The following is a 230,686-nucleotide window of genomic DNA, read 5'->3' on the forward strand; positions in this document are numbered from 1 at the left end:
CGGTGGCATCGACCACCGCAACCTTGCAGCCGGTGCGCAGGCCCGGGTCCAGCCCCAGGGTGGCGCGCGGGCCGGCCGGTGCGGCGAGCAGCAGGTCGTGCAGGTTGTGGGCGAACACGTTGATCGCCTCTGCTTCGGCATTGTCGCGCAGCTCGCCGAACAGGTCGGTTTCCAGGTGGGTGTAGAGCTTGACCTTCCAGGTCCAGCGCACCACTTCGCCCAGCCACTTGTCGGCCGGGCGGTTCTGGTTTTTCAGGCCGAAATGTTCGCCAATCATCATTTCGCAAGGGTGCAGCGTGCCGGGCAGTTCTTCGCCGACCTTCAGCGACGCGCTGAGAATGCCTTCGTTGCGCCCGCGGAAAATGGCCAGGGCACGGTGCGACGGCATGCTCTTGAGGGGTTCGTCGTGTTCGAAGTAATCACGGAACTTGGCGCCTTCCTCTTCCTTGCCGGCGATCAGGCGGGCACCGAGGGTGGCTTCCTGTTTGAGGAAGCCGCGCAGCTTGTCGAGCAGGTTGGCGTCTTCGGCGAAGCGCTCCATGAGAATGTATTTGGCGCCTTCGAGGGCCGCCTTGACGTCGGCAACGCCTTTTTCGGCATCGACGAAGCGTGCCGCTTCGGTTTCCGGGGTCAGTTGCGGATCGCCCAGCAGGCCGTCGGCCAGTTCGCCCAGGCCGGCTTCCAGGGCAATCTGGCCCTTGGTGCGGCGCTTTTGCTTGTACGGCAAGTACAAGTCTTCGAGGCGGGTCTTGGTATCGGCAAGCTTGATTTCGCGGGCCAGCTCCGGGGTCAGCTTGCCTTGCTCCTCGATGCTGGCCAGGATGCTGACGCGCCGTTCGTCGAGTTCGCGCAGGTAGCGCAGGCGCTCTTCCAGATGCCGCAGCTGGGTGTCATCCAGGCTGCCGGTCACTTCTTTACGGTAGCGGGCGATAAAGGGCACGGTGGAGCCTTCATCAAGCAGGGCTACTGCCGCTTCGACCTGTTGGGGGCGGACACCGAGTTCCTCGGCGATGCGGCTGTTGATGCTGTCCATAAAACCACCTGACAAATAGTGAATGCAGAGCCGCCGGCCTGGGCTGGCGAACAATCCCCATCAGGCGCTGCCTGACGTAAAAGCGCCGCATTATAACCAGCGATTCCGGCTTGCGGTGATGGCACGAGGCCTTTCGCGAGTCCGCTAAACTGGCACAAGAGGAAAAATCTGCTAACAATGCACACGGCACGTATGCCGGCAGCTAAGCCATAATGCGCGTCGTGACCAAAGGAGCAACCCATGAGCAGCACTGCACAAACCGCCGAAGGCGAAAAAATACTCATTGTCGATGACGACCCAGGGTTGAGCAGCCTGCTTGAGCGTTTTTTCGTCAGCAAGGGCTACCGTGCGCGAGCGGTGCCCAATGCCGAGCAGATGGACCGCTTGCTGGCCCGTGAAGTCTTTCACTTGGTCGTTCTCGACTTGATGCTGCCGGGCGAGGACGGTCTTTCGGCCTGTCGCCGGCTGCGCGCGGCGAACAATCAGGTGCCGATCATCATGCTCACGGCCAAGGGCGACGAGCTGAGCCGAATCAAGGGCCTGGAGCTGGGTGCCGACGATTACCTGGCCAAACCGTTCAATCCCGACGAGCTGGTGGCTCGGGTCAAGGCGGTCCTGCGCCGTCAGTCCGCGCCGGTTCCCGGTGCTCCGGGCAGCGAGGACGAGACCGTCACCTTCGGCGACTATGAGTTGTCCCTGGCCACTCGGGAGCTCAAGCGCGGTGAAGAAGTCCATATGCTGACCACGGGTGAATTCGCCGTGCTCAAGGCGCTGGTGATGCATGCCCGCGAACCCTTGACCCGTGACAAACTGATGAACCTGGCCCGCGGGCGCGAATGGGATGCCCTTGAGCGGTCCATTGATGTGCAGATATCTCGCCTGCGCCGCATGATCGAGCCGGACCCATCCAAGCCGCGTTATATCCAGACTGTCTGGGGCGTGGGTTACGTCTTTGTACCGGATGGCAACGCTGGCAAGTGATGGCTGGTTTGTAGGAGCGAGTTTCCCGGAGCAGGACAACTTTTGGGTTGGTCCTGCTTTTGCGTCACTCGATATCCGCAATGTTTGCGAGCCTGTCTCGTTCCTGCAAAGTGTGTAGTTGCTGTCTATGAAAACCCCATTGTGGTTCCCTCAAAGTTTCTTCGCCCGCACGCTCTGGCTGGTGTTGATCGTCGTCCTGTTTTCCAAGGCGCTGACCCTGGTTTATCTGCTGATGAACGAGGACGTGCTGGTCGACCGGCAGTACAGCCATGGTGTTGCGCTGACGCTGCGAGCCTATTGGGCCGCCGATGAAGGGGATCGGGAAAAAATCGCCGATGCCGCCGGTCTGATCCGGGTCGTGGGCGGCGGAGTGCCAGAGGGTGAGCAACACTGGCCCTACAGTGAGATTTACCAGCGGCAGATGCAGGCAGAGCTGGGTGCCGACACCGAAGTGCGCTTGCGCGTGCATGCACCGCCAGCGCTCTGGGTGCGGGCGCCAAGCCTGGGCGATGGCTGGCTGAAAGTGCCGCTGTATCCGCATCCATTGCGAGGCCAGAAGATCTGGAGCGTGCTGGGCTGGTTCCTGGCTATCGGGCTGCTGTCCACGGCGTCGGCCTGGATCTTTGTTCGCCAGCTCAACCAACCCCTCAAGCGTCTGGTCTTCGCCGCCCGGCAGCTGGGGCAGGGGCGCAGCGTGCGCCTGCCAGTCAGCGACACACCCAGTGAAATGACCGAGGTTTACCGGGCCTTCAACCAGATGGCCGAGGACGTCGAGCAGGCGGGCCGCGAGCGTGAACTGATGCTCGCCGGCGTCTCCCATGACCTGCGTACACCGCTTACGCGCCTGCGCCTGTCCCTGGAACTGATGAGCAACGACAGCGAACTGACCGAGGACATGGTTCGTGATATCGAAGATATGGACGCGATTCTCGACCAGTTCCTGGCCTTCATTCGCGATGGTCGTGATGAAACGGTCGAAGAGGTCGACCTGAGCGAACTGGTGCAGGAAGTGGTCGCGCCGTTCAATCAGCCAGTCGAGCGGGTGCGCTTGTGTCTCGAGCCGATTCCGCCGTTTCCGCTGCGGCGGGTGTCGGTCAAGCGCCTGCTGAACAATCTGATTGGCAATGCGCTGTACCACGCCGGCAATGGCGTCGAGGTAGCGGCCTACGTTTCTGGCGACACCAGCGCGCCCTACGTGGTACTGAGCGTACTGGACCGTGGTGCCGGTATCGACCCTGGCGAGCTGGAGGCGATTTTCAACCCGTTTACCCGTGGCGACAGTGCTCGCAGCGGCAAGGGGACAGGGCTGGGGCTGGCGATCGTCAAGCGGATCGCCGCCATGCATGGCGGCAATGTCGAGTTACGCAACCGCTCGGGTGGCGGCTTGGAGGCGCGGGTGCGCCTGCCGTTGGGGTTGATGCTGCCGCGCGATGCGGTCTGATGTTTCTGCGGTGATGCCTCAACCCTTCCCACGAGTCCGCGTCATATTCGGAACGCTATTCTTCTCCAGGTGCTCGATGATCATCCCGGCCACGTCCTTGCCGGTGGTCACTTCAATACCTTCCAGCCCCGGCGAGGAGTTCACCTCCATCACCAGCGGGCCATGGTTGGAGCGCAGGATGTCCACGCCGGCCACGCTCAGGCCCATGACCTTGGCGGCGCGGATGGCTGTCATGCGTTCCTCGGGCGTGATCTTGATCAGGCTGGCGCTGCCGCCGCGGTGCAGGTTGGAGCGGAACTCACCCGGCTTGGCCTGGCGCTTCATCGAGGCGATGACCTTGTCGCCCACCACGAAGCAGCGGATATCGGCGCCGCCGGCTTCCTTGATGTACTCCTGAACCATGATGTTTTGCTTGAGGCCCATGAACGCTTCGATCACCGACTCGGCAGCCTTGGTCGTTTCACACAGCACCACGCCGATGCCCTGGGTACCCTCGAGCACTTTGATCACCAGCGGCGCGCCGTTGACCATCTGGATCAGGTCGGGGATGTCGTCGGGCGAGTGGGCGAAACCGGTTACCGGCAGGCCGATCCCCCGCCGCGACAACAATTGCAGTGAGCGCAGCTTGTCTCGTGAACGGGCAATGGCCACCGACTCATTGAGCGGGAAGACCCCCATCATTTCGAACTGGCGCAACACCGCGCAACCATAGAAAGTAACCGAAGCGCCAATACGCGGGATGACTGCATCGAAGCCTGCCAGGGGTTTGCCGCGATAGTGAATCTGCGGTTTATGGCTGGCGATGTTCATATAGGCGCGCAAGGTGTCGATCACTACCATTTCATGGCCACGCGCGGTGCCGGCTTCAACCATACGACGAGTGGAATACAGACGCGGGTTCCGCGACAGCACAGCGATCTTCATGCAACACCTGTGGGAGAGGGGAGAGAGGCCGGAAACGCCGGCTTGTCTTGAACGTATGTAAGTCCCGGATTGACGACCAGTTGGCCGTGAACCAGGGCTTTGGAACCGAGTAGCAGGCGATAGCGCATGGCCTTGCGGCAAGCCAGGGTAAATTCGACTTCCCAGACCCGGTCGCCCAGCGCCAGCGCCGTGCGGATGACGTAACGGGTCTGGGCCTGACCGTTAGAGCTTTTGATTGTCTTCATGGCCACCAGCGGCGCTTCGCACCGGCGATGCCGAAGCTGCACGACCGAGCCGAGGTGGGCATTGAAGCGTACCCATTTCTCGCCGTTGCGCACGAAGGATTCAACTTCGGTGGCATGCAGGCTCGAGGTACTGGCACCGGTGTCGATCTTGGCACGCAGGCCTGCCACCCCGAGGTCGGGTAGCGCCACCCACTCGCGCAGGCCAATAACAGTCAAATGGTCAAATGTCTTCAAAATGCTTAACCGGCGGTGGAGGTCTTTGAGTCGTTAACGCGCTTGCGGATGTCACCGTGTTGTTTGCCTTTGGACAGGGCATCTGAAATGCAAATTCAACCCAGCATAGACCGTGCGCAAACGTCGCGGATCATTGCGAAACCTCTGGCACGGTATTCACGCAGAATCTTGCGCAAATGGCGATAGCTATCGCAGCAGTCGTGCTTAAAAACCGCAATAACAGACGTGCCTGGCGCTGACGCGAGACTTTTTGACTGTATGCGGCTCGTGGTTTTTTTGCATCCGCCAGGTACGGTAGTACAGTTCGGTTAAATTCCTGAGTGAGGTTTTCCAATGGCACAAAAACAGGAAGAGGACGACAAGGTTCGACTCGATAAATGGTTGTGGGCGGCACGTTTCTACAAAACCCGCGCCCTGGCCAAGGCCGCGATCGAAAGTGGTAAAGTGCATTGCCGGGGTGAACGCTGCAAGCCCGGCAAGGAGCCTCGGGTTGGCGATGAGTTCCAGATACGTACCGGGTTCGACGAACGTACGGTGGTCGTAAAGGCGCTGTCAGCCGTTCGCCGAGGCGCACCCGAAGCCCAGGAACTCTACACCGAGACCGAGCAGAGTATCGCCAGGCGCGAGCAGGCAGCCGCCATGCGCAAGGCCGGTGCGTTGGGCGTGAGTACTGATGGGCGACCCACCAAGAAACAACGTCGGCAGCTTCATCAGTTCCACGACGAAAAAGGCGGTTAGTCGACCTCGCTTGGAACAGTGCTGGATTGTTCATAAAATACCCCCAGCACAAGCGCCCGGCGCATCACGTCGATGTAGCGCACTTTTTTGTCACCCATTCAGAAACCCATACCTATGCATGATTTCCCGGACACCGATTACACCCAACGTTTCATCTTTGACGACAGCGACGTTCGTGGTGAACTGGTCTCGCTGGAGCACAGCTACGCTGAAGCGCTGGCCAAGCACCCGTACCCGGAGCCCGTTGCGCAACTGCTCGGCGAGCTGATGGCGTCCGCATCATTGCTGGTTGGCACCCTGAAGTTCGACGGGCTGCTGATCCTCCAGGCGCGTTCCAGTGGCGCCGTTCCGTTGTTGATGGTCGAGTGCTCCAGCGATCGGGAGATTCGCGGCCTGGCGCGTTATAACGAAGAACAGGTAACGCTTGGTGCAGGCCTTCACGAGCTGATGCCCGAAGGTGTACTGGCGATGACCATCGACCCGACCCAGGGTCAGCGCTACCAGGGCATTGTCGAGCTTGATGGCGCAGATCTGGCCGAATGCTTTACCAACTACTTCGCCCTTTCCGAGCAGTTGGGCTCGCGTTTCTGGCTCAAGGCCGATGGCCACCAGGCACGCGGCCTGCTGTTGCAGCAATTGCCGGCCGACCGGCTCAAGGACGACGAGGAGCGCGAACAGAACTGGCAGCACCTCACGACGCTGGCAAGCACCCTCAAGACCGAGGAGCTGCTCGGGCTCGATAACGAGACTATCCTGCACCGTCTCTACCATGAAGAGGCCGTACGCCTGTTCGATATCCAGAGTATCCGCTTCCAGTGCAGTTGCTCGCGTGAGCGCTCGGCCAGGGCACTGGTCAGCCTGGGGGCTGATGACGCCAGGTTGTTGGTGGTCGAGCACGGGGGCACCGTAGAGATCGATTGCCAGTTCTGTAATGAACGCTATCTTTTCGATGCCACCGAAGTCGAGCAATTGTTCGCAGGTGGCGGTGTTGACGCACCGTCAGATACTCGTCACTAAAACGGTTCAGCGCAGGTAAATTACCTGTCAGGCGCCGTAATAACGACGTTCTGACAGGAGGGCTCTACTTTTTTTGGGCGTTTCTGGCATAATCCGGGCCACTTTTTTCGCTGTAGTAGTATGAAAGTTTCTACTACAAAACGTTTGGAGCACTCGGCCTCTGGCCGACGGGGACATTCATGACGCAAGCCAATAACGCCGTGTACACCGATCTGAGCATCGACGATCTGGTTAAAGAAGCCCTGAACCGCGGTGAAGGCGAGCTTGCCGATACCGGCGCTCTGGTAGTGAAAACCGGCCATCGTACTGGTCGTTCGCCAGTTGACCGTTTCATCGTTGAAGAGCCAACCACCCAGGACGCCATTGCCTGGGGCCCGATCAACCGCAAGTTCCCGGCCGACAAGTTCGATGCCCTGTGGGACCGCGTAGCCGCCTACCTGGGCGAGCGCGAGCGTTTTGTCTCTAACGTGCACGTCGGCTCCGACCCGTCGCACTACCTCGCCGTCAAAATGACCACCGAGACTGCCTGGCACAACCTGTTCGGTCGCTGCCTGTTCATCAACCCTGAACAGTACAACCCGGCTGGCAAGAGCGAGTGGCAGATTCTCAACGCGCCAAACTTCGTTTGCGAGCCAGAGCGTGACGGCACCAACTCCGACGGCACCGTGATCATCAACTTCGCGGCCAAGAAGGTTCTGATCGCGGGCATGCGTTACGCCGGCGAAATGAAAAAAGCCCTGTTCTCGGTACAGAACTTCCTGCTGCCAGCAGTCGACGTTCTGCCGATGCACTGCGCTGCCAACATGGGCGAAGAAGGCGATGTGACCCTGTTCTTCGGTCTGTCGGGCACCGGTAAAACCACCCTGTCGGCAGACGAAAGCCGCTACCTGATCGGCGACGACGAACACGGTTGGGGCGAAGGCGTGGTGTTCAATATCGAAGGTGGTTGCTATGCCAAGTGCATCGACCTCTCCGAGAAGAACGAGCCAGTCATCTGGAAAGCCATCCAGCACGGCGCCGTACTGGAAAACGTGGTGCTGGACCCGGTCACCAAAAAGGCCGACTACAGCGACGACAGCCTGACCCAGAACAGCCGTGCGGCCTACCCGCGTGAACTGATCGAAAAACGCGCACCGAAAAACCTCGGTGGCGAGCCAAACGCCGTGATCTTCCTGACCTGCGACCTGACTGGCGTACTGCCGCCAGTGTCGATCCTCAGCGAAGAACAAGCGGCCTACCACTTCCTGTCGGGCTATACCGCACTGGTCGGCTCCACTGAAATGGGTTCGGGCAGCGGCATCAAGTCGACCTTCTCCACCTGCTTCGGCGCACCGTTCTTCCCGCGTCCGGCTGGCGAATACGCAGAGCTGCTGATCAAGCGCATCCGCGGCTTCAACTCCAAGGTCTACCTGGTCAATACCGGCTGGACCGGCGGTGGCTATGGCGTCGGCAAGCGTTTCAACATCCCGACCACCCGTGGCGTGATTGCAGCTATCCAGAGCGGTGCACTGATCGGCGCAGAAACCGAGCACCTGGACACCATCAACCTCGACGTGCCGAAGTTGGTACCGGGCGTTGAAACCGGCCTGCTCAACCCACGTAATACCTGGGAAGACAAGGCTGCCTACGATGAAGCGGCGAAGGCTTTGGCCAGGCTGTTCATCGAGAACTTCAAGAAGTTTGAAGTTTCGGACGCGATCAAGAGCGCCGGTCCGCAGCTGTAATTTGCGGATAGTCGTTTGAAAAGAAGCCGCCCTTTGGGGCGGCTTTTTTGTGTGCGCCCAGCATGGGCGCAATCTTGTGGGTGAAAGTCCCGCCGTGAGCTGACCACAGCGAACGAAGTGAAGCGCAACTGCATGAGGGTGACCGAGTGTGGGGAGGAAGCGTGAATCGAAGCCATGAGCCGATGTACAAGAACCGGATAAAAGGCGAAGCCGATCAGGGTGAGCGGGCACAAAACCGCGAAGCTCTTGTGGTCAAAGATCAGGCAGCGTAAATCCGGCGGTTGTGTGGTGAAGGATTGCGTTCTTACCTGGGGAGATCTCGCCTCATGCCTGAAAGGGCGACGGCGCGAGCCGGAGCGAGAAGTCAGCAGAGGCCGTAGTAGTCTTTTTTTTGACGAAGGGCTGAACGAGAGAAAGCGTTATAGGTCATGTTGATGCGAAAGACCGGAAGTCAGATGCCTGCCAAACGCGGGGCGGATGGAGATAACGAGCGGTGAAGTCGTGAGAAGTCCCGTCAGCGACGAGGTCAATTGCCCGCAAGATGAATCCGACTACGCAGGGCAAGGGCTGCTGGAACGCGCCTTTGCGAGAGAAAACCTGAAACGGGCGTGGAAACGGGTCAAGGCCAATAAAGGTGCAGCAGGGGTCGACGGTCTGGATATAGATCAGACGGCCGAACATCTGCTGAGCCAATGGGTTGTGATTCGTGAACAGCTTGTGTCCGGTGTCTATCGGCCTAGTCCGGTACGACGTGTGGCCATCCCCAAGCCCGACGGCGGTCAGCGCGAGCTGGGTATTCCGACGGTCACCGACCGTCTGATCCAACAAGCGTTGCTGCAAATTTTGCAGCCGCTACTCGATCCCACTTTCAGTGAGCACAGCTACGGCTTCCGTCCGGGGCGTTGTGCACAGGGGGCCGTCTTGGCGGCTCAGTGCTACGTGTCCTCGGGTCGAAAAGTGGTGGTGGATGTGGATCTGGAGAAATTCTTCGACCGGGTCGATCACGACATTCTGATGGATCGTCTACGTAAACGGATTTCGGATCGGGCGGTTATCCGGCTGATTCGGGCGTATCTGGGTGCGGGAACGCTGATTAATGGCGTGCTCGAAAACAGTCTTTGCGGGGCGCCGCAAGGCGGCCCGCTGTCGCCGTTGCTGGCGAATGTGCTGCTGGATGAAGTGGATCGGGAGCTTGAACGCCGAGGTCATTGCTTCGTGCGCTATGCCGACGATGCGAATGTCTATGTTCGCAGTCAGAAGGCGGGGCACCGGGTAATGGCTTTGCTGAGGCGTCTGTATGAAAAGCTGCACTTGAGTGTCAACGAGAGCAAAAGTGCAGTGACGAGTGCGTTTGGTCGCAAGTTTCTAGGCTATGAGTTGTGGATAGCCCGAGGCGAAGTCAAACGTGCTTCATCCTACAAAGCGCAGAAGCAGTTCAAGCAGCGGATACGCTGGTACACCCGGCGCTCATGCGGTCGTAGCCTGCAACAGATCGTCGATGATCTGCGACCTTACATTCTGGGGTGGAAAACTTACTTCGGCTTGTCGCAAACCCCAGCCGTCTGGCGTGAGCTGGACGAATGGATACGACACCGGCTGCGAGCGATCCAGCTCAAGCAGTGGAAGCGGGGAACGACGACCTATCGGGAGCTGCGAGCGCTTGGCGCGACCCGGCAAGTGGCGCAAAAAGTGGCTGGAAACACCTGTCGCTGGTGGCGTAACAGTCGTTTGGAGCTGAATCGCGTGCTTAATATTGCGTGGTTCGACAGGCTGGGATTAGTGCGCCTCTCATAACCTCAATCTCTCGAACCGCCCGGTGCGGACCCGCATGCCGGGTGGTGTGGCAGGGGAGCGGCCTGTGAAGGCCGTCCCCTATGCCGATGTGCGCCCAGCATGGGCGCAATCTTGTGGGTGAAAGTCCCGCCGTGAGCTGACCACAGCGAACGAAGTGAAGCGCAACTGCATGAGGGTGACCGAGTGTGGGGAGGAAGCGTGAATCGAAGCCATGAGCCGATGTACAAGAACCGGATAAAAGGCGAAGCCGATCAGGGTGAGCGGGCACAAAACCGCGAAGCTCTTGTGGTCAAAGATCAGGCAGCGTAAATCCGGCGGTTGTGTGGTGAAGGATTGCGTTCTTACCTGGGGAGATCTCGCCTCATGCCTGAAAGGGCGACGGCGCGAGCCGGAGCGAGAAGTCAGCAGAGGCCGTAGTAGTCTTTTTTTTGACGAAGGGCTGAACGAGAGAAAGCGTTATAGGTCATGTTGATGCGAAAGACCGGAAGTCAGATGCCTGCCAAACGCGGGGCGGATGGAGATAACGAGCGGTGAAGTCGTGAGAAGTCCCGTCAGCGACGAGGTCAATTGCCCGCAAGATGAATCCGACTACGCAGGGCAAGGGCTGCTGGAACGCGCCTTTGCGAGAGAAAACCTGAAACGGGCGTGGAAACGGGTCAAGGCCAATAAAGGTGCAGCAGGGGTCGACGGTCTGGATATAGATCAGACGGCCGAACATCTGCTGAGCCAATGGGTTGTGATTCGTGAACAGCTTGTGTCCGGTGTCTATCGGCCTAGTCCGGTACGACGTGTGGCCATCCCCAAGCCCGACGGCGGTCAGCGCGAGCTGGGTATTCCGACGGTCACCGACCGTCTGATCCAACAAGCGTTGCTGCAAATTTTGCAGCCGCTACTCGATCCCACTTTCAGTGAGCACAGCTACGGCTTCCGTCCGGGGCGTTGTGCACAGGGGGCCGTCTTGGCGGCTCAGTGCTACGTGTCCTCGGGTCGAAAAGTGGTGGTGGATGTGGATCTGGAGAAATTCTTCGACCGGGTCGATCACGACATTCTGATGGATCGTCTACGTAAACGGATTTCGGATCGGGCGGTTATCCGGCTGATTCGGGCGTATCTGGGTGCGGGAACGCTGATTAATGGCGTGCTCGAAAACAGTCTTTGCGGGGCGCCGCAAGGCGGCCCGCTGTCGCCGTTGCTGGCGAATGTGCTGCTGGATGAAGTGGATCGGGAGCTTGAACGCCGAGGTCATTGCTTCGTGCGCTATGCCGACGATGCGAATGTCTATGTTCGCAGTCAGAAGGCGGGGCACCGGGTAATGGCTTTGCTGAGGCGTCTGTATGAAAAGCTGCACTTGAGTGTCAACGAGAGCAAAAGTGCAGTGACGAGTGCGTTTGGTCGCAAGTTTCTAGGCTATGAGTTGTGGATAGCCCGAGGCGAAGTCAAACGTGCTTCATCCTACAAAGCGCAGAAGCAGTTCAAGCAGCGGATACGCTGGTACACCCGGCGCTCATGCGGTCGTAGCCTGCAACAGATCGTCGATGATCTGCGACCTTACATTCTGGGGTGGAAAACTTACTTCGGCTTGTCGCAAACCCCAGCCGTCTGGCGTGAGCTGGACGAATGGATACGACACCGGCTGCGAGCGATCCAGCTCAAGCAGTGGAAGCGGGGAACGACGACCTATCGGGAGCTGCGAGCGCTTGGCGCGACCCGGCAAGTGGCGCAAAAAGTGGCTGGAAACACCTGTCGCTGGTGGCGTAACAGTCGTTTGGAGCTGAATCGCGTGCTTAATATTGCGTGGTTCGACAGGCTGGGATTAGTGCGCCTCTCATAACCTCAATCTCTCGAACCGCCCGGTGCGGACCCGCATGCCGGGTGGTGTGGCAGGGGAGCGGCCTGTGAAGGCCGTCCCCTATGCCGATGGGCGTTAGCTGATAATTTTTAGGCCTATCCAAACGGGAAACCATCCATGACCGACCGCATGCCGCAACGTGCCGATTACCGCCACTTCCAGCCGATACTGACGCGTTGGCACGACAACGATGTGTACGGTCATGTGAACAATGTCACTTACTACAGTTTCTTTGACACGGCCGTGAACACCTACCTGATCGAGAAGGGCGGGTTGGATATCCATGACGGTGAAGTGGTGGGTTTCGTAGTGAGTTCGGCCTGTGATTACTTTGCTTCGATCGCTTTTCCGGAGCGGATCGAGATCGGCCTGCGGGTCGGCAAGCTGGGCAACAGTTCGGTGCAGTACGAATTGGCGGTGTTCAAGGCGGGCGAAGACGATGCCTGTGCGGCAGGGCGTTTCGTGCATGTGTTCGTGGATCGGGCGAGTAATCAGCCTGTGCCGATTCCTGCGGGGTTGCGCGGGGCGCTGGAGGCGTTGGTCTAGCTGGCCGCGAAGGTTGCGGCCAGCCCTTCCAATGGGCGCATAACGGAGGGTTTAATCGTCGTCGTGCCAGTGTTTCTTGTGCTTGCGATGACCATAATGGTGGCCACGGTCATGGCGATAGTAGCGGCGATCATCGTAGCCGCGACGGTAGCGGCGATCGTCACGGCGATCTTCATCGTCGGCTTCTCTGCCCATGTAGTTACCCAGGGCACCGCCTGCGCCACCACCGGCTGCGGCGCCGATCAGGCTACCGGACGTGCCGCCCATTTTACGGCCGACCACGTTACCGCCGGCTGCGCCCAGTGCGCCGCCAATGGCCGCTTCGCCACGGCTGCGTTTGTTGGCACCGACCGCACCACCGGCCGCGCCACCGAGGCCTGCACCAATTGCCGAGCCGGTGCTGCCACCGATCGACTGGCCGACCACTGAGCCCAATACTCCGCCCAATGCGCCGCCTATACCTGCTTCGGTAGTGCCGCCCGCCGACGCAACGCCGCTGAGCAGGCCAAGGGACAACAAGAGAATCGAGGAGTACTTCATATAGAAAGCCTCAAAGGGATGACGAGGCGATCCTGAGGCTCTGGATGGGGGCTGACAATTGAAATCCGACGAGTAACACGACTTGAACACATTTCGCTAAATTGCTGTTTTTTCGGTGAAACTTTCTCGATTTTCGCCGGTCCTACGCTACTTGAGACAGGCCTTTTCAGTGATGAAAAGGCCTTTTTCATGGGCGTTTTCCGGCTTCTGGCTACGGTACGCGCTTTGCGCCCCATAGCCAACCCAAGCCCTCGATACGCTAAACGATTCGCCCAGTTTCGCTCGCCGCTTCCAGGCGAATGGCGACAAACTTCGAAGTCGGCGTATGACTGCCGTCACCGACGCTTTCCAAGGGCACAAGCGGATTCACTTCCGGGTAGTAAGCGGCCGCTTGCCCGGCGGGGATGTCGAAGGCGAGCAGGGTGAAGCCCTTCACCCGACGTTCGCGTCCATCGCCCCAGATCGACACGATGTCGGCCTTCTGGCCCGGCTTGAACCCCAGACGGATGATGTCGGCTTCGTTTACGAACAGAACGTCACGTTGCCCCTTGACCCCACGATAGCGGTCATCGAGGCCATAGATGGTGGTGTTGTACTGATCGTGGGAACGCATCGACTGCATGATCAGGTCCGGTATTTGCCCGGTGGCACGGACGCTCTCGTGAACCAGGTCGGCCGGCAAGGCGTTGGGCCTGAAGTTGGCCAGGCCGCTATCGGTGTTCCAGTGTCTCTCGGCGGCGCTGTTGCCCAGATAGAAGCCGCCGGGGTTTTCCAGGCGCTGGTTGAAGTCCTTGAAGCCGGGGATGGTGTCGGCGATCAGCTCGCGGATACGCCGGTAGTCGGCGATCAGCCAGTTCCAGTCCACGGGCTGGGTACCCAGGGTTGCGGCGGCAATCCCGGCGACCACTGCCGGCTCCGAACGCATCTGTGCTGACAGCGGCTGCAACTGGCCGTTGGAGGCGTGAACCATGCTGAAGGAGTCCTCCACGGTCACCGCTTGTGGGCCTTCGACTTGCAAGTCGATATCGGTGCGCCCCAGGCAAGGGAGGATCAGTGCTTCCTTGCCGTGAATCAGATGGCTGCGATTGAGTTTGGTGCTGATCTGAACGGTCAGGTCGCAGTTGCGCAGGGCCTGGGCAGTGCGTGTGCTGTCGGGTGTCGCCTGGACAAAGTTGCCGCCCAGCCCGATGAAGACCTTGGCCTGGCCCTTGAGCATGGCGTGGATGGCTTCGACGGTGTTATGGCCGTTATGGCGCGGCACGTTGAATTTGAAGCGTTTCTCGAGGGCGTCGAGCAGTGCCGCCGGCGGGCGTTCGTTGATGCCCATGGTGCGATCGCCCTGCACGTTGCTGTGGCCGCGCACCGGGCACAGGCCGGCACCAGGCACGCCGAGGTTGCCGCGCAACAGCATCAGGTTGGCGACTTCATGGATGGTCGGTACCGAATGACGGTGCTGGGTGATGCCCATGGCCCAGCACATGATGACCTTCTCGGCCGAGCGGTATATCTGCGCAGCCTGCTCGATGTGGATCAGGCTCAACCCGGACTGCTGGACAATCTGCACCCACGGGGTGTTGTCGACGGCGTCCAGGTACGCCTGAATGCCGCTGGTGTGTTGCTGGAGGAACTCATGGTCGAACACCGGCGGGGTGTTGTTGGCCTGGGCTTCGCGTTCCCATTGCAGCAGGAACTTGGCCATGCCGCGCATCAAGGCCATATCGCCACCCAGCGCCGGGCGCAGGTAGGCGGTATTGGTCGGGCGGTCGCCGTTGGTGAGCATCTCCAAGGGGTGTTGGGGGTGCTGGAAGCGCTCCAGGCCACGTTCCTTCAAGGGGTTGACGCAAACCACCTGGGCGCCGCGCTTGACTGCCTCGCGCAGCGGTTCAAGCATGCGTGGATGGTTGGTGCCAGGGTTCTGGCCCCAGACGAAGATCGCGTCGGCATGTTCGAAGTCGTCGAAGGTGACCGTGCCTTTGCCGACCCCCACGCTTTGCGCCATGGCCACGCCGCTGGCCTCGTGACACATGTTCGAGCAGTCCGGGAAATTATTGGTGCCATAGGCGCGTACGAACAGCTGGTAAAGGTAGGCCGCTTCGTTGCTTGCCCGGCCTGAGGTGTAGAACTCGGCCTGGTCGGGGCTCTCCAGGTTCAGCAGGTGCCTGGCGATCAGATTGAATGCGGCATCCCAGCTGATGGGCTGGTAGCGGTCGCTGGCAGGGTCGTAGACCATCGGGTCGGTCAGGCGGCCCTGGTATTCGAGCCAGTAATCGCTTTGCTCAAGCAGCGCGCTGACGCTGTGTTTGGCGAAGAAGGCCGGATCGACGCGACGCTTGGTGGCTTCCCAGTTGACTGCCTTGGCGCCGTTTTCGCAGAACTTGACCATGCCGCTTTCCGGCGAATCACCCCAGGCGCAGCCAGGGCAGTCGAAACCACCGTTCTGGTTGGTCTTGAGCAGGGTCCGAATATTCTTCAGGGCATTGTCGCTGCCGAGCCAGGCCTGGGCCACGCTGCGCAGGGCGCCCCAGCCACCGGCCGCACCATGGTAGGGCTTGTAGCGAGGGGTAGGGGTCTGATCGGCTTGATGATGCATGCTCACGCTGTACTCTCCGTCGCTGGGCTGTAGACCCGCGGCGCACTGTGTTGCGGCAGGTGAATGAGGTTGAGGTTGTGCTGGCGAGCCCATTGAAGGGCAAGGCCTGTGGGTGAAGACAGACTGACCAGGGTCTGGATGCCGGCGCGCAGCACTTTCTGGATCAGCTCCAGGCTGCAGCGGCTGGTGACGATGGCAATGCCACCGGCCAGTGGAATTTGCTGGCGGATCAGGGCACCGATCAGCTTGTCCAGGGCGTTGTGCCGGCCGATGTCTTCTCGGCCCAGCAACAATTGGCCCCGGTCGTTCATGAATAGCGCCGCGTGTACCGCGCCACAGTGCTGTCCCAGTGGCTGGAAGGCGCCGATGCGCTGGCGCAAGCCTTCGAGCCATTGCGCCGCAGGCAAGGGCGCGCCGGGCAGTACCGCAAGCTCGGGCAACGCCTGCTCCACCGCTTCGACCCCGCACAACCCGCACCCGCTGGTGCCGGTCAGGTGTCGACGCTGGGTCTTGAGGTTCCAGAAGGCGCGGCTGGCGATTTCCACGTCAGCGTACAAGGCCGAGCCTTGGCCGCTGAATTTGACGTCATAGATTTCATCCGCCGAGGCGATGATGCCGCTGCCGATACTGAAACCGACGATAAAGTCTTCAAGGTCGGTAGGGCTGACCAGCATCACGGCCTGGCTGATGCCGTTATAGGCAATCGCCAGGGCGACTTCTTCAGCCAGTGCGGCATTGCTCGAGCTTTCATGCTCGAGGTTGCTGTAGCAGTAGCTCTGGCTGGCGGCAGGTGCAGTGGTCGACGGCGCAGGCGCCGCGCAGGTCGGGCGCTTGGAGTTCATGAGGTAATACCGGCAGGGCATTCAGTCTTAAGCCTAGGCCTGCCGGGGGGGTATCGTCTAATTGCTAGTACTGATGCCTTGATAGATGGCGTCGATCAAGCATTGGGGGGCTGTTGATACAGGGCAAAGCAGGCTTCGGCCAGGGCAGAGCGGGGCGCGCTGCGACGCATGATCAGGCCCAGCGGGGCGAGGGTGCTGGCGTGTTCGATCGGCTGCAGGCGCAGGTGCTCGGTCAATGCTTCCAGGCCTCCCTCCAGCGGCATGATCGCGCAGCACAGGCCGTCGTGTACGGCTTGCACCAATTGATGAACGGCATCGGTCTGCAGCAAGGGCTGTGGGTTCAGCCCGCGACTGTGGAAGTTGTGATCGATGGATTGGCGAAAGTGCATGCCGCTGGTGAGCAAGCCCAACGGCAGTTCGATCAAGGCCTCCCAGCTCAGCGCCTGCTCGCCAAAGTCGAAGTGGCGCTGGTCGAAAAGCAGGCCCATGCGGGTTTCGCTGAGGGTCAGGGATTCGAAACGTTCGGTGTCCAGCCGTTCCAGGTAGGAGACGCCGATATCCAGGCGATTGCTGATCAGTTGCTCGAGGATCTGCTCGGAGCTCAGCGAGCTCAATTCGAAACGCAGGTTGGGGTGTTGCTGATGCAGGCGTTGCAGCAGTGGCAAGGGGTCGAAACTCGACAGCGGGACAACGCCCAGGCGCAGTGTGCCGACCAGGTGCCCGCGACAGGCAGCAGCCTCCGCATGCAGGCCGTCATAGGCCGCCAGCACTGAGCGGGCCCAGGCCAGCACACGTTCTCCCGGTGCGGTGAAGCCCTCGAAACGTTGCCCACGATTGACCAGGGGCAATTCGAGTTCTTCTTCCAGGTTGCGCAGGCGCATCGACAGGGTCGGCTGGGTAACATGGCAGCGCGTGGCCGCGCGGCCGAAATGCCGGGTCTCGTCCAGGGCGATGAGGAATTTCAGTTGTTTGATGTCCATCTTCGCTCCGGGTGGCTGGGCTGGGCTGGGCTGGGGATGGATTCTAGCGTGCCTGCCGGTTGCGCGGGGAACGCGTCGTTGGTCGGAAGGGAGGAGGAGCGCGCACGGCTTGCCTAGACTTTTGGCTCCGGATACCGATAACCAAGGAGAGTGGGTATGAGTCTTTTAAGTTTTGTGAAAGAAGCAGGCGAAAAACTCATTGATTTGCTGACGCCGGGCAATGCCAATGCCAGTGAGCAACTCAAGGATCATATAGCCAAGGTCGGGCTGGGTAATCCGAGCGTCAAGGCGACGGTTGATGGTGACAAGGTCACGGTAACCGGCGAGGTCGGCAGCCAGGAAGAAAAGGAAAAAATCGTGTTGGCGGTGGGCAACATCGCAGGCGTGGGCAGTGTCGATGACCAGATCACCGTGAATGGCCCGGCTGTGGCTGCTGCGCGTTTCGCCACGGTGAAAAAGGGCGATACCTTGAGTGCCATCGCCAAAAATGAATATGGCGACGCCAACAAGTACAACAAGATTTTCGAGGCCAACAAGCCGATGCTTTCGCATCCGGACAAGATTTATCCGGGGCAGGTTTTGCGTATTCCGGAGTAACAGGCCTTCGGCCATCGCTGGCAAGCCAGCTCCCACAAGGTCCACACCGGCCTTTGTGGGTGCTGGCTTGCCCGCGATGAGGCCATCACAGTCTACAACCCTTCAAGCAAGCTCCGATAATCCTCCAGCGCCTCGAACTCCTGCGTATCCTTCGGCCCCGCGCGGCTGTCCGGCTCCCGCACGGCCAGCAGGTGCCCAACGCCAAAGTCGCGGGCACTGCGCAGGATCGACAAGGTATCGTCGATAAACAGGCTGCGAGCGGGCTCGAAACCGATATCGTCTTTCAACGCGCTCCAGAACTGTGGGCTTTCCTTGGGGAACCCATAATCATGCGAGCTGATCAAGCGCTCGAAATACGGCGCCAGTTCGACGCGTTCCAGTTTCAGCGAAAGTGAATCACGGTGGGCGTTGGTGATCAGGATTACCCGCTTGCCGGCCTGCTTGATCGCGGCCAGGAAAGTGTCGGCGTCCGGACGCAAGGCAATCAGGTCGGCCGTCTCCAGTTTTAACTCACGAACCGACAACTTGAGTTCCGCACTCCAGAAATCCAGGCAGTACCAGCTCAGTTTGCCGGCATTTTTTTCGAACAGTGGCTGCAATTCCATCTCGGCCATCGCCCGGCTGATGCCGTGCAACTCGGCGTAGCGCTGGGGCAAGTGCTCCAGCCAGAAATGGTTGTCGTAGTGCAGGTCGAGCAAGGTCCCGTCCATATCCAGTAGGACGGTGTCGATATCGCGCCAGGCTATGGAGGGCATACGAAAGATTCTCAGGCAGTAATGGAGCAACAGTGGCCAGTGCAAGGGTAAGCCACGGTATAGTAACCCGTTCACGCCAAGGAGCCGCCCCATGCGCCAGAAACCAACCGTCCTCGCTCGCGAGATTGTCGCCAGCAGTCGTCTATTTCGCGTCGAAGAGGTGCAGTTGCGCTTCTCCAACGGAACCGAGCGCACCTATGAGCGCCTGGTAGGACGTGGGGCCGGGTATGGTGCGGTGATGATCGTGGCCATGATCGACGCCGAACATGCGCTGTTGATTGAAGAGTATTGCGGTGGCACCGATGAATACGAGCTGTCCTTGCCCAAGGGCCTGATCGAACCGGGCGAGGATGTGTTGGCGGCGGCCAACCGTGAACTGAAGGAGGAAGCCGGCTTCGGCGCCCGACAACTGGAGCACCTGACCGAGCTGTCGCTGTCGCCGGGTTACATGAGCCAGAAGATCCAGGTGGTGCTTGCGACCGACCTGTACGAGGAACGCCTGGAAGGCGACGAGCCGGAGCCGATGCGTGTCGATCGGGTCAATCTGCGCGAGCTGGCGGCCTTGGCACAGCACCCGCAGTTTTCCGAGGGGCGTGCCCTGGCGGCGCTGTACCTGGCCCGGGACCTGCTGGCTCAACGTGGGGGGTTCAGCGCATGAGTGAGACCGTTGAGGCCCTGGCCCATCCTTTATTGCCAGGCGTGATCGAACTCGCACGCCGTGCCGGTGAAGCGATCCTGCCGTTCTGGCGTGCCGATGTGGCGGTCGTTGCCAAGGCTGACGAGTCACCGGTCACGGCGGCGGACCTGGCGGCCCATCATGTGATCGTGGCGGGCCTCAAAGCCCTTGATTCGAGCATCCCGATTCTGTCCGAAGAGGATTGCGCTATCAGCCTGAGCGAGCGCCAGGGCTGGCAGCGCTGGTGGCTTGTCGACCCGCTCGACGGCACCAAGGAGTTCATTGCCGGCAGCGAAGAGTTCACCGTGAACATCGCCTTGATCGAGCAGGGGCGAGTAGTTTTCGGCGTAGTCGCGATGCCGACAAATGGCCGCTGTTACTTCGGTGGGTCCGGGCTGGGTTCCTGGCGTGCCGAAGCGGCTGGCCAGGCGCTGCCCATCCATGTGCGGGCTGCGCCTGCAGCGGGCGAAGCCTTTACCGTGGTCGCTAGCCGACGTCATTCAAGCCCCGAGCAGGAACAATTGCTGGCGGGCTTGAGCGCAGGGCTGGGCGAGCTGAAACTGGCCAATATCGGCAGTTCGCTGAAGTTCTGTCTGCTGGCCGAAGGTTCGGCCGATTGCTACCCGCGCCTGGCGCCGACGTCGCAATGGGACACCGCTGCGGCCCAGGGCGTGCTCGAAGGGGCCGGCGGCGAGGTGCTGGAGGTCAACGGGCAGCCGTTCCGTTACCCGCCGCGTGAATCGCTGCTCAATCCTTTCTTCCTGGCACTGCCGGCGGCAGCGCCCTGGCGTGAAGCGCTGCTGGCACTGGCCCGCAAGTGAAGACCGCCAGGTTCAGCGGTGCAGCACGTACTGCCCGCTGAACCGCACCGCATCCTCGTCACTGTCGATATTGGTCACCCGCGTCTGCAAGTTCAGGCGTGCCCGGCCATAGCGCTCATAGGTGGCGAGAAACCTGCGCCAGACCTTCTCGTCGGGCGCGTCGCACAGGGCAATGGCATCGCCGGTAACCGGTAGCGGATAGCTGATCTGCCCTTCCTGAATGACAATGTGCCCGTCCGTGATCGCCGCTTCGCGCAGGCGCAGGTGCAACCACCCCCAGCCCGCCAGAACCGCCATGCAGTAAAGGCTGCCACCGAACATGGTGCTCTTGTGATTAACGTTGGCTGCCAGCGGCAGTTGCAGGCGCAATTGGTGGTCTTGCCAGCTCAGCACCTTGAGGCCCATCTCCCGGGTGAGGGGAATGTCGCTGTGGAGGATCGACTCCAGATGGCGACCGTCGCGATTCATGCACACACCTCCAGTGATTTATTCAAGGTCTTCACCTGCGCTGCTGCTGCCGCCATCGGCGAAACTCAGGCCGTGTTTTCGCAGTTTATCGTGGAGTGTCTTGCGCGGTATGCCCAGTGCTTCGGCGAGGCTGCGCAGCGAGCTGTGCGAGCGGGCAAGTTCAGCTGCGATCAGTGTGCGCTCAAAGCTTTCCACTTGCTCGCTCAGGCCACCCATGCCGCTCGGCAGCTCAGTTGCCGGTGCCTGTGCCTGGCCCGAGGCCTGGTCGTCGAGTGCCAGCTCCAGGCCCAGGGCGAATCGCTCTGCGGCATTCTGCAGTTCGCGCACGTTGCCCGGCCAGGCATGGCGCAGCAACATGGCCCGCTGGGCCGGTTGCAGCTCGTGGCTCGGCAGGCCGTGGCGCTCGCTGGCCCCATCGGCGAAATGCTGGAACAGCACCAGGATGTCGTCGCCACGTTCTCTGAGTGGCGGGATGCGCAGGGGCGCGACATTGAGGCGGTAATACAGGTCAGCGCGAAAGCGTCCCTGATCGGCGGCCTGGCGCAAATCTTCCTTGGTGGCGGCAATGATGCGGATATCCAGCGCAATCTGCTGATTGCCGCCCAGGCGCTCGACCACCCGCTCTTGCAGCAAACGCAGCAGCTTGACCTGAACGTCCATGCTCATGCTCTCGATTTCATCGAGAAACAGCGTGCCGCCGTTGGCGAACTCGAATTTGCCGATGCGGCGTTTCTGCGCGCCGGTAAAGGCCCCCGGCTCATGGCCGAACAGTTCGCTCTCGACGACCGACTCGGCCAGGGCGCCGGCGTTGATGGCAACGAAGGGGCCGTTGCGTCGTGCCGACAGGTCGTGCAGGGCGCGGGCCACCACTTCCTTGCCGGCGCCGGTTTCGCCAAGGATGAGCACGTCGGCCTTGGTCGCGGCCAGTGCGCCGATCTGCTCGCGCAGCCGCAGCATGGGCGCAGACTGCCCAACCAGCCGGGCGCTCAGCTCCTGGCGATCGCTCAGGGCCAGGCGCAGGCTGCGGTTGTCCAGGATCAGCCGCCTGAGCGACAGGGCCCGGCGCACGCTATCGAGCAAGGCGTCGCTGGCAAAGGGTTTCTCGAGAAAGTCGTAGGCACCGGCGCGCATGGCCTGGACTGCCAGCGGTACATCGCCATGGCCGGTTATCAGCAGCACCGGAAGCTCCGGATCCTGGCCGTGCAATTGTTCGAGCAGCTGCAGGCCGTCGATGCCCGGCATGCGGATATCGCTGACCACGACCCCCGGCCAGTCGCGTTCGATGCGCGTAGCCAGGCCCTGCGCCTGGGCCAGCGTCAGGACTTTCAGCCCGGCCAGGTCCAGGGTCTGGCTCAGTGCCTGGCGCAGATGCGGGTCGTCGTCGATCAGCACGACCTGAATCTTGCTGTCGATGGCGTGGTCCGTAGTCATGCGGTTGGATCCTCTGGCGGTTGAAGGTTGGCCCCCGGCGTTGCGGCGAGCAGGTGCAAGGTGAGCAGGGCGCCACCCTTGGGGTGGTTGGCCAGGATCAGTTCACCGCCCAGGGCACGCATCAAGGTATCGCAGATTGCCAGCCCCAGGCCAAGGCCCTGGGTGCGGGTCTTGGTCGTGAAAAACGGTTCGCGGGCCCGGTTCAAGGCTTCGCTGGTAAAACCGGGGCCGTTGTCGCGTATGTACAGGTTGACGCCATCGCCGACGCGCTCGACACTCAGCCAGAGTGTACGGGGCGTGGCCTTCTCGGTCAGGGCATCGAGGGCATTGGCCAACAGGTTGCCCAGGACCTGGCGCAGCCGTGTTTCCCCGGCCTGAACCCAGAGGGTCGCATCCGGCATATCGCGCACCAGTTCGACGGCCATGGCTCGACGCCGCTGGGACAGCAGTGCCAGGGCATCCTCGAGGGCCGGTTGCAAGGCGACACTCTCCGGCGCATGCCGGTCGCGGCGAGCAAAGGCGCGCAGGTGGGCGATGATCGAGGCCATGCGCCCGGTCAACTCGCCGATCAGCTTGAGGTTGCCGCGAGCGTCTTCCGTGCGTTGGTGGTCCAGCAGGATTTCGGCATTCTCGGCGTAGCTGCGGATGGCTGCCAGCGGCTGATTCAGTTCGTGGCTGATGCTGGCCGACATGGTCCCCAGCGCCGACAGCTTGCCAGCCTGGACCAGTTCGTCCTGGGCGCGGACCAGCTCCTGTTGCGCGTGTTCGCGTTCGAGCACTTCGGACTTGAGCCGACGGTTGAGCCCTTCCAGGTCGCTGGTGCGTTCGATCACGCGCATTTCCAGCTCCTGCCGGGTGCGCGCTTCAAAGGCAATCCGATCCAGGTAATGCCGCCGCCGCTGCATCATCAGCCCGAGCAGCAGCATCAGCACCAGCAAGGTGGCGCCGCCGACGGCGACCACGGTACGCACGGGACGGTCGATGAGGGTACGCGGGGCGAGAATACTGACGTGCCAGCCGGTCTCCGAGATGCTTTGGGTCTGGGTCAGCCAGGCATCATGGTTCAGATTCAGTGGCTGCGGGTCGCGCGTAGGGTAAGGCTGAATGGCGATGATCGCCTGGCGTTCTGCATCGGTCAGCGGCCGGGTTGCGCGAAAGCGCCACTCGGGGCGCGAGGTCAGGATCACCACGCCATTATGGTCAGTCACCAGCAGTTGTTCAGGGGTTTTGCCCCACAGCGTTTCGGTGTGGTCCAGGTCGACCTTGACCACCAGCGCCCCTATCACCTTCTCGCCATCGCGCACCGCCGCGGCAAAGAAGTAGCCGCGTTTGCCGGAGGTGGTGCCCAGGCCGAAGAAGCGTCCCAGACGGCCGGCAATGGCATCAATGAAGTAAGGGCGGAAGGTGAAGTTGCGGCTGACGAAGCTGTCTTTCTTGTTCCAGTTGGAGGCCGCGAGGGTATTGCCCTTCACATCCATGAGGTACATGACTTCCGCGCCGGTCTGGGCCGCAATGTCCTGCAGCAGGCGATTGGCATTGGTCAGCGTCTCTATCTCGAGGGGCTTGGCCAACACGGCGCGCAAGGCTGGCAGGTCACCGAGGATCTGCGGCAGCGTTTCGTAGCGGTGCAGGGTGCCGAGCAGGTTGGCGACGTAGAGGTCGAGGGTCTGGCGATTCTGCTCGATGAGCTCGTTGCGGTAGTAGCGCTCGGCCAGGTGCTGCAGTGGCCAGAGCAGCGGCGCCAGGCACAGCGCCAGTAACGCCAGGCTGCGCCAGCGGGGGCGACGGGGAACGGTTTGGGTCATGGTCATTGCAAATGCGCCGGGTTGATCCGGCGCATTATGCGCTAGGCGAGGCACTCGCGCAGGGCCTCGCGCCAGTCCGGCTGGCTGACAAGCCATTCACGCTGCAAGCGGCTGCAGTCCAGGCGTGAATTCAGCGGTCGCCTGGCCGGGGTCGGGTAGGCACTGGACGGAATCGGTTCGAGGCGGGCGCAGGGTTTGCCCTGGGCTTGCAGGTGCCGGCCGATCTCCTCGGCAAACCCGAACCACGAGGTCTCGCCCTGGGCGGTCAGGTGGTAGATCCCCCAAGCGCCGGGCTGGCCGTCGCGCCAGCGCTCGATCAGGGCGCGGGTGCTGTTGGCGATGGTTCCGGCCCAGGTCGGTGCGCCGATCTGGTCAGCGACCACGCGTAGCTCTGGCTTCTCTTGCAGCAGGCGCTGCATGGTCAACAGAAAATTGCGCCCGTGCAGGGAGTAGACCCAGCTGGTGCGCAGGATCAGGTGCTGCCCGCCGACGGCGCTGATGGCCTGTTCACCGGCCAGCTTGCTGTTGCCGTAAACGCCGAGTGGGTGGGGCTCGTCTGCCTCGGTATAGGGGCTCGGCTTGCTGCCGTCGAACACATAGTCGGTGGAGTAGTGGATCAGTGGCACGCCAAGGTCAGCAGCCTCTTGGGCGAAGATACCGGGAGCGGTCGCGTTGATGGCGAAGGCCAGTTCGGGTTCGCTTTCGGCCTGATCGACAGCGGTGTGGGCCGCGGCGTTGATGATCAGGTCCGGGCCGATGGCGCGGACCTGCTCGCGTATGCCCTCGGGGCGGCTCAGGTCGAGTCGGTCACGACCCAGGACGTGCAGTTGGCCGAGCCCCGCCAGGCGTTGCTGCAGCTCACGGGACACCTGGCCGTGTTGGCCGCTGATCAGGATTTTAAGGGGCGGCTGGTTCATGGAAACAGATCGGCCTCTTTCAGGGACTTGCCTGCTTGATCCTTGGCGGAAAGTTGTGGCGGCTCGTCGAGCTGCCAGTCGATCGCCAGCTCCGGATCATCCCAGCGGATGCAGCGTTCGGCGCTGGGCATGTAGTAATCGGTAGTCTTGTAGAGAAACTCGGCAAAGTCACTCAATACCACGAAACCATGGGCAAAACCCTCGGGCACCCAGAGCTGGCGGCGGTTCTGCGCCGATAGCCGTACACCGACCCAGCGACCGAAGGTAGGGGAGCTGCGCCGAATATCCACCGCGACATCCAGTACCTCACCGGTAGTGACCCGGACCAATTTGCCCTGCGTGTGTTCCAGCTGGTAGTGCAGGCCTCGCAACACGCCCTTCTGCGAGCGCGAGTGGTTGTCCTGGACGAATTGGGTTCGCACGCCCGTGGCCTGCTCGAAAGCGAGCGCATTGAAGCTTTCGTAAAAGAACCCGCGCTCGTCGCCGAACACCTTGGGCTCGATGATCATGACCTCGGGAATCTCGGTGGCGATGACATTCATCGGCTTTCCCCCGCCAGGGTATACAGGTATTGCCCATACCCGGTCTTGCCGAACGCCTTGGCACGTACCAACAACTGCTCGCGGTCGATCCAGTTGTTCTGGTAGGCGATTTCCTCGAGGCAGGCGACTTTCAAGCCCTGGCGATGCTCGATGGTCTGAACGTACTGGGAGGCTTCCAGCAGGCTGTCATGGGTGCCTGTGTCGAGCCAGGCAAAACCACGACCAAAGCGTTCTACGCGCAGATCACCGCGCTGCAGATAGGCGTTGTTGACATCAGTGATTTCCAGCTCTCCGCGCGGAGACGGTTTGACCTTCTTGGCAATCTCGATGACGTCGTTGTCGTAGAAGTACAGCCCGGTCACGGCATAGCTGGATTTCGGCCGAGCCGGCTTTTCTTCGATCGACAGGGCCCGGCCCTGTTCGTCGAAATCGATCACGCCGAAACGCTCCGGGTCCTTGACCCAGTAGCCGAATACGGTCGCGCCCTCGGAGTGTGCGGCTGCACGCAAAAGCTGGTCGCTGAAGTGCTGGCCATGGAAAATATTGTCGCCGAGAATCAGGCAGACTGAATCGTCCCCGATAAACTCCTCGCCAATCAAAAAGGCCTGGGCCAGGCCATCCGGCGAGGGTTGTTCGGCGTAGCTGAATTTCACGCCGAACTGGCTGCCGTCGCCCAGCAACTGGCGATACTGCGGCAGATCCTGTGGTGTCGAAATTAGCAGGATTTCGCGGATACCAGCCAGCATGAGCACCGAGATCGGGTAATAGATCATCGGTTTGTCATAGATCGGCAGAAGTTGCTTGGACACACCCAGGGTGATCGGGTGCAAGCGAGTGCCTGATCCTCCTGCCAATACAATACCTTTAGTCATGCCAATAGATCCTTTGGTTCAGTGAAACCCAGTCGCTCGCCTTGATAACTGCCGTCCTGCACCCTGCGGCACCAGTCCAGGTTATCCAGGTACCATTGCACAGTCTTGCGCAGGCCGGTTTCGAAGGTTTCTTCAGGCACCCAACCTAGTTTCCGCTCAATCTTGCTGGCGTCGATCGCATAACGCAGGTCGTGCCCCGGACGATCCTTGACGAAGGTGATCAGGTCAGCGTAATTGGCGACACCCTCCGGATGCTGCGGCGCCAGTTCTTCCAACAAGGCGCAGATGCCGCGCACCACCTCGATGTTCTTTTGCTCGTTGTGGCCACCGATGTTGTAGGTCTCGCCCACTTCGCCCTCGCTCACAACCTTGAACAGGGCACGGGCATGGTCCTCGACAAACAGCCAGTCACGCACCTGCAGGCCATCGCCATAGACCGGCAACGGCTTGCCAGCCAGTGCATTGAGGATGACCAGCGGGATCAACTTCTCGGGGAAGTGGAAGGGCCCGTAGTTGTTCGAGCAATTGGTGATCAGTACGGGCAGGCCATAGGTGCGCTGCCAGGCACGGACAAGGTGGTCGGAGGCCGCTTTACTGGCCGAGTAAGGCGAGCTGGGTGCATAAGGCGTGGCTTCTGTGAACAGGTCATCTGCGCCGTGCAGGTCGCCGTAAACCTCATCGGTAGAAATATGGTGAAAACGGAAAGCGGCGCGCCTGTCCTGCGGCAGGGCCTGCCAGTAGGCGCGGGTGGCTTCGAGCAGGCTATAGGTGCCAACGATGTTGGTCTGGATGAAATCTGAAGGGCCGTCGATCGAGCGGTCAACATGGGATTCGGCAGCCAAGTGCATGATTGCATCGGGCTCGAAGCGTGCCAGTACTTTGCTGACGGTGGCCTGATCGACGATGTCGGCCTGAACGAACTCATAGCGGGTGTTGGTCGCGATGCGAGTCAGCGATTCCAGGTTGCCTGCGTAGGTCAGTTTGTCCAGGTTGAGAATTTCGTGTTCGGTGTTGTCGATCAAGTGGCGAACCAGCGCCGAACCGATGAACCCGGCACCGCCGGTAATTAGGATTCGCATGTCGATTTGCCTTTCTTCCATAACTGACATCAAGCGGATGCAGCATAGCTTGTAGGGGGGCGCGGATCGAAGCAAGCCGATTGCGCCGAGTAACCGGATTAGCGGTGCTATGAGGAGGGCTCAAGGGCCAGACCGACGATTTTATAGTCAACTTCCGTCGCCAATCGCATATTTTCCCTTCCAAATATACTTGCTTAACGGCTTGGCCAGTGGCGATATAGCCACTAAAAAACCATCGAGGCCGTTGTATGTTGCTCTCCACGCTGATCCATCGTTGCGGTTTGCCAGGCCCTGAAGTGAGTGCCGATCAGGCGCGGATACTGCTTGAGGAACATTATGGCCGCAGCGGTTCACTGCAGTCGCTGGGCAGTCAGCAGGACCTGAACTTCCGGGTCGACAGCGACACAGGTCGGTTTGTCCTGAAAATCTGCCACGGCGACTACGCAGTGGTGGAGCTGGAGGCGCAGCATGCGGCGCTGCAGCACCTGAAAACCAAGGGCCTGCCCGTGCCAGCCGTCATCCCGGCGCAGTCCGGTGGCCAGCTGTTGTCATTGGCGGTGAACGGGCAGCCGATCCAGATGCGCCTGCTCGATTACATCGACGGCCAGTCACTCACCCATTTGAAGTACATGAGCGCCGAGCTGATGGCGGCCTTTGGGCGACTTTGCGCCGAGGTCGATCTGGCCTTGGCCGACTTCGATCACCCGGGGCTGGAGCGCACCCTGCAGTGGGACCCGCGCCACGCCCAGGCGCTGATCGATCACCTGTTGCCGGTCATTACTGATCGGCAACGCAATGCCCGGGTTGCCGATGCCGCGGTGGCGGCCGAAGGGCGCCTGCAGCCATTGCTGGCGCATCTGCCGGTGCAAGCGGTTCATCTGGATATCACCGATGACAATGCCGTCTGGCAGCGCGACGGGCAACGCCAATGGCAATTGCAGGGCATCATCGACTTCGGCGATCTGGTGCGGACCTGGCGTATTGCCGACCTGTCGGTGACCTGCGCCGCGCTGCTGCACCATACCGAGGGCGACCCGCTGCGCATCCTCCCGGCGATACAGGCGTACCACGCGGTCAATCCGCTCACGCGAGAAGAGTTGCAGGCACTCTGGCCGTTGATCGTTGCGCGGGCGGCCGTGCTGGTGCTCAGCGGCGAGCAGCAGGTCAGCATCGACCCGGGCAACAGCTACAGCCGCGACAACCTGACCCACGAATGGGAAATTTTCGATGTCGCCACCGCTGTGCCGTTCGAGTTGATGGAAGCGGCCATCCTGCGCAGCGTCGGCCAGACCCTGCCGATACTGACGCTCGAGGGTGCAGCGCCGCTGTTGCCGGAGCTGGCGGGAGAGGCGTTCGCACGGGTCGATCTGGGCGTGCTCAGCCCACTGTTCGAGGCAGGGAACTGGCAGCAGGAAGGTATCGATCAGTCGTTGCTCGATGAGCATGCCGGGGAAACCGGCCTGGCGGCTTCGCTGTATGGCCAGTACCGCCTGTCGCGCACTCGCCCGGATAGCCCGCAGGAACCAGACACCTGCGCCCTGCATGTCGAATTGCGCCTCCCCTCGGGCTCGCTGGTCCAGGCACCGTTCGCCGGGGTCTTGCAGCAAACGGCCGACGGCGCGCTTGTGCTGGCCGGCGAACAGGTCAGCTTGCGTTTGTGGGGGGTGAGAGTCGAGGTGCCGGCCGAGATGGCAGTCAGCCGGGGCCAGCATCTGGGCAGCAGCCACGGTCCGATCGTGCTGCAATTGTGCCGGGTCGCCGACCTGTTCCCTCCCTTGTTCACGACACCCTCGCGCGCTGCCGCCTGGCTGGCCTTGTGCCCCTCGCCACGGGCACTGCTCGGATTCGACTGCGATGCCGAGCCTGTGGTCGATCCGGTGGCCTTGCTCGAACGCCGCGACGCCAGCTTTGCCCGTTCGCAGAAGCACTACTACGAGACCCCGCCACATATCGAGCGTGGCTGGCGCAACCATCTGATCGATATGCAGGGTCGCTCCTACCTGGACATGCTCAACAATGTCGCGGTGCTCGGCCATGGCCATCCCCGCATGGCCGCCGAGGCTGCCCGGCAGTGGTCGCTGCTCAATACCAACTCACGCTTTCACTATGCCGCCATCGCCGAATTCTCCGAGCGCCTGCTGGAGCTGGCGCCGGACTCGATGGACCGGGTCTTTCTGGTCAACAGCGGCACCGAGGCCAATGACCTGGCAATCCGCCTGGCCTGGGCATACAGCGGTGGCCGCGACATGCTCAGCGTGCTCGAGGCCTATCACGGCTGGTCGGTGGCCACCGATGCCATTTCCACCTCGATCGCCGATAACCCCCAGGCCTTGAGCACCCGGCCGGACTGGGTGCACCCGGTGACCGCGCCCAATACCTATCGTGGCGCATTCCGCGGCAGCGACAGTACGGCGGACTACGTGCGCAGCGTCGACGAAAACCTTGCCCGCCTGGATGAGCAGAAACGTCAGGTCGCAGGTTTCATCTGCGAGCCGGTCTACGGCAACGCTGGCGGGATTGCCTTGCCGCCCGGTTACCTGCAACAGGTCTATGCCAAGGTCCGCAAGCGCGGCGGCGTTTGCATCGCCGACGAGGTCCAGGTGGGCTATGGCCGCCTGGGCGAGCACTTCTGGGGCTTCGAAGAGCAGGGCGTGGTGCCGGACATCATCACCATGGCCAAGGGCATGGGCAACGGTCAGCCGCTGGGCGCGGTCATCACTCGCCGGGAAATCGCCGAGGCGCTGGAAGCCGAGGGCTACTTCTTCTCGTCGGCTGGCGGCAGCCCGGTCAGTTGCCGGATCGGCATGGCCGTGCTCGATGTCATGGCCGAGGAAGGCCTTTGGGAAAACGCCCGGGTTGTCGGCGGGTATTTCAAGGAGCGTCTCGAAGCCTTGATCGACCAGCACCCACTGGTCGGTGCGGTGCACGGCTCGGGCTTTTATCTGGGGGTGGAGCTGATTCGCGACCGGGCCACCCTGGAGCCGGCTACCGAAGAAACCGCCGCCCTGTGCAATCGCCTGCGCGAGCTGGGGATATTCATGCAGCCGACCGGTGACTACCTGAACATCCTCAAGATCAAGCCGCCGATGTGCACCACCCGCCAGAGCGTGGACTTCTTCGTCGACAGCGTGTCAAAGGTGCTGTCAGAAGATTTGTAACGCTCGAATGGATAGCCGGTTAATTCGATTGTTATCGAGTTAACCGGCTTTTTTATGTCCTATTTTTTATGAATGACTCTTTTAAAGTCGATTTTTATCGGTTATAAATGCGTCATTGTCGAGATCGAGCTCTGAGCCGATCCGATTTTGTCATCGGTCGTCTGCCAAGGTCAGTCGGCCAAGCAATCCGTTCAGGAGGGTTTCCATGAGCCGTACCGTAACAGTCGCCGCCACCCAGATGGCTTGTTCCTGGGATCGCCAGGCCAATATCGCCAATGCCGAGAAACTGGTCCGCGAAGCGGCCGGCAAGGGCGCGCAGATCATCCTGATCCAGGAGCTCTTCGAAACCCCGTACTTCTGCCAGAAGCCGAACCCGGATTACCTGCAGCTGGCCACCCCGGTTGAAACCAACGCGGCCATCGAGCACTTCCAGACGCTGGCCAAGGAACTGCAAGTGGTACTGCCGATCAGCTTCTTCGAGCTGGCCGGGCGCGCGCGCTTCAACAGCATCGCGATTATCGACGCCGACGGCAGCAACCTCGGGATTTATCGGAAAGCGCATATTCCGGACGGCCCTGGCTACCACGAAAAGTATTACTTCAACCCGGGCGATACCGGCTTCAAGGTCTGGCAGACCCGCTACGCCAAGATCGGCGTCGGCATCTGCTGGGACCAGTGGTTCCCCGAGTGCGCCCGCAGCATGGCGCTGCAAGGCGCGGAAATCCTGTTCTACCCGACGGCCATCGGTAGCGAGCCGCACGACAAGACCATCAGCTCGCGTGACCATTGGCAGCGCGTGCAGCAAGGCCATGCCGGCGCCAACCTGATGCCGCTGGTGGCCAGCAACCGCATCGGCAATGAAGAGCAGGACGGTTACGACATCACCTTCTACGGCTCATCCTTCATCGCCAACCAGTTTGGTGAGAAGGTCCAGGAGCTCAACGAGACTGAAGAAGGCGTGCTGGTGCATACTTTCGACCTGGACAAGCTCGAGCACACCCGCAGTGCCTGGGGCACGTTCCGCGATCGCCGCCCGAACCTGTACGGCGCGCTGAAGACCCTCGACGGCTCGCTGGAGTCCTGACAACGGTGCCGGGCCATGTGCCCGGCGCTTACCGATTTCGGCAGCAGGTGGTGCAAGCGGCCTGCTGGCATGAATTACAAAGGCTTACCCATGACAACCCTGACCAGTACTCCACGCGCCGACGGTTTTCACATGCCTGCCGAGTGGGCGCCGCAAACCCAGATCTGGATGGTCTGGCCCGAGCGTCCCGACAACTGGCGTCTGGGCGGCAAGCCCGTGCAGGCGGCGCATGTTGCCCTGGCCAAGGCCATCGCCCGTTTCGAGCCGGTGACCGTGGCCGTATCGGCGGGCCAGTACGACAACGCCCGCGCTCGCCTGGATGCACCAAACATTCGTGTGGTGGAAATCAGCAATGACGACGCCTGGGTGCGCGACACGGGCCCGACGTTCGTCATCAACGATGCCGGTGAAGTCCGTGGTGTCGACTGGGGTTTCAATGCCTGGGGTGGTTTCGACGGCGGTCTGTACTTCCCCTGGAACCGCGACGAGCAATTGGCCAGCAAGGTTCTTGAGATCGAGCGTTGCCCGCGCTACCACACCGAGGGTTTCGTGCTCGAGGGCGGTTCGATTCATGTCGACGGCGAAGGCACATTGATCACCACCGAAGAGTGCCTGCTCAATCGTAACCGCAACCCGCACCTGTCGCGTGAGGAAATCGAAGCGGTGCTCGGCGAGCATCTGGCGGTGGACAAGATCATCTGGCTGCCGGACGGCCTGTTCAACGATGAAACCGACGGCCATGTGGATAACTTCTGTTGTTACGTGCGCCCGGGTGAAGTGTTACTGGCCTGGACGGATGATCCGCAAGACCCCAACTACGCTCGCTGCCACGCGGCACTGAACGTATTGGAAAGCAGCAAAGACGCCAAAGGCCGGACTTTTGTGGTGCATAAAATGCCAATTCCCGGCCCGCTCCATGCGACCGAGGAAGAGTGCGCGGGCGTCGATCCGGTGGTCGGGACCCAGGAGCGCAACCCATCGGTGCGCCTGGCCGGTTCCTACGTCAACTTCCTGATCGTCAACGGCGGCATCATCGCGCCGAGCTTCGACGACCCTCTGGATGCGCAGGCTAGAGAGGTTCTGCAGCAGTTGTTCCCGCAACATGAAGTAGTCATGGTACCGGGGCGGGAGTTGTTGTTGGGCGGTGGCAATATTCACTGCCTGACACAGCAGCAGCCGGCACCGGCCAAGCGCTGACAAGAAGCGACACTAAAAGCCCGTTTCCAACGGGCTTTTTTGTACCTGCATGACAGCCGGTTCACCCTTGTGGCACAGCTCTTGTATTCAGTTGAAACCGATTCTCAAGTTAACGGGACAGTGCAGTACTGTCATACAACTTGGGTAACGTACACAGCTCACGATCAGTGGGGGGAGAGAGAGTCAACATGAATGCAGTCAGTGAGCTGGCTTCGCACCCATCAGCAGTGAATCGCGATTCGCTTCAGGTTCTGGCGCAGTGGTTGAAGAATAATGGAACAGACCGGGTCAGGAAGACCGATCCTCGTCGAGCCCTCATCGAGCGGTATCCGGCGGGTTTGATCAGCGACGCGGAGCTTGATGCTCTGCTCGGGGTCTGGCACGGCTAAGGCAAGTAACGAAAAAGAAGAAAGAAGAAAAAACAAAAGGGAGCCATCGCATTCATGCCATGGCGCTCTTTTTTTTTGGATAGGTTTTTAGATCACGATCCTCACTGCGTGTTTCGAACAATGCGCATGCTTACAATGTAGTGGTCTAATGAAACCGGACACCCATTTAGGCGAGAATGCTCGCCAGATCGAGGTGTCAAATGACCAAACAACGCCGTTCCTTTTCCGCTGAATTCAAACGCGAGGCTGCCGACCTCGTGCTCAAGCAAAACTACAGCTACATCGAAGCCAGTCGTTCACTCGGCGTCGGCGAGTCGGCACTACGCCGCTGGGTTGAGCAGGTTCAGAAGGAGCGCCAAGGTGTCACCCCGCTAAGCAAAGCGCTGACCCCGGAGCAGCAGAAAATCCAGGAACTGGAAGTCCGGATCGCCCGCCTTGAACGGGAAAAATCGATACTAAAAAAGGCTACCGCGCTCTTGATGTCGGAAGATCACGAGCGTACGCGCTGATCAATCAGCTTAGCGTCCACGAGCCGATTGATTGGCTGTGCAAAGTGTTTGAAGTCACCCGCTCGTGTTACTACGCCCAGCGTCTCAGGCGCCGGACTCCTGATATTGAGCGGCTTCGGCTGCGCAGTCGGGTCAATGAACTGTTCACAGAAAGTCGTAGTGCTGCGGGCAGCCGCAGCATCTTGTCGATCATGCGTGAAGACGGCGAGCAACTGGGGCGATTTAAGGTACGCAGCTTGATGCGTGAGCTTGACCTCGTGAGCAAACAGCCAGGTTCTCATGCCTATAAACGAGCGACGGTCGAACGGTTGGATATCCCGAACATCTTGAATCGGGAGTTCGATGTCTCGGCCCCCAACCAAGTGTGGTGCGGCGACATCACCTACATTTGGGCCCAAGGGAAATGGCATTATCTGGCTGTTGTGCTAGATCTTTGCGCGCGCCGGATAGTGGGTTGGGCATTGTCGGAAAAGCCGGACGCCGAGCTGGTTATCAAGGCACTGGATATGGCCTATGAGCAACGAGGAAGACCTCAGGGCCTGCTGTTTCACTCGGATCAAGGGTCGCAGTATGGGAGTCGTTTATTTCGCCAGCGGCTGTGGCGTTATCGCATGCGCCAGAGCATGAGCCGCCGGGGTAATTGCTGGGACAATGCGCCGATGGAGCGTGTGTTTCGCAGCGTGAAAACTGAATGGATACCGACCATGGGCTACCGAACTGCTCAAGAAGCCCAGCGCGATATCAGCCATTTCTTGATGCATCGGTACAACTGGATTCGCCCCCATCAATTCAACGGTGGGCTGGCGCCAGCTCAGGCCGAAGAAAAACTTAACGTCGTGTCCGGGATTAGTTGACCACTACACAACGAAGATGGGAATGAGCTTCGCGTGTTTGTTGAGTATCCGATCAGTATCTTCTGATGGGGGCTGCGGCCTATTCTGATGGAAGGGGCCGTAGTTAGACATGACGGCTTCGCCCCCCTGATGTAGATATCGTCCTGCCCTTCACCGGGCAAGCGCTATCTTTGGGGCAAATGCGGATCTTGTAGCCGCTGCCGAAGGCTGCGCTCGCGTGCGAAGCGCGCGCAAGATCTCAAGATCGCCGGGAGCCCCTGCGGGACTCCAGCGCAGCCTGACGGCAGCGGCTACAAGTTTGCGTCCGGCGTTAAGTCCTGGATCTTCGCTTGTTGGGGGTATCCGAAGCGACGGTATCCCACCCAAACTTATTACACCACATCACAAATGATGTTCCCGCGCCCGTCTTTATCTCTCCAAAACAACGTCCTACATTGACCTCTACTTGCCTACCCATCATGTCGAAGGGAGGTCACAGGAGAGATGTCATGCCTTTTGTCAGCGTGCGCATTACCCGCGATGGCGTTACCTCGGAGCAAAAAGCTCAGGTGATCGCTGAAATCACTGAAACCCTGGAACGCGTCCTCAACAAACGCCCGGATTTGACCCACATCGTGATCGAAGAAGTCGACACCGATAACTGGGGGTATGCCGGGATGACCACCACCAAGTACCGAAAACAACTTGCGGAGGATCAGTTGTGACTGGCATCTGGGAACAATGACCTCTGAAAAGTGGATAGGGCCAAAGGAGTCGTAGTGATTGATCTGAACTAAATCACGACGCTCCCTGATCTACCGTCCATGTGCTGAAAGCTGCGCTTTCGCCCGTTGGAAGACTCACCCGGACAAGGTACCGACACGACGGACCGCTCCTAAGGAGGGTCTGAGAAAGCTCTTCATCGTTATTCCCGCGAACGCGGGAATCCAGATGCCACGGAGTTCCTGGACCCCAGCGTTCGCAAGGGTGATGAATCTCCCTAGGATTTCTTTGGATAGTCGAGCGCCACTTGTGCGGGCTTGATCTCGCCGATTTCTGACCACGACTTCGCATCGAACCTGAACTCGGCGACGGCGCACGTTGGCATGTCGGTGATCTCGCTGGAGAGCCGCTGCGCGAGTTCGACCAACGCGGGGTTATGGCCAAAGATCATCACTGACTTCAGCCGGTCGCCCAGCGTGTGGATGACCTTGAGCAGGTCATCCGCCTCGACGGCATACAGCCGATCGTCCACGACTATGTCCTTGCGCCGGTAATCGAGCTTCCTGGCGATGATCTCCGCCGTCTCGAGCGCACGCACGGCCGGGCTCGACAGGATCAGATCGGGCTTCAGATCGCGCTTGGCCAAGCGCTCACCGATCTTAGGCGCATCGCGTCTGCCGCGATCGTTCAATGGGCGGTCTTTGTCGGGCTGCGCAGCGTCATCCCAACTCGACTTGGCATGGCGAATGAGAAATAACATTTTCATACCGCCTCCGGTATCCGCGGAAAGTCCGACCAAAGGGGTCGTAGTGATTAATCTAAATTAAATCATCACACCGCCTTATCGGGGCGCTCCCCCTGTAAGTATCTCGTGCTGGTCTTCGATTTTGTAGGTTGCGGGGCTCCGTGTTGACGTCGCCCATTACAGGTTTTTGTGGTGGATTCATGGTATGCGATCCATGAACCCCACATACTCAAAGATACTTGCCTCGTTTACCGTGGCATCTCTGGCGAGCAGTTCCACGGCAGTAAGGCTTCAAAGTCCTCTACCGACTCCGCATGCGGCAACCGCTCCAGTACGTGGCGCAGCCACGTATAGGGCTCCTGGCCGTTGACCTTGGCGGTATCGACCAAGCTGTAGATCTGCGCACTGGCGCTAGCACCTTTGGGCGTATCGCTAAACAGCCATGCTTTACGACCGATCACGAACGGCTTTATCGCTCTTTCGGCGGCGTTGTTGTCGATCGGTAAAAAACCGGCCTCCACATAACGTTCCAGGCGACTCCAGTTGCTGGCCAGATAACCGACAGCCTTGCCCAGCACACTTTGCGAAGTGACCTGCGGCTGCGTTTTTTCCAGCCAGCTTTTCAGCTGGACCAGGATCGGCAGGCTCTTTTCCTGACGACCGATAAAGCGTTGCTCATCACTGCTGTCCTTGAGTTCACGCTCGATGCCGTACAGGTTGTTGATCATCGTCAGTGCTATATCGGCGCGGCCCGTCTTGCCTTTGGGCTGTACTTTTTGTGCGTCGACGAACTTGCGTCGCACATGGGCCATGCACGCCAGCCGTTCAACACCTGGCTGCATGCCCAAGGCGTTATAGCCGGCGTAATCGTCGGTCATCAGGTAGCCGCGATAATCGGCGAGCAGGCGCAGCGGTACCTCCTGCGCGCGGCTGGTGGTGTAGTCAAACAACACTACTTTTCGATCCAGTGGCCCACTGGCTTGCACCCACATCCAGGATTGACTGGTCGGGTCTCGATCCGGCTCTTTAAGCACCTGAACGCGGGTTTCATCGCAGTGGATGACCGGGCTTTCCAGCAACCGATCGCGCATTACATTCAGCAACGGTTGTAAGTACTCGCCGCACTGGATGACCCAGCGTGCCAGCGTCTGTCGTGGGATCTCTACACCGTGTCGGCTCAGTACCGTCTCGAAGCGATGTAATGGCAGGCCGTCGACATACTTGGTGGTCAGCAGCATCGCCAACACGCTGGGGCTGGCCATGCTCTTTTCAATCAATTGAGCCGGCTTGTCAGCGGTGACCGGGGCCGTTTCACAGCCACGGCAGCCGTAAACTTTGCGGATGTGTTTGATCACCCGGATTTGCATCGGCACGATCTCCAGTTGCTCGCTGGTTTCTTCGCCGATGGTGTGTTTGCGGCAACCGCAGGTGCAAGTCAGTTCGTGCTCGGGCAGTTCGTGGATGACTTCGATCCGAGGCAGATCGGCCGACAACGGCTTGCGCTTGCCACGGCGCAGCGTTGGCGCAACGGCTTCCTCTTCAGGGTCATCGACAAAAAGCACCGGATCGAACACAGCCACTTTGATGTCTAGCTCGACCAGGGCGGCCAGGCCATCAATGGATTTTCGGAAGTCCACTGGCTTGGGGTAGAGGTAGACTTTTTCGACTTTTGCGTCGGGACGCATCATGAGGGGCTGGCTCCAGAAAGATATCGGAGCACAGCATCCAACATCAAATTGCGGCTTTGAATGTGGGGTTCATGGCGTGGTTACGAAGCAGGTGAGGGGGCTTCCATGGTGTTCTACCGTGTGGCGCGATCAGTTGTGCGCTCAGGTCAGGCTGGCCACAGGTCGAGAAAACTCCGGGTCTTGCGGTTAATTTCGATTCTGCGCCGGTGGGGGGCAATGTCACTTCGCATCAGCCACCGAGGCTAAGTACCAGGCTATCCAGTATTGGCGCATTTGAACCTTTCAAGAATGCTGCTTCGGCGACCGGCTCTCCGAGCTGGCGGGCCTGGCGATACTCGCTGGGCGTGCAGTTGGCGAACTGCTTGAAGGCGCGGGCGAAGTAGGAAGGGTCCTTGAAGCCGGCCTCATAGCCGATGCTGGTGATGGGCATCTGGCTGTTGGCGAGCAAGTCCATGGCGAAGTTCATGCGCTTGCTCAAGATGTAATCCAGGAAGCCAAGGCCGTTGACTTCCTTGAATAGGCGGCTGAAGCGAAACGCGGTCATGCCGCAGCGCTGCGCCAGTTCCTTTTGATCGATGCATTCGCGAAAGTGCTGGTCGATGTACGGCATGACCTTGTCGAGTGCCTTGTGCTTGTGGTGTTCGCTGGTCAACCGAATGCTGTCCGGCAGGGAGGGGAAATGATCGATTTGCTGCGCCTTGCCCTGACTTCTGGTGTTGCGGCGTAGCTCGCAAAGCTGCGTCAGGACATTGAGGTAGCGACTCTTCTCGCTGGTTGTGAGCGGCAACACCAGGTATTCCCATACACGCGAACGCATGGCCCAGACTGCCAGTTCTTCGGAGTGCTGCACTGTGAGCATGGTGATCGGGATGCCAGGAGAGTTGCGTTTTACCTCCAGCAGCAGGTTGAGGCTCAGAGTGTCGGGGCGATCGAAATGCATGCAGATCATGTCTGCCTGCTGGCGTTCGGAATGTGCGGCCGCCTTCGCCAGTTTGCAGTCACAGACATGACTGAACTGTGCCATGAGTGCTTCGGTGGAGCGATCGTGTGTCAGATCGAACCATAACAACAGCGGCTTTCTGCTCAAGTTAGACATCATGACTTAACCTGCTCCTGGCGCGTTTCCCTACGCACAGCAGTATTGTCAAAAAGCCATCACCGTGTTGATTAATTTAGTTATTAAAATTAGATAATTTTTTTCGTTGTGTTCTATGCGTTGTCTGAACCCTGATTCTATGCGGGCTCCCAGCCTTTTTACGGCGTCTGAGGAGGAAGACCGCTCGTCGCTTAGGAAGCAATTGCAGAAGCATTCGCAAGCCCTTCTTTGATTTACGCTTTTCCTCTTTTCCCGTAGCGGCCTTCGCACTTTTCACTGTTTTGGCAATGACAGCAAAAAAGTCCTAGCGATGCGCAAAAAACTCCTAACCCCTCTTGGCCCCCCTGACTAGGGTTCCAAACAGGTGGTGCAACAAGCACTGGCCGGGAAGCAAAAACATTTCTAGTGAGGTGGGCGAAATGACTCTGCAAGCAATCAAGGCTTCGGTTCTGAAATTCGTCAAAGACGAGGATGGCCTGACCATCGTGGAATACGCGGTGGCTGGGGGGTTGATTACCCTGTTCGTAGTAGGCGCTTTCCAAGCATTGGGTGGGGCAGTTCAGACGAACATCAATGACCTGAAAGGCGCTGTTGAAAAACGCGGCGGCACTGCTACCCCTTAATTAAGCCCCATGGGGGATGCAGCAATGTCAGTAGAGAGCCTGTTAGGCATTGTCGTGCTGATAGCGCTGTTGGGCATTACGGTGGTGAGTGATCTTCGTCACCACCGCATTCCCAACGTCTTGATCTTGTTGGGGTTGGGTCTGGGGTTGGCCGGTCAGGCTTATTCTTCAGAAAAAATCGGCCTGGGCTATGGATTGCTAGGTGTGCTTATTGGCTTCGCCATATTTCTCCCGATGTACGTCCTGGGGGGGATGGCCGCCGGTGACGTCAAGTTAATGGCAATGGTTGGCGCTTTTCTCACTCCGCACGACGCGCTCTGGGCCGCGCTTTTCAGCCTTATTGCTGGTGGTCTGTGCGGGTTTTTGATCGTGCTGGTGCGTGGACAGGTGCAACAGACCTTAGGGCGCTATTGGCTGATGTTGAAGTTAAGGGCTTATTTGGCTCCTGTGGCGGATGAAGTGGCAGGCAAGCCTTTCCCTTATTCGGTCGCGATCCTGTCTGGAACCCTGATCAGTCTTTTTTGGCAACCGCTAGGCCTGTAGCCCGGGAGGCTAATAATGTACGCACTCAGTGACAGTGGTGCCTATGCCAGTGATCGGGAAGCTGTACAACGCCTGGCACCACAGCCGCGTACAGTCCGCGAGACGGGCCTCGCGGAAAACTTTCTCGGTGATCTGGTGTGCAAGCACCTGCACGATGCCGGTGTGCTGGACCTGTCGCGACTGGTGGAGCGTCTGGCGCTGACTGGCGCGGTGGTGGAAGAGGTCCTGGCCTTTCTGCGCAAGGATGGCCGCGTCGAAGTGCTGGGCCAGGCAGGTATGCAAACGGGAGGGCAGGCGCTGCGTTACGGCTTGACCGAACGCGGCCGCAGTGCCGCCCGCGATGCCCTGTCGCGCAGCGGCTATATCGGCGCGGCGCCCTTTCCGGTGAGTGCCTACCGTTCCCTGCTCAAGGTGCAGACCATCCACCATGGCCGCATCAACGCGCACGACATGCGCACGGCCTTCGCTGGCGTAGTGCTCGCCGAGGGCATGCTCGACCAATTGGGTGTGGCGCTGAACTCCGGGCGCGCCATCATGATTTATGGCCCTGCCGGCACCGGCAAGACCTATGTCAGCAGCCGGTTGATTCGCCTGTTCGCCGAGGCCATCTGGGTGCCCCATGCCATCGTGATCAACGAGTCGGTGATCGAGATTTACGACCCCCAGGTACATCAGCGCCTGGAAGATGATGGCCAACAGAATAACCTGTTGCTCAATGAAGGGATCGATCGTCGACTGCTGCGGTGTAAACGCCCGATTGTAATCACTGGCGGTGAATTGAGCATGGAGCAACTGGATGTTCGCTTTGACTCCAGCACCCGTCAGTACCAGGCCGCCCTGCAACTCAAGGCCAGCAATGGCCTGTTCATCATCGACGACATGGGCCGCCAGCGTATGGCACCGGCCGAGTTGTTGAATCGCTGGATCGTGCCGATGGAAGAGAAACGCGACTTCCTCAATCTGGGCGGCGGGCGCCATTGCGAGCTGCCGTTCGATCTGGTGCTGGTGTTCTCCACCAACCTCAACCCCCTGGAACTGGCCGATGAGGCCTTCCTGCGGCGCATTGGCTACAAGCTGCAATTCAGCTACCTGAAAGCTGATGAGTATGAGCGAATCTGGCGTCAGGAATGCGAGCGCCTGGGCCTGGCGTACGACCCGCTGCTGTTGCGCTATGCGCTACAGGCGCTCTACCAGGCCGAAGGCATGCCGCTGGTGCCCTGTCACCCTCGCGACCTGCTGAGCATGGCGCTCGACCGACAGCGCTACCTGGGCGGTAGTGGCCCGCTGTCGGCGCAGGAGCTGGAATGGGCCTGGCACAGCTATTTCGTCCAGCTCAACTTTCTTGGATAAGGAGATACCGACATGAGCGCTCGTACTCTTACCCTGGTTGCCGTGTCCCTGACCCTGGGGCTTGGCGCCGCCTGGATGGCCAACAGCTGGCTGAATGGACGGCTCAATGCCGCCCCGGATGACAACCTGCAGAACGTGGTGGTCGCCACGGTGGAGATTCCGTTCGGGCAGATGGTCGAGGCCCAGCAAGTCGCCATCGTGCGCATGCCCAAGGATGCGGTGCCCGAAGATGCCTTCGACAGCAGCGAAAAGGTGCTGGGCAAGATCGCGACCTTCGCCATGCTGCGCGGCGACATCCTGCGCGGCGCGCGCCTGGCTGAGCACCTTGGCGGCAGTACCCTGGCCTCGTTGATCGCCCCCGACAAACGTGCCATTTCGGTGCGCGTGGACGATGTGGTCGGGGTGGGCGGGTTCCTGTTGCCGGGTAACCGGGTCGATGTGCTGGCGACCAAACGCAGCGATGGCAGCAGTAATGACGCCGAGTCCAGGACCATCCTCGAGGACTTGCGGGTATTGGCCGTGGACCAAACGGCGGGTACCGACAAGACCCAACCGGTAGTGGTGCGCGCCGTGACCCTGGAGATGTCGGCCAAAGAAGCGGAGACCCTGGTCAAGGCACAATCCGAAGGGAAGTTGCAACTGGCATTGCGCAACCCGCTGGATATCCAGAAACAGTCGGAAGCTGTTGCAGCCGTCGCGCCGGTCAAGGCCGCGCCGCCAACAGCCAAACCACAACCAAAGCCAAAGCCGGTGGCACATCGCAGCAGTGGCGGCGGCGCGGTCACCATTATCCGCGGGACTGAAGTCGAGGTGGCAAAAGTAAGGTAGCAAGGCGGCAGGGGCACCCGGATACCGAACCTTCGGCAGGAATAAGATCACCAAGCAAGGAGTAGTACATGGATACTTTGCAGAGACTAGGGGTGTACCTGTTGTACGGGCTGGGTGCGGGGTTGCTGTTGGCTACCGCGGCGCAGGCTGAAGAACCGAGATCGGGATTCAGCTCCATGCCGGCGGCCAACGCCAATACTATCCAGGTGCCAATCTACAAGTCGCGGACACTCAGCACCCGTGCAGGGGTCAAGAGAATCTCTGTCGGCAACCCGAATATTGCCGACATTCTCATCACCAGCCCGACGCAACTCTACCTGCTCGGCCGCTCTCTGGGCAGTACCAACGTGTTGCTGTGGGACAACAGCAACCGCCTGATCGAGAGCCTCGACCTGGAGGTCGTGCATGACCTCGGCGGGCTCAAGAGCAAACTGCACCAGTTGTTGCCCGAGGAGAACATCGAGGTGTTCAGCGCCCAGGGCGCGCTGGTATTGCGCGGCCAGGTCCGCAGCGCCGCCGCCATGGACACGGCGATGAAAGTCGCCAAGACCTATGCCGCGCAAACCTCGAGCGTCGTACAAGGCAAGGGTGAGGCCGCTGCGTCGGCACCGACCCAGTCGCTGGAGGTGATCAACCTGCTCAGCGTCGGTGGCAGCCAGCAGGTGATGCTGGAAGTCAAAGTGGCGGAGATGCAGCGCAGCCTGGTCAAGAACCTCAACGTGCGCTTCAACGCCCTTGATTTCGGCTCATCCAGTCGCTGGTCCGGAGGGGGCTTCAACAATGGCCAGGGACTGGGCCTGACCCCCGGCGGTGGGGCGGTCATTTCGCCCGGTTCGCTGATCGGCGGCGGCAAGGGGCTGTTCGCCCAGTTCCTGTCCGACGAGTTCCTCTTCAACGTGGTGCTGGAAGCTTCCAAGGACAATGGTTCGGCCAAGGTATTGGCGGAGCCTACCCTGACCACCCTGACCGGGCAGCAGGCGGAGTTCATTTCCGGTGGCGAGTTCCCAATCCCGATTACCGAGGATGATGGCATCACCATCGAGTACAAGGAGTTCGGTGTCGGCGTGAAGTTTCTGCCGGTGGTGCTCGATTCCGGACGCATCAACCTCAACCTGAATGTCTCGGTGAGCGAGCTTTCCAATGTCAATTCGCTGGTGCTCGATACGGGCCTGAACAGCATTCTGGGCGACGGGGTCACCCAGGTCATCCCTTCCTTGACCAAGCGCAGCGCCGAATCCACCGTCGAACTCGGCAATGGCCAGACCATCGCCATCGCCGGCTTGATCAGCGAGAACACCCGCGACTTTGTCAGCCGTTTTCCCGGGCTGGGTGACCTGCCGGTGCTGGGGCATCTGTTTCGCAGCCAATCGTTCATCAATGGTGAAACCGAACTGGTGATCCTGGTGACGCCGCACCTGGCCAAGCCGGTGGATGCCAGGGCGGTGCGCTTGCCCACCGAAAAATTCGTCGAGCCAAGCGACCTGGACTTCTACCTGCTCGGCAAGACCAAGGGCCGTGAGCCCGGGCGCCCGGTCCCTGTCAGCCTCGGGGTCAGCGGTGGCAATTTTGGCCATGATCTGAACTGATCGGAGATAACCACCATGAAATCCATGATTGCGTTCTGTGCGCTGCTATCGGGGTTGTCCGGCTGCATGTCGTACGAAGAAGGGCGGGTTGGCACGCTGGGCTACAGCGTCTACCAGACCCATTACCAGCAGATCGCCGATAAGGAAGTGGCCGCCAACCCGGGTACCGAACTTCCCCCGGCGGGCCCCGACGGTCCATTGCTGGAGAAGGTGATGAATGGTTACCGGGGGGCGACTGGCGATGCGACGCAGGTCGGCCAGCCGATCCAGATCAATATCGGCCAGTGAGGGCATGATGAAGACTCCCCGAATTCAACGGACGTTCACTGCGCTGCCAGGCCAACAGAGGGGGGCAGTGACCGTACTGATAGTGATCGCCCTGGCAGCGATATTGATGATGGCGGCGTTGGTGCTGGACGGGGGCCATATGCTGTTGAACAAGACTCGTCTGCAGAACGCCGTGGACGCCGCCGCCCTGAGCGGGGCCAAGACGCTGAGTCAGGTGATGGGCGCTGGCAATGCTGCGAGCACGACGCGCGCTGCCGCGCTCAATACCCTGAAGGAAAATGCCAATGCCACGGGCAACAAGGAACTGGCGACGGCAATTGGCGGCAAGCCTGAAGCATTCGCCGTGGTGGAGTTGGCAGACAATGTTTATGGACCTTTCTCTTTCCCCGGGCCGGCCAATGCCAACTATGTGCGGGTCTCGGTAACGAACTATTCCCTGGCGGGTTTTTTCTGGAACTTTGCCCAGTCATTCGGCACAGGCGCCGCGGCGACCAAGGCAGTGGGGGCAATCGCCACCGCCGGGCCGAGCCCGACCAGCCCATGTGATCTTGCGCCGCTGCTGGTCTGTGGCAATCCGGCTCAATACGATCCGGATGCCGGCATGTTCTGGGGGTATCGCTTCGGTGATCTGGAGGTCTTGAAGTCAGCCGCCAAGAACAACGATCCCATTGGCCCCGGCAATTTTCAGTTGCTCGATTTTGGCGCGGGCGGCAAGGACGTTGGCGAACTCATGGCCGGCGGCGGCTCGGTTTGCCGCAATGTCGGCGACAATGTCGACACCAAGCCTGGCAACACGGTTGGCCCTTCCGTTCAAGGGTTGAATACGCGCTTCGGCGACTACTCCGGGTCGTTCAAGGGTTCGGACTATCCGCCGGACCTGGTGACTAACTTCGATAAACCGCTGATGAAGTACAACGACAAAAGCTCGCCGCAGCGGGTGGAGTACCAGGGCCAACCCGTCACTTCGAGCAATGGCCACCTCGCCACCGCCAGCGCGTCGCTGTTCGACTACAACGACTACGCCGAGCGTTCTGCCGCGTGTGTCGCAGGCGGGGGTGGGGGTTGCCAGGCAAAGGGGGTCTTCGAGCGGCGGATACTGAAAATCGTGGTGGGCAACTGCGCGGGGAAAAATGCGGGTGCATCCTCGATCCCCGTCATCGGTTTTGGCTGTTTCTACGTGGTGCAGCCGGCCGAACATAGCGGTGGGGATTCGCAAATCTTCGGCCAGTTCGTCAAGCAGTGCGAAGGCGACAACGTTCCCGGGCCCATGCCGAAGAGCGATTCCGGCCCGCAGATCATTCAGCTCTACAAAACCTTTCTCAATGGCAGCGGCACACCGAGCACCGACTCCTAGGAGGGTGTCATGGAACTTCAAAGGTTCAAACGTGCACAGCGCCAGCAGGGCGTGGCAATGGTCGAGTTCACGATCGCCCTGCCGCTATTGTTGCTGGCGTTGCTGGCCTTCGGCGAGTTCGGCCGCATGCTTTACCAGTACAACAGCTTGCTGCAGGCCAGCCGTGATGCCGCGCGTTTCGTCGCCGGCCAGGCCTGGAACTCGACCCTTGGCAGGGTCGAGGTGAGTGCAGATCTTGAGTGCATGACCAAGTACGTTGCGGTGCACGGTGCGCCCACTAAGCCGCCCTGCAGCCAGCCGGGAATTCCGGCCAACACTACTGTGCAGGTTTCAAAGGTGGCAGGCACTGACGACCACGTGCAGGTGAGCATCAGTTATAACTTCTCTCCACTGATTGCCAACGGCATTCCTGCCTTTATCGGGGGCGGGGTGGCGCTGAACTTCCCGTTGGTCGCCACCACCGTGATGAGGGCACTGTGATGAATCGCAGAGGCATGCAAGGGGTGTACGTGGTGGAGTTCGCCATCATTGGCCTGTTGATGTTCACGCTGTTGTTCGGGGTGCTGGAAATGGGCCGTCTGTACTTCACCGTGAACGCCCTCAATGAAACGGTGCGTCGCGGCGCGCGTCTGGCGGCGGTGTGCAATATCAGCGACCCGGTAGTCTTGCGCCGAGCGATCTACAACACGGCAGGGGACAAGGGCGCCAGCGGTCTTATCGCCAACCTGGACACCTCGGACCTGATCCTGACCTATCTGGACAAGGACGGCGGGCCGGTAGCCAGTCCCAACGATCTTGTCAGCGCCACCGGGTTCCGCGCCATCCGTTATGTTCGGTTAACCCTGGAAAACTTTAAATTCGACCTGTTTATTCCAGGGTTTGGCGTGCCCATTACCCTGCCAGTATTCAGGGCGACCTTGCCTCGCGAAAGCCTCGGGCGTCATTCCGAGGCGGGTGTAGTACCGGAGATCACGCCATGCTGAATCTTAGGGAGCCTTCTGTATCTGTTACGTCCGGCAAACCCGGCCTGCGCCTGCTGATCAGCAGCCGTGACGCCGCGGCCTTGCGTCACCTGCAAACCCTTACCCAGCGCGTACCCGGCCTGGAGGTGAGCGCGCGCCTGGTGAGCAACGGGCACACAGACCCGCTGTACGGCCTGGAGCGGATGCCCGATCTGTTGCTGTTGCGCGTCAGCCACCTGTGGCGTGAGGAGCTGGCGGCACTGTTGCAACGTCCGGCCCATGAGCGACCGCCCCTGTTGGTGTGTGGCCTGCTGGACGAGCAGGAGGGCATGCGCTTGGCGATGCAGGCCGGCGCCCGTGACTTCCTGCCGGAGCCAGTCGTTGCGACAGAGTTGGTCGACGCCCTGGGTCGCATGGTCATGGAGACCCAGGCCGGCGGCGGGGCAGCGGGGAAACTGATCGCGGTAATGAATGCCAAGGGCGGTTCCGGTGGCACATTACTCGCCTGCAACCTGGCTCAGCAGCTCAGCGTCAAGGGCAGCACCCTGTTGCTGGATCTGGACCTGCAATTTGGCAGCGTGTCGCATCACCTGGATGTGGCGCAGTCGCACAGCCAATTGGAGGTGTTGCAGCAAATCGATGAGTTGGATGGTGTGGCACTGCGCGGTTTCTGCAGCCATTTCAGCCCGACCTTGCATGTGCTCGGCAGCCGGGCCAGTGAGCTGTGCCTGCCGCAGGATGTCCGGGCCGAACAACTCGATGCACTGCTGCAGTTGTCTCGCTCCAGCTATGACTGGGTAGTGGCGGACTTGCCGCGGCAAATCGATCACATCACCGCTTCTGTGCTGGAGCAGGCGGACAAGGTCTACGTCGTGGTGCAGCAGAGCGTCAACCATCTGCGCGATGCCAGTTCCCTGGTGCGCATTCTGCGCGATGACCTGGGCGTGCGTGGCAATCAACTGCAGGTGGTGGTCAACCGCTACGACAAGGCGGCGGCGATCAGCCTCAAGGATATCGGCGAGGCGCTGCGCTGCACGAATATAGTGAAACTGCCCAATGACTTCAGCGTCGTCAACCAGAGTCAGAACACCGGCGTGCCATTGGGCCTGCAAGCACCACGGGCAGCGATCACCACGGCGCTGCGTGGGTTGACCGAGGAGTTGGTCGGCAATCAGGTGGACAGGGATCCAGGATTGTTCAAACGCGCCTTCAACCGTGTTTTTCGGGGGTGAACCATGCTTAGCGAGTTCCGTAACCGCTTGCGCAAACAGGCCGGCAACCTCGACACATCGCCGCCCAATCAGAATGGCGACCTGCAGGACCCGGCAGAGGCGTTGATGGCGTGGGAGCATTCAGCGCCGGACATTCCTTACGAAACCAGGAGCCAGGTCACGCTGGTGGAAGCCGAGTGGCGGGAGAAAACCTACCAGCAACTGCTCAAGGTCATGGACCTGTCCTTGCTCGACTCGCTCGAGCAGGCCGAGGCCGTGCGCCAGATCCGCGATATTTGCCAGCGCCTGCTCGATGAACATTCGGCGCCGGTGAGTTCTGCCAGCCGCCAGCTGATCATCAAGCAGATCACCGACGAAGTACTTGGCCTTGGCCCCCTGGAGCCGTTGCTGGCCGACCACAGTGTGTCCGACATTCTGGTCAACGGCCATGATTCGGTGTACGTCGAACGCTTCGGCAAGCTGCAGCGCACCGACGTGCGTTTTCGCGATGACCAGCACCTGCTGAACATCATCGATCGCATCGTTTCCAGCCTGGGCCGGCGTATCGATGAGTCTTCGCCTTTGGTCGATGCCCGGCTCAAGGACGGTTCGCGGGTCAATGCGATCATCCCGCCGCTGGCCATCGACGGGCCGAGCGTCTCGATCCGCCGCTTTGCGGTGGACCTGCTCAATACCGATAGCCTGATCCAGACGGGTACCCTGACGCCGGCAATCGCCTTGCTGCTCAAGGCGATCGTGCGTGGGCGCCTGAACGTGCTGATCTCCGGCGGCACGGGCAGCGGCAAGACCACCATGCTCAATGTGCTGTCCAGTTTCATTCCCCATAACGAGCGGATCGTCACCATCGAGGATTCGGCCGAGCTGCAACTGCAGCAGCCGCATGTGGTGCGCCTGGAAACACGGCCTTCGAATATCGAGGGGCGTGGCGAGGTAGGCCAGCGTGAGCTGGTGCGCAACAGCCTGCGGATGCGTCCGGACCGCATTGTGATCGGTGAGGTACGCGGCGCCGAGGCGCTGGACATGCTGACGGCGATGAACACCGGCCACGATGGCTCGCTGACCACGATCCACGCCAACACCGCGCGCGACGCTCTGGGCCGGATCGAGAACATGGTGTCCATGTCCGGCGCTACGTTCCCGATCAAGGCCATGCGTCAGCAGATCGCATCGGCCATCGATGTGGTGATCCAGCTGGAGCGTCAGGAGGACGGCAAGCGGCGCCTGGTCAGCGTGCAGGAGATCAACGGCATGGAGGGCGAGATCATCACCATGACCGAGATTTTCTCTTTTGTCCGCAATGGCCTGGGCGAGCAGGGCCAGGTGCTCGGCGACTATCGGCCCAGCGGCATGGTCCCGGCCTTTCGCGATGAGTTGGCCAAGCGCGGCATCGAATTGCCGCTCGCGCTGTTCAGGCCGGAATGGATGGAGGGGCGTCAGCCATGAACCAGATACCCGGCGAATATATCCTGATATTCCTTGGCATGGTGTTCGTTGCCGTGTTCCTCCTCAGCCAGGGGGTAGTGGTGCCGGTGTTCGGCGAGGCGGGCAAGATGCGCAAGCGTATCCGCGGCCGTCTCGTCATCCTGGAGCGGGCCAGCCAGCTGCCGAACATGCAGACCGTGCTGCGGCAGAAATACCTGACACGCTTGTCGCCACTGGAGGCCCGGCTCGAGCAATTGCCCTTCATGGCTACGCTGACGCAGATGATCGAACAGGCCGGGCATGAGTACCGGGCCTATCGGGTACTGCTGCTCGGGTTTGTTCTGGCTGCGGCTGCTGGGGCGGCGGCTTGGCTGTTCTTACCTTACTGGTGGCTGGCGCTGGCGGCGGCCTTCGTGGCGTTCTGGCTGCCGCTGCTGAAAATCATCCATGACCGCGGCAAGCGTTTCGCTAAGTTCGAGGAGGGCTTGCCGGATGCGCTGGAAGCCATGTGCCGGGCCTTGCGCGCCGGGCATCCGTTCAATGAAACCCTGCGCCTGGTGGCCGATGAACACAAGGGGCCGGTGGCACATGAGTTCGGCCTGACTTTCGCCGACATCAACTATGGCAATGATGTGCGCCGGGCCATGCTCGGCCTGCTGGAGAGGATGCCGAGCATGACGGTGATGATGCTGGTGACCTCGATCCTCATTCATCGCGAGACCGGCGGCAACCTGACCGAAGTACTGGAGCGCCTGAGCAGTCTGATCCGGGGGCGTTTCCGCTTCCAGCGCAAGGTCAGGACAATGTCGGCCGAAGGGCGAATGTCGGCCTGGGTGTTGGTGGCCATACCCTTCGTTCTGGCGGGGGCGATCATTCTCACGAGCCCCGACTATTTGACTTTGCTGGTCAAGGATCCCGTCGGGCATAAGCTGATCATGGCGGCTTTTGGCTCCATGTTGGTCGGGATTTTCTGGATCCGCAAAATCATCCGGATCCAGGTTTAAGCAGTTCTCGCAAGGGGGACGTTGGTCATGGACTATTTGCTCGGGCTGTTGAGTCGGGTGACGGACAATGAGGCACTGGCACGCCTGTTGGTCGTCGGCGCGATCGGGATGAGCACGGTACTCGCGGTCATCACTGTGGCGTTGCTGTTGTTGGGGCTTCAGGACCCGTTGCAACGTCGTCTTGCATTGATCAAGCGCGGCCATTCCAGCGGTGCGGCCGGACGGGAGGCGCCAGGCAACCTGCAGCTACTGCTGGAACGGGTCGGTCAGCGCTTCGGCTCGTCCGCGACGGCTCAGGCATCGGCCACCCGAAGCCTGTTGACCCACGCCGGTTACGGCTCGTCGTCAGCGGTACAGATGTACTGGGCGGTGCGCTTGCTGTTACCGCTGATGCTGGTCGGTATTGCACTGTTGATATTGCCACTGGTTCCCAAGCTTTCCCTGACCATGGGCATAGGTGTGGTGCTCATGGCGGCTGCCGTCGGGTGGCTGCTGCCGGCAGTGTATGTCGACAAGCGCAAGAAGGCTCGGCAGGGTCGGTTGCGTGCCGCCTTTCCCGATGCCCTGGACCTGATGGTGGTTTGCGTGGAGTCGGGCCTGGCCTTGCCCCAGGCTATCGAACGCGTGGCCGATGAAATGGCGGTCAGCCAGGCCGAGTTGGCCGAAGAACTGGCCCTGGTCAATGCGCAAATCCGCGCCGGTATTTCCAGCGCCGAGGCGCTCAAGCAACTGGCCGACCGCACCGGCCTGGAAGACATACAAGGCCTGGTCAGCCTGTTGGCGCAGAGTATCCGCTTCGGTACCAGCGTGGCCGATACCTTGCGCATCTATGCCGAGGAGTTCCGTGACCGGCGCACGCAGGCCGCTGAAGAAATGGGGGCGAAAATCGGTACCAAGCTGATTTTCCCACTAATCTTCTGCCTGTGGCCGAGCTTCTTTCTGGTAGCCATCGGCCCGGTGATCATCGGGATACTTAGAACGTTCGGGAAGCTATGACATGAACAGGATCAGTTTGCTGTTGACCATGACGGCCGTGCTTTCGGGGTGTCAGAGCATGGGGCCGGAGTTGAACGGGGGGCGTTCAATCTACGCCGGTGGCAATTCGGTGCTCTATCAGGTCCAGACGCAGAGCAGCTCGCCCGATCAGGCGATGCAGGTCGCTGCGATGGCTTACCAGGCAGGTGACCTGGACCAGGCACTGTTCCAGTACCTGCGCGTCCTTGAACTGGCACCCAAACGCTATGCGGCCCTGGTCTGGGTCGGCCGCATCCACCGCGAACGCGGCAATAGCCAGCTTGCCGAGATGGCCTTCACCGAGGTACTGACCAATGATCCGGGCAATCTCGATGCCCTGACGGAAATGGGCCTGCTGAGCCTGGCCACGCGTAATCATGAGCGCGCAAAGGAGTTGCTGTTGCAGGCGGTCGCCGTGGACCAGAAACGCTTTGGCAATGGCCAGGACAAAAGCCTGCCAGGGGCGGCTGAACTCAAGGTCGACAGCAAGTCGCCGCTCAAGGCCTACAACGGGCTGGGGGTGCTCGCGGACCTGCGGAACGACTTCTCCGAGGCCCTGGACTATTACCGTCTGGCCGAGCTCATCGAGCCGCATTCAGCGCTGGTGCAGAATAGCCTGGGGTACTCCCATTACATGGCCGGGCAATGGCCGGAAGCCGAGCGCATGTACCAGCGTGGTGTGAGCTACGACGCGTCCTACAAACCGCTCTGGCGCAACTACGGGTTGTTGCTGGCTCGCATGGCGCGTTATGAGGAAGCCGTCTCTGCCTTTGAACAGATCGAAAAGCGTCCTGAAGCCAGCAATGATGTCGGCTATGTCTGCCTGGTGGAAGGCAAGCTGGATGTGGCCGAGCAGTTCTTCCGCAGCGCGATCGAGCAGTCACCGGGGCATTATGCCGTCGCCTGGGAAAACTTGAACAGGGTCCAGCAGATTCGGCAAATCCGGCAGCTGCGCGGCAATGAGCCGATGCTCGAACCAGTTGCATCGGGCCCCGTCGTGCAAGTGACAACGGCATCGGTCCCTTGATGGAACCGGGTGCTTCAACGGGCCGGCGCCCGCCACAGATACCAGGCCGCTACCGTCCGCCAGGGACTCCAGGGCCGCGCCGTCTCGATCATCTGCTTGCGCGTCAATTGCGCCTCCAGCCCCTTGAAGCGCCGATAGCCCTCACGCACACCGAAGTCGTCGCCGGCAGGATTTTTATGCATTCGAGGGTATAGATCAGGAACATTTCCACGGTCCAGCGACTGACACCGCGTAGGGTGGTCAGCCGCTCGATCAAATTCTCGTCATCCATCCGGGCGGCTTCTGCATAGGTTGGCGCCAGCCCTGAGAGCGAGGCCTGGGCGATGCCTTGAATGGTCGGCAATTTGGTGGCTGAGAAACCGCAGCGCTCAACAGTTCGGCTTGTGGGGCTTCATGGCCAGTGCTTAGAAACCAACCGCACAGACCTTGCCAGCGCTCCCTCCAAGTCCGCTGATCTCGGAGTTGGGCATTTGTTTGGGTCGCGGTAGGAATGGCAGTCACCTGCCGCCCCCGACTCATCAACGTATAGCAAGTGCATCCGCTGCCCCCCAAAACGAAAGCAGGCCGCACAATGGCGGCCTGCAAGGATTAGGTAAGCCAGGAGAGAAAAAATCCCAACGCGCCGCAAAAAGGTCAGCGCATCCCGACTTAATTGAAACTATACATCGTCGCGCCTGACCAACCAAGGCTTGAGGAGGGCGCGCTCAACATGCGCCGCATGTCTTCGGCTGCTGCGACTGGAGTCGTCGGAAACGTGCACAACGACCACGCCGGCCTGATCGAGAAAATCGCTAACCCCCTCGTCTAACACTTATCGGCCGAAGACCGCCGCCTAACAGACACGGTATAGACACGAAAACCCACGTCCAACAAAAAAGACTTACCGCTTTCACGGTAAGTCTTTGTTTTGTATGGTGCCGGCACCAGGAATCGAACCCGGGACCTACTGATTACAAGTCAGAGGGCTCGACGATACCCACTGATTTACGAACCTTATCAGCCTATACAGAGTGAGGCTTTCAGCCTATTCTTGCCTTTACGGGGTTACACGAAAATTCACCATTTTCGACCTGAAACGTAACCCCAGCGTAACCCCGTAATTGGCGAGGAAGACATGAGCAGCGAAAGCCATATCTCATTCAGCAAGGAACGACTGACCGCATTGCCGACACCTGAGGCCGGCAAGCGCGCCACCTATCACGACACCAAGATTCAGGGCCTACAGCTTCGAGTGTCGTTCACCGGCATCAAAACCTTTTCCGTCTATCGCCGCATGAAAGGAGGCCAGCCGGAGCGGGTCACGCTTGGCCGCTTCCCTACTATGACCGTCGAACAGGCACGCAAGCAGGCCACTGCCATCAATGCCGAGATTGAGGCCGGCGCTAACCCGGCAGCCGTTCGCCGCGCCATCCGCGAAGAGCCGACCTTTGCCGAGATGCTGGCCGAGATGCTGGAGAAGAAGAAAAAGCGTGACGGCTCTCCGATCACCGAGCGCACAAAAAAGGACTACCTCGATACCGCACGGCTTCACATGGCGGCCATCGCCAATAGCAAGCTGTCGCATATCACCCGATCCGAGGTGAAGGCGATTCACAGCAAGGTGAGCAAGAAAAGCGCACGCCAAGCCGACAAAGCCGTCGCCATCATTTCGTCGGTCTTTAACTACGCAACCGATCATGAACATTTCAGCGGCACAAATCCGGCCAGCCACATTCAGAAAAACATGGTGGTGTCGCGTGACCGCTTCGCCCAGGCCGCCGAGCTGCCCTATTTGTTCGCCGCCATTGGCGAGTCGAGCTTGAGCGACTTCTTTTTGCTGGCGCTGCTCACTGGTGCGCGTCGCTCGAACGTACAGGCAATGGCCTGGCGCGACCTTGACCTGGACGCCCGTGTCTGGCGCATCGACATGACCAAGAATGGCACACCGCAGAACGTCACTTTATCGCCTGAAGCCGTGGCCGCACTCACGGTCCGCAAGCGCACGACCGGCACATCTCCTTTCGTATTTCCTGGCGAGGGTAAGACTGGCCATCTGGTCGAGCCGAAAAAGGCATGGGCCGCCGTCCTGCTGCGCGCCAGCCTGCGCCGCCTTCTCGACCATCTGGACGGGCTCGGCAAGCTGTCTGCCGAGGAGCGCCAGCAGGCTGACCAGCAGATTACAACCGCGCCAGCCGCCGCAGAGAAGCGTTATCGGTCCATCGCCGCCGCGCTGAAAATCGACCCGGCGCTCTACGACATGACCGACCTGCGCATCCATGATCTGCGGCGCACCCTTGGAAGCTGGCAGGCCAAGACCGGCGCATCACTGGCAATCATCGGGAAGTCGCTCAACCACAAGACCCACCAAGCCACGGCGATCTATGCCCGCCTCGACCTCGACCCGGTGCGCCAGTCCGTCGAGACGGCGACGCAAGCCATGCTAGAGGCTGCGGGGGTCAAGCAGACCGCCTCAGTGGTTTTGATTCCGAACCGTCGCAGCAGATAACCGAACCATCGGCGCAAGTCTGGCCGGCCGCTTACACCAAGTACCAAGAGGATGCTATGAAGTGGAATCAACTGGCGGGCGTTGAGCTTGGGGTGGATCTAGAAAACCCCGAATTCGAAGGTGTTGAGATCGATAAGTACAACTTCATCAGGATTATGGAGCTGTACGAGGAAGGGGAGTCTTCTCTGGATGACTTCGGAAGCGGGTTTGAAATCAGGGGAGATGGCATCTATTTGAAGCTGCCAACTGATCGGGACTGGGCATCCCTGACAGACGCTGAGCGTGCCGTGTTGGCTAGGCACCCCAGAGGAAGGCCAGATAAACCGGTACTCGCCTTCCCATTCACGTTAAGGGAGCTCAAGGTTTTCCTTGATTGGGCAGCGAATGTCGGTCATGACGTGCCCATCCATGAAGAGTCGCTGCTTGAGGTGATTGAAGCGCAGACGACGTGGCGAGCGCCAATTGCCGAGCAGGGTGCTCAGCCACAGATCAAGGGCACACGGCACAAGTCGATACCCCAGCAACGAATCGAGGTGATCCAGCAATGGTTCGATTCGCAGTGCAAATTCACGAAGGACAATCTCAGGACACCGAAAAGCGAATCGGGGAAACCTTGGGCACGCCAAGCCTGCTGGGACTGGTTGAGCGACCAAGGCTACACATCTGAAGGTCGGCTGTTTGGCAACTCAAAAAAAGGCGGCAGCGCCAAAAGCACGGCATTTGCCAAGGCTTGGGACATCTTTATCAAACAGTACTAGCCCCAAAAGTTGGGGCTGGGGGGCTGCTTGTCGTGGGTACGGTTGGTTGCCCGATTCTTTTCTCGTTGTTGTTGAACTTAAACGAGGAACTATCAGTGAACACCCCTAAACCCAACGACATTGAAGCATTCAAAACTGACATCAGCGCAAGGCTTGGTTTCACCCCGGAGAACCCGATCTTCATCGTAGCCCCAGAGCAGGCTGCCTTCGCCATTGACGTTAAGACGTCCACTCTCGCAGTGTGGCGTTCGACCGGCCGCTACAACCTGCCTTACCTCAAGGTAGGCCGCCTGGTGAAGTACCGCATCAGCGACCTTGCCGAGTTCCTGGCCAGCCGCACCGCCAACCATACCGGCGAGGTTGGCGCGTAATGAAAAAGAGCCGCCCCCAATACCAGCAGAGCAGCCCGTCGGAAGGCCAGTCTAGCACCGAAGGCATGAGCAAGATCGCCCGCATTCTGGCCTGTCTGCTGACGGGTACCAGTATCAACCGCTTCGAGGCAGAAGGTCTGGGCGACCATTGTCTGAATAGCACTATTTCCGAGCTGGAAAACCGTCACGGGCTGATCATTGATCGCCATTTTGAGCGCGTCCCGAACCGCTGGGGCGACCCTTGCCAGGTGAAGCGCTATAGCCTGCCGTCCAGCGAGAGCGACAAGGCCCGCAAAGTGTTTGCCTACATGACGCGCCCCACCCGCCCCACCGCTGAGGGCTAATCCAGTGCCGAACATTCGCACCCGCCTGGCCGGGCTGGCCCCGGCTTGTCTGATGAAAGTCTCCGCCTGGCTTTATGGTCACCCGCATGTCGTCGAGCTGCTGACGCTGGCCGCTGTAGTTGGTCTGATCGCACTGGGGGACAAACTGACCAAAGCCTTGGCACTCCAATGACCGTTACCGTCGGGAAATTGCTCAACCGAGGTGTCGAAATCAGTATCGAGCGTGGCAAGCTCGTCATTAGCCCGTCCAGCGGTAAGCCTGTACCTCAGGATTGGTGGGACAAACATTCACCAGCTCTTCTGCGTGAAATTCTGGTCACTCTCGGAATGGATGCATATGAGTATGGCGGTTATTCCACGGGCTTGTATGGTCCTCACAAGGCGGCTGGTGTGACGATCCAGCTTCCGTCGTTTGTAGGTGGCTTGAATACCCACGCCATCTTCAACGCGGAGCTGAATCGTGACCGTAGCACCAAGGCCGGGAAAAAAGGTACCCCTCTGCCGATGGGGCACTTTCGCATTGGTAAGCGCAGCCATCTCTATCGTTTCTGGCAATCAACCGGGCTTCCCCCGCCCAAGCGTCTATCGTCGCTCCATGACTATCTGGGCAACTTGCGGGGCATCCTGTTCACTGCCGACATTGTAGCCGACCGAAAAAATCGGTTGGACGCCGGATCGCTCCGCCCCCTTTCCATCACTGCTGTCGAGGTGCGCAAAGCCTTTTCGCCGGACAACGGACGGACAACTGCCGGACAAGCGACGGACAACTGCCGGACAAAAGCGCCGGACAAGAATTCGGCTCCAGCCCAGCAAAATCGGGGCTTCCAGGCGAAACAAACTGCGTGTACAGAAAACCACGGTAATACGGTAATCAGTACATGCGAGTACACGGTAGATAGTGAACCTGTTGATTCGCGCAAAACACCGCAAGAACAAACAGGCGAGGAGTGGCTGGCTGATTACTCTTCACCCACTAGTGACCACAACTAAGCTGTACACATACACGAGTTGGAAATGGAACTGAAGCTGCGTGCCGACATGCGTCCAGCCGAGAGCAGGCGGCAAACCATAACGCGCATCGCCACCACCCCGGAATGTCTCAACGTCTCGATGCAGACCATCTGCCAGAGCATTGAGCACTCGCAGGTCGTCACCGAGATGGTTGGTGGGTTGTCACGGCAGTCTGCCGCGATTCGCAGCGGTGAAATGTCTCGCGCTGAATGCATGCTACTTGCTCAAGCGCACACGCTGGATGACCTGTTCGCCATGTTGGCCATCCAGGCCCTGACCAGCAACAAGCTTGATGTGATGGAGCGGTACATGCGGCTGGTGCTCAAGTCGCAGAGCCAGGCCAGGGCAACACTGCGCACACTGGCCGAGATCAAGGTGCCCAGGCAGATGGCATTCGTACTACAGGCCAATATCGGCAATCAGGTTTAGGTCAACAATAGTATCCCCGAGCATCCTGCGCGCATGCGGAAAAACAGTGACGCGCAGAACGAACTATTGGAGACAGACAATGGCGAACGACTAGGCAGCCGAGCGACGGGCTCGGCTGGCGGAGTTGATACGGCAACGGCAACCCTGGCAAAAAAGTACCGGGACGAGAAGCCCTAAAGGCAAAGCCCCGTCCTCTCGCAATGCCTGGAAAGGCGGCTTCAGGCATATGATTCGGGCGTTGGCAAAGGAACTGCGGGAGCAGACTATTGCCGCCGAAGTCTGCTGCAAAGCGCTCCACTCTTCGCTCAGTTGGCGAAGATTTGCGATACAACTCCCGACAGTGCCTCGTTTTCAGACTCCGGGAAGCCAAAATGGTCAAACAGGTGATTGACCGCTCCGAAGCCTCGCTCCATGAATCGATAAAAGCTCTCCGGCGGCAGGAATACCTTGCCCGCGGCAATCGGGACGGCGGATGTCAGGCACATCCCCACCAGCTTGATCGAGGATGGAGTAAGGAAGAAAAACCAGAACGGCCAAGCCTGATCGATTCCGCGTAGGTAGCGACATACCTCTGGAATCTCGAAAAGCTCGCGGGTGTCGTTGTCATAACCGGAAATGACCAAGGTTAATTTGCCCTTCCAGCTCCACACATACTGCGGGTCTCGGAGCGGCACCAGCGTCCGCAGAAAGTCCAGTGAGCTTTCCAGGTCGAAGGCTTCTATCTGCTCACGGTGGATGACGAAGATGATGGGTTCTTCACAGTCGTCATCCTCTTCGTGTTCCTCCTCAACCTCGTCTTCGTCGTACTCTTCATCCTCGTCATATTTGGAGTCATTTTTGCCCCAGATATAACGATGGAGGCTCGGACTTTCATAATCCGCGGCTGCAGATAGTACGTCCTTTTTCAGCTTGGCCACGATGTCACTGATATCCAGTGGAGCGCCAGTGGCACCGCCTTCATCCGCATGGTGGTCGTAAATGTAGTCCCACCCCTCATCGGTGACGGCCCATAAAGCCAGCTGGGCATCCCTATCCAACTCTTCTACGCCGGCGCATAGCAGATCCACGATGCTTTCTTCATAGATCGGCCAGTCAAGGGACTCCCCGAGCCGAACCTGTGCGCAAACCTCTTCCCACACATTTGCCAGGCCCGAGTCGCCGGACAGAACTGCGTCCATCCCCTCAAGGACGTTAATAACATCGCTCACCACCTCAATGACTAGACTGGTCGCCCAGGCATCAACGATTTGCTGCTCAATACGCATCGATGATTCCTCTGTGGTGAATCGCGAAATTGCACTTAACCGCCCGTTTGCATTCCACCTGACCCCCCCTTTGCATTCGATCTGACCACCGATTGCATCGGATTTGACCAGCACGCTTCGTAACCATGATAGGCAAAGAATTGCCCATTACTGCCGATGGCTACAGGCAACAACCGGCCATGAACGGCCAGTCGGACCCATGGTGGTCATCGTCCGCAGCGGGTTCGTAAGCTGCCCGTGACGGTCGTTTAGCGAAGAGTTGAGCGCTGGCTCGCGTCCTCTTGCAGAACTTGAGGGATCCAACCGAAGTTTCCGAAAGCGGAGCTGCGGCTGTTACCGCTCGATTTTTCCTCCGGTGTGCTGACCCGTGATCGCTTCTGCACTACGAGCTGTTGGCACGTCTTGCCCGAATCGCGTTGGCCTGTGTTCGGAGATCGGCAGCCTCCTTTTCCCGCTTGAGTTTGGTCAGCAAGTCGGCGAAATTTTCTAGCAATGTCGCCACGTCCGGATGCGCGGGGCCGAGGGCCTTCTTGCTGATCGCGAGCGCCTCCTGGTAAAGCGGCTCGGCCTTGGCGTACAGACCTTGGGCATAGTAGAGCGCCGCGAGATTGTTGAGGCTCACCGCCACGTCCGGATGCGCGGGGCCGAGGGCCTTCTTGCTGATCGCGAGCGCCTCCTGGTAGAGCGGCTCGGCCTGGGCGTACAGACCTTGGGCATAGTAGAGCGCCGCGAGATTGTTGAGGCTCACCGCCACGTCCGGATGCGCGGGGCCGAGGGCCTTCTTGCTGATCGCGAGCGCCTCCTGGTAGAGCGGCTCGGCCTGGGCGTACAGACCTTGGGAATCGTAGAGCAGCGCGAGGTTGTTGAGGCTCTTCGCCACGTCCGGATGCGCGGGGCCGAGGGCCTTCTTGCTGATCGCGAGCGCCTCCTGGAAGAGCGGCTCGGCCTGGGCGTACAGACCTTGGGCATCGTAGAGCGCCGCGAGATTGTGGAGGCTCACCGCCACGTCCGGATGCGCGGGGCCGAGGGCCTTCTTGCTGATCGCGAGCGCCTCCTGGAAGAGCGGCTCGGCCTGGGCGTACAGACCTTGGGAATCGTAGAGCAGCGCGAGGTTGTTGAGGCTCTTCGCCACGTCCGGATGCGCGGGGCCGCGGGCCTTCTTGTTGATCGCGAGCGCCTGCTGGAAGAGCGGCTCGGCCTGGGCGTAGAGGCCCTGGGCATGGTAGAGCGCCGCGAGGTTGTGGAGGCCCTCGGCCACGTCCGGATGTCCGGGGCCGAGGGCCTTCTTGCTGATCGCGAGCGCCTCCTGGTAGAGCGGCTCGGCCTTGGTGAAGAGGCCCTGGGCAACGTAGAGCTCCGCGAGGTTGTCGAGGCTCGTCGCCACGTCCGGATGCTCGGGGCCGAGAGCCTTCATCCGGATCGCGAGCGCCTGCTGGTGAAGCGGCTCGGCCTTGGTGAAGAGGCCCTGGGCAACGTAGAGCTCCGCGAGGTTGTTGAGGCTCGTCGCCACGTCCGGATGCTCGGGGCCGAGAGCCTTCATCCGGATCGCGAGCACCCGCTCAAGAAGCGGTTCTGCGTCCCCATACAGCCCGAGCGTGTAGGCGATCCTGCCCTTTGCATCCAGGTACTGTGGATTTTCCGGCTGCAACGTGACCGCCTCGGCGTAGTACTTCGCCGCCGTCGAGTAGTCGATCCGGCTTTCGGCGAGCGATCCGAGCTGGTAAGCGGCCTCGGCGGCGCGCTGCTTGTCTCCGGCGAGAACCGACGAGAAAAGGCGCTCGGCCTCATGGGTATCGCCGCGTGCCAGAGCTTGGCGGGCACCCTCCAACTCCTCGCCGGGAAGCAGGGCGCTGAGTTGCGCCAGGCTCTCGCTCGCGCGGGAGAGGATCTCCTTGTACTGCTTCAAACTCTGCTCGGGCGATCGTGCCGCCGTCTCGACAGCGGCCAGTTGCGCCTCGAGCAGGGCAATGCGGTCCTTGTCGGTACGGGAGGCGTTCGCATACTCCTCGCGCAGATCTCGCTCACGTTGCTTAATCTTCTCCTCATACTGATCGAGTGTGATGCCGATGGTCACGGGGCCGGTGGCGACGACGGCGACGCCCCCAGGCGCCGCCGTTGCTGAGATGTCGCCGCCCGTTGCCATTCCCCCCTGTGTCGCACTCACCCCCGACGGGGGAAGGCTCGGCTTCTCCGCGAAGTACACGTAGGCCGTCCATGTGGCCGTTACGACCGCAGCGATCCCCGCGCCAATAAACGCGATCGTGCGCTGGGTGTGCTCCTCGTTCAGGTGTGCCCAGAGACCGGTGCGGCGTGCGGCAGTCGTCGTGCCGGGCGCCGGCTGGTGGGCGACAACGGTTCTGTCGATTACCGCGATCAAGCGGCCCACGTCGAAGTCGAAGCGCGCGTCACTGATCGGGAGCGCGTTGCGGTCGGCGAGCGGGGCGAGTTCCTCTGGGAGCACCTCGCGCGACGGCATCGTCGTTCCTTCGATCAGCACCGGAATGACGAGCTTGCGTTGGTCGAGCGCCGCAGCGATCTCCACCCTCACGAAATCATGCGGCAGATCGAGCCTGCGCCGCCCTTCGCCGTCCTCCGCTTCGAGCCATCTCGTGCCGATCAGCGCCACGAGCACGTCGCAGCCGCCAATTCGCTCGCCGATCACCTCGGCGAAGTTCGCGCCGGCCTCGATTGCGTCGATATCCCGGAAGACGCGATCCTTGCCGAAACGCTGCGCAAGCCGATCAAACAGTCGCCCTGCGAGCGCTTGACTATCTTCGCGGCGGTAGCTGATGAAGATGCGCGGCATAGTGGGTTCTCGGCAACGAGGGATTAAGGTCATAGTAGCGCACACGGACCGGAAATCCGGCGGCGTCCCACCCCCTTGTTCGCGAAATGCAATTCCATCACCGAACGCTCGACCCACCACACCCTCATCAGCGAGACAAGCGGCAGTTCCAGGGCAACGATGAGACGGTCAGCAGGAATGGGCCGAGTGGCGGGTGTGGGTCGGTTGTAGCCCTTCGAGACAAGCAACCATCGGCCAGAAGCGGGCGTCGGCCAAGGGTTACCCCCGGCCAGAGCGAACGTTCGCAGGAGGTCGCTTCCGGTCGATTCTGTTGAAAAAGTCGGCTTCGGTTTCCACGGCAGAAAAGTACGCGTCTGAGATTGAAATCCGTGTTTCGCGCAGAAGGTTCAAGGCTCAGATTTGACGTGGCAGCGTGCAAAAAAGGCGTTTTCCCCGCTCAATGAACGGGTAGCCAGACCGGGGCGACTTTTTCAACAGAATCGGTCAAAAGCAGTCATCGGATTTCTAGGAAGCCCGAGGAGACTCGCTCAGTTTTCGGTCATGAGGACGGAAGTTTAGCTTCGTTCAACAAGATCGATTAGGCGCAAATAACGAGGATCTGATGTTAGGTCAGATTCGGTTTCCGCAATCAGTGCTAGCACTTTCGGTAACTCGGATGCCGGACGAGTGAGAACCTGAGGTGTAGCTCTGTTCATCAAATCCAGAGTCGCTTCAGGAAATAAAGCTGTAATCGGCATTTCCTCATTGATCTCTCGGGTGAACCTATAGAACGGGTGGTCATTTGTCTCCACTGGCACCAAGAATTTCTTCACCGCTTCGTAGACGGCGGCGAAGCTATCGCCAGTGCCACCAAGCAAGCCGATCCACGCTCTCATCGATGCAGAAGTCCTGAATCGGCGTTCTCTCGGCCAGTCCTCGTTGATTAAGGGGATGACGTGATTGGCCCAGCCGTTCTCGTTTGCCTGCCCAACCTGCCCCAGCCAGGTAATGAATCGGTTCCGAGTATCGTCAGTCATCGCTCGAAAGACCGAACGCATTTGGCCTTGTGAAAGACCGCTCGGCTTATTCGAGTGAAACACTCGCATGAAGCCAAGCCATTGAGCCGCTACGTTTGAGAGATCACGATCCCAAGAAAATCCTTCGATCCGTGGAAAGAGGTCAAGTAGGAGTGGTTTGATTATTTCTGCCAACGGCGACCAAGGCTCCCGCCCGCTATGAAGAAATCCGTTCCATGCTGGTTCCGAAGCGGGATGCTCGAACGCCAGCATTGGAATTAGGCGTTCCTTGGTCCAAGCAGGATCGACGAACATCAACCAGTTCAGCTGCCTGCACATTATCGACACGGCATGATCTGAGCCCTCGCCTGGTAGCGCGAAGAGGCGTTCGGCACGAGACTTTATGTGATCTGGGATTAGTGAACAGGCCTCCTGTTTCTCTCCGGGTACTGCATTGAAAAGGGCCGCAGCACACATGCCGACTGGGCTGTTGATCGCATGGTCGAGTGTGCGCCGGGACCGTTGAATGACTTTTCCACCTTGGCGGACTTCGCCAAGACCGCTACCCATTGCATCTGCTCCACCGCTCAGGATGCCATCGACGATATGATCGTAGACTGCCCAACCGAGATCATCATCAAACTCAAGAACCGCGGCCAAGTTCTTTTCGAGCCATCGGCCCAAGGTATGTCGCAGTTCTTCGATAACCTCATGTGGAAGTCGCGTTACTCGGACCAGAAATACCCGTCTCAGCCTAGGCGTGACGTCTGCGGGAAGTTCATTGATCATGGGCGACCAGAACGCCTCTGGATAGTTGCCAGCCCTTCCTGCAATCGTAAGCGCAGACAAGGCCTTTCGCGGATTGGCTTTTACCAAACCAGTGAAGGGGCGCTTCTCAGTGAGGCTGTCAAAGTCACGCTTCAGGCCTTCCTTTGCCTTGGAGATTACCTCGGTTACGGGAAGGTCCAAAATTGCATCGGGTTTCTCATCCGTATCAATCCACCCCGAGTAAGAACCTCGCTCGATCACCATTGAGGTTGCCCAAGCGTCGTTCCACTCAAGAATGCCTTTAGTCATATTGGCAAGGCGTTCACTTCGATCTGCCGTCAGTTCACAACCTCGTAGTTCGAGATACCGAGCATATCTGACGGCGAGCTTATCCCGCAGCCCATGGAACTCCTCGTCAGGCCAATGAGAAAGCTGATCGGGGCCGGTCAAGATGCGGTCGGTGAGTTTATTCCGGTTTTCTTGAGAGAACTCTCTCCATCGATCCACCAATAGGAAAAGAAGCTCTCGAACCACATGAATGTCCCAGAATGTATCCTGATCTAAGCACAAGATTTCCTTGGCAACATGGTCGGCCTCGAAGGCGTTTACTTTGCTAAACGCATACAGTTTGAGCTTCCGAAAGAAGAACTGGTCTGTCGCGGGCCAAGTCGTTGCATGTGCGTTCGCCAGTTCTGGCCATTTGGCAGCCACCCGGTCAAAAAGTTGGACGAACCAAGTCACGACCTCCGCGGCGTCCGTGATGCGGTCACCCCCATCGGCTTCACGGCCCGGATAGCAGGTTGGGGTATGGAAGTAGGATGTTTCGATATCTCCCAGTAGCCCTGAGGCCACGGTTAGCTGTTCCTCAAGAATTCTAAATACTTGCGGCAATAGACTTTCGGGGACGTCTAAATCTACGTCGTGCCTATCAAGGAACACGACTTCGTACTGACCGAGGTCGCTGAGATGAATTTCCTCCCAAGATACCGACGGCGGTCTGGATTGCTTCAATCCAAACGGCGGTTTGATCTCCAATCGGGGCGTTGCAACTCTCCGAAACTCTCGTAGGACACTAGCCGTCCACCCCTCCGCTTTAACCCGGTTCTCCAAGTCGAACCATTCGCCATTCCATTTAAGATTGCGAGGGTCTCGATGGTGTTCGAGGATGAGGTTCCAGATATGACGAGCACGCTCGTTGAGAGACTTTGAATGCTCCAGTTGCCACTCGAGCTGTTGCAGCAGTCGTGGATGCAGTCCGTTCTGTCGAATGGCCCACCAGGCCAGCACAGGGCTGTCGATGGACTTGCTGATCCAGGTGATAAGGTGACGAAGCCTTATAGGCGTCGCCTCGAAACCTTCTGCCTGTCGTTCACCCAACCGATGGAACTCATGCGGATTGTCGTCTTCGTCGCGCCAGACGAGGAGATTGTCGTTGCTGACACCCTGTCTGCGATCATCCTCAGATATATCCCTTAGATCGTCATCAAGCCCGTAAGCGGCCACAGGCTCGAAGGTTTCTGCGTCACTGCCATATCCGCTACTCCGTTTGCCTGATCGGACATTCGCATCCATCACACATATCCATTCAGGATGCGGTGCTGGATCAGCCTCCGAAAACAATCTCGCCCCCTGTACTGTGCGAAGAGTATGAGCAACTTGGCCGCGCTCATGAGGGGCCAGATCCTTCGGGTCCTGCTGGCTTTTAGCGATTATGGATGTACGCCATCTGCGCGGTTCGTCGGCGCGGTCTGCCCAGGCTTCCATGCTCTTCCAGAGTTCCGAATGATCGGAATAGGCTATGGCCGTAACACCTCGGTCACGCCATTTGGCTTCAATTTCTTCAGAAAGCCCACGGTCAAAGGCATAGAGTCTAGACCGGTCATACTGCCCGTCATGGTTGAGACCCTGAAGAAGATATTTGACTGGAGGGTCTTCTGCCTGATAACCGACTAAAACGACTGTATATCGTTCGAGGAGGTGCCTGATGAAGTTGGTGGCCCATCCTTCTGAGAGGTAGGCACGCCCGAAGTCGGCGCTGCTCAGCACGTAGGGATGACTTTCAGAGGCTGCGTCCACCAGTCGCCCGTGTAGATACGTAATCCCCTCTATCTTCGATCCGAAGTTCAGATCGGGAAAAGCAGGCGGCACATGCCAGACCAGATGCTCTCCCTCCTGGCCTGTCTCGAACAATCGGTCGAAGTTCGTCGTGACAATTTGTGGCACGCCGCTCTGACTCGAAGAAATCCGCTTGATCAGATCGTGCTCACGTCCAAAACCTTCGATTTGTAGAGGAGCATTCAGCCGCTCTGTGACCAGAGCGTTAACTTCATCCTTGCCGTATTCAAGGTGGAGGAGATTGAAGATTTGGTCGAGTGGGACATTCGCTGCAGATTGACCGTCCAGCCATGGCCGAAACGCGGCCATAATTTCTGAGTCGGCTGGCGGGTCAAAGAACTCTATGACGTACCGAGTAAGGCCAACAAAAGTAGGCATTCCGGATGGCAGCGAAACTCCGGCACCGCACAGAAATACGACGCGGCCGGCATCACAGCGTTCTAGGAGGATATCCGGTATGGAGGGGCCATCGGGATGGAATCTCATAAGCTCCATTTATCAATGCTGGTTTAAGTTCTGATGCTGGATCAGCGATTGTACCTGCTTCGACGGAAGCTCCTCAGATACCGAGTCGCACAGTAAAGGCGGGTATCAATAATGCCTGTCGGTTGCCGTCGCCAAGTAGCTTTTGTTCATAGATCCCGAAGGGTATCGGCAAGCATAAAATTGACTTAATCATTCTTCACTGAGGCTGCTTGCTGGTGGTCTGCTAGATGCGTCGTAGGTGATGCGATAGGGACGTCTTTGATCACGCTGATGATGCGACTGGAGCGAAAACAGCCTCATCGGATGGCTGCTTCAGCTGGTTGCAGTCACTCCGGCGCCATCATCACCGCAAGCGTCATCTTGATGAACTCTTCATTTTTGTCGGTGGCTTCTAGGGCGCCACGTACGTTGTCGGCCTCAGCCGAGCCCCGCTGCTCGACCCAGTTTGAAAGTTCAAGGATGGCGGCCTCCAGGGCGAGTTGGTTTTGGTTGATTTTGAAGAGTAAGGACGGGAGCAGGTCTGAGTTCAGCATTGTGTTTCCTCCGTGGAGAGGAAAGCGTAGCAGTGCGTTTTATCGCCCGGATGGGCGAATTGCCCTTGCTATTTCCTTCGCGCGTGCGTACGCGCGCGCGTACTGGTCCGAAAAGTCCGGACATTTAGGTCTTACTGTCTAAATGGCTCGATGGTGGAAACTGTCGGTAACGCAGGTCGCAAGCCTTTTTAAGGCTCAGAGAATCGCTTCTCGCCACGGCCCGAAGTTTCCTCGCAGGGCTCGTCAGATCGCTAAGCGCGAAAGACTGGTCGAATAGAACATTGTACAGGCCGCTGCAATCGTAGTTTCGCGACCGGTACGCGCCTGTAACGCGACTTCCGCGACTCTGAAAGCGGAAAAACGACTGGTCGATATCGCTGAAGATTTACCGAAAACGTAACCCCGGCGTAACCCCGGATCAAAAACGAAAAAGGCCCGCATCGCTGCGAGCCTTATTCTATATGGTGCCGGCACCAGGAATCGAACCCGGGACCTACTGATTACAAGTCAGTTGCTCTACCATCTGAGCTATACCGGCATGTGAGGGCGCTGATTATAGCTATTCGCTCTCGCGAGTAAACCCCCCAGGCGAAGATTTTTAGGAGCTTTAGATTCTTTCACTCCAGTGTTTATGCACAAGCCGCGTGCCAAGGTGGCGTCTGACACCTGAATTTTCCGAGTCTTTCTCATGTTCGCGCAAGGTGCTGTTTTTACAGGCGTTTAGACTGTGAACAAAAAATGACCAAGCCGTTATTTGGCTTGGATCCATGATTTCCTCTGGTTTTTTCAAAACCTTGTCAACAGAGTTATCCACAGGCCTGTAGAAAACTTCAGCCATTTATTTGCGTTCGGCCAGCAGCATGAGGTTGCGCGGCGTCAGGTTGTGTTCGCAGAAAATGCCCAGTTCTACGGTGTAGCCTTGCTCTTGTAGAAATAATGCACGGTCGAGCACCAGCCAGAGTTCCAGCGGGCGGCGGAACAGGTTGCGGACCAGTTCAAGGTTGCGGACTTCTGCCAGGCGCTGTTGGCCGGCGCCTTCGAAGGCGGCCCAGTCATGGTCGTCGGTTGTGGATAACCCTTTGAGGGTGGCAAGGTCGCGGCAGTAGTCGGCGAAGGGTTTTTCCAGCCAGGCGCTGGGGAGCGAGGGGGTGGGCAGGTAGTCGTCGACCTGGCGCAGGGAGCGTTGCAGCAGGTCGAAGCCCAGACGGCGGGCCATGGAGGCGTCGCGTTGGCGGCGTACGCGGGCGCCGGCGGTGACGGTTTCGCTTAGCGGCAGGCCGAGGTCGTCCTGTGACAGTTCCAGGGTCGAGGCCAGGGCCGGGCCAGACATGGCCTGGTAGCGAGGGTTGGCGGTGCGGTTGTAGCAGCAGGGGGCGATGGCCAGTTGTTGGCAGCCGGCCGCGCTGGCCAGTTGCATCAGGCGTACGTGCAGATCGCCGCAGGCGTGTAGGGCCACGGCGGTGTGGATCGGGCGCAGGTGCTTGACAGCGTCGGCGGCCATTACGTCCTGCAGTTGGTGATCGGCCGCTAGATGGTGGTGTTGGCTGAGTCGCTGGCCGGCTTCTACCAGTTGGGCGTCGTATTCCAGGCAGGTCAGGGTCTGTTCCGGCTGCAGCAGGCGTCGGCCGAGGTGGCCTTTGCCGGCGCACCAGTCGAGCCAGTGCCGGGGTATGCGGGTGAAGGTCAGGTGTTGGCCGAAGGCTTCGATCTGCTGCCATTTGCGCCCGGGTACGTCGACGTTGAGGCGCGCCGGGGCCGGCTTGAGGTCGGTTGTGGATAACGCCCCGATCGCGCTCAGCCTGGCGGCCTCGGTCGCGATCTGTGGATAAGGGCTGGGCGCCGACACGGCTTCGGGATGATTGTGTGCGGCTTCCGCATCGCTCAGGGAGCGTTGTCGCAGCCATTGGGCCAGCTCGGGGTGCCGGGACTCCCAGGGCAGGTGCAGGTGGTTGAACGGGCGCGGGCGCCAGAGTGCCTGGTGTTCGAGCAGGAAGCTGTCCAGCGCCTGGAAGCGGGCCAGCAACTGGTCGCCCTTGAGGGTGTGTGCCTGGGTCATGTCTTGAACTTGAGAGAGGCGGGGCTGGCTTAGGGTGCGCCAGCCCCGGGGCGACGTCTAGCGGCCCTGACAGGCGTCCACGCGCAGCCAGCGCTCGAGGAGCTTGAAGGCGCGCACCATCAGGAAGGAGATCAGCAGGTAGAACAGGCCGGCGGCAAAGAAGATCTCTACCGGCAGGTAGGTCCGGGCGATGATCGTGCGGGCCATGCCGGTCAGTTCCAGCAGAGTCACGGTGCTGGCCAGGGCGCTGGCCTTGAGCATCAGGATCACTTCGTTACTGTAGGCCGGCAAGCCGATGCGCGCGGCGCGCGGCAGCATGATGTAGAACATCGCCTTGGCCCTGGACATGCCCAGCGCCCGTGCCGCTTCGATCTCGCCGCGCGGGATGGCTTGCAGTGCGCCACGCAGGATCTCGGCGATGTAGGCGGCGGTGTGCAGGGTCATGGTGATGACGGTGCACCAGAACGGATCGCGCAGGTACGGCCACAGCGAGCTCTGGCGTATGGCATCGAACTGCGCCAGGCCGTAATAGACCAGGAACAACTGCACCAGCAGCGGTGTGCCACGGAAGAAGAAAATGTAACCGTAGGGCAGGGCGCGCACGTACCAGTGCCGCGAAGAGCGGGCGATGCCCAGCGGGATGGCCAGGATCAGCCCGGCGATCACGGCGATGGCGACCAGCTCCAGGGTCAGGGTGGCACCCTGGGCCAGGCGCGGTAGCCATTTGATGATGACTTCCCAATTCATTGTGCGGCCCTCGCAAAGCCGCGAGCGGCGCGTTTTTCCATGAAGTGCATGCCGATCATGGCAAGAATGGTCAGGCCCAGGTAGATGAAGGCGGCAACCATGTAGAAGGTGAAAGGTTGCTTGGTCACGGTCACGGCAATTTGCGAGTGGCGCATGATCTCTTCCAGGCCGATCACCGACACCAGCGCAGTGTCTTTCATCAGGATCATGAACAGGTTGCCCAGGCCAGGCAGCGCGATGCGCCACATCTGCGGCAGGATCAGCCTGGAAAAAATCCGCGCCCTGGACAAGCCCAGGGCCATGCCGGCTTCACGATGGCCCTTGGGGATGGCCAGGATCGCGCCACGAAACACTTCCGTGGCGTAGGCGCCGAAACACAGCCCCAGGGCAATCACGCCCGCGGCAAAGGCGTTGAGTTCCAGGCCGGGAATGTTGAGGAGCTCGCCGAGCCGGTTCATCAGGCTGACGGTGCCGAAGTAGATCAACAGTACCCAGAGCAGTTCGGGAACGCCGCGCACCAGTGTCGAGTAGGTGCCGCCCAGCCACTGCAGGGGTTTGTATGGGGAGGTCTTGGCCAATGCACCCAGTAGGCCGAGTACCAGGCCCAGGCACAGGGCCGAGAGTGCCAGTTTGACGGTCATCAGGGCGCCAGCGGCCAGGGCCGCGCCGAATCCGTAGAGTTCAATATTCATGGGCAGGCTTAGCTTGAGGCCGGCAATCGCCGCAAAGGCGATTGCCGGTGGGGCAGATCAGTAGATACTGAACGGGAAGTACTTGTCGTTGATCTTCTTGTAAGTACCGTCAGCAACGATTTCCTTCAGGGCGGCGTTCAGCTTCTCGCGAATCGGGTCGTCTTTACGCACGGCGATACCGATCTTGTCGCTTTCTTCCACCGGGTCGCCCTTGAACTCGTAAGCCTTGCCGGCGTCGCTTTTCAGCCACTCGTAGTTGACGTACTTGTCGGCCAGGATGCCGTCGAGGCGGCCGGAAGTCAGGTCCAGGAAGGCGTTTTCCTGGGTGTCATACAGCTTGATGGTGACGTCGTCGCCCAGGTTGTCTTCCATCCAGGTACCGGCCAGGGTCGCGCGTTGAGCACCGAGTATCTTGCCTTTGAGCGAGGCCTTGTCGGTTTTGAAGTCGACGTTTTTCGGGGCGATGAACTGCAGTTTGTTCGAGTAGTACGGGTCGGTGAAATCAACCGCCTGCTTGCGTTCGTCGGTGATCGACATCGACGAGATCAGGAAGTCGAATTTCTTGGCGTTCAGCGCAGGGATGATGCCGTCCCAGTCGGAGGTGACTACCACGCACTCGACTTTCATCTTGGCGCACAGGGCGTCGCCGATTTCTTTGTCGAAACCTACGACCTGGCCGCTGGCATCCTTGTTGTTGAAGGGCGGGTAGGCCGCTTCGATGCCCATTTTCAGCGTTTCGGCCATGGCGTTGCTCGACATCACCAGCGTGGCGGCAGCGGCCAGGAGAAATTTCTTGTAGTTCTGCATTCGTGTTGCTCCGTTAGCGGTTGCTGGACATGAATTGTTTACAACGCGCCGAAAGCGGGTTTTCAAAGACCTGCTGCGGCGATCCTTGCTCTTCAACGAGCCCCTGGTGCAGGAAGACCACTTCACTGGACACTTGGCGGGCGAAGCTCATTTCATGGGTAACCAGTAGCATGGTTCGGCCTTCTTCGGCCAGTGCCCGGATAACGTTGAGCACTTCCTGAACCATTTCCGGATCGAGTGCCGAAGTCGGCTCATCGAACAGAATGACTTTAGGCTGCATGGCCAGTGTGCGGGCGATGGCTGCCCGTTGTTGCTGGCCACCGGAGAGCTGCGCGGGGTAGGCATGGCGCTTGTCGCCGATGCCGACCTTGGCCAGCAGCGCCTCGGCCACTTCAATGGCTTGGGCCTTGCTCTGGCCGAGCACGCGACGCGGTGCTTCGATGATGTTATCGAGCACGGTCATGTGCGGCCACAGGTTGAAATTCTGGAATACGAAGCCGATCTCACTGCGCATGCGGTTGATCTGCTTGTTGTCGGCAGCAACCAGCTCGCCGTTTTTCGCGGCCTTGAGCTTGAGCTCTTCGCCGGCGACCAGGATCTGCCCTTCGTGGGGGTTTTCCAGCAGGTTGATGCAGCGCAGCAGTGTGGACTTGCCGGAACCGGAGGACCCCAGGATCGAGATCACATCGCCGTCGCGAGCGGTCAGCGAAATACCCTTGAGTACTTCCAGCTCACCGTAGCGTTTGTGCAAATTACGGATTTCCAGCGCGGGCGTGGCCTGAGCCATGTGCGGTCCTCATGTGTTCTGGTGCGCTCCTGCTGTTACGGGCCTTCCTGGCGTGGCGCCAAGCTAGCATAGCGATTGGACATCGGCCAACAGCGCCACGGCTGCAATTGGCGGCTGGGCGGGCGGGTGTCGCATCGCTACAGCAGACTGTCGCGCCGATATCAACCGAACCTGTCCGACCTCAGCCTTTCCATCATTTCCCGGCAAGGGAGTCGCGTAAAAAGGGCGCGATGGTGCCAGCTTTGGTGGGGTGGTGGAAGCCGCATCTCGTCTCGCCGGGTGTTACAGGTCCGCGCATCGGGTTGTACTCGGGTTGCTCCTTTTGTGCGCCATTGTTGTTAAAAGGTGTTACCTGTTGGGCTTTTTGGTGCAACCCAAACGACTTGTTACTGGGTATTTCAGTAATAAAATGCAAAGAAGATGGCAAAAGGCTATTGAATGCAATGGCTTGGCGAATATGGCCTGCGGCCTTGCGGGGTGGCCTATACAGCGGATTCAGGCGTTTGTGGCGCAATATTTGCTGTCCCGACCGGCAACGGAATTTTTGCATTCCTTCAACGACACGAAGAATGCGCGTCAGTAGCTGGAACGAACGCCATCTTTGCAAAGGTAGTTTTATGAGTAACACGCATAACACCAATGACTTGGGTCAGGGGCTCAAGCAGCGGCATGTCACCATGCTGTCGATCGCCGGGGTAATTGGCGCAGGTTTATTCGTCGGCTCCGGTCATGCCATCGCCCAAGCCGGCCCGGCCGTTCTGTTGGCTTACCTCGGGGCTGGTACTCTGGTTGTGCTGGTGATGCGCATGCTGGCCGAAATGGCCGTCGCCTCGCCGGACACCGGTTCCTTCTCCACCTATGCCGACAGGGCCATCGGGCATTGGGCCGGCTTCACCATCGGCTGGTTGTACTGGTGGTTCTGGGTGTTGGTGATTCCGCTGGAAGCCAGCGCCGCCGCCACGATCCTGCATGCCTGGTTCCCGGATGTGGCGATCTGGGTCTTTACGCTGGTCATCACGCTGCTGCTGACCGCGACCAACCTGTTCAGCGTGAAGAATTACGGCGAGTTCGAATTCTGGTTCGCCTTGATCAAGGTGCTGGCGATCCTGGGCTTCATCGCCCTGGGTGCCGCGGCGATCTTCGGCTGGTTGCCCAGCAGCCAGGTCAGCGGTGTCAGTCACTTGACCGATACCCAAGGCTTCATGCCAAACGGCATGGGCGCAGTGGTGGCTGCGATGCTGACCACCATGTTCTCTTTCATGGGCACCGAAATCGTCACCATCGCGGCTGCCGAGTCGAAAGACCCGGGCCAGCAGATCACCAAGGCGACCAATTCGGTGATCTGGCGGATTTTTCTGTTCTACCTTGTATCGATCTTTGTCGTGGTTGCCCTGGTGCCGTGGAATGACCCTCGTCTGGCCGATGTCGGCTCCTACCAGACCGTGCTCGACTTGATGGGGATTCCAAACGCCAAGCTGATCGTTGATCTGGTGGTGTTGGTAGCGGTGACCAGTTGCCTGAACTCGGCCTTGTACACGGCCTCGCGCATGCTGTTTTCCTTGAGCAAGCGTGGCGATGCCCCGGCCGTTGCCCAACGTACTACGTCCAGCGGCACGCCTCACTGGGCGGTAATGCTGTCCACCGCGGCAGCGTTTTTGGCCGTGTTCGCCAACTATGTGGCCCCGGCCCAGGTGTTTGCGTTCCTTCTGGCCAGCTCTGGTGCAATCGCTTTGCTGGTCTACCTGGTGATCGCCGTGTCGCAACTGCGCATGCGTCGTCAGCGCATGGCGCGGGGTGAGAAGATCGCCTTCAAGATGTGGCTGTTCCCGGGTCTTACCTGGGCCACCATCGTGTTTATTGTCGGGATCCTGACCCTGATGCTGATTCGTCCGGAAAACCGCGCCGAAGTGCTCTCGACCGCGTTGCTGGCCATCGTGGTGGTCGCTGCCGGCCTGCTGGTAGCCCGCCGTCGCAAGAACGAGCGGCTGGGGGCAGCGGTGTTGAGCCGCTGACCTCGGACCGCCTGGTGTAAAAAAAGGCCGCAGTCAGTGATGACGGCGGCCTTTTTCATTTCAGGGGGTTAGAGGAACCAGCGGTACTCGCGTGCGCTGACTTCATCCATGAACGCCAGTTGGTCCTGGCGCTTGTTCTCGCAGTAGACCATCACGAACTCACTGCCCAGGCCTTCATTCACGGCCGGGTGAGTGCGCATTGCCGCGACGGCGCTGAGCATGTCCTTGGGAAAGTCGATGCCGCTCTGGCGGTTCTCGTTGAGGGGCGCGATGGGTTCCTGGCGAGCATCCAGGCCATATTCCATGCCGGTGAGGATGGCCGCCAGCACCAGGTACGGGTTGGCATCGGCGCCGGCCAGGCGGTGTTCGATGCGCAGGTTGCGCGGGTCGGAGTCGGGAATGCGGATGCAGGCATCGCGATCCTCGAAGCCCCAGCTGGCCCGGCTGGCGGCGTTGACCATGGCGCCGTAGCGGCGGAAGGCGTTGTGGTTGGCGGCGAAGATCGGCATGCAGTGCGGCAGCAGCTCCAGGCAGCCGGCCACGGCGTGACGCAGGGGGCGCTGGTCGTCAGCGGCGAGCACGTTGTTGCCGGCCTCGTCATAGAGGCTGACGTGCACATGCATGCCGCTGCCCGGTGCCTGCAGGTAAGGCTTGCTCATGAAGCTGGCGCGATGGCCGTGCTTGAGCGCCACGCCACGGGTGCTGCGGCAGAACAGGGCGGCCCAGTCGGCCGCCTGCAAACCGTCTTCGCTGTGGGCGAAGTTGATCTCGAACTGGCCGGGGCCCAGTTCTGCAGTGATCACGTTGGCCTCGACGCCTTGTTCGTTGGCGGCCTCGACCATTTCGTGCAGCACCGAAGAGAAGCGCGAGAGCCGCTCGATGTGCATGTTCGGCTGGTCGTCCTCATCGTCGCAGAGCGTATCGCGAGGGAACTGCGGCAGGCCTTCCTTGAGCTTGCGATCGAACAGATAGAACTCCAGCTCGAAGGCGACGATGGGCTTGATGCCGCGCTTTGCCAGGCGCTGGAGGACCTGCGCCAGGACTTCGCGCGGTTCGAACTCGATCGGCGCCGGGGTGCCGTCGGAGCTGATCAGCATCTGCGCCAGCGGCTGGCCCTCCCAGCGCACCGGCTTGAGCGTGCCGGGGATCAGCCGGCGCGGTGCATCCGGGTCACCGTCATTGAAGCAATAGTCGCCGATCGGGTGCAGGCCGCCTTGGGCGCCCAGCAGCACGCAGTTCTGCGGCAACTTGAGGGGGGCGCCCGCCGCGACCTTCTCAAGCATCGCCATGGGATAGCGCTTGCCGTAGAAGTGCCCGGGAATGTCCAGGGCGATCAGGTCTACGTAACTCACCTCGGGGTGCTGCGCTCGGAATGCGCGCACTTCGCTGAGCAGGTCGGGAAAGGCGGGGGTCATCTTCTTGTCCTTGGAGTTGTAAGACGCAATCAGTTGAATACCCAAAGCACACGGGTGGCTTTGTCGGTGAGGTTGGCGTAGCGAAACTGGGCATGTGGCGGCAGCTGGAAGCTGTCGTTGGGGCCGAGGGTGACCGGCTCTTCGTCGTTCTCCAGCCACAGGGTCAATTCACCTTCGAGCACGAAACCGCCCTGCTCCGAGCTGTCGTCCAGATGCCCTTCGCCGCTGGTGGCGCCGGGCTCCAGATGGCTTTCTAGCATGGAGAAACCGCCGGAAATGGTTGGTGATGCCAGCACATCGGTGATCCCGCCGGCGTAATACAGGGTGCGGCGCTCGCGGGGGCGGGTGACCCAGCGCAGCGCGCGGGGTTTGTTCAGGTTGTAGAAATAGGTGGTCGGCACGCCCAGGGTTTCGCTGATGGCCGTGAGGTCGGCCACGGTCGGGCGCGACAGTCCGCGCTCGACCTGGGACAGAAAGCCCACCGAGCGATCGATCTTCTGTGCCAGTTCGCCCAAGGTCATATTCTTGTGTTTGCGCAGGTCGCGAATCAGGATCGCCAGGCCTTCGACTTCTTCTTGCATGTTCATGGAGTTTCCTTCAAATCAAATGACATCGCGCAATCGGTACCAGGCCTTGCCGGCGGCCTCCAGCGGCGCGGCAAGCAGCGAGCCACCCGGGAAGCGCGGGTTGTCGATGCCCTGGTACAGCTTCAGTAAGCGTTCATCGCCCAACAGCGCGTCGGCCACGGCGCGAGCCCCGGCCAGCGTCGGCAGTACACCATGTCCGGAAAAGCCTTGCAGCCAGTAGCGCTGGCCCTGGCGGCCGATGTCCGGCGTGCGTTTCATGCTGACGTCGATATGGCCGCCCCAGGCGAACTCGAACTCGACACCGCGCAATTGCGGGAAAGCGCGTTCCAGGTAGGGGCGGGTGGCGCTGGCCACATCCTTGGGAATGCCGCCCAGATAGGTGCAGCCGCCGCCGAACAGCAAACGGTGGTCCGGGGTCAGGCGGAAGTAATCGGGGACGAACTGGTTGTCGATCACGCAACTGTTGCGCGGCAGCAGCGAATGCGCCAGCTCCGGCGTCAGCGGTACGGTGGCGACCTGGTAGGAGCCCACCGGCAGCAAGCGGCTGGAAAGCTGGGGGTCGAGGCGATCGACATAGGCATTGCAGGCCAGCACCAGCTGATCGCTGCGTACTTCGCCCTTGTCGGTGCGGGCGACGAAGCCATCGGCGGTTTCGAGGTAGTCCAGCACCTGGCTTTGTTCAAAGATCCGCCCGCCTGCCCGTTCGATGGCGCCGGCCAGCCCTTGGGCGAGTTTCAGCGGGTTGAGATGCCCGGCCTGCGGGTCATACAGCGCGGCAAGGTAGCGCGGGCTGTCGATCCACTCACACATTTCCTCGCGGTCGATGAAGCGCATCTCGGCGTAGCCCCACTTTTCCTCGGCTTCATGCTGGGCCTCGCGCAATTGCCCGACCCGACGCGGCTGCACGGCGGCCCACAGGCTGCCGGGGCGGTAATCGATATCGAAGCCATGCCGTTCTGGCAGCTCACGGATTTCTTCGGCGGCCCAGCGCATGCTGTTCCACAGCTCAAGGGTGCGCGCCTGGCCAAGTTCCTTTTCCAGCGGCGGCATATCGCACGACCAGCCCAGCAACGCCTGCCCACCATTGCGCCCGGACGCAGCCCAGGCCAGCCGACTGGCTTCAAGCAACACCACGCGTTTGCCGGCCAGGCTCAGGCGCAGCGCCGTGTGCAGCCCGCTGAAGCCGCCGCCGATAATCAGGACGTCGCAGTGCAAACTGCCGGGCAGCGCGGGGCGAAGCGGGATCGGGCCGGGGTAGGTGCCGGCGTAGAACGTTCCGATGTGCTGGGCGGACTGTTTGAACATGGGCAGGCCTCGTGAAATTTTCTATTTATAATTTCATGAAAAACTAACATTTAAATTTCATTTGGCCAAGTGGGTTTTTTTGCGTGCAGATACGCACCGACGAACTCGCTCGCAGGCCGAAAAGGGGAGGGGGTATTTCGAGGGAAAAATCGTGGGCAACAAAAAACCCGCACTAGGCGGGTTTCTTGAATATTCAGATGATTTGACACCACCTGAATCTAATGAGTGGTGCCCAGAGACGGAATCGAACCGCCGACACGGGGATTTTCAATCCCCTGCTCTACCGACTGAGCTATCTGGGCAACGGGGCGCATTAAAAGGCTTTTTCGAGGAAGCGTCAAGCAAGTTTTTAAAAAATTTTTGAATTAATACCGAAGCTTACGAATTTGCTCAATTATTGAGCAGGTGGAACGTAGCCTTCGGCCTTGGCATATTCCTCGCCGGAAAAAAACTTGTCCATTTCGCCCTGAAGGTATTTGCGGTCTTCGGCGTTCATCATGTTCAGGCGTTTTTCGTTGATCAGCAGGGTCTGGTGTTTCTGCCAGTCGGCCCAGGCTTTCGCCGAGACGTGTTCGAAAATGTCCTGGCCCTTGGCGCCCGGGTATGGAGGGCGTTCCAGGCCTGGCAGTTCTTCTTTGTACTTGCGGCACATTACGGTGCGGGTCATGACAGTTCTCCTGCATTCAAGGCGTCGGCCGCGCGCTTCAGCAGTTTTTTCACCGGGGCGGCAAGGCCCAGGCGCGGCGGGGTGGCGAGGTTATACCAGAGCCAGTCGGCCTCGGCCACGTGCTGGCCGGACTCCTTGACCTGGACCAGCCAGGGTTCGATCGCCAGCTGGAAGTGGCTGAAGGTGTGGGTCAGCGCGGGCAGGCCGTGAGGCGTGCCCAGCGCAAGCGAGTGCTGTGCGGCGAGGTGTTCGAGGTCGTTCAGGTCATCGAGCTCTGGCAGGCTCCACAGGCCGCCCCAGAGGCCGCTGGAGGGGCGCCGGTAAAGCAGGATGGCGCCGTCGCGGTTTGCCAGCATCGGCATCAGGGTGCGCTTTTGCGGCAGGGTCTTGCGCGGCTTGGGGATCGGGTAGCGGATCTCCAGGCCCAGCAGATGCGCCTGGCAGCCTTTTTCCAGTGGGCACAGCAGGCAACTTGGCTTGCTGCGGGTGCACAGGGTCGCGCCCAGGTCCATCATCGCCTGGGTGTAGTGGTTGACGCGCGTCTGCGGCGTAAAGCGCTCGGCATTGGCCCACAGCGCCTTGGCTACTTTCGGCTCGCCCGGGTAGCCCTCCTGGGCGGTGTAGCGGGCCAGCACGCGTTTGACGTTACCGTCGAGAATCGGCGCGCGCAGGCCCATGCTGATGCTGGCGATGGCCCCGGCAGTGGACAGGCCGATGCCCGGTAGCCCGGTCAGCTTCTCGACGTCGCGTGGAAATTCGCCGCCATAGTGCTCGACGACGATCTTCGCGGTCTTTTGCAAGTTGCGTGCACGGGTGTAGTAACCGAGGCCGGTCCAGAGGTGCAGGACTTCGTCCTCCGGTGCTGCCGCCAGGGCTTCGACCGTCGGCAAGGCCGCCATGAAACGGTCGAAGTAATTGAGCACGGTGCTGACCTGGGTCTGTTGCAGCATGATCTCCGAGACCCACACCCGGTACGGCGTGATGCCCTGTTGCCAGGGCAAGTCATGCCGGCCGTTGTGGTCGTACCAGTTCAGGACCGCTGTGGAAAACTGCTCGGGACTCATCGCTTGAACAGCCCCTTGAGTGCATCTTTCAATTCAGGGCTGACCTTGTCGCCAAGCTTCTCTTCGATTTTTTCATTGAGCTTGTCACCGGCCATCTTGCCGGCAACCTTGCCCAGGCCATCCTTGTCGACACGGCAGGCCTTGGCCCCGAGTTCCAGCGGGCCACGGCAGCGCAGCGGCCATTCAAGGCCGACATAGCGCTCGTTGACCTCGCAGGCCGGGTCGGGCATTTCGCTCTTGTCGCCTTCGATGATCACGCTGACACGGTAATCCATGCCCAGCACGCGCAGGTCGATGTCGCCGTTGCCGTTGACGGTCAGGCCGGGGATGCGTGCCTTGAGGTCCGGGTTGCTGGCTACGCCATTGCGAAACACCAGGTTGCCCTTGAGCTCCTCGAAGGGCGTGTCCTTGCCGCGCGGCTGGCCGCTGAGGGCCTTGCGGTTGAGGGTGGCGATCCCCTTGCAGAGCTGTTGCTCGAGGTTGGCATTGACCAGCACGCCATCGTTGATGGTGAAGCTGGCATTGCCGTTGAGGGTGTCGATCAAGGCCTTCTGGCTGTTGCCACTGGTGGTCAGGTCGCTGTTGAAGGTCAGCAGGCCTTTGACCGGTGGGGTTTTGTCCTCGCTCTTGATGAAGTGTTCGACCGGTACCCGGTTGATCTTCGTCTGCAGGCCGATCAACGGCACGGCAGGGCGCACGTCGAGCATGCCCGTGGTTTCGAAATCGCCGTCGTAAAGGCCGCCGCGCAGGCTTTCGAGCTTGATCAGTCCATCCAGGCCCTGGGTCTTGAGTACAGCGTTTTCGATCGGCAGCTTTTCCAGGGTCAGCACGCCGAAGTTCAGGTCGGCCTGCAGGTCGAGCTTGCGCAGGCGGTCGACCGGCAACAGCTTGTCGTTGCTCCAGGCGGTCTGGGTTGGCGCATTGGGCAGCGGGGAGTCGCCGGCGCCGGCGATAGCGCCGCTTTCGCTGCTTTTGACTTCCGACTGGCGTGCGGTGCTGGCGCTGGCCGCCGCTTCGCTCTTGGGCGGCATGTAGCGGTCGGCGTCGAGCTTGTCGCCCTTGAGTTGAACGCGCAGCGACTGTTTGGCGAAGTCCTCGATGGCGATGCGGCCGCTGAACAGGCTGTCGTCCAGTTTCAGGTTGAGGTCTTCGAGGGCCAGGCTGTTCTTGCTGCCTTCCAGGCGGCTGACCAGCTCGAACTTGCTCAGGCTGCCGCTAGCCATCGGCGGCAGGGTCTGGCCGATGCTGTCGAGGAAGGTGCGCAGGTCGACCTGGGCGATGGACAGGCCGCCGGTAAGCTTCGGTTCCTTGTCCAGGTCGCGGACATTGAGTTCGCCCAGGGCGCGCAATTGGTTGGCGGAGAGCTTGAGCCCGTTCCACTCGGCGATGTTGGCCGCCAGGTCGACCAGCAATTGGCCTTGCGCGGCGAAGGTCATGGTCTTGCCTTGCAGCGGCTCGCCGGAAGCCTCGCCGGAGAGTTTCATGTCTTCGAACTGGTAGCGCTTGAGGGCGCGATCAAAGCGCAGCTCGCCATTGAGCTCGGTGCGAGCACGCATCACCGGTTGGTTGGTGCCCAGGAAGGCGGTCAGCTTGACCGGGATATTGACCCCTTCATGCACGGCGCCGGTGCTCAGTTGAATGCTTTCGGCGCTCAGGTGTTGACCGCTCCTGGCGTCGGTGAATTGCACGCGCGCGTTGTTCACGGTCAGGCTGTCGATGTCCAGCTTGACCGGGCGTCCGGCTGCATCGGCCGTGGCCGGGGCAGGCGTGGCAGGTGCATTCGGATCGGTGGCGGCGGTGGTCGGCACAGGGGTAGTTGCCGGCAGCGGGCGCCCGATGTCTTCCCAGTTGCCGTGCCCGTTTTCGTCGCGGCTCAGGATCAGGTTCAGGCCTTCGACGCGGACATCGCTCATTTGCACTTCGCGGCGCAGCAAGGGCAGCACGCGCACCGAGAGGCCGAGCATCTGCAGGTCGGCGAAGGGCACCTTCGGATTGTTCAGGGTGGCAATGCTGGCTTCATGGAGCTCAAGGCCCAGCCAGGGGAACAGGCTCCAGCCGATGTCACCGTTGAGGGTGAGCTCCAGGTGCGCCTTGTCACGTGCCAGCTGGCGAATCTCGTCTTTGTAGTCGTTGGGATCGAATAGATGGGTCAGGGCAAAGCCCAGAGCCACAATGATCAGCAACAGCCCGAGAATAACCAGCCCCAGGATTTTGCCGAACGCTTTCATGGGCGAGTCCTTGTAGTCGGAAGTCAAAATTTAGCCCGAGAGTATAGCGCGCAAGACTTGGCCGCAGGGTCAAGTGGCGCCGCGGATGGAAACGGCGGGTTTCATCGCTTGAGGTGGCCTGTTACGGCGCCAGATCCAGTGGCAAATGCAGCTTGGCAGCCAGTGCCTGGGCCTCCAGGTGGCCTGCCGGGGCCAGCAGGTGCAATTTCGCACCGGACTGCTCGGCGAGTTTCCGGGCTTCGCAGACCAATCGTTCACCTACCCCGCGACGGCGAGTAATAGTTCGTACGCACAAATGCGAAAGGTGCCACACCGAGTCCTGTTGCCTGAGGCGCGCCGCACCGAGCAGGCGGTCGTTGAAGCGGGCAGCGATCAGGGTCGTGTCGCCCAGACAGGCGTCGATAAGGCTTTGGCTATCCTCATAAGGCGCGAATAGCCAGTGCGGGGCATCGTGATAGATCTTCTGCAGATCGTCCCGATCTTGCCGGGTAGGTGCGCTCAGGGTTTGGACAACGACGGGCATGACATTTCCTCGCTTGGCCTGGGAAGCAGCTGTCGCGAAAGAGACGATGTCAGTTTGCGGTCGCTGCGGACAGCAAATGGTAACCTTTCACGCTTCGCCGGTCCTGCCGCGTTCTGCCGACCAACGGCTCTATCACGCAATTTCCTGGTGTGGCGGGGCCTGCGCGCCAGTGAAATTACCTTTCTCGCTGCTTGTCTGCTTCATGCTGGCGGCTTCTGGGCCTATACTATCCACCTTTTTCGCCCAATGATTTTTGCGGAGCTGGTGATGGCCGAACGTAAGGCGTCCGTCGAGCGCAACACTCTGGAAACCCAGATCAAAGCCTCGATCAACCTGGATGGCACCGGAAAGGCCCGATTCGATATCGGGGTTCCCTTCCTTGAGCACATGCTTGACCAGATCGCCCGGCACGGGTTGATCGACCTGGATATCGAGTGCAAGGGCGACCTGCATATCGACGACCACCACACGGTGGAAGACGTCGGTATCACCTTGGGTCAGGCTTTCGTACAAGCGATCGGCGACAAGAAAGGCATCCGTCGTTACGGCCATTCCTATGTTCCGCTCGACGAAGCGCTGTCGCGCGTGGTCATCGACTTTTCCGGTCGTCCGGGGCTGCAGATGCACGTGCCATACACCCGTGCGTCGGTCGGTGGCTTCGATGTCGACCTGTTCCAGGAGTTCTTCCAGGGCTTCGTCAACCACGCCCTCGTCAGTCTGCACATCGACAATCTGCGTGGGCACAACACCCACCACCAGATCGAGACCGTGTTCAAGGCCTTCGGTCGCGCCCTGCGCATGGCCGTCGAGTTCGATGAACGCATGGCCGGGCAGATGCCTTCGACAAAAGGTTGCCTGTAATGCAGACGGTCGCGGTTATCGACTACGGCATGGGTAACCTGCACTCGGTGGCCAAGGCCCTCGAGCACGTCGGCGCGGGCCGGGTGCAGATCACCAGTGATGCCAGCGTGATTCGTGAAGCCGACCGGGTCGTGTTCCCGGGTGTCGGCGCCATTCGCGATTGCATGGCCGAGATTCGTCGCCTGGGTTTCGACGCGCTGGTGCGCGAAGTCAGCCAGGACCGGCCATTCCTCGGGATTTGCGTGGGCATGCAAGCCTTGCTCGACCATAGCGAAGAGAACGACGGCGTCGATTGCATCGGTCTGTTCCCTGGCAATGTGCGCTTCTTCGGCAAGGACCTGCATGAAGACGGCGAGCACCTGAAAGTGCCGCACATGGGCTGGAACGAAGTATCGCAGACGATCGATCACCCGCTGTGGCACAACATCCCGGACATGGCGCGTTTCTACTTTGTGCACAGCTACTACATTGCCGCCGCCAAGGCGGTGCAGGTGGTGGGGCGCGGTCACTATGGCGTCGATTTCGCCGCCGCACTGGCCGAAGGCTCGCGCTTTGCCGTGCAGTTCCACCCGGAGAAAAGCCATACCCATGGCCTGCAGCTGCTGCAGAACTTCGCCGCATGGGATGGCCGTTGGTAAATGGCCAAGAAGAGCAAACCGCCTATTCTCACGCTCACGCCTGAGCAGGAGAATGAAGCCAACAGCAAGATCAAGCGGTTCATGGAAGATCGCTTCGAGCTGAACCTGGGCTCGTTCGAGGCGGCTGAAATCCTCGATCTGTTTACCCGCGAAATTGCTCCGCATTATTACAACAGGGCGATTTTCGATGTGCAGGCGCACCTCAAGGAGAGGTTCGACAGCATCGAAAGCGACCTGTGGGCGCTCGAGAAAAACTGATTTTCGAGTGAAGCTGAATATTCGATCTTGAAGGTTTGCCAGATGCTGATTATCCCCGCTATCGATCTTAAAGACGGTGCCTGCGTTCGTCTGCGCCAGGGCCGCATGGAAGATTCCACAGTGTTCTCCGATGACCCGGTGAGCATGGCTGCCAAGTGGGTAGAGGGCGGTTGCCGCCGTCTGCATCTGGTCGACCTCAATGGCGCATTCGAAGGCCAGCCGGTCAACGGCGAAGTGGTCACCGCGATCGCCAGGCGCTACCCTAACCTGCCGATCCAGATCGGCGGCGGCATTCGTTCGCTGGAAACCATCGAGCACTACGTCAAGGCCGGTGTCAGCTACGTAATCATCGGTACCAAGGCGGTCAAGGAGCCTGAGTTCGTTGCCGAGGCGTGCCGCGCCTTCCCGGGCAAGGTGATCGTTGGCCTGGACGCCAAGGACGGTTTCGTCGCCACCGACGGCTGGGCTGAAGTCAGCACCGTGCAGGTCATCGACCTGGCCAAGCGTTTCGAAGCCGACGGCGTATCGGCCATCGTCTACACCGACATCGCCAAAGACGGCATGATGCAGGGCTGCAACGTACCGTTCACCGCTGCACTGGCCGCTGCCACGCGGATTCCGGTGATCGCTTCGGGCGGCATCCACAACCTGGGCGACATCAAGGCCCTGCTCGATGCCAAGGCACCGGGGATCATCGGCGCCATCACCGGCCGGGCAATCTACGAAGGCACTCTCGATGTCGCCGAGGCGCAAGCCTTCTGCGACTCGTACAAAGGCTGAGGACAGACCCATGGCGCTGGCCAAACGCATCATCCCTTGCCTGGACGTCGACAACGGTCGGGTGGTCAAGGGCGTCAAGTTCGAGAACATCCGCGATGCCGGCGACCCGGTGGAAATCGCTCGTCGCTACGATGAGCAGGGTGCCGATGAAATCACCTTTCTCGACATCACCGCCAGCGTCGATGGCCGCGATACCACGCTGCATACCGTCGAGCGCATGGCCAGCCAGGTGTTCATCCCGCTGACCGTGGGCGGTGGCGTGCGCACCGTGCAGGACATCCGCAACCTGCTCAATGCCGGTGCCGACAAGGTTTCGATCAATACCGCAGCGGTGTTCAACCCCGAGTTCGTCGGCGAAGCGGCGCAGCATTTCGGTTCGCAGTGCATCGTGGTTGCCATCGATGCCAAGAAGGTATCCGGGCCGGGCGAAACCCCGCGCTGGGAGATCTTCACCCACGGCGGGCGCAAGCCTACCGGGCTGGATGCCGTGGCCTGGGCGAAGAAGATGGAAGAACTGGGCGCGGGTGAAATCCTGCTGACCAGCATGGACCAGGACGGCATGAAGAACGGCTTCGATCTGGGCGTGACCCGTGCGATCAGCGATGCCCTGGGTATCCCGGTGATTGCTTCGGGTGGTGTCGGCAACCTGCAGCATTTGGCTGACGGTGTGCTGGAAGGGCATGCCAGTGCGGTGTTGGCGGCGAGTATTTTCCACTTTGGCGAATACACCGTGCCGGAAGCCAAGGCATATATGGCTCAGCGTGGGATTGTGGTGCGGTGATCCGCAGTTAGACCGCGTTGTACCCATCGCGGGCAAGCCCGCTCCCACATACCCCTGTGGGAGCGGGCTTGCCCGCGATAGCGGTCTCCAAAGATGGCGCAATGCCACGAAGGCTTCACTGGACAGTTGACCTCACTCCCGGCAATCTGAAAGCTGCCATGGATCCCGAGGCCTGCCCATGTTCAAGCATTTGATGCTTCTGATCGCTACCTGTCTGCTGTTCACCAATGCCGCTCACGCCGCAGCCGAAAATGATTCCTCCCTGGTGCTGCTCACCGAAAACTTCCCGCCTTACAACATGGCGAGCAACGGCAAGAACTTCGCTCAAGAAGAAAACATCCAGGGCATCGCGGCGGATATCGTTCGTGAGATGTTCAAGCGTGCCGGCGTTTCCTACAGCATGACCCTGCGCTTTCCCTGGGAGCGCATCTACAAGCTGACACTGGAGAAGCCTGGCTATGGGGTCTTCGTCATGGCGCGTTTGGCCGAGCGTGAAAAGCTTTTCAAATGGGTCGGCCCCATCGGTCCGGATGACTGGATCCTCTTGGCCAGGGCGGACAGTCGGATCAAGCTGGACAGTCTCGAGCAGGCTCGGCGCTACAAGATTGGTGCCTATAAAGGCGATGCCATTGCCCTTCACTTGAGCAAGCAAGGCCTCAATCCGGTCATCGCCTTGCGCGATCAGGACAACGCGAAAAAGTTGCTCGACGGGAAGATCGATCTTTGGGCCACCGGTGATCCCGCGGGTCGTTACCTGGCCCGCCAGGACGGCATCAGTAACCTCAAGACAGTGTTGCGCTTCAACGGTGCCCAATTGTATCTGGCCCTGAACAAACAGGTGCCCGATGAAGTGGTCGGCAAGCTCCAGGCAGCCCTGGAGCAGATGCGCAGCGATGGTTTCGTCGAGGAAACCTTCAGTCGTTACCTATGACTTGGGGCGTCGAGGGGTGCCCGATCAACACCGCAGAGCCCTGCTTGCGCAGCGCAGCAGCGGTATCCGCTGACCCGGCCGGCATGGCAGGGGCCACGCCGGCCAGGCAGCAGAGTATGGCGACCAGAGCGGTCTTGAGCCCCATACGCTAGCTACCGCGAGTGATACTCAGGCCCTTGAGCAGGCTCAGTGCCTGGCTCAGCTGGAAGTCATCGTCCTGAGGGCGATCTTTCTTGTTGCTGGTGATCTTCAGGCCGGGCTTGCCGGACGGTTTGTCCGCGCCACCGTTGCCATTGCCCAGGTGGCCTTCCAGGTCGGCTTCCCTGAAGTTCTCGCCGTCCTGTTCGCTGGTGACCTTGCCGCGGCGGACTTCGATGTCCGGCACGATGCCCTGGGCCTGGATCGAGCGACCATTGGGGGTGTAGTACAAGGCCGTGGTGATCTTCAGGGCGCGATCATTGTTCAGCGGCAGGACGGTTTGCACCGAACCCTTGCCGAAGCTGTCGGTGCCCATCAGCACGCCACGTTTGTGGTCCTGCAGGGCGCCGGCGACGATTTCCGATGCCGAGGCGCTGCCGCCGTTGATCAGCACGACCATCGGCACGCCTTCACTGGCGTCGGCCGGGTCGGCAGAGAAGCGCAGCTCGGAGTTGGCGATGCGGCCCTTGGTGTAGACGATCAGGCCTTTGGTCAGGAAGTGGTCGGCCACTTCCACTGCAGATTGCAGCACGCCACCGGGGTTGTTGCGCAAATCGAGGATCACGCCGCGCAGTTTCTTGCCGTTGTCCTTGCGCAGCTTGGCCAGGGCCTTGCCGACTTCTTCGCCGGTCTTGACCTGGAACTGGGTGATGCGGATATAGCCGTAGTCATTCTCGAGCAGTTGGCTCTTGACGCTTTTGACCTGGATGACCGCACGGGCCAGGGTCACGTCGAACGGCGTACCGCCGTCGCGAACCAGGGTCAGGGTAATCTTCTCGCCCACCTTGCCGCGCATCTTTTCGACGGCTTCGGTCATGGACTGGCCGCGCGTCGGCTGGCCGTTGATCTTGACGATCAGGTCGCCGGCCTCGATGCCGGCCCGGGATGCCGGGGTATCGTCGATTGGCGATACCACCTTGATGAAGCCATCTTCGGCGCCAAGCTCGATGCCCAGGCCGCCGAATTCGCCGCTGGTGCTTTCCTGCAGTTCCTGGAAGTCTTCCGGGCCCAGATAGGCGGAGTGCGGGTCGAGGTTGCTGAGCATGCCCTTGATGGCGTTTTCCAGCAGTGTCTTGTCATCGACAGGTTCGACATAAGCAGCCTTGATCCGATCCATGACCTCGGCGAAGGTACGCAGCTCTTCGAGCGGCAGGGGGGCCTTGGCGGAAGCCGCAGTCGCAGCGGTGGCTGCCGGGCGGACGGGCTCTGCGGCCCAGGCCAGGGGCGCGCCAATGACCACGGCGAGCGTCAGGGCCAGCGAGGTGAGGCGGGACGAATACAGCATGTCGAACGAACTCCTAATCCTGGTTTTGCGCCTTGCGGGCATCGGCGTGACCGTCGGTGACAGTTCATGCGCCGTGAATGTGGGTCGCCCCTATCCCTGGGAACGGCACCATTGCGCAGGGTCGCTCGGACGGCCCTGCTGACGAATTGCGAAATACAACGCTGGCGTATCCTGCCCACCACTGCTGCCGACCGTCGAAATGGCCTCGCCGGCCTTGACGGTGTCGCCTGCATCCTTGAGCAGGGTCTGGTTGTGCCCGTACAGGCTCAAATAACCATTGCCATGGTCGAGAATGACCAGAAGCCCGGCGCCGCGCAACCAGTCGGCGAAAACCACCCGGCCGCCGTGCACCGCACGGACCTGACTGCCGGCGGACGCGCTGATCATCACCCCGTCCCATTTGGTCCGGACGTCGTCGCCACGGCTTTCGCCAAAGCGTGCCAACAGTCGACCATCGACCGGCCATGGAAGTTTGCCGCGTGCCGAAATAAACGGTCCACCATAGGATGCGCCACTGCTTGAGACCAGCGCACCCGGAACAGGTTTCGCCTTGCGCGGGGTATCGTCGGCAGTTGCCTGGGCCGCCTCGCGCTGGCGTTGTTTCTCGGCTTCCTGCTGGGCGAGCAGGGCTTTCTGGCGTGCTTCTTCAGCCTCGCGGGCCTGCCGCGCGAGGGTTTCCTCGATGGTCTTGAGCACCTTCGTCAGGTCTGCCTGGTCTTGCTCGCGGGCCTGCAGCTTCTTGTCGCGCTCTTTCACATCGTTGTTGAGCTTGGCCAGCACTTGCTGGCGCTCGTCGCGAACCACTTCCAACTCGTGACGCTGGCTGTCGAGGCTGCCTTGTTGGGCCAGCAGTTGAGCCTGCTGCAGGGCGATTTCCTTTTCGACGTTGGCCAGTTGGCGCAGGGTTTCGTTGAAACTGCTCAATTGCTCGAGACGCGCCTTGCTCATGTAATCGTAGTAGGTCAGGGTGCGGGCGAATTTTTCCGGGTTCTGCTGGTTGAGCAAAAGCTTCAAGTATTCCTGGCGACCACTCTGATAGGCCGCTCGGGCCTGGATGGCGATCAGCCGTTGTTGTTCAATGCGTGCGCTCTGGAGTTTTTTTTTCTCTGTGTCGAGGCGCCCCAGCTCGCCTTCAGTCTTTTTTAGTTCGTTCTGCAGGGCCTCCACCTGCTTTTCCAGCTTGCCCATTTCGGTTTCAGTGCCGCGCAGGTCTTTTTGCACGCCGGATTTCTCCTGCTGCAACTGGCCAAGGAGCTTTTTCAGCTCGGCGATATCCTGACGCGTGGCGTCCAACTGTTGTTGGGTCTGTACGCGCTCATCGGCAAACGCCGGATTGAGCAGGCAGGCAAGGGTTAAAGCGATCAGGGCGCGAAGCATGGGGCGGGCGACACCAGAGTAAGAGGCGGGTAGGCGTATATCATTACCCTAGTATGCCCGCCGCGCGTTGCAAAAAAAACGCCTCAAAGCCAACTGCTTTGAGGCGTTTGTTCAGAAAAAGGGCCGAACGGCCCTTTTTAAAGCGGTTTCAGCCTTCGGTCAGGATCGGGGTGCCGGTCATCTCGGCCGGCTTTTCCAGGCCCATCAGGTACAGCATGGTCGGCGCGACATCCGCCAGCACGCCGCCTTCACGCACTTTCAGAGCACGCTTGCCGACATAAATGAACGGTACCGGCTCGGTGGTGTGAGCAGTATGTGCCTGGCCGGTGCACTCGTCTTCCATCTGTTCGACGTTGCCGTGGTCGGCTGTGATGAGGGCTTCGCCGCCGACCTTTTCCAGCGCGGTGACAATGCGGCCAACGCAGGTGTCGAGGCATTCCACGGCCTTTACCGCCGCCTCGAAGACTCCGCTGTGCCCAACCATGTCGCCGTTGGCGTAGTTGACCACGATCACGTCGTAACGCTGGTGCTCGATGGCGTCGACGATCTTGTCGGTGACCTCGGGCGCGCTCATCTCTGGCTGCAGGTCATAGGTGGCAACCTGCGGTGACGGGATCAGGATGCGCTCTTCACCCAGGAAGGGCTCTTCGCGGCCACCGGAGAAGAAGAAGGTGACGTGGGCATACTTCTCGGTTTCGGCAATACGCAGTTGGGTCTTGTTGTTTTTCGACAGGTATTCACCCAGCACATTGTCCAGGCTGCCGGGTGCGAAAGCGGCCGGGGCCGGGATCTTCGCCGAGTACTGGGTCAGGCCGACGAAGGCGGCCAGTTTTGGCTGCCGCGCACGCTCGAAGTCCTTGAAATCGTCTTCGACGAAAACCCGGGTCAGTTCGCGAGCGCGGTCGGCGCGGAAGTTCATGAAGATCACGGCATCGCCGTCTTCGACCTTGACCGATTCACCGATACGGGTGGCTTTGACGAACTCGTCGCTTTCGCCACGGGCATAGGCCGCTTCCAGGCCTTCGATGCCGGTGACGGCGCTGAATTCGGCGGCGCTGTCGACGATCAGGTTGTAGGCAGTTGCGACGCGGTCCCAGCGGTTGTCACGGTCCATTGCGAAATAGCGGCCGATGATGCTGGCGATGCGGCCCTTGCCCAGTTTGGCGAAGGTGGCATCGAGCAGCTCCAGCGAAGACTGGGCGCTTTTGGGCGGCGTGTCGCGGCCGTCGAGGAAAGCATGCAGGTAGATCTTTTCGGCGCCACGCTGGGCGGCCAGTTCGGCCATGGCCACCAGGTGGTCCTGGTGGCTGTGCACGCCACCGTCGGAGAGCAGGCCGAGGATATGCACCGCCTTGCCGCCGGCAACGGCTTTATCCACGGCGCCGCACAGGGTCGGGTTCTCGAAGAACTCACCGTCGCGGATCGCCTTGGTCACGCGGGTGAAGTCCTGGTACACCACGCGCCCGGCCCCCAGGTTCATATGGCCGACTTCAGAGTTGCCCATCTGGCCTTCCGGCAGGCCCACGTCCATGCCGGAACCTGAAATCAAGCCATTGGGCTGTTCGGCACGCAGGCGGTCATAGACCGGTGTGCTGGCCGAGTAGATGGCGTTGTATTCAGGGTTATCGCTGTGACCGAAACCATCCAGGATGATCAGGACCAAGGGTTTTGGCGTGGTAGTCATAGATCCCACTCGTGGTTGTTCAGATGGAAGGGTAAAAAGCAGGGCATTTTAGGTCATCTTGACCGTCAATGACGAATACCCCTTATCAATTTCCATCTGAACGGCCACTCAGGCCCCCACGGCGTCCTTGAGCCGGTACCAGAGCATGCCCAGTGCCAGCAGCGGAGAGCGCAGCCTTTGGCCGCCGGGGAAGGTCATGTGCGGCACGCGGGCGAACAGGTCGAAGCCATGGCTGTGCTCGCGGCTGATCGCTTCGGCCAGCAGTCGGGCTGCCAGGTGGGTGGTGTTGAGCCCGTGGCCGGCATAGGCCTGGGCATAGTAGACATTCGGCTGCGCTTGCAGGCGGCCGATCTGCGGCAACCGGTTGGCACCGATGCCGATCATGCCGCTCCACTGAAAGTCGATGCGTTTGTCGGCAAGCTGTGGGAACACTTTGAGCATTTTCGGACGCATATAGCGTGCAACGTCGCTCGGATCGCGGCCCGAGTAACGGCAGGCGCCACCGAACAACAGCCGTCGGTCAGCCGACAAACGATAGTAATCCAGCCCGACGCGTTGGTCGCACAGCGCCCGGTTGGCGGGGATCAGTGTCTCGGCCAGGGCCGCGTCCAGGGGTTCTGTGGCGATGACATAACTGCCGGCCGGCAATACCTTCCCACTCAGCGCGGGCTCCAGATTGCCCAGGTGTGCATTGCCGGCCAATACCAGGGTGTTGGCCAGGACCTGGCCTTTGGCGGTATGCACACGGACGCGGCTGCCGTATTCGATGCGCGTCACCATACTGTTTTCACAGATGCGTACGCCCAGCCCCTGAGCGACGGCGGCTTCGCCCAGTGCCAGGTTGAGCGGATGCAGGTGACCCGAGCCATTGTCGATCAAGCCGCCGACATAGCAATCCGAGGCGACCACCCGGGCCATGTCGTGCGGCTCGACCAGACTGACCTCATGGGCATAGCCCTGCCGCTCAAGCGCCTCGCGCTCGCGAATCAACCCGGCGTAGTGCGCAGGCGTGTTGGCCAGTTCGCAATGCCCCCAGCGCAGGTCGCAGTCGATGGCATGCCGCTGCACGCGCTGGCGGACGATGTCGACGGCTTCAAGGCCCAGGCGTTCGAGTGTCTGGCAACCGTCGCTGCCGATGTACTTCTGGAATTTCCCCAGATCGTGTCCGAGCCCGCGGATCAGCTGCCCGCCGTTGCGCCCGCTGGCGGCCCAGGCGATCTGGCGTGCTTCAAGCAGAATGACCGAGTGGCCGCGCTCGGCCAGCTCGATGGCCGTGTTGACGCCGGTAAAGCCGCCGCCGACCACGCAGACATCGGCCTGGGCCTGGCCTTCAAGCGGTGGGCAGTCGAGGCTGCGATTGCGGGTGGCGAAATAATAGGTAGCAGGTGCAGTGAGGCTGGAAAACATAGGGAGGGTACCTGTCGACTTCGGGCTGGCAGGCCAGCCCGATTGGGGCGGATTAGCGGCCGGACTTGAGCTTGTTCCAGGAACGGGTCACCCAACGCATTATTTCCGGTGGCTGCTCAGAGGAGACATAGAGCTTTTGTTGAACCGCTGCCGGCGGATAAATCGACGGATCATTCCTGATTTGCTCGGTCATCAGCGCAGTCGCCTGGGTGTTGGCATTGGCGTAGCCAACATAGTCGCTGACGCTGGCAATCGCCTGCGGCTGCAACAGATAGTTGATGAATGCGTGGGCTTGTTCGACATTTTTGGCGTCGACCGGGATGGTCAGCATATCGAACCAGAGGTTGCCCCCCTCACGAGGTACGACGTAGGCGATTTGCACCCCGTTACCGGCGTCCTCGGCCCGCTTCATCGCCTGGAATACATCGCCGGAATAACCGAAGGCGATGCAGATATCGCCGTTGGCCAGGTCACTGACGTATTTGGAGGAATGGAAGTAGGTAATGTAAGGCCGCAGGCTCTTGAGTTTGTCCTCGGCTTGCGCATAGTCCTTGAGCTGTTTGCTGTTGGGGTCAAGGCCCATGTAGTTGAGCATTGCCGGAAATATCTCGTCGGCCGAGTCCATGAACGAGACACCGCAGGCCTTGAGTTTTTTCAGGTTTTCCGGCTCGAACAGCACGTTCCAGGAATCGATCCGGTCGGTGCCGAGCACTTCCTTGATCTTCGTGACGTTGTAGCCGATGCCATTGGTGCCCCAGAGATAGGGGACCGAATACTGATTCCCCGGATCGTTGACCTGCAGGCGCTCCAGCAGTTTGGGGTCGAGGTTGCTGCGGTTGGGCAGCTTGGCCAGGTCCAGCTTCTGGAACACCCCGGCCTTGATCTGCCGACCCAGGAAATGATTGCTCGGGACCACCACGTCATAGCCGGTACGCCCGGCCAACAGCTTCCCTTCCAGGGTCTCGTTGGAGTCGAACACGTCGTAAACCGGCTTGATGCCAGTGTCGCGCTGGAAATCCGCCAGAGTGTTTTCGGCGATGTAATCGGTCCAGTTATAGATATTGACGACATCCTGCGCCCAGGCCTGGCAAGCCAGGCCGGACAGGGTAAGAGCAGAGAGCAGGGCGGTTATGCGTGGCATTTTTATTATGGGCATGATCTTGTCCTGGGTCTTGGGAAACGATCCGCGAGGGGCTAGTGCTTACACACTCAGCAGAAGGAACTCGCGCTCCCAGGAGCTGATCACCTGCTTGAAGTTCTCGTGCTCGACCCGCTTGACCGCGACATAGCCTTTGGTGAACCGGGGGCCCAGATGCTCCTTGAGCATGTCGGACTGTTCCATGCGCTCCAGAGCGGCCTCCAGGGTCAGCGGCAGGGCCAGGTTACGGCGCTCATAGCCGCGTCCCTGTACCGGCTGGCTAGGCTCGACGCCTTCGATCATGCCCACGAAACCACACAGCAGGCTTGCGGCCAGGGCCAGGTAAGGGTTGGCGTCGGCACCAGGCAGGCGGTTTTCCACTCGGCGATTTTGCGGATCCGAGTCAGGCACCCTCAGGCCCACAGTACGGTTTTCTTCGCCCCACTCCACATTGACCGGCGCCGAGGTGTCGGGCAGGAAGCGGCGGAATGAGTTGACGTTGGGGGCGAACAGCGGCAGCGTTTCGGGAATGTACTTCTGCAAGCCGCCAATGTGGTGCAGGAACAGCTCGCTCATGCTGCCGTCGGGATTGGAAAACACGGTTCTGCCGGTCTCCAGGTTCACGACGCTCTGGTGCAGGTGCATGGCGCTGCCCGGCTCGCCGGTCATCGGCTTGGCCATGAAGGTCGCGCTGACGTTGTGCTTGAGGGCCGCTTCGCGCAGGGTCCGCTTGAAGACGAAAATCTGGTCGGCCAGGTGCAGCGGGTCACCGTGACGGAAGTTGATCTCCATCTGCGCGGTGCCTTCCTCGTGGATCAGGGTGTCCAGATCCAGCCCCTGGGCTTCGCTCCAGTTGTACATGTCCTCGAAAAGCGGATCGAACTCGTTGGTCGCCTCGATCGAGTAGGATTGGCGCCCGGTCTCCTGCCGCCCGGAGCGGCCGACCGGTGGCTTGAGGGGGTAGTCGGGGTCATCGCTGCGCTGGGTCAGGTAGAACTCCATTTCCGGCGCGATGATGGGCTTCCAGCCCTGCTGGGTGTAGAGCTTGAGGACCTTCTTGAGGATGTTGCGCGGTGACAGCTCGATCGGGTTGCCGCGCTTGTCATGGGTGTCGTGGATAACCTGGGCGGTTGGTTCCAGGGCCCAGGGCACCAGAAACACGGCTTCTTCGTCGGGGCGGCAGTGCATGTCGATGTCGGCCGGGTCGAGCAGGTCGTAGTAGACCTCGTCCTCGACGTAGTCGCCGGTGACGGTCTGCAGCAAAACGCTCTCGGGCAGGCGCATGCCCTGTTCGTTCAAGAATTTGTTGGTCGGTGAAATCTTGCCCCGGGCAATGCCGCTCAAGTCCGAGATAAGACACTCGACCTCAGTGATCTTGTTGTCCTTCAACCATTGGCTCAATCGATCCAGATTGCCTTTCATAACGCCTCATGCCGGTAAGTTTGCCAGGGCGACCAAGTGCGCCCGGCTTCATGGAGTCGTATGAATCTTGCAGTCTGGATGTGGCGGGCCTCTATCCGATTCGCGAACGGTTTGACGCCTCTTTTTGGTGCGCTCAGGGGCGACGCAGGAGCGTGCAGCTGGGCAGCTCGTTGAACAGGTTGCGATAGGCCTCGGAGAAACGTCCCAGATGCCAGAACGACCAACGCATGGCGATCTCTGCCACCGTGGTTTCACCTGGACGGGCGCGCAGCAGGTCGCGATGCGCCGCATTCAGCCGGCGCAGACGCAGCCAGTGGTTCGGCGCGACCCCGATGAATGCCGTGAAGCTCTTCTGCAGCTGGCGCACCGAAACGCCGGCCGCCTTGGCAAGCTCCAGGGCATTGAAGTTCTCATCGGGAAAGGCTGTCACCAGTTCCAGGACCCTGCGTACGATTTTCCGGTCGTGGGCCAGGCGCCTTAGGCCAGAACCGTCCAGCGTCGGCGTCGAGCACTCGAGGACATACAGGCAGTCGTCCACCAACTGCCTGGCCAGGCTTTCCTCGGCGAGTTGATCATTGGCCCAGAGCAAGTTGGCCAGTGTGCTGCTCAGCCATCTGCCGAACACGCGGCTTTGCTGGGAACCCAGGGGCGTGAGGAAGAGCCCGTCCAACACGCTCAGGTCCAGGCAATCGAGCCCGCTCAGGTACTTGTGATCCAGCACCACGGCGACTTCCTTGTAATTCTCCGGGGTGATCCAGGTATTCTGGCTTTCGCCATTGAGCAGGTAGAGCGAGCCATCATTGGTGTCGAAGCTGAATACCAGGGAACTGGCCGGCGCATGGAAATACTGTTCGACCCGGGTGTTCATCTGCTCTTCGTACACCGCCACGCCACCGACTTCCATGTGCACGATCTGGCCCCGGAAAGCGCCAGGGGACATCTGCTGGTAATGCTGCTCCCAGCCGTCGATGACCGTCTGCTGCTCATTCACATCCAGGGCGTTGTGGGCTTGAATCTGCATGCTGACGTCCCTTATCCCGTCTTGTCGAACAGTGCCCGGTTCAGGCTTGTTGTGTGCGTTCCGGCGGCAGGGCTCGAGCCGAGGTCCTGGCCACCAGATAGTAATGGATACCGGGCACCAGCAACCCGACGATCCAGGAAATATCGACACCGTCGGCGAATACCTTGATACCGGGGAAGGTCAGGTTCGGCACGCCCTGGAATTGCTGCATGACATTGGCCAGTACTTGCAGGTCGGCCACCCTGGCAATTCGCGCAAAATCGTTGCACACAGCCGTGCCCCCACATGAACAAGGCTGCCATCCACGCGCGCCACCCCGATGTCTTTCGCGCCGTCGCCAGTATCGAGCCGGATCATGTCCTGCACCTGGAAGCGCCACAACTGCAACAGGCGATCGCAGAAGGCCGAAAACAAACTGGCCTCGCTATCGTCGAACGCCTGCGCATCGGCGCCACGATAGAGGCAGACGAAGAGCATCAAGCCGCTTTCGGGAGGCTCGAAGGTAACGCACATCAGGTGGTAGAGGTTGTGGCGCTGTGCGAATGCGTTCACCTCGGCGCATGAACTCAGAGGCTCCTCGTTCTCGAGCAAGGCGACCCAGTTGCAATACGCAAAGATTGAATGCATCGAGCGTACTCATTGGCGTATTGGTGCCGTACTGCATCAGCAACATCTCCGTGTAGTTCTGGCGCCTTGCACAACCGTGGGACCCATTCAATTGTTACGACTGCCGGGCGGGCTTTGGCCGACCTTGGGGGCTGTGTATACTGGCCGACATTTTAACGCCCTGGAACCTGCTGATGGTTGCTAACCTGATTCAATTTGCCACTAATCACTATCTGCTCGTCGGCATCTTTGCCGTATTGCTGGTTCTGTTGATTCTCTCGGAGTTGAGCCGCGGCGGCCGCAGCCTAAGCACCCGTGAGCTGACAGCGCTGGTCAACAAAGAGCAAGGCCTGGTGATTGATATCCGTACCTCCAAGGATTATGCCGCCGGCCATATCGTCGGTGCGCTGAACATCCCTCAGGACAAGCTGGCCGCGCGTATCGGCGAGCTGGAAAAACACAAGGGCAAGACCCTGATCGTCGTCGACAACATGGGTCAGCACGCTGGCACCAGCTGTCGCGAACTGCTCAAGGCCGGTTACAACGCTGCCAAACTGTCGGGTGGCGTTTCCAGCTGGCGTGCCGATAACCTGCCGCTGGTGAAGTGATATGGCCAACGTCGTCGTCTACTCCAGCGATTGGTGCCCTTACTGCGTACGCGCCAAGGCCTTGCTCGAGAGCAAGGGGGTTGCCTTCGAAGAGATCAAGGTCGATGGCAAGCCTCAGGTTCGTGCCGAAATGACCAGCAAGGCGGGCCGCACCTCGGTGCCGCAGATCTGGATCGACTCGACCCATGTCGGTGGCTGCGACGACCTGTATGCCCTTGAACGCTCCGGTAAACTGGATAAATTGCTCCAGGCTTGAACCCGTATTCCTACAAGACCCTAAAAGTAAGAAGGATCTGTCATGATCGACGAACAGAACAACGGCGCAGCAGCAAGCGACGAAGAGAACTCCCCGCAATTCTCCCTGCAGCGCATCTATGTGCGCGACCTGTCGTTCGAAGCGCCGAAGAGCCCGGCGATCTTCCGTCAGCAGTGGGAACCAAGCGTTGCCCTTGACCTGAACACCCGTCAGAAGGCCCTGGAAGGCGACTTCCACGAAGTCGTGCTGACCCTGTCGGTGACCGTCAAGAACGGTGAAGAAGTGGCGTTCATCGCTGAAGTCCAGCAGGCCGGCATCTTCCTGATCCGTAACCTCGATGCCGCGTCGATGACCCACACCCTGGGCGCGTTCTGCCCGAACATCCTGTTCCCGTACGCCCGTGAAGCGCTGGACAGCCTGGTGACCCGTGGTTCGTTCCCGGCACTGATGCTGGCACCGGTCAACTTCGACGCACTGTTCGCACAGGAAATGGCGCGCATGCAAGAGTCGGGTGAAGCCGCTCCATCGCTGCAGTAAGTAGTCGCTGTTACTCGAAAGCGCCCTGATGGGCGCTTTTTTGTTTATCAGACAAAACCTTGCTGGCGCCAGGCTTCGTACACGGCGACCGCCACTGTGTTGGACAGGTTCAAGCTGCGACAGCCTTCGCGCATGGGCAGGCGCAGGCGGTGGTCGGCGGGCAGGGCGTCCAGCACCTCGGCAGGCAGGCCGCGGCTCTCGGGGCCGAACAGGAAGGCGTCGCCGGGCTGGAAGCTGGCGTCGTGGAAGGGCCGTGAACCTTTGGTGGTAAAGGCGAACAGGCGCGGCTGGCCGAGGCTCTCCAGGCAGCTGGCCAGGTCGGCGTGGCGCTGCAGGGTCGCGTACTCATGGTAATCGAGCCCGGCCCGGCGCAAGCGCTTGTCGTCCAGCTCAAAACCGATAGGCTCAATCAAATGCAGGTGGCAACCGCTGTTGGCGCACAGCCGGATGATGTTGCCGGTATTGGGCGGAATTTCTGGCTGAAAAAGGATGACGTGAAACATGCACGGCTCCGAACGAAAAGACGGGCTGCATTCTACTCCTGAAGACGACCCCAGGCCGAATCTCTGGCCGCGAGTCATGTTTTCGTTGGCATTGGTCGGACTGATGGTCGGGCTGATGATCGGTCGACTGACTGCGCCCGAACCCCGGGTGCTGGAGCAGATCGAAGTCGTCCCTGCGGGGTTGCAGCTCTGGTTCAACGAGCAGCCCGAGATCCATGGCGAACATGTGGATGGCGCGGTGGCGCTGTTGATCAATGCACAAGGCAAGGCACAGCAGGGTCGCTTGCAGCTGGCGGGCAAGCCTGTCAGTTGGCGGGTGCGCAAGACGGATCAGGGTTTGTTGCTGAATCTGGTGGCGGCCCGTCCGGTGCGTGGCGAGTGGGCCGGTGCGACGGTGGACGGGCGCTGGAGGCTGGAGATCAGCCTCCGGGAGGAATAAAAGAGGGGAATCCCCGGCCTGCCTGTACCAAGGCCCCCAAAACTGGTGTTGATAGAGTCTATGCAGGGCGTGTGCCAGTTTTGTTTCAAGGGGTTTGAATATTTTTGGAGGCCTTGTTTTTCACGGCTTTCAGAGGTGTTTTGGATTTTTTGGATGGCGCATGGAGCGTGCCAGGAAGGGAGCGATGCGAGGTGGCAGCGCATTCGGGCGGTGCACGGAATCGGTTCAGTGCACAAAAGCGGCGTCTTTTTCAGATCTTGGAGGGGCCTATCGGCCCCTAATCGCTGGCAAGCCAGCTCCCACAAAGTCAAGTGTTGCACATCCCATGTGGGAGCTGGCTTGCCAGCGATCGGCCATCAGCCGGTGAGGTGATTAAGCCTCATCCCCCTCATCATCATCCCCACCCGCGACCTTCATCCCCAATTCCTTGATCTTGCGGGTCAAGGTATTGCGACCCCAACCAAGCAGCACGGCGGCATCGCGGCGGCGGCCGGCGGTGTGTTTGAGGGCGGTTTCGATCATGATCCGCTCGAAGCTTGGTACGGCGCTGTCGAGCAGGTTCGATTGGCCGCGCGCCAATGCCTGATCGGCCCACTGGCGCAAGGCCTGCTCCCAATTGGTGACCGGGGCCGAATCCTGCGGCAGGCTAAGCAGCTCCGGCGGCAAATCGCCGATATGTACTTCGCGGCCGGATGCCATCACGGTAATCCAGCGGCAGGTGTTCTCCAGTTGGCGCACGTTGCCGGGCCACGGCAGGTTCTTCAGGTATTCCTCGGTTTCGGCCTTGAGCAGTTTCGGTTCCACTGCCAGCTCTTGTGCGGCGCGGCTGAGAAAATGCCTGGCGAGGGTCGGGATGTCTTCGCGACGATCCGCCAGCCGTGGAATATGAATGCGGATCACGTTCAGGCGGTGGAACAAGTCCTCCCGGAACTTGCCGGCGTGCACCAGGGTTTCCAGGTTCTGGTGGGTGGCGGCGATGATGCGCACGTCGACCTTGACCGGAACATGCCCCCCCACCCGATAGAATTCGCCATCGGCCAACACACGCAGCAGCCGGGTTTGAGTGTCGGCGGGCATGTCGCCGATCTCGTCGAGAAACAGGGTGCCACCGTCGGCTTGTTCGAAGCGCCCGCGACGCAGGTTGGCGGCACCGGTGAACGCACCTTTCTCGTGGCCGAACAGTTCGGACTCCATCAGGTCCTTGGGAATCGCCGCCATGTTCAGGGCAATGAACGGCGAAGCCGCGCGAGGGCTATGGCGGTGCAGGGCGTGGGCGACCAGCTCTTTGCCTGTACCGGACTCGCCATTGATCAGCACCGTAATGTTGGAGTGGCTCAAACGCCCGATGGCGCGAAACACTTCCTGCATGGCTGGCGCTTCGCCGATAATCTCCGGTGTGCGGGTCAGGCTTGGCGCGACCTCCAGGCCTTGTTGTTCCTGGGCATGCTGGTTGGCACGCTTGACCAGCGAAACGGCTTCGTCGACGTCGAACGGCTTGGGCAGATACTCGAATGCACCGCCTTGGTAGGAAGCCACGGCGCTGTCCAGGTCCGAGTGCGCGGTCATGATAATCACCGGCAGGCGTGGGTGCTGTTCGCGGATGCGTGCCAGCAGCTCCAGGCCACTGGCGCCGGGCATGCGGATATCGGAAATGATGACGTCCGGCTGTTGCCGGGCCAGGCGACTCATCACGCCGTCGGCACTGTCGAAGCTTTGGGTGGTCATGCCTTCTTGTTGCAAGGCTTTTTCCAGTACCCAGCGGATGGAACGGTCGTCATCGACGATCCAGACAGTTTCACTACGGCTCATGACGAGGTGGCTCCTTGTTCCAGCGGCAGGAAGATCGAGAAAGTCGTGTGGCCGGGATGGCTGTCACACTCGATCAGGCCCTGGTGCTGACTGATGATGTTCTGGGTAATGGCCAGGCCCAGCCCGGTGCCGTCAGGGCGTCCGCTGACCATTGGATAGAAGATGGTTTCCTGCAGCTCGCCCGGAATGCCCGGGCCGTTGTCGATAATTTCGATCTTGCTGACCAGCCGATGCCGGGTGTGGCCAATGGTGAACTGGCGCATGGCCCGGGTGCGCAGGCTGATGCGTCCCAGGCGGAGCTCGTTCTGGCCGCTGATGGCCTGCATCGCATTGCGTACGATATTGAGAACCGCCTGGATCATTTGCTCGCGGTCGATCAGAACGTCAGGCAGGCTCGGGTCGTAATCACGCACCAGTGTGATGCCGCCCTGACTCTCGGCTTCGACCAGGCTGCAAACATGCTCGAGTACTTCATGGATGTTGGTCATCGCCAGTGACGGCAGTTTGTTCGAGCCGAGCATGCGGTCGACCAGGTTACGCAGGCGGTCGGCCTCTTCGATAATGACGTTGGTGTAGTCCTTGAGGTGTTCTTCGGGCAATTCTCGCGACAGCAATTGCGCGGCACCTCGAATACCCCCCAGCGGGTTCTTGATCTCGTGGGCCAGGCCACGCACCAGCATCTTGGTGGTTTCCTGCTTGGAGAGCTGGGCCTCTTCCTTGGTGATGCGCAGCAGGCGATCACGCGGGTGTACTTCCAGCAGCAGCAGGGTTTCACCCTTGTTCAAAATCGGCGTCACGGCGTAGTCGACGGTCAGGGTCTGACCGGTCAAGGCCGTGAGCATGGCCTCGCGCTTGGTAAAAGGGTGCGCCTGCTCAACCGCCTGGCGGAGTGAATTCAGCGCCTCGGCCGATTCGGTGAACAGTTCGCTGATGAATTGACCATGGCTACGTTGGCCGCTGATCGCCAATAGCATCTCTGCCGCAGGATTCATGTACTCAAGACGCAGATCGGCGTTGAGCAGAATCGTGGCAGTGGTCAAGTTATCGAGTAATAGTCGGTGCAGTGCATCGCTGATGGTCATTAGCTGTCGTTGACCTCTTTTGGCACATTGAGACCCGTCCATGTCCGGGCCCGCGCGCGCTGGTAATCCCCTGGTACAAAGAAAATGCAAGAACCAAACCAAGGCTCCGAAAAGAAGCGCTATTGCGGAAAAACAGTGGCTTTACTGCCCTATTAATGACTTCAACCTGCTGGTGTACCCCAGTATTGATCCAAAATGGGCTACGCGTTTGTTGAAGGGGCGACCATGTGCACCAATATAGAGCGATTGCGGCCGGCAGGTGAATGGGAAGGCGCAGTGACATCCGCTCATCGGTTCAGATGGACCCTGAGTACGGTGAAGGTAATCGTCTGACTTTGTTGCACGACCTGGTCATCGTTCAGCACCTGTACCGCCAGGTTGTGCTCGCCGCGATCGATGTTCACCAGTTGTAGATGCGGCACGTTACCGGGCTGTCCGTAGGGTTGCCCGTCCAGCAAGAGGCGCAAGCGATGCTCAGGTTGCAGAGGTGGCTGTATCCGTACGTCGACGGTCAGATTACCGTTATTGGCGCGCACGGCTTGTTGATCAGGAATGTTCGCAGGCTCCAGTATCGAATAGGGTTCGGCACTGCTGCTGCGTGGCTTGGGTGCGGGGGGCGTCGATGGCGAAGGTGGCAGTGGCGCGACGCTGTTGAGTGGTGACAGCTGAACCCGTTCGCTGACGGCGTCATTCGGGGGCTGCTGGCTGTAGGCTGCATTCCCATTGGCATCGGTGTATTTGTAGATCTGTGCAGTGGCGGGCAGCGCAAGCACCAGCAGCAGGCCGATCAGGCATGTACGCATGAAGATTTCCTGCAAGGCAATGGGGCGGTGCATTCCGAGAGACCACTGTCACTCCGATAGGGGTAGTCCATGCGCGCCAGCATAGAACACAATCAGTTCGACAGGATGCTCTCCTGTCTTGCCCCGATGCACGATATCAACCATTTCGGCCAGCGCGTCACCCTGCTTGAGGCTTTTACGTTGATTGCTGTCACGGGCTTCTACGAGAATTTCACCGGATAGCACATAGCCCATATTGGGTATGGGGTGCGTATGCCATTGCATCTCTGCATTGGCGGGTATGCGAATTTTCACCAGCGTGAGTTCGGGCCTGCCTGCAGGGTAGGCCGTGTAAGGCGTGCCATCCCAGGAAGAGCTGCTGCGCAGTACGATCTGCGACTCGATTGCACTCTGTTCGTAGGCGTGGGCGCCAGTGCCAAAGAGCAGGCAAACACTGCAAAGCAGAGTACTGGCGAATGTTCTGGTCAGGTTCACGGTGTTATCCCTTGGCCAAGGTGCACAATCTGAATGGTTGCCGGCGAGTGTGTCACGCTTGATTGGGCTGCGCGTATCAGCCATTTCCCTGGTTTGCGTCGGACATAAAAAAGGCCTCCCGAAGGAGGCCTCTTTATTTACGCCGCTTGCGCGAGCGTCACGGGATCAGCAGCTGTAGTACAGCTCGTATTCCAGTGGGTGTACGAAGGTGCGTACCTTGATTTCTTCTTCGCTTTTCAGCGCGATGTAAGCGTCGATGAAGTCATCGCTGAATACGCCGCCTTTGGTCAGGAACGCACGACCCTTGTCCAGCTCTTCCAGGGCTTCTTTCAGGCTGCCGCAAACTTGTGGGATCTCTTTGGCCTCTTCAGGCGGCAGATCGTACAGGTTCTTGTCAGCTGCATCGCCTGGGTGGATCTTGTTCTGGATACCGTCCAGACCGGCCATCAGCAGTGCTGCGAAAGCCAGGTACGGGTTGGCAGCCGGATCCGGGAAGCGAGCTTCGATGCGGCGGGCTTTAGGGCTGGAAACGTAAGGGATACGGATCGAGGCGGAACGGTTGCGAGCCGAGTAGGCCAGCATTACCGGAGCTTCGAAGCCTGGTACCAGACGCTTGTAGGAGTTGGTCGAAGGGTTAGTGAAACCGTTCAGAGCCTTACCGTGCTTGATGATACCGCCGATGAAGTACAGGGCAGTGTCGGACAAGCCAGCGTAACCTTCGCCAGCGAAGGTGTTCTTGCCATCCTTGGAGATGGACATGTGAACGTGCATGCCCGAACCGTTGTCGCCGTATAGAGGCTTGGGCATGAAGGTCGAAGTGCGGCCGTAAGCGTCGGAGACGTTGTGTACGCAGTATTTCAGGGTCTGAACTTCGTCGCCCTTGGCAACCAGGGTGTTGAATTTCACGCCGATTTCGTTCTGGCCGGCAGTCGCCACTTCGTGGTGGTGAACTTCGATGACCAGGCCCATTTCTTCCATGGCATTACACATGGCAGTACGGATTTCGTGGTCGTGGTCGAACGGAGGAACCGGGAAGTAGCCGCCTTTGATACCTGGACGGTGGCCTTTGTTGCCGCCTTCCACGTCCTGGTCGGACATCCAGGAGCCTTGTTCGGAGTAGATCTTGAACATGGAGCCGGAGATATCGGACTTGAACTTCACTTCGTCGAAGATGAAGAATTCTGGTTCGGGACCTACGAATACGGTGTCACCGATACCGGTGGTCTTCAGGTATTCCTCGGCGCGCTTGGCAATGGCGCGTGGGTCGCGGTCATAGCCTTGCATGGTCGAAGGCTCGATGATGTCGCAAACCAGGATCAGGGTCGGCTCTTCGGTGAACGGATCGAGGACGGCGGTTTCGTCAACCGGCATCAGTATCATGTCGGAAGCTTCGATGCCTTTCCAGCCAGCGATGGAGGAACCATCGAACATTTTGCCGATTTCGAAGAAATCGTCATCCAGCGCATCACGGGCTGGCATGGTCACGTGGTGCTGGGTGCCTTTGGTGTCAGTGAAGCGCAGATCAATCCATTTAACGTCATGATCTTTGATGAGTTGAACCGACTTCGACATATTGTCCTCCGGGTGGCTTCGGGCTGGTAATGGATAGCCCTGTAATTTGGGTGATGCCGGGCGCGAATAGTCTGCCAAGGCAACCTGCCTCACAAGGGAGCAAATTGCATGCCAGTGCTCCGAATTGGATTTTTTGCCCCAAACTCAAGCGTTGCGAGTATTAAACGGCTTTTTTAGGGATTTTATCGCACCGATTTGATGCGCATTTTGCTTGCAGTGGATCATTTTGGTGCGCAGCAATCCTTCTGTACGAAAATTGGTCAAACCTTGAGCAATTTCCGCTATAATCCGCGCCCCCCTTTTTCGGCCGGCACCTCGCGCGCTGTTTTTCATGAAACTAATCGTAAAAGTCTTCCCAGAGATCACCATCAAGAGCCGGCCGGTGCGCAAGCATTTCATCCGCCAGCTCGCCAGGAACATCCGCGTCGTGCTCCGTGATCTGGACCCGAAGCTGGTGGTCGATGGCGTGTGGGACAACCTCACCGTTGTAACCCGCATCGACGATCAGAAAGTACTGCGCGAGATGGTCGAGCGTCTGACCTGCGTGCCGGGCATTACTCACTTCCTGCAGGTCGACGAATACCCGTTGGGTGAGTTCGACGACCTGGTGGCCCAGTGCAAGCAACACTTCGGCCACCTGCTGCCGGGCAAGATGTTCGCCGTGCGTTGCAAGCGTGCCGGCAAGCACACCTTCAGCTCCATGGATGTGGATCGTTATGTAGGCAGCCAGTTGCGCCAGCAGTGCGGCGCGGCCGGTATCGAGCTGAAGAACCCGGACGTGGAGGTGCGCCTGGAGATTCGCGACAAGCGCGTCTTCATCATTCACAGCCAGCACAAGGGCATCGGCGGCTACCCGCTGGGCTCGCTGGAGCAGACGCTGGTGTTGATGTCCGGTGGTTTCGACTCCACCGTTGCCGCCTATCAGATGATGCGCCGCGGCCTGATGACCCATTTCTGCTTCTTCAACCTGGGCGGCCGCGCCCATGAGCTGGGCGTGATGGAAGTCGCGCATTTCCTCTGGAAGAAGTACGGCAGCTCCCAGCGCGTGCTGTTCGTCAGCATCCCCTTCGAAGAAGTGGTGGGCGAGTTGCTGAGCAAGGTCGACAACAGCCACATGGGCGTGATTCTCAAGCGCATGATGCTGCGCGCGGCCACGCGCATTGCCGATCGTCTGCAAATTGATGCCCTGGTAACCGGCGAGGCCATCTCGCAAGTGTCCAGCCAGACGCTTCCGAACCTTTCGGTGATCAGTTCGGCGACCGAGAAGCTGGTGCTGCGTCCATTGCTTGCCAGCCACAAGCAGGACATCATTGACCAGGCCAACGAAATCGGTACCGCCGATTTCGCCAAACACATGCCTGAATATTGCGGGGTGATCTCGGTCAACCCTACCACCAAGGCCAAGCCACACCGCGTTGCCTATGAAGAACAACAGTTCGACATGGCCGTGCTGGAGCGGGCCCTGGAGCGTGCCAAGCTGGTTTCCATCGACAATGTGATCGATGAATTGGGCCAGGACATCGAGATCGAGGAGGTCAGCGAAGCGCTGCCCGGCCAGGTGATCATCGACATCCGTCATCCGGATGCCCAGGAAGACCAGCCCCTTGAACTCGAAGGCATCGAGGTCAAGGCGCTGCCGTTCTATGCATTGAACAGCCGCTTCAAGGAGCTGGACGCCACGCGTCAGTACCTGCTGTATTGCGACAAAGGCGTGATGAGTCGCCTGCATGCCCACCATTTGCTCAGTGAGGGGCATGCCAATGTGCGCGTTTATCGACCGAGCTAAGTGCCCGGGGCTGTTTGCCTGTGGCCTGCGTCACCGGCCCCCCGACGCCGCCGTCAAGCTGTAATGGCTTTCACGGACTCTACTGTTAATCGCTGCCACGACCTGTCAGCACACCGAATCCTCTGATCGAGATACACAAGTGATCGAAAATCTACGCAACATCGCCATCATTGCCCACGTTGACCATGGTAAAACCACCCTGGTAGACAAACTCCTGCGTCAGTCCGGCACCCTGGAGCGCAACGAGCTCAACGACGAGCGCGTGATGGACTCCAACGACCAGGAAAAAGAGCGCGGTATTACCATTCTGGCGAAAAACACCGCCATCAACTGGAACGGCTACCACATCAACATCGTGGACACCCCGGGCCACGCCGACTTCGGTGGTGAAGTAGAGCGCGTAATGTCGATGGTCGACTCCGTTCTGCTGTTGGTTGACGCTCAAGACGGCCCTATGCCGCAAACCCGTTTCGTGACCAAGAAGGCTTTCGAAGCCGGCCTGCGTCCGATCGTGGTCATCAACAAGGTTGACCGTCCAGGCGCGCGTCCGGACTGGGTTCTGGACCAGATCTTCGACCTGTTCGACAACCTGGGTGCCACCGAAGAACAGCTGGACTTCAAAGTGGTCTACGCCTCCGCCCTGAACGGTATTGCTGGTCTTGACCACACCGAAATGGCTGAAGACATGACCCCGCTGTACCAGTCGATCGTCGACAACGTGCCGGCTCCAAAAGTCGACCGCGACGGTCCGTTCCAGATGCAAATCTCCGCTCTGGACTACAACAGCTTCCTGGGTGTTATCGGTGTTGGCCGTATCGCTCGCGGTCGCGTCAAGCCCAACACTCCAGTTGTGGCCATCGACGCTGACGGCAAGAAGCGTAACGGTCGTATCCTGAAGCTGATGGGTCACCACGGTCTGCACCGTATCGACGTTGAAGAAGCAGCTGCCGGCGACATCGTCTGCATCAGCGGCTTCGAACAACTGTTCATCTCCGACACTCTGTGCGACCCACTGAACATCGAAGCGATGAAGCCGTTGACCGTTGACGAACCTACCGTTTCCATGACCTTCCAGGTAAACGACTCGCCATTCTGCGGTAAAGAAGGCAAGTTCGTCACCAGCCGTAACATCAAGGAACGTCTGGACAAAGAGCTGCTGTACAACGTTGCTCTGCGCGTTGAAGAAGGCGACTCGGCTGACAAGTTCAAGGTTTCCGGCCGTGGTGAGCTGCACCTCTCGGTACTGATCGAAACCATGCGTCGCGAAGGCTTCGAAATGGGCGTTGGTCGTCCGGAAGTGATCATTCGCATGGTTGACGGCGTCAAGCACGAACCGTACGAAAACGTGACCATCGACCTGCCGGAAGAATCCCAGGGCTCGATCATGGAGCAAATGGGTATCCGTAAAGGCGACCTGACGAACATGGTTCCGGATGGCAAAGGCCGCGTTCGCCTTGAGTACAACATCCCGGCCCGTGGCTTGATCGGTTTCCGTAACGAGTTCCTGACCCTGACCTCTGGTGCAGGCATCCTGACCTCGATCTTCGACCGTTACGACGCGATGAAGTCCGGCGACATGTCCGGCCGTCAGAACGGCGTGCTGGTATCGGTGGCTACCGGTAAGGCGCTGACCTACTCGCTGGAAACCCTGCAGTCCCGTGGCAAGCTGTTCATCGAACACGGCCAGGACATCTATGAAGGTCAAATCGTTGGTCTGAACAGCCGCGACAACGACCTGGGTGTCAACCCAACCAAAGGCAAGAAGCTCGATAACATGCGTGCTTCGGGCAAAGACGAAACCATCGCACTGGTTCCGCCTGTTCGCTTCACCCTGGAGCAGGCGCTGGAGTTCGTACAAGAAGACGAACTGTGTGAAGTCACTCCTAAGTCCATCCGTCTTCGCAAGAAGATTCTGGGCGAAAGCGAGCGTACCCGCGCTGCCAAGAAAAGCGGCAACTGATTCGTCAGTAGCGCGCTGAAATGAAAACGCCCCCGACCGCAAGGTCGGGGGCGTTTTTGTTTGGGCTCTGCGGTGGCAGGTCTGGCGTCATCGCGGGCATGCCCGCGATGACGTCAGTAGCCACACCCAAATCAGTAGCTGTTAGGCTTGGGTTTATAAGCACAATACCCCGGCCGCGGCCCGATCTTCGGGTGGTTGCGGCAGGTATCCGGGCGCGTCTCGTAGATCGTGCACAGGCGGCTCTTGCGATCCAAGTACAGGCAATCATTGTTGCTCATGCGCGTCAGGGTAAAAATCCCCGACTTCTGATTGAAGCGTTCGACGATTCCTTCTTTCTGCAGGCGTTTGGCCACATTCTTTGGCGGCTCGCCTTTTTCGAATTCATCGACTACACCAATACGGATCAGGTCCTTGAGCTTCACTTCGACCGGCATCGTGCAGCAGGTCGACATGCACCCCCCACACATGTAGCTGGAGTATTTCTGCCAGGTTTCGAGGCGGTCGATTTCGGCGGCGGCGATCAGGGTAGGCTTCATCAGATTCAGGAATTCAGGGGGAACCGGGCGCGCGATGATACCGGAGCTGGTGAAAATTTGAACAACCATTTACCGGTTTTTACTCTTGAAGTTTTCACCCCGATGCGCGGATAGTCGCGAACCGGGGCGATCACCTTGTGTCGAACCGACTAGGCTCAGACTACTCCATCCCTAAACCGTCAACTTCCCCGAGGACTTTCCATGTCTCAGGAACCGCTAGTCCGTGACGCTGAGGTGGCAGCCTTCCGTGCCGCTGTACTTGCCAAACTTACTTATGCGGTAGGCAAGGACCCCGACCACGCGTTCGACCACGATTGGTTTGAAGCCATTGCTCTGGCTGCACGCGATCATATGGTCGACCACTGGATGGATCACACCCGGCAGATCTACCGCAAGAACCAGAAGCGGGTGTATTACCTTTCCCTGGAATTCTTGATTGGTCGTTTGCTTTACGACAGCCTCAGCAACCTGGGCTTGCTGGATGTGGCGCGCGAGGCGCTGACCGAGCTGGGCGTGGACATTGAGCGAATTCGCCTGCTGGAGCCCGATGCGGCTTTGGGCAATGGCGGTCTGGGCCGGTTGGCGGCCTGCTTCATGGAAAGCATGTCGACCTTGGGCATCGCGGCCCACGGCTACGGTATTCGTTATGAGCACGGCCTGTTCCGTCAGGCAGTGGTCGATGGCTGGCAGCAGGAACAGACCGAAAACTGGCTGGATTTCGGTAACCCCTGGGAGTTCGAACGCCCGGAGGTAATCTACCCGATCAGTTTCGGCGGCAGCGTCGAGACGGTGCACGACGGTGCCGGGCAGCCCAAGCAAGTCTGGTGGCCGGCCGAAACCGTACGGGCGGTAGCCTATGACACGCCAGTGGTGGGTTGGCGCGGTGCCAGCGTGAACACCTTGCGCCTTTGGCGGGCGCGGGCGCTGGAGGAACTGCACCTGGAGCGCTTCAATGCAGGCGACCACCTGGGGGCAGTGGCCGAGGTGGCGCGAGCTGAAAGCATTTCACGGGTACTGTACCCGGCCGACAGCACCGAGGCAGGGCAGGAGTTGCGCCTGCGCCAGGAGTATTTCTTCGTTTCGGCGTCGCTGCAGGATCTGTTGCGTCGCCACCTGAACATGCACGACACATTGCTCAATCTGCCCGATCAGGTAGCGATTCAGCTCAATGACACCCACCCCTCGATCGCCGTGCCCGAGTTGATGCGCCTGTTGGTCGATGAACATGACGTGGCCTGGGACAACGCCTGGCAGATCACTGTCGACACCCTGGCCTACACCAACCACACCTTGCTCCCCGAAGCCCTGGAAACCTGGCCGGTGGGCCTGATGGAGCGCATCCTGCCCCGGCACATGCAGATCATCTACCTGATCAATGCCTTCCACATCGACGCCTTGCGCGCCAAGGGCATCCATGACTTCGATGTGTTGCGAGCGGTTTCGCTGATCGAGGAAGAGCACGGGCGTCGGGTACGCATGGGCAACCTGGCCTTTCTCGGCTCCCATAGCGTCAACGGCGTTTCGGGCCTGCACACCAAATTGATGCGCAGCACGGTGTTTGCCGAGATGCACAAGCTTTACCCGGATCGAATCAACAACAAGACCAACGGCATCACCTTCCGCCGCTGGCTGTACCAGGCCAACCCCGAGCTGACCGCCATGCTCGTTGAAGAGTTGGGCGTCGAGGTGCTGGACGACCCCGAAGAGCGCCTGCTGGGCCTGGAGCCGCTCGCGGAAAAGGCCAGCTTCCGCAAGCGTTTTGCCGAACAGCGCCTGCACAGCAAGAAGGCGCTGGCCCATCTGATTCACGAGCGCCTGGGCGTCGTCGTCAACCCGGAAGCGATGTTCGACGTGCAGGTCAAGCGTATCCACGAGTACAAGCGCCAGTTGCTCAACCTTCTGCATACCGTGGCGCTGTACCAGGCCATTCGTGCCGAGCCCGGTACAGACTGGGTGCCCAGGGTGAAAATCTTTGGTGGCAAGGCTGCTGCCAGCTATCAGCAGGCCAAGTTGATCATCAAGCTGGCCAACGATATCGCCCGCACCGTGAATAACGACCCGACCGTACGCGGCTTGCTCAAGGTGGTGTTCCTGCCCAACTACAACGTGAGCCTTGCCGAAAGCATCATTCCCGCCGCCGACCTGTCGGAGCAGATCTCTACGGCAGGCTATGAAGCGTCTGGCACCAGTAACATGAAGTTCGGCCTCAACGGTGCGTTGACCATCGGTACGCTCGATGGCGCCAACGTGGAGATGTGCGAGCGCGTCGGGGCCGAGAACATGTTCATCTTCGGCCTTACCGCACAGCAGGTCGAAGCGCGCAAACGTAGCGGCGAATTCAATGCCAGCGCAGCGATCGCCGCCTCGCACCGGCTGGGCGATGTACTGCAGGCGATACGCAGTGGGGTGTTCTCGCCTGATGATCCCGCACGTTACACGCACCTGATCGACTCGTTGGTTGCTCACGACCGCTTCCTGGTGTGTGACGATTTCGATTCGTACTGGGACGCCCAGTGTCGAGTCGAAGAGCTTTGGCATGACCCCAAGCAATGGTGGCGCGTGGCGGTGCTCAACAGTGCACGAATGGGCTGGTTCTCCTCGGACCGGACGATTCGTGAATACGCGACCGAGATCTGGAAAGCCCTGGAGTGACCGGGCAGGCCGGCTATTGTGTGGCCGGCCCCGCCTGCACGGGGCAGGGATAGCGACCATGCAATGGATCTTCCCGCTGGCGGGCCTTGTGCTGGGCGGTGCGCTCGAAGGGTCGTTCGCGCAAGCGATTATCGGTGCGCTGGCGGGCCTGGGCCTGGCACAGGGCATCCGTCTGTCCGCGCTGGCTCGCCAGTGTGGCGAACAACGCCTCCAGCTCGAGCAGGCGCAGCAATCACTTGCCGCGCTTGGTCAGCGGCTGGCCAGGCTCGAGCCAGATACCGGGACGCAAGTGCCGGCCTTCATTCAGGTCGCTGAAGCGCCTGCAGCCGAACCCGAGCTGATCTGGGAACTGCCCGACGAGCTGGTGTCGGCTCCCAAAAGCATTCCGCCTGTCGCCGATGCATGGCGTCCGGCCCCGTCCGCATCGGTTTTGCCGAGCGAGCCAAGCGTCATCGAAAAAGCCTGGGCCAGGATGCGCGACTGGCTTGTGGGTGGTAATACCCTATTGCGGGTCGGTGTGCTCTTGCTGTTTCTTGGCCTGGCTTTCCTGCTGCGCTATGCCAGCGAACACCTGGCAGTGCCGGTCGAGTTTCGCTACATCGGGGTGGCAACCACTGGGCTGGCACTGTTGGGGCTGGGTTGGTGGTTGCGCCGCCGCCAGCGCCAATACGCATTGGTGCTGCAGGGCGCCGGGGTTGCGGTGCTGTATTTGACAGTATTCGCTGCCATGCGTCTGCACACGCTCCTGGAGCCTGCGGCGGCCTTTGGTTTGCTGGTTGCGGTGACGGTGTCCTCGGGCATCATGGCATTGAAGCAGGATGCCCTCGGGCTGGCAGCGGCCGCCGCACTGGGTGGCTTTGCCGCGCCGATTCTGGCGTCCAGCGGCGATGGCAACCATGTGGTGCTGTTCAGTTATTTCGCCCTGCTCAATGCCGGCATCCTGGCCATCGCCTGGTTCAAGGCCTGGCGCCTGCTCGACCTGATCGGTTTTATCGGTACCTTCGGTATCGGTGTGGCGTGGGGCTTGCGTGCTTACACACCGGAGCTGTTCTGGAGCACCGAACCGTTTTTGCTGCTGTTTCTGGCAATGTACCTGGGGATCGGCCTGTTGTACGCCCGGCGCCGGCTGCTTGAGGCTACAGGCGCTCCCGTGGATGACAGCCGTCAGGCGCTGCTGCGCTGGTCGGTGCGCCAGGGCGGGTATGCCGATGGCAGCCTGTTGTTTGGCCCGCCGCTCGTCGGGTTCGGGCTGCAATACGCGCTGGTGCAGCATCTGCCATTCGGCCCGGCGCTCAGTGCGCTGGGATTGGGCGCGGTCTACTTGCTGCTGGCTCGGGCTTTGGCTGCGCGGGTGCCGGAGCGCGCCCGCTTGCTGGTCGAAACCTGTGTGGCGCTGGGCGTGGTGTTTGCCAGCCTGGCGATACCCTTGGGCCTGGATGCGCGCTGGACGTCGGCAGCCTGGGCCGTGGAAGGGGCGGGGATCTTTTGGTTGGGCGTTCGCCAGCAGCGTCTGTCGAGTCGCTGCTTCGCATTGTTGCTACAGGCTGGCGCCGCGCTGGCTTTTCTCGCCGAGCTGAGGCCTGGCCGCGATGCCTCGCTGATCTACGGAGCACCCTTGGGCGCATTGCTACTGGGGGTTGCCGTGTTGTTCAGTTTTTACCAATTGCGCAAGGCGACGCCGGAGCAGGCCAGGGCCCGGGAGCGCAAGGCCTTGCCCTGGCTCGCGTGCGTCGGGCTGGGGTTCGTCTATTTGCTGGCGCCGCTGTGCTTCGAATATCAGGGCACGACCATTGCCTGGGCCGTGGCCGGCCTGATGACGCTGTTGGCTGGCCTGCCCCTGCAGTCGCGCGCGTTCCTGGCGTGTGCCTTGAGCGTACAAGTGCTCGCCGGGTTGCTGTTCCTGCTGTTTGGCCCCGGACTCACCAGTTACTGGATGGACGAGGGGACGCGGCCATTGCTGCATGCCGACTTTTGGGCGCCAATGCTGGTGAGTCTGGTTGCCATGGTCAGTGCCTGGCGTCTGGATCTGGACCGGCAAGCGGTGTTTGAAGCACTGTATTTTCCACGCCTTTGTGCGGCGCTGCTGCTCTGGGGTGCGGGTTGGTGGGCACTGACGTGGGTGACGGAAGTGCAGCGCTTTGTGCCTTTTGAGTTGCAGGCAACCCAGCTGCTCCTGGCCTGTGCGCTGAGCGTTGCCTTGTGGGCCTGGCTGGCCTTGCGGTTGCGCTGGTCGGCGTTGGCGACACTGTGCACGCTGCTGATGCCGGCTGCAGCGTGGATACTCGTCTGGGTGTGGGAGCCGGGTTATCACCCGGCCGCGAACTTCGGTGCGTTGGCGTGGCTGGCCGTGCTGCTCGTGCATGGGCTCTCGCTCAAACGTCTGGCCGGGTTGATCCTCCCTTGGGCCCGTAGCGCCGCCCATGTGCTCGGCTGCTGGCTGATAATCGGCGTGCTGACCCTGGAGCTGCGTTATGGCCTGCTGCAGCTCCGGGAGCATTACAGCGCGTGGCGCTGGCTGGGGTGGGCGCTGCTGCCCAGCCTGTATCTGGTTCTGATGGCGGCACCTCGCGCCTGGCCTTGGCCAGTATCGGCCTATCGGCGCGAATACCGTTGGTGGGCGGCGCTGCCGCTGGCGGTGTTGATGCTGCTGTGGTTCTGGCTGGCGAATATCGCCAGCGACGGCAGCGCGTGGCCCTTGCCCTATTTGCCGCTGCTCAACCCGCTGGAGCTGGGCCTGCTGTTTGCCCTGTTCGGTGTACACGCCTGGTCGCGCAGCGCCCTGGCGCCGGGTGGCCCTCGGCTCGAACCTGTTCGTCAGGGCGTGATCGGGCTGTCATTGTTCGTCTTCTTCACTGCGGCGGTCATGCGCACGGCGCACCATTGGGGTGCGGTACCCTTTGTGTTCGACGCTCTGGTGGCGTCCATGCAGGTCCAGGCCGGGCTGTCGATCGCCTGGACCCTGATCGCGCTGGGCCTGATGATCGGCGGGCACCTGCGCCAGCGACGCGAGGTCTGGCTGGTGGGCGCTGGCCTGATTGTGCTGGTGGTTGCCAAACTGTTCTTTGTCGAGTTGAGCAATCGCGGCGGCCTGGCGCGGATCGTCTCGTTCATCGGCGTGGGGGTGCTGTTGCTGGTCGTGGGCTATTTTGCGCCCCTGCCGCCGAAACGCTCGCAACAGTTGCCAGAAGAAGGGCCGACTTCTTGATGTTATGCCTTCGGCAACGGCGGCATTCTGTCGTTTTCGCGCTACGCTCAAGCGGGCGCGTGAACTCTCGGGCCATAATGTCGGTCTGATTGCGGTAACTGCACCCTATTGCTCGCTAGGTTTCCACTCTCCCTGTAAACTGCGTGGGTTTTTTGACCCCATTCTTCGGAGCCGCCAATGTCCCGCGTTACCCTGAGTCGCTATTTGATTGAGCAGACCCGTAGCAACAACACTCCTGCCGATCTGCGCTTCCTGATCGAAGTGGTAGCGCGTGCGTGCAAGGAAATCAGCCACGCCGTGTCCAAAGGTGCGTTGGGTGGTGTGCTGGGAAGCATGGGCACCGAGAACGTACAAGGTGAAGTACAAAAGAAACTCGACGTGATCTCCAACGAGATCCTGCTCGAAGCCAACGAATGGGGCGGTCACCTGGCCGGCATGGCGTCCGAAGAAATGGACAATGCCTACCAGATCCCGGGCAAATACCCGAAAGGCGCCTACCTGCTGGTATTCGACCCGCTGGACGGTTCGTCGAACATCGACGTCAACGTGTCGGTCGGCACCATCTTCTCGGTACTGCGCTGCCCCAATGAGCACCTGAGCCAGAACGAAACCCTCAACGAGAAGGCGTTCCTTCAGCCGGGTACCCAGCAGGTCGCTGCCGGTTACGCCATCTACGGCCCGCAAACCATGTTGATCCTGACCTTGGGCGACGGCGTCAAGGGCTTCACCCTGGACCGTGAAATGGGCAGCTTCGTGCTGACTCACGAGAACATCACCATCCCGGAAACCACCGCAGAGTTCGCCATCAACATGTCCAACCAGCGCCACTGGGAAGCCCCGGTGCAACGCTACGTCAGCGAATTGCTGGCAGGTGAAACCGGCCCGCTGAAGAAAAACTACAACATGCGCTGGATCGCCTCGATGGTGGCCGACGTGCATCGCATCCTGACCCGTGGCGGCCTGTTCATGTACCCGCGCGACAGCCGCGAGCCGTCCAAGCCAGGCAAGCTGCGCCTGATGTACGAAGCCAACCCGATGTCGTTCCTGGTCGAGCAGGCCGGTGGTGCGTCCACCGACGGCAACCAGCGCATTCTCGATATCAAGCCTGAAGGCCTGCACCAGCGCGTCGCGGTGTTCCTCGGTTCCAAGCAGGAAGTCGAGCGCGTAACCGCTTACCACAAGGAATAATCCATGGCCGCGCCTTGGCAGCCGCTTCTGCAATGGTGGTTTGGTTCAGCCGAACGCCCTGAAGAGGTGGCCGCGCAACAGGGCAAGTTGTGGTTCGGCAAGCGTGACAGCCAGGATGCCGAGGCGCGTGAGCGTTTTGGCGACCTGGTCGATCAGGCGTTGGCTGGCGGATTGGCTGAGTGGGCGCAAAGCCCGCAAGGCTGGCTGGCCTTGATTCTGCTGCTCGATCAACTGCCGCGAATGGTCTACCGGGATACGCCAAAGGCCTATGCCGGTGACCGGCGAGCGCAGGGTCTGGTGATTGACGGCCTGGCCCAGGGACATTATCTGCTGTTGTTGCCCTTGCAGAAGGCGTTCGTCCTTCTGGTGCTCGAACATGCCGAAGATCTTGCCCTGCAGAACCGTTCGGTGACACTCCACCAAAAGCTGCTTCCCAATCAGCTCGGGCTCGAACATGCGTTGTTTGCTGACTTTCTCGATTATGCCGAGAAGCATCAGCGGATCATCGAACGCTTTGGCCGGTTTCCTCATCGCAATGAAGTGCTTGGGCGCGAGTCCACGGCCGAGGAGTTGGCGTTTTTGCGCCAACCGGGTTCTCGGTTCTGAAACTTTGCGGCCCTTTGGGCCGATCGCTGGCAAGCATGGCCAGGCGGGTTTGCCGACCGAAGGTTCCTGTTTATGGGGGTTGCAGCGAATAAAAGCCCGTCGGCGGCGGGAACCAGAATGGGTTTTCCCCTTCTAACCTGTTGGCAGGCAGCCGTGCCGCCCCCTCATGCCCTGGAGTCACTTCATGTCTTTGCGTTCCCTCGCCCTGTTGTCGTTGTGCGTTTTGCTGGCCGCCTGCAACAAGGTCAATCAGGAAAACTATTCAAAGCTCCAGGCAGGCATGACCAAGGCTGAAGTCGAAAAAATGTTGGGCAGCCCGGGGGAGTGCTCGGGCGCACTGGGTTTCTCCAGTTGCACCTGGGGCGACAAGAACAGTTTCATCAGCATCCAGTACGCCGGTGACAAGGTCCTCATGTTTTCTGGCGAGGGCTTGAAATGAGCGTCGGCAAAACGCTGGCATGGCTGCTGGGCAGCCTGTTCGCTGGTCTGCTGCTGACCGGTTGTGCCAACTCGGGCACCGGGGCAATACCGCCCAAGACGGTCGAAAAAGTCGATTTCAAGCGCTACCAGGGCACCTGGTACGAGCTGGCGCGCATGCCCATGTACTTCCAGCGTGACTGCGCCCAGTCCGAAGCCCATTACACGCTTCGGCCAGACGCTACGATCGGCGTGCTGAATCGTTGCCGAACCCTTGAAGGCAAATGGGAGGCGGCGACCGGCACGGCATGGCCGCAGGTACCGGGCAAGACCGACAAGCTCTGGGTGGTATTCGACAATTGGCTTTCGGAGCTGGCGCCGCGCGTCGTCAAGGGTGACTACTGGGTGCTGTATATCGGCGACGATTACCAGACCGCCCTGGTCGGCAATCCGGATCGCAAGAGCCTCTGGCTGCTCTCGCGCAAACCGCAGGTGACGCCCCTTGTGCGTGAAGACCTGCTGGCCAAGGCACGCCAGCAGGGCTATGACACTACAAGGCTGATTTGGCGGGTGTCCGATTCGAACATCGCCAATGCCCAATGACCCGCGTTAACCCAGCAGGTCGCGCAATACCTGGGTGAAGGCGCGGGCGCTTTCCTGTTCGTCGGCATGATGGCCGTCGCGTACCACCCATTGGCCATTGACCAGCACATCACGCACCTGACGATCACCACCGGCAAACAGCCAGCGATTGAGAATCCCGTCTTCACTGGCTGTGGCCAGGTAGGGATCGCTTCCATCGAGTACCAGCCAGTCCGCCCGCTTGCCTGCCGCCAGTTCGCCAATCGGTTGCCCCAGCGCCTGGGCGCCACCGCTTAAAGCCGCGTCAAACAGGGTGCGCCCGACCATCGGCTGCTCCTGGCGGTACAGGCGGTTGCGGCGCTGGTCACGCAAGCGTTGGCCGTATTCCAGCCAGCGCAGTTCCTCTACCACACTCAACGAGACATGGCTGTCGGAGCCGATGCCCAGGCGACCACCTTGAGCAAGAAAATCCACTGCCGGGAAGATGCCGTCGCCGAGGTTGGCTTCGGTAGTCAGGCACAGGCCCGCGACCGCGCCGCTGTTGGCCATCAGGCTGACTTCTTCGCTGTTGGCATGGGTTGCGTGGACCAGGCACCAGCGCTGGTCCACCTCGGTGTTTTCATACAGCCATTGCAGTGGGCGGCGGCCGCTCCAGGCCAGGCAGTCGTCGACTTCCTTCTGTTGCTCGGCGATATGGATATGCACCGGGCAGGTCTTGTCACTGGCGGCCAGTACCTGCTCGATCTGTTCGGGCGTTACCGCGCGTAGCGAGTGGAAGCACAGGCCCAGTTGCTGTGCAGGCTGCTGGGCGAGCAGCGGGGCGAGGCGTCCTTGCAGGGCCAGGTATTGCTCGGTGCTGTTGATGAAACGCCGCTGCCCTTCGTTGGGCGTCTGCCCGCCGAAGCCGGAATGGCTGTAAAGCACGGGGCAGAGGGTCAGGCCGATGCCGGCGGCGCTGGCCGCCTGGCTGATGCGCTGGGACAGTTCGGCAGGGTCGGCGTAGGCCTTGCCGGTCGGGTCGTGATGGACATAATGGAATTCGGCGACCGAGGTGTAACCGGCCTTGAGCATTTCGATGTACAGCTGGCGGGCGATAATGCCGAGCTGATCGGGGCTGATCTTGCCGACCAGGCGGTACATGAGGTCGCGCCAGGTCCAGAAACTGTCGTTCGGGTTGCCGGCTACTTCCGCAAGGCCTGCCATGGCGCGCTGGAAGGCGTGGGAGTGCAGGTTAGGCATGCCGGGCAGCAGCGGACCGCTTATGCGCTCGGCGCCTTCTGCGCTGGCATCGGCCTGGACTTGGGTCAGGCGGCCATCGGGGCCGACCTCGAGTCTGACATTATTGGCCCATCCATTAGGCAACAAAGCGCGTTCGGCAAAGAAGGCGGACATCGATCGGCACCTCATACGTGTTTATTTGTATATACATATACAGACGTTTGCCTGCTGGGTAAACTCCGGCAAGCTAGTCCTATTATTTTTTTGATCAAGGAATTCCCGTGCCGACTCCGCCTGCCGTTGCTGCGCTGGTTGCCCAGATGGGCGATAGTCCGGCGCCCCTGTATGCCCGCGTCAAACAAATGATTGCCCTGCAGATCCAGAATGGTAGCTGGCCGCCGCACTATCGCGTGCCGTCGGAAAGCGAACTGGTCAATCAGTTGGGCTTCAGCCGCATGACCATCAACCGCGCCTTGCGCGAGCTGACGGCAGAAGGCTTGTTGGTGCGGATGCAGGGCGTCGGAACCTTCGTCGCCGAACCCAAGACTCAATCCGCTCTGTTCGAAGTCCATAATATTGCCGACGAAATCGCCTCACGCGGTCATCGCCATACCTGCAGGGTCATTACCCTGGGCGAAGAGGCGGCCGGTTCCGAACGCGCCCTGGCCCTAGACATGCGCGAAGGGCAGAAGGTGTTCCATTCGCTGATCGTGCACTACGAAAACGATATCGCGGTGCAAATCGAAGATCGCTTCGTCAATGCATCGGTTGCGCCGGAGTACCTCAAGCAGGACTTCACCAAGCAGACACCGTATGCCTATTTGTCCCAAGTGGCGCCCCTGACCGAGGGCGAGCATGTTGTCGAGGCGATCCTGGCGGAGCCTGAAGAATGCCGCCTGTTGCAGATCGAGCCCGGCGAGCCCTGCCTGTTGATACGGCGGCGCACCTGGTCCGGTCGCACACCGGTGACCGCTGCACGCTTGATCCACCCCGGTTCCCGTCATCGTTTGGAAGGACGTTTCAGCAAATGAGCCAGTTGAAAGTTTTGCGCGCGGCCGATTACCCGCGCATGCCCTGGAAAAATGGCGGTGGCAGCACCGAAGAAATCACTCGCGATGCGGGGAAGGGGCTCGATGGGTTTGGTTGGCGCCTGTCGATCGCCGATATCGCCGAGTCCGGTGGCTTCTCCAGCTTCGCTGGGTACGAGCGCATCATTACCGTATTGCAGGGCGATGGCATGACCTTGCGGGTCGATGGTCACAGTACCCGCAAGCTGCTGCCCTTCGATGCCTTTGCCTTCCGTGGCGAAAGCGCGGTGTCGTGCAATCTGCTCGGCGGTGCGATACGCGATTTCAACCTGATTTATGCACCCCAGCGTTACCGTGCGCGCCTGCAGTGGTTCGATGTGCGCGAGCCGGTGCGCTTGTTCAGCTCAGCCAGCACTGTGCTGGTGTTCAGTGCTGCCGAACAGCTGCAAGTCGAACTGGGCAGGCACGAAGCTGCCTTGCTTGGCGAATATGACTGCCTGCAATTGAACGGTAACAACGAGTTGCTGGAAATCGTACTGACAGGCAAATGCTGCCTGATCGAGCTGACCGCCGCCTAACGGCAGCTGCTACGCAACACCGCACTATCTTCGCTCAAAATGTTACCGAACGCCCCAGGGTGGCGCAAAGCTGCCCTCCGGTAACAAATCCTTGGCATACCAAGTCGATTCCCTACAGATTTTTCATCCCGCCCAAAGGCCCGCTCCGTAAGGCCTTTGCCCGTTTCTCGACTTTTTCACACCTCGAAAATCACAAGTTGGCCGCTTGATTGCATATGCTTGTATGTACAAGTAAAGATGTGTGCGTATGAGTGAACAGGAAATCCTCCGCTCACTCTGCTTGTTAACCGAATTCCGCCTGTCTTGTCGCAGGCTCACTTGCCCATTGCCTGGGTTGGTTTGAACTGATCGCTTGAGGAGTCTTTTTCGTGACTGACAATGCCCAAAACAAATTTCGTGATGTTGAAATCCGTGCCGCTCGCGGTAACAAGCTCACCGCCAAGAGCTGGCTGACCGAAGCGCCGCTGCGCATGCTGATGAACAACCTCGACCCGGAAGTGGCCGAAAACCCGAAAGAGCTGGTGGTTTACGGTGGCATTGGCCGCGCGGCGCGTAACTGGGAGTGCTACGACAAGATCGTCGAGAGCCTGACCAACCTCAACGACGACGAAACCCTGCTGGTGCAGTCGGGCAAACCGGTCGGCGTGTTCAAGACCCACAGCAACGCCCCGCGCGTGCTGATCGCCAACTCCAACCTGGTGCCGCACTGGGCCACCTGGGAGCATTTCAACGAACTGGATGCCAAGGGCCTGGCCATGTACGGCCAGATGACTGCCGGCAGCTGGATCTACATCGGTAGCCAGGGCATCGTCCAGGGCACCTATGAAACCTTCGTCGAAGCCGGTCGCCAGCACTACAACAGCAACCTGAAAGGCAAGTGGGTCCTGACCGCGGGTCTGGGCGGCATGGGCGGCGCCCAGCCACTGGCGGCCACCCTGGCCGGTGCCTGCTCGCTGAACATCGAATGCCAGCAAAGCCGCATCGACTTCCGCCTGAGCAGCCGTTACGTCGATGAGCAAGCCACCGATCTGGACGATGCGCTGGCACGCCTCGACAAATACACCAAGGAAGGCAAGGCCATCTCCATCGCCCTGCTCGGCAACGCCGCCGAAATCCTGCCGGAGCTGGTCAAGCGTGGCGTGCGCCCGGACATGGTCACCGACCAGACCAGCGCCCACGATCCGCTCAACGGCTACCTGCCGGCTGGCTGGACCTGGGAACAGTACCGCGACCGCGCCCTGACCGAACCGGCTGCGGTGGTCAAGGCGGCCAAGCAATCCATGGCCGTCCACGTCCAGGCCATGCTCGACTTCCAGAAGCAAGGCATCCCGACTTTCGACTACGGCAACAACATCCGTCAGATGGCCAAGGAAGAAGGCGTGGAAAACGCCTTCGACTTCCCCGGCTTCGTACCGGCCTATATCCGTCCGCTGTTCTGCCGTGGCATCGGCCCGTTCCGCTGGGCAGCACTGTCGGGTAACGCCGAGGACATCTACAAGACCGACGCCAAGGTCAAGGAACTGATCCCGGACGACGCCCACCTGCACAACTGGCTGGACATGGCGCGCGAGCGCATCAGCTTCCAGGGCCTGCCGGCACGTATCTGCTGGGTTGGCCTGGGCCTGCGCGCCAAGCTGGGCCTGGCCTTCAACGAAATGGTGCGCAGCGGCGAGCTGTCGGCACCGATCGTGATTGGCCGTGACCACCTCGATTCCGGTTCCGTATCGAGCCCGAACCGTGAAACCGAAGCGATGCAGGATGGCTCCGACGCCGTGTCCGACTGGCCACTGCTCAACGCGTTGCTCAACACCGCGAGCGGCGCGACCTGGGTCTCCCTGCACCACGGCGGCGGCGTCGGCATGGGCTTCTCCCAGCATTCGGGGATGGTCATCGTCTGCGACGGTACCGACGAAGCGGCCGAGCGTATTGCCCGCGTACTGCACAACGACCCGGCTACTGGTGTCATGCGTCACGCTGATGCCGGTTACCAGATTGCAATTGATTGCGCCAAAGAGCAGGGCCTGAACCTGCCGATGATCACAGGCTGATAATTGCAGGACCGACGCTTTGTCGGTCCGCCCCTTACCTGTAGGAGCTGGCTTGTCAGCGGTGGAGGCAGCGCACACTGCGCTGCAGAAAACGTATCGAGTCGCTCAAGCTGGTCAAGTTGTTCCTCAAGGAGCACCCTGAAGTCTGGCTCGCCTGGTTCAATGATGAGGCTGCCAAAAAGGTAGGCGCGGCACTCTGAGCCTTGGTGGCTCGTCCGGCGAGAGTCGACGAGCCATATACACTTGATCGAGAGTTTCCTATGTTTCCCGACAGCTTCACGTTCTCTATCGCTGACTGGGTCAATAGCTGGGTCGATGCGCTGGTGACCAACTACGGCGATGTGTTCCGGCGCGTTGCCGACACGCTGCTGTGGGCCATCGTCAACCTCGAAGGCCTGCTGCGTGCAACGCCCTGGTGGTTGATGCTGGCCATTGTTGCCGGTATTGCCTGGCACGCCACGCGGCGAGTGCTGCCGACAGTGATCATTGTCGGCCTGCTGTTTCTGGTTGGGGTCGTGGGGTTGTGGGACAAGCTGATGCAGACCCTGGCGCTGATGCTGGTGGCGACGTTTATCTCGGTGCTGGTCGGCATACCCCTGGGCATTCTCTCGGCGCGCAGCAACCGCCTGCGGGCCTTCCTGATGCCGCTGCTCGACATCATGCAGACCATGCCCAGCTTCGTGTACCTGATCCCGGTACTGATGCTGTTCGGCCTGGGCAAGGTGCCGGCAATCTTCGCCACCGTCATCTATGCCGCGCCACCGTTGATCCGCCTGACTGACTTGGGCATCCGCCAAGTGGACGGCGAGGTGATGGAAGCGATCAATGCCTTCGGCGCCAACCGCTGGCAGCAACTGTTCGGCGTGCAATTGCCGCTGGCCCTGCCGAGCATCATGGCCGGGATCAACCAGACCACCATGATGGCCCTGTCGATGGTGGTCATTGCCTCGATGATCGGTGCCCGTGGCTTGGGTGAAGACGTACTGGTGGGCATTCAGACGCTGAATGTCGGGCGCGGGCTCGAAGCGGGCCTTGCAATCGTGATTCTGGCGGTAGTGATCGACCGGATTACCCAAGCCTATGGTCGGCCACGGCATGAGGTGAACCAGTGAGTACTGCACACAAGATCGAAGTCAGAAACGTTTTCAAAATCTTCGGCGCCCGCGCTGAAGAAGCGCTGGACATGATTGGCCAGAAGAAAACCAAGGATCAGGTCCTGGCCGAAACCGGCTGCGTGGTCGGGGTCAACGACCTGTCGCTGTCCATTGGCAGTGGCGAGATTTTCGTGATCATGGGCCTGTCCGGCTCGGGTAAATCGACCCTGGTGCGTCACTTCAACCGCCTGATCGACCCGACCAGCGGCGCGATCCTGGTCGATGGCGAAGACATTCTGCAATACGACATGGAAGCCCTGCGCCAATTCCGCCGGCACAAGATCAGCATGGTGTTCCAGAGCTTCGGCCTGCTGCCACATCGCACCGTGCTGGATAACGTCGCCTACGGCTTGAAAGTCCGTGGCGAGAGCAAGGAGAAGTGCACCGAACGTGCGCTGCACTGGATCAATACCGTGGGGCTCAAGGGCTACGAAAAGTCTTATCCGCACCAACTGTCCGGCGGCATGCGTCAGCGCGTCGGCCTGGCCCGCGCCCTGGCTGCCGACACGGACATCATTCTGATGGACGAAGCCTTCAGTGCGCTTGACCCGCTGATCCGCGCGGAGATGCAGGACCAGTTGCTCGAACTGCAGAAGACCCTGCACAAGACCATCGTGTTCATCACCCATGACCTCGATGAAGCGGTTCGTATCGGTAACCGTATTGCCATTCTCAAGGATGGCTGCCTGATTCAGGTCGGTACGCCGAAGGAAATCCTTTACCAGCCTGCCGATGAGTACGTCGACCGTTTCGTACAGCGCCGCGTTGCTTCTCTTTAAGGAGAAAGTTTTGAAAGACCCGCAATTACTACAAAGCGTTTTACCGAATCTGTACTGAAACTGATGTTCAACCCTAGCCAGCGTGCCAAGCCGCAAGTCTTCCAAAAAAGAGACGGCGGCGGATAACGGAGAAGTCCGGAGCGATTGGTAGTTAATACAAAACTCTCAAAAGGAGCATAAATGTGACTGCGCTAAACCTTATCCCCGGCCAACTGAGCCTTGCCCAACTGCGTGATGTTTATCAGCAATCGGTAAAAATCAGCCTCGACGACAGCGCCTCGGCACAGATCGAAGCCAGCGTCGCCTGCGTGGAACAAATCCTCGCCGAGAACCGTACCGCTTACGGTATCAACACCGGGTTCGGCCTGTTGGCTTCGACCCGCATCGCCAGTGAGGATCTGGAAAACCTCCAGCGCTCCCTGGTGCTGTCCCACGCTGCCGGTGTCGGCGAGCCCATCAGCGACGCGCTGTGCCGGCTGATCATGGTGCTCAAGGTCAACAGCCTGAGCCGTGGTTTCTCCGGGATTCGCCGCAAAGTGATCGATGCACTGATCTCCCTGATCAACGCCGAAGTTTATCCGCACATCCCGCTCAAGGGCTCGGTCGGTGCTTCCGGCGACCTGGCACCCTTGGCGCATATGTCGCTGGTGCTGCTGGGCGAAGGCAAGGCACGTTACAAAGGGCAATGGCTGCCGGCCACCGAAGCGCTGGCCGTGGCTGGGCTGGAACCTCTGACCCTGGCTGCCAAGGAAGGTCTGGCGTTGCTTAATGGCACTCAGGTTTCCACGGCATTCGCCCTGCGCGGCCTGTTCGAAGGTGAGGACCTGTTCGCAGGCGCACTGGCCTGCGGCAGTCTGACCGTCGAGGCGGTACTGGGCTCGCGTTCGCCATTCGATGCACGGATTCACGCCGCCCGCGGTCAACGTGGCCAGATCGACGCCGCTGCCGCGTATCGTCACCTGCTGGGCGAGCGCAGCGAAGTCTCCGACTCCCACGAGAACTGCGAGAAGGTCCAGGACCCGTACTCCCTGCGTTGCCAGCCACAAGTCATGGGCGCTTGCCTGACCCAGTTCCGTCAGGCTGCCGAAGTGCTGGTGATCGAGGCCAACGCCGTATCGGATAATCCGTTGGTGTTCGCTGCTGAAGGTGATGTGATCTCCGGCGGTAACTTCCACGCCGAACCTGTGGCCATGGCCGCTGACAACATGGCCTTGGCCATCGCTGAAATCGGCTCGCTGAGTGAGCGCCGTATCTCGCTGATGATGGACAAGCACATGTCGCAATTGCCGCCGTTCCTGGTGGCCAATGGCGGAGTCAACTCCGGCTTCATGATCGCTCAGGTGACCGCTGCTGCCCTGGCCAGCGAGAACAAGGCACTGTCCCACCCGCATTCGGTGGACAGCCTGCCGACGTCCGCCAACCAGGAAGACCACGTGTCCATGGCCCCGGCCGCTGGCAAGCGTCTTTGGGAAATGGCCGAGAACACTCGTGGCATCCTCGCTGTGGAATGGCTCGCTGCCTGCCAGGGCCTGGACCTGCGCGAAGGTCTGAAGACTTCGGCCAAGCTCGAACAGGCTCGCAGCACCCTGCGCAGCAAAGTGGCGTACTACGAGAAAGATCGTTTCTTCGCCCCTGACATCAACGCTGCGAGCGAGTTGCTGGCTTCGCGTTGCCTGAATGAGCTGGTGCCGGCGAAGTTGCTGCCTAGCTTGTAAGTCGGGAGGGGCCTTTGGCCCCTATCGCGGGCAGGCCCGCTCCCACATATAGGAGCGGGCTTGCCGGCGATAACGATTTCCGCCGACAAGAATAATTAAGGACGTGAAATGCAACAGCAAGCTCAAGGCTTGAAACGCGGGCTGTCGGCTCGCCATATTCGCTTCATGGCACTGGGGTCGGCGATCGGCACCGGGCTATTTTACGGTTCTGCCTCGGCCATTCAAATGGCCGGCCCCGCGGTACTGCTCGCCTACCTGATCGGTGGTGCGGCGGTATTCATGGTCATGCGCGCCCTGGGCGAGATGGCCGTGCACAACCCGGTGTCCGGTTCGTTCGGCCATTACGCCAGCACCTACCTGGGGCCCTTGTCGGGCTTCATCCTCGGCTGGACCTATGCCTTCGAGATGATCATCGTCTGCCTGGCAGACGTCACCGCATTCGGCATCTACATGGGCTTCTGGTTCCCGGAAGTCGCGCGCTGGATCTGGGTACTGGGTATCGTGTTCCTGATCGGTGGGCTGAACCTGTGCAACGTCAAGGTCTTCGGTGAAATGGAGTTCTGGCTGTCGCTGCTGAAAGTCGGCGCGATTGTCGCGATGATCCTCGCAGGCTTCGGCATCATGTTGTTCGGCATCGGCTCGGCCAGCACCGAACAGGCCACCGGCCTCAGCAATCTCTGGGCCCACGGCGGCTTCATGCCCAACGGCATTGGCGGTTTGATCGCGTCGTTCGCGGTGGTGATGTTTGCCTTTGGCGGCATCGAAATCATCGGCATCACCGCAGGTGAAGCCAAAGACCCGCAGCGGGTGATCCCCGGGGCGATCAATGCTGTACCGATGCGGATCCTGCTGTTCTACGTTCTGACCCTGTTTGTGCTGATGGCCATCTACCCATGGCCGCAGATCGGCAGCAAGGGCAGCCCGTTCGTGCAGATTTTCGACAACCTGGGCATCAGCTCGGCGGCGACTATCCTCAATATCGTGGTGATCTCGGCGGCAGTCTCGGCCATCAACAGCGACATCTTCGGTGCCGGGCGCATGATGTACGGCCTGGCCCAGCAGGGGCACGCGCCCAAGGGCTTTGCTCAGCTGTCCAAACAGGGCGTGCCGTGGATGACCGTAGTGGTCATGGGCGCGGCCCTGCTCGGTGGCGTGCTGCTGAACTACCTGATTCCGGAGAATGTATTTCTGGTGATCGCCTCGATCGCGACCTTCGCCACGGTCTGGGTCTGGCTGATGATTCTGGTCACCCAAGTGGCCATGCGTCGCTCCATGAGCCGCGAAGAAATCGCCCAGCTGAAATTCCCGGTACCGTTCTGGCCTTATGCGCCGGCGGCGGCGATCGTGTTCATGCTGTTCGTCTTTGGCGTGCTCGGCTACTTCCCGGAAACCCAGGCGGCGCTGGCAGTCGGCGCGGTATGGATCGTGCTGCTGGTCATCGCTTACAAGTTGTGGGTGAAGCCTGCAGCCGGGCAGCCGGAAAAAGTGACATACGACCCTACTTTGTCCCATCGATAACCTAATGGAGGCCACGGATGAAAACTCTCTGGCAACACTGCCACGTCGCAAGCATGGCGCAGGGCAATTACTCGATCATCGAGGATGCCGCCATCGTGACGTCAGGAGCGCACATAGAGTGGATCGGCCCGCGCAGCGAGCTGCCGGCTGGCGACTACGCCGAGGTCCATGACCTCGCGGGTACCTGGGTCACGCCTGGCCTGATCGACTGCCACACCCATACCGTGTTCGGCGGCAATCGCAGCGGCGAGTTCGAGCAGCGCCTGCAAGGCGTGAGCTATGCCGAGATCGCCGCGGCCGGTGGCGGTATTGCCAGCACCGTGCGCGCGACGCGGGCGGCGAGCGAAGACGAGCTGTTTGCCAGCGCGCACAAGCGCTTGAAGAGCCTGCTGCACGACGGCGTCACCAGCGTCGAGATCAAGTCCGGCTACGGCCTGGACCTGGCCAGCGAGCGGAAGATTCTTCGGGTAATCCGCCGGCTCGGCGCCGAGTTGCCGGTCACGGTGCGCAGCACCTGCCTGGCCGCGCACGCCTTGCCCCCGGAATACGCCGATCGGGCCGACGATTACATCGAGCACATCTGCACTGAAATGCTCCCGGCCCTGGCGGCCGAAGGGCTGGTGGATGCAGTGGATGCCTTCTGCGAGTACCTGGCGTTCTCGCCCGCGCAGGTCGAACGGGTGTTCATCGCCGCGCAGAACTTCGGCTTGCCGGTCAAGTTGCACGCCGAGCAGCTGTCGTCCCTGCACGGTTCGAGCCTGGCGGCGCGCTATCATGCGTTGTCGGCGGACCATCTGGAATTCATGACCGAGGACGACGCCATCGCCATGGCCAAATCCGGGACGGTCGCGGTGTTGTTGCCGGGCGCGTTCTACTTCCTGCGCGAAACCCAGTTGCCGCCGATGGAGGCCTTGCGCAAACACGGCGTGAAAATCGCCGTCGCCAGCGACCTCAACCCCGGCACCTCGCCGGCGTTGTCATTGCGGCTGATGTTGAACATGGCCTGCACCTGTTTCCGAATGACCCCGGAAGAAGCCCTCGCCGGAGCGACCATTCACGCGGCCACCGCGCTGGGCATGGGCCAGACCCATGGCTCGCTGGAAATCGGCAAGGTCGCCGACTTCGTCGCCTGGGACATCGAGCGCCCGGCCGACCTGGCCTATTGGCTGGGGGGTGACTTGAACAAGCGGGTCGTTCGTCATGGTATTGAAGTATCGAATCTGGAGGTGACGCGTGGATAAGGTTCTGAATTTTCACCAGGGTCGATTGCCCCTGCTGATCAGCATGCCCCATGCCGGGTTGCGCCTGACCCCAGGGGTCAAGGCCGGGCTGATCGACGAAGCGCAATGCCTGCCCGACACCGACTGGCATATTCCGTTGCTGTACGAATTCGCCGTCGATATGGGCGCGAGTGTCGTCGCGGCCGAGTACTCGCGCTTCGTCGTCGACCTCAATCGTCCGTCCGATGACAAGCCGTTGTACGCCGGTGCCACCACCGGTCTCTATCCAGCAACATTGTTCGATGGCAAGCCGTTGTTCAAGGAAGGCCTGGAGCCTTCGGCTACCGAGCGCGCAACCTACCTGGAAAAGATCTGGACCCCTTACCACCGCACCATCGAAGATGAACTGACCCGTCTGCGCGATCAGTTCGGTTATGCGCTGCTGTGGGATGCACACTCGATCCGCTCCCACGTTCCGCACCTGTTCGACGGCAAACTGCCGGACTTCAACCTGGGCACCTTCAACGGCGCCAGCTGCGATCCACAACTGGCCAGCGAACTCGAAGCCATCTGCGGCGAGTTCAGGGACTACAGCCATGTGCTCAACGGTCGCTTCAAGGGTGGTCACATCACCCGTCACTACGGCGACCCGGCCCATCATATCCACGCCGTGCAGCTGGAACTGGCCCAGAGCACCTATATGGAAGAGTTCGAGCCGTTCCGTTACCGCGAAGACCTGGCGGCGCCGACTCAGGAAGTGCTCAAGGCGTTGCTCGAAGGGCTGCTTGCCTGGGGGCGGCAGCGTTATCCCGGTTGAAATGAAGGCCCGTTGGGCCTTGGCGTCGCAGCGGCGCACCGAGCCTTCGGCAGCGGCTACAAAATGTTCTGCCTGCCACGGTCGGTGTAGCCGCTGCCGCAGGCTGCGCTCGAGCGCGCAGCGGTCGCAACGATCTCGAGTAACCTCACCTTCTTCAAGAGCATGCTCAAACCGTAATTCGGGTTTATGATGCCGGACGGCAATACATAAGAAGTCGCAACAGGGATTCCCCGCCCCCTGCCGAGTGCTCAGCGCAGACTTTGTAGTAGCAGATTAAACCGTGCATCAATGCCGTTGCGAGCGTACAGCCTGAGCTCTGGAGGATTGCATTAAGCGGCAGCCACAGTTGCATTGGGGCTAAGAAAGTCGATGTGATAGCCAGTCGACCCATCGCCGATAGCAACGTGTATTCCAGCGATACCCTCATTTAATTGCGAGTTTATAGAGTAGTCTATGATCGGCGCCAATGAGCTGTTGACGCCGATCGCGAACTCCGTAAGAAAGAGTCCGCGAGCTCCTGCGGCCTCTTCTAACAACGTTTTGTATTCTGTGCTCCCGATGAGTAATGAGCTTATTTTGTTGTTGGTTACCGTTAAAGTTGCCTTTTTTTTAGCGATCTCTTGCGCCAGTCGATGCAGGGCAGGTTTAAGATGTTTGCTTAAACTAGCTGGAGACTTCCTCAGTACAGTTAGTATTCCAGAAATCTCAATTTTACCTTCAAAGTTAAATGGGCAAGCTTTTTCTGGGTTCATGTGTGCGTAGTGTACCTCGAAAAATTCCGCTACGGAATGAATGAAATTTTCCCTCACGTCCTCTTCTATCATTGCGTAAGGTATTGAGTCTGCTCTGATCCTGAGTTTTCCAGAAGTGTGTGGCCCGGATATCAATAGTTCTGAACAGTTGTCTAGTAGGCTTAGCAGTTTTTCTTGGGCTCGGAGAGCGCCAATGAAATCACTGTTAAGCAGCAGGTTCAAACTATAGCTTGCGGCGTAAATCGACGGCTCAAAGACGTGAGTAGCGCAAAATATGCACTTCTTCCTATCCGTTTCTTTTGCGATCTCGAATGCATGCTTGGCAGCATTGTCAGTGAATGAAAAGACAATGCTGTTGGTAGGGAGTCTCTCTAGTGAAAGTAGGTTTGAAGTTTCGTATCCATTTTTTCGCAACTCAAATAGAAATTCAAGAGAGTCGGAGAGTATGTTTATTTTTGTCGGGTCGAATAGCGACTTTAGTGAGCTTGTAGATGGCATGGTGTCAAATCCTTGATTTTTTAGGCGGCGCCAGAATTTTATCTGGCGCCGCGTCATGGAGGATTAATCTCGCGAGTGCGCCCATGCAAGTGGAGCCCAGCCGAAGTTATAAGGGTCGGATGTTATTCGATTGAGTTTTGCTTTGGCTTTTTCAACAGAATTGCTTTTCATGAGTTACCTCGTTTTGTGATTGTTGTTCCTTCGTATGAAGGTGTCATATTTTTAAATGCTGGTTGGCTTCTTGTAAATGGTGTTGGTGTCTGCGGTTTAGAATTGTTTGTTATTTATGGTTTGTTTGGAATGTTTGTAGGGCTGTAGGTCGTGTCTGTCGTCCATGTCTGTATTTCCATTTTTATTAAACTTGGGTATTGAAGGTTTTTTTTGTGGTGGGTAGGGTTTGTGCGGGTTCTGGACTTTTGGTTGAGTTTTCTTGATGTTTTTTGATCTGTTGGAGGTCTACTCACGATGCCTACAAAAAAATATATTTCACGTAAGCAGATTAAAGATGCCTTAGAGTTGCCTGATCTAACTGATTCAGATCACGCAATATTTTTATTGCTTGAAGGTATATTGGCTGGGTTGAAAATCAATGGCTGGCCGCAAGCCGAATTACGAACAGGCCCCAGGATCGTCTCAGCCCAGGAAAACTATGGCCTGCTCGGCTATAACCCCGAGGAGATCACCTTAGGCAGCGAACACACCCGGTGGATCGACGACCACTCGCTGCTACGTACGCAAACTACCAGTCAAATTCCAGCAGCATTGAAGGCTGCGGCGACGCGGCGAGAACCCGGTGAGAGGATCTTGATTGCAGCACCGGGTATTACCTTTCGGCGCGACTCTCGTGATCGCTGGCATTGTGCTGAGCCGCACCAGATGGATATCTGGGTGTTGGGGGATCCGGACTTGTCGAGCCGATCAGAACTGTTGCGCCTGGTCGGTGAGATTCTCGCTGTGGCTGTACCGGACATGCCGTGGATTTATAGTGACAGCCCTCATCACTACACTGAAGGTGGAATCGAAGTGAACCTCGTGACGGCGGAAAAGCCTGTGGAGGTGCTTGAGTGCGGGTGCATTGCTCAATCGCTGTTGCAGCGCCTGGGTATCGATACTTCTGAGCATGGTGGGCTCGCACTGGGGATGGGGCTCGATCGGTTGACCATGCTGCGCAAGGGTATCCCCGACATCCGACTGCTGCGTGATCCCAATCCTCGCGTGCAAGCCCAAATGCATGATTTGAAACCCTGGAAGGCTGTTTCTCGGCTGCCCTGCATAACCCGAGATATTTCCCTTGCCGTCACACCAGGTCAAAGCGAAGAGGGCTTGACTGAAAAGATGCTGATAGCAGCGGGGGAGCGTGCGCCATGGATAGAGGAAATGTTTATCAAGGGGCGATGGTCGATGGACGAATTGCCAGCTCAAGCCATCGACCGTTTGGGACTGCTCCCCGGGCAGGAGAACGTATTGTTGCGCGTGGTCCTGCGTGACTGTTCGCGTTCCATCACGGCTGACGAGGCGAACGATCTTTACGAAAGTATCCAGTATGCCTTGCACGAAGGTACGCCCGGCGGCGGGTATCGAATGGGCCTGCTAAATATAGAAGGGTGAATCCGAGAGGCGTCAGGAGCATGCTCAAACCGTAATTCGGGTTTATGATGCCGGACGGCAATACATAAGAAGTCCCAAAAGGGATGACCCGACCCCCTACGGAGCGTGCAATGCAGACTTTGTACCCGCAGATCAAACCTTACGCCCGGCACGATCTGGCCGTGGAAGAGCCGCATGTGCTGTATGTCGATGAGAGTGGATCGCCCGAAGGTCTGCCCGTGGTGTTCATTCATGGTGGCCCGGGGGCTGGCTGCGATGCGCAGAGTCGTTGCTACTTCGACCCGAACCTGTATCGCATCATTACGTTCGATCAGCGGGGCTGCGGCCGTTCGACCCCTCATGCGAGCCTTGAGAACAACACCACCTGGCACCTGATCGAGGACCTGGAACGGATTCGCAAACACCTGGGCATTGAAAAGTGGCTGCTGTTCGGCGGTTCCTGGGGTTCGACCCTGGCGCTGGCCTATGCCCAGAGTCACCCGGAGCGGGTGCATGGCCTGATTCTGCGTGGCATCTTCCTGTGCCGGCCGCAGGAGATCGAGTGGTTCTACCAGGAGGGCGCCAGCCGGATGTTCCCCGATTACTGGCAGGACTACATCGCCCCGATTCCGGCAGACGAGCGTGGCGACCTGGTCAAGGCCTTCCACAGGCGCCTGATCGGTAACGATCAGATTGCCCAGATGCACGCGGCCAAGGCCTGGTCGACCTGGGAGGGCCGCACAGCGACCCTGCGGCCCAACCCGTTGGTGGTTGACCGCTTCTCCGAGCCGCAGCGCGCCTTGTCGATTGCCCGGATCGAGTGCCACTACTTCGTCAACAACGCCTTCCTGCAGTCCGACCAGCTGATTCGCGACATGCCGAAAATCGCCCATCTGCCGGCGGTGATCGTGCATGGCCGCTATGACGTGATCTGCCCCCTGGACAATGCCTGGGAGCTGCATCAGGCCTGGCCCAACAGTGAGCTGAAGGTGATCCGCGATGCCGGCCATGCGGCTTCCGAGCCTGGCATCACCGACGCACTGGTCCGCGCTGCGGACCAGATGGCCCGGCGTTTGCTCGACCTGCCGCTCGAAGAAGCATGAAGGGCCTGCTGCAGCGCGTGCGTGGCGCGCGAGTCGAAGTGGCGGGCGAAATAGTCGGGGCTGTCGACCAGGGCCTGTTGGTGCTGGTGGCAGTCGAGCCCGGGGATACCCGGGCCCATGCCGACAAGTTGTTGCACAAGCTGCTCAATTACCGGGTGTTCAGTGATGAACAGGGCAAGATGAACCGTTCGCTCAAGGATATCGGCGGCGGTTTGCTGCTGGTTTCCCAGTTCACCCTGGCCGCCGATACCCAGAACGGGTTGCGCCCGAGCTTCTCGACGGCGGCGCCACCGGCGCTGGGTGCCGAATTATTCGACTACCTTTTGGCTCAGGCGCGAGCTTTGCATGGCCACGTCGCGAGTGGGGAATTTGGCGCGGACATGCAGGTGCATCTGGTCAATGATGGCCCGGTAACATTTCTGTTACAAATATAAGTGCTAAAATCGCCCGTTTGCAGGTAAAACCGGGGGTTTGTAGCATAAATACTTCAGTCCCCCTGATGCGTTGTAACGCGCCCTGCTAGATAATCGCGCGCTACGTGGATCGACGTTCGTCGGTCCGTTTTGTCCTGACTTGAGACTTGTTCGCTACCGTTTGGGGAATCATTGTGCCCTTTCGGAGTCGGAACAATGCTCGCCAACCCGGCAAACGATAGCTGGCCGTTGGTTTTCTGATCTGTTTTCGGCGAGGGTTGCTCGTGATTGTTAGTTCCTGTAATGCACCAAGAACACCCGGCAAGCGGTTGCGTAGCGCCCTGTTGGCGGGGTCCGCGCTGATTTGCATGTTCGGCGCCGGCCAGCTCTGGGCGTTCAGCCTTGACGATGTGACGGCCAAGGCGAAAGAGCTCGCCGCTCAGAAATACGAGGCACCGAAAAGCAATTTGCCAGGTGAATTCCGCGACATGAAATTCGCGGACTACCAGAAAATTCGCTTTCTCGAAGAAAAGGCCGAGTGGGCCAAGGACAAGACCCCGTTCAAGCTGTCCTTCTACCATCAGGGCATGCATTTCGACACGCCGGTCAAAATCAACGAAGTCACCGCCAACTCGGTCGACGAGATCAAGTACGACCCGAGCCGCTTCGACTTCGGCGACCTGAAGTTCGACCCCAAGGCGACCGAACAGCTCGGTTATGCGGGCTTCCGGGTGTTGTACCCGATCAACAAGGCCGACAAGCAGGATGAAATCCTGACCCTGCTGGGCGCGAGCTATTTCCGCGTCATCGGCAAGGGCCAGGTCTATGGCCTGTCGGCCCGTGGCCTGGCAATCGATACCGCCCTGCCGTCCGGTGAAGAGTTTCCGCGTTTTACCGAGTTCTGGGTCGAGCGTCCGAAGCCTGAGGACAAGCATCTGGTGATCTATGCGCTGCTCGACTCGCCGCGCTCCACCGGTGCCTACAAAATAATCCTGCGCCCGGGCAAGGACGCCATCGTCGATGTCAAATCCAGGGTTTTCCTGCGTGACCACGTCAGCCGCCTGGGTATCGCCCCGCTGACCAGCATGTTCCTGTTCGGCACCAACCAGCCGTCGAAGATGCTCAACTACCGTCACGAGTTGCATGACTCCGAAGGCCTGTCGATCCACGCCGGCAATGGCGAGTGGATCTGGCGCCCGCTGAACAACCCTAAACACCTGGCTGTCAGCAACTTCACCGTGGAAAACCCGCGTGGTTTTGGCCTGCTGCAGCGCAACCGTGATTTCGGCCGCTTCGAAGACCTCGATGATCGCTATGACCTGCGTCCGAGCGCCTGGATCGAACCGAAGGGCGATTGGGGCAAGGGCACCGTTGATCTGGTTGAAATTCCGACTGCCGACGAAACCAACGACAATATCGTTGCTTTCTGGAGCCCGGAAAAACTGCCGGAGCCTGGTCAGATGTTCGAGTACGCCTACCGCCTACACTGGACTATGGATGAAGACGAGCTGCACCCCAAGGAACTCGGCTGGGTCAAGCAAACCTTGCGTTCGACCGGTGACGTCAAGCAGTCCAACCTGATTCGTCAGCCGGATGGCAGCGTTGCCTTCCTGGTCGACTTCGAAGGTCCGGTACTCAAGGCGCTGCCAGAGGATACCGCGGTGCGCAGCCAGGTCAGCGTTGGTGACAACGCCGAGCTGGTCGAAAACAACCTGCGCTACAACCCTGAAACCAAGGGCTGGCGCCTGACGCTGCGGCTGAAGGTCAAGGATCCGAGCAAGTCGGTTGAAATGCGCGCTGCCCTGGTCAAGGACCTGCCGCCACCGGTCGAAACCGCCAAGCCAGCGGCCCCGGCCAAGCAGGACAAGGCTGCTGCCAAGACAGTCGCGGCCAAGACCGAGAATACCGAGAAGCCGACCGAGCAGCCAGCTGCCGCGGCTACGCCAACCACCGAGGTGCCGGCCAAGACCGAACAGGTCCTGACCGAGACCTGGAGCTATCAGTTGTCCGCCGATGAGTAATTCCCCAGCACGGCCAGAGTCTCTGCGTGAGTACCTGGCACATCTGCCCTTGAGCGAGGAGCAACGCGCCGATCTGGCGCGTTGCAAATCCTTTAGCGAGCTGCATGAGCGTTTATCTGCACAGCCTGTCAGCGATGATGCCGAAGCGGTACAGGCTTCGGTGGGACGTCGCCTGACACTCAACAGTGCGGCCGAGCTGGAAGAGGCCGAAATGCTTGACCTCGACGCCAGTGGTCGGGTCCGGTTGAAGGCGGCACCGCCGATCCACCGTACCCGGGTGATCCCCGAGCCATGGCGCACCAACATCCTGGTGCGCGGTTGGCGTCGCCTGACCGGGCGTAAAAATCCGCCCGCACCGGCCAAGCGTGACAAGCGCGAGCTGCCGGCGGCACGCTGGCGCTGGGTCGGGTCGGTGCGTCGCTATATCCTTCTGGCCCTGATGCTCGGCCAGACCATCGTCGCCGGCTGGTACATGAAAGGCATCATGCCGTACCAGGGCTGGTCGTTCGTCGATCTCGACGAGGTCATCCATCAGCCATTGCTGCAAACGGCCCAACAGGTACTGCCCTATGCCCTGCAGACCAGCATTCTGATTCTGTTCGGGATCCTGTTCTGCTGGGTTTCGGCAGGCTTCTGGACGGCCTTGATGGGCTTCCTCGAGTTGCTGACCGGGCGCGACAAATACCGCATTTCCGGTAAAAGCGCCGGCAACGAGCCGATCAGCGCCGAGGCACGCACCGCCATCGTCATGCCGATCTGCAACGAAGACGTGCCCCGGGTATTCGCCGGCCTGCGCGCGACGTTCGAGTCGGTTGCGGCCACCGGTGACCTGGACCGCTTCGACTTCTTCGTGCTCAGCGATACCAACGACACCGACATCGCCGTGGCCGAACAGCAGGCATGGCTGGAAGTCTGCCGTGAAGCCAAAGGCTTTGGCCGGATCTTCTACCGTCGCCGTCGTCGTCGGGTAAAGCGCAAGAGCGGCAACCTCGACGACTTCTGCCGTCGCTGGGGCAGCGACTACCGCTATATGGTGGTGCTCGATGCCGACAGCGTCATGAGCGGCGAATGTCTGACCAGCCTGGTCCGCCTGATGGAAGCGACCCCGGATGCCGGGATCATCCAGACCGCGCCCAGGGCTTCGGGCATGGATACCCTCTATGCACGCATGCAACAGTACGCGACCCGGGTCTATGGGCCGCTGTTCACTGCTGGCCTGCACTTCTGGCAGCTGGGTGAGTCCCACTACTGGGGCCATAACGCAATCATCCGGATGAAACCGTTCATCGAGCACTGCGCCCTGGCGCCGCTGCCCGGTAAAGGTGCGTTCGCCGGCGCGATTCTTTCCCACGACTTCGTTGAAGCGGCACTGATGCGCCGTGCAGGTTGGGGCGTGTGGATCGCCTACGACCTGCCAGGCAGCTACGAAGAACTGCCGCCCAACCTGCTCGACGAGCTCAAGCGCGACCGCCGCTGGTGCCACGGCAACCTGATGAACTTCCGGCTGTTCCTGGTCAAGGGCATGCACCCGGTACACCGTGCGGTGTTCCTGACCGGCGTGATGTCCTACCTGTCGGCGCCGCTGTGGTTCTTCTTCCTGGTGTTGTCGACGGCGCTGCTGGCGGTCAACACGTTGATGGAGCCGCAGTACTTCCTGGAACCCCGCCAGCTCTATCCGCTGTGGCCGCAATGGCACCCGGACAAGGCCATCGCGTTGTTCTCGACGACGATCGTGCTGCTGTTCCTGCCTAAGCTGCTCAGTGTGATTCTGATCCTGGCCAAGGGCGCGAAAGAGTACGGCGGTCGCTTCAAGGTCACCGTGTCGATGCTGCTGGAAACGCTGTTTTCGATGTTGCTGGCACCGGTACGCATGCTGTTCCACACCCGTTTCGTCCTCGCCGCATTCCTGGGCTGGGCCGCGACCTGGAACTCGCCGCAGCGTGACGACGATTCGACATCCTGGGGCGAAGCGGCCCGCCGTCACGGCCCGCAAACCCTATTGGGCGCGGCCTGGGCATTGTTGGTGGCAGCACTGAACCCGAGCTTCCTGTGGTGGCTGGCGCCGATCGTCGGTTCCTTGATGCTGTCGATCCCGGTGTCGGTGATCTCCAGCCGGGTAAACCTGGGCCTGCGTGCCAAGGACGAGAGCCTGTTCCTGATTCCCGAGGAGTACTCCACGCCGCACGAGCTGCTGGCGACCGATCAGTACACCCACGAGAACCGCTGGCACGCGCTGCACGACGGTTTTGTTCGCGCTGTGGTCGACCCGCAGCAGAACGCGCTGGCCTGCGCCCTGGCGACGGCCCGCCACACACAGGCCGAGCCTGTGGAACGGTTCCGCGCCGAGCGTGTACGGCAGGCGTTGGAGGCAGGCCCGCTTCAACTCGACGGCGCGACGCGCCTGGCCCTGCTGAGCGACCCTGTCGCGCTGGCACGGCTGCATGCGCTGGTGTGGAGCGAGCGGCATGAGGCGTGGTTGAACGCCTGGCGGGAATCGATCAAGGCAGATCCGCATGCGCCACTGCTGCCTCTGCATCCTGAGCCGGTTGCGCTGCAGGCCTCCCTGGCGAACGCCTGAAAACTGCGCCCTTGAGTGATACGCTCAAGGATGCGACACACAAAAGCGGTCCTTTCCTACGCGGAATTGACCGCTTTTCTGTTTTCAACTCGTAACAAAGTCTCGTTCAGCCCTTGTACTGCTCCGCGAGTGCGTTAGCATCGCACCCCGTATCGGTGCGTCTGACGTTTACGCCGGGTTTGCCGGGGATGCGCACCCACAATAAAACATGAGCTTTTTGCCAGGGGACTTGGTGATGATGAAGAAGTATCTGTCGATGTTGCTGCTGGGCGTCTCGGCGTGGGTGGGGGTCAGTGCGGCCCAGGCTGGCGCGATCGATGATGCGGTTAAGCGCGGCACCTTGCGGGTGGGCATGGACCCGACCTACATGCCATTCGAGATGACCAACAAGCGCGGTGAAATCATTGGCTTCGAAGTCGACCTGCTCAAGGCCATGGCCAAGGCCATGGGCGTCAAGCTGGAACTGGTTTCCACCAGTTACGACGGCATCATCCCGGCCCTGCTGACCGACAAGTTCGACATGATCGGCAGCGGCATGACCCTGACCCAGGAGCGCAACCTGCGTCTGAACTTCAGCGAACCCTTCATCGTCGTCGGGCAAACCCTGCTGATTCGCAAGGAGCTGGCGGACAAGGTCAAGTCCTACAAGGATCTGAACGCGGCCGAATACCGCATTACCTCGAAAGTTGGCACCACCGGTGAAATGGTCGCCAGGAAGCTGATTGCCAAAGCCCAGTACCACGGCTATGACAACGAGCAGGAAGCGGTCATGGATGTAGTCAACGGCAAGGCCGATGCCTTCATCTACGATGCCCCGTACAACGTCGTGGCAGTGAACAAGGTCGGCAACGGCAAGCTGTTGTTCCTCGAAAAGCCGTTCACCTACGAGCCCTTGGCGTTCGGCCTGAAGAAAGGCGACTACGACAGCATCAACTGGATCAACAACTTCCTGCATCAGGCGCGTGCAGACGGCAGTTACGATCGTATTCATGACAAGTGGTTCAAAGACACCGCCTGGCTCAAGGATATGGAATAACGCCGCGGCGTTTATCCTGGCTTGAAACCCGACGCGCAGGCCTGTCCTGCGCGTTCGCTTTTACGGAACACACCTGTGATCAAACACAAGAAAGCCCAGTGGCCCTGGCACGGGTTGACGGCGCTGGCCCTGATCGGCCTGGCCTGCAGCCTCTATTACGCGACCTCGATGATTTCCTACGAGTGGCGCTGGAACCGCGTACCCCAATACTTCGCCTACCATGCTGAAGAAGCGCAACGCGCGGCAGCCTACGGCAAGGTCGAAGCCATCACCCGGCAAGGCGATATGGCCCGGGTGACGCTGCGTGACGAGGAGGGTGGCGAGCAGGTACTTGACGTCGAGCACGACAGCCTGCTCCTGACCAAGGGCGATGAAGTCGCCGAAGGCGACCAGATCGGCGTCACCCGCCATTGGGCCGCTGGGCCGCTGGCCTGGGGGCTTTGGACCACGGTGTGGATTTCCCTGGCATCAGGGGTGCTGGGGCTGTTGATCGGCCTGGTGGCGGGCCTCTGCCGGTTGTCCGCCAATCCGACTCTGCGCGACCTGTCGACGGTGTATGTCGAGCTGGTGCGTGGCACCCCCTTGCTGGTGCAGATTTTCATCTTTTACTTCTTTATCGGTACGGTGCTGAACCTGTCCCGCGAGTTTGCGGGTGTGGCGGCGCTGGCGTTGTTTACCGGGGCGTATGTTGCCGAGATCGTCCGCGCCGGGGTCCAGTCGATCGCCCGGGGCCAGGGTGAGGCGGCGCGCTCGCTGGGCCTGAGTGCCGGCCAGTCGATGCGCCACGTGGTGCTGCCGCAGGCGTTCAAGCGCGTATTGCCGCCGCTGGCCGGGCAGTTCATCAGCCTGGTCAAGGACACCTCGCTGGTGTCGGTCATTGCCATCACCGAACTGACCAAGAGCGGCCGGGAAGCCATCACCACGTCGTTCTCGACGTTCGAGATCTGGTTCTGTGTCGCCGGCCTGTACCTGCTTATCAACCTGCCGCTGTCGCATTTCGCCAGCCGGCTCGAACGGAGGCTCGCGCAAAGTGATTGAAGTCCGCGATCTGGTAAAAGTCTTCGACACCCGTGGTCAGGTTGTCCGTGCGGTCGACCATGTCAGCACGGACGTGGCCAAGGGCGAAGTATTGGTAGTGGTCGGCCCCTCGGGGTCGGGCAAGTCGACGTTCCTGCGCTGCCTCAATGGCCTGGAAGCTTTCGACGAAGGCACTGTAAGCATTGACGGTCTGCAACTGGCTGACCCCAAGACTGACGTCAACGCCTACCGCCGCGAAGTCGGTATGGTCTTCCAGCATTTCAACCTGTTCCCGCACATGACAGTGCTGGAGAATCTGTGCCTGGCCCAGAAGGTCGTGCGCAAGCGCGGTAAAGCAGAGCGCGAGGCCAAGGCCAGGATGTTGCTGGAGAAGGTCGGCATCGGCCAGAAGGCCAATGAGTACCCCTCACGCCTGTCCGGTGGCCAGCAGCAGCGCGTGGCTATTGCCCGGGCGCTGGCGATGGACCCCAAGGTCATGCTGTTCGATGAACCCACCTCGGCGCTGGACCCGGAAATGGTCGGCGAAGTGCTGGACGTGATGAAAACCCTGGCGCTGGAAGGCATGACCATGGTTTGCGTGACGCACGAAATGGGCTTTGCCCGTGAAGTGGCCAACCGGGTGCTTTTCTTCGATCACGGCAAATTGCTGGAAGACTCGCCGCCTGAAGAGTTCTTCGCTTCGCCGAAGGATTTGCGGGCGCAGGCGTTTTTGCGGCAGGTGTTGTAATCGGGGTTGCGACCGCTACGGTCGGGCGCGACTCCGAGTCGATCGCTGGCAAGCCAGCTCCCACAGGGTTACTCGCAATCCTTGTGGGAGAGGGCCGGGCGGCGTTCCGCTTGCCAGCGATGAGGCCCTTGCAGACAACACTGAACTACCAAATCAAAACAACCGCGCAAGCAAAGCAGGCACCGCCGTCTCGACCCGCAGGATGCGCTCCCCCAGCTGCACCGGTTGCAACCCGGCCTTGGCCAGCAGGTCGACCTCGTAGGGGATCCAGCCGCCTTCCGGGCCGATTGCCAGGGTCACCGGCTGGTTGAGCCCGCGAGGGCAGGCCGGGTAGTCGCCGGGATGGCCGACCAGGCCCAGGGTGTCTGCGGCGATGGCCGGCAGGCGGTCTTCGACGAAGGGTTTGAAGCGCTTTTCGATGATCACTTCGGGCAAGATGCTGTCGCGCGCCTGTTCCAGGCCAAGTACCAGTTGTTCACGAAGCGCCTCGGGCTCCAGGAACGGCGTTTGCCAGAAGCTTTTTTCCACCCGGTAGCTGTTGACCAGTACCAGCTTCGGCACGCCCATGGCGGCGATGGTCTGCAGGACCCTGCGCAGCATTTTCGGCCGAGGCAAGGCCAGTACCAGGGTCAAGGGCAGCTTGGCGGGTGGAGGCTGGTCGAGGCTGACGTGCAGTTCTGCCTCATGGCCTTCCAGGCGCAGCACTTGCGCGCGCCCCATCAAGCCCCCCAGCTGACCAACGCGCATGCTGTCGCCCACCTCGCAGCGGTGGACTTCCTGCATGTGAGTAAAGCGACGGTCGCGCAGGATTACCCGGTCGGCCGCAACGAAGTCGGCCTGTTCCAGTAGCAGCAGGTTCACGGTTGGGTCGCTGGCGGCTGGTCGTTGCTGTCGTTGCCGGCCGATGAGTCTTCGTCGTGCTCGCCGCGTTTCCTGATCAGGCCACCAAACAGTATGCCAACCTCGAACAGCAGCCACATGGGGATGGCCAGCAGGGTCTGCGAGAAGATGTCCGGCGGGGTCAGGATCATGCCGACGACGAAGCAGCCAATGACCACGTACGGGCGGATTTTCTTCAGGTATTTGACATCGACTACTCCGATCCACACCAGCAGGACCACGGCCACCGGTATCTCGAACGCCACGCCGAAGGCGAAGAACAGCGTCATGATGAAGTCCAGGTAATTGGCGATGTCGGTCATCATCGAGACGCCTTCGGGCGTCGACATGGCAAAAAAATGGAAGACCAGCGGGAACACCAGGAAGTAGGCGAACGCCATTCCGGCGTAGAACAAAAAGATGCTCGAAACCAGCAATGGCATGGCGATGCGTTTTTCATGCTTGTACAGGCCCGGCGCAATGAAGCCCCAGATCTGATGCAGGATCAGCGGGATCGCCAGGAAGAAGGAGACCATCATGGTCAGCTTGAACGGCGTCAGGAACGGCGACGCCACATCGGTGGCGATCATCGTCGCACCGGCCGGCAAGCTCGCACGAAGCGGTGCTGAGACCAGGGTGTAGATCTGCTGAGCGAAGGAGAACAACCCGAGGAAGATCAGGAAGATGGCCGCTACACAGCGCAGCAGGCGAGTACGCAGTTCAGTCAGGTGCGAAACCAGCGGCATTTGCTGGTCGTTTTCCGGGATATCGCTCATGAGGCTCGCGGTGGCAGTGGCGTGTCGTGGGAGGAAGGCGCGGCATGGGTGGCTGGCGCGGGCGCAGGTTCTCGCGGCAAGGCAGGCTCGCCAGTGGCGACCGGCTGGGCCACTTCAGGCGTTGCCGGCTCTTGGGGGGCTACCGACTGCGGATTGATAATCCTCTGGGCTTCCTTTTCCAGCGAAAGGATGTGCTCATTGTGCAATTGCCGACGGATTTCGTCGGCACCGATTTCGCGCTCCACTTCCTGCTTGATCGAGTTGAAGCTGCGCTTCAAACGGCCAATCCACAGGCCCGCCGTGCGCGCAGCGCCCGGCAGACGCTCGGGGCCAAGCACCAGCAGGGCAACCAGGCCGACGAGCAGCAGTTCACTGAAGCTGATCCCGAACATTTATCAGTCTTTCCTGATGGGCTCTTCGACTTTATGGGCCTGGCCGTCAATGGTGTGCGGCTGGTTCAGCGGCGCAGTGGCCTGGGGTTGGGCCGTGGTCGGCTGTACCGGTGGTTCCTCGGGCTTTTCTTCGTCGTTCATGGCCTTGCGAAAGCCCTTGATCGATTCGCCGACATCGGTGCCGAGGTTTTTCAGTTTCTTGGTACCGAACACCAGTAGCACGACAACCAGGATGACGACCCAGTGTTTCCAGTCAAAAATACCCATGATGCTGCTCCTTCTGATTGTGAGTTAAGCGGACGGTTGGCGCGCGGCCTTTTCGGCATGACCGGAAAGGCCGAAACGGCGATCCAGTTCATCGAGCACGGCCTGCGGGTGCTGACCGAGGGCGGCGAGCATGACCAGGCTATGGAACCACAGGTCGGCGGTTTCATAGATGACATCGCTGCAGTCGCCGCTGACGGCGGCATCCTTGGCGGCGATGATGGTCTCGACCGACTCTTCGCCGACCTTCTCCAGAATCTTGTTCAGGCCCTTGTGGTACAGGCTGGCGACGTACGAGCTGTCGGCAGCGGCGCCTTTGCGCGATTCCAGCACTTCGGCCAGGCGGCTCAGGGTGTCAGTCATTTCAATGTCCTGCCTGATAAATTGCGTGCGGATCCTTGAGCACCGGGTCGACGGTTTTCCATTCGCCGTTCTCATGGACGCGATAGAAGCAGCTCTCGCGGCCAGTATGGCAAGCGATATGGCCGATCTGTTCGACCATCAGAATGATCACGTCGGCGTCGCAGTCCAGGCGCATCTCATGCAGTTTCTGTACATGGCCGGACTCCTCGCCCTTGCGCCATAGCTTGCCACGCGAGCGCGACCAGTAGATGGCGCGGTTCTCGGCGGCGGTCAGGCTCAGCGCTTCGCGGTTCATCCAGGCCATCATCAATACGCGCCCGGTCTTGTGGTCCTGGGCGATGGCCGGGACAAGGCCGTCGCTGTTCCAGTTGATCTCGTCCAGCCAGTCTCTCATCTTTGACTCCGAAACCGAGTTCGATCCTGTGCCGAACTCCTTCACTAGTGTGCCAGTCGCCAGGGCAACTGGCTATCGACGCACGACCAGATACAAACCGGCGACCAGCATGAGCCATGCCGGCCAGGCTGCCAGGGCGGTGATTGCACCCGTGCCTGCCGCCAGGGTTGCCCCACCGGCCAGCAGCGCACCGCCCAGCAAGCGCAGGGCCCAGCTGTCCTTGGCCCCGGCCCGGGGCGGGGGTGGGGCGGCCATGTGCGGTTGCGACATGCGTTCGAGCAGGTCGCGGGTCATGTTGGCCAGGTGCGGCAGTTGTTCGACCTGGCTCTGCAGGTTGCCCAGCAGCGCCTTGGGGCTGACGCGATCACGCATCCAGCGCTCCAGGAAGGGCTGGGCGGTGCTCCACAGGTCCAGGTCGGGATACAGCTGACGGCCCAGGCCTTCGATGTTGAGCAGGGTTTTCTGCAGCAGCACCAGTTGCGGCTGGACTTCCATGTTGAAGCGCCGGGCGGTCTGGAACAGGCGCAACAGAACCTGGCCGAAGGAGATGTCCTTCAGCGGCTTCTCGAAAATAGGCTCGCAGACGGTACGGATCGCCGCTTCGAACTCATTGAGCTTGGTTTCGGCCGGGACCCAGCCCGAATCGATGTGCAGCTGGGCCACGCGGCGGTAGTCGCGCTTGAAGAAGGCGAACAGGTTGCGTGCCAGATAGTCCTGGTCTTCGGCTGTCAGGCTGCCGACGATGCCGCAGTCGATAGCGATGTACTTCGGGCTCCACGGCTGCACGGTGCTGACGAAAATGTTGCCCGGGTGCATGTCGGCATGGAAGAAGCTGTCACGGAATACCTGGGTAAAGAAAATCTCCACGCCACGCTCTGCCAGCATCTTCATGTCGGTGCGCTGGTCGGCCAGGGTCGCAAGGTCGGTGACCTGGATGCCGTAGATGCGCTCCATGACCAATACTTTTGGCCGACACCAGTCCCAGTACACCTGGGGCACATAGAGCAGTGGCGAGCCGTCGAAGTTACGCTTGAGCTGGCTGGCGTTGGCCGCTTCGCGCAACAGATCGAGCTCGTCGTAGATGGTCTTTTCGTAGTCGCTGACCACCTCCACAGGGTGCAGCAGGCGTGCATCGGCCGACAGCGCTTCGGCTACCTTGGCAATGATGAACAGCCAGGCCAGGTCCTGGGCGATGACAGGCTTGAGGCCCGGACGCACGACCTTGACCACGACTTCTTCGCCGCTCTTGAGTTGCGCGGCATGCACTTGTGCCACCGACGCCGAAGCCAGCGGCTCTACGTCGAAGCGGCTGAACACGGCGCTGATTTTCGCACCCAGTTGCTGCTCGATGAGGGTGATTGCCAACTGCGGGTCAAAGGGCGGAACCCGGTCCTGCAGCAGCATCAGCTCGTCGGCGATGTCCTCGGGCAGCAAGTCGCGGCGGGTCGAGAGCAACTGGCCGAACTTGATGAAGATCGGCCCCAGGTCCTGTAGCGCCAGGCGCAGACGTGCGCTGCGGCTCAGCTCCAGCGGCTTGCGCGGCAGCCAACGCCAGGGCATGGCAAAGCGCATCGCCATCAGCCACCAGGGCAGCGGCAGATCGAACAGCAGGTCATCGAGGCGGTAGCGGATCACGACGCGCTGGATGCGCAACAAACGGCGGACGGCAAGCAGCTTCATGCGTTATCGCTGGAGTTGAGGGATCGGGCGAGACGCTCAATGCGCGCCTCAAGGCGTTCTATATCGATTTTGAGCTCGTCGAGCTCGCTGAAGCGGGCTTCGGCTTCGTGTATGCCAACCAGTGTCCGCGCCTCTTCGCTGAGGTACTCGGACAGGTTCTGGTTGAAACTGGTCAGGCCCTGGCGCGTCCAGTTGGCGCGACTGCGCAGTTGCCCGGCAATCAGTTGCGTGGCGACCGGGCCGAGCCAGCGCGAAAGCTCGAATTCCCAGTCCAGTTCGAGGTCTTGCAGCACCCCGACCAGATCCAGCAGTACGCCACTGTCGCCTTCGAGCTCGACCTGCGGGCTGTGCAGCACGGCGGTCTTGTCCTGGCTCAGGGCCAGTTGCAGCAGGCTGGAAGCCGGCGCGCGCAGGGTACAGTCGGCTTCGTTCGCCCAATGGCTGGCCAGCATCAGACCTTCATCGCTGGGCAGGATGAACAGCTGCAGCGCCGGGTTGCGGCAGTCGACGGCGATCACCTTGCCGTCCAGCGCAGCCAGGCGCGGCAAGGCGGTGCTGTCCAGGCGCAGAACACGGTTCAGCCCGTGTTCGACACCGGCAAGAATACCGCTGAGCAACATCAGGGCTTGATGCCCCGGTGCAGGGCGACGATGCCGCTGGTCATGTTGTGGTAGGTCACGCGGTCGAAGCCGGCGTCCACCATCATGGCCTTCAGGGTTTCCTGATCGGGGTGCATGCGAATCGATTCGGCCAGGTAACGGTAGCTTTCCGAGTCGTTGGTGATCAGCTTGCCCATCAACGGCATGAAGGCGAACGAATACGCGTCGTAGGCCTTGGACATCAGCGCGTTGGTCGGTTTGGAGAACTCCAGCACCAGCAGGCGGCCACCGGGCTTGAGTACCCGCAGCATCGAGCGCAGGGCGTCGTCCTTGTGGGTGACGTTACGCAGGCCGAAAGCGATGGTCACGCAGTCGAAGTGGTTGTCCGGGAACGGCAGCTTTTCAGCGTCGGCCTGGACGAACTCGACGTTGCCGGCCACGCCCAGGTCGAGCAGTCGGTCGCGACCGACCTTGAGCATCGAGGCGTTGATGTCGGCCAGCACGACCTGGCCGGTCGGGCCGACCAGGTGCGAGAACTTGCGGGTCAGATCGCCCGTGCCGCCGGCGATGTCGAGCACTCGGTTGCCGGTGCGTACGCCGGATAATTCGATGGCAAAACGTTTCCAGAGACGATGCATGCCGCCGGAAAGGACGTCGTTCATCAGGTCGTACTTGGCCGCTACCGAGTGGAATACCTCAGCGACCTTTTCAGCCTTCTGACTTTCCGGCACATTTTTGTAGCCGAAGTGAGTGGTGGGTTCGGCATTGCTGCCTTTGCGCTGATCATTCATATCGCTGTCACCGGAAAAAATTACCGGCCATTCTAATCCCCCGTGGCTGCCTTTGTCTTGGCAAGGGTTGTCGCAGATGGAATGAGGGGTTATCCGGGATACTATAAGGCGCATGAACATTCAGCCGGGAGTCATCGAATGACCCAGATCAGCGTCGAACGCAAACACAGTCTTGGCCGTGAAGCCGCCAGGCAAAAGACCGGGGTGCTGGTGGAAAAACTCGCCAAAGAATACGGGCTGCAGGCCACTTGGGTCGGCGATACCGTGGAGGTCAAGCGCAGTGGCGCCAATGGCACCGTGAAGATCGGCGACGACACAATTCGCATCGATTTGAAGCTGGGCATGATGCTGTCGATCATGGGCGGCAGCATCAAGTCGGAGATCGAGCGGGCGCTGGATAAAGAGCTTGCGTAGTTGCTGATGGCCTCATCGCTGGCAAGCCTGCAGTGAACCCTGTAGGAGCTGGCTTGCCAGCGATGAGGCCATGTCAGGCAACAAAGAATTTCTGCCTTAGGGTGAGGATTCTAATTTTTGTCATTACTTTGTGCTCAAGCCCCGGATCGGGGGCAGTTCCTCCATCCCTTTAGAGCGTGAGGTGCAGCATGGCCAAAGTTTCCCTGAAGAAAGCAACCGACACCGAGACCGATACCGAGACCGAGACCAGCACCCTGGGCGACGTGCGTCACTATGCCCGCAAGATCTGGCTGGCAGGCCTGGGGGCTTACGCCCGTGTCGGCCATGAAGGCGCAGAATATGTCAAAGAGCTGATCAAGGTCGGCGAGACTGTCGAGAAGCAGGGCAAGGAACGTATCGACCACGAGCTCGAAGCGGCCAACGAATCGGTCAAGAGCAATGTCTCTTCCGTGAAGGGCAAGGTCGAAGTACAACTGGATAAAATCGAGAAGGCTTTTGACACGCGCGTTGCCAGTGCCTTGAATCGCATTGGCATTCCGTCCAGGCATGACGTTGAGACACTCTCTGCTAAGCTCGATGAGTTGACGGCATTGCTCGAACGTGTCGAGAGCAAACAATAAGGAGAGCAGGATGGCTGGCAAGAAGAAAGTTGAAAAAGAGAGCAGCTCCTGGGTCGGCGAAGTAGAAAAGTACTCCCGTCAGATCTGGTTGGCTGGTTTGGGCGCTTACTCGAAGATCAGCAATGACGGCAGTAAGCTTTTCGAAACCCTGGTCAAAGACGGCGAAAAAGCCGAGAAAGCCGAGAAAGCCGCCAAGACCAACGTCGACGAACAAGTCGATGCAGTGAAGTCCACCGCCAAGTCGGCCAAGTCGCGCGTCGGTGATGTGAAAGAGCGCGTCATGGGCAAATGGGACGAGCTCGAAGAGGCTTTCGACAAGCGCCTCAACAGCGCCATTTCGCGCCTGGGCGTACCTAGCCGCAATGAAGTGAAGGCGCTGCATCAGCAGGTCGATACCCTGACCAAGCAGATCGAGAAACTGACCGGTGCATCGGTCACGTCGGTCTCCAGGAAAGCACCTGCGGCCAAAGCTGCAGCCAAGCCACTGGCCAAGGCAGCCGCCAAGCCTGCGGCAAAACCAACTGCTAAAACGGCGGCAGCCAAACCGGCAGCGGCCAAACCTGCTGCCAAGCCTGCAGCGGCAAAGAAACCTGCCGTGAAGAAGCCCGCAGCGGCCAAGCCTGTTGCACCGGCAAAATCGGCATCGGCACCTGTAGCATCGGCAGCACCTGCCCTTACTGCGGTTCCTACGCCAACCCCGGCGCCAACCTCGGCGGCAACTCCGGCACCGGTGGCAGCCCCTGCGCCGACGCCAATCAGCCAGTCCTGAGTCAATCGGGATTGAGCAAGCGCCCGGCCCGAAAAGGCCGGGCGTTTTTATTTGCGCAGGCTTCAGCCTTCCAGATAGCGCAAGGCCAGTTTCTCGGCGGCCTGCCGTGAATCTGGCTGCAAGTGCGGGGCGACCAGCATCATGATCTGGTACACGACCACGCCAACCTCACCACTTTTGGCCAGTATTCGCTGGTAGTCGAGCGAGAACAGCAGGGTCATGGTGATCTGTTCCACCAGTTGCCCCAGGGCCTGGGTTTCGCTGACGATCTCACCTTGCGCCTTGAGGTTGGCAAGCAGCGCGGCCAGGGTTCGTTTGAGTGCATTTAGCAGGTTGCGGATGCCCCGGGCCAGTTTCGGCAGGCGTCCAGACAGGTTGGACAAATCCTGAAACAGAAAGCGGTAATGCGCCATCCGTTCGACGATCAGGTGCAGGAACAGCCAGTAGTCTTCGGCCTCCAGGCGCACATCGGACGGTGGGTCGAGCAGCGGGGTCAGTTCGTCTTCGAAACGCTCGAACAAGCCCAGGATCAATGGCTCCTTGCCATGGAAGTGGTAGTAGAGGTTGCCCGGGCTGATGCCCATTTCGTTGGCAATCTCCATGGTCGAGACATTCGGTTCGCCCTGCTCGTTGAACAGGTGCAGGGCACATTCGAGTATTCGGTCGCGGGTTTTCATCCAGTCTTCTTGGTTGGCCAGCCGGCCTGTCGCTCTTTCAGGGCCATCGCCAGCAATCGCTGGCGCGGCATCGGTTTGCTCAGCGTACGTGCACGTACGTGCCGGGCGCCGCTTCCATGGGCGGGTAGTTCTGGTTGCCCAGGGCCATCAGGGTTTCGCGCTGGGCGCCGGAGCGTTCCTGAATCCAGCCCAGCCATTGCGGCCACCAACTGCCCTCGACCTGATCGGCGTCGTAATACCAGGCGCGTGGGTCACTGCTCAGTGTCGAGTTCTCGATGTAGTTGGCCTTGGGGTTGCTCGGCGGGTTGAGAATGCTCTGGATATGGCCGCTGTTGGAGAGCACGAAGCGTCGGTTGCCGCCCAGCAGCAGCGTTGAGCGATACACAGCGTCCCAAGGCGTGATGTGGTCATTGATGCCGGCCACGTTGAAGCTGTCGACGTTCACCTTCTGCAGGTCGATGGGCGTGCCGCAGACTTCCAGGCCGCCGGCACGCGTCAGGGGATTGTGCTTGAAGAAATCCAGCAGGTCACCGTGCAGTGCGGCGGGCAGGCGCGTGTTGTCGTTGTTCCAGTAGAGAATGTCGAAGGCCGGGGGCTCCTTGCCCAGCAGGTAGTTGTTGACCCAGTAGTTCCAGATCAAATCATTGGGCCGCATCCAGGCAAATACCCTGGCCATGTCACGGCCGTCGAGCACACCCTGCTGGTAGGAACGCCGCTTGGCCGATTCGATCGCCTGCTCGTCGGCGAACAGGGACGCAGGGCTCTCGATCTGGCTGTCCAGCAGGCTGACCAGGTAGGTCGCGCTACTGATACGGCGCAGCTGTCGCTTGGCCTGCAGGTGCCCCTGCAGGGCCGCCATGGTCAAGCCGCCGGCACAGGCGCCCATCAGGTGGACTTCGCGGCTGCCGGTAATGGCCCGGCAGACATTCATGGCTTCTTCAAGGGCTTCGACATAGCTGGACATTCCCCATTCCCGGTGCCGGGCATCGGGGTTGCGCCAACTGACCATGAAGGTTTGCAGGCCGTTTTTCAGTGCGTACTGGACGAAGCTGTTCGACGGGCTCAAGTCGAAGATGTAGAACTTGTTGATCTGCGGCGGCACGATCAGCAATGGGCGGGCGTACTGTTTTTCACTCATGGGCTTGTACTGGATCAGCTCCAGCAACTCATTGCGAAAGACCACCGAGCCCGGGGTGGTCGCCAGCGACTTGCCGATCTCGAAGGCGTGCTTGTTGACCTGGCTGGGCAGCCCATGATTGTGGCGCAGGTCATCGAGCAGGTGGTTGAGGCCCTTGACCAGGCTCATCCCTCCAGAGTTGTAGAGCTCCTTGATCGCCAGCGGGTTGAGCAGCGAGTTGGTCGGTGACAGCGCATCATTGAGCAAGGCGAAGACGAAATGCGCACGGGCCCGGTCATCGGCACTCAGCTGGCTTTCGTCGATCCAGTGCTTGATCTGTTTCTGCCAGCTCAGGTAGGCCTGCAGGCCGCGGCGGTAGAAGGGGTTGAGGCTCCAGGTCGGGTCGTTGAAACGACTGTCGCGCGCGTTGGGGTGGTGCAGCGTATCGCCGAGTAGAACGCGACCCAATTGCCCGCCCAGGGCCAGGGCATGTTTGGCCGTGTGCAGAGGGTGGCGCAGGCTGTGACGTGTCACGCTGCGCAGGGTCGAAATCAGGTCGCGCCCGCGCAGGCCGGTAATTGCGCTTTGCGCATTGATGAATGCGGCGGGCGTCGGGACCGATCCCTTCGCTGGTTTGTCTTTCATGGGGCAACACTCCGTCGTCAGGCCATCAACAAACTAAATCAATGCAAAAGAGACACCATCTCAGGCAATCGAATTGCCTAGGATCCGCTGCTGGGAGCTGGTTGCGGATGCATGACCGCGCGTCGGCGCTCTTGCTGGAGAAACTTCATGATGATCGGTGCGACGGCCTCGGCCCTGGTAATCAGGAACAAATGACCGTCGTCGATTATGTGTAGCTGGGCATTGGGAATCCGCCAGGCCAACAGACGCATATTGATCAAGGGAATCAGCGGGTCGTCGTCACCGGCCAGGACCAGCGTCGGCTGATGGATCTTGTGCAGCCAGTGAATGCTGGTCCAGCCCAGCCCCGCGAACAGCTGCCAGTAGTAGCCCAGTTTGCCGGATGAGCGAACCTTGGACGCATAGGCCAGGGCCAGGTCCGGATCGCGCCGAAAAGCACCGCCATAGATTTCCGGGGCGATACGGATCACGTGCGAGGGTTGCACGTAGCGCCGGGGGCTGGCCATCAACCAGAGGACCCTGGGTCTGCCGGGCACCATCACCGCACCGGCTGCCGTTGCCGCCAGCACCAGTTTCTTGCAGCGCTCGGGGAAGTCGTGGGCGAACTGTTGTGCCAACGCTCCACCCCAGGAGACGCCGATCACGTTGACCTGGCCATAGTCCAGGTAATCGAGCATGCGTGCGGTCAACTTCGCCAGGCCCGGAAAGCGGTAGGGGTGTCGGGGTGTCGAAGAACCACCGACGCCAGGGACGTCGAAGGCGATGACTTCCAGATCGGGGTCAAGGGCCTGGATGAAGGGGAACACCAGCTCCAGGTTGGCGCCGATGCCGTTGAAGATAAGCAAGGGCGTCAGGTGTGGCTTGCCTGGGCGGACCGCAGTGCGGATGGTCTGGCCACCCAGGTTTACGGTACGAAAGATGAACGGTTGCGGCATGCGCTGAACCCTTTGGGTTGAAACTGCCGGCCAGGCTTCCCTGCCTGACCGGGTTAATCGAGGCCAGGCCTCATGTATGCGTGGTGCGCCTTGTCGCCAAAGAGCTGCCGCAGCCTGTGGCGAGGCTGCGGTCACACGTTATCGATCAACGCTCATGCACATAAGTGCCTGGAGCTGCCTCGCCGGCAGGGAAGTTTTTGTTGCCCAGGATGGTCGGCGCTTTCTTGAGCTTGCCGGAGCGCTCCGCTTGCCATGCCTGCCAGTGCAACCACCAGGAATCGGTGTGCTTGTTGGAGTTCTCTTGCCATTCCTGCGCCTGCTCCGGCATCTCGCTGTTGGTCATATAGCGAGCTTTCGGGTTGCCGGGCGGGTTCAGAATGCTCTGGATATGGCCGCTGTTGGAGAGTACGAATTCAACCTTGCCGCCAAACAGTTTGGCGGAGTTGTAGCAGGACTTCCATGGCGTGATGTGGTCGTTGGTGCCGGCCAGGCTGTAGATGTCACTGGTGACCTGCTTCAGGTCGATCGGCGTTCCGCACACTTCCAGTGCATCGGGCCGGGTCAGTGGGTTGGTTTTGAACATGTCGATCAGGTCGCCGTGAAACGCTGCCGGCAACCGTGTGGTGTCGTTGTTCCAGAACAGGATGTCGAAGGCCGGAGGCTGGTTGCCTAACAGGTAGTTGTTGACCCAGTAGTTCCAGATCAGGTCATTGGGACGCATCCAGGCGAAGACCTTGGCCATCTCGCTGCCTTCGAGCACGCCGGCCTGGTAGGAATGGCGCTTGGCCGATTCCAGGGTCTGCTCGTCGACGAACAGGGCGACGTCGGAATCGAGGGTGGTGTCGAGCACGCTGACCAGCAGAGTCAGGGCATTGACCTTCTTCTCGCCCAGCGCCGCATAGTGGCCGAGCAGGGCTGTGCAAGTGATGCCGCCCGAGCAGGCACCGAGCATGTTGACGTCCTTGCTGCCGGTGATGGCCGTCACCACGTCCACGGCTTCTTTCAGGGCGTCGATATAGGTCGAAAGGCCCCACTCGCGTTGGGCCTTGGTCGGGTTGCGCCAGCTGACGATAAAGGTCTGCACCTGGCTGCGCAGGCAAAAGCGCGCCAGGCTTTTATCCGGGCTCAGGTCGAAAACATAGAACTTGTTGATTTGCGGAGGCACTACCAGCAACGGGCGCTCATGGACCTGTTCGGTGGTAGGGCGGTACTGGATCAACTCCAGCACGTCGTTGCGAAACACCACCGAGCCTTCGCTGGTGCCCAGGCTCTTGCCGACCTCGAAGGCGTCCATGTTGACCTGGCTTGGCATGCCGCCGTTGTTCACCAGGTCCTTGGCCAGATGGGAGAGGCCATCGAGCAGGCTCTTGCCACCGGTTTCGAAGAAGCGCTTGACCGCTGCGGGGTTGGCCGCGGTGTTGGTCGGCGACATGGCTTCAGTCATCAGGTTGATCACGAAGTGACCGCGATTGATGTCCTTGTCCGAGAGGTTGCTGGTTTCGATCCAGTCATGCAGTTCCTTGCGCCAGGCCAGGTATGTCTGCATGTAGCGGCGGTACAGTGGGTTCTGGCTCCAGGCCGGATCAAGGAAGCGACGATCGTCCCCCGCCGGTTGCAAGCCCGATTTACCAAAGAAGACGTTCTTCAGTTCGACCCCGAAGTGCGCAACGTGCTTGGCACTGTGCAGTGGTTGTTTGATGGCCTGACGCAGCACCATTCGAGCAGAAGTCAGCAAATCCTTACCACGCAAGCCAATGACCGGGTTCAAACCCAGGGTGTGTTCAGAGGCTTGACGCTGTAGCTCTTCGTTATTCTTGAAACTCATCTACGACGCTCCGTTGTCCTGAGACGAGTACCGGGTAGGGCTGTCGAGTGCCGCAGACAATTGCCCGGTACTGTCGCTCGGGTGACCAGTGATAACGAACCATGTGTTCTCTGGCCGAATGAAAACGACTGCGAGCCTGCGGGTAGCTGTGCGTGTGAAGACAACCTGCTTTCGCTCGCGACGTCCACATCTGGCCAGGACCTGCATAATCCGATGCAGGGAACTTGCCAGATTCATTGGTTACCCGACTTTGTGGAAAATCGCAAGCGAGCCATTGAATGGCAGCTGCCAGGGCATTCAAGCAGATAGAATTAGAAAATGCGCTCTAAACGGCGAGGCTACAGGCCTAGAGCATCAGTTTGACGATGGATACGGCAGGATCGCGGGATTTTCCGGCACTTTTCAACTCATCGAGATAGTCTGCCCAGAGTTGCTCCTGGCGGACGGCGAGCTGATACAGATAGTCCCAGGTGAACAGGCCGCTGTCGTGACCGTCGTCGAAGGTCAGTTTGAGTGCGTACTGGCCGGCCGGCTCGATCTTGCTCAGGCCAACGCCAAGCTTGCCGTATTGCAGGATAGGTTTGCCGTGGCCCTGGACCTCGGCGGAAGGGGAGTGCACCCGCAGGAATTCGGCGGGCAAGTGATACACCTCGTCCGGCCCGTATTTGAGGGTCAGGGTTTTCGAGGCCTTGTGCAGTTCGATGGCGCTGGGCAATCGATTGTTGGCGGATGCGGTCATGAGCTTCAGGGCCGCGAACGGCCCTGCCGGTAATGGATGAGACCTACAGAATATAACGAGACAGGTCTTCGTTCTGTGCCAATTCACCCAGGTGGCTGTTGACGTAGTTCGCGTCGATGCGGATCGGCTCTTCATTATGGGCGCTGGCCAGGTCCCCGGCACTGAACGACACCTCTTCGAGCAGGCGCTCGAGCAGGGTGTGCAGGCGACGGGCGCCGATGTTCTCGGTCTTCTCGTTGACCTGCCAGGCGATCTCGGCCAGGCGCTTGATGCCATCGGGCAAGAACTCGATGTTCAGGCCTTCGGTCTTCAGCAGCTCGCGATATTGCTCGGTCAATGATGCGTGCGGCTCGCTGAGAATACGCTCGAAGTCTTCCGGGGTCAGGGCCTTGAGTTCGACGCGGATTGGCAGGCGACCTTGCAGCTCGGGTACCAGATCGCTTGGCTTGCTCAGGTGGAACGCACCGGAGGCGATGAACAGGATGTGGTCGGTCTTGACCATGCCCAGCTTGGTGTTGACCGTGCAGCCTTCGATCAGCGGCAGCAAATCGCGCTGTACGCCCTCGCGAGACACGTCTACGCCGCCGGAGTTGCCGCGTTTGGCGACCTTGTCGATTTCGTCGATGAACACAATGCCGTGCTGTTCGACCGCTTCCAGCGCATTGGCCTTGAGCTCTTCTTCATTGACCAGGCGACCGGCTTCTTCGTCACGAACCAGTTTGAGTGCTTCCTTGACCTTCAGCTTGCGGCTCTTGCGCTTGCCCTTGCCCATATTGGCGAAGAGGCTTTGCAGCTGGTTGGTCATTTCTTCCATGCCAGGCGGCGCTGAGATGTCGACGCCAATCGACTCGGCGACTTCGATCTCGATTTCCTTGTCATCCAGCTGGCCTTCGCGCAGGCGCTTGCGGAACAGCTGGCGAGTGTTGGAGTCCTGGCTCTGCACCTGATCTTCATTGAAGCCGGTGCGTGCCGGCGGCAGGAGAGCATCGAGGATGCGGTCTTCGGCGGCATCTTCGGCACGGTGGCGAACCTTGATCATTTCCTGCTCGCGCAACAGCTTGATCGCCGCATCGGCCAGGTCGCGAATAATCGAATCCACGTCACGACCGACATAACCGACTTCGGTGAACTTGGTCGCTTCGACCTTGATAAAGGGCGCATTGGCCAGTTTGGCCAGGCGTCGGGCGATTTCGGTCTTGCCGACGCCGGTCGGGCCGATCATTAGAATGTTCTTGGGCGTGACTTCTACGCGCAGCTCTTGCGGCAACTGCATGCGCCGCCAGCGGTTGCGCAGGGCAATGGCAACGGCGCGCTTGGCGTCGTCCTGGCCAATGATATGGCGATTGAGTTCGTGGACGATTTCGCGGGGGGTCATGGGCATGATATGTGGAAGTCCTCTAGCAAGAATAAAAGCGTGGGAAAGCCCGGTGCTTGTACCGGGTGCCAGAACAGCTCGTTATTCCGCGAGGTCCTGCTCCTCGATAGTGATGTTGTGGTTGGTGAACACGCAGATATCACCGGCGATACCCAGTGCGGTTTCGGTGATTTCGCGGGCCGACAGGTCGGTCTTCATCAGTAGGGCACGGGCAGCAGCCTGGGCGAAGGCGCCACCGGAACCCATGGCGATCAGGCCGTCTTCGGGTTCAACCACATCGCCGTTTCCGGTGATGATCAGCGAAGCGTCCTTGTTGGCTACGGCCAGCATGGCTTCCAGACGGCTCAGGGTGCGGTCGGTGCGCCACTCCTTGGCCAGTTCCACGGCCGCCCGCACGAGGTGGCCCTGATGTTTTTCAAGTTGCCCTTCGAAGCGTTCGAACAGGGTGAAAGCGTCGGCGGTGGCACCGGCGAAGCCGGCGATGACCTGGCCGTGGTACAGGCGGCGCACTTTCTTGGCGTTGCCTTTCATCACGGTATTACCGAGGGAAACCTGGCCGTCGCCGCCCATGACGACTTTGCCGTGGCGGCGGACTGAAACGATGGTGGTCAAGGGAGAGTCTCCACGCAGGGGGGCGAAAATGCCTGATGGAAACTCATATGGGGGTGGTGCGCGGTATTTCAACCGTGGGAGACGAGTGGTGGGGCTTTTGCGACCGCTGTGCGGTCGATCGCGGGCAAGCCCGCTCCCACAATTTTGTGTGAACCCATTATCAATGGGCACAATTTGAACCCTGTGGGAGCTGGCTTGCCAGCGATAGGGTCGCCGCTACTGCCGCGTCTGCCGCTGCTGCAACAACAAATTACTGAACCCGCTACCCGCCAACTGCTTCTGCGCCGTGGTCAGCTGTTGGCGGTTGCTGAACGGTCCGACCAACACCCGATACCAGGTTTCTTCGCGCACGGTGCCGGACTCCACCTGGACCGCCTGTCCGAGCAGGATGATCTGTGCGCGGACCTTGTCGGCGTCGGTCTGCTTGCGGAACGAACCGGCCTGCAGGAAGAACTGCGTGGTGGCTGCCGGCTTGATCACCGGTGGCGCCGGTGGCGGCGTCAGCCCGCTCAAGGCCGCCTGGGCCCGTGCGGTGTCGATCTTGGCCGCTTCAGCCGGGGTCACCGGCGCCTGTGCCGGGACCGGCGGGGTTTTCTCAGGTACGGCCTCGGGCGGCACGATGACTTCCGATTCCGGCAGCAGGGTATAGAAGTCGTACTTCGGCTTCACCGGTTGCTGGGGGCTCGGCGCGGTCTTGTTGGCCTCGGCAATCTTCTCGGCCTTCTGCTGCTCGATCTTGACCCGCTTGATGTCGTCGCCACCGGGCTCGAGTTTCATCAGAAACACTATAAAGGCGCCAACCGTGAGGCCGATCGCCATCCACAACCATCCGGGAATGGGTTGCTTTGCAGGAGCTTGATAGCGGCTGGCACCACGTTTTGGCGCGGGTTTTTTCTTGGCAGCCAACTTACATGCGCTCCAGGGTTTCCAGGCCCAACAATTCCAGGCCTTGCTTCAGGGTGCGACCGGTCAGGGCTGCCAGGCGCAGTCGGCTCTGTTGTTGCTCGGGGCTGTCGGCACCGAGGATCGGGCAGTTCTCGTAGAAGCTGGAGAACAGGCCGGCGACATCATACAGATAGGTACACAGCGTATGCGGCGTGCCCTTTTCGGCGACGTTGTTCAGTACTTCGCCAAATTGGGCCAGGCGGGCAGCCAGGTCTTGCTCTTGCGGCGCCTGCAGCGAGATCTGGCCCTCGACTTCGTTGAGGTCCTTGCTCAGCTTGCGGAACACGCCGGCCACGCGGGTGTAGGCGTACAGCAGGTAGGGCGCGGTGTTGCCTTCGAAGTTGAGCATCAGGTCGAAGTTGAAGCTGTAGTCACTGGTACGATGCTTGGACAGGTCGGCGTATTTCACCGCGCCGATCCCGACCACCCTGGCAATGTTGCGCAGGTCGTCTTCGGCCAGCTCCGGGTTCTTTTCCTTGACCAGGGTATAGGCGCGTTCCTGCGCTTCGTTGAGCAGGTCGATCAGTTTCACGGTGCCGCCGTCACGGGTCTTGAACGGACGGCCATCGGCGCCGTTCATGGTGCCGAAGCCCATGTGCTCCATGGTCATGCCGTTGGTGACGAAGCCGGCGCGACGGGCGACCTCGAACACCTGCTGGAAGTGCAGGGCCTGGCGCTGATCGACGAAATACAGGGCGCGATCGGCCTTGAGCAAGTTGCTGCGGTAGCGGATGGCGGCCAGGTCGGTGGTGGCGTACAGGTAGCCGCCATCGGCCTTCTGTACGATGACCGGCAATGGGGTGCCTTCGGCGGTCTTGAACTCTTCGAGGAACACGCATTGGGCGCCATTGCTTTCCACCAGCAGGCCCTTGGCCTTGAGGTCGCTGACGACGTTGGCCAGGTCATCGTTGTAGGCGCTTTCGCCTTTGACGTCGGCCGGGGTCAGTTTGACGTTCAGACGCTCGTAGGTCTTCTGGCAGTGCGACAGGGAAATTTCGTTGAAGCGTTTCCACAGGGTCAGGCATTCCGGGTCGCCGGCTTGCAGCTTCACGACCAGTCCACGGGCCCGGTCGGCGAACTCTTCGGACTCGTCGAAGCGCTGTTTGGCCGCGCGGTAGAAGTTCTCGAGATCCGACAGCTCGTCGCTGGTAGCCGGTTTTTCCTGCAGGTATGCCAGCAGCATGCCGAACTGGGTACCCCAGTCGCCCACGTGGTTCTGGCGGATCACGGTATCACCGAGAGACTCCAGGACCCGCGCCACGCCGTCACCGATGATGGTGGAGCGCAGGTGGCCGACGTGCATTTCCTTGGCCAGGTTGGGGGCCGACAGGTCGACGACGACCCGTTCTGGCGCGCCAGTCTTGCTCACGCCCAGTTTCGGATCGGCCAGGGCCGCATCCAGCCGGCCAGCCAGGGCCTGGGTATTCTGGAAGAAATTGAGGAAGCCTGGGCCTGCGATTTCCGTTTTGCTGATTTGCTCGTCGGCCGGCAACGCGGCAATGATTTTCTCTGCCAGGTCGCGTGGTTTCATGCCGGCAGGCTTGGCCAGCATCATCGCGATATTGCTGGCAAAATCGCCATGGGTCTTGTCCCGGGCGTTTTCCACCTGGATCGCCGGCGTCAAGCCTTCAGGCAACACACCTTCGTTGACGAGTTGGGTGAGGGCTTGTTGGATCAGCTGGCGAATGGTGTCTTTCATGGTCTTCTCTTCGACCGCAAGCGCGGCAGCGCTTCGATGCGCAGGTGGAAAAACTGGGCATTATCCGTTGCGTGGGCTGGCTTGCCAACCTTCTGTGTTGTCCATTCGGGCCTCATCGCGGGCAAGCCCGCTCCTACAAGGGCTGCGTTGATCTTGTAGGAGCGGGCTTGCCCGCGATAGGGCCTGACAGCAAAGCATACTTCAATAAAGATCCACAGGATCCACATCCAGCGACCAGCGCACCTGACGGCCACTGGGCATTTGCTCCAGTTGCAGCAGCCAGGCACTGAGCAAACGGTGCAAAGGCGCACGAGCGTTAGCCTGCAGCAGCAGTTGCGCCCGGTAACGGCCGGCACGACGCTCCATGGGGGCCGGCACCGGGCCGAGCAGTTCGATACCGCCCAGGTTCAGTTCCGCCAGCAAGCGTTCGGCTTCACTGCAGGCTTCATCCAGGAAGCCTTCGGCTTGCCCGGGCTTGTGCGCTTCGGCGCGTAGCAATGCCAGGTGGGCGAAGGGCGGCAGGCCGGCGGCACGGCGTTCGCTCAGGGCCTGGTCGGCAAAGGCGAAATAGCCCTGCTCGGTCAATTGCACCAGCAGCGGATGGTCGGCCAGGTGCGTCTGGATGATCACCTTGCCGGGCTCTTCGGCGCGCCCGGCGCGCCCGGCGACCTGGACAATCAGCTGCGCCATGCGCTCGCTGGCGCGGAAGTCTCCGGAAAACAGCCCGCCGTCGGCATCCAGAATCGACACCAGGGTCACCCTCGGAAAGTGATGGCCCTTGGCGAGCATCTGGGTGCCGACCAGGATGCACGGCTGGCCGCGCTGGATGGTCGCAAACAGTTGGTTCATCGCGTCCTTGCGCGAGGTGCTGTCGCGATCGACCCGCAACACCGGATAGTCCGGGAACAGAATGCTCAAGCGTTCTTCGGCGCGCTCGGTGCCGGCGCCGACCGGGCGCAGGTCGACCTTGGCGCATTGCGGGCACTGCCGGGGCACGCGCTCGACATACCCGCAATGATGGCAGCGCAGCTCGCCGGAACGCTGGTGTACGGTCATGCGTGCATCGCAGCGCGAGCATTCCGAGAGCCAGCCACAGTCGTGGCAGAGCAGGGTCGGGGCGAAGCCGCGACGATTGAGAAACACCAATACTTGTTGGCCGGCGGCGAGAGTCTGGCCGATGGCTTGCTGCATCGGGCCGCTGATGCCGCTGTCCAGTGGCCGGCTTTTCACGTCCAGGCGCAGGAAGCGGGGTTGCTGGGCACCACCGGCCCGATGATTGAGACGCAGCAGGCCATATCGACCGTTATGGGCGTTATGCAGGCTTTCCAGCGACGGCGTGGCCGAGCCGAGCAGAATCGGGATGTTTTCCTGCCGGGCACGGACAAGGGCCAGGTCGCGGGCGTGATAGCGCAGGCCCTCTTGCTGTTTATAGGAGCCGTCGTGCTCCTCGTCGATGATGATCAGGCCCGGGTTCTTCATCGGGGTGAACAGGGCCGAACGCGTGCCGATGATGATGTCGGCCTCGCCGTCGCGGGCTGCCAGCCAGGCCTCGAGGCGCTCGCGATCATTGACCGCCGAGTGCAGCAGCGCGATCCGCGCGTTGAAACGTTGCTCGAAACGGGCCAGGGTCTGTGGCCCCAGGTTGATCTCGGGAATCAGGATCAGCGCCTGCTTGCCGGCTTCCAGGGTCTCGCGGATCAGCTGTAGATAAACCTCGGTCTTGCCGCTGCCGGTCACCCCGGCCAGCAGGAACGCATGGAAGCTTCCGAACCCGGCCTGCACGGCATTGAAAGCGGCCTTTTGCTCATCGTTGAGGGGCAGTTCCGGCTGGGCCAGCCAGTGCTCGTGGCGCTCGCTCGGGGCGTGGCGGCGGACTTCGACTTGAACCAGCTCCTTGGCCAGAAGCAAATCGAGGCTGTCCTTGCTGAGCATCAACTTGCCGAGCAGCTGGTGGGCAACCCCGTGCGGATGTTGTGCCAGCGTCGCCAGGGCTTCGCGTTGTCGCGGGGCGCGGCTGATGCGCGGGTCGTCGAGGCGGGCGCCGGGGCTGATTTGCCAGAACCTTTCCTGGCGGGCCTCGGCCGGATCGCCCTGGCGCAGCAATACCGGCAGCGCCCAGCTCAGGGTGTCGCCCAGGCTGTGCTGGTAATACTGGGCTGTCCACAGGCACAGTTTGAACAGTGCCGGGGGCAGTGGCGAGACGGGATCGAGCAGGGCGATGGCAGGTTTGAGTTTTTCCGCCGGCACTTCGCTGCGGTCGGTGATTTCGATGAGGATGCCGATCATCTCGCGGCGCCCGAACGGAACACGCAAACGCATGCCCGGGGTCAGCGCGGAGCGCGCCATGCCGGCCGGTGCCCGGTAGTCGAACAGGCGTCGCAGCGGCGAGGGTAGGGCGAGGCGCAGAATGACGTCGGGCACGCGGGAGGATCTCATTGGGCGGACGGTAAAGAAGGGCCGGAGCCTAGCAGACGGTCGGTTTAAGGGACAGCTTGCGTCATTGACACGGTCTGGTAGAATTCGCGCCTTAATTTCGTGCGGTATTCAACAATAGTGTTGGGTGGCGGCACGCTAGCCTGAGGAAGACACCATGAAAACCGATATCCATCCAGAATACCCAGCAGTTGCTGTAGTTTGCAGCTGCGGCAACAAGTTCGAAACTCGTTCGACCTATGGCAAGCAACTGGCGATCGACGTTTGCAACGAGTGCCACCCGTTCTACACCGGCAAGCAGAAGACTCTGGACACCGGTGGTCGCGTTCAGAGGTTCGCCGATCGTTTCGGTGCTTTCGGTGCGAAAAAGGCCTGAGGCCGATCGCTCTGGAAAGCCGCTGCGGCTTCTCTGCGCTGATGAAAAAGGCGTCCCTTGCGGGCGCTTTTTTTGTGTCCGCGATTTGGCTGGCGCCCACGCAGGCATTCTGTACGGCCCCGGGCGGCCTGCAGGCGGCGCAGGTGCGCGAGGTGGTCGACGGCGATACCGTGCGCTTGCAGGACGGGCGCAGTGTGCGCCTGATCGGTGTCAATGCCCCTGAAATCGGCCGCAAGGGGCGCCCCACCGAACCCTTCGCCGATGCGGCGCGCAAGCGCTTGCAGGCTTTGGTGGACGAGAGTGATGGGCGCGTCGGGCTGCTTGCCGGTGAGCAGGGTCGTGATCATTACGGTCGCACCCTGGCCCACGCTTTTGGTGTTCGGGGCAATAATTTCGAGGCGCAATTGCTCGCCGAGGGGCTTGGCTATCTGGTGGCTGTGGCGCCAAATGTGGCGCTGGTCGATTGCCAGCAGCAGGCTGAGCTGGCTGCGCGCCAGGGCCGATTGGGCCTCTGGCGGCAGTCTCCGGTGGTCGGCGCGGACACCTTGAACCGATCGGGATTTGCGCTGATCAGCGGCCGAGTCAGTGCGATCGAGCGTAATCGTGGTGGTATCTGGATCGAACTGGGCACTTCGGTGGTGCTCCATGTGTCGCCGAAGTTACAAAAATCGTTTCCGTCATCGTCGTTCGACGGGCTCAACGGGCAGCAGGTAGTAGCGCGTGGCTGGGTTATCGATCGATCCCGGCGCGGCGGACTGAAGCCCGGCCAGGCACGCTGGATGTTGCCCCTGACCGCCCCGGCCATGCTTGAGCGAATCGACTGAATAAAAATTGTAGACATTTTTTGGCTAGATTGTGAACAGTAAGGCCCTTGCTGGCTGCGGCTCTTGGCAAAAAGTCGTAGGCTAAAGCGCTTGACACAAGTGACCGAGCAGTCTTGTCGGGCCATTGCATCTTGCGTATCCTCGGCGGTCCGTCAGAACAGTAAAAGCGGAATGCCCTCCATGTCAGATTTGAAAACCGCCGCTCTCGAATACCATGCTCAGCCTCGTCCGGGGAAACTGAGCGTCGAGCTCACCAAACCTACCGCTACTGCACGCGACCTGTCGCTGGCTTACAGCCCGGGCGTAGCCGAACCTGTGCGCGAAATCGCTCGCGACGCGGAACTGGCCTACAAATACACCGGCAAGGGCAACCTGGTAGCAGTGATTTCGGACGGTACCGCGATTCTAGGCCTGGGTAACCTGGGCCCGCTGGCCTCCAAGCCTGTCATGGAAGGCAAGGGTGTTCTGTTCAAGCGTTTCGCAGGTATCGACGTGTTCGACATCGAAGTCGACTCGGAAAGCCCGCAGGCATTCATCGATACCGTCAAGCGCATCTCCATCACCTTCGGCGGCATCAACCTGGAAGACATCAAGGCACCCGAGTGCTTCGAGATCGAACGTGCCCTGATCGAGCAGTGCGATATTCCGGTATTCCACGATGACCAGCACGGCACGGCGATCGTGACCGCGGCCGGCATGATCAATGCCCTGGAAATCGCTGGCAAAACCCTCGAAGGGGCGAAAATCGTTTGCCTGGGCGCTGGCGCTGCTGCGATCTCCTGCATGAAGCTGCTGGTGAGCATGGGTGCGCAGATCGAGAACATCTTCATGGTTGACCGTACTGGCGTGATCCACGCTGGCCGTGACGACCTGAACCAGTACAAGGCCGTGTTCGCGCATGCCACCGACAAGCGCACCCTGGCCGAAGCCCTGGACGGCGCCGACGTATTCGTCGGCCTGTCGGGTCCGAACCTGCTCAGCGCAGAAAACCTGCAGCGCATGGCGCCGAACCCGATCGTGTTCGCCTGCTCCAACCCGGATCCGGAAATCTCCCCTGAGCTGGCTCACGCCACTCGCGACGACGTGATCATGGCCACCGGTCGTTCCGACTACCCGAACCAGGTCAACAACGTACTGGGCTTCCCGTTCATCTTCCGTGGTGCCCTGGACGTTCGTGCCAAGCGCATCAATGAAGAAATGAAGATCGCCGCGGCCAACGCCCTGCGTGAACTGGCCAAGCTGCCAGTGCCTAAGGAAGTCTGCGATGCCTACGGCGGCATCTCCCTGGAATTCGGCCGTGAGTACATCATTCCGAAACCAATGGATGCCCGTCTGATCACCGTGATTTCCGATGCCGTGGCCAAGGCCGCAATCGAGACCGGCGTGGCAACCCTGCCGTATCCGAAGAACTACCCGCTCAAAAGCGTGGATGACGTGTTCAACGGCTAAGCCGTTGTAGCGCTTCAAACAAAAAGCCCCGGCTCGTGAGAGTCGGGGCTTTTTGTTTGTGGTTGATCTGAAGGCCCTCATCGCTGGCAAGCCAGCCACAAGGTTCACCACTGGCTCATGCCTGCCTATCTGCTCTTGACCGACTTGGGCGCCTTGCCCGCCTTCATCTGCTCGAGCAACGGGGTGCACTGGTTCGGCTCGCCCCCGCTGGGCGCGACCAGCGCCAGCAGCCCGGCCGCCGGTGCGACCACCGCGCCAAGGGCCAGCAGACCGGCACCGCGTAAAAGCAACGGCACCGTTTGCACGCCGGCCTTGGGACTCTTGAAGGGGCCGCGTACATACAACGGCGAGCGCAATGACAACAGCCGAATGCCCTTGGACTCCGGATTGATACTCAGGTTGAGTTGCTCGGTCGCGAAGTTGGCAGTGCCGTCGATGTAAACGATCGCATTCTCGGTATCGAAGACGAACAGGCGGGTGCTGGCCAGCCCGTTCTTGAAGCCGAAATCGGCAGCCGCGCAGTTGATCTTCACGTCTTCGTCGCCAAACAGCTTGACCAGTACATAGTTGCCGACATTGAGCCCGGCAATTTCCATCATCCCGCGACTGATGGCGCCATCGTTTATCAGCATCTTCAAATCCCCGTTGGCGCTACCAAGCAGGGCCGCTACAGAGTTGCCGCGGCCGGTCAGGTCGGCATCGCCATTGAGTTGGCCAAAGCTGGACTTCATGGGTTCGAAGCTTGGGAACAACTGCTTGAGCTTGAATTTGCGGGCCGTCAGTCTGGCCCGCCCCTGCAGCGGCGCAACCCGACCATCGAGGCGTATCTGCGCATCGAGCGTGCCACCGGCCACGCCAAACCGCAGCGGTTCCAGGCCAAGCTGGCCATCATTGAGCAGCACATGGGTGTAGAGGTCGGTAAAGGGCAGATCCTCACTGTGAACTATCCGCTTGCCGGTGAACTCCACGTCGGCATCCATCGCTCGCCAGCGCTCGGTGCGGAACTCCTCGACCGGCAGTACCTTGTTCGCCGGTTGCTTGCTGTCGCCGCCTCGGGCATTTTGCTTGGCATTGGAGTCGGCCCCGATCAGCGGCGCCAGGTCGGCGAACCGCAGTTGATTGGAAACCAGCGCACCACTGAGCTTTGGCCGTGGCTGGCTGGCGACATAGGCCAGGTTGCCATGGATGTCGCTGGCGCCGATCTTGCCGTTGAAATTCTCGTAGCGGTAGGCAGCGCCGCCGGGCTCATTGAGCTTGGCGACCAGGTGGCCGTCGGTGGCATAAGCGGGTGTGTCGGGCAGGGTTACCCCGGCCAATGGGTAGAGGTTGCCCAGGCTGGTGCCGGACAGCTGCAGACGCAGGTCCAGGGCGCCGAGGTTGCGTGGGTCGGTCAGGGTCCCGGCGACGATGATGGCGGTGTCGGCAATGCGCATATCGGCTTGCAGGGGAAATGGCTGTGAGGCGTCCTGCAGCGCCAGTAGCCCGCCGATCTTGCCGGTACCGGACAACGGCTGGCCTTTGTAGCGCCCCTTTACCTTGAGGGAAAAGGCATAGTCCTGCGGTGTGCTGCCCTGCTCGCCGGCCTTTTTCGCCGCACCACTGCCAACGATATCGCTGAAGGGGATCGGCTTGCCCAACGGGTCGATCACGACATCCAGGCGGGTATTGAGCGTCTGGTCATCCAGGGTGACGTGGCCCTTGTCGAAACCGATGGAGCCGATATCCAGTACCCAGTTCGACGGCTTGGCCTGTTCATCCTTGGGTGCCAGCTCGAAGGTCCAGTTGGCTCGACCATCGGCCATGCGCTGCAGGCCGGCACGGGGCTCGATCAGGTCGATACGGGGGATCACCACCTGCTGCAACAGCAGCGGCAAGGGCGCCAGACGAAACTCGACCTGCTTGAGCCCGACCATCTCCTTGTCCTTGGACCAGTCTGGGTTGCCCAACACAAGGTCCTGGGCAACAAAGTGCGGCCATGGCAGCCAGGCGCGCCAGCCGCCTTGATTAGGCTCGGGTCGCCACAGCACCTCAAGGTTGCCGTTGATGGCAAACGGTCGATGCAAGGCTTCGGAAACCTTGGCATTGAGGGTTGGCTTGACCCGATTCCAGTCGAACGTGGCAATGATCACGACCAGAACCGCCAGAAACGTCAGCAGGCTGGCGAAGATTCCAACGAGCGTTTTTGAGGTGCGCGTCATTGCACGATTCTCCTGAGGACGCCTGTCGGCAAAGGCTGGCAGGGCGGCGCCTCATGGCTGAAAGGCCCGTAATAGAGGCCTTGGCCGTAAACATCATTTCCGTCGATTGTTACCATTACCCGTATGAACTTCTCTATCTGACACCCAAGAGTAGCATTGGCTCCGTAACCACTTTCCGGCATCACCCAGGAGTCCTCTCATGAAACGCCAATTGCTGCTCAGCCTGACCCTCTCCCTGCTGGCCGCCAATGCCTTTGCCGTACCCGCTGCCGAGCAGAACATTTCTGCCGAAGCCAAATCCGGCTCTACCGTCATTTCCCAGCCGCTGGACAGCCTGGCCGAAGGGGGTTCTGACCGTGTACTGCAACGTGACCGCGTCGCTGAAGGTGGCTCCGATCGCCTGCTTGAGCGCAACCCGGTTGCCGAAGGCGGTTCCGACCGCCTGCTCGAACAAAACCAACGTGTGAGCTGAGGCCTTGCGGCCCTTGGAAAAAGCCCGGTGCCCTGAACCGGGCTTTGTTTTGTCTACCGGTTCGACGTCCGTAAAGTCGATTTGCTAGAGTGCACCGCTGTCCCGAATAGAAATCAGCACCCCTCATGCTTCCCCGCGCCGAACAAAAACAACAAACCCGCCATGCCCTGCTCGATGCTGCCCGTCATCTGATGGAGAGCGGCCGAGGCTTTGGCAGTATCAGCCTGCGCGAAGTCGCCCGAACCGCCGGGATCGTCCCCACCGGCTTCTACCGCCATTTCGCCGATATGGACCAACTGGGCCTGGCCCTGGTCAGTGAAGTGGGCGAAACCTTTCGCGAAACCATTCGGCTGGTACGTCGCAATGAACTTGAGCTCGGCGGCATCACCGATGCCTCGGTGCGGATCTTCCTCGACGTCGTTGCCGCCAACCGTACCCAATTCCTGTTTCTGGCACGCGAGCAATACGGGGGTTCCCTGCCCGTTCGCCAGGCGTTGGCCGCCCTGCGCGAAGGCATCAGTTCGGACCTGGCGGCGGATCTGGCCCAAATGCCCAAGTGGCAACACCTGGACTCGGCGGCGCTGGCCGTCATGGCTGACCTGGTGGTGAAAACCGTGTTCGCCACCCTGCCCGAACTGATCGACCCACCCGCCGAACCGCTGCCTGCGCATCTCAACCCGCAAGCCAAGATTACTCAGCAACTGCGTTTTATCTTTGTCGGCGCCAAGCATTGGCAAGGGCTTGGCAGCCTGGAATGACATGCACCAGGCTGGCGCATAGCTTTTTCCAAGCGCACCAAATGGCATCAGTTTTGCGCCCTGTTTTCTGACGCAGGCACATTTTGTAGGGCATTTCCGAAAGAAGTCTCGATTGGCAAGGCACTTGCTCTAGCCAAGGCATCGTAGCTGCCGGAAACCTTGCCATGCTGGTCATTCACCAAAGAGTCGCGCCACAACCTGACTGGTCGGCAGAACTGCACCTGAACTTCGAAGCCCGCAGCAAAAGTCGTCTGCGCTGTTTCAGTGCCGCCGGTGAAGATGTCGGGCTGTTCCTGGAGCGCGGCCAGTCGCCGCTCCACGATGGCGAGTTTCTCAAGGCCGAGGACGGTCGTATCGTTCGCGTCTGCGCGCGCCCCGAGCAATTACTGCATGTTACTTGCTCGAGCGCCTTCGAATTGACGCGCGCCGCTTATCACTTGGGCAACCGTCACGTTGCCTTGCAGGTCGGCGATGGCTGGCTGCGGCTGCTCGATGACTATGTCCTCAAGGCCATGCTCGAGCAGCTCGGGGCCCGCACCGAAACCATCGAGGCACCGTTTCAGCCGGAGCACGGCGCCTACGGTGGCGGTCATCACCATTCGCGTCATGGCGACGAAGACTTCAACTACCCGCCGCGCCTGCATCAGTTCGGCGTGCGTCCATGAGCCCGGCCTGGGCCCTGTTGCGCCTGGCCAGCCCGCAATTGCCGATTGGCGGGTACAGCTATTCCCAAGGGCTGGAAATGGCGGTCGAGCAGGCCAGCGTCACCGACCCGGCCAGCGCTGCACGCTGGATCGGCGATCAACTCTTGCTCAATCTGGCCCGCTTCGAAGCACCCATGCTGTTGGCCCACTGCACGGCAGCGGCCGGGCAGGACTGGGGCCAATTGCTACAACTGTGCCAGGAGCATCGCGCCAGCCGCGAGACCCGTGAGTTGCACCAGGAAAGCCGACAGATGGGCTATTCGCTCAAACAACTACTCGAAGGCTTGCCCGAACTCGACGCGCCCGCCCGGCGCTTCCTCGACCAGATACCAGAGCCTCATCTGGCCCTGGGTTGGGCGTTGGGCGCGCGCGCCTGGGGCATCACTCCGGCCGATGCCCTGGCGGCCTGGCTGTGGAGCTGGCTGGAAAATCAACTGGCCGTGCTCATGAAAACCCTGCCATTGGGCCAGCAAGCCGCCCAGCGCATGACCAGCGAACTGCTGCCACTGCTGCAACAGGCCCAGCAAATCGCCACCCACCTTGACCCTCGACACTACGGCAGCGCCGCCTTCGGCCTGTCCCTGGCGAGCATGGCTCATGAACGCCAATACAGCCGCCTGTTCCGATCCTAGGAGAAAACCCATGAATACTCAGCCACTGCGTGTCGGCATCGGCGGCCCGGTCGGATCCGGCAAGACCGCCTTGACCCTGGCCCTATGCCTGGCGCTGCGCGAGCGCTACAACCTGGCCGTGGTCACCAACGACATCTACACCCGGGAAGACGCCGACTTCCTGGTGCGTAACCAGGCTCTGGCGCCCGAAAGGATCATCGGCGTCGAAACCGGCGGCTGCCCGCACACGGCGATTCGCGAGGATGCCTCGATCAACCTGGAAGCGGTCGATCAACTGAACCGGCGTTTCCCTGGCCTGGACCTGATCCTGGTCGAGTCCGGTGGCGATAATCTCTCGGCAACGTTCAGCCCGGAGCTCTCCGACCTGACCATCTACGTAATCGACGTCTCGGCCGGCGACAAGCTGCCACGCAAAGGCGGTCCGGGCATCTGCAAGTCGGACCTGCTGGTCATCAACAAGATCGACCTGGCGCCGCTGGTAGGTGCCTCGCTGGAGATGATGGACAGCGACACCCGCAGAATGCGCGGAGCCAAACCCTTCGTCTTCAGCAATCAGAAAACCGGCCTTGGGCTGGACGCCATCATCGCCTTCATCGAACGCCAGGGCCTGCTGACCGCAGCCTGACTCGCCACCTTCAAGGAAGCTCACCATGACACTCAAGAAAGTCCTCGCTACCGTCGCCTTGCTGTTGAGCCCGGCCATGGCCTTCGCTCACCCCGGCCACGGCGACAATGGCCTGCTGGCCGGCATCGGCCACCCGATCGGCGGCCTCGATCACCTGCTGGCCATGCTCGCAGTCGGCCTGTGGGCCGCTCAACAGCAAGGCGCAGCCCGTTGGGCACTGCCTTGCGCTTTCGTCGGGACGATGCTGATCGGTGGTTTGCTGGGCTTTGCCGGCCTTCAGTTGCCAGGGCTGGAAAGCGGCATTGCGGCTTCTGTCCTGGCACTGGGGCTGGCTGTGGCCCTGGCGGTGCGACCGCCAGTGGCGCTGGCGGTTGTCGCTACCGCGTCGTTTGCCTTGTCCCATGGTGTAGCGCATGGGCTTGAACTGCCGGAGATGTCCAGCCCGTGGGCTTATGCGGTTGGGTTCGTGGTGGCGACATCGGTACTGCACGCAGTCGGTTATGCGCTTGTGCGGGTATTGCCACAGGCAGCGGCGCCGCTGGTGCGGCTGGCGGGTGTAGCATCGGCGGCTACCGGCGCTTGGCTGTTGGCTGGCTGAGCCTTTGAGGGCCTCATCGCTGGCAAGCCCACACAGAGCTCGACACTCGACCCGTGGCCGGGCGGCGTTCCGCTTGCCAGCGATGAGGCCAGGACAGCCCCCATCAAATAACCGGTCAGAACAAATCGATCGGCGCCGACTCATCCGCCGGCAATGGGCTACCTGGCACGCTGCCGTTGAGCTCGTTGATCGATGGCGGGGTGTCTTCGGCCTTGAACAGCTCGAAATAGGCGCCAGCCGTGCTCGGTGTAGCCGCACGGCCGCTGATCGGGTCTACGCGCAGGCTGAGGATGCCTTCAGGCTCGGGCTGGGTATGCACCGGCTTGTCCTTCAGGGCGGCGCCCATGTAGCTCATCCAGATCGGCAGGGCGGCAGTCCCGCCGAATTCGCGGCGGCCGAGGGTTTCCGGCTGGTCGAAGCCTGTCCAGACGGTGGTCATGTAATCGGCGTTGTAGCCGGAGAACCAGGCGTCCTTGGATTCATTGGTGGTACCGGTCTTGCCTGCCAGGTCGGCACGGCCAAGGGCCAGCGCACGGCGGCCGGTGCCGCGTTTGATCACATCCTCGAGCATGCTGGTGAGGATGTAGGTCGTGCGCCCGTCAATGATGCGTTCCGCCACGGCCGGGGGCTGGATGGCGAGCGGGGTCACCGGGGTGTTCTCGGTGATGATGGCGGGCTCGGGGGCGGGTTCGCCGGCCATATCTTCGTGCAGCGGTACGCTGGCCGGATTGGCGACGAACAGCGTCTCGCCGCTACGGCTTTCGATGCGGTCGATCAGGTACGGGGTGATCTTGTAGCCACCATTGGCGAAGGTGCTCCAGCCGGTAGCGATCTCCATCGGGGTCAGTGTGGCCGTACCGAGTGCCAGCGACAGGTTGCGCGGCAGGTCCTGTTTGTTGAACCCGAACTTGCTGATGTAGTCGATGGCCGTATCGATGCCGATGGCCTGCAGCAGACGGATCGATACCAGGTTGCGCGACTTGTACAGTGCTTCGCGCATGCGGATGGGGCCAAGGAAGGTGTTGGTGTCGTTCTTCGGACGCCAGACCTTGTCCAGGTATTCGTCGACGAACACGATGGGCGCATCGTTGACCAGGCTGGAGGCGGTGTAGCCGTTGTCCAGCGCGGCACTGTAGATGAAGGGCTTGAAGCTCGAGCCCGGCTGGCGCTTGGCCTGCATGGCGCGGTTGTAATTGCTTTGCTCGAAGGAGAAACCGCCTACCAGGGCACGAATGGCACCATTGTTCGGGTCAAGCGATACCAGTGCGCTTTGCGCGCTCGGAACCTGGCTGAAGTTCAGGCTGTTGTCGGCTTGGCGCTGGATCCGGATCAGGTCGCCGACCTGAGCGACATCGGCCGGTTGCTGCGGGCTTCGCCCCTGGCTGTTGCTGTTCAGGAAGGGGCGAGCCCACTTCATGGTTTCCCAGGCGACAGGCTGCTCTGCGCCGCTGCGGGTCAGTACGCGCAGGCCGCTCTTGTCGACCTGGGTGACGATGGCAGGTTCCAGGCCATTGAGCGACCGCTGCTTGGTCAGTTCCTGCAGCCAGGCTTCACGGGTCTTGCCTGGCAGGCGCGACTCCGGTCCACGGTAGCCGTGACGCTGATCGTAGGCGAGCAGGCCTTCGAGAACCGCGGCATTGGCGATTTCCTGGAGGTTGCTCGGTACCGTGGTGGTGACGCGAAACCCTTCGGTGTAGGCATCGCTGCCATAGCGGCCGACCATTTCGGCGCGGGCCATTTCGGCGATGTACGGCGCATTCACTTCCGGTGTGGGAACGTGATAGCTGGCATTGATAGGTTCGGCCAGGGCCGCCTGGTAACTGGCCTCGTCAATTTTGCCGAGTTTGTACATGCGGCCCAGGATCCAGTCGCGCCGCTCCTTGCTGCGTACCGGGTTGGCCAGCGGGTTGAAGCGTGAAGGCGCCTTGGGCAGGCCGGCGATCATGGCCATTTGCGCCAGGCTGACGTCGCGGATGGACTTGCCGTAATACACCTGGGCGGCCGCCTCGATCCCGTAGGCGCGGTTGCCCAGATAGATCTTGTTGACGTACAGCTCGAGAATTTCGTCCTTGGTCAGTTCGCGCTCAATCTGCAGGGCCAGCAAAATTTCGTTGGTCTTGCGCGAGAAGCTGCGTTCGCTGGTGAGGAAGTAGTTTTTCGCCACTTGCATGGTGATGGTGCTGCCGCCGGTCTGAATGTGGCCGGTCTTGAGCAACTGGGTGGCAGCCCGCATCAGGCTTGCGGGGTCGACGCCGTAATGATTGGCAAAATTGTCGTCCTCGGCTGAAAGCAAGGCCTGGATGAAGTGCGGAGGGATGTCTGCAAAGCGGATCGGCGAGCGGCGCATCTCGCCAAACTCGGCGATCAGTTTGCCGTCGCTGCTGTAAACCCGCAGGGGGATCTGCAACTGAATGCTTCTCAGCGACTCTACAGAGGGTAGGCCAGGGCTAAGATACAGAAACGCACCGCTCAAACCGAGCAACAGCCCGCAGAAAACAGCGACGAAAGACCACCAGGAAAACTTCAGCAGGCGTATCAAGGCTTTTGGATTTCCAGATAAAAGAATGGGTTAAGCACAGTGGCCGGCGAGAAGGAAATTGTGCTGGGCATTATAAGCATTTTTCGGCATTGAGCGTTATTTGTGCAGCTGTCAAGGCTGCTTTTATCGGCGCTGGATTACAAATGAGCGGTCGCCCGCGGCAAATAACAGGGAATCGGTAGTGCTTGGACTCCTCGGCAGGAAAGCTCGTTCACTTGTAGGGATCGATATCAGCTCCACCTCGGTAAAGCTCATTGAGCTCAGTCTGGCCGGCGGCCGCTTCAAGGTGGAGGCCTACGCCGTAGAGCCGTTGCCGTCGGGCGCCGTCGTCGATAGGAACATCGCTGAACCGGAGCGCGTGGGCCAGGCGTTGGCCAGGGCTCGGGCCAAGGCGCGCTCAACTGCCAGGCATGCCTCGGTGGCTGTTGCAGGCTCTGCCGTGATCACCAAGATCATCGAGCTGCAAGCGGGCCTCAACGATGATGAGATGGAAATCCAGGTCAAGGTTGAAGCCGATCAATACATCCCCTATCCGCTCGAAGAGGTGGCAATCGATTTCGAGGTCCAGGGGTTGTCCCTGCGTAGCCCTGATCGGGTCGAGGTGCTGTTGGCCGCTTGCCGCAAGGAAAGCGTCGAGGTCCGCGAGGCGGCGCTGGCACTGGCCGGCCTGACGGCGCGAGTGGTGGATATCGAGGCCTTTGCGCTGGAGCGGGCCTGCGCGCTCCTTACGCCGCACGAGGCCAGCGACCAGGGTGCCTCGGTTGTTGCGCTGGTTGATATCGGTGCGACCACGACAACACTGAGCGTTCTGCGCAGCGGCAGGATCATTTACACCCGTGAGCAGCTGTTCGGTGGCAGGCAACTGACCGAAGCGATCCAGCGCCGCTATGGCCTGTCGGTCGAAGAGGCCGGGCTTGCGAAAAAGCAGGGCGGGCTGCCTGATGACTACCCTGGCGAAGTCCTGCAGCCGTTCATGGAAGCGGTAGCCCAGCAAATTTCGCGCTCGTTGCAGTTTTTCTTTGCCGCCGGGCAATTCCACAAGGTCGACTGCATTCTGCTGGCCGGCGGCACAGCTTTGCTGAGCGGGCTCGACCATCTGGTCCAGCAGCGCCTGACCACGGCGACCCTGCTGGCCAACCCCTTTGCCGATATGACCATCAGTAGCAGAATCGACGCCACGGCGCTGGTCAGCGATGCGCCGGCCCTGATGATCGCCTGCGGGCTGGCGCTGAGGGGGTTCGACTGATGGCCCGGATCAATCTGCTGCCGTGGCGCGAGGAGCTTCGCGAACAACGCCGCAAGCGCTTTTTGATGATGATGGCCGGGGTCGTCGTGGCAAGTGTCGCCGTAGTGCTGTTGGCCGGTCATGGCATCGACAGGGCCATTGAGCGCCAGACCGTGCGCAATGCTTATGTCCAGAGCGAGATCGACCAGCTCGATACGCGGATCAAGCAGATCGACGAACTCAAGAGCCGCCGCCGGCAACTGCTCGACCGCATGCAGATCATCGAGGATTTGCAGGGCAATCGACCGCTCATCGGGCATATCTTCGACCAGTTGGTGCGCACCCTGCCGGACGGCGTCCATTTCACCGATGTGAAGCGCGAGGGCAAGACGCTTTCGCTGTCCGGTGCGGCCGAATCCAATCATCGGGTCTCGGAGCTCATGCGTAACCTTGAAACCTCGCCCTGGCTCGAAGCGCCGAACCTGACCGAGGTCAAGGCTATCGGCGCCGGTGAGGCCGGCCAGGCCAGCTTTTTCCGGCTGGCCGTTCGTCAGAGCCAGCCTCAGGTCGGGGACCAAGCCCGATGAGCCTGCCGCAGTGGTTCTCCAGGCTTCGCCGGATCGACATCAACGATCTGGACATGAACAACATGGGTTCCTGGCCCGCCGCCATCAAAACGCTGGTGGGGATCATGCTCATGGCCCTGGTGCTGGTAGCGGGATACAGCTTCCACCTCAAGGAACTCAGAGCGCTGCTTGAGCGCAAGCAGGCCGACGAAGTCGCGTTGAAAGTGCAATTGGCCAGCAAAGCCTTGCAGGCGGGCAACCTCGAGGCCTATAGCGGGCAGTTGACGGCGATGGAAGCGTCCTTCGACGCCATGCTCGCGCAGTTGCCCAGCGATACCGAAGTACCCGGGCTGCTGGAGGACATCACCAGGACAGGCCTGGGCAACGGCCTGGTGTTCGAAGAGATCCAGTTGCAGCCCGAGGTGGCCCGGCCTTTTTACATCGAGCTGCCGATCCAGATCACGGTGACCGGCAACTACCATGACCTGGCAGCCTTCGCCAGCGGCGTGGCGCGCCTGCCGCGAATCGTTACCTTGCATGACTTCCGGATCAAGCCCGTCGACCCGGCCAGCCCGGCTCCTCTGCGCATGAATATCGTGGCCAGGACCTACCGCTATAGCGATCAGGGGGCGCGGCAATGAGGGCCGTCTATAGGGTGGTGCTGATGGCCCTGGCCCTGCTCCTGGGTGGCTGTGGCAGCGCCGATGACGTTGCCGACCTGAAGGCCTATGCCGATGAGGTGCGAGCCAGGCCAAAAGGCGCTGTCGAGCCTCTTCCACGTTTCCTCCATTACCATGCTTTCACGTATGACGCCGGGGCGTTGCGCAGCCCCTTTGAGCCGCAAGCGACAGTCGACCCGGCCAACCGTCGAAAAGGTTCGCGTGAAAACATGCTGGACCCGAACCGGCTCAAACAGTTTCTCGAAGGCTTCAACCTCGACCAGTTGGAGATGGTGGGCACGCTGTCCAACCGCACGGGCACCTTTGCCCTGATACGGGGAGCAGGCAGCGTCCATCGGGTGAAGGTCGGTGATTACCTGGGGCGTAACGACGGGCGGATTGTCGCAATCAGCGATTCGCAGGTCGATATCGTTGAAATCGTTTCGGAAGGAATGGGGGCCTGGCTTGAGCGGCCGCGAACCATTTCCCTCAAGGAGCGTTCTTAAAGGCCTTGTACTCGTGTGGTGGAACTCGAACATGAACAGGATTCTATCTGCCGTTGGCATTGCGCTATGGATAGCGCTGATGTCGCCCACGGTGTTGGCCACTACCCTCAAGACCCTGGAGGTAGCAGCGCTGCCCGGTGATCGGGTGGAGCTGAAGCTTTCGTTCGACGGCCCGGCCCCTGCGCCAAAGGGCTATGCCACCGAGCAGCCGGCGCGAATCGCGCTGGACTTGCCCGGTGTAACCAATGGGCTGGCGGTGAAGCGCCGCGACCTGGGCTCGGGCAATGCCCGCAGCGTCGTTGTCGTGGAGGCGAAGGAGCGGACACGCCTGGTCGTCAACCTGGCGGCGCAGGCGCCCTACAGCACGCGGGTCGAAGGCAATGATCTGGTACTGGTGATCGGCCAGGGTAGCGACGCGTTGCCAGGCCGCGCGCCAGGACAGACGCAAGTGTCGCCGACACCCGCCCCGGCGCGGGTTCCAGCAGCTTCCGGCAGGGCGATCAGGAACATCGACTTTCAACGCGGCGAGTTGGGCGAAGGCAATGTGGTCATCGAACTGAGCGACCCGACCATCAGCGCCGATATCAAGGAACAAGGCGGCAAGATTCGTCTGAATTTCGCCAGGACCCGCTTGCCCGAGCCGCTGCGCGTGCGACTGGACGTGAAAAATTTCGCCACGCCTGTTCAGTTCGTCAGCGCCACAGCCGATGGCGGTACCAGCAGTGTCAGCATCGAGCCAGGCGGGGCCTTCGATTATTCGGCCTATCAGACAGACAACAAACTGACCATCAGCGTCAGGCCGCTGCACAGCGAAGACCTGCAGCAGCGCAAGGCTGACCGCTTCGCATACAGCGGGGAGAAGCTATCGCTGAACTTCCAGGATATCGACGTGCGCTCGGTGTTGCAGTTGATCGCCGACTTCACCAACCTCAACCTGGTCGCCAGTGACACGATTCAGGGCGGTATCACCTTGCGCCTGCAGAACGTGCCGTGGGACCAGGCGCTGGACCTGGTGCTCAAGACCAAGGGCCTGGACAAGCGCAAGGTCGGCAATGTGTTGCTGGTGGCCCCGGCCGACGAAATCGCTGCCCGCGAGCGGCAGGAGCTGGAGTCGCAGAAGCAGATCGCCGAGCTGGCGCCCCTGCGCCGGGAGCTGTTGCAGGTCAACTATGCCAAGGCGGCAGACATCGCCAAGCTGTTCCAGTCGGTGACCAATGCCCAGGCACAGGAGCAGGAGCGCGGCTCGATCACGGTCGACGAGAGAACCAACAATATCATCGCCTACCAGACCCAGGATCGCCTGGACGAGCTACGCCGGATCGTTGCGCAACTGGATATTCCGGTCCGTCAGGTCATGATCGAGGCGCGCATCGTCGAGGCCAACGTCGACTATGACAAGAGCCTTGGCGTGCGCTGGGGAGGTGCGACCAACCTGAAGGGCAGCAGCAACTGGACCGCCCATGGGCTCGGTGGCGACAGCATCGGCCCCAACGTGCCCTTCGTGGACATGGGGGTCGCCAATGCGACATCAGGTATCGGCCTGGGCTTCGTCACCGATAATGTGTTGCTGGACCTGGAGCTCAGTGCGATGGAGAAAACCGGTAACGGTGAAATCGTCTCTCAGCCCAAAGTGGTCACTTCTGACAAGGAAACCGCGAAAATCCTCAAGGGCACCGAAGTGCCCTATCAAGAGGCGAGCTCCAGCGGCGCGACCTCGGTCTCGTTCAAGGAAGCTTCGTTATCGCTGGAAGTCACCCCGCAGATTACCCCCGACAGTCGCATCATCATGGAGGTAAAGGTGACCAAGGATGAGCCGGATTACCTCAACATGGTGCAGAATGTGCCGCCGATCAAGAAAAACGAGGTCAACGCCAAGGTGTTGGTCAATGATGGCGAAACCATCGTCATCGGCGGTGTTTTCTCGAATACGCAAAGTAAAACCGTAGATAAGGTGCCATTTCTTGGCGATGTACCGTATGTTGGCCGCCTCTTTCGCCGCGATGCCGTGCAAGAGAAAAAATCCGAGCTGCTGGTATTCCTGACACCGCGTATCATGAATAACCAGGCGATTGCTGTGAGTCGTTGATTCTGTGCGAAATTTGATACTTGTTGGGCCAATGGGTGCTGGCAAAAGCACCATTGGCCGCTTGCTGGCCAAAGAGCTTCGGCTGCCGTTCAAGGATTCCGATAAGGAAATTGAGCTGCGCACGGGCGCCAATATTCCGTGGATCTTCGACAAAGAAGGCGAACCGGGTTTTCGTGATCGCGAGCAGGCGATGATCGCCGAGCTGTGCGCGTGCGATGGCGTCGTGCTGGCAACCGGTGGCGGCGCCGTATTGCGCGATGCCAACCGTGCGGCGTTGCATGCTGGCGGTCGCGTGGTTTATTTGCATGCGTCTGTCGAGCAGCAGGTGGGCCGCACGGCGCGCGATCGCAATCGTCCGCTGTTGCGCACTGCAGACCCTGCGGCAACGCTGCGAACCTTGCTCGAGATCCGTGACCCGCTCTATCGGGAGATCGCCGATCTGGTAGTCGAAACCGATGAGCGGCCGCCACGCATGGTGGTTCTGGATATTCTGGAGCGGCTGCAGCAGTTGCCGCCCCGGTAGCCCTCGAGCGCCGATGCAATTACGCTATTGTCGGCGAGTACAGGGCGCAGCCATGCCGCGGGGCGAGTGTTTCGATCCTGCGATCTACCGTTATTCCTGAGACAGGGCGCCTGCGCCCATCTTCATTGTGGGGACACATGCAGACACTTAAGGTCGAACTTGGCGAACGTAGCTACCCGATTCACATTGGCGAAGGCCTGCTGGATCAGCCCGAGCTGCTGGCGCCGCATATTGCCGGGCGGCAGGTAGCCATTGTTTCCAACGAGACCGTTGCACCCCTGTATCTCGAGCGTCTTGCCCGTTCCCTCGGAGCCTATTCGGTCTTGCCGGTGATACTGCCCGACGGCGAGTCGTTCAAGAACTGGGAAACCCTGCAGCTGATTTTCGATGCATTGCTGACGGCCCGCCACGACCGCCGCACCACCGTCATCGCGCTGGGCGGCGGCGTCATCGGTGACATGGCCGGCTTCGCCGCAGCCTGTTACCAGCGTGGCGTGGATTTCATCCAGGTGCCCACTACCTTGCTGTCGCAGGTGGACTCCTCGGTTGGCGGCAAGACCGGGATCAACCACCCGCTGGGCAAGAATATGGTCGGCGCCTTCTACCAGCCCAATGCCGTGCTGATCGACACCTCGACCTTGAACTCCCTGCCGCCGCGCGAGCTTTCGGCGGGCCTGGCCGAGGTGATCAAGTATGGTCTGATCTGCGATGAGCCTTTCCTGGGTTGGCTCGAGGAACATGTCGACGCCCTGCGCGCACTCGATCAGGGCGCCCTGACCGTGGCCATCCAGCGCTCCTGTGCGGCCAAGGCGGCCGTGGTCGGTGCCGACGAGCGCGAATCCGGCGTGCGCGCTACGCTCAACCTGGGTCATACCTTTGGTCACGCCATCGAGACCCACATGGGTTATGGTGTCTGGCTTCACGGTGAGGCCGTGGCGGCGGGTACGGTGATGGCGCTGGAAATGTCCATGCGTCTGGGCTGGATCACCCGGCAGGAGCGTGATCGCAGTATTCGCCTGTTCCAGCGTGCCGGCCTGCCGGTGGTGCCGCCGCAAGAAATGACGCCGGAGCATTTTCTGGAGCACATGGCGGTCGACAAGAAAGTAATCGATGGCCGTATGCGCCTGGTGTTGTTGCGTCACATCGGCGAAGCCGTGGTGACCGACGACTATCCGAAAGATGTGCTTGAGGCCACCCTGGCTGCGGATTACCGCGCTATCGTGGCTCAGCTTTGAGGTTAATGAGAGTTCGATGACTAGTCTGCACGCCGACGAGGCCTTTCTCGGCCATTACCAGTTGAATCATGACCCCTTTGCAGCGCGGGTGCCGGGCTTCAAGTTTTTTCCGGCCCAGCGCAAGCCGGTGCTCGGCCAGTTGCACCATCTGGCACGTTACAGCCAGCTGCTGCTGGTAGTGACCGGGCCCAACGGCAGCGGCAAGACCCTGTTGCGCCAGGCCCTGGTGGCCAGTACCAACAAGCAGTCGGTGCAGAGCGTGGTGGTTTCGGCGCGCGGCGCGACCGATGCCGCCAGTGTGCTGTCGCAGGTCGCCCAGTCGCTGAACGTGGCGCAGGCCGATGTGGAAGACATCCTCGATCAGGTCGTGCAGTTGGCCCTGACTGGCCAGGAAGTCTATCTGCTGGTTGATGACGCGGAACAACTCGACGAGTCCGCACTCCAAGCGATGTTGGCTTTGGCAGAGGGTACGCCGGAAGGCCGTCCCCATGTGTTCCTGTTTGGCGAGTCATCCCTGATCGCCGACCTTGAGCCGCTCAGCGCCGAGCAAGAGCGCTTCCACGTCATCGAGTTGCAGCCTTATAGCGAAGACGAGACGCGTGAATACCTGTCCCAGCGCCTGGAAGGTGCCGGGCGCGGGCTCGAAGTGTTCAACAGCCAGCAGATTGCCGATATTCATGAAAACTCCGAAGGCTGGCCGGGTGCAATCAACCGGGTCGCCCGGGATGCAATGATCGAAGCCATGATCGCTAGCCGCTCGGCGGTAAAGCGTCCGACTATGGGGTTCAATATGCCGAAAAAACACGTGCTGGCGTTGTCTGCGGTGGTGGTTGTCGCTGTGGCTGCCGCCTGGATGCTTCCAGGGCGCAATGCCGACAAGGCGCCGGGCCACGGCGCGACACCGGACGAACAGGCGCAATTGCCATTGGGGCAGGGGCAGCCTTCTGCCGCGCAATCGAACAACCAGGGTGGCCCGGCCATCGAATTCGCCGGCACTTCGCAGCCGATGCCATTGCCGCTGGTAGGGCAATCGCAACCGGTCATGCGCGGCCCTCTGGCCGAAGCGGCCGGCATGGGTGATGGCGATGAGGCGGGGCCGGCGGGTGATACCGCGCTACAACCCCCGACCGTGACTACCATCGCACCACCGGAAGGCGTTGCGGCCGGCCCGGCGCCGACCCCGGCAGCCATTCCTGCTCCAGCGCCGGCGCCCATCGCTGCGGCCAAGCCGGTAGCACCTGCGGTCAAGCCGGCAGCCCCTGCACCCAAGGCTGCGCCGGTACAGGTCGCAACCGCCAAACCTGCGGTGAAACCCGCCGAGAAACCGGCAGCCAAACCTGCTGCAGGCGGTAGCTGGTATGCTGGCCAGGCGCCTGGCAACTATGTCGTGCAGATTGTGGGCACCAGTTCGGAAAGCGCTGCCCAGTCGATCGTTCGCGAGCGCGGTGGTGACTATCGCTATTTCAAGAAAAATCTGCAGGGCAAGCCTCTGTATGTCGTGACTTATGGCAACTTTGCCAGCCGCGATGCTGCACTTGCAGCCATCAAGGCCTTGCCAGCCAAGGTCCAGGCTGGTAAACCTTGGCCTCGTACCGTCGCCAGTATCCAACAGGAACTGTCGTCAAACCGCTAATGGCCCGGTGGCACCACCCCCGCCACCTGCTGAGCGTCTCCTGAATCGAACCTTAGCCTGCTGCGTTGAACGCGGCAGGCTTCGGTGTCCCAGACTGTTGGTCACAAGCCATTGCAGTCCAGGCTGATAAGCTTCAGACTCAGGCAGAAGTTGCTACCACAGCAAGCTGCTTAAAAACTTTCAAATATGCGACATGGGTTTGCGCGATTTCGTCGCCAAATTTGTGGGCTGCCCTGTCGCTGTGTACAATGAGCTCCCTTTTGCCCCCGCAAAGCTGGCGTTCGTTCGGCGTGGATGGTAAGTGGTTGAATTGAAAAGAAATTTGCCTCAGCAAGAGGCAAGCCTGGTGAGAAAGTGTCTATGAAAACAGGTCTGTACCATCCCGAAGAATTCAAGGATAACTGTGGTTTTGGCCTGATCGCCCATATGACGGGCGAGCCCAGTCACCACCTGTTGCAAACGGCCATCGAGGCCCTGACCTGCATGACCCACCGTGGTGGGATCAACGCCGACGGCAAGACCGGCGACGGTTGCGGTCTACTGATGCAGAAGCCGGACCAGTTCCTGCGCGCAGTGGCCAAAGACCATTTCGGTAGCGACTTGCCCAAGCAATATGCCGTGGGCATGGTGTTTTTCAATCAGGACAACGCCAAGGCCCAGGCCGCACGCGAGAACATGGACCGCGAAATCCTGGCCGCCGGCCTGCAACTGGTGGGCTGGCGCAAAGTGCCGATCGACACCAGCGTGCTCGGCCGTCTGGCGCTCGAGCGCCTGCCGCAGATCGAGCAGGTGTTCATCGGTGGTGATGGCCTCAGCGATCAAGAATTCGCGATCAAGCTGTTCAGTGCCCGCCGCCGTTCGTCGGTTGCCAACGCCGCCGATGCCGACCACTACATCTGCAGCTTTTCGCACAAGACCATCATCTATAAAGGTCTGATGATGCCGGCCGACCTGGTCGCTTTCTATCCGGACCTGGGTGACGAACGCCTGAAAACCGCGATCGCTGTGTTCCACCAGCGCTTTTCTACCAACACCCTGCCGAAGTGGCCGCTGGCGCAGCCGTTCCGCTTCCTCGCCCACAACGGCGAGATCAACACCATCACCGGCAACCGCAACTGGGCCCAGGCCCGTCGCACCAAGTTCGCCAACGAGTTGATCCCCGATCTGGAAGAGCTCGGCCCGCTGGTCAATCGCGTCGGTTCCGACTCCTCGAGCATGGACAACATGCTCGAGCTGATGGTCACCGGTGGCATCGACCTGTTCCGTGGCGTGCGGATGATCATTCCGCCGGCCTGGCAGAACGTCGAGACCATGGACTCAGACCTGCGTGCCTTCTACGAATACAACTCCATGCACATGGAGGCGTGGGACGGCCCGGCTGGCGTGGTCTTGACCGAAGGTCGCCATGCCGTCTGCCTGCTCGACCGCAATGGCCTGCGCCCGGCGCGCTGGGTCACCACCAAGAACGGCTACATCACCCTGGCGTCGGAAATCGGCGTGTGGAACTACAAGCCAGAAGACGTGATCGCCAAGGGCCGTGTCGGTCCTGGGCAGATCTTCGCGGTGGACACCGAGACCGGTCAGATCCTCGACACTGACGCTATCGACGATCGTCTGAAGTCGCGCCACCCGTACAAGCAGTGGCTGCGCCAGAATGCCTTGCGCATCCAGGCAACCCTGGTCGACGACCAGGGCGAGGCGAGCTACGACGCCGACCAGCTCAAGCAATACATGAAAATGTTCCAGGTCACCTTCGAGGAGCGTGACCAGGTGCTGCGGCCTCTGGCCGAGCAGGGTCAGGAAGCGGTCGGTTCGATGGGTGACGATACGCCGATGGCGGTCCTGTCCCAGCGTGTGCGTTCGACCTACGACTATTTCCGCCAGCAGTTCGCGCAGGTCACCAACCCGCCGATCGACCCGCTGCGCGAAGCCATCGTCATGTCGCTGGAGATCTGCCTCGGTGCCGAGCGCAATATCTTCCAGGAATCGCCTGAGCACGCCTCGCGCGTGATTCTCAGCTCGCCGGTCATTTCCCCGGCCAAGTGGCGCTCGCTGATGACCCTCGACCGCCCAGGCTTCGAGCGTCACGTCATCGACCTCAACTACGACGAGAAGGTTGGTCTGGAAGCGGCTGTACGCAACATTGCCGACCAGGCCGAAGAAGCCGTGCGTTCGGGCAAGACCCAGCTGGTGCTGACCGACCGCCATATCGGCCCGGGCAAGCTGCCGGCTCACGCCTCTCTGGCAGTAGGCGCGGTGCATCACCGCCTGACCGAAAAGGGCCTGCGTTGCGACAGCAACATCCTGGTCGAAACCGCCACCGCACGCGACCCGCATCACTTTGCCGTACTGATCGGCTTTGGTGCTTCGGCAGTCTATCCGTACCTGGCCTACGAAGTGCTGGCAGACCTGATCCGCACCGGCGAAGTGCTCGGTGACCTGGACGAGGTGTTCAAGTACTACCGCAAAGGCATCTCCAAGGGCCTGCTGAAGATCCTCTCGAAGATGGGTATCTCCACCATCGGTTCCTACCGTGGTGCCCAGCTGTTCGAAGCCGTCGGCCTGTCCGAGGAAGTGGTCGAGTTGAGCTTCCGTGGCGTGGCCAGCCGCTTGAAAGGTGCCCGCTTCGTCGACATCGAAAGCGAGCAGCAGTTGCTTGCGGCACAAGCCTGGAACGCGCGCAAGCCGATCCAGCAAGGCGGCCTGCTCAAGTTCGTCTACGGTGGCGAATACCATGCCTACAACCCGGACGTGGTGAGCACCTTGCAAGCCGCCGTGCAACAGGGCGACTACAGCAAGTTCAAGGAATACACCGCGCTGGTCGACAACCGCCCGGTGTCGATGATCCGTGACCTGCTCAAGGTGAAAACCCTGGAGCAGCCACTGGCCATCGACGAGGTCGAGCCGCTGGAGGCGATCCTCAAGCGTTTCGACTCGGCGGGCATCTCGCTCGGCGCTCTGTCGCCGGAGGCTCACGAAGCCCTGGCCGAGGCCATGAACCGTCTCGGCGCGCGCTCGAACTCTGGTGAGGGCGGTGAGGATCCTGCTCGCTACGGCACCATCAAGAGCTCAAAAATCAAGCAGGTGGCCACCGGCCGCTTTGGTGTGACCCCGGAATACCTGGTCAACGCCGAAGTGCTGCAGATCAAGGTCGCTCAAGGCGCCAAGCCGGGTGAGGGCGGGCAACTGCCTGGCGGCAAGGTCAACGGTCTGATCGCCAAGCTGCGTTATGCAGTGCCTGGCGTGACCCTGATCTCACCACCACCGCACCACGATATCTACTCGATCGAAGACCTGTCGCAGCTGATTTTCGACCTCAAGCAGGTCAACCCGTCTGCACTGGTTTCGGTGAAGCTGGTAGCTGAAGCTGGCGTGGGCACCATCGCCGCCGGCGTGGCCAAGGCCTATGCCGACCTGATCACCATCTCCGGCTACGACGGCGGTACCGGCGCTTCGCCGCTGACCTCGATCAAGTACGCCGGTGCGCCATGGGAACTGGGCCTGGCCGAAACCCACCAGACCCTGCGCGGCAACGACTTGCGCGGCAAGGTCCGGGTGCAGACCGACGGCGGCCTGAAAACCGGCCTGGACGTGATCAAGGCAGCCATTCTCGGTGCAGAGAGCTTCGGTTTCGGTACCGCACCGATGATCGCACTGGGCTGCAAATACCTGCGTATCTGCCACCTGAACAACTGCGCCACCGGCGTTGCGACCCAGAACGACAAGCTGCGCAAGGACCACTACATCGGTACCGTCGACATGGTTGTGAACTTCTTCACCTATGTCGCCGAGGAAACCCGCGAGTGGCTGGCCAAGCTGGGCGTGCGCAGCCTGGGCGAGTTGATCGGTCGTACCGACCTGCTGGAAATCCTGCCGGGCGAAACAGCCAAGCAGCAGCACCTGGACCTGACCCCCTTGCTGGGCAGCGAACACGTTCCGGCCGACAAGCCGCAGTTCTGTGAAGTTGACCGCAACCCGCCGTTCGACAAGGGCCTGTTGGCCGAGAAGATGGTGGCGCTGGCCAAGCCAGCGATTGCCGATCTCAGCGGTGCCGAGTTCGCGCTGGACATCTGCAACTGCGATCGCTCGATCGGTGCCCGTATCTCCGGTGAAATTGCGCGTGCGCACGGTAACCAGGGCATGGCCAAGGCACCGATCACGTTCCGCTTCAAAGGCACTGCCGGGCAGAGCTTCGGGGTGTGGAACGCCGGCGGCTTGAACATGTACCTGGAAGGCGACGCCAACGACTACGTCGGCAAAGGCATGACCGGCGGCAAGCTGGTGATCGTTCCGCCTGCCGGCAGCCCGTTCAAGACGCAGGACAGCGCCATCATCGGCAACACTTGCCTCTATGGCGCAACCGGCGGCAAGCTGTTCGCCGCCGGGACCGCAGGCGAGCGCTTTGCGGTACGTAACTCGGGTGCCCACACCGTCGTGGAAGGCACTGGCGACCACTGCTGCGAATACATGACCGGTGGTTTCGTCTGCGTACTGGGCAAGACCGGTTACAACTTCGGCTCCGGCATGACCGGTGGTTTCGCCTACGTGATGGACATGGACAACAGCTTCGTTGACCGGGTCAACCACGAACTGGTTGAAATCCAGCGGATCAGCGGCGAAGCGATGGAGGCCTACCGCAGCCATCTGCAACGCGTGCTCGCCGAATACGTCGAGGAAACCGGCAGTGAATGGGGGCGCAACATCTGGGAAAACCTGGATGACTACGTGCGTCGCTTCTGGTTGGTCAAGCCAAAGGCTGCCAACCTGAAGAACCTGCTGTCCAGCACCCGTGCCAACCCGCAGTGATATGCGCCTGAAGAGTTTGATGAGGTTTAAACATGGCTGAACGTCTGAGTAATGACTTCCAGTTCATCGAGGTCGGGCGCAAAGATCCGAAGAAGAAACTGTTGCGTCAACGCAAGAAAGAGTTCGTAGAGATCTACGAACCTTTCAAACCGCAGCAGGCCTGCGACCAGGCACACCGCTGCCTGGGTTGCGGCAACCCGTACTGCGAATGGAAGTGCCCGGTGCACAACTTCATTCCGAACTGGCTCAAACTGGTCTCGGAAGGCAACATCCTGGCGGCCGCCGAGCTGTCGCACCAGACCAACACCCTGCCGGAAGTCTGCGGCCGGGTGTGCCCGCAGGATCGTCTGTGCGAGGGTGCCTGTACCCTCAACGACGGTTTTGGTGCGGTCACCATCGGGTCGGTGGAGAAGTACATCACCGACACCGCCTTCGCCATGGGCTGGCGCCCGGACATGTCCAAGGTCAAGCCGACCGGCAAGCGTGTCGCGGTGATCGGTGCAGGGCCTGCGGGCCTGGGCTGCGCCGACGTGCTGGTGCGCGGCGGGGTAACCCCGGTGGTGTTTGACAGGAACCCGGAAATCGGTGGCCTGCTGACCTTCGGCATCCCCGAGTTCAAGCTGGAAAAGACCGTGCTGAGCAATCGCCGCGAAGTCTTCACCGGCATGGGCATCGAGTTCCGCCTGAACACCGAAGTGGGCAAGGACATCAGCGTCGATCAGCTGCTGGAAGAGTTCGATGCGGTGTTCATGGGCATGGGGACCTATACCTACATGAAGGGCGGCTTTGCCGGTGAAGACCTGCCGGGCGTGCATGACGCGCTGGACTTCCTGGTCGCCAACGTCAACCGCAACCTGGGCTTTGAAAAGTCGCCGGAAGATTTCGTCGACATGAAAGGCAAGAAGGTCGTGGTGCTCGGCGGTGGCGATACTGCGATGGACTGCAACCGCACCTCGATTCGCCAGGGCGCCAAGGCGGTGACCTGTGCTTATCGCCGCGACGAGGCGAACATGCCGGGCTCGCGCAAAGAGGTGAAGAACGCCAAGGAAGAAGGGGTCAAGTTCCTCTACAACCGTCAGCCGATCGCCATCGTGGGTGAAGACAAGGTCGAAGGTGTCAAGGTGGTCGAGACCCGTCTCGGCGAACCGGATGCCCGTGGCCGTCGCAGCCCCGAGCCGATCCCGGGTTCCGAAGAGATCATCGCGGCCGACGCCGTGGTCATCGCCTTCGGTTTCCGTCCAAGCCCGGCGCCGTGGTTCGAGCAGTTCAGCATCCAGACCGACAGCCAGGGGCGCGTTGTCGCCCCCGAGCAAGGCGAGTTCAAGCACCAGACCAGCCACCCGAAGATCTTTGCCGGTGGCGATATGGTGCGTGGTTCGGACCTGGTGGTGACGGCGATCTTCGAAGGCCGTAATGCCGCGGAAGGGATCATGGATTACCTGGGCGTCTGATAAGCGGTCATCATGGGTTCACCCGTGATGACCGGTTGCACGAATCCTTGTGGGAGCGGGCTTGCCCGCGATGAGGTCACCCGGTTCTAAACCGTGTCGCGGCCAATCGCGGGCAAGCCCGCTCCCACATTGGCCGTGCCTTTTGCGTTGCGCTCTGAGAAAATGCCCCCACTTTTTTCCCGGATGCCGACATGACTGCCCTGAAGAACGACCGTTTCCTTCGTGCCCTGCTCAAGCAACCCGTAGACGTCACCCCGGTGTGGATGATGCGCCAGGCGGGCCGTTACCTGCCGGAGTACCGCGCCAGCCGAGCCAAGGCCGGTGATTTCATGAGCCTGTGCATGAACCCGGCGTTCGCCTGCGAAGTCACTCTGCAGCCGCTGGATCGTTATCCACAGCTGGATGCGGCGATCCTGTTCTCGGACATCCTGACCATCCCCGATGCCATGGGCCAGGGCCTGTACTTCGAGACCGGCGAAGGCCCGCGCTTCAAGAAAGTCGTCAGCACCCTGGCCGACATCGAAGCCCTGCCGATCCCTGATCCGCAGAAAGACCTGGGCTATGTGATGGACGCGGTCAGCACCATCCGCCGCGAACTGAACGGCCGTGTGCCGCTGATCGGTTTCTCCGGCAGCCCCTGGACCCTGGCCACCTACATGGTCGAAGGCGGTTCGTCGAAAGACTTCCGCAAGACCAAGGCCATGCTCTACGACAACCCGCAAGCGATGCACCTGCTGCTGGACAAGTTGGCCCAGTCGGTCACCAGCTACCTCAACGGCCAGATCCTCGCCGGTGCGCAAGCGGTGCAGATCTTCGATACCTGGGGCGGCAGCCTGTCGGCGGCGGCTTACCAGGAGTTCTCCCTGGCCTACATGCGCAAGATTGTCAGCGGCCTGATCCGCGAGCACGAAGGCCGCAAAGTCCCGGTCATCCTGTTCACCAAGAACGGTGGCCTGTGGCTGGAAAGCATCGCCGACGCCGGCGCCGATGCCCTGGGCCTGGACTGGACCTGCGATATCGGTGAAGCCCGTCAGCGCGTCGGCAGCAAAGTCGCCCTGCAAGGCAACATGGACCCGACCGTGCTCTACGCCAAGCCAGAAGCCATTCGCGCTGAAGTGGCGCGCATCCTGGCCAGCTATGGCCAGGGTTCAGGCCATGTCTTCAACCTGGGGCACGGCATCACCCCGGAAGTCGACCCGGAGCATGCCGGTGCGTTCATCAGCGCGGTGCATGAGTTCTCGGCGCAATACCACCAGTAAGCGCCCGCAATACCCAAACGCCCGGCTTGTGCCGGGCGTTTTCGTTTGCGTTATCAGGCGTTGGCATTGCCTCGCACCGGCGCCAGCTTGCTCAAGTGCAGCGCTACCAGCAGTGCGACCGCCAGCAGGGCGCCAATGAACAGTCCGATCCCGTTCCAGCCGGCGTAGTGCCAGAACACCCCGCCCAGGGTGCCAGCGACGCTGGAACCGGCGTAGTAGCTGAATAGGTAGAGCGACGACGCCTGGCCCTTGGCCGTGAGCGCGCGGCGGCCGATCCAGCTGCTGGCCACCGAGTGCGCGCCGAAGAAACCGAAGGTGAACACCAGCATGCCGGAAATAACCAGCGCCAGCGGGGTGAGCAGGGTCATGCCGAGCCCGGCGGCCATGACCACGATGGACGCCCAGAACACCTGGCGACGGCCCAGCTTGTCAGCCAGGGCGCCGATTTGCGCCGAGCTGTAGATGCCGGCCAGATAGACGACCGAGAGCAGCCCGACCAGCGCCTGGCTCATATGGTAGGGGTCGGCCAGCAGGCGATAGCCGATGTAGTTGAACAACGTGACGAAGGCGCCCATCAGCACAAAGGCTTCAAGGAACAGCCACGGCAGGCCGGCGTCCTTGAAGTGGGTGGTGAACCCCTCCAGCAGGCTGTGGGGGTTGAGCGAACGGCTGCGGAAGTTGCGCGACTCGGGCAAGACCTTCCAGAACAGCAGCGCAGCGGCCAGCGCCAGCAACCCGATGACCAGCAGCGCGGTATGCCAGCTGACGAAGTCGATCAGCACCCCCGTGATCAACCGCCCGCTCATGCCACCAATGGCGTTGCCACCGATGTACAGCCCCATGGCCAGGCCGATGTGCTGCGGATGGATCTCTTCGCTCAAATAAGTCATGGCCACCGCAGCCACTCCGCTCAACGACAGGCCGATCAGCGCGCGTGTCACCAGAACGCCTTCCCAGCTCGGCATCAAGGCGCTGGCCAGCGTGCTTATCGCCGCGCAAAACAATGCCGCAACCATCAGGGGTTTTCGTCCGATGCGGTCGGAGATGGGCCCGGTGATCAGCAAACCGATCGCCAGCATTGCGGTGGATATCGACAGGATCAGGCTGCTCTGGGCCGCATTGATGGAATATTCCTCCGACAACATCGGCATCATCGGCTGCACGCAATACAGCAGGGCGAAGGTGGCGAAGCCGCCGCAAAACAGTGCCAATACCGTACGCATGAACAACGGCGAGCCCTTCTCGATGAAGGTGTCGCGAGGCGGTTCGGTCGATGCCGTGCCGAGTGAGGCCGTACAGGGGGGAACAGCGGTTTTCACGTAAGGCCTCTACGGCAGAAGTGTGCTCTGGAAAAGAATATAGCTAGCTAACGATTATTTCCATTGGATTCAGTGACTGAAAGGGGCGCTCAGGACCAGCGGCGGAAAATCAGCGAAGTGTTCACCCCGCCGAAAGCGAAGTTGTTGTTCATCACGTACTGATGTTGCATCTGCCGGAACTCACCGCACAGGTAATCCAGTTCGCCGCAGCGCGGGTCGATGTGATCGAGATTGAGGGTGTGGGCATAACGATCCTGATTCATCATCTCGATGCTGAACCAGGATTCCAGCGCGCCACAGGCGCCGAGTGTATGGCCCAGAAAACTCTTCTGCGAGCTGATCGGCATGCGTGGGCCGAACAGGCTGCTGGTGGCCAGGGTCTCGGCGATGTCGCCTTGTTCGGTGGCCGTGCCATGGCCGTTCACATAGCCGATGGCTTCGGGGGGCAGTCCGGCATCTTCGAGCGCCAGTTCCATGGCCCGGCGCATGGTGGCCTGTTCCGGTCGGGTGATGTGCTGGCCGTCGGCATTGCTGCCAAAGCCGACCACCTCGGCATAGATGTGCGCACCTCGGGCCAGGGCGTGTTCGAGTTCTTCGAGCACCATCATGCCGCCACCTTCACCGATCACCAGGCCGTCGCGATCCAGGTCGTAGGGCCGAGGGCTGGTGTGCGGGGCATTGTTTTTCAGGCTGGTGGCGTAGAGCGCGTCAAAGACCATGGCTTCGGTCGGGCAGAGCTCTTCGGCGCCACCGGCGAGCATCAGCGGCAGGCGCCCGAACTTGATCGCTTCATAGGCGTAGCCGATACCCTGGCTGCCGCTGGTGCAGGCGCTGGACGTGGGGATCAGGCGCCCGGTCAGGCCAAAGAAGATACTGATATTGGCCGCCGTCGTGTGCGGCATCATCCGTACATAGGTGTTGGCGTTGAGCCCGTCGGCCAGCGAATTGGTCAGCATATTGCCGAAGGTCTTGAGCTCGTCGGTGCTGCCGGTGGAAGAGCCGCAGGCCACGCCCATGCGGCCGTCACGTATCGACGGGTCGTCCAGCAGGCCGGCATCGCGCAGGGCGTTCTCCGAGGCGGCCACGGCCAGGCGCGAAACCCGGCCCATGCTGCGCAGTTGCTTGCGGGTCCAGTGCGACGGCACCTTGAAGTCATCGATGGGGCCGGCCAGGCGGGTATTGAGTTCAATGAAGCGGTCCCATTCGTCCATCCGGCGGATGCCGCTCCGGTTGGCGCTGAAGTGAGCGGCAATAGTGTTCCAGTCGTTGCCCAGAGAGGTAATACCGGCCATGCCGGTGACGACGACGCGTTTCATTAACACAGGCCTCCATTGACGGCCAGGACCTGGCGGGTGATGTAGGCCGCTTCGGCCGACATCAGGAAGTTCACGGCCCCGGCGACTTCCTCGGCGGTGCCCAGGCGCTGCGCGGGGATCATTTTCATGAGTTCTTCGAGCGGTACGTGCTCGTCGAGCATGGCCGTGTCGATCAGTCCGGGGGCCACGCAGTTAACTGTTATCTTGCGCTTGCCCAGCTCAATCGCCAATGCCTTGGCCGCGCCGATCACGCCGGCTTTTGAGGCGCTGTAGTTGACCTGGCCGCGGTTACCGATCATTCCGGAAACGGAGGTAATGCAGACGATCCGGCCGGGGGCGCGGCGGCGGATCATCGGCATCGTCAGTGGGTGCAGGACGTTGTAAAAACCGTCCAGATTGGTGCGCATCACCAGGTCCCAATCCTCTTCGCTCAGGGCCGGAAAGGCGCCGTCGCGGGTCAGGCCGGCATTGCAGACCACGCCGTAGTAAGCGCCGTGGGTTTCCACGTCTTCACTGAGTATGGCTGCGCAGGCGGCTCGGTCGGCGACGTCGAATTGCAGGACCCGCGCCTGTCGGCCCAGGGCCTGGACTTCGTTGCGCACGGCGTCTGCTTCGGCACGACCGCTGCGACAGTGCAGCACCAGATCGTAGCCGGCCTTGGCCAGGCGCAGGGCGATGGCTCGTCCGATTCCGCGGCTGGAGCCGGTGACCAGAATGGTGTCAGTCATGGGGGGACTCCTGTGCGTTGTCTTCGGCGAGGTAGCGGGCGGGGTGGGGCGGGCTGTAAACATTCAGGCGCGCCTGGACATCAATGCCCGGCCCGGTCAGGTGGCATTCGAAAATGCCCATGCCGTTTTCGTCTTCCAGCGAGCGAGTGGCGTGAATAACCAGCTCCGCGCCCAGCGGGAAGTGCTCCACATTGCTCTCGAATTTGCGCGTACCGAGTAAAAAACCCAGCGCTGCGGGCTTGCCAGACAGCCGGGCCCGGCAACCGGCGAAGGCAGCGATACTCTGGGCCATCATCTCGACGCCGACCCAGGCTGGAAGGCTGCCATCGGCGCGGTTGAACAAACCATCGGGGCGTACCGTCAGGCGCGTGAGAATCTGCTCCTCATCGAACGACTCGACCTGATCGATCAGGATCATGTCGCCGGCATGGGGAATGAGTTCGGCCACAGGCCAGGTGATCATGGGGCGTCTCCGAGAATCAGACAGGCATTGTTGCCGCCGAAGGCGAATGAATTGCTCATCAAGCGCCGCGGCGCATTTGCGGGCAGGCACTCACCGGATTTGACCAGATTCAAGGCCGGTAGATCCACGTCCTGCTGGCCATCCCAGACATGGGGTGGCAGTTGGTTCCGGGTATTTTCCGCCGCCAGCGTCAGCCAGCAGAAAGCGGCTTCCAGCGCCCCGGCGGCGCCGAGGGTGTGGCCGCTCATGGGTTTGGTCGAAGAACAGGGTACGCCCTCGGGGAACAGGGCCTGTACCGCCAGGCTTTCCATCGCATCGTTGTGTTGCGTGGCGGTGCCGTGCAAGTTCAGGTAGTCGATCTGCCGGGGTTGCAGCTGTGCATGCTGCAGCGCTTTGCGCATGGCCACCAGGGCGCCTGCGCCGGTCGGCTCCGGCGCGGAAATATGGTGCGCGTCGCTACTGGCACCATAGCCGAGCAGGGCAATGGTCGGGGCATTCGCGTCACGTTCCCTGCTCATCAGAAAGAGTGCGGCAGCCTCACCGATGTTGATGCCGTCGCGGTTGCGCGAAAAGGGATTGCAGCGCTGGCTGCTGATCGCTTCCAGGGCCAGGAAACCATTGAGCGTCAGCTGGCACAGGCTATCGACGCCACCGCAGATCACGGCATCGCAGATACCCAGGTCAAGCAGCCGCTGTGCGCTCATCAGGGCCCGGGCACTCGACGTGCAGGCGGTGGAAATGACATAGGCCGGCCCGCTCAGCTGCAACCAGTCGGCGAGGAAGTTCGCCGGGGCGCTGAGCTCCTGCTGGTGGTAGTCGTAGCTGCTCGGAAAGTGCTGATCGCGCAGGTAGGCCGCAATGCCGTGGCTGGCTTCATCGATACCCGAGGTGCTGGTGCCCAGCACAATGCCAATGCGCGAGCTGCCGTAACGCTGGATTGCCCGGCGAATCTCATCCTCGATTTGCAGGGCCGCGTCGAACAGCAATCGATTGTTGCGGCTGCCGTGCTGCTGCAAGTGCGCCGGCAGCTGCGGTAACTCGCCGCGCACGGCGGCCACCGGCAAGGCACGGTCGGGCACCCAACCGGCCGCTTCGCGCATGCCGCTGGTATCGGCGGCAAACAAGTGGGTCGAGACTTCGGTCTTGTTGCCACCCAAGGCGCAATTCAGGCCCAGGGCATTGAGGTAAGCCGTCATGGTGCGCTCTCGCGGGGCAGTGGGCTGACCTGATAACGCAGGCCCTGCTCCAGATTCAAGGTAAATGCCTGAGGCTGGCGATAAATCACATGCCAGCGCTCGGCGAGCTGGCGCCGATTGCCCAGCTGGCTTGCTCCGGGATAGTTGCGCTGGAGTTCGCCGGCGGGCGTCAATGCGAACAACACTGCGGCGAACAGCTCGCGAGCCTGCGGGTTCGGTGGCAACAGACCGTCGGCTTGCCACTGCTGTTGCCTGAGCAATTGCCGCGCCTGGGGAATGCCCAACAGGTCGAGCATCGACCATCGCAGGCTGTCGCCTTCACGCTGGATGACCAGTAGCCAATCCTGTTGCTGCCCGGCTTGCCGCTGCTCGACATGCAGTTGCAGCGGCAAGGTCAGTGTCGGCACTTGCTCGGGCAGCGGCGGTTTGCTCACGCACGCGCTGAGCAAGAGCAGGCACCCGAAAAGCCAGAGACGGCTCATTTTGCCGGGCTCGCATGGCCGCGGGCCCAGGGCGCCAGCAGAAAACTGAAGGCCAGGCCCAGGCTGACCGCCAAACCGAAGTTGCTCACCGCCGGGGTTTTGGAAACGGCCAGCAGGCCGAACGACAGCCAGGTGGTTGCAGCAGCCAGCAGCGTGCCGAGCAGGCTGACGGCGGCGCCGCCGATCTGTTCGCGCATCAAGATGGCGTAATCGACGCTGATGGCCGTTACCAGCAACAGGCCGAACAGGCTGAACAAGGTCAGCGGTTGCCCCAGCCAGCCCAGGCTCGCCAGGCTGCACAGCGCCGCCAGCAGCGGCAGGGCAACCAGACGCAATGCGCCGCCAAGGCCGAAAGGCAGGATCAGCAACAGCACGATCAGCGCACAGGACAGCAGTTTGAGTTCGGCGGCGCTGATTTGCGTGTCGGCGAAGACGCCGTTCAGCTCGGCGAGCCGGTCGACCAGCTGCACGCCCTCCAGATCCTGCGCCTGGAGCCGCAGCAGCTCGGTATCGTTCAAACCTTGCAAACTGACCATTGCCGCGACACCGTCGCCGGTATCGCCCAGCCAAAGCATGCGCCAGGGTTCGCCCAGCGGCCCCGCCAAGGCCTGTTCGACGCTTTGGATGGGCAGGGCCTGCAACTGCGCCAACTCTGCCTGCAAGGCACTGACCGGTACGCCCAGTGCCAGCAGTGGCTGCCAGAACTGCGGGAGTTTGCCCAGCGCCGTGCGTAGTTGTTGTTGCTCGGCCGGGCTGTCGACCAACTGGTTGATGGCCAGGTAGCCCTGCAATTCGTCAAGGCTGACCAATTGATCCAGGCGGTGGCTCAAGGCTTCCTGGCGTTCGAGCAGTTGCTGTTGATCGGCGCCGCGAACCAGGAAGAACTGGCTGGTGGGCTGATAGCCAGTAATGCGGGCAATGGTTTGGGCTTCTTCGAGCAGATGGGGCGAGCTGCCGACCCATTGGCGAATGTCATTGCGGGTGTCCAGTTGCCACAGGCCGGCCGCGCAGAACATCAGCGTCAGCCCCAGTAGCCAGGGGCTGGCGACGCGCCGCAGCAACGCCTGGCGCACGCTCAACAAGGTTTCTGCGATACGCAGTGGCCACTGGGCGGGTGCCAGTTGCGTGCCATTGAGCAGGGCGGGCAGCAGGCATACGGCGGTCAGATAAGCGCCGATCAGGCCGGCTGCGGAAAACACGGCGATCTGGGTCAGGGCCGGGAAGGGCGTGAATGCCAGGGCCAGGTAGCCGATGCAACTGGTTATCAGGCTCAGGCTCAGGCCGGGCAAGGTCAGCCGCAGGGCGGGCCAGCTGTGCCACGGGCGCAGGCTCCAGCTTTTCGACAGGTAATGCAGCGGGTAGTCGACGGCGACGCCAATCAGGCTGGAGCCCAGCACCAGGGTCATCACATGGATATGACCGAACAGTGCTACGCAGGCCACGGCGCCGAACAGCATGCCGACCAACACCGGCACGAACGCGAGCAGTACCCGCAGCCGCCGAAACGCCAACAGCAACAGCAGCAGGATGGCGACAGTGGCGCCGCCACCGACCCAGGTGATTTCCCGCGAGGCCTGGCGCTGGCCGCTGGCGGCATACAGCAGGCCGCTGGCGGCCAACAGTTGTGCGTCGGCTGCACCGGCCTGGGCGCGAGCCTGTTCGAGCAGGTCGGCCACCAGCAACGGCAGTTTCATGTCGAAAGCGTTGCCCAGGGTGCGCGCCCGCAAGAGTACCCAGTGCTTGCCCTCGGCCTCGGCAACCAATGCGCCGCTGCCAATGTCCAGTTGCACCGTGCCATGGCGAGGCTGGCTCTCCTGAATGCGCGAAGTCAGGCCGAGCCAGTCGTCCTGGCTGGCGACCAGGCTGAACCCACCGAAGGGGTCGAACAGGGTCTGGACCCGTTGCTCGATAAAGGCTTTGGGCTGTTCGATCAGATGCTTGCGGTCGGTTGCCGAGAGCATCGCCAGGCGGCCTTGCAAGAGCTGCTGGCGCAAGGCCGGCAAGTCGGCCTGCAGGTTCCACTGGACCTTTTCGAACACGCCGCTGGCCTGCCACTGTTCACTCAGCCGTTGTGCCAGGGCAATGGCCTGGTCGCGATCGGCGTGGCCCACCAGTACCAGCATCTCGCGGTTCAGCGGCTCTTGCATGCGTTGCTCGGCCCGTTTTACCAGCGCATCGGGCGTGGCCCCGGGAACCAGCTCCATCAGGTCGGCCGAGAGGGGCGGGCCGGCATGCCATTGCCAGCCGGCCAGGGCCAGGACTGCCAGCAGCAGGGCCAGGAACAGGCGCGGGAGCAGGCGTTTACTGAGCGAAGTCATGGTGCTGTGCATCACTCAAGGTTGTGGCGCTGCGGCTGGCAGGCATACGCAAAACGGTGCTGTCGCCCTGGGCCTCCAACAGTTCGATGCGCTCGACGAATTCACCGCCGAAGATATCGATCCGGTTGAAGACTTGCTTGAGCAGCAGCGAGCGAGGGATCAGGTGCAGTTGCCAGTGCTGGGCATCACCCTGCAGGCTGAGTTCGAAATCACGTTGCAGGCCGCTGCTGTCGCCTTGCAGAACGGCGAAGAACAGCCGGTTCTGCTCGGCGCCGGCGCTTTTGCCGGGCAGCATGTGCCAGCCATCGGCGTCGCGACGGGCGATGCCGCTAGCGTTGATCCGGTAGTCTTGCTGCAAGGGAGACTTGAGCAGCCAGAGCAGCCCGGTGTCTTTGGCCAGGACAAATTGCCCCTTGCTGATCAAGGGCTGGGGCAAGGCGCGCAAGTGCTTCTCCTGGATGAAATCACCCTGGACCACGGCCGGCCTGGCCAATTGTTCGCTCAGGTCATTCAGATCGAATGCGCAAGCCGGCCCACTTGCAGCAAGAATCGTCAGCAGGCTGATACAGCGCAGTAGCCAGTTCATGCCAGGGCCTTCTGCACGGCGTCGAGAAATACCTGCGGCGAGGCCAGTTGCATCTCCCGGCTGGCCAGGTCCACGGCCACCTGCACGGAGCTGGCGCGGGTCATGCGTTCGCCTGTGGCGGCATCGCTGATCAGGTAGCTGATCTTCAGCCGGTTTTCCCACTCCACGAGGCTGGCGCGCACCACCAGGCGCTGGCCGAAGGTGGCGCCGCGCAGGTAGCGCAGTTGCAGGTCGATCACCGGCCACGCATAGCCGCTGGCTTGCATCTGCAGGTAGTTGTGTTCGAGCTTGTCGAGCAGGGCGCAGCGCCCGATCTCCAGGTATTTCACGTAGTGGCCATGCCAGACCACGTTCATGGGGTCGATATCGAAGAACGGCACGACGATCTCGCTCTCGATGTGAAGGACGCCTTTACTGCGCATGCAGCCTCCAATGTTGTTCGGCAATGCGCTGCAGGCACAACCGCAGTTCGGCTTCCAGGGCGCGGTCTTCGATGACCGGGGCAAAGTCTTCGGCCAGCGCGCGATGCATTTGGGCCAGTGCCGGTGGCAGCGGGCGGGCATCTTCGGCGCGGCCGCGCAGCCAGAGACCCTGCTGGGCGGCCAGCAACGTGGCCGCCGCGACCTGTTCGGTCAGTTCCAGTACGCGCAGGGCATCGCGCGCGGCGATGGTGCCCATGCTGACCTTGTCCTGGTTGTGGCATTCGGTGGAGCGCGAGAACACGCTGGCCGGCAGGGTGTTTTTCAGCGCTTCGGCGGTCCAGGCGCTGGCGCCGATCTGCACGGCCTTGAAACCATGATTGAGCATCGCCCGCTCATCGCTGGCGCCGGACAGGTTGCTTGGCAGGCCGTGGTTGTAACGCTCGTCCACCAGCAGGGCCAGTTGCCGATCGAGCAGGTCGGAAACGTTGGCCACCAGGGTCTTGAGGCTGTCCATGGCAAAGGCGATATGCCCGCCATAGAAATGCCCGCCGTGCAGCACACGCTCGGCCTCGGCGTCGATGATCGGGTTGTCGTTGGCGCTGTTGAGTTCAGTCTCGATGAAACTGCGCAACCAGCCCAGGCTGTCGGCCAGCACCCCCAGAACATGGGGCGCGCAGCGCAACGAGTAACGGTCCTGCAGGCGATGAAGGGGCGCGGTTGGTGCATCGATGGCCAGGTCCTGGCGTAGCCAGGCGGCCACCTGCATTTGCCCCGGATGCGGTTTGGTGGCGAACAGGCGCTCGTCGAAGTGTTCGGGGTTGCCTTGCAGGGCGACCACGTTCATGGCCGTTATGCGGGTTGCCAGCTTGAGCAGGTAGTCGGCGCGGGCGAAGGCCAGGCAGGCGAGCCCGGTCATCACTGCCGTGCCGTTCATCAGCGCCAGGGCTTCCTTGGGCCGCAATACCAGCGGCTCCCAGCCCAGTTCGTGGTGTACGTCCAGGGCCGCACGGCGCTCACCGCGGTACATGACCTCGCGCTCGCCGGACAATGTCGCGGCCACATAGGACAGGGGCGTCAGGTCGCCGCTGGCGCCGACCGAGCCTTCTTCCGGGATCAGCGGCAGGATGTCGTGTTCGAGAAAGGCCTGCATGCGCTCCAGCAGCTCGACACGTACGCCCGATACCCCCTGGCAAAGCGACTGCAAGCGTGCAGCGAGCACGGCGCGGGTCGCCTGGGCATCGAGCAACTTGCCCAGCCCGCAGCCATGGAAGGTGTACAGATGTCGGGGCAAGGCCTCGACGTGCTCGAGCGGCACGGCCACTACGCACGAGTCGCCATAACCGGTCGTGACGCCGTAAATAACGCCTTCCCTGTCCAGCAGGGAGTCGAGGAACCGCGGGCCGCGGGCAATCATCTCGCGGAAGTCGGGGTCGCTCTGCAACTGTACGGGAGCCTGGCGGTTGGCCAGGGCCAGCACCTCTTCGATGCGCAGTGGGGACAGGCCGAAAGTTACCGGCTCAAGCGGATGCGTCGTCATCGGTCTTCCAGAAGGGGTAGAAATTGAACCATTGTTGGGGCGCTTGCAGGCAGTACTGGCCCAAACGCTCGGCGTAACGTGCCGCCCATGTGGAGATTATCTGCTCGCGATTGCTGCGGCGCCATTCAATGGCCTCGGCGAACGGCTCGAGGATGACCCGGTAGCGGCCCTGCTGCTTGAGGCACAGAATCAGGTTGATCGGGCATTGAAGCAGGCCGGCCAGCAGCCATGGGCCTTGCGGGAAGGCAGCGCGATGGCCGAGGAAGTCGACCTGTACATTGCGCCCGCCATGCAGCGGTACGCGGTCACCGGCGATGGCTAGCCATTCGCCGTTGTCCAGGCGCTGACTCAACTGCAACATGACGCCCGGGTCCAGCTCACTGACCTGGATCAGGCGCAGGTTGGTGGCGCCGGCTTCACCGAGCAAGCGGTTGAAGAGTTCGGCATGCCTGGTGTGGACCAGCACATTCATGGTCAGGCTGGGTGACCGACAGGGAGACGGTGTCGGCGCTGAACTGGTCGTTCTGGTTGTTGGCCTGGGACTCCTCATCTAACTGACCGCCATGGCCAAATCGGGAGTTGATGCCAACCTGCGGCAGCAAACCGCCTCGACCAATCGCTTCCTCCTGGCGAGAGGCCTGGTAGTCATGGCCGGCGACCTGATAGGTGGCATCGTTTTGCCGGGAGGCATCGTAGAGCTCGGTCAGCGACAACCGGGCATCGCCGGCCCAGAGTTGGCAGCACCAGAAAAAAGAGAACAAGGCTGTACTTGCGCGCACTGTCATTCTTCCTTGAAGGCGCCAACCAAACGCTCGGTAATGGGTTGCATCAGGTAGTTCGCCAGCGTCCGCTCACCGGTCTTGACCAGCACTTCGGCCTGCATCCCCGGCTTGATATCGAGCCCGGCGTCGCGCAGCTCGATGATGTCTTGCGGGCTGACCTGCACTTCGACCGAGAAGTAGGGCGCTCCGGTATGTTCGTCGATCAACTGGTCAGCCGATACCGTCGTCACGTTGCCCGTTATGACGGGGGTCTGGATCCGCTGCAACGAGCCAAAACGGACATCAACCGGCAGGCCTGGTTTAAGCCGGTCGGCCATCATGGGCTCGAAATGGGCCTTGACCACCCAACTGGAGCCTTGCGGGACGATGTCCATCAGCCGTTGCCCCGCCGGTGCGACACCGCCAACGGTGTGCACGGCCAGCCCCATCACCTGGCCGGCGGCCGGGGCGAGAACGGAGCCGTTGCGCACCTCGAAATCGAGCGCCTTGATCTGCTCGGTGAGGCTCGATGTTTGCGCGGAGACCTGGGTCAGTTGCGACTCGGCTTCGCTGCGGAAAGCCTGGGCCTGTTGCAATGCCTTGAGCTTGCTTTCGTTGATCGCCTGCCGAGTGCGGCCGATATCGGAAATCGCCGAGGCCAACTGAGCGCCCAGTTGCGCCGCGTTGCGTTCGGCTTCGAACAGGCGGTTGCGCGGCAGATAGCCCTCCTGCGCCAGCTCGCGCAGCCCCTTGAGCTCCTGCTGCTGATACTGCAGCTGTACCGCGTGGTTGCGCTTGATCTCTTGATAACCGGCCAGTTGCTCGGCCAGCGAGGTCATTTCGTGTTGGTTGATTTGCAGCCGGCTGGCCAGTTCGGCGCGGCGGGTGACGAACAGATAGCCTTGCAGCTCCATCGCGGCGCGAGCCCGTGGGTCGTCGGCCTTGGCCAGTAAATCCGCGAACCAGTCGATACTGTCGCGATCCAGGCGTTCGGCCATCAACCGTGCCTCGACGGCGCGCGCGCTCAGCCATTGCCCCAGGGCAACGTCAAGCTGGGACTGCGCCTGGATGATATTGAGCTGCACCACGACCTGGCCTTGCTGCACCCGGTCGCCCTCGCGCACCAAGATGCGTTCGATCACGCCGCCCGCCAGCGACTGCACGGTCTTGCGCTCGCCGGACACCACCACGGTGCCGCTACCAACCACGCCTCGATCGAGCGGGGCGAAGCCGGCCCACAGGAAAAAACCACCCAGGCCCAGGGCCAACAGCCACAAGCCCAAACGGGCAATGCCCGCGGCATCGGCATCGGGCGCCGGCGTGTCGGCCGACATATCGTTCTGAAGGGTTTGCATTGTTGTCTCAGGCCTGCTGGTTGCTGGGTTCGGCGGTTTTCTGCGCCGGTGTAGGCGGTGGCAACAGGGCTTTAAGTACCTGATCCCGCAGGCCGAACAGTTGCTGCACACCGTCCCTGAGGAACAGGAGTTTGTCGACCACGCCGAGAATGCTCGGCCTGTGGGTCACCAGCACCACGGTAGAGCCAGCTGCCTTCAACTTGCCGACAGCCTGTACCAGAGCGGCCTCGCCCGCTTCGTCCAGGTTGGAGTTGGGTTCATCCAGCACCACCAGCGCCGGCTGGCCATAGAGAGCACGGGCCAGACCGATGCGCTGCTTCTGGCCACCCGACAGCCCCAGCCCACCGACGCCCAGCAAGGTGTCATAGCCTTTGGGGAAGTGCAGAATCATTTCGTGGATGCCGGCCAGCCGTGCGGCCTCGATCACCTTGAGCGAGTCCACCTGGCCAAAGCGAGCGATGTTTTCGGCGATGGTGCCGTCGAACAGCTCGATGTCCTGCGGCAAGTAGCCCAGATGAGGGCCAAGCGCCTCGCGTGACCACTGACTGACCTCGGCATCGTCCAGCCGGACCGAGCCTTGGCTCGCTGGCCAGATGCCGACCATGGCCCGCGCCAGGGAGGACTTGCCTGAAGCGCTTGGGCCGATGACCGCCAACACCTCGCCCTTGGCCAGGGTAATCGTCACCCCGTTCACCGCAGGCCGTTGAGTACCGGGCGGGGTGACCACCAGTTTATCGAGGCGCACCGCGCCGGTCGGTGCCGGCAGGGCCATGCGTGGTTGTGGCTTGGGGAATTCTTCGAGGAGGCGGTTCAGGCGCTGATAGCTGCTCTTGGCGTTGCCCATCTGCTTCCACGAGCCAATGAGCGCCTCCACCGGCGCCATGGCCCGACCCAACAGCACCGACACGGCGATCATCACCCCGGCCGAGATCTGGTTTTCCATCACCAACACGGCGCCCAGCCCCAGGGACAGGGATTGCCAGGTCATGCGCACGAAGCGGGTCATCGCGGAAATCCGCGCGCTGCGGTCGCTGGCCTCGGCCTGCGCGGTGATGATGCGCTGCTGCACATTGAACCAGCGCCGGCGCAGCACGCTCAGCATCCCCATCGCCTGAATGACTTCGGCATTCTGCAGGGTGCTGTTCACATAATTGGCCGAGGCGACGGAAAGGCGGTTGGCTTCGGCCATGCTCTTGCGGGTAGCGAGCTCGTTCCAGACGGCGAGCGCGGCGAGGATAACGGAACCGACGACCGTAAAGACCCCCAGCCAGGGGTGAAAGAGAAAGGTCGCAACCAGATAAATCGGCAGCCACGGGGCATCGAACAGGGCAATCAGCCCGGGGCCGGTGACGAACTGGCGAAGGGTGTTCAGATCACTCAACACCTGCGCCGGGTTGGCGCTGTGTTCCTTCAGGCTGCGCTCGAAGGCCGCGCCGAATACCCGCTCACCGAGCTCGGCGTCGATGCCGGCGCTCATCTTGATCATCACCTGACCGCGGACCCACTCCAGCGCACAGCTCAGCAAATAGAAGCCGAGCAGAATCAGGCTCAACATCAGCAACGTGGTTTCGTTGCGGCTGGTCAGAACGCGGTCGAAGACCTGCATCATGTAAACCGAGGGTACCAGCATCAGCAGGTTGATCACCCCGCTGAATAGCGCGAGCACCCCGAAAAGGCGACGGTAACGCAGCAAAGCTGCATCGATGTCTCGCCCGGCATCAAGAATGAGTCGCATAAAATCCAAGAAATAGAAGGGCAGTGGGGAAAAAAGACAGTTGCGCTATTTTTCGGGGGAGGTCCGCGCCTTTTCGGGCATTGTTTTCGGGCGATTGTGGCATTTTGACTTTGGCTGATGAATCCCGAGCAGCCTCTGGTCACATGCTTTGTATCGGCTTGACTGGCTTGATCTTGAACGGGTTTTCGCGGGCCAACGGGCCCGCTTAGCGGCAAGTGCCAGCTTAATCTGCGGCAGGTGCGTTGGCTGGCGGAGCGGTTTGGTGTGCCGGTCGAGGTGTTCTTCTAGCGCTGCAAGCAAATCGGCCGGGTGCGATCTCGCTCCATGTAGCCGCTGCCGCAGGCTCGGTGCGACGCTAAGGTCCGCAGGACCTTCTAACGATTCGAAATTTTTGCGACCGCTTCGCGGCCGAGCGCAGCCTGCGGCAGCGGCTACGCCCACCGAGTGAGTCCGAGATTATGTTGCCGCCGGATTCATTATGAGGAACAGCTGATTTCCAGACGCTTGCCCCATTCCGGCGGCCGCTCGGCGTAAGCCTCCATGCCTTCCTGCGCTTCGAACGGCCTGGTCAGCACCCTGTGCAACTTGCGCACTTCTTCGTAATCGCCTTTTTCCGCCGCGTCGATGGCCTTTTGCGCCATGTAGTTGCGCAGGATGTAGAGCGGGTTCACGGCGTGCATGCGGGTGGTTCGGGCTTCGTCGTCCTGGGGGCCTTCGCGGTCGATGCGGGCCAGGTAGTCGTTGGCCCAGGCATCGAAGCCGGCCAGGTCGACGAAGTCATCGCGCAGGCGTTTCACTGCCGCGGCGGCCGGTTCATCGCCCAGGTGGCGGAAGAACCGGGTGTAGTCCACGCCGCTGTTTTGCATCAGTTGCAGCAGTTGCTCGACGCGTTGCTTGTCGTTTTCCTCGGCAGTGGTCAGGCCGAGGCGGCGGCGCATCAGGTTCAGGTACTGGGCTTCGTACAGGGGCAGGAACAGGGCCAGGACCTCGCGCAGCGCTTCGACGCTGATGAAGGGCGTCAGCGCCTGGGCCAGGGCAGCGAGGTTCCAGTGGGCGATGGGTACCTGGTTGCTGAACGAGTAGCGGCCCTGGTCGTCGGAATGGTTGCAGACGAAGTTGGCGTCGAAGTCATCGAGGAAGGCGTAGGGGCCGAAGTCGAAGGTGATGCCCAGGACCGACATGTTGTCGGTGTTCATCACCCCATGGCAGAAGCCATAGGCCTGCCACAAGGCGATCAGTTCGGCATTGCGCTCGACGATCTCGCGGTACATGGCCAGGTAGGGTTCGGGCTGCTCGAGGCATTCGGGGAAGTGCATGGCCAGCACGTGATCGGCCAGGATCTTCTGCTGCTCCGGTTGCCTGGTGTAGTAGAAGTACTCGAAGTGGCCGAAGCGTACGTGGCTCTGGGCCAGGCGCAGGAGCATGGCGCCACGTTCCTGTCTTTCGCGCCAGACGGGGGTGTCCGAACCGATCACGCACAGGGCCCGGCTGGTGGGAATGCCCAGGGCCTGCAGCGCTTCGGAGGCCAGGAACTCGCGGATCGAGGAGCGCAGCACGGCGCGGCCATCGCCCATGCGTGAATAGGGGGTTTGCCCGGCGCCCTTGAGGTGCAGGTCCCAGTGTTCGCCGGCGTCGTTGTAGACCTCGCCCAGCAGCAGGCCGCGACCATCGCCCAGGCGCGGGTTGTAGGCGCCGAACTGGTGCCCGGAGTAGACCATCGCCCGGGGTTCGGCTTCGGCCCAGAGTTTGTGGCCGCTGAACAGTTCGGCGAAGACCGGGGACTGGGCTTCGTTCGGGTCCAGGTCGAGCAGCTTCATTGCCGCTTCGCTGGCGATGACCAGGCGCGGGTTGAGGAGGGGCTCTGGCAGCACCGAGGTTGAGAACGCATCGCCCAGGCGGGCGTAGCGGTTGTCGAAGGTCAGGTCATCCAGTTGTTTCAAGGGCCATCTCCGGGCAGGGATGGGGGCATTGTGGCGGTTGGTGGCGGGAAAGGGAAATGGGGGGGCAGCGAGGTTCTATGTTGTGGGGTAGGGCCTCATCGCTGGCAAGCCAGCTCCCACAAGGATTGCACAACACCTGCAGAAGCTGGCACATATCTGTGGGAGCGGGCTTGCCCGCGATCGAGCGCGAAGCGGTCGCAACAATTCAACGACCGGCGCTGTCCTCAATGCCATCGAGCAAGGCATCGACCAGCGCCTTGGCCGATTCCGCCGTATGCAGGAGAGACCAGACGAGGCTGCGGCCCTGTTCGTCGACCTTTTCGCTGAGTTGATACGCCGTTTCGCAGGTGCATTTCAGCAATAGCGAGGCATGCACCAGGGCATCTTCGGCATGGATGCCTTCACGCACGGCAAACAGCGGCGCATGGCCGGCGTCGCAGGAGCCGAAGGCGGTGGTGGCGGTTTGGGAGATTGAGCCGAGGGGTGGATCGGGAACGATTTTTTTCATGGCGACACCTTTAATTTGATGGCGCTGCATACAGTTCGTTTCCACACGAATGGGTGGCAGCTGTGTGCGGGGTGGAAAACCAGGGAAAGGTTGTCAAAACCCGGCAGACCCGAAGGTCTCCCGCGCACAGCTGCCATAAAGACACCAGCGACAACTTTTCCCCCCGGGTTTCCACACCCGATCGCTGAACCTTCAGCGACCGGAACAGCTTAGTGGCAGTGCTTCCCGGGGAACAGAAGCGCAGATCGACAGACCGCGTAGGATACGTCTTAGGACTCCACTCAGTCGAGCTTGTGCACCGGCGGCTCCGCAGTCGGCTTGCCTACGTTCGCCGCCGGCTGGATCGGCAACAGGGTCTTGTCCAGGCTTTCGACCGGCACCATCTTGTATTCCTGGCCCTGCATGTTCTTGAGGTAGATCTCCATCTGCCGGAAGGAGATGTTGATCTTCTGCTTCTTGAACTCGCGATTGATGTACCGGTTGATCTCGTCGAGTACCGGGTTGCGGTCGCCAAGGTCACGCACGTGCATGCGCAGTTCGTGGTCCAGGGTGCTTTCGCCGAAGTTGAGGAAGTAGACGATCGGCTCCGGCTCCTTGAGTACCCGCGGGTTTTCCCTGGCCGCCTTGAGCAGCAGCGAGCGGACCAGGTCCAGGTCCGAGCCGTAGTCCACGCCCAGTTTCAGGGTGACCCGGGTGACCGTATCGGTGAGCGACCAGTTGATCAGTTGCCCGGTGATGAAGGTCTTGTTCGGGACGATGATGTCCTTGCGGTCGAAGTCGGTAATCGTCGTGGCGCGGATGCGGATCTTGCTCACGGTGCCCGACAGGTTGCCGATGGTGATGGTGTCGCCGATACGCACCGGACGTTCGAACAGGATCATGATGCCGGAGATGAAGTTGGCGAAGATCTCCTGCATGCCGAAGCCCAGGCCCACCGACAGCGCGGCGACCAGCCATTGCAGCTTGTCCCAGCTGACCCCGAGGGTCGACAGGGTGGAGACGAAGCCGATACCGGCAATCGCATAGGACAGCAGCGTAGTCGTGGCATACGCGCTGCCCTGGGCCAGGTTGAGGCGCGACAACACCAGTACTTCGAGCAGGCCCGGCAGGTTGCGCGCCAGTGCAACGGTGATGCCGATGATGACCAGTGCCCCGAGCATGTCGCCCATGCTGATAGGTACCATGCTCATGGCCGCACCGGTGCCGCTGGTGTATTCGTACAGGGTGATGTTGTCCAGGTAGGCGAACACGCTGATCAGGTCGGCCCAGACCCAGTACAGTGCACCCATGAAGCAGCCGAGCAGGGCCAGGCGAATCAGGCGCAAGGACTGTTGGTTGACCTGCTCGATGTCCAGCGTCGGCTCTTCGACGACGGCTTCGGGATCGCCGCCTTCCTTGACCGCCAGGCGTTTGCTCAGGGCGCGCTGGTAGGCCAGGCGCCGGGCCGCAACGGCCAGGCCACGGACGAAGCCTGCCTCGATGATGATCCAGAACATCAACAGGTACAGGGTGTCGATCAGGCGGTCGGTGAGCTTGAGGGCGGTGTAGTAGTAGCCGAAGCACACCGCGACGAACAGCGCGATCGGCAGCAAGGTGAACGCCACGCCCACTGTCTTGCGGAACAGCGAGGTATTGCGGTGCGTCGGGCTTCCCATCAACAGCCGGCTCAGGAGCCAGGCCATCAACGCGTAGCAGGTCAGGACCACGCCAATGCCGAGCACGTCATCGGCCAGGGCCGAAGGCTGATGCTCGGCGATGGCGACCACACCGACCAGCGCGAGCACGACGAGGCCCAGGCGGCGGATCCAGCCACGGAGGAATTCGACTTGCGGCTTCTCCCAACGGAAATGCAACTCGGCCACACCGCCCGGCGCAAGGATCCGGTAGGCGGTATAGAACACCAGCCAGGCCTGGGAAATCTGCAGCAGGGCGGCACCGAGATTGGCGTTTTGCCCGCGTGCGTCGATTTGCAGTGCCAGGCCGCACAAGGCCAGCGCCAGGGCGCCGGGCATGGCCAGTAGGATATTGATCAGAATCGCCTGCGGGGTATGCCATTGGCTGTCGCGCTTGAAGTGGCCGACATCCTGATGGACCTTGTTCAAGCGGGCATAGAGCTGACTGCGTCGCCACAGCAGGGCGCCGATCAGCAATAGCAGCGGCAGGAACAGCAGTGGCCGTTGGGTCAGGCCATCGCCCAGCTCTTTCAGGCTCGAGGACCAGGGCAGCGTCGCGATTTGCTGCGATAGGCGGTGGGGGACGGTTTCCATCCATTCCAGGTCCAGCAGTTTGTTGCTGGGGATCCAGAACATCTGCTCATCGAGCGTTGCGCGCAGGTTCTGCGCGGTGCTGAGCAGTTGCTTCTGATTGAGTTGCAGGGTAATCGATTCGTTGAGCAGGGCGCTCAATTCGCGGTTCAGGCGCTCGAGCAGGTCGCTACGGGTGATGGCCAGTTCGAGCAGGGTCTTGCGCAGCTGCGGCGTGACTTGTTCCGGTGGTTGGCTGGCCAGCAGCTTGTCGACGTACTCGCTGGGGTTGCTGATCTGTTCGCGTTGCTGATTGACTTCGAACTGATACAGGCGGATGTCGGCGATCTGGTCGGCCAGGTCTTTGTCGAGCCTGAGGTGTGGCAGCGACTGTTTCTGCTTGTAGAGAATCTTGGACAGCAGCAGGCTGCCCTTGAGCACGCTGATTTGCTCGTCCAGGGCCTGGTCGCTCTGGGTCAGGGTATCGAGCTGCTGCTTGACCTGGAGGTTCTGCTGGGTCAGCTCGTTGAGGCGGTCGGTGCTGCGCAGCAGGTAGTCGGAGAGCTTGACGTTGGCCGCGCTTTCGGTGGCCAGCAGGCTGCTGCCCCCGGCTTTTTGCGCTTCGATCGATTGCTCGGTGACGGTCTGCTGGGACTGGGCCAGGCGCTTCTGGTTGATCAGCGTCTGCAGGTCCTGGATTTCCTGTTCCAGGCGCGCGCTGCGTTCGAGCAGCAGGTCCTTGCGGCTGTTGCCCAGGTCTTGCAGCAGGCCGTTGCCGGCCAGTTCCTGGCGACGCAGGGCGGTCAGGGCATTGAGCGAGGCAAGTTCGGCATTGAGCTGGTTGCGCTGCTCGGGCGACAGCACTTTGCCGGCCTCTTTGCCCGCCTTGAGCAGTGTATTGATCTGCTGGATGCGCGTCTGGTTGTTGCTGATCTCGGCCTGGGCGCGTTCGGGGCGGGTCTGGGCGGTGATGCTCAGGGTCGTGGCTTCGGCCAGGGCCTTTTGCAGTTCAGCCTGCTGAGTGCTGCGCTCGGTCAGCAGTTGTTCGAGCTCCGGCACCTTGAGGCTGGCATAGCGTTGCTCGACGGGGACGACCTTGGTGAGCTTGAGCTTGGCCAGCTCACGCTGGTTTTCGCCGGTCTGGCGGGGCGCTTCGTTGAGCTGCTTCTTTACGGCTGCCAGGCGCTTTTCGCTATCTTCCTTGCTCGCCAGCAAGCCCAGGGTCTGTTCCAGCACCTGCTGCAAGGCCTTTTGATCGGCCTCGGGCAGTTTGCGCTCGGCGATCTTGTCGAGGCTTTGCTGTACCGCAGTGCTTGAAGGAGGAGATTCGGCTGCCTGGACAGTGGTGACAGACAGGCATAACCCCAAAAGGGCCGAGGTCAGAAAAGTACGCGCAATGGACATAGGCAGGGGTCGGAATATCTCGCAAAGAATGGAAGTTTAGAGGAACAGCCCAGGACCAGGGCGACTACCTTCGGGGAATTTGACGCCCACTTTGAGGATCTTGTTCCCTTCCATGACGGCAACGGTCCAGATTGTGCTGTTCCATTCGATCTGGTCGCCGACGATTGGTTCGCCGCCAACCTTCTGTGCAATGAATCGGCTGAGCGGCATTTTCGGATCCAGGCCGTCAAGTTTCAACCCGTACAATGCCGACACGGCCCCCAGTTCTGCGTCTCCCTCGAGGACGAAGTCGCCGAAGAAGCGCAAGTCGAGACCGCGTTGAGGCGCCTGGCTGAACAGTTTCCCCAATGCTGGCAAATTGTGTTCGTGGCCGATCACGCAGAGCAAATCACCGACTTCGAGGGTGGTACTTCCCGACGGATGGAGCAGTTGCTGACCCCGAAACAGGGCCGCGATGCGGGTACCTTCGGGCATTTTCAGCTCGCGAAGGGCTGCACCGATGCACCATTTTTCAGCACCGAGGCGATAAACGAACATCTCCCATTCGCTGGTGACGTGCACCTCGAGCGCTGAGCGGGAAATGGGCGCCGGGTCCGGCGGTACGGTGACCTTCAGCAGCTTGGCCACCCAAGGCAGGCTGGTGCCCTGTACCAGCAGCGAAACCAGCACGATGAAAAATGCCAGGTTGAAGTACAGCTGCGCATGGGGCAGCCCGGCCATCAACGGGAACACGGCCAGAATGATCGGTACCGCGCCGCGCAGGCCGACCCAGGAAATGAAGGCTTTTTCACGCCCATGGAAGGCCTTGAAGGGCAGCAGGCCGGCCAGCACCGACAGTGGCCGGGCGACCAGGATCATCCACAGCGCCAGGCCGAGCGCGGGCACGGCAATGGGCAGCAGGTCATGGGGCGTGACCAGCAGGCCCAGCACCAGGAACATGCCGATCTGGGACAGCCAGGCCATGCCGTCGAGCATGTGCAGGATGCCGTGGCGGCTGCGCACCGGGCGATTGCCGATGACCAGGCCGCATAGGTAGACAGCCAGAAAACCGCTGCCGTGCAGGGCGTTGGTCAGGGCGAACACCGCCAGGCCACCACTGATCACCAGAATCGGATACAGGCCTGCTGCCAGATGGATCCGGTTGACCAGTTGCAGCATCAGCCAGCCGCCGCCCAGGCCCAGAATGCCGCCGATGCCGAACTCGCGGATCAGGTGGGTCAGCAGGCCCCAATGCAGGCCGGTCTGGCCGCTGGCAAGCATGTCGATCAGGGTGACAGTGAGAAACACCGCCATCGGGTCGTTACTGCCCGATTCGATTTCCAGGGTGGCGGTCACCCGTTCGTTCAGGCCCTTGCCGCCGAGCAGGGAGAAGACCGCCGCGGCGTCGGTCGAACCGACGATCGCCCCGATCAACAGCCCCTGGATCATGTTCAGGTCGAACAACCAGGCGGCCATCATGCCGGTCAGGCCGGTGGTGATCAGCACGCCGATAGTTGCCAGCGATAACGCTGGCCAGAGCGCCACGCGGAAACTCGCCACCCTCGTGCGCAGGCCGCCGTCGAGCAGGATCACGGCCAGCGCCAGGTTGCCGACAAGGTAGGCCGTCGGGTAGTTGTCGAAAATGATGCCGGCGCCATCGACCCCGGCGGCCATGCCGACGGCGAGGATGATGACCAGGATCGGGATGCCGAGCCGCGAGGACAGAGAGCTGACCAGGATACTCGCACCTACCAGCAACGCGCCGATCAAGAACAGGCTGTTGATGGTCGTCGCATTCAAAGGCAGTACTCCGGGTGGGCTGGTCAGGCGGGCGCAGGCACGAATATGCAGTCTGCGTGCCAACAGATTCTAACCTGTGCAGATGTCGAACTGTCAAAGCTGTTTTGGGCCAGCGTTGCCGCACAGTAGTAGTTATTTATCACCGTCCGCCATCCGAACTTGCGCAACATCCTTGATCTCACTACCCGGATCAAGGAACGAGGATGAATCAGCCGGACCAGAGCGCCAACCCGCCAGCCGACCCAACAACAACCGTGACGCCCAATCGGGCGCATCAATCCCTGTCCAATACCCAGCTGACGAGCATGCAGTTGCAACGACTCATGGGCGCGGCCCCGACATTCCACGATTCGATTCGTAATGCGTTGTTTGCAATTTTCGGTGCCGACTCAGACCAGATGTCGTTGACCTTCAGGCCGCCGGCGCCGATTCCCGGCTTCACCCGCACGCTGACGCAAGCCGCGGCGCAGCTGCTGCGGCAGCCGCGCGTCGATTTCACGGAGCCTGCAATTGAACCTGGCGTGGTAACGAGGCAGGTATTGGCGCGAATGAACCTGACGCTAGACCAGGCACTGGCAAGGGTTCAGGGCGTCAATCTTGAAAAACAACTTGTCCAGGATGCCACTGCATATTGGAAGGCCTCGAGTGCTGGCGACACGCGTAGCCGATTGCAAATTGCCACGCAGCTTAGGCAAACCGGTTTCTTCGACAAAGCGCAGTTGCTCTACGCAACCGAGCAATTGAGCGCTCTGGGTTTACGCATGGCCAGGGCTGTTGTGGATTACCCCATCGAGATAGTGCGTCGCACCGAAAGCGGCGACATGAGCGGGGTGAGCGTCTGGAAAGTAAACATATCGGCGCCTGATGGCAGCACAGTGCGCATGGCCGACGCGCTCATGATCGGTGCGGATACGGGGAAACAGATTTTGTACATTCCCGGTTTCCAGCAGGAGGTTTTTGAGTATGCCTCCCGTACCGAGCTCATGCAGGCGTTCAATGCCGCCTTTGCCTCCCGGGACAACACCGCACTTTGGCGCCTGCTGGAGTACGCCACGCGCAATCGGCTGCTATCGAGCGGCACGCTGCAGTTGCAACAACCACTCCAGTTCCAGTTTGCCAAAATCGAGGACAATCCGTTCCAGAGAACCCTGTTACGCAGTATTCGCCATGAAATCATGGGTGCATTGAGCATGGCTCGGGGGGCGGCTTATGAGCTGCGTGGCGAAGAGGTCATCGATATTTCCGGTACAGATGCATTGACCGCCGCTGCAAGTATCGACGCCGGACGCATGCAGCGATTCGGATACGGTGTCTGGCGCAAGACTCGCCTGGCCTTGTGCCAGAGACTGGCGGTCGATGCGATCAGGCATACGGGCGATATATCGTTCGCCAGCTTGTCGATCGACGTGCCGCAACGACTGCGCCAGCAGAAGGTCGAGGTTTATGAAAGCGCTATCGCCGCCTTTGTAGGCGCGGCCGACAAGGCCACGCCCGAACTGCGACGTTATCGTGAAGCCTATTCCCTCTGGCAGACTGCTCACGACAAGGGTGAGCAAATTGGCAAGGATCTGCTCAACAGCAACCTTGAGCTTGATCAGGGCTTTTGGACGGGGCGGGATGAAAATCTGTCGAACCGTACCGACGTTCTGGTTCAAGCCCGGGGCGAAGGGTTGCTCCAGGAGGCCTTGCTGCAAAAATTCGAAAGACAACTTACTGATACCCAATACGCACGGATCAAGGATGTGGTACGTGGCGAGGCGGGTTCGGTCGTCACCCGTTTGTGCATCATGGCAGGCCAAAACAGTCTCGAGCTCAGCGGTGCGCTGGTTTTCACCACGGCTGCTGCGTTGAACCAGCCAGAGTCGGTTGAGCCTGCGATGCTTTTCGTGCCTGGCAGTGCGGGCGGCCTGCAGAAGTTCCGAACCCTGGCCGAGCTCAAGGCACGGGTTGCCCGAAGCCTTGAGCACGGTGCGCAGACGGTGTTCGTGCAATTGCTTTCAATGCAGGCGCGTTCACTTTTGCCCCGGGTTCTGGCAACCGAATCGATCGTGACGCCGGTGATTGAGGCCAATGCGATTGCGTACAGCGTTCAGGCCCAGCTTGACAGCTATGCCGAGCAGGCCGGCGCGGCTCAAAGAGGGGAGCGACCTTATACCGATGCCGACACCCTTGAGGCTACCGTGCAGCGCCTGCGTCTGGATACGACGAGTAATTTCAGCGTCCCGCAAAGCCAGGCCAGGGATAGTGCCTTTGCGAAAGTTACCGAGCAACGCAGGAAAGCCTCGGCGCGGGCGAAGTTGCCGCAGTGGCTGCGCAATGCTGCGTCACAGGTGCAATTGGCGTATGCAAGCCAGCTACGAATATACAGCCGCAGCCTGGGGTATTTTGAGCGGCAACTGACGCAACGCCTTCCCGATCTCGCGGCGTTCACTCGCCAGCAGCTGGTTGCGCAACTGAAGGCCGACCTCAATGTAGAAGTCGATCCCGAGCAGGTGCTGATCGACATTCCCGACAAGGTCGCTGTGCATACTTATGGCGATGCATTCGACCCTGCCGAGGAGGTGCCCGGCACCCAGCGAACAGTCTTCACGCTGGCGCGGCTGGCGCAAACCAATCTCAACGCCTCCGATGGGCAGATGTTGCTGCGCATGAAGTATGCCCGCATCACTTATGGGAAGGCGGCTGTCACGGCCGAAGGCATCACCTCGCGTTACTTGATCAAAACCATTCCTGCGCTGGATGTCGCCGGCCAGTACCAGCGGCGAGTCATGGCGGCTTACGCTCCCGGGGAAGAGCTGACCGTGGGTCAGGCTGAATGGATGCTCAAGCCCTGCGAGCAAGCCATGGACCTGGAGGCGATTGCGGCCAGAGAGCAGCATTGGCTCAGCGAGCAAGAGTACTCCCTGTTGATCACCGCCAGCGCCGCGCGCACGGCAGAGGGCTTGCTCTACAACGGCTTTGACATTGGGTTTTACCGTCTTCGATTGAAGGCTGATGCTGATGCCGATGCCGATTCCGATGCCGCTCAAGCGTCGCCGAAAACGTTGATTGGGCCGCTGTGCTTGCAGGACCGAAAATCCGGAAAAACGCTGATTTACCTACCCAACGTACCTCAGGGGCGCGCGTTCCTGGCAGCCAACAGTCTGGAGCAGGCTCGCCAGCTTCTGATCGAAGCGACCCGCCAGCCCGCAATGGCCGCTTATCTGGCAAGCAGTGGCCGGATAAACACTGAATTGCAAGACGACTTGAGCTACATCACCGATGGCCTGAAGAACAACGGCGCTGGATTGTTCGCGTTCGAGCCTGTAGCCCAGGCGGATGCCACATTGAGCACCTTGCTGCTCGAGACATTGCGAGATCGGCTGATCCGCCGGGTACACGGCAGTGCGCGTAGCCAGGCCGACATCGCCAGGGAAAATCGACTGGCCTGGAGGCAGGAGGTTCGCTTTGCCGTCAAAACCGGGCTTTCCCTGGTGCCCGGTGTTGGCGCGCTGGTTTTCTTCGACGACGCCTTGAGCCATGGAGCGCAAGCGGCTGATGCGTATCGCCATGGGCACATCTGGCAAGAGCTGGGTTATACCGCGTTGGTCGCCCTGGATGTCTGTTTTGCCATTCTCTCCGTGATTCCCGCGGTGGGTGCGATAGCCATGGCCATCAAGTCCGAACGAGCGGCCTTGAACACCGCGGTGAAAATTGCGCGGGTTGGCGAGTCGGCCCCAGTCAAGAAAAACTACGTGATTCAGCCGTTTGAAGGTTATGACGTTGATGTCAATCTGCGGGATGCGAAAGCGCAGACGGGAACGAACGAAGGTACTTATAAACTGGCGCAGCAGTTCTATATCGTCCAGGACGATAGGGTCTATGCCGTCTATCGTCGCTCGGGCGAACAAACATTTCGCCTCAAGGCGGTGGGCAGCAAGGGCTATGAGCAACCGATCCGGCTGGGTGCCGATGGGCGCTGGGAGTATCACGGTGATGTGGGGCTCAAAGGCGGGGGACGAACGCCAGAGGCATTGCTTGACGAGATTTTTTCCGAAGGGGCTGGGCGTCAAGTGTTTGCGGCTTATGCGTTTCCCGAGTTAGAGGCAGAACGGCTGAAACTGCGCCTGGCCCGCTATGTCATGGACTGGCTGCAGTGGCCTGCGGATATGGATCGCTACCTGCGATTTGGCAAGCGTCCGGTCATCCTGCCATCAACAACGTCTGACTTTTGGGATAGTTTCATGACGGTAGACCGGTTGAGGCAGGAGCAGTACTCGGAGCAGGCGTTGCAGCGTCAGAACGCGGTTATTGATCTGGTGGCCCATGCACCAGAAGATGCTGTGATTGAAGACGGTATCTACATTGACGATGAGGAACAACACCGGGTATTTGTCGATGCGGATGGGAACTATCAGGCCGAGACAATTCGTTTTTATACGGATGATGATAATGTGTTCAACACGTTTTTGCGTGAAGGCACAACTGCGTATGGCGACCCGATCAAATACATTCAGGAACTTCGTGAAGAGTTGGAAGTAGTTCCCGCCGATGATGAAGTTGCCCTGTACCGAGGCGGCTCCGGTAATCGTGGCACTTCGGGGATCGCGTTTCGCACTGGAACGCTTACGGTGGGGGATGTATTGGTCAACACCGATATTGCCTCATTCAGCGAAAGCCCTTTCATCGCCAGACGTTTTGCCAGCAGCCATGCGGGCAATGAAATTGGCGAGCAAGCGCCAGCAGAGTTCGATGATACCTCGGTGATCTTCAAGCTCAATCGCGAGGATTACTTCAGCGCCACGCCGATTGCCCCCTTCTCGAAAACGCCAAGTGAGGCGGAGTCGGTATTCCTTCCCGGCTGTTACTTCAAAATTACCAGCCTGCAGGAAGTGAGGGGGGCGAACTACCGCTTCATGGAAGTGGGCTTGAGTGAGATCAGCCCACCTGCCAATACTCCCGCGTTCGATCTGCGAACGGGTGAGCTGTTCAACCGCGACCGGTATATCCAGAAACTGGGAGAGGCCGCTCGTGGGCTGGTGGACCAGTTCTTCCCGCTCCCTCAAGGCTGAAAACCTGATCCGTCAGAACCACTCATCGCTCATGCTCGCGCAGGTATCGTCGCGATGCTCCAGTAGCGCCAATTCGTGGTGGCAACCCGGTATTTCCCAGGTCAGGAAGTACCGGGCGGCCTGGAGCTTGCCGCGATAGAAGGGGAGGTCGGCCGGGTTGCCCTGTGCCAGCCCTTCTTCAGCCCGGATGGCTTGCTCCAGCCAGCGCCAGCCGATGACGGTATGGCCGAACACCTTGAGGTACAGTGCCGAGTTGGCCAGTGCGGTGCTGACCTGACCTTTACCCAGGTCAGCCAGCAGCCCGAGCGTGACGCTTTGCAAGCGACCAAGCAGCAGTTCCAGCGGTTGGCGCAAGTCATCGAGCCCGGCATGGGCGCGTGAGCGCTCGCAGGTAGCTGCGATCAGACGAATCAGTTGCTTGAGCCCGGCACCACCATTGTGCGCCAGCTTGCGGCCAAGCAGGTCGAGCGACTGGATGCCGTGCGTGCCTTCGTGGATGGGATTGAGGCGGTTGTCGCGGTAGTACTGCTCCACCGGGTACTCGCGGGTGTAACCGTGGCCACCAAGAATCTGGATAGCCAGTTCGTTGGCCTTGAGGCAGAACTCCGAAGGCCAGGATTTGACGATGGGGGTCAGCAGGTCAAGCAGCTCATGGGCCTGCTTGCGAGCTTCTTCGCTTTCGCCGGTTTCGGTCTCGTCGACCAGGCGGGCGGCATACAGGCCGAGATCGAACGCGCCTTCCACATAGGCTTTCTGGGTCAACAGCATGCGCTTGATATCCGCATGCTGGATAATCGAGACTGGCGCGGTGGTCGGGTCCTTGCTGTCCGGCAGGCGCCCCTGCGGGCGTTCGCGCGCGTATTCCAGCGAGTACAGGTAGCCAGCGTAACCGAGCATCACCGCGCCCATGCCGACGCCGATGCGTGCTTCGTTCATCATCTGGAACATGTAGCTCAGGCCATGATGGGGCTTGCCCACCAGATAGCCCACGCATTCGCCGTTATCTCCAAAATTCAATGCGGTAGACGTGGTGCCGCGCCAACCCATCTTGTGAAACAGCCCGGCCAGCAGCACATCGTTGCGCTTGCCCAGGCTGCCATCCTCGTTGACCAGGAACTTGGGCACGATAAACAGCGAAATGCCTTTAACGCCTGGCGGGGCGTCCGGCAACTTGGCCAGGACCATGTGCACGATGTTTTCCGCCAGCGGGTGGTCGCCACCGGAAATGAAGATCTTGTTGCCACGCAGGCGATAGGTGCCATTGGCGGCAGGCTCGGCGCGGGTGCGGATATCCGAGAGGGATGAGCCGGCATGGGGTTCAGTCAGCGCCATGGTGCCAAAAAAGCGCCCGTCGATCATCGGCTGCAGGAAGCGCTGCTTTTGCTCGGCACTGCCAAAGCTTTCAATCAGGTTGGCGGCGCCCATGGTCAGGAAGGGGTAGGAGGTCGATGCCGCGTTGGCCGACTGGAAATGGGCAAAGCAGGCTTGCGAAAGCAGGGTCGGCAACTGCATGCCACCGTCTTCGAAGCTGCGCGCGGCATTGAGGAAGCCGGCTTCCAGAAAGGCATCGACCGCCGGCTTCACTTCCGGGATCAGAATCGCCTGACCGTCCTCAAAGCGCGGTTCGTTTTCATCGCCCTTGCGGTTGTGCGGGGCGAAGTACTTCTCGGCAATGGTCCGGGCCGTGGCAATGGCTGCATCGAAGGTCTCGCGATTGTGCTCGGCGAAGCGTTCGCGCCGGATCAGGCTTTCGGCGTCGAGGACTTCATAGAGTTCAAAGGCCAGGTTGCGGGAGCTGAGCAAGGTCTCGGACATGGGGGCATACCTTTTTTGGAATGCGCCGAGTCTAGGCTGGAGGGAAAGTCGGTGCCTAGCACCATAGATGGGGGTGATGAGGGGGCAGAATCGAGGGTGTTCAGTGAAATAGTGTTCAACCGCATCGCTGGCAAGCCAGCTCCCACAGGGATCTCATGCACTCCGTGATCTCTGTGGGAGCTGGCTTGCCCGCGATAGCAGCGATGCGGTCCAACTGGAAGACCGCATCATTCCCTGTCTATCAACCGATAGTCATCAAGCTCGCATTACCACCGGCAGCCGCTGTGTTGACGCTCAACGCTCGCTCGATTACCAGACGCTCCAGCGCAATGCTGGATTCGCCTTGCGACAGGCCCTGAACGCCGATGATAGCGCCGGCACGCTTGGCGATCTGCTGGCAGACATCGCGCAGTTGGTCGGAGTCGCCGTGGTGCAGAACGGCGTCGAATACGACTTCGTCCTTGTTCCACTCGGCCACCAACTGGATGCGCGCTTGCACTTCCTTCGGCAGGCGGGTGCGCAGGGTTTTGCCCAGCACGTTATCCGGCCAGACCGCCGAGCTGCCAACGGCCAGTACTGCGGCCAGTTGGGTAAGCAGGTCGGCTTCGACCTCTGCCAGGCACAGGACGTGCTCACGCGGCAGGATGGCGTAGCTGTTGCGCTCACCGGTGGGGCCAGCGAGCAGGCGGGTGATGCCGCTCTGCGACTGCTGGGTGTATTGCGTGCACAGGGCGTGCAGGTCGGCCAGCTTGTTGCTTTCGGCCCAGGCTTGCAGAGCCTGCAGCGGTTTGCTCATGGCGTCGCGCAGGCGAACGTCCGGGGCAGTGTCGCCGTCGGTGCGTTCGAAGGAGCGGACGATGGCATCGGTCGGGCGAGTCGACAGCAGGCGGTACAGGTACAGCGGGCCGCCGGCTTTCGGACCGGTACCCGACAGGCCTTCGCCGCCGAATGGCTGCACGCCGACCACGGCACCGACGATGTTGCGGTTGACGTAGACGTTACCGGCATTGACGTTGTCGATGACCTTGGCAATGGTTTCGTCGATACGGGTGTGCACACCCAGGGTCAGGCCATAGCCCGAAGCGTTGATCTGCTCGATCAGTTGGTCCAGCTCTTTACGCTTGTAGCGCACCACGTGCAGAACCGGGCCGAAGATCTCGCGTTGCAGTTCGTCGAAGCTTTCCAGCTCGATCAGGGTCGGCATGACGAAGGTGCCGCGTTGGCATTCTTCGGTGTTGGCGATGGCCACCTGGTAGACCGAACGGCCTTTCTCGCGCATGCCCTGGATGTGTTTCTCGATGCCCGCCTTGGCTTCAGCGTCGATGACCGGGCCAATGTCCACGGCCAGGCGCTCGGGGTTGCCCAGGCGGCTTTCGGCCATGGCGCCCTTGAGCATTTCAATGACGCGGTCGGCCGAGTCTTCCTGCAGGCACAGTACGCGCAGTGCCGAGCAGCGTTGACCGGCGCTGTCAAAGGCCGAGGACACCACATCGATGACCACTTGTTCGGTCAGTGCCGAGGAGTCGACGATCATCGCGTTCTGGCCACCGGTTTCGGCGATCAGCGGGATCGGACGGCCCTGGGAGTCCAGGCGGCCGGCGATGTTGCGCTGCAGCAGGCGAGCCACTTCGGTGGAGCCGGTGAACATGACGCCCTTGACGCGATCGTCGCCGACCAGTCGAGCACCGACGGTTTCACCGCGGCCCGGCAGCAGTTGCACCACGCCCTCCGGGATGCCGGCTTCGAGCAGCAGGCGTACGGCTTGCGCGGCGACCAGCGGGGTTTGTTCGGCAGGCTTGGCCAATACCGGGTTACCGGCAGCCAGGGCGGCCGCGACCTGGCCGCTGAAGATCGCCAGCGGGAAGTTCCACGGGCTGATGCAGACTACCGGGCCCAGTGGGCGGTGCGCGTCGTTGCTGAAATCGTTGCGAGCCTGCACCGCGTAGTAGCGCAGGAAGTCGACCGCTTCACGCACTTCGGCGATGGCGTTGGCGAAGGTCTTGCCGGCTTCGCGTGCCAGCAGGCCCATCAGCGGCTGGATCTCGGCTTCCATCAGGTCGGCGGCGCGTTCGAGGATCGCGGCGCGTTCGGCCGGCGGCGTGGCCTGCCAGATCGGGGCGGCTTTGATAGCGCACTGGATGGCGTTGTCGACATCTTCGACATTGGCTTCCTGAACGTGGCCTACGACGTCACGCAGATCAGCCGGGTTCAGCACGGGCTGGGCAGCGCCGTTGCTGGTCGGGCAGCCGAGTACCGGCGCGGCGCTCCAGTTGTTGTGAGCACTGCTGAGCAAGGCGCAGGACAGCGAGGCCAGGCGATGTTCGTTGGCCATGTCGATGCCGCTGGAGTTGGCGCGCTCGGAGCCATAGAGGTCGCGCGGCAGCGCAATGCGCGGGTGCGGCAGGCCGAAACCGCCTTCCTGGGTGGCCATGCGCTCGATGCTGCTGACCGGGTCGGCCACCAGTTCCTGGATGGAAATCGACTGATCGGCGATGCGGTTGACGAACGAGGTGTTCGCACCGTTTTCCAGCAGGCGACGCACCAGGTAGGCGAGCAGGGTTTCATGGGTACCGACCGGCGCATAGACGCGGCACGGACGGTTCAGCTTGCCATCGGCAACCTTGCCCACCACTTGCTCATACAGCGGTTCGCCCATGCCGTGCAGGCACTGGAACTCGTACTGGCCGGGGTAGTAGTTCTGCCCGGCGATATGGTAGATGGCCGACAGGGTGTGGGCATTGTGGGTGGCGAACTGCGGGTAGATGACTTCCGGCACCGACAGCAGTTTGCGTGCGCAGGCAATGTAGGAAACGTCGGTGTACACCTTGCGGGTGTAGACCGGGTAGCCTTCCAGGCCGTCGACCTGGGCGCGCTTGATTTCGCTGTCCCAATAGGCGCCTTTTACCAGGCGGATCATCAGGCGGTGGCGGCTGCGGCGGGCCAGGTCGATGACGTAGTCGATCACATACGGGCAGCGCTTCTGGTAAGCCTGGATGACGAAGCCGATGCCGTTCCAGCCGGTCAGTTGTGGCTCGAAGCACAGGCGCTCGAGCAGGTCCAGCGACAGCTCGAGGCGGTCGGCTTCTTCGGCGTCGATGTTCAGGCCGATGTCGTACTGCTTGGCCAGCAGGGTCAGCGACAGCAGGCGCGGGTACAGCTCGTCCATCACGCGCTCGTACTGGGCGCGGCTGTAGCGTGGGTGCAGGGCCGACAGCTTGATCGAGATGCCCGGGCCTTCATAGATGCCACGGCCATGGGAGGCCTTGCCGATCGAGTGAATGGCCTGCTCGTAGGACGCCAGGTATTTTTGCGCGTCATGTTCGGTGAGGGCTGCTTCACCGAGCATGTCGTAGGAGTAGCGGAAGCCCTTGGCTTCGAAGCGGCTGGCGTTGGCCAGGGCTTCGGCGATGGTTTCACCGGTGACGAACTGCTCGCCCATCAGGCGCATGGCCATGTCGACGCCCTTGCGGATCATCGGCTCGCCGCTCTTGCCGATGATGCGGCTGAGCGAAGAGGTCAGGCCGGCTTCGTTGTGGGTCGACACCAGCTTGCCGGTCAGCAGCAGGCCCCAGGTGGCGGCGTTGACGAACAGCGACGGGCTGTTGCCCAGGTGCGGCTGCCAGTTGCCGGTGCTGATCTTGTCGCGGATCAGGGCGTCGCGAGTGCCCTTGTCCGGGATGCGCAGCAGCGCTTCGGCCAGGCACATCAGGGCCACGCCTTCCTGGGACGACAGGGAGAATTCTTGCAGCAGGCCCTGGACGATACCGGCACGGCCGCCAGCGCTCTTCTGGTTGCGCAGCTTTTCGGCAATCGAGGCGGCCAGCTTGTTGGTGGCCTCGGCCATCGCTACCGGCAGGCGTGCCTGCTCGAGCAGCATGGGCACCACTTCCTGCTCGGGGCGGCGATAGGCGGCGGTAATGGCCGAGCGCAGGACCGATTGCGGCAGGATGCTTTCCGCAAATTCGAGGAAGCACTGATGGCTGTGATCAGCGTGCAGCTCGCCGGCTTCTTCAGCTTCTTTGCTGGCCCAACCGTTGATCTCGGTCAGGGTCGCACCACCCTCGAGTTTTTCCAGGTAATTGAAGATTGCCTGTTTGATCAACCAGTGCGGCGTGCGGTCGATGGACTGCGCTGCCGATTTCAGTCGCTCACGGGTCGGGTCGTCGAGTTTGACCCCAAGGGTGGTCGTCGCCATTTCTTATCCTCATTATCGCCACCTGATGTGGCATAAGCTGACGCCAAGATTATCCTTGCAGCAATTTGGGTGCAACCTAGTGCAACCCTATTTTTGTAGGAAAAAAGTGCTGCTCGTCCGGTGCTTTGAAACTAACTCACCGTTTCGGTTGTTTTTGATGGATTCACTTATGAAAACGGTCGTTTTTACTTCCAAAGGGAGCAAAAAAGCGTTTTTACGGAAAAAATCCGACGAGGTGCAACTGGAAAAGAAAAAACGGTTGCACCTTCTTTGCTTTGTTGCATAGGATTCGCCGCCTAGGTGCAACCTCACTTTGAGGTCAAGCAGCATCGGTGCAGGATCGAGCTGGAGATCTTCGCACCAATTTCATGCGCGGACTCTTAAAGAGCCGTCCGAGACAGGCGTTCAGGGAGAGCGGCTGCCGTTGGTTCGGACCACCGCGAACACCATAAAAACAAATGCCAGGGCGCAACTTCATGAGTGCAAGCAATCCAACCCTGATCACTTTCGTGATCTACATCGCGGCAATGGTGCTGATCGGCTTCATGGCCTATCGCTCCACCAACAACCTTTCCGATTACATTCTTGGCGGTCGAAGCCTCGGTAGCGTCGTGACTGCACTGTCTGCTGGCGCTTCGGACATGAGCGGCTGGCTGTTGATGGGCCTGCCGGGTGCCATTTATATGTCGGGCCTTTCGGAAAGCTGGATCGCCATTGGCCTGATCGTCGGCGCATACCTGAACTGGCTGTTCGTCGCCGGTCGCCTGCGCGTCCAGACCGAGCACAACGGTGACGCCCTGACCCTGCCGGATTACTTCTCCAGTCGCTTCGACGACAAGAGCGGCCTGCTGCGGATCATCTCGGCCATCGTTATCCTGGTGTTCTTCACCATCTACTGCGCTTCGGGCATCGTTGCCGGTGCTCGCTTGTTCGAAAGCACCTTCGGCATGTCGTATGAAACCGCACTGTGGGCCGGCGCTGCCGCGACCATCGCCTACACCTTCGTCGGTGGTTTCCTGGCCGTGAGCTGGACCGACACCGTGCAAGCCACGTTGATGATCTTCGCGCTGATCCTGACCCCGATCGTGGTCATGCTGGCCACCGGTGGTCTAGACACCACCTTCCTGGCCATCGAAGCGCAAAATGTCGATAACTTCGACATGCTGAAGAACACTACCCTCATCGGCATCATCTCGCTGATGGGCTGGGGCCTGGGCTATTTCGGCCAGCCGCACATTCTTGCGCGCTTCATGGCGGCTGACTCGGTCAAATCGATCGCCAAGGCTCGTCGCATCTCCATGACCTGGATGATCCTGTGCCTGGCCGGTACCGTGGCTGTCGGCTTCTTCGGCATCGCCTACTTCTCGGCGCATCCGGATGTTGCCGGTCCCGTGACCGAGAACCACGAGCGTGTGTTCATCGAACTGGCCAAGATCCTGTTCAACCCATGGATTGCCGGTGTGCTGCTGTCGGCCATTCTGGCGGCCGTCATGAGTACCCTGAGCTGCCAGCTGCTGGTGTGCTCTAGCGCCCTGACCGAAGACTTCTACAAAACCTTCCTGCGCAAGAGCGCCTCCCAGCTTGAGCTGGTCTGGGTTGGCCGTGCGATGGTGTTGTTGGTCGCCCTGGTTGCGATCCTGATGGCATCCAACCCGGAAAACCGCGTACTGGGTCTGGTCAGCTACGCCTGGGCTGGTTTCGGTGCTGCCTTCGGTCCTGTGGTGCTGATCTCGGTACTGTGGAAAGGCATGACCCGCAACGGCGCCCTGGCCGGTATCCTGGTCGGTGCGATCACCGTTATCGTCTGGAAGCAACTGGAGCTGTTCGGCCTGTATGAAATCATCCCTGGTTTCATCTTCGCGAGCCTGGCGATCCTGCTGGTCTCGAAGATGAGCTCGCCATCGGCCTCGATGGTTGCCCGTTTCGAAGCGGCTGACGCTGCCTTCAAACAAGCTCACTGATACCAGTCGTCAGTTAGTGTCCATGCCGGCCCGGCCTCCTCTGGAGGTCGGGCCGGTGTCGTTTCGGGTGCACCTGACGAGCGCCGCGACACAAGGTAAACTCTGCGTCCTTGCAGGAGTTGCCATGAATTATCGTCACGCCTTCCACGCCGGCAACCACGCCGATGTGTTCAAACACCTTGTCCTGACCCGTCTGATTGCCTTGATGTCACGCAAGGAGCAGCCGTTTGCCTACCTCGATACCCATGCCGGGATTGGTCTGTATGACCTCAAGGGTGATCAGGCCAGCCGTACCGGCGAGTATCTGGAAGGCATCGCGCGGCTATGGGATACGCCGGATCTGCCATTGCTCGCGGCCGATTACATGCAGGTGCTGCATGAGATGAACCCGGATGGCCAATTGCGCTATTACCCTGGTTCGCCTGAGCTGGCGCGACGCCTGACCCGTCCTCAGGATCGGGTACTGCTCAACGAGAAGCATCCCGAAGATGGGCGTCTGCTCAAGGACAACATGAAAGGTGATCGGCGCGTCGCGGTGCATTTGGGCGAAGGCTGGCATGTGCCCCGTGCCTTGCTGCCAGTGCCGGAGAAGCGCGCGGTGATGTTGATCGACCCGCCTTTCGAGCAGCTCGATGAGCTCAAGCGTTGCTCGCAGGCGCTCAAGGAAGCGATCGGGCGCATGCGCCAGACTGCGGCGGCGATCTGGTATCCGATCAAGGATCAGCGCCAGTTGACCCGTTTCTATCAGGAGCTGACCAGTACCGGGGCGCCAAAGCTGCTGCGTGTCGAACTGTTGGTGCATCCGCTGGAAACGCCACAAAGCCTCAACGGCTCGGGGTTGGCGATTGCCAATCCGCCGTGGGGGCTGGAAGAGGAGTTGCGGGAGTTGCTGCCGTGGCTGGCCGAGAAATTGGGGCAGACCAAGGGTGGGTGGCGGATGGATTGGTTGATTGCCGAATAAAATGTGAGGCATGCCGCGGTCCTTGTAGCCGCTGCCGCAGGCTCGGTGCGCCGCTGCGACGCTCGACCGCGTAAGCGGGCGCAGGATTTCACGAACGCCAGAGGTCCTGCGGACCTCAGCGCAGCCTGCGGCAGCGGCTACAGGGGCACATCAAATCGGGCAGACCACTCCGGTCCCCTTGATCCCGCAATACCCTTCAGGGTTCTTCGCCAGGTATTGCTGGTGATAGGCCTCGGCGTAGTAAAACGTCGGGGCTTCTTCGATTTCAGTGGTGATGGTGCCCAGGCCGGCCTTGGTCAGTTCCGCCTGGAACACTTTGGCGCTGGCCTTGGCCGCGTCCAGTTGGTCCGGGTTGGTGGCATAGATTACCGAGCGGTATTGGGTGCCGATATCGTTGCCCTGACGCATGCCCTGGGTCGGGTTGTGCAGTTCCCAGAACATTGCCAGCAGTTCCTGGTAGCTGACTTTTTCCGGCTCGTAGACGACGAGCACGACTTCACTGTGACCGGTCAGGCCGGAGCAGACTTCATCGTAGGTCGGGTTTGGCGTGAAGCCGCCGGCATAACCCACCGACGTGCTGTACACGCCTTCGCGCTGCCAGAAGCGGCGCTCTGCGCCCCAGAAACAACCCAGGCCGAAGATCGCGAATTCCACACTGCCCGGGAATGGGCCCAGCAGCGGATTGCCGTTGACGAAATGCTTGTCGGGCACCGGCATCGGGGTTTCACGCCCAGGCAGTGCCTGTTGCGCGGTAGGTAGCTCGTTTTTGTTCACCTGGGTTTCCGAAAGCAGGACCATGAACCCGTTCCTCTCTTTAGGTAGGGACAACCGCTGAGTTGTCGTTGTTCGATAGACCTACAGTGTGCCCGAGTGTTACGCAGCTGTCAGGCCATCGGTCCGCGCGGATAGCGTTTGAGCTTGTCGATCAGTTCGATGCCGGGGATCGGCCGGTCGAACAGGTAGCCCTGGCCGACGTCGCAACGGTGGCGGCGCAGGAAGGCCAGCTGGGCGGCGGTTTCGATGCCTTCGGCGACCACCTTGAGCTTGAGGTTGTGGGCCATGGCGATCACTGCCGAGGTGATTTCCATGTCGTCCTGGTTATCCGGGATTTCGTGGATGAAGCTGCGATCGATCTTGATGATGTCGATCGGGAACTTCTTCAGGTAGCTCAGCGATGAGTAGCCCGTGCCGAAGTCATCCATGGCCAGGGTCAGGCCCAGGCCCTTGAGCTGGTCGAGTTGCTGGCGGGTGTCTTCAGTGGCTTCGAGCAGCAAGCCTTCGGTCAGTTCCAGCTCCAGCAAGGGGGCGGGCAAGGCTTCTTCCTTGAGGATATTGGCAATCGATGCGACCAGGTCCGGGTCGGAAAACTGCTTGGGCGACAGGTTGATCGCCACTTGCAGGTTGCCCAGGCCCGCAGCGGTCAGTTGCTTGCTCATGCGGCAGGCCTGGCGGGCGATCCATTTGCCGATGGGGATGATCAGGCCGGTTTCCTCGGCAACGCTGATGAACTGATCCGGTCGGATCATGCCCTTTTCCGGATGATTCCAGCGCAGCAGTGCTTCCATCCCCAGCAGCCGGCCGCTGCGCAGGCACAGCTTGGGCTGATAGAAGACTTCCAGTTCGTTCTGGGTCAGGGCACGGCGCAGGTTGTTCTCGACGAACAGCTTGTAGCTGGCCTCGGCGTTCAGGGCTTCAGTGAAGACCTGGACCTGGTGCTTGCCGTTTGCCTTGGCCTTGTGCAAGGCCAGGCCCGCGTTCTTCATCAAGGTTTGCGGGTCGCGGCCGTGCAAGGGGGCGCAGGCAAGGCCGACGGAACCGGTGACGTTGATCAGCTGGTTGTCGACGAACATCGGCTTGTCCAGGGTCTTGAGCACCTGGATGGCGATTTGCTGCCCGCTGTCCAGGTCGGTATCGTCGAGCAACACGGCGAATTCGTTACTGGCAAAACGCGCCAGGCTGCCGGTCGGGCTGAGGCTGTTGCGCAGGCGGCGGGCCAGGCTGATCAACAGTTTGTCGCCGGTCTGGTGGCCGAGGCTGTCGTTGATGCGCTTGAAGTTGTCGATGTCGACCAGCAACAGGCTGATCGGGGTGTCGCTGTCGCGGGCGAAGCGTTCGTCGAGGTTGCGAATGAATGACGGCCGGTTGCCCAGGGTGGTGAGGTTGTCGGTATAGGCCAGGCGCTCGATGCGTTGCTGGGCGAGCTTGGTCTGGGTGATGTCTTCGTAGATGCCGATGTAGTGGGTCAGCTCGCGATTGTCGCCATAGACCTTGGAAATCGAGAGCTGGCCCCAATAGGGTTCCAGGTTCTTGCGCCGGCTCTTGAACTCACCTTGCCAGCTATTGCTCTTGGCCAGGGCCGAAGGTGCGTCGAACAGCAGCTCGCTGAGATTTTCCAGGGCCGGTAACTCGGAGAGGCGCTGGCCGTGGACTTCCTCGGTGCTGTACTGGGTGATGGCGGTGAAGCTGGGGTTGACGTACTCGACCACGCCGTCGCAGTTGACCAGCAAAAAGGCGTTGGCGCTTTGTTCTACCGCACGTTGGAACAGGTGCAATGCGCTGGTGGCCGTACGCCGGTTATGGTTGTTGATGACTTGGGCGAATTGATCGGCCAGTTCACCGGCGAAGGCAATTTCGTCCGACTGCCAGGCGCGGGTGACGCCGGTCTGTTCAAGGCACAATACGCCCACCACCTGGCCATCGATCCGGATACTGGCGTCGAGCATGGCATTGACGTCACGCGGCCGCAGGCTTTGCGCCATTTCGCGGGTTCGCGGGTCGTGCATGGCGTTGTTCGCGTCTATCGCCCGACTGGTGTGCAAGGCATCCAGGTAGTTCGGATAAAGGCCGGCATCGATCGGTTGGGGCAGGTGGTATTCCTGGGTGCTGCGGTAGAACGCCGAGATCGGCTCCAGGCTCTGGTTTTCCAGGTACCAGATGCTCGCGCAGTCGATCTCGTAGATTTCGCAGGCGCTGCGGGTAATCAGTTGTGCGGCTTCCTGCAGGGAATTGCTGGCGCTGTAGCGATGCCTGGCCAGGCGCAGAATCAGGTCCTGCTGGGCGCGAACCCGGTCCAGATGCTGCAATTGCTCCTGCTGGGCTTGTTGATTGAGCTGCAGGGCGATGTGCAGGCGGCTGTTCTGGCTTTCCAGGTCGGCCGACAGGTCCGGGGTTTCGCTGCCGGGAACGTCGATCACCAGCAGGTAGCCGCGCAGCAGCTGGCGATTGTGTTGTTTGTACGCCTCTCCCAGCTCCAGCAGGCTCAAGGAGCCTTGCGTGGTATGCAGGGTGTAGCGGATCAGGTAATAGGGCGTGCTTGCCAGTTGCAGTTGGATGGCATCGTGCAGTGAATAGCGCGCCTGGGGTTCCATGAGGCTGGCAAAGGGCGAGTCGACCAGCGCACAGAGCTCGGCCGCTGGCAGGCCAAAGTGACGCTCGCAATTGGGGTCGAGGAACAACAGCGCCCAGCTGGCTTCATTCAGCCGCTCGAAACGCAGCATGCCGAGCCGCGAGGGCACTGGCAACTGCGTCACTACCTCGGCCGCCATACGGCTGGCGGCATCGGGCTGGCTTTTCATTGAGAGCTCGCTTCAAGAGAACTGATCGCGCCGGGGCAAACACCCTGTTTTTCGGCGCGTGCGGCAAGGTTGCATCATGCGGTGCGGGCTTACAAGTAATACAGTTGTTCGGCCATTTCAATGTGTCGGCAGGGCCGCGTTTTTCTTCAGTGCCAATCGCGAGCCTCCAAAGGGTAAGCCTGAAGGCTTACCCTCGTACGGAGGGGCATCATTTCAATGGGATTTTTACTTCGCTGCTCAGCGGTTTGCCGTTTCGGCCATAGTAGTTGACCTTCACGTGGCTCTTTTCGACGCTGAGCAGGGCGTAGTTGTCTTGATCTATCACAGGGCTTGTGAGGTGGTTGGTGTATCGACCGCCATTGACCTCGGTCACCGGCTTGCTCAGTTCGAAGTAGTTGGCGGTTGCGTTGGGAAGCAGTCGGTGCTTGCTCAAGGGCGACGACACGATGGTATGCACCGAGAAGTCCTTGTCGGTGGAGTGCTTGAGCTCACTGGTCAGAGCGCAATGCACATCACCGGTGATGAAGATGACGTTTTTGATTTTTTTCAAGCGTATATGCTCGAGAATCTGGTTGCGTTGTTGAGGGAATCCCTTCCACGCATCCAGGCCGCCCTTGTCGCTGTCTTTCGAGTCGGGATAGAGCATGACCGGGGTAACGACGAACTTGACGCGGGCGCGGCTGGTTTCTAGCCATTTTAGAAAGCTCGACATCTGTACATCATTGATGGTTTGTTTTTTTGCCAGATCTCTTTCAGTTCTTACATCCAGAACAAACCAGTCCAGATCACCATGGCTGAAGGTATACCAGTAGTTGCCGGGGAAATAGACAGCCTGGCTACCCGATGCTTCAAAAACCGGGCTGTGAGTGCATTGGTAGGTGGTATAGGCGTGTATCGCATTGCGATAAAGTGTGTTGCGCTTTTCCGGTGTCGCCTTGGAGGGCCAGTTGTCCTCGATTTCATGATCGTCCAATATCATGTAGCAAGGAGTGCGAGAGGTGATGGCCTTGAAGTTTTGAGTTGAAAACGCCTGCTTATATTTTTTATTGAATTCCTCGCGTTGTCTGTCTGGGGCGGCAAAATTCCAGTCATCTGCGTAGATCTGGTCGCCAGTCATGATAAAGGCTTCAATGTGTAACTTTCGGGCCTCTACATTGTCCAGCATTCGCCCAAACATCTCGTCACTGAATTTTACATCTGTGAGATTGAGATAACGGCAGGAGCCCACCAGATAATGGCGTGTTTTACTTTGCTCAATACTGCCGGTAGTGAAGCGATAGATGCTTCGCTCAATAGGCCAGGCGGACTCTTGCGGCTTGATGTTTTGCGCCTCCTTGAGTGAGCCGGTGTGGGTAAAGGAGCCAATCTGGTACTCATAGGTTGTAGAGGGTTTCAAGCCACTGAGCACCATGACAGCGGTATTTTCAAATGTGTTGTTGAGCGGGTTGATAATTGCGGGCAGCCATTGTTTGTCGCCCAAGGGGCGAAATCGAATAATGGCGTAGGTCTCTTTGCTGCTGGAGGTTGCGGGTTGAATGAATATGCGCGTTTGATCTGTCGTGGTATGACCGATAATCGGACCTACAATAGGAGGGGAAATGTTCATGGGCTTCGAAATCCTTTCGAAATAAGCAAGTTCAGTTTGTTTGCGTGTGTCCCTGAGGCACGCCAAATAAATACTAATCTCGCAGTACCCATTAGTAGTTAGTATGGGGTCGTTCTGTTAAGTGGGAAGGTGCGTTGTAATGGCGGGTTTTATACAAGACTTGATGTGAGACTTCTTACTAACCGGGTAAGCGTGCCATGGGTAATCGTCAGGCAAAAAAAGCCCCGCCAAATGGCGGGGTTGAGGTACGAGCGTGGCAGCTCGAAAAAAAGGTGTTGCCTGGCTCCCTGCAGGGCAGGGAGCCAGTTGAGGCGTTACAACAGCATCGTGCGGATGTCCGCCAGCAGGTCGCTCAGACGCTTGGTGAAGCGTGCAGCAGCGGCGCCGTTGATCACACGGTGATCGTAGGACAACGACAGCGGCAGCATCAGCTTGGGCTGGAAGGCCTTGCCGTCCCAGACCGGCTGGATGGTTGCCTTGGAGACACCCAGGATCGCCACTTCCGGCGCGTTGACGATCGGCGTGAAGCCGGTGCCGCCAATGTGGCCGAGGCTGGAGATGGTGAAGCAGGCGCCTTGCATGTCGTCGGCCGAGAGCTTTTTGGTCCGGGCTTTTTCAGCCAGGGCCGCGGCTTCGCCAGCCAGTTGCAGCAGGCTCTTCTGGTCGACGTTCTTGATGACCGGCACCAGCAGGCCATCGGGGGTGTCCACGGCAAAGCCGATGTTGACGTATTTCTTGCGGATGATCGCCTTGCCGCTCGGCGCCAGCGAACTGTTGAAGT

At 60.7% G+C, this 230,686-nt stretch carries 194 protein-coding genes, 2 tRNA genes and 8 pseudogenes (2 of these 204 running past the window's edge); 102 read left to right on the plus strand and 102 right to left on the minus strand.

Going from position 1 to position 230,686, the window contains the following annotated elements:
• Positions 1-1,033, minus strand: partial view of a Tex family protein gene (locus NVV94_RS01120; protein ID WP_258445437.1) — the start only. Its footprint begins 1,286 nt before the window's first position; 1,033 of the gene's 2,319 nt are visible here — the first part of the coding sequence; its start codon is at positions 1,031-1,033; the stop codon falls past the left edge of the window.
• A gap of 240 nt (positions 1,034-1,273) precedes the next feature.
• Between NVV94_RS01120 and ompR the strand changes: the two genes are divergently transcribed.
• Together ompR and NVV94_RS01130 are read left to right on the plus strand one after the other, a co-directional pair.
• Entirely contained in the window at positions 1,274-2,014 is a 741-nt protein-coding gene (gene ompR, locus NVV94_RS01125; protein WP_258445438.1) for a two-component system response regulator OmpR, read from the plus strand.
• 127 nt (positions 2,015-2,141) lie between these two features.
• Positions 2,142-3,455 carry an ATP-binding protein gene (locus tag NVV94_RS01130; protein WP_258445439.1) on the plus strand — a complete coding sequence of 438 codons (1,314 nt, stop codon included), beginning with the start codon at positions 2,142-2,144 and terminating at the stop codon, positions 3,453-3,455.
• A gap of 18 nt (positions 3,456-3,473) precedes the next feature.
• Here the strand turns inward: NVV94_RS01130 and rimK are convergent, their stop codons facing one another.
• Together rimK and NVV94_RS01140 are read right to left on the minus strand one after the other, a co-directional pair.
• Positions 3,474-4,379, minus strand: coding sequence for a 30S ribosomal protein S6--L-glutamate ligase (gene rimK / locus NVV94_RS01135; protein ID WP_258445440.1), 906 nt, complete (start codon positions 4,377-4,379; stop codon positions 3,474-3,476).
• Positions 4,376-4,792, minus strand: a complete 417-nt coding sequence (locus NVV94_RS01140) for an ATP-dependent zinc protease (protein WP_408733473.1) — start codon at positions 4,790-4,792, stop codon at positions 4,376-4,378. The genes rimK and NVV94_RS01140 overlap by 4 nt, the downstream gene beginning before the upstream one ends.
• A gap of 399 nt (positions 4,793-5,191) precedes the next feature.
• Between NVV94_RS01140 and NVV94_RS01145 the strand changes: the two genes are divergently transcribed.
• The 6 genes from NVV94_RS01145 to NVV94_RS01170 all read left to right on the plus strand — a co-directional run bounded on the left by NVV94_RS01145 (position 5,192) and on the right by NVV94_RS01170 (position 12,526).
• Positions 5,192-5,596 carry an RNA-binding S4 domain-containing protein gene (locus NVV94_RS01145; RefSeq protein WP_258445442.1) on the plus strand — a complete coding sequence of 135 codons (405 nt, stop codon included), beginning with the start codon at positions 5,192-5,194 and terminating at the stop codon, positions 5,594-5,596.
• Positions 5,597-5,710: 114 nt separating this feature from the next.
• Positions 5,711-6,613, plus strand: coding sequence for an Hsp33 family molecular chaperone HslO (hslO, locus tag NVV94_RS01150; protein WP_258445443.1), 903 nt, complete (start codon positions 5,711-5,713; stop codon positions 6,611-6,613).
• A 179-nt stretch (positions 6,614-6,792) separates the two neighbouring features.
• Positions 6,793-8,337: a phosphoenolpyruvate carboxykinase gene (locus tag NVV94_RS01155; protein WP_258445444.1), complete on the plus strand. Its 1,545-nt coding sequence runs from the start codon at positions 6,793-6,795 to the stop codon at positions 8,335-8,337.
• 477 nt (positions 8,338-8,814) lie between these two features.
• Positions 8,815-10,131 (plus strand): group II intron reverse transcriptase/maturase, encoded by a 1,317-nt coding sequence (gene ltrA, locus NVV94_RS01160; protein ID WP_258444342.1) that lies wholly within the window; start codon positions 8,815-8,817, stop codon positions 10,129-10,131.
• Positions 10,132-10,645: 514 nt separating this feature from the next.
• A complete protein-coding gene (ltrA, locus tag NVV94_RS01165) occupies positions 10,646-11,962 on the plus strand; it encodes a group II intron reverse transcriptase/maturase (protein ID WP_258444342.1) in 1,317 nt (438 codons plus the stop codon).
• Positions 11,963-12,097: 135 nt separating this feature from the next.
• Positions 12,098-12,526 (plus strand): thioesterase family protein, encoded by a 429-nt coding sequence (locus NVV94_RS01170; protein ID WP_258445445.1) that lies wholly within the window; start codon positions 12,098-12,100, stop codon positions 12,524-12,526.
• Between the two features lie 51 nt (positions 12,527-12,577).
• Here the strand turns inward: NVV94_RS01170 and NVV94_RS01175 are convergent, their stop codons facing one another.
• The 4 genes from NVV94_RS01175 to NVV94_RS01190 form a co-directional block, all read right to left on the minus strand.
• Positions 12,578-13,066, minus strand: a complete 489-nt coding sequence (locus NVV94_RS01175) for a glycine zipper domain-containing protein (RefSeq protein WP_258445446.1) — start codon at positions 13,064-13,066, stop codon at positions 12,578-12,580.
• Between the two features lie 259 nt (positions 13,067-13,325).
• Positions 13,326-15,656, minus strand: a complete 2,331-nt coding sequence (locus NVV94_RS01180; RefSeq protein ID WP_258447591.1) for an FdhF/YdeP family oxidoreductase — start codon at positions 15,654-15,656, stop codon at positions 13,326-13,328.
• Between the two features lie 2 nt (positions 15,657-15,658).
• Entirely contained in the window at positions 15,659-16,498 is an 840-nt protein-coding gene (gene fdhD, locus NVV94_RS01185; RefSeq protein WP_258445447.1) for a formate dehydrogenase accessory sulfurtransferase FdhD, read from the minus strand.
• A 95-nt stretch (positions 16,499-16,593) separates the two neighbouring features.
• Positions 16,594-17,478, minus strand: a complete 885-nt coding sequence (locus NVV94_RS01190; protein WP_258445448.1) for a LysR family transcriptional regulator — start codon at positions 17,476-17,478, stop codon at positions 16,594-16,596.
• A 156-nt stretch (positions 17,479-17,634) separates the two neighbouring features.
• On the opposite strand from NVV94_RS01190, the gene lysM reads away from it, so the two are divergent.
• The gene (gene lysM / locus NVV94_RS01195; RefSeq protein ID WP_258445449.1) at positions 17,635-18,075 is read left to right on the plus strand and encodes a peptidoglycan-binding protein LysM; all 441 of its coding nucleotides are present in this window, start codon (positions 17,635-17,637) and stop codon (positions 18,073-18,075) included.
• Positions 18,076-18,167: 92 nt separating this feature from the next.
• Here the strand turns inward: lysM and yrfG are convergent, their stop codons facing one another.
• On the minus strand, positions 18,168-18,830 hold the full coding sequence (yrfG, locus tag NVV94_RS01200; protein ID WP_258445450.1) for a GMP/IMP nucleotidase: 663 nt from the start codon (positions 18,828-18,830) through the stop codon (positions 18,168-18,170).
• Between the two features lie 91 nt (positions 18,831-18,921).
• On the opposite strand from yrfG, the gene nudE reads away from it, so the two are divergent.
• Together nudE and cysQ are read left to right on the plus strand one after the other, a co-directional pair.
• Positions 18,922-19,488 (plus strand): ADP compounds hydrolase NudE, encoded by a 567-nt coding sequence (gene nudE / locus NVV94_RS01205; RefSeq protein ID WP_258445451.1) that lies wholly within the window; start codon positions 18,922-18,924, stop codon positions 19,486-19,488.
• Positions 19,485-20,327 carry a 3'(2'),5'-bisphosphate nucleotidase CysQ gene (cysQ, locus tag NVV94_RS01210; protein ID WP_258445452.1) on the plus strand — a complete coding sequence of 281 codons (843 nt, stop codon included), beginning with the start codon at positions 19,485-19,487 and terminating at the stop codon, positions 20,325-20,327. The genes nudE and cysQ overlap by 4 nt, the downstream gene beginning before the upstream one ends.
• Before the next feature lie 12 nt (positions 20,328-20,339).
• On the opposite strand, the gene NVV94_RS01215 is transcribed toward cysQ, so the two are convergent.
• The 7 genes from NVV94_RS01215 to rfbB are packed head-to-tail and all read right to left on the minus strand — an operon-like array spanning position 20,340 to position 27,441.
• Complete coding sequence (locus NVV94_RS01215; protein WP_258445453.1) at positions 20,340-20,795, minus strand: thioesterase domain-containing protein; 456 nt, start codon at positions 20,793-20,795, stop codon at positions 20,340-20,342.
• Between the two features lie 18 nt (positions 20,796-20,813).
• Complete coding sequence (locus tag NVV94_RS01220; protein ID WP_258445454.1) at positions 20,814-22,226, minus strand: sigma-54 dependent transcriptional regulator; 1,413 nt, start codon at positions 22,224-22,226, stop codon at positions 20,814-20,816.
• Complete coding sequence (locus tag NVV94_RS01225; RefSeq protein ID WP_258447592.1) at positions 22,223-24,031, minus strand: ATP-binding protein; 1,809 nt, start codon at positions 24,029-24,031, stop codon at positions 22,223-22,225. The genes NVV94_RS01220 and NVV94_RS01225 overlap by 4 nt, the downstream gene beginning before the upstream one ends.
• Positions 24,032-24,072: 41 nt before the next feature.
• A complete protein-coding gene (gene rfbD, locus NVV94_RS01230; RefSeq protein ID WP_258445455.1) occupies positions 24,073-24,948 on the minus strand; it encodes a dTDP-4-dehydrorhamnose reductase in 876 nt (291 codons plus the stop codon).
• Positions 24,945-25,490, minus strand: coding sequence for a dTDP-4-dehydrorhamnose 3,5-epimerase (gene rfbC, locus NVV94_RS01235; protein WP_258445456.1), 546 nt, complete (start codon positions 25,488-25,490; stop codon positions 24,945-24,947). The genes rfbD and rfbC overlap by 4 nt, the downstream gene beginning before the upstream one ends.
• Positions 25,487-26,362: a glucose-1-phosphate thymidylyltransferase RfbA gene (rfbA, locus tag NVV94_RS01240; RefSeq protein WP_258445457.1), complete on the minus strand. Its 876-nt coding sequence runs from the start codon at positions 26,360-26,362 to the stop codon at positions 25,487-25,489. The genes rfbC and rfbA overlap by 4 nt, the downstream gene beginning before the upstream one ends.
• Positions 26,359-27,441, minus strand: a complete 1,083-nt coding sequence (gene rfbB / locus NVV94_RS01245) for a dTDP-glucose 4,6-dehydratase (protein WP_258445458.1) — start codon at positions 27,439-27,441, stop codon at positions 26,359-26,361. Before rfbB ends, rfbA begins: the two co-directional genes overlap by 4 nt.
• A gap of 248 nt (positions 27,442-27,689) precedes the next feature.
• Between rfbB and NVV94_RS01250 the strand changes: the two genes are divergently transcribed.
• From NVV94_RS01250 to NVV94_RS01275, 6 genes are all read left to right on the plus strand, one after another.
• Complete coding sequence (locus NVV94_RS01250; RefSeq protein ID WP_258445459.1) at positions 27,690-30,599, plus strand: aminotransferase; 2,910 nt, start codon at positions 27,690-27,692, stop codon at positions 30,597-30,599.
• A gap of 205 nt (positions 30,600-30,804) precedes the next feature.
• On the plus strand, positions 30,805-31,683 hold the full coding sequence (aguB, locus tag NVV94_RS01255; protein WP_258445460.1) for an N-carbamoylputrescine amidase: 879 nt from the start codon (positions 30,805-30,807) through the stop codon (positions 31,681-31,683).
• 90 nt (positions 31,684-31,773) lie between these two features.
• Positions 31,774-32,880, plus strand: a complete 1,107-nt coding sequence (aguA, locus tag NVV94_RS01260) for an agmatine deiminase (protein WP_258445461.1) — start codon at positions 31,774-31,776, stop codon at positions 32,878-32,880.
• A gap of 188 nt (positions 32,881-33,068) precedes the next feature.
• Complete coding sequence (locus NVV94_RS01265) at positions 33,069-33,269, plus strand: hypothetical protein (protein ID WP_258445462.1); 201 nt, start codon at positions 33,069-33,071, stop codon at positions 33,267-33,269.
• A gap of 200 nt (positions 33,270-33,469) precedes the next feature.
• Positions 33,470-34,632, plus strand: a protein-coding gene (locus NVV94_RS01270; protein ID WP_258443255.1) for an IS3 family transposase whose coding sequence is annotated in 2 segments (ribosomal slippage) — positions 33,470-33,725 and positions 33,725-34,632 — 1,164 coding nt in all. Because the reading frame shifts where the segments join, the coding sequence is not laid out codon by codon here.
• A gap of 488 nt (positions 34,633-35,120) precedes the next feature.
• Positions 35,121-35,336 carry a 4-oxalocrotonate tautomerase family protein gene (locus tag NVV94_RS01275; protein ID WP_258445463.1) on the plus strand — a complete coding sequence of 72 codons (216 nt, stop codon included), beginning with the start codon at positions 35,121-35,123 and terminating at the stop codon, positions 35,334-35,336.
• Positions 35,337-35,611: 275 nt separating this feature from the next.
• Here the strand turns inward: NVV94_RS01275 and NVV94_RS01280 are convergent, their stop codons facing one another.
• From NVV94_RS01280 to NVV94_RS01290, 3 genes and pseudogenes are all read right to left on the minus strand, one after another.
• Positions 35,612-36,100 (minus strand): histidine phosphatase family protein, encoded by a 489-nt coding sequence (locus NVV94_RS01280; protein ID WP_258445464.1) that lies wholly within the window; start codon positions 36,098-36,100, stop codon positions 35,612-35,614.
• A 227-nt stretch (positions 36,101-36,327) separates the two neighbouring features.
• Positions 36,328-37,647: pseudogene (gene tnpC, locus NVV94_RS01285) on the minus strand (IS66 family transposase); the annotation flags it as partial.
• Positions 37,648-37,996: 349 nt separating this feature from the next.
• Complete coding sequence (locus NVV94_RS01290; RefSeq protein WP_258445465.1) at positions 37,997-38,866, minus strand: DNA-binding response regulator; 870 nt, start codon at positions 38,864-38,866, stop codon at positions 37,997-37,999.
• Positions 38,867-39,282: 416 nt separating this feature from the next.
• Between NVV94_RS01290 and NVV94_RS01295 the strand changes: the two genes are divergently transcribed.
• The 14 genes from NVV94_RS01295 (at position 39,283) to NVV94_RS01360 (ending at position 52,096) form a co-directional block, all read left to right on the plus strand.
• Positions 39,283-39,486: a Flp family type IVb pilin gene (locus NVV94_RS01295; RefSeq protein WP_258445466.1), complete on the plus strand. Its 204-nt coding sequence runs from the start codon at positions 39,283-39,285 to the stop codon at positions 39,484-39,486.
• A gap of 24 nt (positions 39,487-39,510) precedes the next feature.
• Complete coding sequence (locus tag NVV94_RS01300) at positions 39,511-40,029, plus strand: prepilin peptidase (protein ID WP_258445467.1); 519 nt, start codon at positions 39,511-39,513, stop codon at positions 40,027-40,029.
• A 15-nt stretch (positions 40,030-40,044) separates the two neighbouring features.
• A complete protein-coding gene (locus NVV94_RS01305; RefSeq protein WP_258445468.1) occupies positions 40,045-41,379 on the plus strand; it encodes an AAA family ATPase in 1,335 nt (444 codons plus the stop codon).
• A gap of 12 nt (positions 41,380-41,391) precedes the next feature.
• Positions 41,392-42,207 carry a Flp pilus assembly protein CpaB gene (gene cpaB / locus NVV94_RS01310; RefSeq protein WP_258445469.1) on the plus strand — a complete coding sequence of 272 codons (816 nt, stop codon included), beginning with the start codon at positions 41,392-41,394 and terminating at the stop codon, positions 42,205-42,207.
• A 68-nt stretch (positions 42,208-42,275) separates the two neighbouring features.
• Positions 42,276-43,793 (plus strand): type II and III secretion system protein family protein, encoded by a 1,518-nt coding sequence (locus NVV94_RS01315; RefSeq protein WP_258445470.1) that lies wholly within the window; start codon positions 42,276-42,278, stop codon positions 43,791-43,793.
• A 15-nt stretch (positions 43,794-43,808) separates the two neighbouring features.
• Positions 43,809-44,081, plus strand: coding sequence for a hypothetical protein (locus NVV94_RS01320; protein WP_258445471.1), 273 nt, complete (start codon positions 43,809-43,811; stop codon positions 44,079-44,081).
• 7 nt (positions 44,082-44,088) lie between these two features.
• Complete coding sequence (locus NVV94_RS01325; RefSeq protein WP_258447593.1) at positions 44,089-45,435, plus strand: TadE/TadG family type IV pilus assembly protein; 1,347 nt, start codon at positions 44,089-44,091, stop codon at positions 45,433-45,435.
• Positions 45,436-45,444: 9 nt separating this feature from the next.
• A complete protein-coding gene (locus NVV94_RS01330) occupies positions 45,445-45,915 on the plus strand; it encodes a TadE family protein (RefSeq protein ID WP_258445472.1) in 471 nt (156 codons plus the stop codon).
• Positions 45,915-46,418, plus strand: a complete 504-nt coding sequence (locus NVV94_RS01335) for a TadE/TadG family type IV pilus assembly protein (protein ID WP_258445473.1) — start codon at positions 45,915-45,917, stop codon at positions 46,416-46,418. The genes NVV94_RS01330 and NVV94_RS01335 overlap by 1 nt, the downstream gene beginning before the upstream one ends.
• Positions 46,412-47,629 (plus strand): AAA family ATPase, encoded by a 1,218-nt coding sequence (locus NVV94_RS01340; protein ID WP_258445474.1) that lies wholly within the window; start codon positions 46,412-46,414, stop codon positions 47,627-47,629. The genes NVV94_RS01335 and NVV94_RS01340 overlap by 7 nt, the downstream gene beginning before the upstream one ends.
• Positions 47,630-47,632: 3 nt before the next feature.
• Positions 47,633-49,072, plus strand: a complete 1,440-nt coding sequence (locus NVV94_RS01345; RefSeq protein WP_258445475.1) for a CpaF family protein — start codon at positions 47,633-47,635, stop codon at positions 49,070-49,072.
• Positions 49,069-50,055 (plus strand): type II secretion system F family protein, encoded by a 987-nt coding sequence (locus NVV94_RS01350; protein ID WP_258445476.1) that lies wholly within the window; start codon positions 49,069-49,071, stop codon positions 50,053-50,055. The genes NVV94_RS01345 and NVV94_RS01350 overlap by 4 nt, the downstream gene beginning before the upstream one ends.
• Positions 50,056-50,082: 27 nt before the next feature.
• Entirely contained in the window at positions 50,083-51,051 is a 969-nt protein-coding gene (locus NVV94_RS01355) for a type II secretion system F family protein (RefSeq protein WP_258445477.1), read from the plus strand.
• Position 51,052: 1 nt separating this feature from the next.
• Entirely contained in the window at positions 51,053-52,096 is a 1,044-nt protein-coding gene (locus NVV94_RS01360) for a lipopolysaccharide assembly protein LapB (RefSeq protein WP_258445478.1), read from the plus strand.
• A gap of 14 nt (positions 52,097-52,110) precedes the next feature.
• Here NVV94_RS01360 and NVV94_RS01365 read toward each other — a convergent pair.
• Positions 52,111-52,460 (minus strand): annotated as a pseudogene (locus NVV94_RS01365) (DNA-3-methyladenine glycosylase family protein); the annotation flags it as partial.
• A gap of 750 nt (positions 52,461-53,210) precedes the next feature.
• Here NVV94_RS01365 and NVV94_RS01370 point away from each other — a divergent pair.
• The 7 genes from NVV94_RS01370 to NVV94_RS01400 all read left to right on the plus strand — a co-directional run bounded on the left by NVV94_RS01370 (position 53,211) and on the right by NVV94_RS01400 (position 57,494).
• Complete coding sequence (locus NVV94_RS01370; protein WP_258445479.1) at positions 53,211-54,581, plus strand: site-specific integrase; 1,371 nt, start codon at positions 53,211-53,213, stop codon at positions 54,579-54,581.
• Positions 54,582-54,637: 56 nt separating this feature from the next.
• The gene (locus NVV94_RS01375; RefSeq protein ID WP_258445480.1) at positions 54,638-55,339 is read left to right on the plus strand and encodes a hypothetical protein; all 702 of its coding nucleotides are present in this window, start codon (positions 54,638-54,640) and stop codon (positions 55,337-55,339) included.
• Positions 55,340-55,434: 95 nt separating this feature from the next.
• Positions 55,435-55,710 (plus strand): helix-turn-helix domain-containing protein, encoded by a 276-nt coding sequence (locus NVV94_RS01380; RefSeq protein ID WP_258445481.1) that lies wholly within the window; start codon positions 55,435-55,437, stop codon positions 55,708-55,710.
• A complete protein-coding gene (locus NVV94_RS01385; protein ID WP_258445482.1) occupies positions 55,710-56,054 on the plus strand; it encodes a hypothetical protein in 345 nt (114 codons plus the stop codon). Before NVV94_RS01380 ends, NVV94_RS01385 begins: the two co-directional genes overlap by 1 nt.
• Before the next feature lie 4 nt (positions 56,055-56,058).
• The gene (locus NVV94_RS01390) at positions 56,059-56,226 is read left to right on the plus strand and encodes a hypothetical protein (RefSeq protein WP_258445484.1); all 168 of its coding nucleotides are present in this window, start codon (positions 56,059-56,061) and stop codon (positions 56,224-56,226) included.
• On the plus strand, positions 56,223-57,044 hold the full coding sequence (locus tag NVV94_RS01395) for a hypothetical protein (protein WP_258445485.1): 822 nt from the start codon (positions 56,223-56,225) through the stop codon (positions 57,042-57,044). Before NVV94_RS01390 ends, NVV94_RS01395 begins: the two co-directional genes overlap by 4 nt.
• Before the next feature lie 24 nt (positions 57,045-57,068).
• Positions 57,069-57,494 carry a hypothetical protein gene (locus tag NVV94_RS01400; protein ID WP_258445486.1) on the plus strand — a complete coding sequence of 142 codons (426 nt, stop codon included), beginning with the start codon at positions 57,069-57,071 and terminating at the stop codon, positions 57,492-57,494.
• Positions 57,495-57,799: 305 nt separating this feature from the next.
• On the opposite strand, the gene NVV94_RS01405 is transcribed toward NVV94_RS01400, so the two are convergent.
• The 11 genes from NVV94_RS01405 to NVV94_RS01455 form a co-directional block, all read right to left on the minus strand.
• A complete protein-coding gene (locus NVV94_RS01405) occupies positions 57,800-58,759 on the minus strand; it encodes a hypothetical protein (RefSeq protein WP_258445487.1) in 960 nt (319 codons plus the stop codon).
• A gap of 382 nt (positions 58,760-59,141) precedes the next feature.
• Positions 59,142-61,565 (minus strand): tetratricopeptide repeat protein, encoded by a 2,424-nt coding sequence (locus tag NVV94_RS01410; RefSeq protein WP_258445488.1) that lies wholly within the window; start codon positions 61,563-61,565, stop codon positions 59,142-59,144.
• A gap of 554 nt (positions 61,566-62,119) precedes the next feature.
• Positions 62,120-65,938, minus strand: a complete 3,819-nt coding sequence (locus tag NVV94_RS01415) for an SIR2 family protein (protein WP_258445489.1) — start codon at positions 65,936-65,938, stop codon at positions 62,120-62,122.
• A gap of 317 nt (positions 65,939-66,255) precedes the next feature.
• The gene (locus tag NVV94_RS01420; protein WP_258445490.1) at positions 66,256-66,462 is read right to left on the minus strand and encodes a hypothetical protein; all 207 of its coding nucleotides are present in this window, start codon (positions 66,460-66,462) and stop codon (positions 66,256-66,258) included.
• 462 nt (positions 66,463-66,924) lie between these two features.
• Positions 66,925-67,000, minus strand: a tRNA-Thr gene (locus tag NVV94_RS01425).
• 300 nt (positions 67,001-67,300) lie between these two features.
• The gene (locus NVV94_RS01430) at positions 67,301-68,518 is read right to left on the minus strand and encodes an SAM-dependent methyltransferase (RefSeq protein WP_258445491.1); all 1,218 of its coding nucleotides are present in this window, start codon (positions 68,516-68,518) and stop codon (positions 67,301-67,303) included.
• A 57-nt stretch (positions 68,519-68,575) separates the two neighbouring features.
• Positions 68,576-69,265: an ABC transporter permease gene (locus NVV94_RS01435; protein ID WP_258445492.1), complete on the minus strand. Its 690-nt coding sequence runs from the start codon at positions 69,263-69,265 to the stop codon at positions 68,576-68,578.
• Positions 69,262-69,957: an ABC transporter permease gene (locus tag NVV94_RS01440; protein WP_258445493.1), complete on the minus strand. Its 696-nt coding sequence runs from the start codon at positions 69,955-69,957 to the stop codon at positions 69,262-69,264. Before NVV94_RS01440 ends, NVV94_RS01435 begins: the two co-directional genes overlap by 4 nt.
• Positions 69,958-70,014: 57 nt before the next feature.
• Positions 70,015-70,764, minus strand: coding sequence for an ABC transporter substrate-binding protein (locus tag NVV94_RS01445; RefSeq protein ID WP_258445494.1), 750 nt, complete (start codon positions 70,762-70,764; stop codon positions 70,015-70,017).
• A gap of 13 nt (positions 70,765-70,777) precedes the next feature.
• The gene (locus NVV94_RS01450; protein WP_258445495.1) at positions 70,778-71,551 is read right to left on the minus strand and encodes an ABC transporter ATP-binding protein; all 774 of its coding nucleotides are present in this window, start codon (positions 71,549-71,551) and stop codon (positions 70,778-70,780) included.
• 193 nt (positions 71,552-71,744) lie between these two features.
• Entirely contained in the window at positions 71,745-72,179 is a 435-nt protein-coding gene (locus tag NVV94_RS01455; protein ID WP_258445496.1) for a hypothetical protein, read from the minus strand.
• Here NVV94_RS01455 and gabP point away from each other — a divergent pair.
• Positions 72,169-73,563, plus strand: coding sequence for a GABA permease (gene gabP, locus NVV94_RS01460; RefSeq protein ID WP_258445497.1), 1,395 nt, complete (start codon positions 72,169-72,171; stop codon positions 73,561-73,563). The genes NVV94_RS01455 and gabP overlap by 11 nt on opposite strands.
• Positions 73,564-73,631: 68 nt before the next feature.
• On the opposite strand, the gene NVV94_RS01465 is transcribed toward gabP, so the two are convergent.
• From NVV94_RS01465 to panM, 8 genes are all read right to left on the minus strand, one after another.
• Positions 73,632-74,978 carry a glutamine synthetase family protein gene (locus NVV94_RS01465; protein ID WP_258445498.1) on the minus strand — a complete coding sequence of 449 codons (1,347 nt, stop codon included), beginning with the start codon at positions 74,976-74,978 and terminating at the stop codon, positions 73,632-73,634.
• A gap of 29 nt (positions 74,979-75,007) precedes the next feature.
• Positions 75,008-75,565 (minus strand): helix-turn-helix domain-containing protein, encoded by a 558-nt coding sequence (locus NVV94_RS01470; protein WP_258445499.1) that lies wholly within the window; start codon positions 75,563-75,565, stop codon positions 75,008-75,010.
• Positions 75,566-75,580: 15 nt separating this feature from the next.
• Positions 75,581-76,870 carry an FAD-binding oxidoreductase gene (locus tag NVV94_RS01475; protein WP_258445500.1) on the minus strand — a complete coding sequence of 430 codons (1,290 nt, stop codon included), beginning with the start codon at positions 76,868-76,870 and terminating at the stop codon, positions 75,581-75,583.
• Positions 76,871-77,096: 226 nt separating this feature from the next.
• A tRNA-Phe gene (locus tag NVV94_RS01480) sits at positions 77,097-77,172 on the minus strand.
• Between the two features lie 92 nt (positions 77,173-77,264).
• Positions 77,265-77,537 (minus strand): oxidative damage protection protein, encoded by a 273-nt coding sequence (locus NVV94_RS01485; RefSeq protein ID WP_258445501.1) that lies wholly within the window; start codon positions 77,535-77,537, stop codon positions 77,265-77,267.
• Positions 77,534-78,601: an A/G-specific adenine glycosylase gene (gene mutY / locus NVV94_RS01490; RefSeq protein WP_258445502.1), complete on the minus strand. Its 1,068-nt coding sequence runs from the start codon at positions 78,599-78,601 to the stop codon at positions 77,534-77,536. The genes NVV94_RS01485 and mutY overlap by 4 nt, the downstream gene beginning before the upstream one ends.
• On the minus strand, positions 78,598-80,829 hold the full coding sequence (locus tag NVV94_RS01495; RefSeq protein ID WP_258445503.1) for an AsmA family protein: 2,232 nt from the start codon (positions 80,827-80,829) through the stop codon (positions 78,598-78,600). Before NVV94_RS01495 ends, mutY begins: the two co-directional genes overlap by 4 nt.
• A 121-nt stretch (positions 80,830-80,950) precedes the next feature.
• On the minus strand, positions 80,951-81,352 hold the full coding sequence (panM, locus tag NVV94_RS01500) for an aspartate 1-decarboxylase autocleavage activator PanM (protein WP_258445504.1): 402 nt from the start codon (positions 81,350-81,352) through the stop codon (positions 80,951-80,953).
• Between the two features lie 267 nt (positions 81,353-81,619).
• On the opposite strand from panM, the gene hisB reads away from it, so the two are divergent.
• From hisB to NVV94_RS01530, 6 genes are all read left to right on the plus strand, one after another.
• Positions 81,620-82,213: an imidazoleglycerol-phosphate dehydratase HisB gene (hisB, locus tag NVV94_RS01505; RefSeq protein WP_258445505.1), complete on the plus strand. Its 594-nt coding sequence runs from the start codon at positions 81,620-81,622 to the stop codon at positions 82,211-82,213.
• Complete coding sequence (gene hisH / locus NVV94_RS01510; protein WP_258445506.1) at positions 82,213-82,851, plus strand: imidazole glycerol phosphate synthase subunit HisH; 639 nt, start codon at positions 82,213-82,215, stop codon at positions 82,849-82,851. Before hisB ends, hisH begins: the two co-directional genes overlap by 1 nt.
• Entirely contained in the window at positions 82,852-83,109 is a 258-nt protein-coding gene (locus NVV94_RS01515) for a DUF2164 domain-containing protein (RefSeq protein WP_258445507.1), read from the plus strand. It begins immediately after the preceding gene.
• Between the two features lie 42 nt (positions 83,110-83,151).
• Entirely contained in the window at positions 83,152-83,889 is a 738-nt protein-coding gene (hisA, locus tag NVV94_RS01520) for a 1-(5-phosphoribosyl)-5-[(5-phosphoribosylamino)methylideneamino]imidazole-4-carboxamide isomerase (RefSeq protein WP_191944058.1), read from the plus strand.
• 10 nt (positions 83,890-83,899) lie between these two features.
• The gene (gene hisF, locus NVV94_RS01525) at positions 83,900-84,670 is read left to right on the plus strand and encodes an imidazole glycerol phosphate synthase subunit HisF (protein WP_258445508.1); all 771 of its coding nucleotides are present in this window, start codon (positions 83,900-83,902) and stop codon (positions 84,668-84,670) included.
• 178 nt (positions 84,671-84,848) lie between these two features.
• Positions 84,849-85,601: an ABC transporter substrate-binding protein gene (locus NVV94_RS01530; RefSeq protein ID WP_258445509.1), complete on the plus strand. Its 753-nt coding sequence runs from the start codon at positions 84,849-84,851 to the stop codon at positions 85,599-85,601.
• Positions 85,602-85,749: 148 nt separating this feature from the next.
• Here NVV94_RS01530 and NVV94_RS01535 read toward each other — a convergent pair whose 3' ends face one another.
• The 9 genes and pseudogenes from NVV94_RS01535 to NVV94_RS01575 form a co-directional block, all read right to left on the minus strand.
• Positions 85,750-87,084 carry a S41 family peptidase gene (locus NVV94_RS01535; protein ID WP_258445510.1) on the minus strand — a complete coding sequence of 445 codons (1,335 nt, stop codon included), beginning with the start codon at positions 87,082-87,084 and terminating at the stop codon, positions 85,750-85,752.
• A 90-nt stretch (positions 87,085-87,174) separates the two neighbouring features.
• Positions 87,175-88,461: a murein hydrolase activator EnvC gene (locus tag NVV94_RS01540; RefSeq protein WP_258445511.1), complete on the minus strand. Its 1,287-nt coding sequence runs from the start codon at positions 88,459-88,461 to the stop codon at positions 87,175-87,177.
• A 148-nt stretch (positions 88,462-88,609) separates the two neighbouring features.
• Positions 88,610-90,145 (minus strand): 2,3-bisphosphoglycerate-independent phosphoglycerate mutase, encoded by a 1,536-nt coding sequence (gpmI, locus tag NVV94_RS01545; RefSeq protein ID WP_258445512.1) that lies wholly within the window; start codon positions 90,143-90,145, stop codon positions 88,610-88,612.
• Positions 90,146-90,253: 108 nt separating this feature from the next.
• Entirely contained in the window at positions 90,254-91,552 is a 1,299-nt protein-coding gene (locus tag NVV94_RS01550; protein WP_258445513.1) for an FAD-binding oxidoreductase, read from the minus strand.
• Positions 91,553-91,604: 52 nt separating this feature from the next.
• On the minus strand, positions 91,605-92,708 hold the full coding sequence (locus NVV94_RS01555) for a polyamine ABC transporter substrate-binding protein (protein WP_258445514.1): 1,104 nt from the start codon (positions 92,706-92,708) through the stop codon (positions 91,605-91,607).
• Between the two features lie 45 nt (positions 92,709-92,753).
• Positions 92,754-94,112, minus strand: coding sequence for a glutamine synthetase family protein (locus NVV94_RS01560; RefSeq protein ID WP_258445515.1), 1,359 nt, complete (start codon positions 94,110-94,112; stop codon positions 92,754-92,756).
• Between the two features lie 133 nt (positions 94,113-94,245).
• Positions 94,246-95,133, minus strand: a complete 888-nt coding sequence (locus NVV94_RS01565; RefSeq protein WP_258445516.1) for a helix-turn-helix domain-containing protein — start codon at positions 95,131-95,133, stop codon at positions 94,246-94,248.
• A 40-nt stretch (positions 95,134-95,173) separates the two neighbouring features.
• Positions 95,174-95,284 (minus strand): annotated as a pseudogene (locus NVV94_RS26770) (hypothetical protein); the annotation flags it as partial.
• An 86-nt stretch (positions 95,285-95,370) separates the two neighbouring features.
• Positions 95,371-95,806: pseudogene (locus NVV94_RS01575) on the minus strand (LuxR family transcriptional regulator); the annotation flags it as partial.
• Between the two features lie 127 nt (positions 95,807-95,933).
• Here NVV94_RS01575 and NVV94_RS01580 point away from each other — a divergent pair.
• From NVV94_RS01580 to secB, 3 genes are read left to right on the plus strand one after another with little or no spacing between them, the layout of a single operon-like run.
• Positions 95,934-96,347, plus strand: a complete 414-nt coding sequence (locus NVV94_RS01580; RefSeq protein ID WP_258445517.1) for a rhodanese-like domain-containing protein — start codon at positions 95,934-95,936, stop codon at positions 96,345-96,347.
• Between the two features lies 1 nt (position 96,348).
• Entirely contained in the window at positions 96,349-96,603 is a 255-nt protein-coding gene (gene grxC / locus NVV94_RS01585) for a glutaredoxin 3 (RefSeq protein WP_258445518.1), read from the plus strand.
• A 42-nt stretch (positions 96,604-96,645) separates the two neighbouring features.
• Positions 96,646-97,140, plus strand: coding sequence for a protein-export chaperone SecB (secB, locus tag NVV94_RS01590; RefSeq protein ID WP_258445519.1), 495 nt, complete (start codon positions 96,646-96,648; stop codon positions 97,138-97,140).
• A gap of 47 nt (positions 97,141-97,187) precedes the next feature.
• Here secB and trmL read toward each other — a convergent pair whose 3' ends face one another.
• A complete protein-coding gene (trmL, locus tag NVV94_RS01595) occupies positions 97,188-97,643 on the minus strand; it encodes a tRNA (uridine(34)/cytosine(34)/5-carboxymethylaminomethyluridine(34)-2'-O)-methyltransferase TrmL (protein ID WP_258445520.1) in 456 nt (151 codons plus the stop codon).
• On the opposite strand from trmL, the gene NVV94_RS01600 reads away from it, so the two are divergent.
• Positions 97,642-98,082 (plus strand): hypothetical protein, encoded by a 441-nt coding sequence (locus NVV94_RS01600; protein ID WP_258445521.1) that lies wholly within the window; start codon positions 97,642-97,644, stop codon positions 98,080-98,082. The two genes, trmL and NVV94_RS01600, sit on opposite strands and share 2 nt — an antisense overlap.
• A 372-nt stretch (positions 98,083-98,454) precedes the next feature.
• Here the strand turns inward: NVV94_RS01600 and ntrC are convergent, their stop codons facing one another.
• The 6 genes from ntrC to NVV94_RS01630 all read right to left on the minus strand — a co-directional run bounded on the left by ntrC (position 98,455) and on the right by NVV94_RS01630 (position 104,155).
• Entirely contained in the window at positions 98,455-99,891 is a 1,437-nt protein-coding gene (gene ntrC / locus NVV94_RS01605) for a nitrogen regulation protein NR(I) (RefSeq protein ID WP_258445522.1), read from the minus strand.
• Positions 99,888-100,973, minus strand: coding sequence for a nitrogen regulation protein NR(II) (gene glnL / locus NVV94_RS01610; protein ID WP_258445523.1), 1,086 nt, complete (start codon positions 100,971-100,973; stop codon positions 99,888-99,890). Before glnL ends, ntrC begins: the two co-directional genes overlap by 4 nt.
• Positions 100,974-101,260: 287 nt before the next feature.
• Positions 101,261-101,776, minus strand: a complete 516-nt coding sequence (locus tag NVV94_RS01615) for a DUF4124 domain-containing protein (protein WP_258445524.1) — start codon at positions 101,774-101,776, stop codon at positions 101,261-101,263.
• A gap of 48 nt (positions 101,777-101,824) precedes the next feature.
• The gene (locus NVV94_RS01620; RefSeq protein WP_258445525.1) at positions 101,825-102,250 is read right to left on the minus strand and encodes a cupin domain-containing protein; all 426 of its coding nucleotides are present in this window, start codon (positions 102,248-102,250) and stop codon (positions 101,825-101,827) included.
• 165 nt (positions 102,251-102,415) lie between these two features.
• Positions 102,416-103,822 carry a type I glutamate--ammonia ligase gene (gene glnA / locus NVV94_RS01625; RefSeq protein WP_258445527.1) on the minus strand — a complete coding sequence of 469 codons (1,407 nt, stop codon included), beginning with the start codon at positions 103,820-103,822 and terminating at the stop codon, positions 102,416-102,418.
• Positions 103,823-103,966: 144 nt separating this feature from the next.
• Positions 103,967-104,155, minus strand: coding sequence for a hypothetical protein (locus NVV94_RS01630; protein WP_258445528.1), 189 nt, complete (start codon positions 104,153-104,155; stop codon positions 103,967-103,969).
• Between NVV94_RS01630 and thiI the strand changes: the two genes are divergently transcribed.
• Both thiI and typA read left to right on the plus strand, forming a co-directional pair.
• A complete protein-coding gene (thiI, locus tag NVV94_RS01635; protein ID WP_258445529.1) occupies positions 104,154-105,608 on the plus strand; it encodes a tRNA uracil 4-sulfurtransferase ThiI in 1,455 nt (484 codons plus the stop codon). The genes NVV94_RS01630 and thiI overlap by 2 nt on opposite strands.
• Before the next feature lie 139 nt (positions 105,609-105,747).
• Positions 105,748-107,568, plus strand: coding sequence for a translational GTPase TypA (gene typA / locus NVV94_RS01640; RefSeq protein WP_258445530.1), 1,821 nt, complete (start codon positions 105,748-105,750; stop codon positions 107,566-107,568).
• A 131-nt stretch (positions 107,569-107,699) separates the two neighbouring features.
• On the opposite strand, the gene NVV94_RS01645 is transcribed toward typA, so the two are convergent.
• Positions 107,700-108,104 (minus strand): YkgJ family cysteine cluster protein, encoded by a 405-nt coding sequence (locus NVV94_RS01645; protein ID WP_258447594.1) that lies wholly within the window; start codon positions 108,102-108,104, stop codon positions 107,700-107,702.
• 201 nt (positions 108,105-108,305) lie between these two features.
• Here NVV94_RS01645 and NVV94_RS01650 point away from each other — a divergent pair, with 201 nt between their 5' ends.
• The 6 genes from NVV94_RS01650 (at position 108,306) to NVV94_RS01675 (ending at position 116,775) form a co-directional block, all read left to right on the plus strand.
• A complete protein-coding gene (locus NVV94_RS01650; protein ID WP_258445531.1) occupies positions 108,306-110,756 on the plus strand; it encodes a glycogen/starch/alpha-glucan phosphorylase in 2,451 nt (816 codons plus the stop codon).
• Between the two features lie 58 nt (positions 110,757-110,814).
• Positions 110,815-113,961 carry a DUF2339 domain-containing protein gene (locus tag NVV94_RS01655; RefSeq protein WP_258445532.1) on the plus strand — a complete coding sequence of 1,049 codons (3,147 nt, stop codon included), beginning with the start codon at positions 110,815-110,817 and terminating at the stop codon, positions 113,959-113,961.
• Between the two features lie 177 nt (positions 113,962-114,138).
• The gene (locus NVV94_RS01660) at positions 114,139-115,149 is read left to right on the plus strand and encodes a class 1 fructose-bisphosphatase (protein WP_258445533.1); all 1,011 of its coding nucleotides are present in this window, start codon (positions 114,139-114,141) and stop codon (positions 115,147-115,149) included.
• Positions 115,150-115,152: 3 nt separating this feature from the next.
• The gene (locus NVV94_RS01665) at positions 115,153-115,755 is read left to right on the plus strand and encodes a DUF924 family protein (protein WP_258445534.1); all 603 of its coding nucleotides are present in this window, start codon (positions 115,153-115,155) and stop codon (positions 115,753-115,755) included.
• 184 nt (positions 115,756-115,939) lie between these two features.
• On the plus strand, positions 115,940-116,194 hold the full coding sequence (gene bamE, locus NVV94_RS01670) for an outer membrane protein assembly factor BamE (protein ID WP_258445535.1): 255 nt from the start codon (positions 115,940-115,942) through the stop codon (positions 116,192-116,194).
• 14 nt (positions 116,195-116,208) lie between these two features.
• The gene (locus tag NVV94_RS01675) at positions 116,209-116,775 is read left to right on the plus strand and encodes a lipocalin family protein (RefSeq protein ID WP_258447595.1); all 567 of its coding nucleotides are present in this window, start codon (positions 116,209-116,211) and stop codon (positions 116,773-116,775) included.
• 6 nt (positions 116,776-116,781) lie between these two features.
• On the opposite strand, the gene NVV94_RS01680 is transcribed toward NVV94_RS01675, so the two are convergent.
• Positions 116,782-118,146, minus strand: coding sequence for a formimidoylglutamate deiminase (locus NVV94_RS01680; protein ID WP_258445536.1), 1,365 nt, complete (start codon positions 118,144-118,146; stop codon positions 116,782-116,784).
• Positions 118,147-118,292: 146 nt separating this feature from the next.
• Between NVV94_RS01680 and hutC the strand changes: the two genes are divergently transcribed.
• The 10 genes and pseudogenes from hutC to hutG all read left to right on the plus strand — a co-directional run bounded on the left by hutC (position 118,293) and on the right by hutG (position 128,829).
• Complete coding sequence (gene hutC / locus NVV94_RS01685; RefSeq protein WP_258447596.1) at positions 118,293-119,003, plus strand: histidine utilization repressor; 711 nt, start codon at positions 118,293-118,295, stop codon at positions 119,001-119,003.
• Positions 119,000-119,578 carry a HutD family protein gene (locus NVV94_RS01690; protein WP_258445537.1) on the plus strand — a complete coding sequence of 193 codons (579 nt, stop codon included), beginning with the start codon at positions 119,000-119,002 and terminating at the stop codon, positions 119,576-119,578. Before hutC ends, NVV94_RS01690 begins: the two co-directional genes overlap by 4 nt.
• Positions 119,579-119,946: 368 nt before the next feature.
• Positions 119,947-121,626: a urocanate hydratase gene (gene hutU / locus NVV94_RS01695; RefSeq protein ID WP_258445538.1), complete on the plus strand. Its 1,680-nt coding sequence runs from the start codon at positions 119,947-119,949 to the stop codon at positions 121,624-121,626.
• Positions 121,627-121,712: 86 nt separating this feature from the next.
• Positions 121,713-121,826 (plus strand): annotated as a pseudogene (locus NVV94_RS01700) (histidine ABC transporter substrate-binding protein); the annotation flags it as partial.
• A gap of 60 nt (positions 121,827-121,886) precedes the next feature.
• Complete coding sequence (locus NVV94_RS01705) at positions 121,887-122,738, plus strand: proline/glycine betaine ABC transporter permease (protein ID WP_258445539.1); 852 nt, start codon at positions 121,887-121,889, stop codon at positions 122,736-122,738.
• Positions 122,735-123,559 carry a glycine betaine/L-proline ABC transporter ATP-binding protein gene (locus NVV94_RS01710; protein ID WP_258445540.1) on the plus strand — a complete coding sequence of 275 codons (825 nt, stop codon included), beginning with the start codon at positions 122,735-122,737 and terminating at the stop codon, positions 123,557-123,559. The genes NVV94_RS01705 and NVV94_RS01710 overlap by 4 nt, the downstream gene beginning before the upstream one ends.
• A gap of 182 nt (positions 123,560-123,741) precedes the next feature.
• Complete coding sequence (gene hutH, locus NVV94_RS01715) at positions 123,742-125,274, plus strand: histidine ammonia-lyase (protein WP_258445541.1); 1,533 nt, start codon at positions 123,742-123,744, stop codon at positions 125,272-125,274.
• 108 nt (positions 125,275-125,382) lie between these two features.
• Positions 125,383-126,792, plus strand: a complete 1,410-nt coding sequence (locus tag NVV94_RS01720) for an amino acid permease (protein ID WP_258445542.1) — start codon at positions 125,383-125,385, stop codon at positions 126,790-126,792.
• A 17-nt stretch (positions 126,793-126,809) separates the two neighbouring features.
• Complete coding sequence (hutI, locus tag NVV94_RS01725; protein ID WP_258445543.1) at positions 126,810-128,033, plus strand: imidazolonepropionase; 1,224 nt, start codon at positions 126,810-126,812, stop codon at positions 128,031-128,033.
• Complete coding sequence (gene hutG, locus NVV94_RS01730) at positions 128,026-128,829, plus strand: N-formylglutamate deformylase (RefSeq protein WP_258445544.1); 804 nt, start codon at positions 128,026-128,028, stop codon at positions 128,827-128,829. Before hutI ends, hutG begins: the two co-directional genes overlap by 8 nt.
• A 329-nt stretch (positions 128,830-129,158) precedes the next feature.
• On the opposite strand, the gene NVV94_RS01735 is transcribed toward hutG, so the two are convergent.
• Positions 129,159-130,079 (minus strand): hypothetical protein, encoded by a 921-nt coding sequence (locus NVV94_RS01735; RefSeq protein WP_258445545.1) that lies wholly within the window; start codon positions 130,077-130,079, stop codon positions 129,159-129,161.
• Positions 130,080-130,544: 465 nt separating this feature from the next.
• Between NVV94_RS01735 and NVV94_RS01740 the strand changes: the two genes are divergently transcribed.
• The 8 genes from NVV94_RS01740 (at position 130,545) to NVV94_RS01775 (ending at position 140,582) form a co-directional block, all read left to right on the plus strand.
• Positions 130,545-131,687 carry a hypothetical protein gene (locus NVV94_RS01740; protein WP_258445546.1) on the plus strand — a complete coding sequence of 381 codons (1,143 nt, stop codon included), beginning with the start codon at positions 130,545-130,547 and terminating at the stop codon, positions 131,685-131,687.
• 110 nt (positions 131,688-131,797) lie between these two features.
• Positions 131,798-132,769, plus strand: a complete 972-nt coding sequence (gene pip / locus NVV94_RS01745; RefSeq protein ID WP_258445547.1) for a prolyl aminopeptidase — start codon at positions 131,798-131,800, stop codon at positions 132,767-132,769.
• Positions 132,766-133,203: a D-aminoacyl-tRNA deacylase gene (gene dtd / locus NVV94_RS01750; protein WP_258445548.1), complete on the plus strand. Its 438-nt coding sequence runs from the start codon at positions 132,766-132,768 to the stop codon at positions 133,201-133,203. Before pip ends, dtd begins: the two co-directional genes overlap by 4 nt.
• 263 nt (positions 133,204-133,466) lie before the next feature.
• Positions 133,467-135,203: a glucan biosynthesis protein G gene (locus NVV94_RS01755; RefSeq protein WP_309304277.1), complete on the plus strand. Its 1,737-nt coding sequence runs from the start codon at positions 133,467-133,469 to the stop codon at positions 135,201-135,203.
• On the plus strand, positions 135,196-137,781 hold the full coding sequence (gene mdoH, locus NVV94_RS01760; RefSeq protein WP_258445549.1) for a glucans biosynthesis glucosyltransferase MdoH: 2,586 nt from the start codon (positions 135,196-135,198) through the stop codon (positions 137,779-137,781). Before NVV94_RS01755 ends, mdoH begins: the two co-directional genes overlap by 8 nt.
• 238 nt (positions 137,782-138,019) lie before the next feature.
• Complete coding sequence (locus NVV94_RS01765; protein ID WP_258447598.1) at positions 138,020-138,817, plus strand: transporter substrate-binding domain-containing protein; 798 nt, start codon at positions 138,020-138,022, stop codon at positions 138,815-138,817.
• Between the two features lie 75 nt (positions 138,818-138,892).
• Positions 138,893-139,855, plus strand: a complete 963-nt coding sequence (locus NVV94_RS01770) for an amino acid ABC transporter permease (protein WP_258445550.1) — start codon at positions 138,893-138,895, stop codon at positions 139,853-139,855.
• Entirely contained in the window at positions 139,848-140,582 is a 735-nt protein-coding gene (locus tag NVV94_RS01775) for an amino acid ABC transporter ATP-binding protein (RefSeq protein ID WP_258445551.1), read from the plus strand. Before NVV94_RS01770 ends, NVV94_RS01775 begins: the two co-directional genes overlap by 8 nt.
• 153 nt (positions 140,583-140,735) lie before the next feature.
• Here the strand turns inward: NVV94_RS01775 and NVV94_RS01780 are convergent, their stop codons facing one another.
• From NVV94_RS01780 to ubiE, 9 genes are all read right to left on the minus strand, one after another.
• Complete coding sequence (locus NVV94_RS01780) at positions 140,736-141,443, minus strand: 16S rRNA (uracil(1498)-N(3))-methyltransferase (protein WP_258445552.1); 708 nt, start codon at positions 141,441-141,443, stop codon at positions 140,736-140,738.
• Entirely contained in the window at positions 141,440-142,237 is a 798-nt protein-coding gene (gene tatC, locus NVV94_RS01785; RefSeq protein ID WP_258445553.1) for a twin-arginine translocase subunit TatC, read from the minus strand. The genes NVV94_RS01780 and tatC overlap by 4 nt, the downstream gene beginning before the upstream one ends.
• Positions 142,234-142,629 (minus strand): Sec-independent protein translocase protein TatB, encoded by a 396-nt coding sequence (gene tatB / locus NVV94_RS01790; RefSeq protein ID WP_258445554.1) that lies wholly within the window; start codon positions 142,627-142,629, stop codon positions 142,234-142,236. The genes tatC and tatB overlap by 4 nt, the downstream gene beginning before the upstream one ends.
• A gap of 3 nt (positions 142,630-142,632) precedes the next feature.
• The gene (locus NVV94_RS01795; protein WP_258445555.1) at positions 142,633-142,896 is read right to left on the minus strand and encodes a twin-arginine translocase TatA/TatE family subunit; all 264 of its coding nucleotides are present in this window, start codon (positions 142,894-142,896) and stop codon (positions 142,633-142,635) included.
• Between the two features lie 24 nt (positions 142,897-142,920).
• Entirely contained in the window at positions 142,921-143,256 is a 336-nt protein-coding gene (locus tag NVV94_RS01800) for a phosphoribosyl-ATP diphosphatase (RefSeq protein ID WP_258445556.1), read from the minus strand.
• Position 143,257: 1 nt separating this feature from the next.
• On the minus strand, positions 143,258-143,650 hold the full coding sequence (gene hisI, locus NVV94_RS01805) for a phosphoribosyl-AMP cyclohydrolase (protein ID WP_258445557.1): 393 nt from the start codon (positions 143,648-143,650) through the stop codon (positions 143,258-143,260).
• Between the two features lie 72 nt (positions 143,651-143,722).
• On the minus strand, positions 143,723-145,330 hold the full coding sequence (ubiB, locus tag NVV94_RS01810; RefSeq protein WP_258445558.1) for a ubiquinone biosynthesis regulatory protein kinase UbiB: 1,608 nt from the start codon (positions 145,328-145,330) through the stop codon (positions 143,723-143,725).
• A complete protein-coding gene (locus tag NVV94_RS01815; protein ID WP_258445559.1) occupies positions 145,327-145,950 on the minus strand; it encodes an SCP2 domain-containing protein in 624 nt (207 codons plus the stop codon). The genes ubiB and NVV94_RS01815 overlap by 4 nt, the downstream gene beginning before the upstream one ends.
• Complete coding sequence (ubiE, locus tag NVV94_RS01820) at positions 145,950-146,720, minus strand: bifunctional demethylmenaquinone methyltransferase/2-methoxy-6-polyprenyl-1,4-benzoquinol methylase UbiE (protein ID WP_258445560.1); 771 nt, start codon at positions 146,718-146,720, stop codon at positions 145,950-145,952. The genes NVV94_RS01815 and ubiE overlap by 1 nt, the downstream gene beginning before the upstream one ends.
• Positions 146,721-146,858: 138 nt before the next feature.
• Here ubiE and NVV94_RS01825 point away from each other — a divergent pair, with 138 nt between their 5' ends.
• From NVV94_RS01825 to NVV94_RS01835, 3 genes are all read left to right on the plus strand, one after another.
• On the plus strand, positions 146,859-147,134 hold the full coding sequence (locus NVV94_RS01825) for a polyhydroxyalkanoic acid system family protein (protein WP_258445561.1): 276 nt from the start codon (positions 146,859-146,861) through the stop codon (positions 147,132-147,134).
• 188 nt (positions 147,135-147,322) lie between these two features.
• Entirely contained in the window at positions 147,323-147,754 is a 432-nt protein-coding gene (locus tag NVV94_RS01830; RefSeq protein ID WP_258445562.1) for a phasin family protein, read from the plus strand.
• A 10-nt stretch (positions 147,755-147,764) separates the two neighbouring features.
• Positions 147,765-148,523: a phasin family protein gene (locus NVV94_RS01835; RefSeq protein ID WP_258445563.1), complete on the plus strand. Its 759-nt coding sequence runs from the start codon at positions 147,765-147,767 to the stop codon at positions 148,521-148,523.
• Positions 148,524-148,585: 62 nt separating this feature from the next.
• Here NVV94_RS01835 and NVV94_RS01840 read toward each other — a convergent pair whose 3' ends face one another.
• The 10 genes from NVV94_RS01840 to NVV94_RS01885 form a co-directional block, all read right to left on the minus strand.
• Positions 148,586-149,200, minus strand: coding sequence for a TetR/AcrR family transcriptional regulator (locus NVV94_RS01840; RefSeq protein WP_258445564.1), 615 nt, complete (start codon positions 149,198-149,200; stop codon positions 148,586-148,588).
• 79 nt (positions 149,201-149,279) lie between these two features.
• Positions 149,280-150,962 (minus strand): class II poly(R)-hydroxyalkanoic acid synthase, encoded by a 1,683-nt coding sequence (gene phaC / locus NVV94_RS01845; protein ID WP_258445565.1) that lies wholly within the window; start codon positions 150,960-150,962, stop codon positions 149,280-149,282.
• Between the two features lie 77 nt (positions 150,963-151,039).
• The gene (gene phaZ, locus NVV94_RS01850; protein ID WP_258445566.1) at positions 151,040-151,897 is read right to left on the minus strand and encodes a poly(3-hydroxyalkanoate) depolymerase; all 858 of its coding nucleotides are present in this window, start codon (positions 151,895-151,897) and stop codon (positions 151,040-151,042) included.
• 145 nt (positions 151,898-152,042) lie between these two features.
• A complete protein-coding gene (gene phaC / locus NVV94_RS01855; protein ID WP_258445567.1) occupies positions 152,043-153,722 on the minus strand; it encodes a class II poly(R)-hydroxyalkanoic acid synthase in 1,680 nt (559 codons plus the stop codon).
• Between the two features lie 346 nt (positions 153,723-154,068).
• Positions 154,069-154,461 carry a DUF971 domain-containing protein gene (locus NVV94_RS01860; RefSeq protein ID WP_258445568.1) on the minus strand — a complete coding sequence of 131 codons (393 nt, stop codon included), beginning with the start codon at positions 154,459-154,461 and terminating at the stop codon, positions 154,069-154,071.
• A gap of 43 nt (positions 154,462-154,504) precedes the next feature.
• Positions 154,505-155,842: an ATP-dependent protease ATPase subunit HslU gene (hslU, locus tag NVV94_RS01865; RefSeq protein ID WP_258445569.1), complete on the minus strand. Its 1,338-nt coding sequence runs from the start codon at positions 155,840-155,842 to the stop codon at positions 154,505-154,507.
• A gap of 75 nt (positions 155,843-155,917) precedes the next feature.
• On the minus strand, positions 155,918-156,448 hold the full coding sequence (gene hslV, locus NVV94_RS01870) for an ATP-dependent protease subunit HslV (protein WP_258445570.1): 531 nt from the start codon (positions 156,446-156,448) through the stop codon (positions 155,918-155,920).
• A gap of 216 nt (positions 156,449-156,664) precedes the next feature.
• Positions 156,665-157,354, minus strand: coding sequence for an SPOR domain-containing protein (locus NVV94_RS01875; RefSeq protein ID WP_258445571.1), 690 nt, complete (start codon positions 157,352-157,354; stop codon positions 156,665-156,667).
• Between the two features lies 1 nt (position 157,355).
• Complete coding sequence (argS, locus tag NVV94_RS01880) at positions 157,356-159,092, minus strand: arginine--tRNA ligase (RefSeq protein ID WP_258445572.1); 1,737 nt, start codon at positions 159,090-159,092, stop codon at positions 157,356-157,358.
• A gap of 201 nt (positions 159,093-159,293) precedes the next feature.
• Complete coding sequence (locus NVV94_RS01885; RefSeq protein ID WP_258445573.1) at positions 159,294-161,513, minus strand: primosomal protein N'; 2,220 nt, start codon at positions 161,511-161,513, stop codon at positions 159,294-159,296.
• A 169-nt stretch (positions 161,514-161,682) separates the two neighbouring features.
• Between NVV94_RS01885 and rpmE the strand changes: the two genes are divergently transcribed.
• The 3 genes from rpmE to NVV94_RS01900 all read left to right on the plus strand — a co-directional run bounded on the left by rpmE (position 161,683) and on the right by NVV94_RS01900 (position 164,174).
• A complete protein-coding gene (gene rpmE, locus NVV94_RS01890) occupies positions 161,683-161,901 on the plus strand; it encodes a 50S ribosomal protein L31 (RefSeq protein WP_258445574.1) in 219 nt (72 codons plus the stop codon).
• Positions 161,902-161,942: 41 nt separating this feature from the next.
• Entirely contained in the window at positions 161,943-162,725 is a 783-nt protein-coding gene (locus tag NVV94_RS01895; protein WP_258445575.1) for a thermonuclease family protein, read from the plus strand.
• Between the two features lie 180 nt (positions 162,726-162,905).
• On the plus strand, positions 162,906-164,174 hold the full coding sequence (locus NVV94_RS01900; protein ID WP_258445576.1) for a malic enzyme-like NAD(P)-binding protein: 1,269 nt from the start codon (positions 162,906-162,908) through the stop codon (positions 164,172-164,174).
• 125 nt (positions 164,175-164,299) lie between these two features.
• Here NVV94_RS01900 and NVV94_RS01905 read toward each other — a convergent pair whose 3' ends face one another.
• Positions 164,300-166,372: an AsmA family protein gene (locus tag NVV94_RS01905; protein ID WP_258445577.1), complete on the minus strand. Its 2,073-nt coding sequence runs from the start codon at positions 166,370-166,372 to the stop codon at positions 164,300-164,302.
• Between the two features lie 199 nt (positions 166,373-166,571).
• Here NVV94_RS01905 and NVV94_RS01910 point away from each other — a divergent pair.
• The 6 genes and pseudogenes from NVV94_RS01910 to NVV94_RS01935 all read left to right on the plus strand — a co-directional run.
• Positions 166,572-166,841 (plus strand): annotated as a pseudogene (locus tag NVV94_RS01910) (hypothetical protein); the annotation flags it as partial.
• A 128-nt stretch (positions 166,842-166,969) separates the two neighbouring features.
• On the plus strand, positions 166,970-167,602 hold the full coding sequence (locus tag NVV94_RS01915; protein ID WP_258445578.1) for a TetR family transcriptional regulator: 633 nt from the start codon (positions 166,970-166,972) through the stop codon (positions 167,600-167,602).
• Between the two features lie 164 nt (positions 167,603-167,766).
• Positions 167,767-168,267 (plus strand): urease accessory protein UreE, encoded by a 501-nt coding sequence (ureE, locus tag NVV94_RS01920; protein ID WP_258445579.1) that lies wholly within the window; start codon positions 167,767-167,769, stop codon positions 168,265-168,267.
• Complete coding sequence (locus tag NVV94_RS01925; RefSeq protein ID WP_258445580.1) at positions 168,264-168,938, plus strand: urease accessory protein UreF; 675 nt, start codon at positions 168,264-168,266, stop codon at positions 168,936-168,938. The genes ureE and NVV94_RS01925 overlap by 4 nt, the downstream gene beginning before the upstream one ends.
• A 10-nt stretch (positions 168,939-168,948) precedes the next feature.
• On the plus strand, positions 168,949-169,563 hold the full coding sequence (gene ureG, locus NVV94_RS01930) for an urease accessory protein UreG (RefSeq protein WP_258445581.1): 615 nt from the start codon (positions 168,949-168,951) through the stop codon (positions 169,561-169,563).
• Between the two features lie 25 nt (positions 169,564-169,588).
• Complete coding sequence (locus NVV94_RS01935; RefSeq protein WP_258445582.1) at positions 169,589-170,161, plus strand: HupE/UreJ family protein; 573 nt, start codon at positions 169,589-169,591, stop codon at positions 170,159-170,161.
• 115 nt (positions 170,162-170,276) lie between these two features.
• On the opposite strand, the gene NVV94_RS01940 is transcribed toward NVV94_RS01935, so the two are convergent.
• Positions 170,277-172,697, minus strand: coding sequence for a penicillin-binding protein 1A (locus NVV94_RS01940; RefSeq protein WP_258447599.1), 2,421 nt, complete (start codon positions 172,695-172,697; stop codon positions 170,277-170,279).
• 184 nt (positions 172,698-172,881) lie between these two features.
• On the opposite strand from NVV94_RS01940, the gene NVV94_RS01945 reads away from it, so the two are divergent.
• The 11 genes from NVV94_RS01945 to hemE all read left to right on the plus strand — a co-directional run bounded on the left by NVV94_RS01945 (position 172,882) and on the right by hemE (position 188,649).
• Positions 172,882-173,946, plus strand: a complete 1,065-nt coding sequence (locus NVV94_RS01945) for a pilus assembly protein PilM (RefSeq protein ID WP_258445583.1) — start codon at positions 172,882-172,884, stop codon at positions 173,944-173,946.
• Positions 173,946-174,512, plus strand: coding sequence for a PilN domain-containing protein (locus tag NVV94_RS01950; protein WP_258445584.1), 567 nt, complete (start codon positions 173,946-173,948; stop codon positions 174,510-174,512). The genes NVV94_RS01945 and NVV94_RS01950 overlap by 1 nt, the downstream gene beginning before the upstream one ends.
• Entirely contained in the window at positions 174,509-175,132 is a 624-nt protein-coding gene (locus NVV94_RS01955) for a type 4a pilus biogenesis protein PilO (protein WP_258445585.1), read from the plus strand. The genes NVV94_RS01950 and NVV94_RS01955 overlap by 4 nt, the downstream gene beginning before the upstream one ends.
• Positions 175,129-175,656 (plus strand): pilus assembly protein PilP, encoded by a 528-nt coding sequence (locus NVV94_RS01960; protein ID WP_258445586.1) that lies wholly within the window; start codon positions 175,129-175,131, stop codon positions 175,654-175,656. Before NVV94_RS01955 ends, NVV94_RS01960 begins: the two co-directional genes overlap by 4 nt.
• Positions 175,657-175,687: 31 nt before the next feature.
• Complete coding sequence (gene pilQ, locus NVV94_RS01965; RefSeq protein WP_258445587.1) at positions 175,688-177,742, plus strand: type IV pilus secretin PilQ; 2,055 nt, start codon at positions 175,688-175,690, stop codon at positions 177,740-177,742.
• A 4-nt stretch (positions 177,743-177,746) separates the two neighbouring features.
• Entirely contained in the window at positions 177,747-178,265 is a 519-nt protein-coding gene (aroK, locus tag NVV94_RS01970; RefSeq protein ID WP_258445588.1) for a shikimate kinase AroK, read from the plus strand.
• A gap of 137 nt (positions 178,266-178,402) precedes the next feature.
• The gene (aroB, locus tag NVV94_RS01975) at positions 178,403-179,500 is read left to right on the plus strand and encodes a 3-dehydroquinate synthase (protein WP_258445589.1); all 1,098 of its coding nucleotides are present in this window, start codon (positions 178,403-178,405) and stop codon (positions 179,498-179,500) included.
• Positions 179,501-179,516: 16 nt separating this feature from the next.
• The gene (locus tag NVV94_RS01980) at positions 179,517-181,133 is read left to right on the plus strand and encodes an AAA family ATPase (RefSeq protein ID WP_258445590.1); all 1,617 of its coding nucleotides are present in this window, start codon (positions 179,517-179,519) and stop codon (positions 181,131-181,133) included.
• A 360-nt stretch (positions 181,134-181,493) separates the two neighbouring features.
• Positions 181,494-185,939, plus strand: a complete 4,446-nt coding sequence (gltB, locus tag NVV94_RS01985) for a glutamate synthase large subunit (RefSeq protein WP_258445591.1) — start codon at positions 181,494-181,496, stop codon at positions 185,937-185,939.
• Positions 185,940-185,971: 32 nt separating this feature from the next.
• Positions 185,972-187,390 carry an FAD-dependent oxidoreductase gene (locus tag NVV94_RS01990; protein ID WP_258445592.1) on the plus strand — a complete coding sequence of 473 codons (1,419 nt, stop codon included), beginning with the start codon at positions 185,972-185,974 and terminating at the stop codon, positions 187,388-187,390.
• Positions 187,391-187,581: 191 nt separating this feature from the next.
• On the plus strand, positions 187,582-188,649 hold the full coding sequence (gene hemE, locus NVV94_RS01995) for a uroporphyrinogen decarboxylase (protein ID WP_258445593.1): 1,068 nt from the start codon (positions 187,582-187,584) through the stop codon (positions 188,647-188,649).
• Between the two features lie 53 nt (positions 188,650-188,702).
• Here hemE and NVV94_RS02000 read toward each other — a convergent pair whose 3' ends face one another.
• The 14 genes and pseudogenes from NVV94_RS02000 to NVV94_RS02065 all read right to left on the minus strand — a co-directional run bounded on the left by NVV94_RS02000 (position 188,703) and on the right by NVV94_RS02065 (position 202,867).
• The gene (locus NVV94_RS02000) at positions 188,703-189,968 is read right to left on the minus strand and encodes an MFS transporter (protein WP_408733444.1); all 1,266 of its coding nucleotides are present in this window, start codon (positions 189,966-189,968) and stop codon (positions 188,703-188,705) included.
• A gap of 89 nt (positions 189,969-190,057) precedes the next feature.
• Positions 190,058-191,284 (minus strand): beta-ketoacyl-ACP synthase, encoded by a 1,227-nt coding sequence (locus tag NVV94_RS02005; RefSeq protein WP_258445595.1) that lies wholly within the window; start codon positions 191,282-191,284, stop codon positions 190,058-190,060.
• Positions 191,284-192,012, minus strand: coding sequence for a 3-oxoacyl-ACP reductase FabG (gene fabG / locus NVV94_RS02010; protein ID WP_258445596.1), 729 nt, complete (start codon positions 192,010-192,012; stop codon positions 191,284-191,286). The genes NVV94_RS02005 and fabG overlap by 1 nt, the downstream gene beginning before the upstream one ends.
• Positions 192,005-192,475: a hotdog family protein gene (locus NVV94_RS02015; RefSeq protein ID WP_258445597.1), complete on the minus strand. Its 471-nt coding sequence runs from the start codon at positions 192,473-192,475 to the stop codon at positions 192,005-192,007. Before NVV94_RS02015 ends, fabG begins: the two co-directional genes overlap by 8 nt.
• Complete coding sequence (locus NVV94_RS02020) at positions 192,472-193,671, minus strand: beta-ketoacyl-[acyl-carrier-protein] synthase family protein (protein ID WP_258445598.1); 1,200 nt, start codon at positions 193,669-193,671, stop codon at positions 192,472-192,474. The genes NVV94_RS02015 and NVV94_RS02020 overlap by 4 nt, the downstream gene beginning before the upstream one ends.
• Entirely contained in the window at positions 193,668-194,153 is a 486-nt protein-coding gene (locus tag NVV94_RS02025) for a DUF3261 domain-containing protein (RefSeq protein ID WP_258445599.1), read from the minus strand. Before NVV94_RS02025 ends, NVV94_RS02020 begins: the two co-directional genes overlap by 4 nt.
• Positions 194,150-196,471, minus strand: a complete 2,322-nt coding sequence (locus NVV94_RS02030) for an MMPL family transporter (protein WP_258445600.1) — start codon at positions 196,469-196,471, stop codon at positions 194,150-194,152. Before NVV94_RS02030 ends, NVV94_RS02025 begins: the two co-directional genes overlap by 4 nt.
• On the minus strand, positions 196,455-197,057 hold the full coding sequence (locus tag NVV94_RS02035) for an outer membrane lipoprotein carrier protein LolA (RefSeq protein ID WP_258445601.1): 603 nt from the start codon (positions 197,055-197,057) through the stop codon (positions 196,455-196,457). The genes NVV94_RS02030 and NVV94_RS02035 overlap by 17 nt, the downstream gene beginning before the upstream one ends.
• On the minus strand, positions 197,054-197,479 hold the full coding sequence (locus NVV94_RS02040) for a thioesterase family protein (RefSeq protein WP_258445602.1): 426 nt from the start codon (positions 197,477-197,479) through the stop codon (positions 197,054-197,056). The genes NVV94_RS02035 and NVV94_RS02040 overlap by 4 nt, the downstream gene beginning before the upstream one ends.
• Positions 197,469-199,016, minus strand: coding sequence for a histidine ammonia-lyase (hutH, locus tag NVV94_RS02045; protein WP_258445603.1), 1,548 nt, complete (start codon positions 199,014-199,016; stop codon positions 197,469-197,471). Before hutH (NVV94_RS02045) ends, NVV94_RS02040 begins: the two co-directional genes overlap by 11 nt.
• A pseudogene (locus tag NVV94_RS02050) lies at positions 198,997-199,494 on the minus strand (glycosyl transferase); the annotation flags it as partial. The pseudogene NVV94_RS02050 and the gene hutH (NVV94_RS02045), both read right to left, overlap by 20 nt.
• Positions 199,433-199,801 (minus strand): TolC family protein, encoded by a 369-nt coding sequence (locus NVV94_RS02055; protein ID WP_258445604.1) that lies wholly within the window; start codon positions 199,799-199,801, stop codon positions 199,433-199,435. The pseudogene NVV94_RS02050 and the gene NVV94_RS02055, both read right to left, overlap by 62 nt.
• Positions 199,798-201,132 carry an HlyD family type I secretion periplasmic adaptor subunit gene (locus NVV94_RS02060; RefSeq protein ID WP_408733445.1) on the minus strand — a complete coding sequence of 445 codons (1,335 nt, stop codon included), beginning with the start codon at positions 201,130-201,132 and terminating at the stop codon, positions 199,798-199,800. Before NVV94_RS02060 ends, NVV94_RS02055 begins: the two co-directional genes overlap by 4 nt.
• A gap of 7 nt (positions 201,133-201,139) precedes the next feature.
• Positions 201,140-202,867 (minus strand): type I secretion system permease/ATPase, encoded by a 1,728-nt coding sequence (locus tag NVV94_RS02065; protein ID WP_258445605.1) that lies wholly within the window; start codon positions 202,865-202,867, stop codon positions 201,140-201,142.
• Positions 202,868-203,071: 204 nt separating this feature from the next.
• Here NVV94_RS02065 and NVV94_RS02070 point away from each other — a divergent pair.
• Positions 203,072-203,155, plus strand: a pseudogene (locus tag NVV94_RS02070) (transcriptional regulator); the annotation flags it as partial.
• A gap of 188 nt (positions 203,156-203,343) precedes the next feature.
• Here the strand turns inward: NVV94_RS02070 and selO are convergent.
• The 4 genes from selO to NVV94_RS02090 all read right to left on the minus strand — a co-directional run bounded on the left by selO (position 203,344) and on the right by NVV94_RS02090 (position 210,741).
• A complete protein-coding gene (gene selO, locus NVV94_RS02075; protein ID WP_258445606.1) occupies positions 203,344-204,807 on the minus strand; it encodes a protein adenylyltransferase SelO in 1,464 nt (487 codons plus the stop codon).
• 205 nt (positions 204,808-205,012) lie between these two features.
• A complete protein-coding gene (locus NVV94_RS02080; protein ID WP_258445607.1) occupies positions 205,013-205,315 on the minus strand; it encodes a DUF3077 domain-containing protein in 303 nt (100 codons plus the stop codon).
• 281 nt (positions 205,316-205,596) lie between these two features.
• Positions 205,597-208,962 carry a mechanosensitive channel MscK gene (mscK, locus tag NVV94_RS02085; RefSeq protein ID WP_258445608.1) on the minus strand — a complete coding sequence of 1,122 codons (3,366 nt, stop codon included), beginning with the start codon at positions 208,960-208,962 and terminating at the stop codon, positions 205,597-205,599.
• A 36-nt stretch (positions 208,963-208,998) separates the two neighbouring features.
• Entirely contained in the window at positions 208,999-210,741 is a 1,743-nt protein-coding gene (locus NVV94_RS02090) for a potassium/proton antiporter (protein WP_258447602.1), read from the minus strand.
• A 323-nt stretch (positions 210,742-211,064) separates the two neighbouring features.
• Between NVV94_RS02090 and NVV94_RS02095 the strand changes: the two genes are divergently transcribed.
• A complete protein-coding gene (locus tag NVV94_RS02095) occupies positions 211,065-215,792 on the plus strand; it encodes a dermonecrotic toxin domain-containing protein (RefSeq protein ID WP_258445609.1) in 4,728 nt (1,575 codons plus the stop codon).
• A 12-nt stretch (positions 215,793-215,804) separates the two neighbouring features.
• On the opposite strand, the gene NVV94_RS02100 is transcribed toward NVV94_RS02095, so the two are convergent.
• Together NVV94_RS02100 and putA are read right to left on the minus strand one after the other, a co-directional pair.
• Entirely contained in the window at positions 215,805-217,607 is a 1,803-nt protein-coding gene (locus NVV94_RS02100) for an acyl-CoA dehydrogenase (RefSeq protein ID WP_258445610.1), read from the minus strand.
• 241 nt (positions 217,608-217,848) lie between these two features.
• Entirely contained in the window at positions 217,849-221,802 is a 3,954-nt protein-coding gene (gene putA / locus NVV94_RS02105; RefSeq protein ID WP_258445611.1) for a trifunctional transcriptional regulator/proline dehydrogenase/L-glutamate gamma-semialdehyde dehydrogenase, read from the minus strand.
• Between the two features lie 476 nt (positions 221,803-222,278).
• On the opposite strand from putA, the gene putP reads away from it, so the two are divergent.
• Together putP and NVV94_RS02115 are read left to right on the plus strand one after the other, a co-directional pair.
• Positions 222,279-223,763: a sodium/proline symporter PutP gene (gene putP / locus NVV94_RS02110; RefSeq protein WP_258445612.1), complete on the plus strand. Its 1,485-nt coding sequence runs from the start codon at positions 222,279-222,281 to the stop codon at positions 223,761-223,763.
• Positions 223,764-223,887: 124 nt separating this feature from the next.
• Positions 223,888-224,724, plus strand: coding sequence for a 23S rRNA (adenine(2030)-N(6))-methyltransferase RlmJ (locus tag NVV94_RS02115; protein ID WP_258445613.1), 837 nt, complete (start codon positions 223,888-223,890; stop codon positions 224,722-224,724).
• A 150-nt stretch (positions 224,725-224,874) separates the two neighbouring features.
• On the opposite strand, the gene msrA is transcribed toward NVV94_RS02115, so the two are convergent.
• The 4 genes from msrA to aceF all read right to left on the minus strand — a co-directional run.
• Entirely contained in the window at positions 224,875-225,522 is a 648-nt protein-coding gene (msrA, locus tag NVV94_RS02120; RefSeq protein WP_258445614.1) for a peptide-methionine (S)-S-oxide reductase MsrA, read from the minus strand.
• Positions 225,523-225,608: 86 nt separating this feature from the next.
• Positions 225,609-228,299 carry a GGDEF and EAL domain-containing protein gene (locus NVV94_RS02125; RefSeq protein ID WP_258445615.1) on the minus strand — a complete coding sequence of 897 codons (2,691 nt, stop codon included), beginning with the start codon at positions 228,297-228,299 and terminating at the stop codon, positions 225,609-225,611.
• A gap of 208 nt (positions 228,300-228,507) precedes the next feature.
• A complete protein-coding gene (locus NVV94_RS02130) occupies positions 228,508-229,905 on the minus strand; it encodes an alkaline phosphatase family protein (protein WP_258445616.1) in 1,398 nt (465 codons plus the stop codon).
• 314 nt (positions 229,906-230,219) lie between these two features.
• On the minus strand, positions 230,220-230,686 hold the 3' portion of the coding sequence (aceF, locus tag NVV94_RS02135) for a dihydrolipoyllysine-residue acetyltransferase (protein ID WP_258445617.1). The gene runs 1,162 nt beyond the window's last position; 467 of the gene's 1,629 nt are visible here — the last part of the coding sequence; the start codon falls outside the window, past its right edge — the gene reads right to left on this strand; its stop codon occupies positions 230,220-230,222.

Origin of the sequence: Pseudomonas sp. LS1212 (assembly GCF_024741815.1) — a bacterium.
GTDB lineage: Bacteria > Pseudomonadota > Gammaproteobacteria > Pseudomonadales > Pseudomonadaceae > Aquipseudomonas.

Bases quoted from the DNA above. Each gene is read 5' to 3' on its own strand.
- ompR (WP_258445438.1), top strand. From the start codon at position 1,274: ATGAGCAGCACTGCACAAACCGCCGAAGGCGAAAAAATACTCATTGTC.
- NVV94_RS01130 (WP_258445439.1), top strand. From the start codon at position 2,142: ATGAAAACCCCATTGTGGTTCCCTCAAAGTTTCTTCGCCCGCACGCTC.
- rimK (WP_258445440.1), bottom strand. From the start codon at position 4,379: ATGAAGATCGCTGTGCTGTCGCGGAACCCGCGTCTGTATTCCACTCGT.
- NVV94_RS01145 (WP_258445442.1), top strand. From the start codon at position 5,192: ATGGCACAAAAACAGGAAGAGGACGACAAGGTTCGACTCGATAAATGG.
- hslO (WP_258445443.1), top strand. From the start codon at position 5,711: ATGCATGATTTCCCGGACACCGATTACACCCAACGTTTCATCTTTGAC.
- NVV94_RS01155 (WP_258445444.1), top strand. From the start codon at position 6,793: ATGACGCAAGCCAATAACGCCGTGTACACCGATCTGAGCATCGACGAT.
- ltrA (WP_258444342.1), top strand. From the start codon at position 8,815: ATGGAGATAACGAGCGGTGAAGTCGTGAGAAGTCCCGTCAGCGACGAG.
- ltrA (WP_258444342.1), top strand. From the start codon at position 10,646: ATGGAGATAACGAGCGGTGAAGTCGTGAGAAGTCCCGTCAGCGACGAG.
- NVV94_RS01170 (WP_258445445.1), top strand. From the start codon at position 12,098: ATGACCGACCGCATGCCGCAACGTGCCGATTACCGCCACTTCCAGCCG.
- NVV94_RS01175 (WP_258445446.1), bottom strand. From the start codon at position 13,066: ATGAAGTACTCCTCGATTCTCTTGTTGTCCCTTGGCCTGCTCAGCGGC.
- NVV94_RS01180 (WP_258447591.1), bottom strand. From the start codon at position 15,656: ATGCATCATCAAGCCGATCAGACCCCTACCCCTCGCTACAAGCCCTAC.
- fdhD (WP_258445447.1), bottom strand. From the start codon at position 16,498: ATGAACTCCAAGCGCCCGACCTGCGCGGCGCCTGCGCCGTCGACCACT.
- NVV94_RS01190 (WP_258445448.1), bottom strand. From the start codon at position 17,478: ATGGACATCAAACAACTGAAATTCCTCATCGCCCTGGACGAGACCCGG.
- lysM (WP_258445449.1), top strand. From the start codon at position 17,635: ATGAGTCTTTTAAGTTTTGTGAAAGAAGCAGGCGAAAAACTCATTGAT.
- yrfG (WP_258445450.1), bottom strand. From the start codon at position 18,830: ATGCCCTCCATAGCCTGGCGCGATATCGACACCGTCCTACTGGATATG.
- nudE (WP_258445451.1), top strand. From the start codon at position 18,922: ATGCGCCAGAAACCAACCGTCCTCGCTCGCGAGATTGTCGCCAGCAGT.
- cysQ (WP_258445452.1), top strand. From the start codon at position 19,485: ATGAGTGAGACCGTTGAGGCCCTGGCCCATCCTTTATTGCCAGGCGTG.
- NVV94_RS01215 (WP_258445453.1), bottom strand. From the start codon at position 20,795: ATGAATCGCGACGGTCGCCATCTGGAGTCGATCCTCCACAGCGACATT.
- NVV94_RS01220 (WP_258445454.1), bottom strand. From the start codon at position 22,226: ATGACTACGGACCACGCCATCGACAGCAAGATTCAGGTCGTGCTGATC.
- NVV94_RS01225 (WP_258447592.1), bottom strand. From the start codon at position 24,031: ATGACCCAAACCGTTCCCCGTCGCCCCCGCTGGCGCAGCCTGGCGTTA.
- rfbD (WP_258445455.1), bottom strand. From the start codon at position 24,948: ATGAACCAGCCGCCCCTTAAAATCCTGATCAGCGGCCAACACGGCCAG.
- rfbC (WP_258445456.1), bottom strand. From the start codon at position 25,490: ATGAATGTCATCGCCACCGAGATTCCCGAGGTCATGATCATCGAGCCC.
- rfbA (WP_258445457.1), bottom strand. From the start codon at position 26,362: ATGACTAAAGGTATTGTATTGGCAGGAGGATCAGGCACTCGCTTGCAC.
- rfbB (WP_258445458.1), bottom strand. From the start codon at position 27,441: ATGCGAATCCTAATTACCGGCGGTGCCGGGTTCATCGGTTCGGCGCTG.
- NVV94_RS01250 (WP_258445459.1), top strand. From the start codon at position 27,690: ATGTTGCTCTCCACGCTGATCCATCGTTGCGGTTTGCCAGGCCCTGAA.
- aguB (WP_258445460.1), top strand. From the start codon at position 30,805: ATGAGCCGTACCGTAACAGTCGCCGCCACCCAGATGGCTTGTTCCTGG.
- aguA (WP_258445461.1), top strand. From the start codon at position 31,774: ATGACAACCCTGACCAGTACTCCACGCGCCGACGGTTTTCACATGCCT.
- NVV94_RS01265 (WP_258445462.1), top strand. From the start codon at position 33,069: ATGAATGCAGTCAGTGAGCTGGCTTCGCACCCATCAGCAGTGAATCGC.
- NVV94_RS01275 (WP_258445463.1), top strand. From the start codon at position 35,121: ATGCCTTTTGTCAGCGTGCGCATTACCCGCGATGGCGTTACCTCGGAG.
- NVV94_RS01280 (WP_258445464.1), bottom strand. From the start codon at position 36,100: ATGAAAATGTTATTTCTCATTCGCCATGCCAAGTCGAGTTGGGATGAC.
- NVV94_RS01290 (WP_258445465.1), bottom strand. From the start codon at position 38,866: ATGATGTCTAACTTGAGCAGAAAGCCGCTGTTGTTATGGTTCGATCTG.
- NVV94_RS01295 (WP_258445466.1), top strand. From the start codon at position 39,283: ATGACTCTGCAAGCAATCAAGGCTTCGGTTCTGAAATTCGTCAAAGAC.
- NVV94_RS01300 (WP_258445467.1), top strand. From the start codon at position 39,511: ATGTCAGTAGAGAGCCTGTTAGGCATTGTCGTGCTGATAGCGCTGTTG.
- NVV94_RS01305 (WP_258445468.1), top strand. From the start codon at position 40,045: ATGTACGCACTCAGTGACAGTGGTGCCTATGCCAGTGATCGGGAAGCT.
- cpaB (WP_258445469.1), top strand. From the start codon at position 41,392: ATGAGCGCTCGTACTCTTACCCTGGTTGCCGTGTCCCTGACCCTGGGG.
- NVV94_RS01315 (WP_258445470.1), top strand. From the start codon at position 42,276: ATGGATACTTTGCAGAGACTAGGGGTGTACCTGTTGTACGGGCTGGGT.
- NVV94_RS01320 (WP_258445471.1), top strand. From the start codon at position 43,809: ATGAAATCCATGATTGCGTTCTGTGCGCTGCTATCGGGGTTGTCCGGC.
- NVV94_RS01325 (WP_258447593.1), top strand. From the start codon at position 44,089: ATGAAGACTCCCCGAATTCAACGGACGTTCACTGCGCTGCCAGGCCAA.
- NVV94_RS01330 (WP_258445472.1), top strand. From the start codon at position 45,445: ATGGAACTTCAAAGGTTCAAACGTGCACAGCGCCAGCAGGGCGTGGCA.
- NVV94_RS01335 (WP_258445473.1), top strand. From the start codon at position 45,915: ATGAATCGCAGAGGCATGCAAGGGGTGTACGTGGTGGAGTTCGCCATC.
- NVV94_RS01340 (WP_258445474.1), top strand. From the start codon at position 46,412: ATGCTGAATCTTAGGGAGCCTTCTGTATCTGTTACGTCCGGCAAACCC.
- NVV94_RS01345 (WP_258445475.1), top strand. From the start codon at position 47,633: ATGCTTAGCGAGTTCCGTAACCGCTTGCGCAAACAGGCCGGCAACCTC.
- NVV94_RS01350 (WP_258445476.1), top strand. From the start codon at position 49,069: ATGAACCAGATACCCGGCGAATATATCCTGATATTCCTTGGCATGGTG.
- NVV94_RS01355 (WP_258445477.1), top strand. From the start codon at position 50,083: ATGGACTATTTGCTCGGGCTGTTGAGTCGGGTGACGGACAATGAGGCA.
- NVV94_RS01360 (WP_258445478.1), top strand. From the start codon at position 51,053: ATGAACAGGATCAGTTTGCTGTTGACCATGACGGCCGTGCTTTCGGGG.
- NVV94_RS01370 (WP_258445479.1), top strand. From the start codon at position 53,211: ATGAGCAGCGAAAGCCATATCTCATTCAGCAAGGAACGACTGACCGCA.
- NVV94_RS01375 (WP_258445480.1), top strand. From the start codon at position 54,638: ATGAAGTGGAATCAACTGGCGGGCGTTGAGCTTGGGGTGGATCTAGAA.
- NVV94_RS01385 (WP_258445482.1), top strand. From the start codon at position 55,710: ATGAAAAAGAGCCGCCCCCAATACCAGCAGAGCAGCCCGTCGGAAGGC.
- NVV94_RS01395 (WP_258445485.1), top strand. From the start codon at position 56,223: ATGACCGTTACCGTCGGGAAATTGCTCAACCGAGGTGTCGAAATCAGT.
- NVV94_RS01400 (WP_258445486.1), top strand. From the start codon at position 57,069: ATGGAACTGAAGCTGCGTGCCGACATGCGTCCAGCCGAGAGCAGGCGG.
- NVV94_RS01405 (WP_258445487.1), bottom strand. From the start codon at position 58,759: ATGCGTATTGAGCAGCAAATCGTTGATGCCTGGGCGACCAGTCTAGTC.
- NVV94_RS01410 (WP_258445488.1), bottom strand. From the start codon at position 61,565: ATGCCGCGCATCTTCATCAGCTACCGCCGCGAAGATAGTCAAGCGCTC.
- NVV94_RS01415 (WP_258445489.1), bottom strand. From the start codon at position 65,938: ATGGAGCTTATGAGATTCCATCCCGATGGCCCCTCCATACCGGATATC.
- NVV94_RS01420 (WP_258445490.1), bottom strand. From the start codon at position 66,462: ATGCTGAACTCAGACCTGCTCCCGTCCTTACTCTTCAAAATCAACCAA.
- NVV94_RS01430 (WP_258445491.1), bottom strand. From the start codon at position 68,518: ATGACCCAGGCACACACCCTCAAGGGCGACCAGTTGCTGGCCCGCTTC.
- NVV94_RS01435 (WP_258445492.1), bottom strand. From the start codon at position 69,265: ATGAATTGGGAAGTCATCATCAAATGGCTACCGCGCCTGGCCCAGGGT.
- NVV94_RS01440 (WP_258445493.1), bottom strand. From the start codon at position 69,957: ATGAATATTGAACTCTACGGATTCGGCGCGGCCCTGGCCGCTGGCGCC.
- NVV94_RS01445 (WP_258445494.1), bottom strand. From the start codon at position 70,764: ATGCAGAACTACAAGAAATTTCTCCTGGCCGCTGCCGCCACGCTGGTG.
- NVV94_RS01450 (WP_258445495.1), bottom strand. From the start codon at position 71,551: ATGGCTCAGGCCACGCCCGCGCTGGAAATCCGTAATTTGCACAAACGC.
- gabP (WP_258445497.1), top strand. From the start codon at position 72,169: ATGAGTAACACGCATAACACCAATGACTTGGGTCAGGGGCTCAAGCAG.
- NVV94_RS01465 (WP_258445498.1), bottom strand. From the start codon at position 74,978: ATGACCCCCGCCTTTCCCGACCTGCTCAGCGAAGTGCGCGCATTCCGA.
- NVV94_RS01470 (WP_258445499.1), bottom strand. From the start codon at position 75,565: ATGAACATGCAAGAAGAAGTCGAAGGCCTGGCGATCCTGATTCGCGAC.
- NVV94_RS01475 (WP_258445500.1), bottom strand. From the start codon at position 76,870: ATGTTCAAACAGTCCGCCCAGCACATCGGAACGTTCTACGCCGGCACC.
- NVV94_RS01485 (WP_258445501.1), bottom strand. From the start codon at position 77,537: ATGACCCGCACCGTAATGTGCCGCAAGTACAAAGAAGAACTGCCAGGC.
- mutY (WP_258445502.1), bottom strand. From the start codon at position 78,601: ATGAGTCCCGAGCAGTTTTCCACAGCGGTCCTGAACTGGTACGACCAC.
- NVV94_RS01495 (WP_258445503.1), bottom strand. From the start codon at position 80,829: ATGAAAGCGTTCGGCAAAATCCTGGGGCTGGTTATTCTCGGGCTGTTG.
- panM (WP_258445504.1), bottom strand. From the start codon at position 81,352: ATGCCCGTCGTTGTCCAAACCCTGAGCGCACCTACCCGGCAAGATCGG.
- hisB (WP_258445505.1), top strand. From the start codon at position 81,620: ATGGCCGAACGTAAGGCGTCCGTCGAGCGCAACACTCTGGAAACCCAG.
- hisH (WP_258445506.1), top strand. From the start codon at position 82,213: ATGCAGACGGTCGCGGTTATCGACTACGGCATGGGTAACCTGCACTCG.
- NVV94_RS01515 (WP_258445507.1), top strand. From the start codon at position 82,852: ATGGCCAAGAAGAGCAAACCGCCTATTCTCACGCTCACGCCTGAGCAG.
- hisA (WP_191944058.1), top strand. From the start codon at position 83,152: ATGCTGATTATCCCCGCTATCGATCTTAAAGACGGTGCCTGCGTTCGT.
- hisF (WP_258445508.1), top strand. From the start codon at position 83,900: ATGGCGCTGGCCAAACGCATCATCCCTTGCCTGGACGTCGACAACGGT.
- NVV94_RS01530 (WP_258445509.1), top strand. From the start codon at position 84,849: ATGTTCAAGCATTTGATGCTTCTGATCGCTACCTGTCTGCTGTTCACC.
- NVV94_RS01535 (WP_258445510.1), bottom strand. From the start codon at position 87,084: ATGCTGTATTCGTCCCGCCTCACCTCGCTGGCCCTGACGCTCGCCGTG.
- NVV94_RS01540 (WP_258445511.1), bottom strand. From the start codon at position 88,461: ATGCTTCGCGCCCTGATCGCTTTAACCCTTGCCTGCCTGCTCAATCCG.
- gpmI (WP_258445512.1), bottom strand. From the start codon at position 90,145: ATGACTACCACGCCAAAACCCTTGGTCCTGATCATCCTGGATGGTTTC.
- NVV94_RS01550 (WP_258445513.1), bottom strand. From the start codon at position 91,552: ATGTTTTCCAGCCTCACTGCACCTGCTACCTATTATTTCGCCACCCGC.
- NVV94_RS01555 (WP_258445514.1), bottom strand. From the start codon at position 92,708: ATGCCCATAATAAAAATGCCACGCATAACCGCCCTGCTCTCTGCTCTT.
- NVV94_RS01560 (WP_258445515.1), bottom strand. From the start codon at position 94,112: ATGAAAGGCAATCTGGATCGATTGAGCCAATGGTTGAAGGACAACAAG.
- NVV94_RS01565 (WP_258445516.1), bottom strand. From the start codon at position 95,133: ATGCAGATTCAAGCCCACAACGCCCTGGATGTGAATGAGCAGCAGACG.
- NVV94_RS01580 (WP_258445517.1), top strand. From the start codon at position 95,934: ATGGTTGCTAACCTGATTCAATTTGCCACTAATCACTATCTGCTCGTC.
- grxC (WP_258445518.1), top strand. From the start codon at position 96,349: ATGGCCAACGTCGTCGTCTACTCCAGCGATTGGTGCCCTTACTGCGTA.
- secB (WP_258445519.1), top strand. From the start codon at position 96,646: ATGATCGACGAACAGAACAACGGCGCAGCAGCAAGCGACGAAGAGAAC.
- NVV94_RS01600 (WP_258445521.1), top strand. From the start codon at position 97,642: ATGCACGGCTCCGAACGAAAAGACGGGCTGCATTCTACTCCTGAAGAC.
- trmL (WP_258445520.1), bottom strand. From the start codon at position 97,643: ATGTTTCACGTCATCCTTTTTCAGCCAGAAATTCCGCCCAATACCGGC.
- ntrC (WP_258445522.1), bottom strand. From the start codon at position 99,891: ATGAGCCGTAGTGAAACTGTCTGGATCGTCGATGACGACCGTTCCATC.
- glnL (WP_258445523.1), bottom strand. From the start codon at position 100,973: ATGACCATCAGCGATGCACTGCACCGACTATTACTCGATAACTTGACC.
- NVV94_RS01615 (WP_258445524.1), bottom strand. From the start codon at position 101,776: ATGCGTACATGCCTGATCGGCCTGCTGCTGGTGCTTGCGCTGCCCGCC.
- glnA (WP_258445527.1), bottom strand. From the start codon at position 103,822: ATGTCGAAGTCGGTTCAACTCATCAAAGATCATGACGTTAAATGGATT.
- thiI (WP_258445529.1), top strand. From the start codon at position 104,154: ATGAAACTAATCGTAAAAGTCTTCCCAGAGATCACCATCAAGAGCCGG.
- NVV94_RS01630 (WP_258445528.1), bottom strand. From the start codon at position 104,155: ATGAAAAACAGCGCGCGAGGTGCCGGCCGAAAAAGGGGGGCGCGGATT.
- NVV94_RS01645 (WP_258447594.1), bottom strand. From the start codon at position 108,104: ATGAAGCCTACCCTGATCGCCGCCGCCGAAATCGACCGCCTCGAAACC.
- NVV94_RS01650 (WP_258445531.1), top strand. From the start codon at position 108,306: ATGTCTCAGGAACCGCTAGTCCGTGACGCTGAGGTGGCAGCCTTCCGT.
- NVV94_RS01655 (WP_258445532.1), top strand. From the start codon at position 110,815: ATGCAATGGATCTTCCCGCTGGCGGGCCTTGTGCTGGGCGGTGCGCTC.
- NVV94_RS01660 (WP_258445533.1), top strand. From the start codon at position 114,139: ATGTCCCGCGTTACCCTGAGTCGCTATTTGATTGAGCAGACCCGTAGC.
- NVV94_RS01665 (WP_258445534.1), top strand. From the start codon at position 115,153: ATGGCCGCGCCTTGGCAGCCGCTTCTGCAATGGTGGTTTGGTTCAGCC.
- bamE (WP_258445535.1), top strand. From the start codon at position 115,940: ATGTCTTTGCGTTCCCTCGCCCTGTTGTCGTTGTGCGTTTTGCTGGCC.
- NVV94_RS01680 (WP_258445536.1), bottom strand. From the start codon at position 118,146: ATGTCCGCCTTCTTTGCCGAACGCGCTTTGTTGCCTAATGGATGGGCC.
- hutC (WP_258447596.1), top strand. From the start codon at position 118,293: ATGGGCGATAGTCCGGCGCCCCTGTATGCCCGCGTCAAACAAATGATT.
- NVV94_RS01690 (WP_258445537.1), top strand. From the start codon at position 119,000: ATGAGCCAGTTGAAAGTTTTGCGCGCGGCCGATTACCCGCGCATGCCC.
- NVV94_RS01705 (WP_258445539.1), top strand. From the start codon at position 121,887: ATGTTTCCCGACAGCTTCACGTTCTCTATCGCTGACTGGGTCAATAGC.
- NVV94_RS01720 (WP_258445542.1), top strand. From the start codon at position 125,383: ATGCAACAGCAAGCTCAAGGCTTGAAACGCGGGCTGTCGGCTCGCCAT.
- hutI (WP_258445543.1), top strand. From the start codon at position 126,810: ATGAAAACTCTCTGGCAACACTGCCACGTCGCAAGCATGGCGCAGGGC.
- NVV94_RS01735 (WP_258445545.1), bottom strand. From the start codon at position 130,079: ATGCCATCTACAAGCTCACTAAAGTCGCTATTCGACCCGACAAAAATA.
- NVV94_RS01740 (WP_258445546.1), top strand. From the start codon at position 130,545: ATGCCTACAAAAAAATATATTTCACGTAAGCAGATTAAAGATGCCTTA.
- pip (WP_258445547.1), top strand. From the start codon at position 131,798: ATGCAGACTTTGTACCCGCAGATCAAACCTTACGCCCGGCACGATCTG.
- dtd (WP_258445548.1), top strand. From the start codon at position 132,766: ATGAAGGGCCTGCTGCAGCGCGTGCGTGGCGCGCGAGTCGAAGTGGCG.
- mdoH (WP_258445549.1), top strand. From the start codon at position 135,196: ATGAGTAATTCCCCAGCACGGCCAGAGTCTCTGCGTGAGTACCTGGCA.
- NVV94_RS01765 (WP_258447598.1), top strand. From the start codon at position 138,020: ATGAAGAAGTATCTGTCGATGTTGCTGCTGGGCGTCTCGGCGTGGGTG.
- tatC (WP_258445553.1), bottom strand. From the start codon at position 142,237: ATGAGCGATATCCCGGAAAACGACCAGCAAATGCCGCTGGTTTCGCAC.
- tatB (WP_258445554.1), bottom strand. From the start codon at position 142,629: ATGTTCGGGATCAGCTTCAGTGAACTGCTGCTCGTCGGCCTGGTTGCC.
- NVV94_RS01795 (WP_258445555.1), bottom strand. From the start codon at position 142,896: ATGGGTATTTTTGACTGGAAACACTGGGTCGTCATCCTGGTTGTCGTG.
- NVV94_RS01800 (WP_258445556.1), bottom strand. From the start codon at position 143,256: ATGACTGACACCCTGAGCCGCCTGGCCGAAGTGCTGGAATCGCGCAAA.
- hisI (WP_258445557.1), bottom strand. From the start codon at position 143,650: ATGAGAGACTGGCTGGACGAGATCAACTGGAACAGCGACGGCCTTGTC.
- ubiB (WP_258445558.1), bottom strand. From the start codon at position 145,330: ATGAAGCTGCTTGCCGTCCGCCGTTTGTTGCGCATCCAGCGCGTCGTG.
- NVV94_RS01815 (WP_258445559.1), bottom strand. From the start codon at position 145,950: ATGTTGCTCAGCGGTATTCTTGCCGGTGTCGAACACGGGCTGAACCGT.
- ubiE (WP_258445560.1), bottom strand. From the start codon at position 146,720: ATGAATGATCAGCGCAAAGGCAGCAATGCCGAACCCACCACTCACTTC.
- NVV94_RS01825 (WP_258445561.1), top strand. From the start codon at position 146,859: ATGACCCAGATCAGCGTCGAACGCAAACACAGTCTTGGCCGTGAAGCC.
- NVV94_RS01830 (WP_258445562.1), top strand. From the start codon at position 147,323: ATGGCCAAAGTTTCCCTGAAGAAAGCAACCGACACCGAGACCGATACC.
- NVV94_RS01835 (WP_258445563.1), top strand. From the start codon at position 147,765: ATGGCTGGCAAGAAGAAAGTTGAAAAAGAGAGCAGCTCCTGGGTCGGC.
- NVV94_RS01840 (WP_258445564.1), bottom strand. From the start codon at position 149,200: ATGAAAACCCGCGACCGAATACTCGAATGTGCCCTGCACCTGTTCAAC.
- phaC (WP_258445565.1), bottom strand. From the start codon at position 150,962: ATGAAAGACAAACCAGCGAAGGGATCGGTCCCGACGCCCGCCGCATTC.
- phaZ (WP_258445566.1), bottom strand. From the start codon at position 151,897: ATGCCGCAACCGTTCATCTTTCGTACCGTAAACCTGGGTGGCCAGACC.
- phaC (WP_258445567.1), bottom strand. From the start codon at position 153,722: ATGAGTTTCAAGAATAACGAAGAGCTACAGCGTCAAGCCTCTGAACAC.
- NVV94_RS01860 (WP_258445568.1), bottom strand. From the start codon at position 154,461: ATGACCGCATCCGCCAACAATCGATTGCCCAGCGCCATCGAACTGCAC.
- hslU (WP_258445569.1), bottom strand. From the start codon at position 155,842: ATGCCCATGACCCCCCGCGAAATCGTCCACGAACTCAATCGCCATATC.
- argS (WP_258445572.1), bottom strand. From the start codon at position 159,092: ATGAAAGACACCATTCGCCAGCTGATCCAACAAGCCCTCACCCAACTC.
- rpmE (WP_258445574.1), top strand. From the start codon at position 161,683: ATGAAAACCGATATCCATCCAGAATACCCAGCAGTTGCTGTAGTTTGC.
- NVV94_RS01895 (WP_258445575.1), top strand. From the start codon at position 161,943: ATGAAAAAGGCGTCCCTTGCGGGCGCTTTTTTTGTGTCCGCGATTTGG.
- NVV94_RS01900 (WP_258445576.1), top strand. From the start codon at position 162,906: ATGTCAGATTTGAAAACCGCCGCTCTCGAATACCATGCTCAGCCTCGT.
- NVV94_RS01905 (WP_258445577.1), bottom strand. From the start codon at position 166,372: ATGACGCGCACCTCAAAAACGCTCGTTGGAATCTTCGCCAGCCTGCTG.
- NVV94_RS01915 (WP_258445578.1), top strand. From the start codon at position 166,970: ATGCTTCCCCGCGCCGAACAAAAACAACAAACCCGCCATGCCCTGCTC.
- ureE (WP_258445579.1), top strand. From the start codon at position 167,767: ATGCTGGTCATTCACCAAAGAGTCGCGCCACAACCTGACTGGTCGGCA.
- NVV94_RS01925 (WP_258445580.1), top strand. From the start codon at position 168,264: ATGAGCCCGGCCTGGGCCCTGTTGCGCCTGGCCAGCCCGCAATTGCCG.
- ureG (WP_258445581.1), top strand. From the start codon at position 168,949: ATGAATACTCAGCCACTGCGTGTCGGCATCGGCGGCCCGGTCGGATCC.
- NVV94_RS01935 (WP_258445582.1), top strand. From the start codon at position 169,589: ATGACACTCAAGAAAGTCCTCGCTACCGTCGCCTTGCTGTTGAGCCCG.
- NVV94_RS01950 (WP_258445584.1), top strand. From the start codon at position 173,946: ATGGCCCGGATCAATCTGCTGCCGTGGCGCGAGGAGCTTCGCGAACAA.
- NVV94_RS01955 (WP_258445585.1), top strand. From the start codon at position 174,509: ATGAGCCTGCCGCAGTGGTTCTCCAGGCTTCGCCGGATCGACATCAAC.
- NVV94_RS01960 (WP_258445586.1), top strand. From the start codon at position 175,129: ATGAGGGCCGTCTATAGGGTGGTGCTGATGGCCCTGGCCCTGCTCCTG.
- pilQ (WP_258445587.1), top strand. From the start codon at position 175,688: ATGAACAGGATTCTATCTGCCGTTGGCATTGCGCTATGGATAGCGCTG.
- aroB (WP_258445589.1), top strand. From the start codon at position 178,403: ATGCAGACACTTAAGGTCGAACTTGGCGAACGTAGCTACCCGATTCAC.
- NVV94_RS01980 (WP_258445590.1), top strand. From the start codon at position 179,517: ATGACTAGTCTGCACGCCGACGAGGCCTTTCTCGGCCATTACCAGTTG.
- gltB (WP_258445591.1), top strand. From the start codon at position 181,494: ATGAAAACAGGTCTGTACCATCCCGAAGAATTCAAGGATAACTGTGGT.
- NVV94_RS01990 (WP_258445592.1), top strand. From the start codon at position 185,972: ATGGCTGAACGTCTGAGTAATGACTTCCAGTTCATCGAGGTCGGGCGC.
- hemE (WP_258445593.1), top strand. From the start codon at position 187,582: ATGACTGCCCTGAAGAACGACCGTTTCCTTCGTGCCCTGCTCAAGCAA.
- NVV94_RS02005 (WP_258445595.1), bottom strand. From the start codon at position 191,284: ATGAAACGCGTCGTCGTCACCGGCATGGCCGGTATTACCTCTCTGGGC.
- fabG (WP_258445596.1), bottom strand. From the start codon at position 192,012: ATGACTGACACCATTCTGGTCACCGGCTCCAGCCGCGGAATCGGACGA.
- NVV94_RS02015 (WP_258445597.1), bottom strand. From the start codon at position 192,475: ATGATCACCTGGCCTGTGGCCGAACTCATTCCCCATGCCGGCGACATG.
- NVV94_RS02020 (WP_258445598.1), bottom strand. From the start codon at position 193,671: ATGACGGCTTACCTCAATGCCCTGGGCCTGAATTGCGCCTTGGGTGGC.
- NVV94_RS02025 (WP_258445599.1), bottom strand. From the start codon at position 194,153: ATGAGCCGTCTCTGGCTTTTCGGGTGCCTGCTCTTGCTCAGCGCGTGC.
- NVV94_RS02030 (WP_258445600.1), bottom strand. From the start codon at position 196,471: ATGACTTCGCTCAGTAAACGCCTGCTCCCGCGCCTGTTCCTGGCCCTG.
- NVV94_RS02035 (WP_258445601.1), bottom strand. From the start codon at position 197,057: ATGAACTGGCTACTGCGCTGTATCAGCCTGCTGACGATTCTTGCTGCA.
- NVV94_RS02040 (WP_258445602.1), bottom strand. From the start codon at position 197,479: ATGCGCAGTAAAGGCGTCCTTCACATCGAGAGCGAGATCGTCGTGCCG.
- hutH (WP_258445603.1), bottom strand. From the start codon at position 199,016: ATGACGACGCATCCGCTTGAGCCGGTAACTTTCGGCCTGTCCCCACTG.
- NVV94_RS02055 (WP_258445604.1), bottom strand. From the start codon at position 199,801: ATGACAGTGCGCGCAAGTACAGCCTTGTTCTCTTTTTTCTGGTGCTGC.
- NVV94_RS02060 (WP_408733445.1), bottom strand. From the start codon at position 201,132: ATGCAAACCCTTCAGAACGATATGTCGGCCGACACGCCGGCGCCCGAT.
- NVV94_RS02065 (WP_258445605.1), bottom strand. From the start codon at position 202,867: ATGCGACTCATTCTTGATGCCGGGCGAGACATCGATGCAGCTTTGCTG.
- NVV94_RS02080 (WP_258445607.1), bottom strand. From the start codon at position 205,315: ATGAAAAAAATCGTTCCCGATCCACCCCTCGGCTCAATCTCCCAAACC.
- mscK (WP_258445608.1), bottom strand. From the start codon at position 208,962: ATGTCCATTGCGCGTACTTTTCTGACCTCGGCCCTTTTGGGGTTATGC.
- NVV94_RS02095 (WP_258445609.1), top strand. From the start codon at position 211,065: ATGGGCGCGGCCCCGACATTCCACGATTCGATTCGTAATGCGTTGTTT.
- NVV94_RS02100 (WP_258445610.1), bottom strand. From the start codon at position 217,607: ATGTCCGAGACCTTGCTCAGCTCCCGCAACCTGGCCTTTGAACTCTAT.
- putA (WP_258445611.1), bottom strand. From the start codon at position 221,802: ATGGCGACGACCACCCTTGGGGTCAAACTCGACGACCCGACCCGTGAG.
- putP (WP_258445612.1), top strand. From the start codon at position 222,279: ATGAGTGCAAGCAATCCAACCCTGATCACTTTCGTGATCTACATCGCG.
- NVV94_RS02115 (WP_258445613.1), top strand. From the start codon at position 223,888: ATGAATTATCGTCACGCCTTCCACGCCGGCAACCACGCCGATGTGTTC.
- msrA (WP_258445614.1), bottom strand. From the start codon at position 225,522: ATGGTCCTGCTTTCGGAAACCCAGGTGAACAAAAACGAGCTACCTACC.
- NVV94_RS02125 (WP_258445615.1), bottom strand. From the start codon at position 228,299: ATGAAAAGCCAGCCCGATGCCGCCAGCCGTATGGCGGCCGAGGTAGTG.
- NVV94_RS02130 (WP_258445616.1), bottom strand. From the start codon at position 229,905: ATGAACATTTCCCCTCCTATTGTAGGTCCGATTATCGGTCATACCACG.